This window comes from Streptomyces sp. NPDC007164 (genome assembly GCF_040634135.1).
GTDB classification, from domain to species: Bacteria; Actinomycetota; Actinomycetes; order Streptomycetales; family Streptomycetaceae; genus Streptomyces; species Streptomyces sanglieri.
In genome coordinates, this window is sequence record NZ_JBEYFB010000001.1 from 1 (window position 1) to 230686 (window position 230686).

187 protein-coding genes and 4 pseudogenes are annotated in these 230686 nt (G+C 71.2%); 85 read left to right on the forward strand and 106 right to left on the reverse strand.

Annotation, left to right across the window (positions count from 1 at the left end; all coding sequences use genetic code 11):
* Nucleotides 1–119: 119 nt before the first annotated feature.
* From ABZ622_RS00005 to ABZ622_RS00070, 14 genes are all read right to left on the reverse strand, one after another.
* Nucleotides 120–770 (reverse strand): OmpA family protein, encoded by a 651-nt coding sequence (locus ABZ622_RS00005; protein WP_360540192.1) that lies wholly within the window; start codon nt 768–770, stop codon nt 120–122.
* An 8-nt stretch (nt 771–778) separates the two neighbouring features.
* A complete protein-coding gene (locus ABZ622_RS00010; RefSeq protein WP_360538575.1) occupies nt 779–1396 on the reverse strand; it encodes a hypothetical protein in 618 nt (205 codons plus the stop codon).
* Between the two features lie 31 nt (nt 1397–1427).
* On the reverse strand, nt 1428–2030 hold the full coding sequence (locus ABZ622_RS00015; protein WP_360538578.1) for a pilus assembly protein TadG-related protein: 603 nt from the start codon (nt 2028–2030) through the stop codon (nt 1428–1430).
* Nucleotides 2027–2263: a hypothetical protein gene (locus ABZ622_RS00020; RefSeq protein WP_360538581.1), complete on the reverse strand. Its 237-nt coding sequence runs from the start codon at nt 2261–2263 to the stop codon at nt 2027–2029. The genes ABZ622_RS00015 and ABZ622_RS00020 overlap by 4 nt, the downstream gene beginning before the upstream one ends.
* Nucleotides 2264–2505: 242 nt before the next feature.
* Nucleotides 2506–3603 (reverse strand): response regulator transcription factor, encoded by a 1098-nt coding sequence (locus tag ABZ622_RS00025; protein WP_360538584.1) that lies wholly within the window; start codon nt 3601–3603, stop codon nt 2506–2508.
* Nucleotides 3604–3654: 51 nt separating this feature from the next.
* Complete coding sequence (locus ABZ622_RS00030) at nt 3655–4971, reverse strand: histidine kinase (protein ID WP_360538587.1); 1317 nt, start codon at nt 4969–4971, stop codon at nt 3655–3657.
* Nucleotides 4972–5022: 51 nt separating this feature from the next.
* Nucleotides 5023–5910: a DUF5936 domain-containing protein gene (locus ABZ622_RS00035; protein ID WP_360540194.1), complete on the reverse strand. Its 888-nt coding sequence runs from the start codon at nt 5908–5910 to the stop codon at nt 5023–5025.
* A gap of 14 nt (nt 5911–5924) precedes the next feature.
* On the reverse strand, nt 5925–6863 hold the full coding sequence (locus ABZ622_RS00040; RefSeq protein ID WP_360538590.1) for a type II secretion system F family protein: 939 nt from the start codon (nt 6861–6863) through the stop codon (nt 5925–5927).
* Nucleotides 6864–6873: 10 nt separating this feature from the next.
* Nucleotides 6874–8211: a CpaF family protein gene (locus tag ABZ622_RS00045; protein ID WP_360538592.1), complete on the reverse strand. Its 1338-nt coding sequence runs from the start codon at nt 8209–8211 to the stop codon at nt 6874–6876.
* A 67-nt stretch (nt 8212–8278) separates the two neighbouring features.
* Nucleotides 8279–8680 carry a TadE/TadG family type IV pilus assembly protein gene (locus ABZ622_RS00050; protein ID WP_360538595.1) on the reverse strand — a complete coding sequence of 134 codons (402 nt, stop codon included), beginning with the start codon at nt 8678–8680 and terminating at the stop codon, nt 8279–8281.
* A complete protein-coding gene (locus ABZ622_RS00055; RefSeq protein WP_360538598.1) occupies nt 8677–9168 on the reverse strand; it encodes a TadE family protein in 492 nt (163 codons plus the stop codon). The genes ABZ622_RS00050 and ABZ622_RS00055 overlap by 4 nt, the downstream gene beginning before the upstream one ends.
* Nucleotides 9169–9183: 15 nt before the next feature.
* Entirely contained in the window at nt 9184–10467 is a 1284-nt protein-coding gene (locus ABZ622_RS00060; protein ID WP_360538601.1) for an AAA family ATPase, read from the reverse strand.
* 7 nt (nt 10468–10474) lie between these two features.
* Nucleotides 10475–11185 (reverse strand): Flp pilus assembly protein CpaB, encoded by a 711-nt coding sequence (gene cpaB, locus ABZ622_RS00065; protein ID WP_360538604.1) that lies wholly within the window; start codon nt 11183–11185, stop codon nt 10475–10477.
* Between the two features lie 92 nt (nt 11186–11277).
* The gene (locus tag ABZ622_RS00070) at nt 11278–12144 is read right to left on the reverse strand and encodes a hypothetical protein (protein WP_360538607.1); all 867 of its coding nucleotides are present in this window, start codon (nt 12142–12144) and stop codon (nt 11278–11280) included.
* 735 nt (nt 12145–12879) lie between these two features.
* On the opposite strand from ABZ622_RS00070, the pseudogene ABZ622_RS00075 reads away from it, so the two are divergent.
* Nucleotides 12880–14585: pseudogene (locus tag ABZ622_RS00075) on the forward strand (glycoside hydrolase family 18 protein).
* A 129-nt stretch (nt 14586–14714) separates the two neighbouring features.
* Here ABZ622_RS00075 and ABZ622_RS00080 read toward each other — a convergent pair.
* Entirely contained in the window at nt 14715–17144 is a 2430-nt protein-coding gene (locus ABZ622_RS00080; protein WP_360538610.1) for an NB-ARC domain-containing protein, read from the reverse strand.
* 254 nt (nt 17145–17398) lie between these two features.
* Here ABZ622_RS00080 and ABZ622_RS00085 point away from each other — a divergent pair, with 254 nt between their 5' ends.
* From ABZ622_RS00085 to ABZ622_RS00095, 3 genes are all read left to right on the forward strand, one after another.
* Nucleotides 17399–18559 (forward strand): adenylate/guanylate cyclase domain-containing protein, encoded by a 1161-nt coding sequence (locus ABZ622_RS00085; RefSeq protein ID WP_360538613.1) that lies wholly within the window; start codon nt 17399–17401, stop codon nt 18557–18559.
* Nucleotides 18540–19043: a Pycsar system effector family protein gene (locus ABZ622_RS00090; protein ID WP_360538615.1), complete on the forward strand. Its 504-nt coding sequence runs from the start codon at nt 18540–18542 to the stop codon at nt 19041–19043. The genes ABZ622_RS00085 and ABZ622_RS00090 overlap by 20 nt, the downstream gene beginning before the upstream one ends.
* Before the next feature lie 277 nt (nt 19044–19320).
* The gene (locus tag ABZ622_RS00095) at nt 19321–21366 is read left to right on the forward strand and encodes a serine/threonine-protein kinase (protein ID WP_360538618.1); all 2046 of its coding nucleotides are present in this window, start codon (nt 19321–19323) and stop codon (nt 21364–21366) included.
* 113 nt (nt 21367–21479) lie between these two features.
* Here the strand turns inward: ABZ622_RS00095 and ABZ622_RS00100 are convergent, their stop codons facing one another.
* The 4 genes from ABZ622_RS00100 to ABZ622_RS00115 all read right to left on the reverse strand — a co-directional run bounded on the left by ABZ622_RS00100 (nt 21480) and on the right by ABZ622_RS00115 (nt 25363).
* On the reverse strand, nt 21480–22955 hold the full coding sequence (locus ABZ622_RS00100; protein WP_360538620.1) for a gluconate:H+ symporter: 1476 nt from the start codon (nt 22953–22955) through the stop codon (nt 21480–21482).
* A gap of 136 nt (nt 22956–23091) precedes the next feature.
* Complete coding sequence (locus ABZ622_RS00105) at nt 23092–23502, reverse strand: RidA family protein (protein WP_360538623.1); 411 nt, start codon at nt 23500–23502, stop codon at nt 23092–23094.
* A gap of 5 nt (nt 23503–23507) precedes the next feature.
* Nucleotides 23508–24266, reverse strand: coding sequence for an IclR family transcriptional regulator (locus ABZ622_RS00110; protein ID WP_360538626.1), 759 nt, complete (start codon nt 24264–24266; stop codon nt 23508–23510).
* Complete coding sequence (locus tag ABZ622_RS00115; protein WP_360538629.1) at nt 24263–25363, reverse strand: sugar kinase; 1101 nt, start codon at nt 25361–25363, stop codon at nt 24263–24265. The genes ABZ622_RS00110 and ABZ622_RS00115 overlap by 4 nt, the downstream gene beginning before the upstream one ends.
* 155 nt (nt 25364–25518) lie before the next feature.
* Between ABZ622_RS00115 and ABZ622_RS00120 the strand changes: the two genes are divergently transcribed.
* Nucleotides 25519–26799 (forward strand): alanine racemase, encoded by a 1281-nt coding sequence (locus tag ABZ622_RS00120; protein WP_360538632.1) that lies wholly within the window; start codon nt 25519–25521, stop codon nt 26797–26799.
* A gap of 162 nt (nt 26800–26961) precedes the next feature.
* Entirely contained in the window at nt 26962–28602 is a 1641-nt protein-coding gene (locus ABZ622_RS00125) for a D-aminoacylase (RefSeq protein ID WP_360538635.1), read from the forward strand.
* Here the strand turns inward: ABZ622_RS00125 and ABZ622_RS00130 are convergent.
* Entirely contained in the window at nt 28597–29448 is an 852-nt protein-coding gene (locus ABZ622_RS00130; protein ID WP_360538638.1) for a siderophore-interacting protein, read from the reverse strand. The two genes, ABZ622_RS00125 and ABZ622_RS00130, sit on opposite strands and share 6 nt — an antisense overlap.
* A gap of 84 nt (nt 29449–29532) precedes the next feature.
* Here ABZ622_RS00130 and ABZ622_RS00135 point away from each other — a divergent pair, with 84 nt between their 5' ends.
* Nucleotides 29533–30354, forward strand: a complete 822-nt coding sequence (locus ABZ622_RS00135; RefSeq protein ID WP_360538641.1) for a TetR/AcrR family transcriptional regulator C-terminal domain-containing protein — start codon at nt 29533–29535, stop codon at nt 30352–30354.
* 180 nt (nt 30355–30534) lie between these two features.
* On the opposite strand, the gene ABZ622_RS00140 is transcribed toward ABZ622_RS00135, so the two are convergent.
* The gene (locus ABZ622_RS00140) at nt 30535–31395 is read right to left on the reverse strand and encodes a serine protease (RefSeq protein WP_360538644.1); all 861 of its coding nucleotides are present in this window, start codon (nt 31393–31395) and stop codon (nt 30535–30537) included.
* Nucleotides 31396–32122: 727 nt separating this feature from the next.
* Nucleotides 32123–32452 carry a hypothetical protein gene (locus ABZ622_RS00145; RefSeq protein ID WP_360538647.1) on the reverse strand — a complete coding sequence of 110 codons (330 nt, stop codon included), beginning with the start codon at nt 32450–32452 and terminating at the stop codon, nt 32123–32125.
* Nucleotides 32453–32601: 149 nt separating this feature from the next.
* On the opposite strand from ABZ622_RS00145, the gene ABZ622_RS00150 reads away from it, so the two are divergent.
* The 7 genes from ABZ622_RS00150 to ABZ622_RS00180 all read left to right on the forward strand — a co-directional run bounded on the left by ABZ622_RS00150 (nt 32602) and on the right by ABZ622_RS00180 (nt 40216).
* Nucleotides 32602–33435 (forward strand): arylamine N-acetyltransferase, encoded by an 834-nt coding sequence (locus ABZ622_RS00150; protein WP_360538649.1) that lies wholly within the window; start codon nt 32602–32604, stop codon nt 33433–33435.
* 232 nt (nt 33436–33667) lie between these two features.
* Complete coding sequence (locus tag ABZ622_RS00155; RefSeq protein ID WP_360538652.1) at nt 33668–34879, forward strand: pyridoxal phosphate-dependent aminotransferase; 1212 nt, start codon at nt 33668–33670, stop codon at nt 34877–34879.
* 102 nt (nt 34880–34981) lie between these two features.
* Nucleotides 34982–35383 carry a hypothetical protein gene (locus tag ABZ622_RS00160; RefSeq protein ID WP_360538655.1) on the forward strand — a complete coding sequence of 134 codons (402 nt, stop codon included), beginning with the start codon at nt 34982–34984 and terminating at the stop codon, nt 35381–35383.
* Nucleotides 35384–35528: 145 nt separating this feature from the next.
* A complete protein-coding gene (locus ABZ622_RS00165; RefSeq protein ID WP_360538658.1) occupies nt 35529–36632 on the forward strand; it encodes a hypothetical protein in 1104 nt (367 codons plus the stop codon).
* Nucleotides 36633–36661: 29 nt separating this feature from the next.
* Complete coding sequence (locus tag ABZ622_RS00170; protein ID WP_360538661.1) at nt 36662–37879, forward strand: toxic anion resistance protein; 1218 nt, start codon at nt 36662–36664, stop codon at nt 37877–37879.
* Nucleotides 37876–39588: a substrate-binding domain-containing protein gene (locus ABZ622_RS00175; protein WP_360538664.1), complete on the forward strand. Its 1713-nt coding sequence runs from the start codon at nt 37876–37878 to the stop codon at nt 39586–39588. Before ABZ622_RS00170 ends, ABZ622_RS00175 begins: the two co-directional genes overlap by 4 nt.
* Nucleotides 39575–40216 carry a hypothetical protein gene (locus ABZ622_RS00180; RefSeq protein ID WP_360538667.1) on the forward strand — a complete coding sequence of 214 codons (642 nt, stop codon included), beginning with the start codon at nt 39575–39577 and terminating at the stop codon, nt 40214–40216. The genes ABZ622_RS00175 and ABZ622_RS00180 overlap by 14 nt, the downstream gene beginning before the upstream one ends.
* Before the next feature lie 149 nt (nt 40217–40365).
* Here ABZ622_RS00180 and ABZ622_RS00185 read toward each other — a convergent pair whose 3' ends face one another.
* On the reverse strand, nt 40366–42189 hold the full coding sequence (locus ABZ622_RS00185) for a phosphoenolpyruvate carboxykinase (GTP) (protein WP_360538670.1): 1824 nt from the start codon (nt 42187–42189) through the stop codon (nt 40366–40368).
* Between the two features lie 233 nt (nt 42190–42422).
* On the opposite strand from ABZ622_RS00185, the gene ABZ622_RS00190 reads away from it, so the two are divergent.
* Both ABZ622_RS00190 and ABZ622_RS00195 read left to right on the forward strand, forming a co-directional pair.
* Nucleotides 42423–43121 carry a hemolysin III family protein gene (locus tag ABZ622_RS00190; protein WP_259929836.1) on the forward strand — a complete coding sequence of 233 codons (699 nt, stop codon included), beginning with the start codon at nt 42423–42425 and terminating at the stop codon, nt 43119–43121.
* Between the two features lie 51 nt (nt 43122–43172).
* On the forward strand, nt 43173–43805 hold the full coding sequence (locus tag ABZ622_RS00195; protein WP_360538673.1) for a TetR family transcriptional regulator: 633 nt from the start codon (nt 43173–43175) through the stop codon (nt 43803–43805).
* Between the two features lie 35 nt (nt 43806–43840).
* On the opposite strand, the gene ABZ622_RS00200 is transcribed toward ABZ622_RS00195, so the two are convergent.
* Nucleotides 43841–45871 carry a thioredoxin domain-containing protein gene (locus ABZ622_RS00200; protein ID WP_360538676.1) on the reverse strand — a complete coding sequence of 677 codons (2031 nt, stop codon included), beginning with the start codon at nt 45869–45871 and terminating at the stop codon, nt 43841–43843.
* 123 nt (nt 45872–45994) lie between these two features.
* Here ABZ622_RS00200 and ABZ622_RS00205 point away from each other — a divergent pair.
* The 7 genes and pseudogenes from ABZ622_RS00205 to ABZ622_RS00235 all read left to right on the forward strand — a co-directional run.
* Nucleotides 45995–46084: pseudogene (locus ABZ622_RS00205) on the forward strand (Uma2 family endonuclease); the annotation flags it as partial.
* A 401-nt stretch (nt 46085–46485) separates the two neighbouring features.
* On the forward strand, nt 46486–47730 hold the full coding sequence (locus ABZ622_RS00210) for an ATP-grasp domain-containing protein (RefSeq protein WP_360538679.1): 1245 nt from the start codon (nt 46486–46488) through the stop codon (nt 47728–47730).
* A complete protein-coding gene (locus ABZ622_RS00215; RefSeq protein WP_360538682.1) occupies nt 47727–48977 on the forward strand; it encodes an MFS transporter in 1251 nt (416 codons plus the stop codon). Before ABZ622_RS00210 ends, ABZ622_RS00215 begins: the two co-directional genes overlap by 4 nt.
* Before the next feature lie 2 nt (nt 48978–48979).
* Nucleotides 48980–50152, forward strand: coding sequence for an ATP-grasp domain-containing protein (locus ABZ622_RS00220; RefSeq protein ID WP_360538685.1), 1173 nt, complete (start codon nt 48980–48982; stop codon nt 50150–50152).
* Nucleotides 50153–50214: 62 nt separating this feature from the next.
* A complete protein-coding gene (locus tag ABZ622_RS00225; protein WP_360538688.1) occupies nt 50215–51516 on the forward strand; it encodes a SidA/IucD/PvdA family monooxygenase in 1302 nt (433 codons plus the stop codon).
* A 14-nt stretch (nt 51517–51530) separates the two neighbouring features.
* On the forward strand, nt 51531–53153 hold the full coding sequence (locus tag ABZ622_RS00230) for a phosphotransferase (RefSeq protein ID WP_360538691.1): 1623 nt from the start codon (nt 51531–51533) through the stop codon (nt 53151–53153).
* 43 nt (nt 53154–53196) lie between these two features.
* On the forward strand, nt 53197–54420 hold the full coding sequence (locus ABZ622_RS00235) for an ATP-grasp domain-containing protein (RefSeq protein WP_360538694.1): 1224 nt from the start codon (nt 53197–53199) through the stop codon (nt 54418–54420).
* A 65-nt stretch (nt 54421–54485) separates the two neighbouring features.
* Here the strand turns inward: ABZ622_RS00235 and ABZ622_RS00240 are convergent, their stop codons facing one another.
* Nucleotides 54486–57815, reverse strand: a complete 3330-nt coding sequence (locus ABZ622_RS00240) for an amino acid adenylation domain-containing protein (protein WP_360538697.1) — start codon at nt 57813–57815, stop codon at nt 54486–54488.
* A gap of 259 nt (nt 57816–58074) precedes the next feature.
* Here ABZ622_RS00240 and ABZ622_RS00245 point away from each other — a divergent pair, with 259 nt between their 5' ends.
* Nucleotides 58075–59439, forward strand: coding sequence for a hypothetical protein (locus tag ABZ622_RS00245; RefSeq protein WP_360538700.1), 1365 nt, complete (start codon nt 58075–58077; stop codon nt 59437–59439).
* Here the strand turns inward: ABZ622_RS00245 and ABZ622_RS00250 are convergent.
* From ABZ622_RS00250 to ABZ622_RS00295, 10 genes are read right to left on the reverse strand one after another with little or no spacing between them, the layout of a single operon-like run.
* On the reverse strand, nt 59429–60211 hold the full coding sequence (locus ABZ622_RS00250) for a hypothetical protein (RefSeq protein WP_360538703.1): 783 nt from the start codon (nt 60209–60211) through the stop codon (nt 59429–59431). The two genes, ABZ622_RS00245 and ABZ622_RS00250, sit on opposite strands and share 11 nt — an antisense overlap.
* Nucleotides 60211–61752, reverse strand: a complete 1542-nt coding sequence (locus tag ABZ622_RS00255) for an AMP-binding protein (RefSeq protein WP_360538706.1) — start codon at nt 61750–61752, stop codon at nt 60211–60213. Before ABZ622_RS00255 ends, ABZ622_RS00250 begins: the two co-directional genes overlap by 1 nt.
* A 5-nt stretch (nt 61753–61757) precedes the next feature.
* Complete coding sequence (locus tag ABZ622_RS00260) at nt 61758–62813, reverse strand: amino acid--tRNA ligase-related protein (protein WP_360538709.1); 1056 nt, start codon at nt 62811–62813, stop codon at nt 61758–61760.
* A gap of 12 nt (nt 62814–62825) precedes the next feature.
* On the reverse strand, nt 62826–64193 hold the full coding sequence (locus ABZ622_RS00265; protein WP_360538712.1) for an FAD-binding oxidoreductase: 1368 nt from the start codon (nt 64191–64193) through the stop codon (nt 62826–62828).
* Entirely contained in the window at nt 64190–65518 is a 1329-nt protein-coding gene (locus ABZ622_RS00270) for an ATP-grasp domain-containing protein (protein WP_360538715.1), read from the reverse strand. Before ABZ622_RS00270 ends, ABZ622_RS00265 begins: the two co-directional genes overlap by 4 nt.
* On the reverse strand, nt 65515–65799 hold the full coding sequence (locus ABZ622_RS00275; protein WP_360538718.1) for an acyl carrier protein: 285 nt from the start codon (nt 65797–65799) through the stop codon (nt 65515–65517). The genes ABZ622_RS00270 and ABZ622_RS00275 overlap by 4 nt, the downstream gene beginning before the upstream one ends.
* A gap of 35 nt (nt 65800–65834) precedes the next feature.
* Entirely contained in the window at nt 65835–67427 is a 1593-nt protein-coding gene (locus ABZ622_RS00280) for a condensation domain-containing protein (RefSeq protein WP_360538721.1), read from the reverse strand.
* Between the two features lie 4 nt (nt 67428–67431).
* Nucleotides 67432–68778, reverse strand: a complete 1347-nt coding sequence (locus ABZ622_RS00285; RefSeq protein WP_360538724.1) for a phosphotransferase — start codon at nt 68776–68778, stop codon at nt 67432–67434.
* A gap of 12 nt (nt 68779–68790) precedes the next feature.
* Entirely contained in the window at nt 68791–70539 is a 1749-nt protein-coding gene (locus ABZ622_RS00290; RefSeq protein ID WP_360538727.1) for an ABC transporter ATP-binding protein, read from the reverse strand.
* Complete coding sequence (locus ABZ622_RS00295; protein WP_360538730.1) at nt 70536–72248, reverse strand: ABC transporter ATP-binding protein; 1713 nt, start codon at nt 72246–72248, stop codon at nt 70536–70538. Before ABZ622_RS00295 ends, ABZ622_RS00290 begins: the two co-directional genes overlap by 4 nt.
* Nucleotides 72249–72960: 712 nt before the next feature.
* Between ABZ622_RS00295 and ABZ622_RS00300 the strand changes: the two genes are divergently transcribed.
* A complete protein-coding gene (locus ABZ622_RS00300) occupies nt 72961–74133 on the forward strand; it encodes an acyl-CoA dehydrogenase family protein (protein WP_360538733.1) in 1173 nt (390 codons plus the stop codon).
* Between the two features lie 67 nt (nt 74134–74200).
* On the opposite strand, the gene ABZ622_RS00305 is transcribed toward ABZ622_RS00300, so the two are convergent.
* From ABZ622_RS00305 to ABZ622_RS00370, 14 genes are all read right to left on the reverse strand, one after another.
* Nucleotides 74201–75961: a non-ribosomal peptide synthetase gene (locus ABZ622_RS00305; RefSeq protein ID WP_360538736.1), complete on the reverse strand. Its 1761-nt coding sequence runs from the start codon at nt 75959–75961 to the stop codon at nt 74201–74203.
* Nucleotides 75958–76851, reverse strand: a complete 894-nt coding sequence (locus ABZ622_RS00310) for a metal-dependent hydrolase (RefSeq protein ID WP_360538739.1) — start codon at nt 76849–76851, stop codon at nt 75958–75960. Before ABZ622_RS00310 ends, ABZ622_RS00305 begins: the two co-directional genes overlap by 4 nt.
* Nucleotides 76848–78200, reverse strand: a complete 1353-nt coding sequence (gene lysA, locus ABZ622_RS00315) for a diaminopimelate decarboxylase (protein ID WP_360538742.1) — start codon at nt 78198–78200, stop codon at nt 76848–76850. The genes ABZ622_RS00310 and lysA overlap by 4 nt, the downstream gene beginning before the upstream one ends.
* 3 nt (nt 78201–78203) lie before the next feature.
* A complete protein-coding gene (gene sbnB, locus ABZ622_RS00320) occupies nt 78204–79190 on the reverse strand; it encodes a 2,3-diaminopropionate biosynthesis protein SbnB (RefSeq protein ID WP_360538745.1) in 987 nt (328 codons plus the stop codon).
* A gap of 70 nt (nt 79191–79260) precedes the next feature.
* Nucleotides 79261–80259 carry a 2,3-diaminopropionate biosynthesis protein SbnA gene (gene sbnA, locus ABZ622_RS00325; protein ID WP_360538748.1) on the reverse strand — a complete coding sequence of 333 codons (999 nt, stop codon included), beginning with the start codon at nt 80257–80259 and terminating at the stop codon, nt 79261–79263.
* Nucleotides 80237–86527 carry an amino acid adenylation domain-containing protein gene (locus ABZ622_RS00330; RefSeq protein ID WP_360538751.1) on the reverse strand — a complete coding sequence of 2097 codons (6291 nt, stop codon included), beginning with the start codon at nt 86525–86527 and terminating at the stop codon, nt 80237–80239. Before ABZ622_RS00330 ends, sbnA begins: the two co-directional genes overlap by 23 nt.
* On the reverse strand, nt 86524–89535 hold the full coding sequence (locus ABZ622_RS00335; protein ID WP_360538754.1) for an amino acid adenylation domain-containing protein: 3012 nt from the start codon (nt 89533–89535) through the stop codon (nt 86524–86526). Before ABZ622_RS00335 ends, ABZ622_RS00330 begins: the two co-directional genes overlap by 4 nt.
* On the reverse strand, nt 89529–94445 hold the full coding sequence (locus ABZ622_RS00340; protein WP_360538757.1) for an amino acid adenylation domain-containing protein: 4917 nt from the start codon (nt 94443–94445) through the stop codon (nt 89529–89531). Before ABZ622_RS00340 ends, ABZ622_RS00335 begins: the two co-directional genes overlap by 7 nt.
* Complete coding sequence (locus tag ABZ622_RS00345; RefSeq protein ID WP_360538760.1) at nt 94442–99409, reverse strand: amino acid adenylation domain-containing protein; 4968 nt, start codon at nt 99407–99409, stop codon at nt 94442–94444. Before ABZ622_RS00345 ends, ABZ622_RS00340 begins: the two co-directional genes overlap by 4 nt.
* Complete coding sequence (locus ABZ622_RS00350) at nt 99400–100413, reverse strand: TauD/TfdA family dioxygenase (RefSeq protein ID WP_360538763.1); 1014 nt, start codon at nt 100411–100413, stop codon at nt 99400–99402. The genes ABZ622_RS00345 and ABZ622_RS00350 overlap by 10 nt, the downstream gene beginning before the upstream one ends.
* Nucleotides 100410–101423 (reverse strand): TauD/TfdA family dioxygenase, encoded by a 1014-nt coding sequence (locus tag ABZ622_RS00355; RefSeq protein WP_360538766.1) that lies wholly within the window; start codon nt 101421–101423, stop codon nt 100410–100412. The genes ABZ622_RS00350 and ABZ622_RS00355 overlap by 4 nt, the downstream gene beginning before the upstream one ends.
* Nucleotides 101424–101455: 32 nt before the next feature.
* Nucleotides 101456–102232 (reverse strand): hypothetical protein, encoded by a 777-nt coding sequence (locus tag ABZ622_RS00360; protein ID WP_360538769.1) that lies wholly within the window; start codon nt 102230–102232, stop codon nt 101456–101458.
* Complete coding sequence (locus ABZ622_RS00365; protein ID WP_360538772.1) at nt 102225–104609, reverse strand: condensation domain-containing protein; 2385 nt, start codon at nt 104607–104609, stop codon at nt 102225–102227. Before ABZ622_RS00365 ends, ABZ622_RS00360 begins: the two co-directional genes overlap by 8 nt.
* Nucleotides 104606–104824, reverse strand: coding sequence for an MbtH family NRPS accessory protein (locus ABZ622_RS00370; RefSeq protein WP_360538775.1), 219 nt, complete (start codon nt 104822–104824; stop codon nt 104606–104608). The genes ABZ622_RS00365 and ABZ622_RS00370 overlap by 4 nt, the downstream gene beginning before the upstream one ends.
* 591 nt (nt 104825–105415) lie before the next feature.
* On the opposite strand from ABZ622_RS00370, the gene ABZ622_RS00375 reads away from it, so the two are divergent.
* Nucleotides 105416–108700, forward strand: coding sequence for a tetratricopeptide repeat protein (locus ABZ622_RS00375; protein ID WP_360538778.1), 3285 nt, complete (start codon nt 105416–105418; stop codon nt 108698–108700).
* Between the two features lie 167 nt (nt 108701–108867).
* Here ABZ622_RS00375 and ABZ622_RS00380 read toward each other — a convergent pair whose 3' ends face one another.
* Nucleotides 108868–109101, reverse strand: a complete 234-nt coding sequence (locus tag ABZ622_RS00380; protein WP_360538781.1) for a hypothetical protein — start codon at nt 109099–109101, stop codon at nt 108868–108870.
* A gap of 1 nt (nt 109102) precedes the next feature.
* Nucleotides 109103–109984 carry a mycothiol conjugate amidase Mca gene (gene mca / locus ABZ622_RS00385; RefSeq protein WP_360538784.1) on the reverse strand — a complete coding sequence of 294 codons (882 nt, stop codon included), beginning with the start codon at nt 109982–109984 and terminating at the stop codon, nt 109103–109105.
* 97 nt (nt 109985–110081) lie between these two features.
* Between mca and ABZ622_RS00390 the strand changes: the two genes are divergently transcribed.
* Entirely contained in the window at nt 110082–110498 is a 417-nt protein-coding gene (locus ABZ622_RS00390; protein ID WP_360538787.1) for a DUF4307 domain-containing protein, read from the forward strand.
* Nucleotides 110499–110680: 182 nt separating this feature from the next.
* A complete protein-coding gene (gene greA / locus ABZ622_RS00395) occupies nt 110681–111178 on the forward strand; it encodes a transcription elongation factor GreA (RefSeq protein WP_360538790.1) in 498 nt (165 codons plus the stop codon).
* Nucleotides 111179–111361: 183 nt separating this feature from the next.
* Here greA and ilvA read toward each other — a convergent pair whose 3' ends face one another.
* The gene (gene ilvA / locus ABZ622_RS00400; RefSeq protein ID WP_360538793.1) at nt 111362–112591 is read right to left on the reverse strand and encodes a threonine ammonia-lyase; all 1230 of its coding nucleotides are present in this window, start codon (nt 112589–112591) and stop codon (nt 111362–111364) included.
* Nucleotides 112592–112757: 166 nt separating this feature from the next.
* Between ilvA and ABZ622_RS00405 the strand changes: the two genes are divergently transcribed.
* The 4 genes from ABZ622_RS00405 (at nt 112758) to ABZ622_RS00420 (ending at nt 114360) form a co-directional block, all read left to right on the forward strand.
* Complete coding sequence (locus ABZ622_RS00405) at nt 112758–113288, forward strand: MarR family transcriptional regulator (RefSeq protein ID WP_360538796.1); 531 nt, start codon at nt 112758–112760, stop codon at nt 113286–113288.
* Between the two features lie 75 nt (nt 113289–113363).
* The gene (locus tag ABZ622_RS00410) at nt 113364–113858 is read left to right on the forward strand and encodes a sigma factor-like helix-turn-helix DNA-binding protein (protein ID WP_360538799.1); all 495 of its coding nucleotides are present in this window, start codon (nt 113364–113366) and stop codon (nt 113856–113858) included.
* Nucleotides 113855–114103, forward strand: a complete 249-nt coding sequence (locus ABZ622_RS00415) for a hypothetical protein (protein ID WP_360538802.1) — start codon at nt 113855–113857, stop codon at nt 114101–114103. Before ABZ622_RS00410 ends, ABZ622_RS00415 begins: the two co-directional genes overlap by 4 nt.
* Before the next feature lie 65 nt (nt 114104–114168).
* Nucleotides 114169–114360, forward strand: a complete 192-nt coding sequence (locus tag ABZ622_RS00420) for a DUF1059 domain-containing protein (protein WP_259929844.1) — start codon at nt 114169–114171, stop codon at nt 114358–114360.
* Nucleotides 114361–114427: 67 nt separating this feature from the next.
* Here ABZ622_RS00420 and ABZ622_RS00425 read toward each other — a convergent pair whose 3' ends face one another.
* Nucleotides 114428–115573 carry a cystathionine gamma-synthase gene (locus tag ABZ622_RS00425; protein WP_360538805.1) on the reverse strand — a complete coding sequence of 382 codons (1146 nt, stop codon included), beginning with the start codon at nt 115571–115573 and terminating at the stop codon, nt 114428–114430.
* A gap of 68 nt (nt 115574–115641) precedes the next feature.
* Between ABZ622_RS00425 and ABZ622_RS00430 the strand changes: the two genes are divergently transcribed.
* The 3 genes from ABZ622_RS00430 (at nt 115642) to msrA (ending at nt 120422) form a co-directional block, all read left to right on the forward strand.
* Nucleotides 115642–116745, forward strand: coding sequence for a hypothetical protein (locus ABZ622_RS00430; RefSeq protein ID WP_360538808.1), 1104 nt, complete (start codon nt 115642–115644; stop codon nt 116743–116745).
* Nucleotides 116746–116932: 187 nt separating this feature from the next.
* Nucleotides 116933–119662: a M48 family metallopeptidase gene (locus ABZ622_RS00435; RefSeq protein ID WP_360538811.1), complete on the forward strand. Its 2730-nt coding sequence runs from the start codon at nt 116933–116935 to the stop codon at nt 119660–119662.
* A gap of 94 nt (nt 119663–119756) precedes the next feature.
* The gene (msrA, locus tag ABZ622_RS00440; RefSeq protein ID WP_360538814.1) at nt 119757–120422 is read left to right on the forward strand and encodes a peptide-methionine (S)-S-oxide reductase MsrA; all 666 of its coding nucleotides are present in this window, start codon (nt 119757–119759) and stop codon (nt 120420–120422) included.
* Here the strand turns inward: msrA and ABZ622_RS00445 are convergent.
* On the reverse strand, nt 120359–122737 hold the full coding sequence (locus ABZ622_RS00445; RefSeq protein WP_360538817.1) for a tetratricopeptide repeat protein: 2379 nt from the start codon (nt 122735–122737) through the stop codon (nt 120359–120361). The two genes, msrA and ABZ622_RS00445, sit on opposite strands and share 64 nt — an antisense overlap.
* A gap of 233 nt (nt 122738–122970) precedes the next feature.
* Nucleotides 122971–123393: a hypothetical protein gene (locus tag ABZ622_RS00450; RefSeq protein WP_360538820.1), complete on the reverse strand. Its 423-nt coding sequence runs from the start codon at nt 123391–123393 to the stop codon at nt 122971–122973.
* A 364-nt stretch (nt 123394–123757) separates the two neighbouring features.
* Between ABZ622_RS00450 and ABZ622_RS00455 the strand changes: the two are divergent.
* A pseudogene (locus tag ABZ622_RS00455) lies at nt 123758–123853 on the forward strand (peptide-methionine (S)-S-oxide reductase); the annotation flags it as partial.
* Between the two features lie 64 nt (nt 123854–123917).
* Here ABZ622_RS00455 and ABZ622_RS00460 read toward each other — a convergent pair.
* Together ABZ622_RS00460 and ABZ622_RS00465 are read right to left on the reverse strand one after the other, a co-directional pair.
* Nucleotides 123918–124124 carry a DUF397 domain-containing protein gene (locus tag ABZ622_RS00460; protein WP_360538823.1) on the reverse strand — a complete coding sequence of 69 codons (207 nt, stop codon included), beginning with the start codon at nt 124122–124124 and terminating at the stop codon, nt 123918–123920.
* Nucleotides 124125–124144: 20 nt separating this feature from the next.
* Nucleotides 124145–125005 (reverse strand): helix-turn-helix transcriptional regulator, encoded by an 861-nt coding sequence (locus ABZ622_RS00465; RefSeq protein ID WP_360538826.1) that lies wholly within the window; start codon nt 125003–125005, stop codon nt 124145–124147.
* A 360-nt stretch (nt 125006–125365) separates the two neighbouring features.
* On the opposite strand from ABZ622_RS00465, the gene ABZ622_RS00470 reads away from it, so the two are divergent.
* The 7 genes from ABZ622_RS00470 to ABZ622_RS00500 all read left to right on the forward strand — a co-directional run bounded on the left by ABZ622_RS00470 (nt 125366) and on the right by ABZ622_RS00500 (nt 130995).
* Nucleotides 125366–125527, forward strand: a complete 162-nt coding sequence (locus tag ABZ622_RS00470) for a hypothetical protein (RefSeq protein ID WP_360538829.1) — start codon at nt 125366–125368, stop codon at nt 125525–125527.
* 385 nt (nt 125528–125912) lie between these two features.
* Nucleotides 125913–126083 (forward strand): hypothetical protein, encoded by a 171-nt coding sequence (locus ABZ622_RS00475; RefSeq protein WP_360538832.1) that lies wholly within the window; start codon nt 125913–125915, stop codon nt 126081–126083.
* Nucleotides 126084–126488: 405 nt separating this feature from the next.
* Nucleotides 126489–127232, forward strand: coding sequence for an integrase (locus ABZ622_RS00480; protein WP_360538835.1), 744 nt, complete (start codon nt 126489–126491; stop codon nt 127230–127232).
* Between the two features lie 196 nt (nt 127233–127428).
* The gene (locus tag ABZ622_RS00485; RefSeq protein WP_360538838.1) at nt 127429–127944 is read left to right on the forward strand and encodes a peptidase inhibitor family I36 protein; all 516 of its coding nucleotides are present in this window, start codon (nt 127429–127431) and stop codon (nt 127942–127944) included.
* A gap of 336 nt (nt 127945–128280) precedes the next feature.
* The gene (locus tag ABZ622_RS00490) at nt 128281–128487 is read left to right on the forward strand and encodes a hypothetical protein (protein ID WP_360538841.1); all 207 of its coding nucleotides are present in this window, start codon (nt 128281–128283) and stop codon (nt 128485–128487) included.
* Complete coding sequence (locus ABZ622_RS00495; protein WP_360538844.1) at nt 128474–128983, forward strand: DUF6879 family protein; 510 nt, start codon at nt 128474–128476, stop codon at nt 128981–128983. The genes ABZ622_RS00490 and ABZ622_RS00495 overlap by 14 nt, the downstream gene beginning before the upstream one ends.
* A gap of 407 nt (nt 128984–129390) precedes the next feature.
* The gene (locus ABZ622_RS00500; protein WP_360538847.1) at nt 129391–130995 is read left to right on the forward strand and encodes a translation initiation factor IF-2 N-terminal domain-containing protein; all 1605 of its coding nucleotides are present in this window, start codon (nt 129391–129393) and stop codon (nt 130993–130995) included.
* A 93-nt stretch (nt 130996–131088) separates the two neighbouring features.
* Here the strand turns inward: ABZ622_RS00500 and gdhA are convergent, their stop codons facing one another.
* Both gdhA and ABZ622_RS00510 read right to left on the reverse strand, forming a co-directional pair.
* Entirely contained in the window at nt 131089–132468 is a 1380-nt protein-coding gene (gdhA, locus tag ABZ622_RS00505) for an NADP-specific glutamate dehydrogenase (protein WP_360538850.1), read from the reverse strand.
* 209 nt (nt 132469–132677) lie between these two features.
* Nucleotides 132678–132845, reverse strand: a complete 168-nt coding sequence (locus ABZ622_RS00510) for a hypothetical protein (RefSeq protein ID WP_360538853.1) — start codon at nt 132843–132845, stop codon at nt 132678–132680.
* A 310-nt stretch (nt 132846–133155) separates the two neighbouring features.
* On the opposite strand from ABZ622_RS00510, the gene ABZ622_RS00515 reads away from it, so the two are divergent.
* Nucleotides 133156–134718: a hypothetical protein gene (locus ABZ622_RS00515; RefSeq protein ID WP_360540196.1), complete on the forward strand. Its 1563-nt coding sequence runs from the start codon at nt 133156–133158 to the stop codon at nt 134716–134718.
* 45 nt (nt 134719–134763) lie between these two features.
* Here the strand turns inward: ABZ622_RS00515 and ABZ622_RS00520 are convergent, their stop codons facing one another.
* Nucleotides 134764–135276 carry a hypothetical protein gene (locus ABZ622_RS00520; protein WP_360538856.1) on the reverse strand — a complete coding sequence of 171 codons (513 nt, stop codon included), beginning with the start codon at nt 135274–135276 and terminating at the stop codon, nt 134764–134766.
* Nucleotides 135277–135361: 85 nt separating this feature from the next.
* Here ABZ622_RS00520 and ABZ622_RS00525 point away from each other — a divergent pair, with 85 nt between their 5' ends.
* Nucleotides 135362–135970 carry an RDD family protein gene (locus ABZ622_RS00525; protein WP_360538859.1) on the forward strand — a complete coding sequence of 203 codons (609 nt, stop codon included), beginning with the start codon at nt 135362–135364 and terminating at the stop codon, nt 135968–135970.
* Between the two features lie 38 nt (nt 135971–136008).
* Here the strand turns inward: ABZ622_RS00525 and ABZ622_RS00530 are convergent.
* The 3 genes and pseudogenes from ABZ622_RS00530 to ABZ622_RS00540 all read right to left on the reverse strand — a co-directional run.
* Nucleotides 136009–136239: pseudogene (locus ABZ622_RS00530) on the reverse strand (ATP-binding cassette domain-containing protein); the annotation flags it as partial.
* Nucleotides 136240–136325: 86 nt separating this feature from the next.
* A complete protein-coding gene (locus ABZ622_RS00535) occupies nt 136326–137588 on the reverse strand; it encodes an Ig-like domain-containing protein (RefSeq protein WP_360538862.1) in 1263 nt (420 codons plus the stop codon).
* A 278-nt stretch (nt 137589–137866) separates the two neighbouring features.
* The gene (locus tag ABZ622_RS00540) at nt 137867–138250 is read right to left on the reverse strand and encodes a hypothetical protein (protein WP_360538865.1); all 384 of its coding nucleotides are present in this window, start codon (nt 138248–138250) and stop codon (nt 137867–137869) included.
* 318 nt (nt 138251–138568) lie between these two features.
* Here ABZ622_RS00540 and ABZ622_RS00545 point away from each other — a divergent pair, with 318 nt between their 5' ends.
* Nucleotides 138569–138856, forward strand: coding sequence for a hypothetical protein (locus tag ABZ622_RS00545; RefSeq protein ID WP_360540198.1), 288 nt, complete (start codon nt 138569–138571; stop codon nt 138854–138856).
* A gap of 56 nt (nt 138857–138912) precedes the next feature.
* Here the strand turns inward: ABZ622_RS00545 and hutH are convergent, their stop codons facing one another.
* The 5 genes from hutH to ABZ622_RS00570 all read right to left on the reverse strand — a co-directional run bounded on the left by hutH (nt 138913) and on the right by ABZ622_RS00570 (nt 145349).
* A complete protein-coding gene (gene hutH / locus ABZ622_RS00550) occupies nt 138913–140463 on the reverse strand; it encodes a histidine ammonia-lyase (RefSeq protein WP_360538868.1) in 1551 nt (516 codons plus the stop codon).
* Nucleotides 140464–140540: 77 nt separating this feature from the next.
* Nucleotides 140541–141704 carry a GGDEF domain-containing protein gene (locus ABZ622_RS00555; protein ID WP_360538871.1) on the reverse strand — a complete coding sequence of 388 codons (1164 nt, stop codon included), beginning with the start codon at nt 141702–141704 and terminating at the stop codon, nt 140541–140543.
* A gap of 95 nt (nt 141705–141799) precedes the next feature.
* Nucleotides 141800–142612, reverse strand: coding sequence for an enoyl-CoA hydratase-related protein (locus tag ABZ622_RS00560; RefSeq protein ID WP_360538874.1), 813 nt, complete (start codon nt 142610–142612; stop codon nt 141800–141802).
* A 209-nt stretch (nt 142613–142821) separates the two neighbouring features.
* Nucleotides 142822–143994 carry an adenylate/guanylate cyclase domain-containing protein gene (locus ABZ622_RS00565; RefSeq protein WP_360538877.1) on the reverse strand — a complete coding sequence of 391 codons (1173 nt, stop codon included), beginning with the start codon at nt 143992–143994 and terminating at the stop codon, nt 142822–142824.
* 449 nt (nt 143995–144443) lie between these two features.
* The gene (locus ABZ622_RS00570) at nt 144444–145349 is read right to left on the reverse strand and encodes a biotin--[acetyl-CoA-carboxylase] ligase (RefSeq protein ID WP_360538880.1); all 906 of its coding nucleotides are present in this window, start codon (nt 145347–145349) and stop codon (nt 144444–144446) included.
* A gap of 134 nt (nt 145350–145483) precedes the next feature.
* Here ABZ622_RS00570 and ABZ622_RS00575 point away from each other — a divergent pair, with 134 nt between their 5' ends.
* From ABZ622_RS00575 to ABZ622_RS00590, 4 genes are all read left to right on the forward strand, one after another.
* Nucleotides 145484–147067, forward strand: a complete 1584-nt coding sequence (locus ABZ622_RS00575) for an acyl-CoA carboxylase subunit beta (RefSeq protein ID WP_360538883.1) — start codon at nt 145484–145486, stop codon at nt 147065–147067.
* Between the two features lie 14 nt (nt 147068–147081).
* Complete coding sequence (locus ABZ622_RS00580; protein WP_360538886.1) at nt 147082–147303, forward strand: acyl-CoA carboxylase epsilon subunit; 222 nt, start codon at nt 147082–147084, stop codon at nt 147301–147303.
* Nucleotides 147304–147472: 169 nt separating this feature from the next.
* Nucleotides 147473–147601 carry a hypothetical protein gene (locus ABZ622_RS00585; RefSeq protein ID WP_360538889.1) on the forward strand — a complete coding sequence of 43 codons (129 nt, stop codon included), beginning with the start codon at nt 147473–147475 and terminating at the stop codon, nt 147599–147601.
* Between the two features lie 151 nt (nt 147602–147752).
* Nucleotides 147753–148364: a nucleoside triphosphate pyrophosphatase gene (locus tag ABZ622_RS00590; protein ID WP_360538892.1), complete on the forward strand. Its 612-nt coding sequence runs from the start codon at nt 147753–147755 to the stop codon at nt 148362–148364.
* A gap of 200 nt (nt 148365–148564) precedes the next feature.
* Here the strand turns inward: ABZ622_RS00590 and ABZ622_RS00595 are convergent, their stop codons facing one another.
* A complete protein-coding gene (locus tag ABZ622_RS00595) occupies nt 148565–149026 on the reverse strand; it encodes a hypothetical protein (RefSeq protein WP_360538895.1) in 462 nt (153 codons plus the stop codon).
* Nucleotides 149027–149436: 410 nt separating this feature from the next.
* On the opposite strand from ABZ622_RS00595, the gene ABZ622_RS00600 reads away from it, so the two are divergent.
* Nucleotides 149437–151191 (forward strand): biotin carboxylase N-terminal domain-containing protein, encoded by a 1755-nt coding sequence (locus ABZ622_RS00600; protein ID WP_360538898.1) that lies wholly within the window; start codon nt 149437–149439, stop codon nt 151189–151191.
* Nucleotides 151192–151336: 145 nt separating this feature from the next.
* Nucleotides 151337–151936, forward strand: a complete 600-nt coding sequence (locus tag ABZ622_RS00605) for a helix-turn-helix domain-containing protein (RefSeq protein ID WP_360538901.1) — start codon at nt 151337–151339, stop codon at nt 151934–151936.
* A 151-nt stretch (nt 151937–152087) separates the two neighbouring features.
* Here ABZ622_RS00605 and ABZ622_RS00610 read toward each other — a convergent pair whose 3' ends face one another.
* Nucleotides 152088–153071: a DeoR/GlpR family DNA-binding transcription regulator gene (locus ABZ622_RS00610; RefSeq protein WP_360538904.1), complete on the reverse strand. Its 984-nt coding sequence runs from the start codon at nt 153069–153071 to the stop codon at nt 152088–152090.
* Nucleotides 153072–153258: 187 nt separating this feature from the next.
* The gene (locus tag ABZ622_RS00615; RefSeq protein ID WP_259928235.1) at nt 153259–154698 is read right to left on the reverse strand and encodes an NAD(P)H-quinone dehydrogenase; all 1440 of its coding nucleotides are present in this window, start codon (nt 154696–154698) and stop codon (nt 153259–153261) included.
* A 249-nt stretch (nt 154699–154947) separates the two neighbouring features.
* Here ABZ622_RS00615 and ABZ622_RS00620 point away from each other — a divergent pair, with 249 nt between their 5' ends.
* The 3 genes from ABZ622_RS00620 to ABZ622_RS00630 all read left to right on the forward strand — a co-directional run bounded on the left by ABZ622_RS00620 (nt 154948) and on the right by ABZ622_RS00630 (nt 158019).
* Nucleotides 154948–155385, forward strand: coding sequence for a gamma-glutamylcyclotransferase (locus ABZ622_RS00620; protein WP_072486709.1), 438 nt, complete (start codon nt 154948–154950; stop codon nt 155383–155385).
* A gap of 102 nt (nt 155386–155487) precedes the next feature.
* On the forward strand, nt 155488–156312 hold the full coding sequence (locus ABZ622_RS00625) for a purine-nucleoside phosphorylase (protein ID WP_360538908.1): 825 nt from the start codon (nt 155488–155490) through the stop codon (nt 156310–156312).
* A gap of 66 nt (nt 156313–156378) precedes the next feature.
* Nucleotides 156379–158019, forward strand: coding sequence for a phospho-sugar mutase (locus ABZ622_RS00630; protein WP_360538911.1), 1641 nt, complete (start codon nt 156379–156381; stop codon nt 158017–158019).
* A 90-nt stretch (nt 158020–158109) separates the two neighbouring features.
* Here ABZ622_RS00630 and ABZ622_RS00635 read toward each other — a convergent pair whose 3' ends face one another.
* From ABZ622_RS00635 to ABZ622_RS00645, 3 genes are all read right to left on the reverse strand, one after another.
* Nucleotides 158110–158667 carry a substrate-binding domain-containing protein gene (locus ABZ622_RS00635; RefSeq protein WP_360538914.1) on the reverse strand — a complete coding sequence of 186 codons (558 nt, stop codon included), beginning with the start codon at nt 158665–158667 and terminating at the stop codon, nt 158110–158112.
* A 3-nt stretch (nt 158668–158670) separates the two neighbouring features.
* Nucleotides 158671–160224 carry a phosphate ABC transporter permease PstA gene (pstA, locus tag ABZ622_RS00640; RefSeq protein WP_360538917.1) on the reverse strand — a complete coding sequence of 518 codons (1554 nt, stop codon included), beginning with the start codon at nt 160222–160224 and terminating at the stop codon, nt 158671–158673.
* A 61-nt stretch (nt 160225–160285) separates the two neighbouring features.
* Nucleotides 160286–160666 carry a hypothetical protein gene (locus ABZ622_RS00645; RefSeq protein ID WP_360538920.1) on the reverse strand — a complete coding sequence of 127 codons (381 nt, stop codon included), beginning with the start codon at nt 160664–160666 and terminating at the stop codon, nt 160286–160288.
* Between the two features lie 210 nt (nt 160667–160876).
* Here ABZ622_RS00645 and ABZ622_RS00650 point away from each other — a divergent pair, with 210 nt between their 5' ends.
* Nucleotides 160877–161680 (forward strand): hypothetical protein, encoded by an 804-nt coding sequence (locus ABZ622_RS00650; RefSeq protein WP_360538923.1) that lies wholly within the window; start codon nt 160877–160879, stop codon nt 161678–161680.
* A 62-nt stretch (nt 161681–161742) separates the two neighbouring features.
* On the opposite strand, the gene ABZ622_RS00655 is transcribed toward ABZ622_RS00650, so the two are convergent.
* Entirely contained in the window at nt 161743–162396 is a 654-nt protein-coding gene (locus tag ABZ622_RS00655) for a PH domain-containing protein (RefSeq protein WP_360538925.1), read from the reverse strand.
* Between the two features lie 124 nt (nt 162397–162520).
* Between ABZ622_RS00655 and deoC the strand changes: the two genes are divergently transcribed.
* The 3 genes from deoC to ABZ622_RS00670 are packed head-to-tail and all read left to right on the forward strand — an operon-like array spanning nt 162521 to nt 165823.
* A complete protein-coding gene (deoC, locus tag ABZ622_RS00660) occupies nt 162521–163483 on the forward strand; it encodes a deoxyribose-phosphate aldolase (protein WP_266365293.1) in 963 nt (320 codons plus the stop codon).
* 5 nt (nt 163484–163488) lie between these two features.
* A complete protein-coding gene (locus ABZ622_RS00665; protein WP_360538928.1) occupies nt 163489–164928 on the forward strand; it encodes an aldehyde dehydrogenase family protein in 1440 nt (479 codons plus the stop codon).
* On the forward strand, nt 164918–165823 hold the full coding sequence (locus ABZ622_RS00670) for an aldehyde dehydrogenase family protein (protein WP_360538931.1): 906 nt from the start codon (nt 164918–164920) through the stop codon (nt 165821–165823). Before ABZ622_RS00665 ends, ABZ622_RS00670 begins: the two co-directional genes overlap by 11 nt.
* 75 nt (nt 165824–165898) lie before the next feature.
* Here ABZ622_RS00670 and ABZ622_RS00675 read toward each other — a convergent pair whose 3' ends face one another.
* On the reverse strand, nt 165899–166318 hold the full coding sequence (locus ABZ622_RS00675; RefSeq protein ID WP_360538934.1) for a hypothetical protein: 420 nt from the start codon (nt 166316–166318) through the stop codon (nt 165899–165901).
* 63 nt (nt 166319–166381) lie between these two features.
* Between ABZ622_RS00675 and ABZ622_RS00680 the strand changes: the two genes are divergently transcribed.
* Nucleotides 166382–167092, forward strand: coding sequence for a uridine kinase (locus tag ABZ622_RS00680; protein ID WP_360538937.1), 711 nt, complete (start codon nt 166382–166384; stop codon nt 167090–167092).
* A 397-nt stretch (nt 167093–167489) separates the two neighbouring features.
* Here ABZ622_RS00680 and ABZ622_RS00685 read toward each other — a convergent pair whose 3' ends face one another.
* Nucleotides 167490–168251, reverse strand: coding sequence for a SigE family RNA polymerase sigma factor (locus ABZ622_RS00685; RefSeq protein WP_360538940.1), 762 nt, complete (start codon nt 168249–168251; stop codon nt 167490–167492).
* Nucleotides 168252–168443: 192 nt separating this feature from the next.
* On the opposite strand from ABZ622_RS00685, the gene afsQ1 reads away from it, so the two are divergent.
* The 5 genes from afsQ1 to ABZ622_RS00710 all read left to right on the forward strand — a co-directional run bounded on the left by afsQ1 (nt 168444) and on the right by ABZ622_RS00710 (nt 172206).
* Nucleotides 168444–169121: a two-component system response regulator AfsQ1 gene (afsQ1, locus tag ABZ622_RS00690; RefSeq protein WP_206433404.1), complete on the forward strand. Its 678-nt coding sequence runs from the start codon at nt 168444–168446 to the stop codon at nt 169119–169121.
* Nucleotides 169118–170656: a HAMP domain-containing sensor histidine kinase gene (locus ABZ622_RS00695; RefSeq protein WP_360538943.1), complete on the forward strand. Its 1539-nt coding sequence runs from the start codon at nt 169118–169120 to the stop codon at nt 170654–170656. The genes afsQ1 and ABZ622_RS00695 overlap by 4 nt, the downstream gene beginning before the upstream one ends.
* Nucleotides 170653–171273, forward strand: coding sequence for a hypothetical protein (locus tag ABZ622_RS00700; protein ID WP_360538946.1), 621 nt, complete (start codon nt 170653–170655; stop codon nt 171271–171273). Before ABZ622_RS00695 ends, ABZ622_RS00700 begins: the two co-directional genes overlap by 4 nt.
* A gap of 89 nt (nt 171274–171362) precedes the next feature.
* Complete coding sequence (locus tag ABZ622_RS00705; protein WP_266913027.1) at nt 171363–171908, forward strand: VanZ family protein; 546 nt, start codon at nt 171363–171365, stop codon at nt 171906–171908.
* Between the two features lie 94 nt (nt 171909–172002).
* Nucleotides 172003–172206, forward strand: a complete 204-nt coding sequence (locus ABZ622_RS00710; RefSeq protein WP_259928209.1) for a PspC domain-containing protein — start codon at nt 172003–172005, stop codon at nt 172204–172206.
* A gap of 70 nt (nt 172207–172276) precedes the next feature.
* On the opposite strand, the gene ABZ622_RS00715 is transcribed toward ABZ622_RS00710, so the two are convergent.
* Nucleotides 172277–172594, reverse strand: coding sequence for a hypothetical protein (locus tag ABZ622_RS00715; protein WP_259928207.1), 318 nt, complete (start codon nt 172592–172594; stop codon nt 172277–172279).
* Nucleotides 172595–172729: 135 nt separating this feature from the next.
* Nucleotides 172730–173884, reverse strand: coding sequence for an adenosine deaminase (locus tag ABZ622_RS00720; RefSeq protein WP_360538951.1), 1155 nt, complete (start codon nt 173882–173884; stop codon nt 172730–172732).
* 103 nt (nt 173885–173987) lie between these two features.
* Between ABZ622_RS00720 and ABZ622_RS00725 the strand changes: the two genes are divergently transcribed.
* The 5 genes from ABZ622_RS00725 to ABZ622_RS00745 all read left to right on the forward strand — a co-directional run bounded on the left by ABZ622_RS00725 (nt 173988) and on the right by ABZ622_RS00745 (nt 178488).
* Nucleotides 173988–174767 (forward strand): alpha/beta hydrolase, encoded by a 780-nt coding sequence (locus ABZ622_RS00725; RefSeq protein ID WP_360538954.1) that lies wholly within the window; start codon nt 173988–173990, stop codon nt 174765–174767.
* A 1171-nt stretch (nt 174768–175938) separates the two neighbouring features.
* On the forward strand, nt 175939–176577 hold the full coding sequence (locus ABZ622_RS00730) for an HAD family hydrolase (RefSeq protein ID WP_360538957.1): 639 nt from the start codon (nt 175939–175941) through the stop codon (nt 176575–176577).
* Between the two features lie 44 nt (nt 176578–176621).
* Nucleotides 176622–177806 (forward strand): helix-turn-helix transcriptional regulator, encoded by a 1185-nt coding sequence (locus tag ABZ622_RS00735; RefSeq protein ID WP_360538960.1) that lies wholly within the window; start codon nt 176622–176624, stop codon nt 177804–177806.
* An 84-nt stretch (nt 177807–177890) separates the two neighbouring features.
* Complete coding sequence (locus tag ABZ622_RS00740) at nt 177891–178106, forward strand: hypothetical protein (protein WP_360538963.1); 216 nt, start codon at nt 177891–177893, stop codon at nt 178104–178106.
* A 139-nt stretch (nt 178107–178245) separates the two neighbouring features.
* A complete protein-coding gene (locus tag ABZ622_RS00745) occupies nt 178246–178488 on the forward strand; it encodes a hypothetical protein (protein WP_360538966.1) in 243 nt (80 codons plus the stop codon).
* On the opposite strand, the gene ABZ622_RS00750 is transcribed toward ABZ622_RS00745, so the two are convergent.
* Entirely contained in the window at nt 178442–179395 is a 954-nt protein-coding gene (locus ABZ622_RS00750) for a LysR family transcriptional regulator (protein ID WP_360538969.1), read from the reverse strand. The genes ABZ622_RS00745 and ABZ622_RS00750 overlap by 47 nt on opposite strands.
* Before the next feature lie 62 nt (nt 179396–179457).
* Between ABZ622_RS00750 and ABZ622_RS00755 the strand changes: the two genes are divergently transcribed.
* The 3 genes from ABZ622_RS00755 (at nt 179458) to ABZ622_RS00765 (ending at nt 182711) form a co-directional block, all read left to right on the forward strand.
* Nucleotides 179458–180792, forward strand: a complete 1335-nt coding sequence (locus ABZ622_RS00755; RefSeq protein WP_360538972.1) for an MFS transporter — start codon at nt 179458–179460, stop codon at nt 180790–180792.
* An 85-nt stretch (nt 180793–180877) separates the two neighbouring features.
* Nucleotides 180878–181594 carry a L,D-transpeptidase family protein gene (locus ABZ622_RS00760; protein ID WP_360538975.1) on the forward strand — a complete coding sequence of 239 codons (717 nt, stop codon included), beginning with the start codon at nt 180878–180880 and terminating at the stop codon, nt 181592–181594.
* A gap of 106 nt (nt 181595–181700) precedes the next feature.
* Nucleotides 181701–182711 carry a sigma-70 family RNA polymerase sigma factor gene (locus ABZ622_RS00765; RefSeq protein ID WP_360538978.1) on the forward strand — a complete coding sequence of 337 codons (1011 nt, stop codon included), beginning with the start codon at nt 181701–181703 and terminating at the stop codon, nt 182709–182711.
* A gap of 59 nt (nt 182712–182770) precedes the next feature.
* Here ABZ622_RS00765 and ABZ622_RS00770 read toward each other — a convergent pair whose 3' ends face one another.
* Entirely contained in the window at nt 182771–183208 is a 438-nt protein-coding gene (locus ABZ622_RS00770) for an STAS domain-containing protein (RefSeq protein WP_360538981.1), read from the reverse strand.
* 300 nt (nt 183209–183508) lie between these two features.
* Here ABZ622_RS00770 and ABZ622_RS00775 point away from each other — a divergent pair, with 300 nt between their 5' ends.
* Nucleotides 183509–186781, forward strand: a complete 3273-nt coding sequence (locus ABZ622_RS00775) for a S8 family serine peptidase (protein WP_360540201.1) — start codon at nt 183509–183511, stop codon at nt 186779–186781.
* A gap of 89 nt (nt 186782–186870) precedes the next feature.
* Here ABZ622_RS00775 and ABZ622_RS00780 read toward each other — a convergent pair whose 3' ends face one another.
* The 8 genes from ABZ622_RS00780 to ABZ622_RS00815 form a co-directional block, all read right to left on the reverse strand.
* Nucleotides 186871–187461 carry a Uma2 family endonuclease gene (locus ABZ622_RS00780; RefSeq protein ID WP_360538984.1) on the reverse strand — a complete coding sequence of 197 codons (591 nt, stop codon included), beginning with the start codon at nt 187459–187461 and terminating at the stop codon, nt 186871–186873.
* Nucleotides 187462–187572: 111 nt separating this feature from the next.
* On the reverse strand, nt 187573–188850 hold the full coding sequence (locus ABZ622_RS00785; RefSeq protein ID WP_360538987.1) for a thymidine phosphorylase: 1278 nt from the start codon (nt 188848–188850) through the stop codon (nt 187573–187575).
* Nucleotides 188851–188985: 135 nt separating this feature from the next.
* On the reverse strand, nt 188986–189384 hold the full coding sequence (locus ABZ622_RS00790) for a cytidine deaminase (RefSeq protein ID WP_360538990.1): 399 nt from the start codon (nt 189382–189384) through the stop codon (nt 188986–188988).
* Nucleotides 189381–190670, reverse strand: a complete 1290-nt coding sequence (locus tag ABZ622_RS00795) for an ABC transporter permease (protein WP_360538993.1) — start codon at nt 190668–190670, stop codon at nt 189381–189383. The genes ABZ622_RS00790 and ABZ622_RS00795 overlap by 4 nt, the downstream gene beginning before the upstream one ends.
* Nucleotides 190667–191785, reverse strand: coding sequence for an ABC transporter permease (locus ABZ622_RS00800; RefSeq protein ID WP_342285558.1), 1119 nt, complete (start codon nt 191783–191785; stop codon nt 190667–190669). Before ABZ622_RS00800 ends, ABZ622_RS00795 begins: the two co-directional genes overlap by 4 nt.
* On the reverse strand, nt 191782–193383 hold the full coding sequence (locus tag ABZ622_RS00805; protein ID WP_360538997.1) for an ABC transporter ATP-binding protein: 1602 nt from the start codon (nt 193381–193383) through the stop codon (nt 191782–191784). The genes ABZ622_RS00800 and ABZ622_RS00805 overlap by 4 nt, the downstream gene beginning before the upstream one ends.
* Before the next feature lie 248 nt (nt 193384–193631).
* Nucleotides 193632–194672 carry a BMP family ABC transporter substrate-binding protein gene (locus ABZ622_RS00810; RefSeq protein WP_360539000.1) on the reverse strand — a complete coding sequence of 347 codons (1041 nt, stop codon included), beginning with the start codon at nt 194670–194672 and terminating at the stop codon, nt 193632–193634.
* Nucleotides 194673–194810: 138 nt separating this feature from the next.
* Nucleotides 194811–196040 carry an amidohydrolase gene (locus ABZ622_RS00815; RefSeq protein WP_360540203.1) on the reverse strand — a complete coding sequence of 410 codons (1230 nt, stop codon included), beginning with the start codon at nt 196038–196040 and terminating at the stop codon, nt 194811–194813.
* 503 nt (nt 196041–196543) lie between these two features.
* Between ABZ622_RS00815 and ABZ622_RS00820 the strand changes: the two genes are divergently transcribed.
* Together ABZ622_RS00820 and ABZ622_RS00825 are read left to right on the forward strand one after the other, a co-directional pair.
* A complete protein-coding gene (locus ABZ622_RS00820; RefSeq protein WP_360539003.1) occupies nt 196544–197521 on the forward strand; it encodes a helix-turn-helix domain-containing protein in 978 nt (325 codons plus the stop codon).
* 165 nt (nt 197522–197686) lie between these two features.
* Nucleotides 197687–198064, forward strand: coding sequence for a peptidase inhibitor family I36 protein (locus ABZ622_RS00825; RefSeq protein WP_360539006.1), 378 nt, complete (start codon nt 197687–197689; stop codon nt 198062–198064).
* Between the two features lie 72 nt (nt 198065–198136).
* Here the strand turns inward: ABZ622_RS00825 and ABZ622_RS00830 are convergent, their stop codons facing one another.
* Nucleotides 198137–198712: a hypothetical protein gene (locus ABZ622_RS00830; RefSeq protein ID WP_360539009.1), complete on the reverse strand. Its 576-nt coding sequence runs from the start codon at nt 198710–198712 to the stop codon at nt 198137–198139.
* Between the two features lie 179 nt (nt 198713–198891).
* Here ABZ622_RS00830 and ABZ622_RS00835 point away from each other — a divergent pair, with 179 nt between their 5' ends.
* Complete coding sequence (locus tag ABZ622_RS00835; protein WP_360539012.1) at nt 198892–199290, forward strand: type II toxin-antitoxin system prevent-host-death family antitoxin; 399 nt, start codon at nt 198892–198894, stop codon at nt 199288–199290.
* 116 nt (nt 199291–199406) lie between these two features.
* Here ABZ622_RS00835 and ABZ622_RS00840 read toward each other — a convergent pair whose 3' ends face one another.
* The 4 genes from ABZ622_RS00840 to ABZ622_RS00855 are packed head-to-tail and all read right to left on the reverse strand — an operon-like array spanning nt 199407 to nt 204063.
* Complete coding sequence (locus ABZ622_RS00840) at nt 199407–200462, reverse strand: hypothetical protein (protein WP_360539015.1); 1056 nt, start codon at nt 200460–200462, stop codon at nt 199407–199409.
* Between the two features lie 11 nt (nt 200463–200473).
* Nucleotides 200474–201409 carry an N-acetylneuraminate synthase family protein gene (locus ABZ622_RS00845; protein ID WP_360539018.1) on the reverse strand — a complete coding sequence of 312 codons (936 nt, stop codon included), beginning with the start codon at nt 201407–201409 and terminating at the stop codon, nt 200474–200476.
* 51 nt (nt 201410–201460) lie between these two features.
* Nucleotides 201461–202693 carry an acylneuraminate cytidylyltransferase gene (locus ABZ622_RS00850; RefSeq protein ID WP_360539021.1) on the reverse strand — a complete coding sequence of 411 codons (1233 nt, stop codon included), beginning with the start codon at nt 202691–202693 and terminating at the stop codon, nt 201461–201463.
* A gap of 20 nt (nt 202694–202713) precedes the next feature.
* Nucleotides 202714–204063, reverse strand: a complete 1350-nt coding sequence (locus ABZ622_RS00855; protein WP_360539024.1) for a DUF6716 putative glycosyltransferase — start codon at nt 204061–204063, stop codon at nt 202714–202716.
* Between the two features lie 209 nt (nt 204064–204272).
* On the opposite strand from ABZ622_RS00855, the gene ABZ622_RS00860 reads away from it, so the two are divergent.
* Nucleotides 204273–205262, forward strand: coding sequence for a glycosyltransferase family 2 protein (locus tag ABZ622_RS00860; RefSeq protein ID WP_360539027.1), 990 nt, complete (start codon nt 204273–204275; stop codon nt 205260–205262).
* Nucleotides 205259–206650, forward strand: a complete 1392-nt coding sequence (locus ABZ622_RS00865; RefSeq protein ID WP_360539030.1) for a polysialyltransferase family glycosyltransferase — start codon at nt 205259–205261, stop codon at nt 206648–206650. Before ABZ622_RS00860 ends, ABZ622_RS00865 begins: the two co-directional genes overlap by 4 nt.
* A 235-nt stretch (nt 206651–206885) precedes the next feature.
* Here ABZ622_RS00865 and ABZ622_RS00870 read toward each other — a convergent pair whose 3' ends face one another.
* The 3 genes from ABZ622_RS00870 to ABZ622_RS00880 form a co-directional block, all read right to left on the reverse strand.
* Complete coding sequence (locus ABZ622_RS00870; RefSeq protein WP_360539033.1) at nt 206886–209312, reverse strand: glycosyltransferase; 2427 nt, start codon at nt 209310–209312, stop codon at nt 206886–206888.
* A complete protein-coding gene (locus tag ABZ622_RS00875) occupies nt 209309–210826 on the reverse strand; it encodes a hypothetical protein (protein WP_360539036.1) in 1518 nt (505 codons plus the stop codon). Before ABZ622_RS00875 ends, ABZ622_RS00870 begins: the two co-directional genes overlap by 4 nt.
* Nucleotides 210827–211034: 208 nt before the next feature.
* Nucleotides 211035–211679 carry a TetR/AcrR family transcriptional regulator C-terminal domain-containing protein gene (locus ABZ622_RS00880; RefSeq protein WP_360539039.1) on the reverse strand — a complete coding sequence of 215 codons (645 nt, stop codon included), beginning with the start codon at nt 211677–211679 and terminating at the stop codon, nt 211035–211037.
* Nucleotides 211680–211717: 38 nt separating this feature from the next.
* Here ABZ622_RS00880 and ABZ622_RS00885 point away from each other — a divergent pair, with 38 nt between their 5' ends.
* Nucleotides 211718–213166, forward strand: coding sequence for an FAD-dependent monooxygenase (locus tag ABZ622_RS00885; RefSeq protein ID WP_360539042.1), 1449 nt, complete (start codon nt 211718–211720; stop codon nt 213164–213166).
* Here the strand turns inward: ABZ622_RS00885 and leuE are convergent.
* The 3 genes from leuE to ABZ622_RS00900 form a co-directional block, all read right to left on the reverse strand.
* Complete coding sequence (leuE, locus tag ABZ622_RS00890) at nt 213153–213818, reverse strand: leucine efflux protein LeuE (protein ID WP_259928170.1); 666 nt, start codon at nt 213816–213818, stop codon at nt 213153–213155. The two genes, ABZ622_RS00885 and leuE, sit on opposite strands and share 14 nt — an antisense overlap.
* A gap of 61 nt (nt 213819–213879) precedes the next feature.
* Nucleotides 213880–214491, reverse strand: coding sequence for a Uma2 family endonuclease (locus ABZ622_RS00895; protein ID WP_360539045.1), 612 nt, complete (start codon nt 214489–214491; stop codon nt 213880–213882).
* An 89-nt stretch (nt 214492–214580) separates the two neighbouring features.
* A complete protein-coding gene (locus ABZ622_RS00900; RefSeq protein WP_360539048.1) occupies nt 214581–216161 on the reverse strand; it encodes a methylmalonyl-CoA mutase family protein in 1581 nt (526 codons plus the stop codon).
* Nucleotides 216162–216401: 240 nt separating this feature from the next.
* Here ABZ622_RS00900 and ABZ622_RS00905 point away from each other — a divergent pair, with 240 nt between their 5' ends.
* Nucleotides 216402–217313 (forward strand): L,D-transpeptidase family protein, encoded by a 912-nt coding sequence (locus ABZ622_RS00905; protein WP_360540205.1) that lies wholly within the window; start codon nt 216402–216404, stop codon nt 217311–217313.
* A gap of 234 nt (nt 217314–217547) precedes the next feature.
* Here the strand turns inward: ABZ622_RS00905 and ABZ622_RS00910 are convergent, their stop codons facing one another.
* A complete protein-coding gene (locus ABZ622_RS00910; protein WP_360539051.1) occupies nt 217548–218654 on the reverse strand; it encodes a hypothetical protein in 1107 nt (368 codons plus the stop codon).
* Nucleotides 218654–219406, reverse strand: coding sequence for an RNA polymerase sigma factor (locus ABZ622_RS00915; RefSeq protein WP_360539054.1), 753 nt, complete (start codon nt 219404–219406; stop codon nt 218654–218656). The genes ABZ622_RS00910 and ABZ622_RS00915 overlap by 1 nt, the downstream gene beginning before the upstream one ends.
* A gap of 572 nt (nt 219407–219978) precedes the next feature.
* Between ABZ622_RS00915 and ABZ622_RS00920 the strand changes: the two genes are divergently transcribed.
* On the forward strand, nt 219979–221154 hold the full coding sequence (locus tag ABZ622_RS00920; protein WP_360539057.1) for a UDP-N-acetylglucosamine--N-acetylmuramyl-(pentapeptide) pyrophosphoryl-undecaprenol N-acetylglucosamine transferase: 1176 nt from the start codon (nt 219979–219981) through the stop codon (nt 221152–221154).
* Nucleotides 221155–221173: 19 nt separating this feature from the next.
* On the opposite strand, the gene ABZ622_RS00925 is transcribed toward ABZ622_RS00920, so the two are convergent.
* From ABZ622_RS00925 to ABZ622_RS00940, 4 genes are read right to left on the reverse strand one after another with little or no spacing between them, the layout of a single operon-like run.
* Entirely contained in the window at nt 221174–221608 is a 435-nt protein-coding gene (locus ABZ622_RS00925) for a low molecular weight phosphotyrosine protein phosphatase (protein ID WP_360539060.1), read from the reverse strand.
* Nucleotides 221605–222738, reverse strand: coding sequence for a DegT/DnrJ/EryC1/StrS family aminotransferase (locus tag ABZ622_RS00930; protein WP_360539063.1), 1134 nt, complete (start codon nt 222736–222738; stop codon nt 221605–221607). The genes ABZ622_RS00925 and ABZ622_RS00930 overlap by 4 nt, the downstream gene beginning before the upstream one ends.
* A complete protein-coding gene (locus ABZ622_RS00935; RefSeq protein ID WP_360539066.1) occupies nt 222735–223745 on the reverse strand; it encodes an ATP-grasp domain-containing protein in 1011 nt (336 codons plus the stop codon). Before ABZ622_RS00935 ends, ABZ622_RS00930 begins: the two co-directional genes overlap by 4 nt.
* Nucleotides 223735–224772, reverse strand: coding sequence for a dTDP-glucose 4,6-dehydratase (locus ABZ622_RS00940; protein ID WP_360539069.1), 1038 nt, complete (start codon nt 224770–224772; stop codon nt 223735–223737). Before ABZ622_RS00940 ends, ABZ622_RS00935 begins: the two co-directional genes overlap by 11 nt.
* A gap of 261 nt (nt 224773–225033) precedes the next feature.
* On the opposite strand from ABZ622_RS00940, the gene ABZ622_RS00945 reads away from it, so the two are divergent.
* From ABZ622_RS00945 to ABZ622_RS00955, 3 genes are all read left to right on the forward strand, one after another.
* Entirely contained in the window at nt 225034–226320 is a 1287-nt protein-coding gene (locus ABZ622_RS00945) for an XRE family transcriptional regulator (protein ID WP_360539072.1), read from the forward strand.
* Between the two features lie 766 nt (nt 226321–227086).
* Nucleotides 227087–229327, forward strand: a complete 2241-nt coding sequence (locus ABZ622_RS00950) for an N-6 DNA methylase (RefSeq protein WP_360539075.1) — start codon at nt 227087–227089, stop codon at nt 229325–229327.
* A gap of 86 nt (nt 229328–229413) precedes the next feature.
* Entirely contained in the window at nt 229414–229995 is a 582-nt protein-coding gene (locus tag ABZ622_RS00955) for a Uma2 family endonuclease (RefSeq protein WP_360539078.1), read from the forward strand.
* Nucleotides 229996–230686 lie beyond the last annotated feature (691 nt).

Consider the following 230686-nt stretch of genomic DNA (forward strand, 5'->3'; position numbering starts at 1 on the left):
CAAACCCTACCCCAAACAACCCCCCCCCCCGGCCCCCCACGGGGGGGCCCCCCCCCCCCCCCGGGCCCCCCCCACCGCGATCCGCTCGCGGTGCCGGGCCCCTGCTGTGGCGCGAATCCTCAGGAAGACGTGCCGCGCGGGAAGGAGACCTCCACGCGCCGGTTCTTCTTGCGGCCTTCTTCCGTGCTGTTGTCGGCGATCGGGTACTGCTCGCCGTAGCCACGGATCTCGAAGGTGACGGTCGACCCGACATCCTTCACCAGCACCGACTGCACCGCGTTGGCGCGCTGCTTGGACAGCACGTCGCCGTGGGCCGACGAGCCGAGGTTGTCCGTGAAGCCGAAGACACGCACCTTGGTGGCGTTCTGCTTCTTGATCTCGGCGGCGATGGCAGCGATCCGGGAGTTGGCCGCGGAACTCAGCTTGGCACTGTCCTTGGCGAAGAGGACCTCGGCCTGGAGCGCGAACTTGACGCTGGCGTTGCTGTCCTCGCGACGCTCTTCGCCTCCCATGTCCTCGATCACCTGGACGATGTCGAGCACCTTGGCCGGCGCGAGCGTGCCGCCCTCGGGCATCTTCAGGTCGGGGTCGTTGGGGTCAACCTTGACCGGGGGCACTGACGTCGCCTCGGTGCCGGGGGGCACACTGGGGCCGTCGTCGGCGATCGCGCTCGGCACCCCCAGGAAGGCGGCACTTGCCGTGAGCAGAGCGGCTGCGATGACATGGCCCGCAATCCGCGTTGGCCTGCGGCGTTTCAGGGAGTGGGTCATGTCGGTCATCACCCAGAGATCTTCAGCGACGCAGTGGCAAACGTCGGCAGCGTGAAGTCAACCTCAGTGCTGGTGGCGGGAGGAGCTGGGAACTGCATGAAGACGGGGACCGACCCTCCGGCCGAAATCGCTGTCAGCCCGGTTGTGCAGAGGCATCGCCCATCCGTGTCCCGAAGAATGTAGTAACGCTTCTTGCCCACCTTGTCCACAAGTGTCGCGCCCGCTACAGAATTCGGGTTACTGGCCACGATGGCGCTCTCACTACCCGACAGCTGAGAGCTGCTGCTAGCCGTGTCGCTCTCATTCTTGATCACTCCACTGACAGTAACGAACCCGCCACTATCGCGCTTTACCTCGTTGACGACAAGAATCAGCCCATCGCGACCATTGACCTGAGCGAGTTTCACACTCGGGTCCACGTTGTCCCCTGCCGCAGTGTCCTCCTGCTTCGCCCCCTTGTCCCCCTCGGAGGGCTTGGAAGGGATGGAGGACGACGGCGACGAGCCCGAATCGCTCGTCTTTCCGCCACCATCAGTGCCGCAACCGGTGGCAGCCAAGGGCAGCACCGCCGCCAGCGAGACGGCTGCCACCGCCCTTCGGGACCTGGTGGAGCGCCGAATGCTCATGGGTTCTGATTCCTTTACTCGTCGTTCGCCATCAATTGTCGACCAGGTGCACGTCGTAGAGGATCTTGCTCACCTGCGACCAGGGGGGCGGACTGCCTGGACTGATTTCCAGGAAGTCCTTGCCGCACGTGAAGAAGAAGATGTCCCGGATGCTGTCGTCGTTGAGATCGACGGACGTCCAGCTACAACGGAACTTGATGACAGCGGTGGCTGTAGCCTCCGCCCTCGTATTCTCCGAGCCAGGCAGAACCGACGAGTCGACCGCCCCGCGTCCCTCGACCCGGACCTTGATCCGATCTTCGTAACCACCGGGGATCGCGTAGCAGGACTTGACGTCCGCCTGATTGTCAGAGGCAAGCCCCTGTGCCGCGGAGCAGCCCATCACCGGGTGGGCCCGAAGGTACGCATCGAGCAGGTCCTCGGGGAGCGAGGCGAGGAATCCGGCCTCGAAGTTGTCGCGGGCCTCACGCGCTGCGGCCAGCGCCGCCGCGTCCGCCGCTCCCTGGGCACCGTTGCGCAAGGCGGCTGCCTTGCCGACGGCAAAGAATGCAAACACGAGGAAGAGCAGGCCCGCCACCATCACTACGTAGATGGGGAAGGCCTGCCCTGCATCGCGGCGGCTACGTCCGATCACTTGCCCCCCGAGGTGATGGAGGTCACGAGACCCTTGATCCGCGTAGAAATCGCGTCGCCGATACCCGTGGCCATGATCGCGCCGATGATCGCCACGACCACCAGGATGATGCCCAGGTACTCGAACGCCGTCTGGCCGCGGTCCAGGTTCTCGTAGCGCTTCTGGATGCGGGTCACGGCGGTGTTGGCCCAGCCGTTGATACGGACGGCGGTCTTCAGGGTGATGTCCGACATGGTGTTCCCCTCCGGGTTCGGCCGACCGGTAGCCGGCCGACTCGCAAGTTTCTTTGGTGTCGCCTGCGGTACCGGCTTCCTCCTGGCCGGTACCGCTGGCGACATGAGAAACATATGGCGGTGCACCCCGCTCGCCGGAGGGTCCCAGGGCCCATTCCCGGGCCCAAAACGTCAGTTGGGCCTTCGCCTCCGAGGCGTGCTGCCAGGCCCCACGCCCCGCTCGCCCCGTCCCGGCCTGTCGCTCAGCCACGGTGACCACCGGCCTCGCGCGCTCCGCGCCCCGCCGAGGGCGCCGTGCCGAGCCAGCGGGCAATGGCCTCGCTGCGGCTCGCGCTGTGCAGCTTGGTGAAGATGCGGTTGATGTGGTTCTTGACCGTCTTCTCGCTGATGAAGCAGGTGGCGGCGATCTGCTGATTGCTCATGCCGGAAGCGATCAGCTCCATGACCTCCACCTCCCGTGAACTCAACCCGTACTGCTGCCTGTTGAGCATCGCGCCCGGTTCCCCGGCCATGGAAGACTGTGCCACAACTGGTTGCAGATGCGAAAGACCCTGCGGTGTCCGGACAGGTCGCGGCGCAGGTGGAGACAGTTCGGGTTGGGGTGCATGTGCAGGCGCACCGTGTTGCTGAACGGAACTCGGGGCGTGGCCGTCGTATCCGGGTCCCTGGTAGGGAACCCCCGTGGTCAGAGCCGTCCCGAGCCCTTCCGGAAGCGGTCGTGACTGCGCCCCTGACCCCTGACGCATGTGGGCGAGGAGTGCGTTGGCCGCGGTGGCGGTGAAGTGGGCACGGCCGTCCCTCGTGTCGCGCACGGCCTGCACCAGTTGATCTGCCGTGAATTCGCCGTGAACCAGATAGCCGCTCGCGCCCAGGCGCAGCGCCTCGTGGACGATCTCGCTCTCTCGGCTGTAGGTCAGCATCATGACGGGCGCGACCTGCACGAGGTGCGGCAGCGCGGAGATGCCGTCGACGCCGGGCATCCGGACGTCCAGCAGGACGACGTCCGGACGGTGCTGGACGGCCATGTCGTAGGCCTGGCGGCCGTCCGCGGCCTCCGCGACGACCTCGATGTCGTCGCGGCCGGAGAGCAGGACGCCGAGGCCGGCCCTGACCACGGGGTTGTCGTCGGCGACGACGACCCGCAGGGCACTGGGAAAGGCCACGGGTGCCGCTGCGGGGAACGGAGGCATGGGCTCGGATGCCGCGGGCTGCTGGGGGGCGGGGAACGCGTTGGAACTGGGCTCCGAGTTGAGCGGGGTGACGTGCGAGGACGTGTGCTGGGACGCGTGGTTCTGAGCGGCCCAGTTCTGGCCCGACGCACGGGAGACGTCTTCCGGCATCTGCGACCTCCTCTCAAGGGTCTCTGGGGGCGAGGGTGAAAACGTAGCGGTTCAGTCGGTCTGCTCCGCGCCGGCAGGGGCGAGGAGAGCTGCGATCGGAAGTTCCAGGCGGACCTCGGTGCCCTTGGTCTCCTTCCCCTTTCCGATGCGGATGCGGGCGCCGATGGACGCGGCACGCTCAACCATTCCGACCAGGCCGAAGTGCCCGGCGTGCCGGAGGTCGTCGAGCGTCGTGCCCGGGGGCAGGCCGCGCCCGTCGTCGTACACGCTGACGCGCAGGACATCGCCCTTCACACCTGCGAGTACGACGAGGTAGGTGGGGTGTGCGTGACGGTGGGCGTTTTCCATCGCCTCGGAGGCGATGGTGAACAGCTGGCGGGCGACGATCTGGGGGACGTGCGGGATCGGCTCGTCGCTGAGAAGTCGGAAGGTTGCGGTGAGTCCGTGTCGTCGGGTGAAGTCCTCTGTGCGGGCGCGGAGTTCGCGTACGACGTCCACTCCGCCGTCCAGCCCCGACTCGCGGCGGAGGTCCGAGAGGAGTTCGCGGGATTCCGCCGCGGCGCGGCGGGCGGCGCGTGCGACCAGCTCCGCCTGATGTTTGACGGTCAGCGGATCCATCCGGTCGGACGAACCGGCCAGGCCGTCGGCTGCCAGGGCCAGACCGTGCAGGGTCTTGGCGACCGAGTCGTGCATCTCCCGGGCGAGGCGAGTGCGTTCGGCCTCCACGGCCTCGTTGACGGCGAGACGGGCCCGGGTCTCGGTGAGCGCCTGGCTGGCCGTCCCGAAGCGGAGGAGCAGATTGCGAAGCGTGACGCCGACGGCGCCCGCGATGACGCAGAAGCCGGGGAGCAGGAACGCCGTGGCGTCCGCGGGCTGGAGTTTCGGGTCGGTGGCGTACACACCGAGCACGATGACGATCTGGAGTGCGGCGAAGACCGCCGCCCCGCGCCAGCCCGAGACGAGACCGGCCAGCAGAGGTGTGCACGCGGTGACATACGCGAGCGTGGATTCGGGCGTGGCCGTGACCAGCAACAGGGCGCCGAAGAAGGCATCGATGCCCAGCAGCCAGGGGTGGCGCAGCAGAACGGGGCCGAAGCGTTCCCAGTCGCGGAACAGGACGTAGGAACCCATGAAGGTGACAAGGATGGCCGAGCCGATCAACCAGGAGGCCAGACCCGATGCGGTGTGGTCTAGCGCAAACGGCGTGGCCATGGCGATCATCGCGAGCCGGAAGCCGAAGACCTGCCTGCACATCGCCTGGAGCGCGTTCAGCTGGATGGCGAACGCCGGGCGGGAGCCCGGATCGGCTATCGCGCTGCGTACCTCCGCGTCCAGTCCGGTCTGGGTCCCACCGAGTTGGAACGACATGAGCCTGTCACCTCCTCTGCCCCGATTTCTCTGCCGCCCGCGTCGTCCACATCAGCCGCCCGAGAGGAAGCCCAGGTCGATGTCGGCTCCGTAGACGAAGCCGACCGTCAGCAGCACCAACGTTCCGGGGAGCAGAAAGGTGGTGACCGCGAAGGTCGCCTTGGGAACGGCCCGGGCCGCCTTCCGGCGGGCGTTCTGGGCGTCGGTGCGCCGCATGTCGTTGGCGATCTGGATCAGCGTCTCGACGATCGGGGCACCGAGCTCCTCACCTTGCTGGAGCGTCGTCACGAACATCGCGACCTGCTCCGAGTCATTGCGTTTACGCAGCTGCTCGAAGGCCTCCCGGCGGCTGACGCCCATGTCCATCTGGCGCAAGGTGATGCGGAGCTCGTCGGCCCAGGGCCCCTCGTACTTGTCGGCGACGCGCCCCAGCGCCTGACGGAAACCGAGTCCCGCCGACACGACGACTGCGAGCACGTCGAGGAAGTCCGGGAGCGTCCGGTCGATGTGTTCACGGCGGACGCGCACCGCCGACCAGAGCCCGACCTCGACCCAGAACATCCCGAAGGCGACCAGAATCAGGGCGAAGAAGATCTGGCCTCGCAAGAGCATCGTGAAGGCCCCGAGCGTGCCGAGGCCTCCGTAGACGGCGCGGCGCGCCGCGTAGCGGTCGATCGTCAGACCGCCGGGGTTGCCCGCCAGGTCGATCTGGCGGCGCTTCTTGTTGACGGCCTTGGGCCCCATCATCCGCAGGACCGCGGGGGCCCAGCGCATGCCGAGACGGTCGATGCCGGAGCCGACCGCGCTGGTGCGGGTGGAACCGACCTCCAGCGCGATCGCGAGGTCACCGGGGAGCTTCGCGTCGCGCCGGTACATGCGGATCCCGGCGATGGCCCCGTACACCGCGAGTCCCATGACGCCTGCGAGGAGCAGGTCCATGTTCGCCCCGCCCATCAGACGTCGATCCGGGACATGCGGCGGATCACGATGAATCCGATCGCGTACAAAACGATGGAGACGACCACCGCGACCTGGCCGAAGAAGGCGCCGGTCATCCGGTCGAGTGCGCCGGGCATGACCGTGTCCATCAGGAGCATGGTGCCCAGGCCGAACATCGGGACGGCGTAGGCGGTGACGGTGACCTGGGAGAGCTGGGTCTTGACCTCTCGGCGGGTCTCCTTGCGCTCCTCCAGCGTCTCGGTGAGGTTGCGCAACGAGCTCACGACCGTACCGCCGGCCCGGTTGGACAGGACGAGGGTGGTGACGAGGACGACGAGTTCGCGGGAGGGCAGACGGTCGGTCAGCTCGCTCAACGCGTCGTCGAGCGGTTCACCGACGGCGAGGCGCCGCGAGACCCGGGACAGTTCCTCGCCCGCCGGGTTGTCCATCTCATCCGCTGCCATGCTGATGGAAGTACGCAGCGCGAGGCCGGCCTGGGTGGCGTTGGCGAGGATGCGGGCGAGCTCGGGAAGCTGGTTGATGAAGCGCTCGGTGCGCTTGGTCCGCTGCCAGTTCAGGAAGGCGTTGGTGCCCCAGAGGCCGATGAGGGCGGCGACCGGGCCGAAGAAGCTGGCGAGGAGCGACGAGGCGATCAACCAGAGCCCGGCCAGGGCGGCGAGCGCGTAGACGAAGAACTCGCCCGGAGTGATGTCCAGGCCGGTGGCGGCCAGTTTGAGTTCGATCTTCCGGCCCAGGCCGGTCTTGCGCAGTCTGCTGTCGAAGCCCCGGAAGCGGCGGTGGCGTCCCGTCTCCGGGATGTGACCGGTGTGCGAGAGCCGGTCCACCATGGCGTCACGGTCGGCCTTGCCACCGGAGTAGGCGTGCAGGCCCACGACGCCCGTGACGCCGGCGAGCAGCGTCACGCCGATGGTGAGAAGAGGAAGATTCGTCATGGCACGTTACCTAGTTGGCCTCTCGGGTGGCGAGCTGTTCGGCGGAATCGGCGACCCCGAAGGCCTGCGGGATGGGCTGGCTGGCCATGTAGAGGCGCTCGGCGATCTTGCGCGGGATCGGGAGGTAGTTGAACTCGCCGTTGATCCGTCCTTCGGCGTCCATCGGCTGGGCGTCGAACCTGGCGACGGTCACGATGCGGTAGGGGTCGCGCCCGTGCGAGTCGAGGACGGCGATCTCGGTGATCTTTCGCGAGCCGTCGGCGTGCCGGGTGAGCTGGACGATCACGTCGACGGCGCTGTTGATCTGATCGTGCAGTGCCTCGAACGGGATCTTGATCTCGGACATCGAGGCCAGGGTCTGCAGACGCATGAGCGCGTCCTCGGCGTTGTTGGCGTGGACGGTGGCGAGCGAGCCGTCGTGACCGGTCGACATCGCCTGGAGCATGTCAAGCGATTCGCCGCCACGGACCTCACCGACGACGATGCGGTCGGGTCGCATACGCAGGGAGTTGCGGACCAGGTCACGGATGGTGATCTGGCCCTTGCCCTCGACGTTCGCCGGCCGGGACTCCAGCCGGATGACGTGGCTCTGCTGGAGCTGGAGCTCGGCCGAGTCCTCGATGGTGACGATGCGCTCCCTGTCGGGGATCAGACCGGAGAGCGCGTTGAGGAGCGTCGTCTTCCCGGTACCGGTGGCACCGGAGACGATGACGTTGAGCTTGGCCTGGACGAGGCCGGCCAGCAGGATCAGCATCTGATCGTCGAGCGAGCCGACATTGATCATTTCCTGGAGCGTGAAGGCCCTGGGGAAGCGTCGGATGGTGAGCGTGGCGCCGGTCAGCGACAGCGGCGGAATGATCACGTTGACACGTTCACCACTGGGTAGACGCGCGTCAACCATGGGGTTCTGCTCATCCACACGACGGTTGACCGTCGACACGATGCGCTCGATGGTCTGCATCAGCTGTTCGTGCGAGCTGAAGCGCATCGGCAGCTTCTCGACCTTGCCGCTGCGCTCGACGAAGATCTGGTCCGGTCCGTTCACCATGATTTCGGTGATCGACGCGTCTTCGAGGAGCGGTTCCAGGATGCCGAGCCCGAGGGCCTCGTCGACGACCCGGCGGATCAGCTGGGTGCGTTCGACCGTCGAGAGGACCGGGCCCTCACGGCTGATGATGTGGCTGAGTACGCGCTCCAGCCTCGCTCGCCGGTCTGCGGCGGCGAGCGAGGACATCTCCGCCAGGTCGATCTCTTCGAGCAGCTTGGCGCGGTAGGTGGCCACCATGTGGCTGTCTTCCCGCGCCCCGCCGTTCTTCTCGGGGGCGGTCATGCGTGCCCGCAGACTCATTCCGTGACTCCTCGTTCCCACTTGCTTGGTGATCCGCCGCTGGGTCAGCGATGCGGTGCGCCGCCGGTCAGGTGCGGGGCATCGTGGAACTGCGTTCGGCCGGGCCCCAGATATGGACGCCCGGGATGATGTCCGGCACGTCGATGCTGACGGTGCAGGTGACCTCGTCGAAGGAGGAGGTGGGCCCGTAGACATCGGCCCGGCCGGCGGCCCAGTCGCTCATCGCGTCCTTGGCGGCCCCCTCGTCGCAGCCGCCCATCGACGTGCTGGCCATGCGGGCTCCCGCGCGGGCTCCGGTGCCCGCCTGGTTGGCGGCGTAGGCGGCGAGGCCCGCCTGGATCGCCAGGAGACCGACCAGGAGCAGCAGAGGGATGAAGCCCAGGTACTCGATGGCGACCTGGCCCCGATCGCGGCGGGAGGCGGCGGCGGTGGCGACCGTCCGGCCGGGTGTCTGCGTGCGTTTGCTCATCGGTCAGCCTCCACCGGGAACGCGGCGTTGCCTTCGACACGGAACGGCCAGTTGAGTACGCCGGGCAGCAGGACCGGAACCTGCAACTTGACCTCGGCCTTGTACATGTCGCCCGAGCTGCGGCATGTCGTCCGCTTCATCGACTCCCGCCAGGCCTTCGGCAGATTCTCCTCGGCCGCGTCCCGGCACGCCTGCCCGCGCACGCCCGGCGCGATGGCACCCTGGTGCGCGGCCTTGTCCGCCGCGTTCCCCGCCAGGCTGAACGTGTAGCCGATCAGCGTGCACTGCCAGAGCGCGACCGCCAGCAGGATGATCAGCGGTGTGACGCCGAGGAACTCGATCGCGGTCTGACCGCGATCACGCTCGCGGCCGAACAGCCGACGAAGCGGGCGTCCCCCGGTCGGGCCCCGATCGGGCGGCCCCGCCGGGGCAACGTCACCGCAAGGCCTTTCCCGTATCTCCGTGTCTCTCGTCTCGGTAAGTGCCATTGGTCAACTTGCCCCCTAGGTCGTCTGCCGCTTCCGGGAGTCGCCGTCGCGGTCGCGTCGGCGCCCGATCGAGCCTCGGTCGTTCTTGAACTTCGCGATGCTCTTCGCGCCGTTCTTCTCCTTCTCAGGAACCTTGACGATGCCGAGCTCGCCCGCAAGGGCCCAGAGGGCCTGTTTGACCGTGCTCTTGGAGTCGAGCTCATGGAGCCGGCCCGCGTCGACGACAGCCTGGAGTTCCTTGAAGTTCGCGGGAACGGCGGTATTGGCCGTCGTGGTCCCGGTGATCTTCTCGATCAGCTGCGGCTGGATCTCGGTGCTGCGGATGAAGCGGTTGACAAGCGTGACCGTGTCCTCGGCCTTGCGGATCTGGAGCCGTTCCCACATCCGTACGACCCGCTTCGCACCACGCACCGCGATCACATCGGGTGTGGTGACCAGCAGTGCCGTGTCGGCCATCTCGATGGCCGCCGCGCTGGCGCCCTGGAGCTGGCTGCCGCAGTCGATCACCACGACCTCGTAGCGCGAGCGCAGGGCGCTGACGATCTGGCGGGCCGAGCGGTCGCTGACCTCCTCGGCGCTCTCGCCCTCGTTGGGGGCCAGCAGCAGCGCCAGACCGGTGCCGTGACTGAACACGGCGTCGGACAGGACGCGCGGCGATATGTCGGTGATCGTCGACAGGTCGACGATGGAACGCCGGAACTGCACATCGAGGTACGAGCCGATGTCGCCGGTCTGGAGGTCCAGGTCCACCAGGGCCACGTTGCGCCCGGATGTCTGCGCCGCCAGGGCGATCTGTACGGCGGTGACGGTGGCGCCCACACCGCCCTTGGCGCCGCTGACGGTGACGACCGTACCGCCGGGACCGGTGAAGACATCGTTCCCGGTGGTCAGGTGGCGGCGGACTCCGACGGACCATTGGGCCGCGGATTGAACCCTGCTGGCCAATTCCTCGTAGCTCAGGGGGAGGGTGACGACACCACGCGCACCCGACTCCATCGCGGACGAGAACAGACCGGGGGTGACATCGGCGGTGATCAGCACGACCCCGATGGCGGGGAAGCGCAGGGAGACCTCCCGGATCAGCTCCAGCGCCGGCACCGGTCCGATCCGCTCGTGGACCAGCACGACCTCGGGCAGATCGTCGAGCGCTTCGCCCGCGAGGCGGGCGAGGGTGTCGATGAGCTGCGTCGAGTCGGTGACCGGAGCGGCCGGCTCTGCGTCGGGGAGCTGGCTGAGCAGGGTGGTGACGGATCTGGCCGCGTCGATGTCACCGACGGCCGGGAGGATCCTCGTGGTCATTCGATCCTCACTTGTCCTTGTCGAGCGTGTAGGTGCGGTCGCCCGGACGGATGGTGCTGTCGCTGCCGGAGGCGATGAGCGCGAGGCGTACGTGCGCCGCGAAGGACTCGGCGTAGGCGATGCGCTGGGTGTCGAGCGTGTTGAGCGCGAAGGTGATCGGGACGGCCTCGGTGCCCATGCTGCTGGACTTGCCGTCGCGGCTGGGCTCCAGGGCGGTCAGCTTGCCGACGTCCAGGACCTTGGCATTGGAGACGATGACCTTCGACTGGGACGGGGCCCCGTCCCGCTCACCGTCGAAGGTGGCGTAGATGTTGACCGTGGCACCGGGGGTGATCTTGCCCGCGACACCGGTCGCCGCGTCGATCATGATGGCGATCTCCTGCTCCCCGGGCTGGAGTTCGGGGCGGCGCTGCATCATGTCGGACTGGAGGAGCGAGCCCTTGCGCAGTTGGGTGACGGCGATCTTGCCGTTGACCTCGGAGAGGTCCGTCACCGCGTTGGTGGACAGCCAGCGCTTGGGCATCGAGATCTTTTCGAACTGCCCGGAGGACAGGGCGGTATAGGGGGCTACATCGGACTTCAGCTGGTAGGCCGAGACCTCCGGCCCGACCTTGGAATTGACGTCGCTGATCACCGAGAGCACGCCGGCGAAGGCGCCGAAGGCGCACAGAACCGACAAAAGCAGGAGTATCACGCCGCGGCGCTGACGGGAGTTCATGGGCCGGACAACCTCGTTCAATTCGGATGCGTGGGGCAGCGGACGGAAGGGCGTCTACGGAGGAAAGCGGAAGCGCGGGGACTGCGGTGGTGCTAGGACTGCGGTGGTGCGAGCGCTCCTTGGCTGAGGACACCGGCTGGGTGCTTTCGGTTCTCCGCCGCGGGAAGCGGGGAGGAGCAGAACCCGCAGCGGTCACCGATGAGTTCCATTCCGCACCAGTGGCAGTTCTCCCGGCGAACCGAGGACACCAACTGGTACAGGACGGAGATGTCTGGCAGATAGGCGGCGAATTCCACCAGTTTCCCGGTTCCCCACCATGCGGAGGAATCGGACGGAAGTGCGGACTCGTGAATGGACTGGACCTTCCACGCGGGCGCGAGGGTCTCCTTCACCCACTCGGACTGGGACTGCCCCTTGGCGGTCATCAGGTGAGTGGCGAATTCGGGGCCGGTCGGGAGTTCCGCCTTCGGACCGACCTTGACGAGCTGCGGTTCGGGCCCCGTGACCACGGCGAACTGGGAGCCGGGCACCCAGGACTTGGCATGGGTCCTGAGGTCGACCGGGATCCGGTCGAACTTGGTGACCGAGTGGAGCAGGGCGCCCGCGTGGATGTAGTGCACCAGCAGCCGGGCGGCGGAGGCCACCACTCCGGGGCTGAAGTCACAGATGGACAACTGGCGCAACTGCCGCACGAGCACGGCCACGCCGAGCGGCGGCAGGTCGGTCTTCACCAAGGCGATGCGGTCGCTCTCCAGGACCGAGCGGACGGAGTAGAGCCGACGCTCGTGGGCGGCCGAGATGGCGCTCGGATAGACGGCGACGACATAGCCGTGCTGTTCGAGCAGCACGTGCATGTCACCGATGGCCATGTCCAGCGCCTGGGCATCCGGAGCCTGCAACAGGGCGGCTGTCGGTGTCTGCTGATCGGTCGGAGGTAGTACCAAGTCAGCACTGGTCACTGCTATTGCGGTCGGCACGCTGTTCCCCGTTTCGGCTTCCGGCCGGACGCCGGTCATGACGTCGGCCGCAATCGCTCCTGCTCCGCGGTTCTGCTTCAGCACTTTATCCACGTCTTACCTGGCAGAGAACACTTTTCGGAGGCCAGTCCGACAACGTGTGCGAGGCGCCCGCGTAACGCCCCGGTGCTAAATCGGATCAAATCGAAAATCGTCAACTTCTGTACAACTGCGGAGGGTTACCGATACACCTTCCGGTCACCCGGGCCCCGAATTCATCGCCGCACGTCAGCGCGGATGCGGAACCTGCCGGGCCGACCCCCGAGGAGGCCCGGCGGTCACTGTCCGAGCACCTCCGGCAGTTCACCCGCACGGGGTCCGGCACGGCCGCACGAGGTCAACAAAACGTCAATTCACAGGGAAGCCGAGGCCGGTTCGGGGCCCAAGCGGAGGCTCCCGCACCCCGTCCCGGGGCCGGTTCGGAAGCGACCGGGCGGACGCGGTCGTCGCAGGTCCCGTTGCCAGAGGTCTTGACAACTCGATTGGTCTGGACCAGTTTTGTCGGCCAGCGGTGGCCACCGTTCCTCAACTCCACATCCCCTTCTCCTGCCCGTCACCTTCCGGACGGCCCGAGTACCGCCGGTCCACCCCGCCGGCTGTCGCACGGGTACCCCGGCAGGCATCCCCGACTCCCCACGGAGGCAGCAAGTGGAACCTTCCCCCGTCAACGGCCACAGAATCCGCAGGCGCTACAACCGTCCCCTTGTCGGCGCCGTCGCGGCCGTTCTCGCGGCCGGCGCGCTGACCGCCACGGGTCTCGCCGGAAACGCTCAGGCCGCCGACATCAATGTCGCCAAGAACGCGGGCTTCGAGTCCGGGCTCGCCAACTGGACCTGTTCCGGCGGCAGCGGCGCCACCGTCTCCTCCCCCGTGCACGGTGGCACCGCCGCGCTCAAGGCCACCCCGTCCGGCCAGGACACCGCGCGGTGCACCCAGACCGTCGCCGTGAAGCCCGACTCGACGTACACGCTCAGCTCCTGGGTGCAGGGCGGGACGCGTACCTCGGCGCGAGCGGCACCGGAACCACCGACGTGTCGACCTGGTCCCCCGGCTCCGGCGACTGGACGCAGCTCACCACCAGCTTCAAGACCGGGCCGAGCACCACCTCGGTCCAGGTCTACACGCACGGCTGGTACGGGCAGGCCGCCTATCTGGTGGACGACGTCTCGGTCAACGGCCCCGACGGCGGGGGCGGCACCGACCCGGAGCCGACCATCCCGTCCGCCCCGGCCGGGCTCGCGGTCGGCACGGCCACCTCCTCCTCCGTGGCCCTGTCCTGGAACGCGGTCTCCGGCGCGACCGGCTACACCGTCTACCGGGACGGCGCGAAGGCGACCACGACCACCGGCAACTCGGCGACGGTCACGGGGCTGGCCGCCGACACGGCGTACCAGTTCTCGGTGACCGCCACCAACGCGGCCGGCGAGTCCGTCAAGTCCGCTTCGGTGAGCGGCCGTACGGCCAAGGAGGGCGGCGGCAACCCCAACCCCGGCACCTCCGTCCCCAAGCACGCGGTGACCGGCTACTGGCAGAACTTCAACAACGGCGCGACCGTCCAGAAGCTCAGCGACGTGCCCGCGAACTACGACATCATCGCGGTCTCCTTCGCCGATGCCACCGGCACACCGGGCGCTGTCACCTTCAACCTGGACACGGCCGGCCTGAACGGCTACACCGTCGACCAGTTCAAGGCCGACATCAAGGCGAAGCAGGCGGCCGGGAAGAACGTCGTCATCTCGGTCGGCGGCGAGAAGGGCTCCGTCTCGGTCAACAGCGACGCCTCCGCCACCAACTTCGCCAACTCGCTCTACTCGCTGATCCAGGAGTACGGCTTCAACGGCGTCGACATCGACCTGGAGAACGGCCTCAACTCCACATACATGACGAAGGCGCTGCGCTCGCTGTCGCAGAAGGCGGGCTCGGGCCTCGTCATCACGATGGCCCCGCAGACCATCGACATGCAGTCCACCGCCGGTGAGTACTTCAAGACGGCGCTCGGCATCAAGGACATCCTGACCGTCGTCAACATGCAGTACTACAACAGCGGTTCGATGCTGGGCTGCGACGGCAAGGTCTACTCGCAGGGCTCGGTGGACTTCCTCACCGCACTCGCCTGCATCCAGTTGGAGGGCGGCCTCGACCCGTCCCAGGTCGGCCTCGGTGTGCCCGCCTCCCCGAGCGGCGCGGGCGGCGGCTACGTGGCGCCGTCGGTCGTGAACGCGGCACTGGACTGCCTGGCCAAGGGCACCAACTGCGGTTCGTTCAAGCCCTCGAAGACCTACCCGGGTGTGCGCGGGGCCATGACCTGGTCGACCAACTGGGACGCCAAGTCGGGCAACGCCTGGTCGAACGCGGTGGGCCCGCACGTGCACGGCCTGCCGTAGCCGGTACGCGGCGGCCGTAGCCGGTACCTGCCTGCCCTGGCCGGTACGCGCAGGCCGGCAGCCGCACGGCCGGCACCAGTGACCAGCAGCGCCGCCGCTCCCCCGGCGGCGCTGCTGCACGTTCAATGTTCAGTCCGTCGGATTCAGGCAGTGGCGTACAGCCCGATCCACGGCTTCGATGAGAGGGAGACCCTCTCCTTCGCTGACCGCAGCATCGAACACCCGCCTGCCGAGCACCTTCAGCAGTGAGGCGCGGCAGGCGGCACGACCTTCGACGAGTCCCGGGAAGTCGAACAGCAAGGCCTCCTCAGCCGGCCAGATGGCAGCAGATGCAGCAAGCAACAATGCTGCCTCGCGCAGCCCGCGCTTCTCCGCCAGCGCGCACTGGGCCAGTACGTCCAGCAACATGGCCGCTGCGCGACGGTCCGCGAAGCGCTGCCGACTGGCGAGTGCCTCCATCAAGGCAGCACGCGCTTCAACTGGTTCGCCGCAGTCGACCAGCAACCGGGCCAGCGACCAAAGAACGTAGCCGAGGTGCCATTCCTCACCCGATCCGCGGGCTGCGGCCACCGCGGCTTCGAGATGGGCTCGTGCCTTGTCCGCTTCTCCGGCCTGCCAGTAGACGGTCCCGAGCTGTGCGAGCGCGTGCTGAAGACCTTGGGTGTCCTCCACCGCCCGGAAGTGGTCGAGAGAGCGTTTGGTCAGGGCCACTGAACGTACAAGCTGGTCGCGCATCAGGCAGGAGAGTCCCTGAACCAGAAGGCTCCAGGCCAACGCACCAGTGTCCCCAGACGACCGGGCACGGCTCGCCGCCCGGTCAGCATTGCGCAGTGCGGACGAGGTGTCGCCGCACATCACATCCACATACGCGCCCATCCACAGGAGCCTGGTCGTCAGTCGCACGGACTCGGCAGACGGCTGTTCTGCGGGCATCTCCCTGGTGGTCTCCCCCGGCATCCGGTCGTCCCCGATCCGAGCGAGGGCGCGATCGATCCAGCGACGCCCCAAATCGAGCGACCCGACTGCGATGCAGTGCCACCACAGGTCGGCGACAAGCGCGGCTCCGCTCCGGATGACTTCTAAATCCTGGGACTCCATCAGGCTGTACTCTGCGGCCCTACGCAGCGAAGGAAGCTCGGCCCGTACCTCGCGGATCAACTCGGCCTGGCCCGGCCCGTGCCAACGCTGACAGGCGCCCCGGGCGAAGGCCGCCCACCACTCGTTGTGGCGAACTGCGACAAGCTGCGCACCGGCCTTCGCGTCGAGCCGTGTCTGGCCGTACGCGCGTACCGTCTCCAGCATCATCAGACGATGTTCGCCATCCGGCCCTTGCATCGTCGTGAGAACGGAGTGCTCGACCAACCCGGCGAGCGCCTCCAGAGCTTCCTCATGGGCACCTGACGAAATAGGGGCGCAGACAGCTGCTGCGGCGTCCCATGGCACCTGGGTGCCGAACGTGGAGAAAGCTGCCCATGCCCATTGTTCCTCCGGACCGCACAGCTCATAGCTCCAGTCGAGCATCGCTCTCAACGATCCGTGTCGCTTCGGAGCTGCCGGATCGGAGTTGCCCAGGTCAGGCAGTCCAGAATCGAACCGCCGCAGCAACTGGGCCGGGGAGAGAGACCGCAGGCGTGGTGCCACGATCTCGATCGAGAGCGGGACACCGTCGAGGTGGCGGCAGATTTGCTGGGCGTGCTCCCAGTCGGTGGTATGCCACTCGAGATCGGGCCGACTGGCACGGGCCCGCTCCCACAACAGTTCAGCGGCGCCACCAGTGCCCTTCCGGTGCGGCAATGCCGGCACGGTATAGAGGAACTCACCTCCAACCCCGGATCGACGCCTGCTGGTCGCCAGGACGGCGACTTCGGGTACCTCGCGCAATACCCGGTCGATGACCCTGCCGGTAGGCACGATGAGGTGCTCGCAGTTATCGAGAACCAGCAACAGGCTGCGTCCGCGCAACACGGCGAGGAGTGCGGTGAGTGGGGGAACACCGGGTGGCGCCACTTCACCGAATGCCGCCAGTACTTGGTGTACGACCCCCTCCGGGGCGGACACCTCTGCCAGATCGACCCAGCGCGCACCGTCGCGGTGCCGAAGAGCGGCGGTCCGCGCCACCTTCTGAGCCAGCCTGGTCTTGCCGACCCCGCCCAGTCCGGTGAGGGTCACCATCCTGCCGGCTTGGAGAAGTTCGTGTACGCGACGTACTTCCTCGACTCGGCCGATGAAGGAGGTGGGGGTGTCCGGAATCCGCCCGGCGGGTAACGGGTCGGCCTCTCGCCGGCAGTCCGCCATGCCACGATGTCGCCCGTCGGCGGGTTGGGGTCTGTGACCGCTCAGTCGAGTCCACCACGCACGCCACTCGACATCATTGGTCACGCCGCAGGCCCGCAGGTAGGCACTGAGGGTGGTCCAGGTCGGCAGCCGATTCCCCGCCGCCGCGGCGGAGAGCGTAGAGGGCGCCACATGGGCGCGTGAGGCCAGGATCCGGTACGGCGGGCTCCCCTGGGCTTTCCTCAATGCCCGTAGCGCGGCAGCCAGTTCTGCCACGGAGTCCATGTCCGGATCGAGAGGCTTTTCTCGCCGTCCCACAGATCACCCGCTTCCTGCCGGCCCGGTACGCCGGCTCCCCGGAGATTGATTCCCATCTGACCGGGATTTGTTCACGAGTCGGCCGACCAGCTGAAGTCAACTCGGCGATGGAGCAGCCTGAGCGACCGGTGCACCACCCACAACCGGGCGGTGCACCGGACGTCGCGCCACAACAGCAAGGTCCTCAACGAACATCGTCAAATTCCCTAGGGGCAACAGACATGACAACAGACCATTTCACTCTGTTCCAGGAGTCCCTGCACAACCCCGACCGGCCGCACCGGGTCATACTCTTCGCGGATCTCTCCGGGTCCACAGAGATGAAGGGCAAGTTGGGCGAGGTCGGGTGGCTGCCCACCATCGGCAAGTTCCTGGACATCACGACCACCGCAATCCGGGACCACGACGGAACAGTCGTGAAGTACTTGGGTGACGGCACCCTGGCAGCCTTCGACGGAGAGCGTGCGGCTGCGGCGATCTGCGCAGCCATCAGGATCCAGGAGTTGCTGCGCTCGGAGGTCAGCAAGGGCGCGCTCAACGACTGCATTGCCACAGTGGGGATCGCAACCGGGCGCGTCGTCGAGTACGCGGCTCCCGGTGGAGGACTCGATTATGTCGGGTCCGTGGTCGATCTCGCCTCCCGGCTCTGCAGTGCAGGGGCACCGCAGGCCATCTGGGTGGACAGCGCGACGGTCGCCTCAGCGAACATGAGCAAGGTCTCTTCCGAGATGGGACGTGTGCACGAACGCTCTCCCGACGACTACCTGTCAGGCGAGGAGAAGGTGGACCTCAAAGGATTCGCGAAGCCCATCAAATATCGCGAGGTCATCTGGCACGGGAAGCCTTTCGGTGTTAAGAACACCGTTCTGACCGAAGCCATCGAACGCGCGCAAACGAACTCGTCCCCTCCCGTTCAGAATTCCGGGGAGCCTCACGCTGCGACCAGCACTCTGGACGGAGTGGTCACACGTTGGGACTGCGAACTCGGCCGTGGCTTCATCAGCACAGCTGAACACGGTGACCACTATGTGGACCGCCGATACGTCGCGGGTGAGGGGGAACTCACGGAAGGACGGCCTGTTCGGTTCATCCCGCTCCAGCCTCTCAAGGAGGGACAACGGCCGGTTGCTGGTTGTTCCGTGCAGGAGGGGCAACGAGTGCAGGGTAGGTTCCAGCGAGTGCTCGCCCACAAGGGCTACTCGTTCGTCGATGTGCTCGACGCGCGGGGAAATCGCCAAAGCCTCTTCGTCTTCCTCGGGGAGGGGGCGGCCGAGCACCATACGGGAGAGCCCGCTTCTCTAGAGGTGAGGCGGAATCACAGGGGACTCTCGGGCCACTTGATCGGCGAAGACGAGCAGGACCATGACGGCGACCAGCTCTGACCTTCTCGGCGTCCATTCGGCTCTTTCCGAGGTCCGTGAGGAGTTGATCCGCGCCGACCAGAAGGCCTCGATATTGCTCGCACTGTTCTCGGCAATCGCAGCAGGAATCGCGGCGATCTTCATCGCGCGCGACTCCGGTGTCTTCGCCCTCCGTAACAGCATCGAGTGGGTGGCTTGGATTGGTATCGCCGGTCTGGCAGGCAGCTTTGCGCAATTGCTCCACTGCGTGAGACCGGGTGGCATATCACGACTCCAGGGGCGACGGTATTTCGCCTTCTACGCCCGGTTCGCTGGTTCCCCGGCGGACCTGGTGACCCACATGTCCGAGTCTGCCGGTGATGGAGTGCTCGGGCACTGCACCCAACTCATTGAGCTCTCCGTGCTCGCCACGGAAAAGTACCGACGGATCGCACGGGCGGTAGATCTGCTGGGCTGTGCCCTGGCCCTGATCGCGGAAGCATTGCTGCTCGACGCAATCCACTGAGATGTGCAGGACGGCGGCCCTGTCCCGCCCCGCGCCGCACATAACCGATCAGCCAACCTCGCAGCGCCGCCGCTCCCCCGGCGGCGCTGCTGCACGTTCCGGGTCCGGTGGCCGTCCCGGGGCTGTCCCGGACCCGCAACAGGCTGTCCGGGACTGCCGACATTCCATGGCCGTCCGGGGATGTTCGTGGCACCGTTGTGTGGCGCGGTGGCGGTGCGACAGGGGGAGGGACATGGCCGGGGCGCGGATTCAGACGTTGGGCGGGGACGATCCGGCGGTGCTCGGACCGTACCGGCTGCTCGGGCGGCTGTCGTCGGGCGGCATGGGGCGGATCTACCTCGCCCGGAGCGGCGCCCGGAGCGACGGGCGGGGCAGCGGGGAACTCGTCGCGGTGAAGACCCTGCTGGCCGAGGGCGAGGTCAACGACATCGACCGGCGGCGGTTCGCCCGCGAGGTGTCGCTGGCACAACGGGTCGACAGCGCGCACACGGCACGGGTACGGGAGGCGGACCCGCAGGCCGAGCGGCCCTGGATGGCCATCGAGTACATCGCGGCGCCCCCGCTCTCCGAACTGGTGCGTGCCTGCGGGGTGTTGCCCGCGTCGGCCGTACGGTGGGTGGCGGCCGGCACGGCGAAGGCACTGGTCGCCCTGCACGGGGCGGGCATCGTGCACCGCGATGTGAAACCGCAGAACGTGCTGCTGCCGCTGGACGGCCCCCGGCTGATCGACTTCGGCATCTCGCACGCCAACGACCTCACCCGGACCAGCCTCACGCTGGGCACGATCGCCTTCACCTCGCCCGAGCAGGCGCGCGGTGAGCCGTCGACGGCCGCCTCGGACATGTACTCCCTCGGTGCCACGCTCTTCATGCTGGCCACCGGTCGCCCGCCGTACAGCCAGGACGGCGACACTCTTCGGTTGCTGGCCAGGGTCCAGCGCGGTGAGCTCGACCTCGGCGGGCTGCCGAAGGAGCTGGTCGAGACGGTCCGCCCGTGCCTGGCCGCGGATCCGGGGCAGCGGCCGGCGCCCGCCGAACTGCTCGCCCGGTTCCGCAGGGACCAGGCCGGGCTGCCGGCCACGGACAGCGGGGTGCGGTGGCTGCCGCCGAAGTGGTCGGCGCTGATCGGGGAGTACGCGGCCCAGGGCCAAGCGCTCGCGTCGGGACACCCGTCCGGTCCGGCGGCGGGGAGCGACGAGCAGCCCACCGGCATGGTGCCGCCGCCGGGCCCCACCCGGATGTACACCGCGGACCGCGAGGCGCGGCTGCGGGAGCGCGCCGAGAGGGAGCGGGCAGCGAAGGAACGGGAGCGGGCCGCGCGGGAACGGGAACGGGCCTCGAAGGAACACGAGCGGGCGGAACGCGAGCGTGCGGAGAAGCGCGCGGCGCGGCAGCAGGCGGAACGGGCCGCGCAGGAGCGGGCCCAGCGGGAGCGTGCCGAGCAGGAAGCCCGTGCCCGTGCCGCTCGGGCGCGGGCTGCCTCGCCCACTCCGGGCGCGACGCGCCCGACCCCCGCGCCGGCCGCGTCTTCGGGCGGGTCTTCGGGCGGGTCTTCGGGCTGGGGCTGGCTGATCGCCGTGGCCGCCGTCATCGCGCTCCTGGTCTGGCAGCCCTGGGCGACGTCGGGGAGCGGGGGCGGAAGCGGCGGGAGCGCTTCCGGCGTCACCGGGTCCGGCGCCGTCACCTCCGGCAACGACCTCGGCACTCACACGGACGGCAGCAACACCGGCTCCGACAGCGACGACGACGAACCCGACAGCGACAGCACCTACGGCTCCGGCAGCGACGCCGAGCAGTCGTCGCCCACTCCCACCCCCTCGCCCACCCCGGACACCACCGACCGCGCGTTCGCCGCAGTGCGTGCCGGTGACTGTCTCGACGTGTACAACGACGGGCACGACAACATGAGCGCCAGGACTCCGGTCCGGGTGGGCTGCCGGGCGTCGAATGCCTACATGCACGTCAACCGTGTCAGCACCACCACCGGGGCAGGCAGTTCCTGCGACAGCGGGCCGGGCTTCACCTGGTGGCGCAAGTCCGGAGCGGACGGTGTCGAGCGGACGCTCTGCCTCGACCGGGTGTTCCAGGTGGGCCAGTGCTTCCCCGCGCAGGTCAAGGGGGCGACCAATGCCGATCTGACGGTGGTGTGGGACTGCGGCGCGTCGACCGTGCCCCGGGCCGGCCAGTCGATCCTCCGGATCACCGGCTACTACCGGGCGCCCGCGGCGGGCACGAACTGGACCTGTCCGGCCGGGCGCGGGGAGCGGTTCTGGTACTGGCCGGTGAACAACGGCCGGAGCATCATCTGCGCCTCGGCGGCCTGAACCGGCACGGCGCGGCACGGCGCGGCGCGGCACGATGTTCCCGACGGGGCAGCACCGTGCCGGCCGTTCCGGCCCCGGGGCACGCGAGCCTGGCGTGATCCGGGCGAGAGGCCCTAGATCACCAGGCTCAGCAGCGCCGCCACCACGAACCCCGCGACCGACAGGACCGTCTCCAGGACCGTCCAGGACTTCAGGGTGTCGCGTTCGGAGATGCCGAAGTACTTCGACACCATCCAGAAACCGCCGTCGTTCACGTGCGAGGCGAAGATCGAGCCGGCCGAGATCGCCATGATGATCAGGGCGAGATGCGCCTGCGACAGGTCCTGGCCCTCGACCAGCGGGACGACGATGCCCGCGGTGGTGACGATGGCGACGGTCGCCGAGCCCTGGGCGACGCGCAGGACCACGGAGATCAGCCAGGCAAGCAGGATGACCGGCAGGCCGACGTCGTTGAAGGTCTTGGCGAGGGCGTCCGCGATGCCGCTCGCCTTGAGGACGGCGCCGAACACACCGCCCGCGCCGACCACCAGCAGGATATTGCCGACCGGCTTGAGCGAGGAGGTGGACACCGATTCCAGGGACTTGCGGGACCAGCCGCGGCGGATGCCCAGCAGGTAGTACGCCAGCACCAGCGCGATCGTCAGGGCGACGAAGGGGTTGCCGAAGAACTCGATGACGGAGCGCGGCGTGGAGGGGTCCAGCGCGATGGAGGAGAACGTCGCGGCGAGGATCAGCACCAGCGGGGTGCCGATGATCGTGAGTACGGTGGAGAGCGCGACCGGTTCCTCGCGCGGGGTGACCCCGGCGGCCCGCTGCTCGGCGACGACCGCGGCCCTGGCCTCCTCGGCGGCCTCGACCATGTCCTGCGGAACCGCGACGAAGATCCGCTTCCCGATCCACGCGGCGTAGCCCCAGGCGGCGAGTACGGACGGGATGCCGACGACGGCGCCCATCAGGATGACCCAGCCGAGGGAGACGTGGAAGAGTCCGGCGGCGGCGACCGGGCCCGGGTGCGGCGGCAGGAACGCGTGGGTCATGGACAGACCCGCCAGCAGCGGCATCGCGTAGAGCAGGATCGACTTGCCGGACCGCTTGGCGGCGGCGTACACGATCGGCGCGAGGACGAAGATGCCGACGTCGAAGAAGACCGGGATGCCGAAGATGAGGCCGGTGAGGCCCACGGCGAGCGGGGCCCGCTTCTCGCCGAAGAGGTTCAGCAGCCGGGTGCTCAACACCTCGGCGCCGCCGGAGACTTCGAGGATCGAGCCGAGCATCGTACCGAGGCCGATGATGATCGCCACATGGCCGAGGATGCCGCCCATGCCGGATTCGATGACGGAGACGGCGGCGGACTTCTGGACCGTACCGAAGAGTTCGGTGACGGAGAGTCCGGCGCCCAGGCCGACGGCTATGGAGACGGCGAGCAGCGCGACGAACGGCTGCAGCCTGACCTTGATGATCAGGAAGAGGAGGAGCGCGATACCGAGGGCGGCGACGGTCAGCAGACCGGCGGTGCCGTCGATGAGCGGGAGGATTCCGCCGGTGTGGGGCGGTGTCTCGACCGGTGGTGGGGTTGCGGCGAGCAGCATGCGTAACTCCGTTGTCGGAGACGGGGTTTCGGGTGTGGGGGAGCGCGGCACGGCGCCCCCATGGGGTGGGGCGCCGTGCCGTGCGCGGTGGTGCGGTGATGCGGTTGCGGCAAGTGGATCAGCTGGCTCGGCGGGTTCAGCCGAGGACCGCGAGCGCGTCGATCTCGATGAGCAGGCCCTTGGGGAGGCCGACGTAGACCGTCGTGCGGGCGGCGGGGGCGGCCTTGAGGTTCTGCTCGCCGAAGTAGGAGTTGTAGATCTCGTTCATCTCGGCGAAGTGGTCCACGTCCGTGAGGTAGACGCGCATCATCATCACGTCGTCCCAGCTCGCGCCGCCCTCCTCCAGGATCGCCTTGACGTTGGCGAAGGTCTGGAGGGTCTGTTCACGCAGGGTCGGGCCGGCGGGGGTCGGGGCCTGGCCCTCCGCGGCGGGCAGGAAGCCGACCTGGCCGGCGACCTGGAGGATGTTCCCCTTCTTCACGCCGTGCGAGAACTTCGCGGGGGGCGTGGTGTGGGTGCTCGGGGTGAGGGCGATCTTCTCGGTCATGGCTTTCAGGCTTTCTTGGGTCGGGTGGTGCCGGAGTACTCCCGGCTGATGGAGTCGGCGGTGCGGCGCACCAGCGGGAGCAGGGTGAGGAGTTCCTCGGCCGTGACGACGACATTGGGCGCGGAGACCGACATCGCGGCGACGACCCGCCCGTCCGCCCCCCGGATGGGGGCGCCGACGCAGTTGATGGACTCCTCGTGGCCGCCGAGGTCGGTGGCCCAGCCCTGTTCGCGGACGACGGTGAGCTCCTTGAGGAAGGCACCGGCGTTCGGGGTCGAACGGGACGTGTACATGGGGTAGTCGAGCTTCTCGGCGACGGCGCGCCGCTCGGGCTCGGAGAGGTCGGCGAGGAGCAGCTTCGCGACGGCGGCGACGGTGATCGCGACGGGCTTGCCGATCCGCGAGTACATCCTGACCGGGTAGCGGCTCTCGACCTTGTCGATGTAGAGGACCTCCTGCTCCTCGTACACCGCGAGATGCACGGTGTGCCCGCAGCTCTCGTTGAGTTGGACGAGGTGGGGGTGGGCGATCTCCCGTACGTCGAGGTTCTCCACGGCCTCCTGCGCGAGGGCGAAGAGGCGGGCGCCGAGGCGGTAGCGCTGGTCCTGCTGGCGGTAGACGAGGCCGTGCTCGTGGAGCGTACGGAGCAGGCGCAGCGCCGTGGACTTGTGGACGCCGAGCCGTTCGGCGACCTGGCCGAGGTCTGCGGGCCCCTGGGCGAGCAGCGGCAGGATGCTCAGCGCCCGGTCGACGGTCTGACTCATGTCGTACGTACCTCCTGGTCGTCCCCCGTCCACCCGGGGCCGAGACGAAGTCTCCCCCAGGCCTCGTCGTCCAGTGCGGCAAGGGAGTCGGCGTGCGCGCGGGCCGGCGGGGCGGTGAGGTCGCCGGGGACGGTGAGGACGGCGGCGGCCATGAGGTGGCCGTGCCGGACGCGGTCGCGTACGGGGAGTTCGCGCAGAGTGGCGGAGAGGAACCCGGCGGCGAAGGCGTCGCCCGCGCCGACGGGGGCGACGACGTCCACCCGGAGGGCGGGGACGGTGGTGACGATGTCGGCGTCCGGGATGCCGTCGGAGACGGTGGTGACGTCGTCGGCGTCCGGGATGCCGGCGGCGCGCGAGAAGACCGTCGCGCCGTCCGCGCCGCGCTTCACAACCAGGGTCGCCGGCTCCGGCAGCGCGGCGCGGATCGCCTCCGCGCCGGTCACCCCCCAGGCCTCCTCCGCCTCGTCCTCGCCGACGAAGACCAGGTCGCTGCGGCGGGCCAGGTCGAGGAGCACCTCGGGGGACGCGTCGGCGTCGCGCCACAGGCCCGGCCGGTGGTTGACGTCGAAGGAGATCAGCGGGCGGCCGGGGCGGGGCCCGGTCAGGTCGTGGAGCAGGGCCAGGCAGTCGGCGGAGAGCGCCGCGGTGATGCCGGACAGGTGCAGGATGCGGGTCGCGGGAAGCGTCGCGTACGGGATGTTGGCCGGGGACATCGCGGACGCGGCGGAACCGGCCCGGTAGTAGGCGACCTCGTGCACATCGGTGGCCCGGTCGGTCGCGGTGCGGAAGTAGATGCCGGTGGGCCGGGACGGATCGCGCCGCACGCCGGAGGTGTCGACCCCGTAGCCGGCGATCGCCTCGACGAGGTGGTCGCCGAAGCCGTCCGCGCCGGCCCGGCTGACCCAGGCCGCCCGGTGGCCGGCGGCGGCCAGCGCGCAGGCGACGTTGGACTCGGCGCCGCCGATGCCGCGGCCGAAGGAGGGTACGTCGGCGAGGCGTCCGGGCTGCGACGGCAGGAACGTCACCATGGACTCGCCGAGGCACACGACTTCGGCGGCCGTGGCGGCGTCGGCGGTCCTGGCCGGGGTTCCGGACACTCGGGGCTCCTCGCGGGTTCGGTGGTGCGGTTCGGGGTGCGGCGGGGGTTGCACGCCATTGACCCGGCGTCGGCTCGGATGTTAGACAGCGTTGAGCGATATACGCAATGGGTGTTGCGCATGGTGCAACGCCGACTTAGATCGAGGAGGCCCCCTTGGCCGCCGACCGTCCTGTGTCCGGACTCGCCGACGAGCTGGTCGACCACCGCTTCAAGGCGCTCCCGCCCGACGCGGAGGGCCTGACCGTCGGCGCCCTCGCCGCCGAGCGCCGCAACCTCTTCACGGGCGGCTTCACCACCCCGGTGCTCGCCCTGTCCGCGGAGTCGGTCGAGCACAACCTCGCCCTCCTGGAGACGTACGCGGAGCGCCACGGGCTCGCCTTCGCCCCGCACGGCAAGACCTCCATGTCCCCGCAGCTCTTCGCCCGTCAGCTGGAGTACGGCGCCTGGGGCATCTCCGCGGCCGTGCCGCACCAGGCGCGGGTGTACCGGGCGTACGGGATCCGGCGGATCTTCCTCGCCAACGAACTCGTCGACGCCTCGGCCCTGCGCTGGCTCGCCGCAGAGCTGGACTCCGACCCGGAGTTCCGCTTCATCTGTTACGTCGACTCGGTGCGCGGCGTGGAGCTGATGGACGAGGCGCTGCGCGCGGCGGGCGCCTCCCGGCCCGTGGACGTGGTGGTGGAGCTGGGCGCGGGCGAGGGCGCGCGCACCGGTGCCCGTACCGAGGCCGGCTGCGTGGCGGTGGCCGACGCGGTGGCGGCGGCCGGGACGCTGCGCCTGGTGGGCGTGGCCGGTTACGAGGGCGAGGTGCCGGAGGCGTCCGCCGAGCGGGTACGGGCCTGGCTGGACCGGCTCGTCGCGCTGGCCGTCGGCCTCGACCGGGCGGGGCGCTTCGCGGCCGGTGAGCAGATCGTGATCAGTGCGGGCGGCAGTGCGTGGTTCGACGCGGTGGCGGAGGTGTTCGCGCGGATCCCGGAGCTCTCCGCGCCGGTGCTGAAGCTGCTGCGCTCGGGCGCCTATGTCTCGCACGACGACGGCCACTACCGCCATCTGACCCCGTTCAACCGGGTGCCGGAGGAGGGGGAGCTGCAGCCCGCCTTCCGGCTGTGGGCGCAGGTCGTGTCGCGCCCGACGGACGAGCAGGCGTTTCTCAACGCGGGCAAGCGGGACGCGGCGTACGACCTCGACCTGCCCGAGGCGCAGGTCGTGCGGTCCGGCCGGGACGGCACGGTGCGGCCCGCGACGGGCGTCTCGGTCACCGGTCTCTCCGACCAGCACGCGTGGGTGCGTACCGAGCCGGGTGCGGAGCTGGAGGTGGGCGACTGGGTGGGGATGGGTCTGTCGCACCCGTGCACCAGCTTCGACAAGTGGCAGCTGATTCCGCTGGTCGCGGCGGACGGGACGGTCACGGACTACATCCGTACGTTCTTCTGATGCCCGGTGGGGGTGGGCGGGGGCTGCCCAGCGGGGCTGTTCCCCTGCCCCGCCCCTTTCCGTAGCCGGGGGCTCCGCCCCCGGACCCCCGCTCCTCGATCGCCGGCGGGGCTTGAAGTGCTCCTCCGACCAGGAGGGGCTCGATTCCACAGGAGCTGCCCCATGGACCTGGTCATCCGTAACGCCCACGTCGTCGACGGCACCGGCGCCCCCCGCCTCCGTGCCGATGTGGCCGTCGCCGACGGCCGGATCGCCGGGATCCACCCCGAGGGCTCCCTGGGCCCCCGCCCCTCCGCCCGGCGGACGCTCGACGCCGACGGGCTCGTCCTCTCCCCCGGTTTCATCGACATGCACGCGCACAGCGATCTCGCGCTGCTCCGCGACCCCGACCACAGCGCCAAGGCCGCGCAGGGCGTCACGCTCGAAGTCCTCGGCCAGGACGGCCTGTCGTACGCCCCGGTCGACGACCGGACGCTCGCCGAGGTCCGCCGTTCCATCACCGGTTGGAACGGCGGTGGGCCCGAGGACACCGGCATCGACTTCGACTGGCGCACGGTCGGCGAGTACCTGGACCGGCTGGACCGCAACTTCGATGGCCGGGGCATCGCCGTCAACGCCGCCTATCTGATCCCGCAGGGCACGGTCCGGATGTACGCGGTGGGCTGGGAGGACCGCCCGGCCACCGGGGCCGAGCTGGACCGGATGAAGGAGCTCGTCGCCCAGGGCATGGCGGAGGGCGCGGTCGGCATGTCTTCCGGGCTCACGTACACCCCCGGCATGTACGCCGACGACGCCGAACTCACCGAACTGTGCCGGGTGGTGGCCGAGTACGACGGCTACTACTGCCCGCACCACCGCTCGTACGGGGCGGGCGCGCTCGGCGCGTACGAGGAGATGGTGCAGCTCACCAGGAACGCGGGCTGCGCCCTCCATCTCGCCCACGCCACCATGAACTTCGGGGTGAACAAGGGCAGGGCCCCCGAGCTGCTCGCCCTGCTCGACCAGGCCCTCGACGCGGGCGCCGACATCTCCCTCGACACCTACCCGTACACGCCCGGCTGCACGACCCTCGTCGCGATGCTGCCGAGCTGGGCGGGCGAGGGCGGGCCCGAGTCGGTGCTCACCCGCCTCGCCGACGACACCACGGCGGAACGGATCCGGCACCACATGGAGGTGCTGGGCTCGGACGGCTGCCACGGCGTGCCGATCGAGTGGGACACCATCGAGATCTCCGGGGTCGGCACCCCCGCCCTCGCCGACCACGTCGGGCGTACGGTGGCCGACTCCGCCCGGCTGCGCGGCGAGACGCCCTGGGCGACCGCGCGCAGGCTGCTCGTCGAGGACCGGCTCGGCCCGACGATCCTCCAGCACGTGGGCCACGAGGAGAACGTGCGGCAGATCATGCGTCACCGGGTGCACACCGGGGGCAGCGACGGCATCCTCCAGGGCGACAAGCCGCACCCGCGCGCCTACGGCACGTTCCCGCAGTATCTCGGCCGGTACGTGAGGGAGTTGGGCACGCTGTCGCTGGAGGAGTGCGTCGCCCACCTCACCTCGCGCCCCGCGCACCGGCTGCGTCTGGCGGACCGGGGGTACGTCCGCGAGGGCTACCGCGCCGACCTGGTCCTCTTCGACCCGGAGACGGTGGCGGCGGGCTCGACGTTCGAGAAGCCGCGCACACTGCCGGCCGGTGTCCCGCACGTGCTGATCGACGGCCGGTTCGTCATCGAGGACGGGCGCCGCACCCAGGTACTGGCGGGCCGGTCCGTCCGGGGAACGGGGAGCGCCCGGGGCGCCCTATGAGCCCCCTTCCCCCTCCCCCGCCTGTTCCTTCGCCCAGGCCAGGTCCTCCTCGGTCGGGGCGTCGTCCTGGGTGAGGCTGCGCCGCCAGTAACCGCTGAACTCCACGGCCTTCCTGGCCAGCCCGCGCTCCTCGACCAGGTGGCGGCGCAGGGCCCGTACCGCGCCCGCCTCACCGGCCAGCCACGCGGCCCCGGAACCGGCGGGCAGCCGGGCCGCCCGCACCGCGTCCGGCAGCGACCCGCCCCGCTCCCGGTACACCCAGTGGACGGTCACATCGCCGTCCGGGCCGAGCGGCCGCTGCTCCGCCGCGTCGGCGACCTCGGCCCAGACGAGCGCCCGCGCCCCGGCCGGCAGCGACTCCAGCAGGGTCCCGATCGCGGGGAGCGCCGTTTCGTCGCCGGCCAGCAGCAGCCAGTCGGCGGCGGGCAGCGGCCGGGCGTACAGCGACGACGGCCCGACCATGCCGAGCACATCGCCGGGGCGCGCGTCCCGGCCCCAGCGAGCGGCGGGCCCGTCGTCGCCGTGGAGCACGAAGTCGACCGCCATCACGTCCAGTCGGCGGTCGTACCCGCGAACGGTGAAGCTCCGCAGCAGCGGCCGCTCGGGCTCGGGGATCGCGAGGTACGCCTCGTACCACCGCATGCCGTACGTGTCGTCCGCCTCCGGCTCCGGCAGCCGGGGCACGCCCTGCCCCGCCCTCGGGAAGCAGAGCTTCATCTGCTGGTCGGGCCGGTCCTCCATGAGCTCCGCCAGCGCGTCCCCGGTGAAGGTGACGCGCGCTGTCCGCGGCGTGATCCGCTCCACACCGACGACCCGTACGTACGACACGGTCAACGCCTGCCCCATCGTGGCTGCCGCCCTCTCCGACTGATAGCTTACGCCGTAAAGAATTACCCGGGGGAAGTTACTTTATGGCGTAAGGAGTCGCAAGTGGTGGTCTTTGCCGGACAGGGTGACGCCCGCCGTTCCATGTCCCTGCTCTGGCGCGCCGACCGGCCGGAGCAACGGGGCCGGCGCCCCGGCCCCGGTCCCAGGCCGGGGCTGAGTGTCGACGCGATCGTGACCGCCGCGATCGCCGTCGCGGACGAGGACGGCATGGCCGCGCTCTCGATGCGCGCGGTGGGCGAGCGGCTCGGCCGCACGGCGATGGCGCTCTACACCTACGTGCCCAGCAAGGGCGAGCTGCTGGACCTGATGTACGACGCGGTCCACGCCGAGCTGCCCACCGAGTACGACGACACCGGCGACTGGCGTGCGGGCCTGACCGACTGGGCGCGGGACGGACTCGAATTCCACCTCCGCCACCCCTGGGTGCTCCAGGTCTCCCAGGCCCGCCCGGTGCTCGGCCCGCACGAGTACGCGGGGCTGGACACGCTGGTGCGCCTGCTGAACGCGACCGGGCTCGAAGCGCACTTGTTGCGGCGGCTGGTCGGCACGCTCTCCCACTTCGTGCGCGGCTGCGCCGGCACGGTCGCGGAGGCGCGGCAGGCGGCGGCGGTGACGGGCGAGTCGGACGAGGAGTGGTGGTTCGCCCGCTCGGCGCTGCTGGGTGAGGTGGCGCCGGACTTCGCGGAGCGCTATCCGAGCCTGGTCGCGATGGAGACCGGCTCCGCACCACAGCCACCGGCCCCGGCGCCGGGCGGGGAGGCGGTGCCGTACCTGGAGCGGGAGGCGAGGGAGACGTTCACCGCCGGGCTCGGGGTGCTGCTCGACGGGATCGAGGCGGCGATCCGACGCACGGCGCGGGCGTGAGCGCGCGGGCCGTGAACGCGCGGGCCGTCGACGCGCAGGACGTGCACCGCAGGACGTGAACGCGCGGGCCGTGAACCACGGGGCGTAAGCGCGCGGGCTGTGCACCGCAGGCCATGAACGCGCCGGTCGCCGCCGCGGCGCCCGGTGGCGGGCATCGCGGCGGCGACGGGACTCACCCGGTCACGGCTTGGGCAGGGCACACCCCGCACGGTCGAGGTCGAACTCGTTGCCGGCGCCGATGCACGGCACGATGCCGTACGTCTCCTGGGCGTAGTTGATGCCCTCGCGCACCGTTACATTGCCGTTCTCGTCGACCTCGCACGGGTTGTTGTCCGTGCACTCCTGGCCGTCCTCGTTGCCGGTGTTGTTGACGGCGACGACCTTGCCGGTCGCGTTGTCGATCACCGGGGAGCCGGACGTACCGCCGATGGTCTGGCAGGCGGAGGTGTAGCGGACCGAGTCCTTCCAGGTCCACTCGCCCTCCTTGAGGCGGTAGACGAAGCCGTCGACGTTGCAGGAGTACGTGCGCTTCCAGTAGCCGGACACGACGGTGATCGCGGTGCCCTGGACCGGGTGCGCGGTGTTCAGCTCCAGCGCCTTGATGCCGTAGGTGCTCTCGATCTGGGCGTAGGTGCTGGTGAGTTCGTACACCGATATGTCGGTGTCGGTCATCGTCCCGTACGCGATCTTGTCGGCCCGCAGGGTCCCGACGCCGCTGCCCGAGGCGTTCAGCAGGGTGAAGCTACGGGTGGACGGCTGGTCGAGGACGACCTCGCCGGGGCCCGGGAATCCCGACTCCATGCAGTGCCCGTTGGAGAGCACCAGTGCGGGGTCGTCGGGCTGGGAGTCCGGGGTGCGGACGACGGAGCCGGAACAGTTGCTGAGCGCCACGGTTCCGGCGAAGTTGACCGCCTTGGGCCTGGCCTTCTCCTTGACCGCGGTGGGCGACGCCGCTTCGTGGCCGGTTGCTGCGGTTGCGGGCGCGACGCCTGCCCCGAGGAGCAGAACAGCGAACAGCGCACCGACGAGAGGCTTCTTCATGTGGGGGTCCCCTCAAGTGACCTGGGCAGGGGCCCGATGGCTCCCGCCCACCGAAGTTGCCTTCGGATTTGACATGCGCATGTTTGCGCACTGAAGGGGCCCTCACAAGGGGCGGTTTCAAGCCAACTACCTCAGGCGGTGGCGAAGGCGGCCCGAGCGCCCGCCAAAGGACCGCCGGCACGTCCGGATCCATGGGCGGGATCTGACGCTTCGTCACCATGGCGTGTCAGTAGTCGAGTTCGGCTCGTCCGCACGGCTCTCCGCGAGGTTGTCGCCGACCTGGACAATGTCCTTGGGCCACGGTCGGACAGCGCCGCGGTGCGTGCCACGGTCTCCTTGTCGACGCTCCGGGCGAACTCGGCGACGGCCGGGTCGACCCCCCTCGTACTCGTACGCCAGGGGGCCCGCGCACCCCGCAGGCCCGACATCCTGCCCGTACGGTCGGGTGGCGGCCCCAGTCAGGCGGCGGCCCGTGTCAGACGGCGGCCCGTGTCAGACGGCGGCCCGTGTCAGGCGGCGGCCCGATCGGGTGCGGCGAAGCCGGGCCGGACGGTGCCGGACCCTTCAGGACGGGGTCGTCGTACGCGTCGCGCCATGTCCGCCGGTCCATGGCGGGAACCCCACAGCGGGGACCGCACGGCGGGGACTCCACGGCGGGGCGCCGGGCACCTCGTGCGCGTTCTTCCGGGGCTGTCGTGCCCGCAGGACGGCCCCGGCCCCCGCGCGACTACGCGGCCTCCGTCGCGGCCGCCTCCTTCGACAGCTGCACCGCCTGAAGCAGGCTCAGGCCCGGCTCGGCCTCGCGGAGTGCCTTGACCGCCGCGACCGCGTCGAGCGGGCCCTGGTGGCCGGCCGCCCTGATCCGGCGCCCCGCCCAGCTGCCCCGCGACTCGGCGTCCGATGCGCCGGCCGCGTCGGCGACCACGGCGAGGGCCCGCTCCAGGCCGGGGCGCTCTTCGGCGCCCGCGGTCTCCAGCGCCTGCCGCAGCGCCGCACCGATGGTCTCCGCGTCGCGCACCACGACCACGGCCGGATTCTGCTTCCTGTTTCCGATCATGAGGCCATCCTGCCCGGACCGGGCACCACCTCACCCGACTTGATGGACATCTGAGGTATCCCGGCCCGGCGACCGGGGGCCTGAGGACCAGGAATCCTCCGTCCCGGGCCGGAGGCGGCCGGCCGGCCCCGCTGCGTACTGTCGGGGGCATGACCTCCGACCGCGACCGCCTGCCCGACCTCGACGCCTACCTCGCCCGCATCGGCTGGACCGGGGAGCGCCGGCCGACCGCGGAGGTGCTGCGCTCCGTGCACCGGGCCCATGCGCTGGGCATCCCGTTCGAGAACCTGGACCCGGTCCTCGGCAGCGCGCCCTCGCTGGCGCTCGCGGACCTGGAGGCGAAGCTGGTACGCGGCGGGCGCGGCGGGTACTGCTACGAGCACAACACCCTGCTCGCCGCCGCGCTGACCGCGCTCGGCTTCAGGATCACGCTGCTGTGCGCGCGGGTCGTGGCGGGTGCCCGGCCCGGCGAGATCCGGCCGCGCACGCACATGCTGATGCTGGCCGAGGTGCCGGGCGAGGCGACGCCGTACCTGGCGGATGTCGGCTTCGGCGCCCTCGGCGCGCTGCTGGAGCCGATCCCACTGGTCGTCGGCGCCGAACTGCGCGACGCCCCGCGCCGCCACCGGCTCGTGACCACACCGCACGACGGGCCACTGGAGCGGTGGGAGCTGCAGGCGTACACCGCCGACGGGGCGTGGGAGTCCCAGTACGCCTTTACGCCGGAGCCCTTCGAGGCGCCGGACTACGAGGTGATCAACTGGCACATCGCGACCAACCCGCGCTCCCCGTTCTCGCAGCGGGTGTACGCCCAGCGCACCACCCCGGACTGCCACCTGTCGCTGACCGGCCGCACCCTCACGGTCACCGCACCGGACGGCACCCCGGAGGTGCGCGAGCTCGCGGACGGCGACGAGGTGCTGCGCGTACTGGCGAGCGACTTCGGTCTCCGTCTGCCCGCGGGCATCCGGCTGCCGGATTAGCGGACGGGGCGGCGGAGGGGCGGCGTCGTGGCGCATCTCACCCGTCCGTGTCCGTCACGCCCCCGTTCCACCGCATTCGAAGCCCTGCCGCCGTCCCGCCCGGCGTTCCCACGGTCACGGACGGGTGGGCGCATGGCTATGGAAGACGGGGTGGCGGGCGGAAATACCCGGGTGGGGCAACCTGCGGGGCAGGGCCGGGCAGCGCGCGGGGCGCGGTCGTAAGCTCCCTGACATGCAGGTCATCCAGTCCACGAAGCTCGCCAATGTCTGTTACGAAATCCGGGGCCCCGTACTGGAGGAGGCGATGCGGCTGGAAGCAGCCGGTCACCGCATCCTCAAGCTGAACACCGGCAACCCTGCCGCGTTCGGGTTCGAGTGCCCGCCCGAGATCCTTGAGGACATACTGCGCAACCTCTCCGGGGCGCACGGCTACGGCGACGCGAAGGGGCTGCTGTCCGCGCGGCGGGCGGTGATGCAGCACTACCAGACCAAGGGGATCGACCTCGACGTCGAGGACATCTACCTGGGCAACGGCGTCTCCGAGCTGATCCAGATGTCGATGCAGGCTCTGCTCGACGACGGCGACGAGGTCCTCGTACCGGCTCCGGACTATCCGCTGTGGACCGCCTCGGTGTCGCTGGCCGGTGGCACGGCCGTGCACTACCGGTGCGACGAGCAGTCCGACTGGATGCCGGACCTCGCCGACATCGAGCGGAGGATCACCGACCGCACCAAGGCCCTCGTGATCATCAACCCGAACAATCCGACGGGTGCGGTGTACGACGACGAGATGCTGCGCGGGCTGACGGAGATCGCCCGGCGCCACAACCTGGTCATCTGCTCCGACGAGATCTACGACCGGATCCTGTACGACGGGGCGACCCACACCCCGACCGCGACGATCGCGCCCGATCTGATGGTGCTCACCTTCAACGGGCTCTCCAAGAACTACCGGGTGGCCGGCTACCGGTCGGGCTGGCTGGCGGTCTGCGGTCCGAAGGCGCACGCCTCCTCGTACATCGAGGGGCTGACGATCCTCGCCAACATGCGGCTCTGCGCCAACATGCCCTCGCAGCACGCCGTGGCCACCGCGCTCGGCGGGCGGCAGTCGATCGACGATCTGGTGCTGCCGGGCGGGCGGATCCTGGAGCAGCGGGACACCGCGTACGACCTGCTGACGCAGATCCCCGGCGTGACCTGTGTGAAGCCGAAGGGGGCGCTGTATCTCTTCCCGCGCCTGGACCCCAAGGTCTACAAGATCAAGGACGACCGGCAGATGGTGCTCGACCTGCTGCGGGCCGAGAAGATCATGGTCGTGCACGGTACCGGGTTCAACTGGCCCGAGCCCGATCACTTCCGGGTGGTGACGCTGCCGACGGTCGAGGACCTGACGGACGCGGTGACCCGGATCGCGCACTTCCTGGACGGGTACGGGCAGCCGTAGCGGCCGGCCGCCGAGGATTCCGCGGAACCCGGAATCGATAGCAAATAACTTTAGACTGAATCCAAGGTAGGATGGTCCCACTGCAACACCAGGAGGCCATCCATGTACGAACCGATCCGCACCAAATCGGTCCACACACCGGCCGACCACGCCGACGACTTCCCGCACCGTTCCCGTGAGGAAGAACTGGACATCCAGCTCGCCGGGCACCTGGCCGCGCTCCTCGCGGTCACCGACGAGCTGGGCATCGGCGAGGCGGGCGACCACATCGCCGAGCAGGTCGCCAGGCTGCGCGGCGCGCCGCCCGCCCGGCACGCCGGCCGGACCGACGCTCCCGCGTCGGCGCTGCACCGCCGCGCCCACGCCCTCGCGGGCCGGGCACTGGTGGTGGCCGCGTCCCGCGCCGACACGGCCGTCGCGATCCTCGCGGCCGAGCGCATGGACGCCCACACCGCGGCGCTCGCCGCCCCCGCCGCCTCGGCACGACTGGTCGGCGCCCACTGACGGCCCCGGTCCACGTGCCGTCGAGGCGCGCGGGCCGGGTGCCATTCGCCCCCGCCCGGCGGGCAGTTGTTCCCGATCCCGTTCCGCCGCCGTTGCGTACTGGGATCATCGCTTAACCTTCCGTCCACCCAACTCCGCCTGGAATGTGGGTTTCCGCGAGCAGGCTTCGCGTGTGAGACGCATCGTGGGAATCGTCCTGGCGGTGCTGCTGATCGGCGGAGTGGCAGTGGCCGTCGCAGCAGGCCGCGACAGCGAGGACAAGAGCACGGCAACGAAGACCGTGCGCGGAGTGATCGGTTCGGAGAAGGCGGAGTTCTTCGCCGACCCCGACGTGGTGAAGGCCCTCGCCGCCAAGGGGCTCACCGTCAAGGCGGAGACGTCCGGGTCCTGGGCCATGGACCAACTCCCCCTCAAGGGCTACGACTTCGCCTTCCCCAGCTCCAAGGCCCCGGCCGACGAGCTGCAGCGCCGGTCCGCCGTCAAGGGCGGGCCGCTCAGGCCCTTCTACTCGCCGCTGGTCGTCGTCGCGCACCGCGCCGCCGCCCAGGTCCTGGCGGACAACGGGCTCGCCGCACTGAGCGGGAAGTCCAGCGGCAGACTGCTGATGGGCCCCTATCTCCGGGCCGCCCGGTCGGACCGCACCTGGCAGCAGCTCAAGGGGGCGGAAGAACACGCCGAGTTGACCGGGACGGTGTTCATCACCAGCACCGACCCCGTCTCCTCCAACTCCGGCGCCCTCTACCTCGCCGCCGCCTCGTACGTCGCCGACGGCGGCCGGGTCGCCGCGGACGCCGCCGCCGTCGACCGCACCGCACCACTGCTGAAGAAGCTGATCCAGGTGCAGGGGGCGCAGCAGACCAGCAGCGACGCCCCGTTCCGGGACTTCATCAGCGGGGTCGGCAATCCGCTGGTCCTGGTGTACGAGTCGCAGGTCGCCTCGCTGCTGACACAGCGCCAGGACGCCGGGGACCTGGTCCTCCTCTATCCCGACACCACCGTCTCCAGCGACCACACCCTCGTGCCCCTGACCGGAACCGGCCGGCGGCTGGGTGAGCTGCTCTCCACCGATCCGCGGCTGCGTGAGCTCGCCGTACGGCACGGCTTCCGGCCCCAGGGCGCCGCGGCCGAGTTCACCGCCGCCACCGCGGACCACACCGACTACATCGACCAGAAGCTGACCGGGGTCCGCCAGGCGCCCGTGCCCACCGCCGAGGTGCTGCGCGCGATGGCCCGGCGGACCCGCGGCTGACCACACACGCCTTCCTGGAGACCTCAGCCATGACCGAAGAGCCACAGCCGCTCAGTCTCACCCCGCCGGGCGACTCCGCCCCGCCGCTGGTCCTCACCCCGCCGGAACCGGTCGCCCCGGTCCGGGCCGAGCAGGCGGCCGGTCTCGTGCCGGTCGACGAAGCGGTGCGCACGGAGATGACGCGCCGCGCCACGGAGTACGTCGGCGCCCTCTCCGGGCTCGACGCCCGGTCGCCCGAATTCACCACCCGGATCGGGGAGATCACCGCTCTCGGGCAGGGCGACATCCGCAGCGCCGCCCAGCAGTCCAACCGGATGCTGGACCGCACCGTCCGCTCGCTGGCCGGCTCCGGGGGCGTGGACGCGCAGTCCAAGGTCGGTTCGTCCCTGGTCGAGCTGCGCCGCACCGTCGAGGACCTCGACCCGCGCGACACCCCGGGCCGCGGCGCCCGCCGGCTGCTGTCCAGGCTGCCCGGCGGCAACAGGATCCGCGACCACGTCGCCAAGTACGCCTCCTCCCAGGCCACCCTGAACCGGATCGTGGGCTCGCTGCGCGGCGGGCAGGACGAGCTGCGCCGCGACAACGCCGCCCTGCACACCGAGCGCACCCGGCTCTGGGAGACCATGGGCAAGCTCCAGGAGTACGTGGTGCTCACCGAGGCGCTGGACGGCGCCGTCGAGCAGCGCGTCGCCGAGGCCGCGGCCACCGACCCGGCGCGGGCGGACGCGCTGCGGGCCGATGTGCTCTTCCCCGTACGGCAGAAGCACCAGGACCTGCTCACCCAACTCGCGGTCTGCGCCCAGGGATACCTCGCGATGGATGTCGTACGGCGCAACAACGACGAGCTCATCAGGGGCGTCGACCGGGCCGCGACCACCACCGTCTCCGCGCTGCGGATCGCCGTGATGCTCGCCTCGGCGCTGGAGAACCAGCGCAAGGTGACCGAGCAGGTGCAGGTGCTGCGCTCCACCACCGAGGACCTGATCCGCGGCAACGCGGAGATGCTCGCCGGCCAGAGCGGCGAGACCCAGCGCATAGCCGCCGATCCGGCGGTGAGCGCGGAGACGCTGCGTACCGCGTTCCAGCAGATCTACCGGACGCTCGACGCCATCGACACGTACAAGGCGCAGGCCACCGAGTCGATGGCGGCGACCGTGGAGTCGCTGACCTCCGAACTCCAGCAGGCCGGCGCCCACTTGGAGCGCAGCCGGTCGGCGGGCGTACTGGAGGGCGGTGGTCTCGGATGACGCACCGTCCCCGGCGGCGGCTGAGACGGCTTCGGCGCCGGGTCGCCCGCTCGCTGGTCGCGCTGCTGGCCGTCGCCGTGCTCGCCCCGCTCGCCGCCTGTTCCGCCTCGGACGACGGTGCGGGCGGTGCGGCCGGTGGGTCCGGTACATCCGGTGGATCCGGTACGTCCGGTGGGGCCGGTACGTCCGGTGGGGCCGGTACGTCCGGTGGGGCCGGAAAGGACGACGGAAAGCCGCGGGCCGGCACGCTGCGGATCCTCGCATCCAGTGAACTCGCCGACATGAAGCCCCTGTTGGCGGAGGCCCGGAAGGCCACCGGGATCACCGTGCGGCCCACCTGGACCGGCACCCTGGACGCCGTCGAGCTGCTCGGCTCCGGGAAGGCGGACGGGGCGTACGACGCGGTCTGGCTGTCGTCCAACGACTATCTGCGGCTACGTCCGGACGCGGCGAGGCGCATCACGTCGGAGACCCCGCTGATGGTTTCGCCGGTCGCCCTCGGGGTCCGTCCGGCGACCGTGAAGCGGCTGGGCTGGAAGCCCTCGGACGTGACCTGGTCGCAGGTGCACCGGGCGGTCGCCGAGGGCCGGCTGACGTACGGGATGACCGATCCGGACCGTTCCAACTCCGGTTTCTCCACACTGGTCTCGGTCGCCTCCGGACTGTCGGGCGCGCAGTCCGCGCTGACCGACGCCGATGTCCGGGGCGCGAGCGGAAAGCTGAAGGAGTTCTTCGCGGGGCAGCGGCTGACCTCCGGCTCCTCGGGCTGGCTGGCCACCGCGTACGCCCGGCGCGGCAATGTCGACGCGCTGATCAACTACGAGTCGGTGCTGCTCTCGCTGAACCGCGACAGCCACACCGGGCTGACCGTGATCCGCCCCCGCGACGGGGTGGTGACGGCCGACTACCCGCTCAGCGCGCTGGCCGCCGCCGCTCCCGAGGCGAAGGACTCGGTCCGCGCGCTGACCGCGTATCTGCGGACCCCGGACGTGCAGCGGAAGCTGACCCGGGACACCTTCCGCCGCCCGGTCGTGCCCTCGGTGCGGCCCGCCGCGCCGCTCGCCGCCGACGCGCGTCGCGAACTGCCGTTCCCCGGCTCCCGGTCCGTGGCCGACGGGCTGCTGCACAGCTACGAGAACAAGCTCCGGCGGCCCTCGCGCACCGTGTACGTGCTGGACACCTCCGGCTCGATGGCGGGCGACCGGCTGACGGCGCTGAAGGCGGCGCTGACCGGGCTGACCGGGGACTTCCGGGAACGGGAGGAGGTCACACTGCTGCCGTTCGGCTCGTCGGTGAAGCAGGTCCGTACGCACACGGTCGACCCGGCGGATCCGCGGCGGGGCCTGGCGGCCATCAAGGCGGACACGGCCGCGCTGACGGCCGGTGGCGAGACAGCGGTCTATTCGAGCCTGAAGTCGGCCTACGAGCAGATCGGCGACGGCACCGAGTCCGCGTTCACCTCGATCGTGCTGATGACGGACGGCGAGAACACCACGGGCGACACGGCCGCCGGATTCAGCTCCTACTACCGTGCGCTGCCGGCCGAGCGCCGGGTCACCCCGGTCTTCCCGATCGTCTTCGGCGACTCGGACCGGGGCGAGCTGGACCGGATCGCCGCGCTGACCGGCGGCCGGCTCTTCGACGCGACGAAGGAACAGGGGCCCGGCTCGCTGGACGGCGCCTTCGAGGAGATCCGTGGATACCAGTAAGCCGCCGGGCGGTCCCGGAGGCGGACCCAACCGGGTGCTGGCCTACCTGGAGTCGCGGAAGAACCTCACCGGGAGCGCCTGCGGGATCGCCGGCCTCGCCCTCACCTTCACCGGCCTCGCCGGGGCGTACTGGCCGGTGGTGGTCGTCGGGCTGTACGGCGCGGGAGCGCTGATCGCGCCGCCCGAGCGGCCCGCCGTCCCGGTCTTCCCCGATCCGTCGACCCAGCTGGACGCGGTACGGACCGACTACGCGGCCCTGTGCGGGTATCTGGACGAGGTGGAGCTGCCGCCCGCCGCGTCCGGCCGGCTCACCGAACTGACCGCTCTGCTCGACGGGCTGCTCGCCCCCGGACCGGTCGCCGAGGCGCTGGCCGCCGACCCGGAAGGCGTGCACGTCCTGGCGCGTGCCGTGCGCCAGGACGTCCTGGAGTCGGTCGACGCGTTCGTACGGATCCGCCCGTGGACCCGGATGGTGCCGGGCGCGGAGCCGCCCGAGCGCCATCTGGAACGGCAGCTGACACTGCTGCACCGGGAGGTCGAGGAGCTGGCGACGGCGCTGCGGGAGGCGGAGGCCCGCCGGCAGCAGACCCACACCCGCTATCTGGAGGACCGGGGGCGCAACGGGTAGTCCCGGTGGAAGGCCGGAGAAAGGGGGCGGCCCCCGGAATCGTGTCGTGAGGGGATTCCGGGGGCCGTACCGCGGCGGGCTGTCGACCCCACAGGTCAGGGCGGATGTCCGGGGCCCGGCCGCGGGGTGTGCGGGGTGCGCCCGGGGCATCAGCCCAGGCGCTGGACCAGGGCGCGGTACTCGTCCCACAGCTCCTTCGGCGTGTGGTCGCCGAAGGTGTTGAGGTGGTCGGGGACCAGCGCCGCCTCCTCGCGCCAGATCTCCTTGTCGACGTCGAGCAGGAAGTCCAGGTCGGACTCGGAGAGGTCCAGGCCGTCGGTGTCGAGGGAGCCCTTGGCCGGCAGGATGCCGATCGGGGTCTCGACGCCCTCGGCCCTGCCCTCGAGGCGCTCGACGATCCACTTCAGGACGCGGCTGTTCTCACCGAAGCCGGGCCACACGAACTTGCCCGCGTCGTTCTTGCGGAACCAGTTCACGTAGTAGATCTTCGGGAGCCTGTCCTGGTCCTTGTCAGCACCGACCTTGACCCAGTGGTTCATGTAATCGCCCATGTTGTAGCCGCAGAACGGCAGCATGGCGAACGGGTCGCGGCGCAGCTCGCCGACCTTGCCCTCGGCGGCGGCGGTCTTCTCGGAGGCCACGTTGGCCCCGAGGAAGACGCCGTGCTGCCAGGTGAAGGACTCGGTGACCAGCGGGACGGCCGAGGCGCGGCGGCCGCCGAAGAGGATCGCCGAGATCGGCACGCCCTTCGGGTCCTCCCACTCGGGCGCGATGATCGGGCACTGGCCGGCCGGGACGGTGAAGCGGGCGTTGGGGTGGGCGGCCGGGGTGTCGGACGCGGGCGTCCAGTCGTTGCCCTTCCAGTCGGTGAGGTGGGCCGGAGCGGTCTCCGTCATGCCCTCCCACCACACGTCGCCGTCGTCGGTGAGCGCGACGTTGGTGAAGACGGAGTTGCCCCACATGGTCTTCATCGCGTTGGCGTTGGTGTGCTCGCCGGTGCCGGGCGCGACGCCGAAGAAGCCCGCCTCCGGGTTGATCGCGTACAGCTGGCCGTCCTCGCCGAAGCGCATCCAGGCGATGTCGTCGCCGATGGTCTCCACGGTCCAGCCGGGGATCGTCGGCTCCAGCATGGCGAGGTTGGTCTTGCCGCAGGCCGACGGGAACGCGGCCGCGACGTACTTCGAATCGCCCTGCGGCGGGGTGAGCTTGAGGATCAGCATGTGCTCGGCGAGCCAGCCCTCGTCACGCGCCATGACGGAGGCGATGCGCAGCGCGTAGCACTTCTTGCCGAGCAGGGCGTTGCCGCCGTAGCCGGAGCCGTAGGACCAGATCTCGCGGTCCTCGGGGAAGTGCGAGATGTACTTGGTGGTGTTGCACGGCCACGGAACGTCCTCCTGGCCCTCCGCCAGGGGCGCGCCCAGCGTGTGGACGGCCTTGACGAAGAAGCCGTCGGTGCCCAGCTCGTCCAGGACGGCCTGTCCCATGCGGGTCATGGTGCGCATCGAGACGGCGACGTAGGCGGAGTCGGTGATCTCGACGCCGATCGCGGAGAGCGGGGAGCCGACGGGGCCCATGCAGAACGGGACGACGTACATCGTGCGACCGCGCATCGAGCCGCGGAAGACACCCTTCTCACCGGTGAAGATCTCCCGCATCTCGGCGGGGGCCTTCCAGTGGTTCGTCGGACCGGCGTCCTCCTCCTTCTCGGAGCAGATGAACGTACGGTCCTCGACGCGGGCGACGTCGCTCGGGTCGGACGCGGCGTAGTACGAGTTCGGGCGCTTGGTCTCGTCGAGCTTGGTGAACGTGCCCCTGGCCACGAGCTCCCCGCACAGGCGCTCGTACTCGGCCTCGGAGCCGTCGCACCAGACCACCCGGTCCGGCTCGGTTATCGCTGCGATCTCGTTCACCCAGGAGACGAGCTCCTGGTGATCGGTGGGGACGGTGAGGGGAGCCGCGATGTCGCGCGCCACGATCGCTCCTTGTTGAGGGTGTCTGTTTGGTAGTTGCCCCGTGGGGGCTGCGACCCGGATGCTTCTACCCCTTCGAATCCCGCTGGCGCTCATCCGGTGCCGACCGCACTCATTTGATCATCCGACCGTTTCGCCCATATGTCCAGGGGGACGCACACGTGAGCATGGCCACTCATATCGGTTACGGCCACGGGGGGAGGCCGTACCTACGGTCGCGTAGGTACGATGCGGGAATGACTGCCGCCGCCACCGCGCCCGGGTCCGCCGGGCTGGAACCAGCCGAGTCCGATCCCGTCCCGGTGAAGCCGCGCATGCGCGGCTGGCTGCATGCCGGGATGTTCCCCGCCGTGATCGTCGCGGGGGTGGTGCTGATCGCGTTCACCGACAGCTCCGTCGGCCGGATCGCCTGCGGCATCTACACCCTGACCGCGTGCCTGCTGTTCGGTGTGAGCGCGCTCTACCACCGGGGCACCTGGGGTCCGCGCGGCGAGGCGGTGCTCCGCCGGCTCGACCACGCCAACATCTTCCTGATCATCGCGGGCACGTACACCCCGCTGACCCTGCTGCTGCTCCCCGAGTCCACCGGGACACCGCTGCTGTGGGCGGTCTGGGCGGCCGCCGCCGCGGGGATCGCCTTCCGGGTGTTCTGGGTCGGCGCCCCGCGCTGGCTCTACACGCCCTGCTACCTGGCGATGGGCTGGGCCGCGGTCTTCTTCCTGCCGGACTTCATGCGCACCGGCGGGATCGCCGTGCTGGTGCTGGTCGTCGTCGGCGGGCTGCTCTACAGCGCCGGCGGCGTCATCTACGGCATCAAGCGGCCCAACCCCTCGCCGCGCTGGTTCGGCTTCCACGAGGTGTTCCACTCGCTGACCCTGGCGGCCTTCGTGGTGCATTACGTCGGCATCTCGCTGGTCGCCTACAACCACCACTGAGCAGCGCCCCGGCCGGTGCCGGCGCCCCGCCGATGCCGGACAATGACGGCCATGGCCGTCACCTCCCGTACCCCTTCCGTTTCCGCTCCGGGAACGCCGCCGCAGCCGGGACTCCGCGAGCGGAAGAAGCTCCGGACCCGGATCGCGATCCGGCGGGCCGCGTACCGGCTGATCGCCGAGCAGGGGTACGAGGCGACGACGGTGGAGCAGATCGCGGCGGCGGCCGAGGTGTCGCCCAGTACCGTCTTCCGGTACTTCCCGGCCAAGGAGGACATCGTCCTCACCGACGAGTACGACCGGGCGCTGGCGGCCGCCCTGCGCGGCCGCCCGGCCGGGGAACCGCCGCTGGAGTCGCTCCGGCACGTCCTGGCCGAGGTGCTCGCGGAGCTCCTGGCGACCGGGGAGCAGGAGCTGCGGCAGCGGACCCGGCTGATGGTGGAGGTGCCGGCCGTCCGGGCCCGGATGACGCGGAGCATGTCGGGCACGGCCGGGGTGCTGGCCGACGCGATCGCCGCCCGCACCGGCCGCGAGCCCGGTGATCTGGCGGTCCGGGTGTTCGTCGCGGCGGTGCTGGGCACACTGCGCGAGGTGACGCTGTACTGGGGCGAGCAGGGCCAGGAGGGCGACCTCGTCGCGATGACCGGCCGGGCCCTGGACACCCTGGAGGGCGGTCTGAGGCTCTGACCGGGGGCCGGGCCCCCGGTCTCACCCGGCGGATGTCACCGGCCGCCGAGACTCCGCGCCAGCTCCTGTGCGTCCGTCGTCGGCGCGTCGCACACGAAGTGCCTGCACACGTACGCGGTCGGCGCGTCGCCCACCATCGGCCGGTCCGCGAGCAGCGGGAACTCGGCGCCGCCCGTCTCCCCCGCCGCCACCACCGCGCCCGGCGCCGTACCCAGCAGCGCCGCACGGTGCAGCTCCCCGCCGACCGGTCCGGCGACGGCGACCTCGCGCGGCCCGTCCAGCAGCGCCTCCGCGACGGCGAGACCCCAGCTGGTGAACCGGGGGGCGCGCGGCCCGAGCGCCTTGATCACGCCGAGCGCGCCCTCCGCTGCGGCGCGGTGGGCCTCGGAGCCGGTGTGCGCGGCGTACGACAGGAGCGCCCCGGCCGCCGCCGTCCAGCCGGCCGGGGTCGCGTTGTCGGTGGGGTCCTGCGGGCGGCGGATCAGCCGCTCGGCGTCGTCCGCCGTGTCGTACAGCAGGCCGCCCTCGCCGGTGAAGTGCTGGAGCACGATGTCGAGCAGGAAGCCGGCGAACTCCAGCCAGACGCCCTCGCCGGTGACCGCGGCCAGCGCGAGGAAGCCCTCGGCCACGTCTCCGTAGTCCTCCAGGACCCCGGCGTGCCCGCCGGGGCGCCCGTCCCTGGACGTACGGTCCAGCCGGGCGACGGCACCCATGTGCACCCGGACCAGCAGGTCGGCGGCCTCGGTGGCGCGCTCGACGAGGTCGGGCCGGTCGAAGTACGCCCCGGTCTCGGCGAGCGCGGCGATCGCCAGACCGTTCCAGGCGGCGACCACCTTGTCGTCCCGGCCCGGGTGCGGGCGCGGTTCCCGGGCGGCGAGCAGCGCGGCCCGCACCCGGGCGACCCGGTCCGGGTCCGCCCCGACGCCCTCCGGCGCGAGCCGGAGCACCGAGGATCCCTCCTCGAAGGTGCCCTCCTCCGTCACCCCGAAGTACTCCGCGGCGAAGACGGCGTCCTGGTCGCCGAGCACCTCCCGCAGCTGTGCGGGCGTCCACACGTAGTACGCGCCCTCGACGTGCCGCCCGTCGCCGTCCTCGCTGTCGGCGTCGAGCGCGGAGGCGAAACCGCCCTCGGCGGTGCGCAGTTCACGGACCATGAAGTCGGCGGTCTCCAGGGCGACCCGGCGGGCCTGCTCCGAGCCGGTGGTCCGCCACAGGTGCGCGTAGACCCGGCAGAGCAGCGCGTTGTCGTAGAGCATCTTCTCGAAGTGCGGCACCAGGGTGCCCCCGGGCCGCTGGCGCAGCACGTACCGGTGGAAGCCCCCGCCCAGCTGGTCGAAGAGGCTCGACCGCGCCATGGCCCCGCCCAGCCCCTCGGCCATCTCCAGCGCCCCCGCGGACTCCGTCCGGGCGTGGTGGCGCAGCAGAAACTCGATCGTCATGCCCGGCGGGAACCTGGTGTCGCCGGAGCCGAGCCAGCCGCTCTGAGGGTCGTACTCCCGGCTGATGCCCAGCAGCGCGCGCGCCAGCTCCGCCTCGCCGGGGAGCCCGCCGTCCCCGTGCTCCAGCTGCCGCTCCGCCAGATCGCGGGTGATCTTCGCGGCGACCTCCCCGACCTCCGAACGCCGTTCCGTCCAGGCGCTGCGAACGCCTTCGAGCACCTGCAAGAAGGACGGCATCCCGTGCCGGGGCCCGGGCGGGAAGTACGTACCGAAGTAGAAGGGCTCCCCGGCCGGCGTCATGAAGACGGACATGGGCCAGCCGCCCTGCCCGGTGGCGGCCTGCACGGCCTCCATGTAGACGGCGTCCACGTCGGGGCGCTCCTCGCGGTCCACCTTGACGTTGACGAAGTGTTCGTTCATGTACGCGGCGACGGCTTCGTCCTCGAAGCTCTCGTGCGCCATGACGTGACACCAGTGGCAGGAGCTGTAACCGACGCTGAGGAACACCGGGACGTTCCGCCGCCGCGCCTCCTCGAACGCCTCGGCCGACCAGGGCCACCAGTCGACGGGATTGTCGGCGTGCTGAAGGAGGTACGGGGAGGTGGTCTGCGCAAGTCGGTTGGCCATGGGCCCAATCCTCGCGCACCCGCCCCCACGACACCCGCGCGCCACGGGGCAGGACGCGAACCGGGCAGGTGGGACGGGGGTGGGCTGCCGAAGCCGGGCGGTCCGGCATCGGCAGACAATGGCCCTGCCAGCAGGGCCTACCGGGAAGGTGAGGTCTTCACCGGCGTGGTGAAGGCCGCCGCGCCTTTCTCCGTCATGGCCGACCTCGGGGCAGGTAGGGAACGTCCGGCTCCTTGCAGACGTCGCCCTGCTCATGGGGGTCCAGCTGTGCTGTGGCCTCGAACACTCCGGCGGCTTCCTGGGGCGGGCTCGACAAGAACCACCTGGAGCTGACCCACGATCACGTGCCGGTCGATTCATACCGGCACCGCTGCACGCGAGGGAGCCACCGACGGCGGACGGGACGAAGGATGCGCGCGCCCCGGGTACGGCCGCACCGTGGAACCGGTGGTGGCACCGAACGACTTTGCGATCTTTTCACTTTCACGGCCGGAGCTTGATCGCTAGGGTGAATTGGAAGTACACGGAAGATGAACGTGGATTTAACCCACGGCGTCGGGCACGTCAAGTCATCGCCCGGCATTCGCTGTTACTCCTGGGGGGGGAAGTACTGCGTGGACATCACCCATGTCCTGTGCGGGTTCAGCAAGGGGCTGATCTCGGACCTCGACGATCTGCTGCCGGCCCGGTCGGTGCTCGTGGTGGAGGACGAACACGTCGCCGCCGTCCGTGACGTACACCGAAGGGCCGCACGCCATCCCTGCGTCGCGCAGGTGGTCCACGCACCGGTTCAGAACGAACGGGACCCCGCCGCGGTGGTGCGCGCACTCCCCCGACCCGAGCGTGTCCGTGCCGTCGTTCCGGCGACCGAGTACGGCGTGGTCGCGGCGGCGGCGCTGTCCGAGGCCTGGGGGCTGCCCGGCGCGGGTACCCGGGCCGCGGCGGTCCTGCGCGACAAGACCGCTCTGCGCGCCCATGCTGATTCCGCCGGACTGCCGCAGCCCGGCTGGCGGCCGGCGGAGAGCGCCGAGGACGTCCTCGCCTTCCGGTCCGAACACGGCGGCCGGTGCGTGCTGAAGCCCGCCAACCTGCAGGCCAGCCTGGGAGTCCGGCTGCTCGGCGCCGACGACGACGTGTCGTCGGCCTGGAAGGCGACGACGGCGGCCGACGAGCCGAAGATGCGTTCGCCGCACGCCGGGCCCGGCCGATTCCTCGTCGAGGAACGGCTGTTCGGGCCGGAGGTCAGCGTCGAGTGCCTGGTGGACCGCGGTGAGCTCCTGTTCACGAACGTCACCGAGAAGCTCCTGCACCCGGGTCCGGCACCGGTGGAGCTCGGTCATGTCGTACCCGCGTCGCTCCCACCGGGCGTCACCGAGGAACTGACCGGGCTCATGGGGCTGTTGGTCGAATCGACCGGATTCGGCTCCGGCGTCCTGCACGCCGAATGGATTCTGGTCGACGGGGTGCGGCCACACCTCGTCGAGTGTGCGGGCAGGCTGCCGGGCGACAGCATCGACCTGCTGATCGACCTCGCCCACGGCGGCCGCATCGTGGCCGATCTGCTGGCCGTTCTGGGACAGTCCGGCCGTCCCCGGCGCGGCCCCGCCCTGCGGGGTGCGGCCATCCGGTTCCTGTCCGCGCGGCCGGGTGTGGTGCGGGGCGTCACGGGGCTGGCGGAGAGCCGGGCCTCGGGCGGCGTGCACGAGGTCGAGATCGCCGCGGAACCGGGCACGGCGGTCGCCGAGCTGGCGAGTTCGTGGGACCGTATCGGCCATGTGCTGGCGACCGGCGAGAACGGTGCCCACGCCGCACTGAACGCGGCCACCGCGGCTGGGCTGATCGACGTCCGCACCTCATGATCTCCCGGCTGCTGCGGAGCTACGTCCCGGAGTCCTCGGCCGGCCGGTCGTTCGCCCTCGTCGCGCTGCTCGACTCCGTCGGTACCGGCTTCTACCTCGCCGGGTCCACGATCTTCTTCATCCGCGTGATCGGCCTGAGCGACGCACAGGTGGGCCTGGGCCTGGCCACGACCGGTCTGACCGCCTTCCTGGCGACGGTTCCGCTGGGGGTGCTCGCCGACCGGTGGGGAGCCAAGCGGATGCTGATCGCGTATCAGCTGTGGCGTGCGCTGTGGTTCGCGGCACTCGCCTTCGTCCACGGGCCGGTCGCTTTCTTCGTGGTTTCGGCACTCCTGGGTCTGGTCGAGCGTGCGGTTTCGCCGGCGAGCCAGGCGGTCGTGTCGGTCGCGGTGCCGAGCAAGGACCGCACGCGCGCCATGGCCACCATGCGCTCGGTCCGCAACATCGGCTTCTCCCTCGGCGCCCTGCTCACCGCACCGCTGATGGCCGACGGATCGGCCCTGGCGTACCGGACGATCATTCTCGTCGACGCCGCGTCGTTCGTGTTCGCCGCGCTGCTGCTGGCGCGGCTGAAGGTGCCGACGGCGCCGCCGCCCGTGCGCCGGGGCGGTCTCAGCTTTCTGCACGGATTCACCGACCGGCGCTATCTCGGGCTCACCGCGGTGAGTTGCGTACTCGCGGTGCACATGCCCGTCCTGGCCGTGGCCCTTCCGCTGTGGACCGTCCGGGAGACGGACGCCCCCACGGCCCTGGTCCCGGCGCTGGTGGTGCTGAACACCGTGCTGGCCGTCCTCTTCCAGGTCCCGCTCGCCAAGGGAGCCGAACGGGATGGCGGCGGCCTGCGCGCCATGCGCCTGGCCGGACTCGCGCTGATCGCCTCCTGCGCGATGTTCGCCGTCGCGGCGGCTCCGTTGGGCACCCTGTTCGCCTGCTCCGTGCTCGTGGTCGCGACCGTGCTGCTGACCGCCGGGGAACTGTGGCAGTCGGTCGGTGCCTGGGAACTGTCGTACAAATACGCGCCGGAACACCGCAAGGCCGAGTACCTCTCGATCTTCGCGCTGGGCAACAGTGCCCAGGACGTGCTCGGCCCGCCGCTGGTCACCGTCGTCGTACTCGGCTGGGGCACGGCCGGATGGGCCGCGCTCGCCGCGCTGCTGCTCGGCGCGGCCCTCCTGCTGCCACTGCCCGTCGCCCGACTCGACCATCGCCTCGCCACGGCTGAAGGAGCACCGACATCCACATCCTGATCATGCAACGGCCCCACTCGACCGCGGACTACGACCACTGGCTCCGGGAGGCCGCCCCCCAGACCCGGATCACCCTGCTCACCTCGGCCGACAGCGTACGGCGGGCCGAGGATCTCGCCCCGGAGGTCCGCCGGGTGACGGTGCCGGCCGACTACGAGGCGCGGGCCACGACCGCCGAGCTGTTCCGGCTGTGCGAGGCCGACCGGCCCGACCGGATCTTCGTGAACTCGGAGGACGACGTCCTGCGCGCCGCCGAGGCGCGGACCCTCTTCGGCATTCCCGGTACCTCTTCGGCCCTGGCCCTGCGGTTCCGGGACAAGATCGCCATGAAGCAGCTGTTCGACGGGGGTCCGGTGCCCGCCGTGCCGTACCGCGAGGTGCGCTGCTACGCGGACCTGCACGCCGCGCAGGAGGAACTCGGCACCGTCGTCGTCAAGCCCCGTGACGGCGCGGGATCCGCCGGAGTGCGGGTCCTGCCCGACGCGCAGGCGGTGCGGCGGGCCTGCCTCGACGACCCCGGCCTGCTCACCGCCCTGCACAGCGGCGCCCTGATGGCCGAGCAGTACATCGAGAGCACGGTCCACCACGTGGACGTACTCGTCGACGGCGGCTCGGTGCTTCTGGTCTCGCCGTCGCGCTACCTCAGCCCGCCGCATCGGTTCCGCACCCACAATCTGGGCTCGGTCATGCTCGACGCGGACTCGCCCCGCGCGAAGCTGCTCACCGACGCCGCCGAGCGATTCGTCGCCGCCCTTCCCCTGGGCCACGGGGTCCATGTGCTGCACATGGAGTTCCTGGAGGACGGCTCGGGCACGTTCTTCGCGGGCGAGGTGGCCTGCCGGACCGGCGGGGCACTGATCAAGAACGCCGTCCGGCACACCTACGGGATCGATCTGTCCCGGGCCGCCTGCCTGCTGGCCGCGGGGCTGTGGACGGCGCCGCGGGAGCCGGTCGGCGGGGCCGTCCGCACCGGCTGGCTGTTGTGGACCGGCGGACCGGAGCCGTGTGCTCCCGCCGACCGGCCGGACTGGCTGGTCGAATTCTCCGCGGCGCAGGAAGCCGAGCGCCGGCGTGATCCCGTCGACGCGGTGGACGGAAAGGCCCGCCTCCTGGTGGCGGGCGCCGACGAGGAACAGATCGAGGGGCGGATCCACGCCCTCTGCCGGCGCGGCTGACCGGCCGGCCCGTCCGCGCCTCACCGACACCGACTGATCACCACTACAGGAAAGAGACCACCGTGCTACCCGGTGAACCGGAGATCCACGACATTGTCGGCATCGGTTTCGGCCCCTCGAACCTGGCCGTCGCCATCGCCCTGGAGGAGTGCGACCAGCCGCTCGACGCGGTCTTCCTCGACCGCAAACCCGGCTTCGCATGGCACCCGGGGCTCATGTTCCCCGGGGCGGAGATGCAGGTGTCCTTCACGAAGGACCTCATCACGATGCGCAATCCGCGCAGCCGCTACACCTTTTTGAACTACCTCTCGGAGCAGGGCCCTGGCCGGCTGGGCAAGTTCATCAACCTGCGCACCTTCTATCCGACGCGCGTGGAGTTCAACGACTACTACGCATGGGCGGCCGCGCAGTTCGACAAGCAGGTCCGGTGGAACACCGAGGTCCTCGACGTCACCCCCGTACCCGCCGAGTGCGGCGGCACGGAGCTGCTGCGGCTGGTCTCGCGGGACCGGAGCACCGGGGAGACGTCCGCGATACTCACCCGCAATCTGCTGATCGCGCCCGGCGGCACCCCGCACGTCCCCGACGGCGCCGAACTCGGTGAGCGGGTGTTCCACGCCTCCGAGACCCGGGAGCGGCTGGCCCGCACGTTCGACGACCGTTCCGCGCCGCACCACTTCAACATCGTCGGCTCCGGCCAGACCTCCGCCGATGTGTTCATGCACGTGCGCCGCACGTATCCCAACGCGCGGATCACCACGAACATCCGCGGTTTCGCCATGCGGCCCGAGGACGACACCCACTTCGTCAACGAGCTGTTCCTGCCGGAGTTCCCCGACTGGTTCCACCGTCAGGACAGCGAGTTCCGGCAGAAGATAATCGACGACTACGGCCTGGCCGCCCACACGGGCGTGAGCTATGACGTCATTCCGCAGATCTACCGCGAGTACTACGAGGACCAGTCCGCCGGGATCGACTCGCTCGCCCTGCACAGGTTCACCGAGCTGGTCGGGGCCCGCTCGGACGACGGAGGCGCGGTGGCCACCTACTTCCACCTCGACAGCGGCGAGACCAGCCAGGTCGAGTCCGACGCCGTCGTCCTCGCCACCGGGTACCGCTATCCCATGCCGATCCCCGCGCTCGCCGCCGTCGACGAGCACCTGCGCATGGAGACCCCGCAGCGGTACGCGATCCGGCGTGACTACGCCATCGAGAGCGCCGAGGACTTCATGCCGCGGATCTACCTTCAGGGGTACGCGGAGGCCACGCACGGGTTCAGCGAGGTGCTGCTCTCCCTGATGCCCCTGCGGGCCGCCGAGATCGTCCAGTCCATCACCGAGAACGCGTCCGTCGAGTCTCGTTAGGAGCACCGAGAAACATGAGCATCCCGACCACGGTGGACACCGGTCTGCACGGCGCCACCCGGATCGCGTCCGACGAGGAACGCGCCACCGTCCAGGCCGTCTTCGAGAGGCACGGCACGCCGATTCAGCAGGGTGCGGTGACCGTGGTGTTCGCCTATCCCGGCCACGGGGTCGGCGAACGGCACCGCCGGCTCTCGGGCTGCACCAGCCAGATGCTGCTGCTGTCGAACGCCTCGGCCGGGCTGTCCCGGCTCGGGATCGACGTCGCCGCGGCGAGCACCGAAGCTGCCGAGAAGCACGCTCATCTGGGTGAACTCAGCCAGGTCATCGCCCGGTTCACCGAGGACGACGCCGCGGTGCTGCCGCACACCGACCTCGATGAAGGCCGGTTCCTGCTGCGCTGGACCATGGTGCTCGGCGGACCGCGCGACGGTCTCCTCGTCACCGACATCGGCGACAGCGTGGCGCACACCCGCGCGGTCATCGACCTCCTCACCACCGACCGCCTCCGTGAGTGGGCGGCGGCCGCGGGGGCCGACCCCGACTCCGTATCGGCCGGAGTGACGGACGCGTACGCGAACGGCGCGGACTCACGGGGCATCGTGGCCTTCGAGGCGGGCACCGGGCTGGTGGCCAAGGTCGGCCCCCGCGAGGTGATCGACGCGGAGACCGCGTTCGTCTCCGAGGTCAACACCCTGCTCGCGGACCGGGGGTCCGCCCCGCTGTTCCCCCTGCTGCACGGTGTGCACCGCGAGGGCGAGCAGGCCACGTCCCTGATGGAGCAGGTCGAACCGCTCACCCTCGACAACGTCGTCTTCGGCGACCCGGCGAAATTCGTCCTCGCCGAGGACACCGTGCCGGCGCTCGAACCACACCTCCGGCTCCTGGGCGACCTGTACGCGGCGACGACGCGGCAGCAGCGGCCCAGCGTCTGCGACTACCTCCTGCGCGAGCGATTCCACGCCGTGCGGGAGCACGAGGGGTTCGTCGGCACGTTCGGGGCCTTCTTCCCCGGCTGGGACCCGGCGGCGGTGCTCGGTGCGGACGTGGTCCTTCCGACCGGTGCCCGGCTGCCGGGCTACACGGAGCTGACGCACTGGCTGGACGGCGTCGCGCCCTCGCTGCTGCCCGGCTCCGGCTGTCTGGTCCATGGTGATGTGCACCTGAAGAACATGCTGCGGCGCGCGGACGGTTCGCCGGTGTTCGTCGACCCGCGCACCGTGTGGGACGGCCGGGACCGGCCGGACATCGGATTCGGCGATCCCAGCTACGACTTCGCCACCCTGCTGCACAGCGCGCTGCCGATGAGCGGCCTGCTGCAGGCCATTGCCGACGGCACGTCCGAGGCCCTCCTGCCGGAGCTGCCCGTGGCGGCGGACGGGGTGCTCGACCTCTCCGGTCTGACGACACCGTTCACCGTGGACGAGGGCCTGAAGAGGCTGGAGGACCGTCTGGTCGCCGGCCTCGGAGCGGAGGACGAACCCACGGTGCTCCGCGCCAGGCTGTACATCGGCGCGGCGAACGCCCTCGCCGGCTGGCTGAAGTACGAGCGGGCGCTCGCCACGCCGCACGCCTGGCTCGCCGTCTACGCCTACGTCCTGTGGTACCTCGACCGTGCGCGGACACAGCTGCGATGAACCGGCACCGGAGGTCAGGACGACCGAACAGAAGGAGTGGGGCATGCCCGCGCACATATTGATGGTCAACTCCGGCAAGGCGGAGGCGGTGGACCGGCTGCGCGCAGCGGCCCCCGACGCCGAGATCGACGTCATCACCGAGAGCGCGTACGCCCGGATGTATGCGCCCGGTGTCCGCCTGCACTTCGTCGACGACATCGCCGACCTGACCGCCGTCCGCCGGGTGGCACTGGACCTCCTCTCCCGTCAGCCGGTCGACCACGTGGTGGCCCCCTCCGAGCGCAGCCTGCCCGCCGGTGGGTACCTGCGGTCGTTCCTGGGGCTGGGCGGGATCGGCTTCGAGACGGCCAACTGCTTCTCCCACAAGGCGGTGATGAAGGCGACGCTGGCCGCGGCAGGTCTGCCGGTCGCCCCGTACCGGGTGATCGGAGCGCTCGCGCAGGCCCCCGCCGCGGCCGCCGAACTCGGCTGGCCGGTGGTCCTCAAGCCGACGCTCGGCACCGGCTCGATGAACACCTTCGCCCTGTCCTCGGACCGGGAGATGACCGAGCTGCTCGCCTCACCCGCCGCGGACGGTCTGCGTCGCGCGGCGTGTCCGCTGCTGGTCGAACGGTTCGTCGAGATGGAGGGCGAGTACCACTGCGACGGGGTGGTCTCGGGCGGCAACGTCGAATTCGCCGCCGTACAGCGCTACTTCATGCCCCTGCTGGGCCACACGGACGACTTCACCGGCTCGTACCTGCTCCCCGAGGAGGATCCGGACGTGGCGGTGATCCGCGATCTGCACCGGGCCACGGTGGACGCCCTGGGGCTGGAGAGCGGTGTGACGCACATGGAGCTGTTCCGGACCGGGGACGGGTTCGTGATCGGTGAGATCTCCTGCCGCCCGGCCGGCGGCGGAATCGTCGACGCGGTGCGGATGAAGTACGGCATCGACCTGTGGCGGGTCTTCATGGACACCGCGCTCGGCCGTCCGGCCGGTGTGAGCGGGCCGGTGGCGCCGCTGCGGGACGGGATCATCGCCAACTGCGACCTGCCGGTGCGCCCCGGCCGGGTCGTGCGCATCTCCACCCCCGACGAGCTGGCGGCCGTGCCGGACGTGATCGAGACCCGGATGTCCACCCGGGTGGGTGATGTCATCAGCCCCCGGCTGCACTCGGCCTCGACCACCGGCCTGGTGTTCCTCGCCGCCGCGGACGCCGCGCTCGTGGCCAAACGCGTCGAGGACCTGGCCCGCGTCTACGTCCTGGAGGTCGAACCGGTGTAGAGCACCGGTGTGCTTCCGGCGGTGGAGGGCGACGGCCGGCGCCCTCCACCGCCCGGCGTGGCCGGTCAGGCGCGGCCCAGGGCGGCCGCGAGCGCGGCCACCGTCGGTGCGGCGAACAGCTCGCGGACGGACGGCCGCACACCCAGTACCGCGCCGATCCGGCTCACCAGCCGGACCGCCGACAGCGAATGCCCGCCCAGGGCGAAGAAGTCGTCGTGGACGCCCACCACGTCCAGCTCCAGCACCTGTGCGAACATCCCGGCCAGCAGTTCCTCGACCGGCGTCCGCGGTCCACGCGCGGCCCTGCCCGGCGACTTCCCGGGCGGCGGCAGCGCCTTCCGGTCGAGCTTGCCGTTCACGGTCGTCGGCAGCGCGTCGAGCACGACGATCGCGGACGGCACCATGTAGTCCGGCAGCCGCGTGCCCAGTGCCCGGCGCAGATCCGCGGGCAGCCGGGTCCGTTCCACGGCACCCGGGCCGGCTTCTCCCGCCGGCACCACGTAGGCCGTCAGCCGGGCGGTACCGGGGCGGTCCTCCCGGGCCAGCACCACTGCCTCGGCCACGCCCGGCCGGTCCAGCAGCGCCGACTCGACCTCACCGGCTTCGATGCGGAAGCCGCGCACCTTCAGCTGGCTGTCCGCGCGCCCTTCGTGGACGAGCTCGCCGTCCGTGTTCCAGCGCACCAGGTCGCCGGTGCGGTACATGCGCTCCCCCGGGGCTCCGAAGGGGTCGGCGACGAAGCGTCCGGCCGTCAGCCCCGGACGACCCAGATAGCCGCGTGCCAGCTGCGCCCCGGCCAGGTACAACTCGCCCGTCGCGCCCGGCGGTACGACCCGCAACGCGTCGTCCAGCACGTACACCCGGGTATTCGCCATCGGCCGCCCGATGGGAGGGGAGCCGTCCCCGGCCGGAGGGAGGCACCGCATGAGGGTGGCGCTGACGGTGGTCTCGGTGGGCCCGTAGGCGTTCCAGAACTGCCGGTCGGCCGTCGCCCATTCGTCGACCAGGCGCCCCGCCGGTGCTTCTCCGCCGACGGACATCAGCCGCAGCCCGGGAAGTCCGCCGGGCTTCAGCATCGGCAGCAGGGCCGGTGGGAGGTCGGCGACGGTGACGGACTCCTCGCTCATCAGCCGCTGTAGGAGTCTCGGGTCGGTGCGCTGTTCGTCGTCGGCCAGGACCAGGGTGGCGCCGGAGGTCAGGGCGGCGAAGATTTCGAGGACCGATACGTCGAACGTGACGGCGGCGAAGCCGAGCAGACGGGTTTCCTCGTCGATCGCGTAGGCCGCCGTGTTGGCCGCCACGAAGTTCACGACCGCCCGGTGCTCCACGACGGTGCCCTTCGGGAGCCCCGTGGTGCCTGAGGTGTAGATGACGTACGCGGGGTGCTCGGGCCGCAGCGGGGAGTCGCGGTCGGCCGCGGTGACGGGGGTACGGGGAAGGTGGCCGAGGTCGGTGTCGGTGAAGTACACCGGCGTGGTGGTGGTGAGGGACGCCGTGCGGACCGTCCGGTCGGTGAGGATCGCGGCCGGGCGGCCGTCCCGGAGCAGGTGGTCCGTACGGGCCTGCGGATGGGTGAGATCGAGCGGCAGGTAGGCGGCACCCGCCTTGAGGACGGCGAGCAGGGCGACCACGAGCCGCTCGGAGCGCGGCAGGGCGACGGCCACCCGGTCCTCCGGTCCGATGCCCCGGGAGATCAGGTGGCGGGCGAGCCGGTTCGACTCCTCGTCGATGTGGGCGTAGGTGTACTCCCGGCCGCCGAAGACCACAGCGGGGTTCCGGGGGGTGCGGGCCGCCTGCCGGGCGAAGAGGTCCGGCAGGACCCCGCCGGGCAACTGGAGCCGGGTGTCGTTCCGTTCCCGCAGCAGCACCTCCCGGTCCGCGGCCGTCACCACGTCGATGCCGGCCACCGGCGCCGACGGGTCGGCGGTGACCGCCGTCAGTACCTGGAGCAGCCCTTGGACGAGGCGTTGCGCGGTGACCGCGTCGAACAGATCGGCCGCGTAGCACAGTTCGCCCGCCAGCGGTCCGTCCTGCTCACCGGTGGGCTCGGTGAACGAGAACCGCAGGTCGAACTCCGCCACGCCGGTCCGAAGGCTTTCCCGCGTGACGTCCAGCCCCGGCAGGTCCAGGTGGGGTTCGGGGCGCTCCCCCAGTTCGAGCATGACCTGGAAGAGGGGGTGGTGGTTGGTGGAACGGGGCGGGTCGAGTGCTGCGACGACGGCGTCGAAGGGGACGTGCCGGTTCTCGTGGGCGGCCCGGCCGGATTCCCGGACGCGCTCCAGCACTTGCCGGAAGGCGGGGGCGCCGGACAGGTCGGTACGCAGCACCAGGAGGTTGCCGAAGAAGCCGACGAGGCCGTCCGGGGTGTCGTCGGTGCGGTCGGTGACCGGGGTGCCCAGCGGGATGTCGTCGCCCGCGCCGAAGCCTTGCAGCGTCACCGCCAGGGCCGCCTGCAGCACCATGAGGACGGTCACCCGGTGGGCGGCCGCCAGCGCGGTGACGGCCCGGTACGGCTCCGCGTCGATGTGGAAGCGGAGCACGGCGCCGGGGCCGACGGCGTGGGCAGGCCGCGGCCGGTCGCGCGGCAGGGCCAGTTCGGCCGGTGTGCCCGCGAGCTCGCGGCGCCAGAACCGGGTCTGCCTGCTCAGCACGCTGCCGGGGTCGTCGGCCGATCCCAGGAAGTCCCGCTGCCGCCGGGCGTGGTCCCGGTACCGGACCGGCAGGGGCCGGCGGTCGGGGGCCCGCCCGGCACGACGCGCCGCATAGGCCTGTGCCAGGTCCCGGGTCAGCGGCACCGTCGACCGTTCGTCGCCAGCGACGAGATGCACCACGATCACCAGGACCGATTCGGTGGGCGAGATCGTTCCCAGCACCGCCCGGAAGGGCAGGTCCACCGTGATGTCGAAGCCCCGCCGCACGACGCCGTCGACCCATCCGCCGATATCGGCGGGCACCGTTTCCTCGGTCAGCGCCGACCGGGCGGCCTGCCCGGCCGGCACCACGTCCGGCACCGGTTCGCCATCGTGCTCGGCGAGCACCGTCCGCAGTGTGTCGTGCCGTTCCAGGACGTCCTGGAACGCGGCGCGCAGTGCCGCCCGGTCCACCGCGCCCGAGAGCCGCAGCGCCAGCGGCACGTTGGAGGCCGCCGAAGGCCCCTGCCAGAGATTGAGGAACCACAGCCGCCGCTGCGCGAACGACAGCGGGACCGGCCCCGCCGGGCGCACCGCCTCCGCTCCCCGTTCGTCCGGGTGACGGGTGTGTCCGCGTCCGTCACGGCGAAGAGGGTCCACGATCTGCTGATTCCCGTTGATGACGAGGTCCCGCCCGTGCGTGGAGGTGACGGCGTCCCGGTCCTCCCCGGGGCGCGTGGAGCCGGGACCGGCCGCCGGGTGCAAGTTGCCTGCGCAGCACGGGACTTCCCCGGTGATCCACGAATGCCGCTCAGACAGGAGGCTATCGGCCGTTCACATGCGGCACCATCGATCGTGACGGCGATCACAGCCCAGGCCGGCCGGCGGGCACCGACGGCCGGACTCGGGGCGTCCCGGCACGGCTGTTCCGTGGTCTTCCCGGTCTGCTAGCGTTGCCTTTTCACTCGACTGACTTCTTTCGCAAAGCCCTTCAAGGAACTCGCGTTTGATACAGAACGATCGCTTGATACAGAACGATCGCTGGACGACTGTCGCGCCGTGGTTCTTCTCGGCCGAGCCCACGGCCCTGGAACCCATCCGGCAATCCCTTCCGGACGACGGACCGCACCGCGCCTGGGCGAACTTCTCCTTCGTGGCGGACACCGGTCATCTGCACAGCGTCGATCTGCTGGTGGCCGGTCCCGACGGTCTGCACCTGCTCGAAGTCGACGTGTCCCAGGGGCGGTTGCGCAACGAGGGCGGCATCTGGCTGCGTACCCGCAACGGCACCACGACGGCGTCGGACAGCACCCGCGATGTCGCCGCGGTCAAGGCGCGACACCTCACCGAGGTGCTGCGCCGGGCCGCGGCCGGCAGGTTCCTGACCGTTCCGGCGGTACGCGGGTCGGCGTTCCTCAGCGACCCGCGCTCGCCCGTCGACCTCACCGGACCCGACGCGCAAGGTGTGTTCGGCCCCGACGAACCGGCCGGCCTGTCGCTGCCCCGAGTGAGCCGGGACCTCCTGGCGCAGCCCGCGAGCGACCGCGCGGAACGGCCCGGCCGGCGGTTCCTGCGGGCCCTGCCCGGACTGCTGGACCGGATCGGCATGCATCCGGTCGAGCACTGGCCCCGTGTCGGCACCTGGCAGCTGACCGCCAAACCGGTCGCACTGACCGACCGGTGGCAGGACTTCGTCGCATGGAGCACGGTCTGGGACAAGGCGCCGTGCCGGGTCCGCGTCTACACCCCCGGCACGTCGCGCACCAGGACCGACGAGGCGGTGCTGCGCGAGTACCTGCTGCTGCGCGAGCTCGACCACCCGGGCATCGTCACGGTGGACACCCTGGAGCACCACCCGCCCGGACCGGTGCTGATGTTCCATGTCGAGAAGAAGCAACTGCTGCGCCTCGATCACATCCTGGCCCTGTACCGCTCACTCTTCACCCCCGCCGTCCGGGCCGGGATGATCCGGCAGATCGGCGCGGGACTCGCACACGCGCATGCCCGGCAGATCGCCCACCGCGCGCTGAGCACGCGCGCGGTGATGGGGATTCCCCGGCCGGCCCAGGGCGAGTCGGTGCAGGACGGCTGGCGCGATCCGGGCCTCCAGATCACCGACTGGCATCACGCCGCCGTCGCGGCCGCCGCCACCGAAGGCCCTCCGGCTCCCGCCGCGGTGGCCCGGGATCTGCGCGCGCTGGCGGCCGTCGCGCAGGAGATCTGCGCCGGGGCGCCGGCGGCCGGGTGCGCCGGGCTGCCCGACCGCCTCGCCACGGAGCCGGACTTCGCCCGGCTTCACCCCGCCGAGCAGGTCCGCCGGCTCACCGACCGGCTGGCCGAGGCCGCCCTGTCCCCGGCCGCCGGCCCGGCGGTGCCGGTCACGAGCTGATCGCCCCGTGCACCAGCTCGGCGACCCGCGGATCTCCCAGCAGCTCGTCGTGAACGGTGCCCAGGCGTGACGGGTGGTCCGCGCACCAGCCGGGCAGCGGGTGGTCCGCGGAGGCGATGACGGTCGCGTGCTCGACGGGGCCGGTCCGGCGCGCGGCCGCCACCAGATAGCCGAGGTAGTCGGCGAAGCGCGCACACAGCATCGCCCGCAGGTGTTCGGGCATCCCGGCCCGGCCCGTGGCGTGCTCCACGATGCGCCGCTGCTCGTCCCGCAGCCGCTCGGCGACCGACGCCAGATCGTCCGAATCCGCCAGGGCGTCGCAGACGGCCGTGGCATCGGCGAGCATCCGCTCGTCCAGGTGCGCCCGGAACGTCTCGGTGGCGGCCACGAATTCCGACCGCAGCAGCGCCCCGGCGACCTCCGTGGGGTCGATGGTGACCAGGGCCGGCGGACCGTCCGGGCCGGTGCAGGCCCGCCGCAGTCCGTCGGCGAACGCGACACCGGCGCAGAACGTCACGATCGCCCGTACCGGGCGGTCCGGTTCCGGCCGCGCGGCGGACCACCGGTCCACGAAGCGGTCCGGATCCGCCTCACCCCGCAGGTCCACGCCAATGCCGAGCGGCACGGTCAGGTGGACCCCCTCCCCGCCCGGCAGGTTCGCGGCCAGCCGGGCGAAGCCCTGCTGGTTCGGCCGGGGGCCGAAGTCGACCGCGAGTACGGTGCCCGCGGCACCCTCGGGCCGGCGCAGGCACCGCCACAGTTGTTTGCTCATCAGCACCCTTCCTCGTCCGCGACCAGATGCCGCAGCGCGTGGTGGTCCACCTTGCCGCTGAGGTTGAGCGGCAGCTGCGGCAGCCAGGTGAAGCTCTCCGGCACGGCGTAGTCCGGGACCAGCCGGGCCACTTCGCGACGGACGTCCGCGCCCGGGCCGGAGTCACCGGTGAGCACGGCCCGCAGGTGGACGCCCTCGCCGGTGCGCGGCACGTCGAGCACCACCGCCTCGGTCACACCCGGGCACCGCCGCAGCGCCGTCTCCACCTCGCCGAGCTCGATGCGTTGTCCGCGCACCTTCACCTGGCGGTCCAGCCTGCCCTGATGGACCAGCACCCCCTGCTCCCGTGTCACCCGGTCGCCGGGGCGGTACCACCGATCGGCCGGCACCTCCCCCGGCGTCGGTCCCAGGGGCACCCCCTCGGGGCTCATGAACCGGCCGGTGTTGTGATCGCCGACGAGATAGCCGCCGAACCGCTGCGCTCCGCGCACGCACAGCTCCCCGTCGTCCGCCGGGCGGCCGTTCCCGTCCAGCAGGACGGCATCGAGGTGCGGAAACGGCGTACCGATCGGCACGGTGCCGTTGCTGGTCTCCGGCCAGTCCCGCGGATCGGCGGGCAGCCGGAAGTCGGCGCAGAGCACGGTCAGTTCGGTGGGGCCGAACGCGTTGGCGATCACGCTGTGCGGCGCGGCCGCCGCCCAGGTCCGTGCCTGGTCCAGGGTGAGTTGCTCGCCCATGAAGACGCTCCACCGCAGATCGGGCAGACACCCCGGGGGCAGCGCCCGGTACCGCCGGGCGAGCGTGATCACCGAGGGCACCGAGAACCAGTGGGTCAGGGCACGACGGCGGGCATATGTGGCGGGGATCAGCAGTTCGCGCTTCTCCGGCACCACCAGCGTGCCGCCGGCCCCCCAAGTGGCGAAGAGATCCAGGACGGAGGGGTCGAAGGTGAAGCCGAAGGTCTGTGAGACCCGGCTGTCGGGGCCCAGTTCGTACCGGTCGATCGCACAGCCGAGGAACGCCGACACATTCGCGTGACTGATCGGCACGCCCTTCGGCTCGCCGGTCGACCCCGATGTGAACAGGATGTAGGCGGGGCGTTCCGTACGGTCCGGTGCCGGTGCCGGTGCCGTCGGGCCCCGGAGGAGTTCCTCCAGCAGCTGGACCGGTGCGGTCCACGGCTCCTCGCCGTCGGCGGGGCACAGGGCGCCGGCCGACGGGCGGTCGGCCAGGACCAGCCCGGCGCCGGCCTGTTCCAGGACCGAGCGGTTGCGGGCCGCCGGCGAGCGGGGGCTGATGGGCACCACGGTGCGGCCCAGCCGCAGCACGGCCAGGTAGCCGACGTAGCCGGCGAGCGTACCGCTGGTGCACAGGCCCACCACGGCGGTGTCGTGCCGGGCCACCCCGGCCGCCGTCCGCTCGACCAGGCCGGCGAGTTCCGCATAGCCGAGCCGCCGCTCGGCGGTGTCGAGCGCGACCGCGTCGGGCGTACGCGCGGCGGTCTCGCCGAACCAGTCGTAGAGGGGGCGGGCACCGGGCATCCGGGTCACGGCCGGTCGACCGAGGCCGGCCAGGCCTGCTCTTCCGCGATGCGGGAGACCAGCGGGATGTCACGGATGTCGTCGTGCCGCAGTGCCCAGAGCAGGAACCGCTCCACGCCGAGCCCGAATCCGGAGGTGACCATCGGGGCCTCGTCCTTCATCTGCGCGTACCAGGCGTACTCCTGCTCGGGCACCTTGTGCAGCGCGAGTCCTTCGCGCACCTGCTCCCCCGTGGTGTGCCGGTGCCCGGCCCCGACCACCTCGCCGATGCCGAAGTAGAGGTCCGCGTTCTCCGCCACCCGCTCGTTCCCGTTCTCGAACGCCTGGTAGAAGGGGACGCTGAGGTGGTCGAAGTGGGTCACCCAGACGAACTCGCCGACCAGTTCCATGAGCCGGCGCTCGGCCGCCCGGCTCAGCGACCGGGCACCGTCGGCAGAGGTGATGACGCCCTCGCCGTCGAGCAGCCGCACCGCCTCCTCGAAGCGCAGGCGTTCGAAGGGCTGGTCGCCGACCGCCACCCGTTCCAGGTGGCCGACGTCGCCGAGCGCCGCGCGCAGCGTCTCGTCGTGTTCGGTGAGCACGGCGGTGGCCATGGCCCGTACGTAGCCGTTGACGTAGTCGACGAGGTCGTCCAGGTCACCGGGGATCTCGGCCTCGCTGTGGACGAACTGGCCGAGGTGCGTCGCGTCGGGCTCGTCGCCGCGGAAGCACGGCAGGATGTTGTGGCAGCCCTGCGGCGAGACCCGGCAGCCGTACTCCAGCATGAACTGCATCGAATCGGCCAGGTACGTCTCGACGCCGTTGACCTGGACCGGCACCGGCACCGAGTCGCTGCCCAGGCCGGTGGGGCAGGTGACGGTCCGGGTGGTGATGGGGAAGTGCAGGGCCCGCACCGAGCGGCTGTGCGCGTAGTTGTACGTGGCGCGCACGACGGTGTCCTGAAGGCCGGCCACGAGCCGTGCCCAGGGGGATCCCAGTGAGCGGCGGAAGCCTCCGTCGGCATCCGCCCAGAGGCGGGGGGCGTTCAGCGAGCCGGCTGCCGCTATTTCAGCAGTCTTCATTGAGGCCGTCCTTCAGGCGCGTGTGGGCGAGGGGCTGATGTTGTGGTTTCCGCGGAACACATTGGCGGGATCGACCTGCGCCTTGAGGGCCGCCAGTCTGGCGTACCGGTGGGCGCCGTAGACGTCGGCCGCGCTGCGGCCGCTGCGCTGCGTGTAGTTGACGTAGCTGCCCTCGGACCGCCATGGCCCGAGGTCCCGGATCAGGCCGCCGGCCCAGCCGCGGCCGTGGTCGTCCTCGGCCGGGTCGTCCCAGGCCGCGGAGGCGGAGCAGATGAACGAGGCGTCCCGTGAGGGGAAGGCGGTGGCGTCGTCGTCGACACGTGCCACCGCGCCCCGGAAGTAGCCCAGGTCGATGGTGGAGTACGTGGTCAGGCCGTCGACCGCGTACCGGACGAGTACGTCGACGGCGTCGGAGGGCAGGTCGGCGAGATAGCCGGAGGTGGTGTAGTACCGCCGGCCGGCCGGCTCGCTGCCGTCGCCCATGGCCTGCAGCTCGGCGAAGGGAATGACCCGGTCGAACGTGCCGGCGGGCGGGCAGTCGGCGAACAGTTCGGCGGCGGCCTGCGGGCCGCCCTCCGCGCCGAGCCACACGGTGGTGAATGCCAGCACCGGCTCGCCGTGCAGCCGCTCGGGTATCCAGTCGGCCGCGGGTGCCCGCTTGAAGGCTCCGGTCAGCTGAAGGTCGTCGGGCTGCGAGGGCATGGCGTCCCGGTAGGCCCGCACGGCTTCGGCGGCCTGCTCGATCGGGTACACGGCGGAGCGGATCCAGACGTCGCCCACCGGTCGCAGGCGCAGGGTGAACTTGGTGACGACGCCGAAATTGCCACCGCCGCCGCGCAGCCCCCAGAACAGTTCCGGATGGTTCTCGGCGGACGCCTGCACAATGCTGCCGTCGGCCAGGACGACCTCGGCGGCGATCAGATGGTCGCAGGTCAGCCCCCATTTGCGGGCCAGCCAGCCGTATCCGCCGCCGAGCGCCAGTCCGCCGAGTCCGGTCTCGGAGACCACGCCGACGGGGCAGGCCAGGCCGTGCGGCAGGGTGGCGCCGTCGAGGTCCGCGAGCAGCGCCCCGCCCGAGGCGACCGCCGTCCGGTGCGCCGGGTCGACGTCGACGTGCCGCATCGGGCCGAGATCGATGAGCAGGGCGTCGTCGGCCAGGGCGAGACCGGCGACGTTGTGACCGCCGCCGCGCACCGTCACCGCGAGGCCCTCGGCGGTCGCGTACCGCAACGCGGCGCCCACGTCGCCCGCGTCGGAGCAGGGGGCGATGACGGCGGGCCGCCGGTCGATCATTCCGTTCCACACCCGGCGTGCCTCGTCGTAGCCCGGATCACCGGGCCGCAGGGCAACGCGCAGGGCCTCTTCGGCCGTCCTGCTCATGTGGTCGTTCCTCCGGTCTCCGCGCTGGGCTCGCCGGGGTCCCCGGCCAGTTGGTCGAGCCATGGGTCGGTGCCCAGGCCGTCGGCTTCGAACAGCCGCGCCACCCGGGTCGCCACGGTGTGTACGAGCGGGCCCGCCGAGTCCGCGTCGTCGGCCGTGATCAGCACCTTGACGGCGTGGAACGCGGTGTCGGCGCGCGCGGCCCCGTGCTGTGCGACCTCGTCGACCCGCACCACGCCGGGCAGTTCCCGTATCCGGGTCCGGGTGACGGCCGAGCGGACCGTCCCGGACCGTTCCGGGAAGGGCACGTACAGGCTGATCAGCACGTCGGGCCGGGTCGGGGCGGCGACCTCGGGCCGGCGGCCCAGTGCCAGGTCGAACGCGGCCCGGACCAGGCCGGAGCCGCCCATCATGCCGATCATCCCGGCCACTTCGCCGCCGAGCCGGCCGTTGACCTCGATGACCTCCACCCCGTCCCGCGACACCCGCAGTTCGGTGTGGCTCACCCGGTCCCGCACGGTCAGCGCGTCCAGTGCCGCGGAAGTGGTGGCGAGCACCGCCTCGTGCACGTGCGGCGGCAGTTGCGCGGGCAGTACGTCGCCGGTCTCGCGGACCGCGTGGCGGCACGGGCCGTCGCCGCCGGCCACCGCGAGCGGTGTCTTGTCGAAGACCGCCACATGCGTGTGCTCGCCGCGGTGGGTCACCGTCTCCACCGAGACGTAGTCGGCCAGCCAGCGGCGGCCTGACGGATGCGCGGCCCGCTCAATCATCTGTTCGAGCACCAGCCCGGACCAGCGCTCCCGGCGGCCGGGCTCGGCCTCCAGATCGGCGGGTCCGGTCAGGAAGCTGAGGTCCGTGCTGGCGGTGCCCCGGCGGGGTTTGAGGACGGCGGGCAGCCCGACCTCCGCGGCCGCGGCCACCAGCCCCTCCGGCGAGTCGACCGGCGCCGAACGCACCGTGGAGACGCCTGCCGCGTTCAGCAGGCGCCGCTGCACCAGCTTGTCCCACGGGTGGTCGACCTCGGTGGCACCGGGCAGACCCAGTTCGCGCACTGCGGCGTCGTACGCCTCCAGTTCGGCGTCGTGGAAGGTCACCAGGCCGTCCAGGCCCAGACCGGCCAGTTCGCGCGGGACGTCGTCGCCGATCACCTCGACGGTGGCCAGCGCCCGTCCGAGGCGGACCATGTCCGGTTCTGCCTCGGCGACTTCGCGGCGCACGACGAGCACGACCTCGCACCGGTCGCGCCCCGCGAGCACCAGGTCCCGCAGATTCGCCGCCGCGTGCGGCGCGTGCAGCACGCCGAGCCGCGGCAGGGTGCCGCTCACTCGGCCGTCCCCTCGGCCGTCGCGAGTCGCTCCGCGCAGGCTTCGGCCATGGCACCCAGGGTGCCGTCGATGAACGCGACCTCGACCGGGAACTCGATGCCGAGCCGCTGCTCCACCCGGTCGATCATGGTGGCGATCAGCAGCGAGTTCCCGCCCTCCTGGAAGAAGTCGTCCTCCGGCGAGGGCTCCGTCAGGTCGAGTGCCCGGCACCATTCCTCGGTGACGACGGCCGTTGCCCGGTCGACAACATTCCCACCGACCGGTATGTGCTTGTCCTGCATGTTCTCTCCCGTGCTTCGTGCTGGCCGGAACGGATTCAGCTGTCCGCCGGCTCCGTCCCGGTCCCGGTCCGCAGCACCTCGACGAAGCGCTGGTGCAGGGCCGCGACGTCCGACGAGGTGAGCAGGCCGGGGCGGTAGGTCCAGAAGGCCTGCAGGCTGTCTTCCCCGGCCGCTTCCAGCCAGCAGGTCAGATCGAGCCGGGCCTGCTCGGTGTCGGCCTCGCGGCCGGTCAGTTCGAATCCCTCGCCGCGGTATGCGGGCCTGGCCACGTCCTGCGCGCCGAACGCCACCCGGATCTCGGGCGGGGTCCCGCCCTCCTGCCGGAACCAGGCGCGCACGCTCTCGAACGGCACGTCCTGGTGGCGGGCGACGAACAGGGTGGCGTCCCGGACCCGGGCCAGTACGTCGGCGAAGGGTTCCGGCCCGCCCGTCCGGACCCGGATCGGCAGCACGTTGACGAAGCAGCCGATCGCGTTCTGCGACTCGGGGGTGGTGCGCCCGCTGAAGGCGGCACCGACGGCCAGGTCGTCGGTGCCGGTCCAGCCGGCCAGCGCGACGGCGAAGGCGGCCAGACCGACCATGTGCAGCGTGGCGCCGTGCCGGAGCGCGAGGCGGCGTACGTCACTCGCGAGACGCTCGTCGACCGGCTCCCGGCGCTGCGCGCCGAGCCCCTCCGCGGTGCCGGACGGCACCGTCCGGGGGAACGGGAGGACAGCGGGCAGCCCGGTCAGGCTCCCGGCGAGCTCCGCGACCGCTCGCCGGCCCTCGGGTCCGGCCAGCCACGCGTGCTGCCGTGCTCCGAATACACCGGGGCCGGGCACCGGGGTGAGGTCCGCGACCCTGCCGTCGGCACGGGCGGCGCAGCACTCGCCGAGCTCACGGACCAGCAGCTCCAGCGACCGGGCGTCGAAGACGGCGTGGTGCACCGTGAGGAGCAGGGCGGCCGCGCGATCGCGATCGGCGACCAGCCGGGCCCGGAACAAGGGGGCCCGCCCCAGGTCGACGGCGCTCTCGGCGTCCTCGGCGGCCAGTTCGCGCAACCGTGCCGGACCGGGCGGACCCGCCTCGGTCACCCGGGTCACCGGAACGCGCACCGATGCCTCGACCCGTCGTTCCGGCTCCGCGTCCACCAGCGGGAAGGCCGTCCGCAGCGCCTCGTGCCGGGCGATCACATCGCCCAGGGCGTCCTCCAGCAGGTCCGCGGCGAGGTCGCCGCGCACCCGCACCACCACGCTGATCAGGTACGCGGTCGCCTGCGGTGCGAGCTCCGCCGCGAGCCACACGGCCCGCTCCGCGGCGGTGAGCGCTCCGTCGGCGGCCTCCGCCACCGCTTCGGCGCTCCGCGCCCGGCGGGGCAGCAGCCGCAGGTGGGCGACGAGCGCGCCCAGCCGCGTCTGCTGAAAGAGGTCGTCAAGGGTGACGTCGATGCCGAGCTCGTCCTGGATCCGGGCGGCGGTCCAGGTGGCCAGCAGCGAGTCGCCGCCCAGCTCGAAGAAGTCGTCGTCGTCCGTGGCCTCGGCGCCGAGCAGGTCACGCCAGATCCCGGCCACGGCTGCCGTCAGCTCCGCCTCCTCGTGCCGTCGGCGCTCCGCGCCACCGGCCCGGCGGCGCACCCCCGAGGTCTTCACCGGTTCAGTCAACGAAGGCCAGCAATCTGCGCAGGTTGGCCGCGACCGCGTGCCGGAACCCGTCGTGGCGCTCCGGCGCGGGCACGGGCACGACGCAGTCACGCCACGACCAGGCCCGCCAGACGATCGCCGCCTGTTGCCCCAGCGGATAGGCGTCGGTGATCCGGTCCCGTGACACGTACGGCGTCCACCGGTCCAGGTACGCGTCGGTCAGTTCCTGCCGGACCCGCTCGCCGTCGGCGATCTCGTTCTGCTCGAACTCCCGCAGGACCGTGGTCATCCCGCACAGCGGATGGCCGATGCCCGTCTCGGCCCAGTCGAAGAAGATGTCTCCCTGCGGGCGGAACGAGACGTTGCCGTGCCAGAAGTCGATGTTGACCAGTACGTCCGGGAGCCCGACCGCGGCCAGCTCGGCGCACCGGCGGGCGAACTCCGCCCGGAAGTCCAGCAGTCGGCGGTGCTCCTCGGCGGTCAGCCCCCACTCCTGTCCGATCCCGAGACGCTCCGGCTCGGCGAGCATCCGCTCGAACAGGCCTGGCAGGACGCCGGGTCTGCGGTCGGGCACGCCCAACTCGGCCAGTTCGGTGATCCGTTCGGTCGTGGACTGCTGCATCTGCGCGTACCGCTGAACGGACGATCGGTACCGGGGCAGGTCCTCGGCGGCGGTCACGTCCTCGATGAAGGTGCAGTCGCCGATGTCCGCGGAGAGCAGCCAGCCGTGTTCCGGCTGCACGGCGATCACCGGGACGATGTTGTCGGGGAACCAGGTGCCGAGCCGCTGTGTCAGGACCGCCTCGTGCGGGAAGCCCGGCGGTGCCGCCTTCAGGAAGACGTGGCCCTCGTCGGTCGGGGCACGCAAGGTGCACGCCCAGGGTGAGACGAGGAACTGTTCGACCGGGCCGGTGAGGCCCGTCCCGCGCTCGCTCAGCCGGGCGGTGAGCCAGCCGGTCGCCTCGGCGTACCAGCCGGGGCGCGTCCACGGCACGTCCGGGAGCGCGAATTCGCCGCTGAACCAGCCCTCGGCCAGCGCCCGGTCCACCGGATCGAGGCCGGTCAGCGCTCCGACGTCGGACGCGCTCACCCACCGCGTGGACCCGGGGGCGGCCGCCGTCTCCGCACACCACTGGTGCGCGTAGACGAGACCGGCCTCCGGCCCGCTTCCGGTGTCGACCAGGGTGCCGAGGCGGACGGTGTCCCCGCCCCAGCGCTCCCGCAGGACGGTGCGTACACGCTCCGGGCCTCCGCCGGGGTGGCGTGGCAGCGACCACTGCCCGCCGTCCCCGTGGACCAGTACCTGTTTCCCCCCGTCGGCCGCGACGATCGTGCGCGCCTCGGTCCCGTTCCCCGTCACGATGTGCTCCCCTCACCCGGTGCGGCCATCGCCGCCCTGCTGTCGCTCACCAGCGGCGCCGGCCCACAAGTGACGCATTTCGGCACTTGAGTCGAGCAGCTCGGTGAGCGTGCCGACCGACTCCACCTCGCCGTCCTTCAGCACGACGATGCGGTCGGCGCGCTCGAACGCGGGCCGGCGGTGCGATACGGCCAGGCAGCTGCGTGCCGCCCCCTGGTCCAGCAGCCGGTGCCACAGTTCCCGTTCGGTACTGACGTCCAGTGCGCTGGAGATGTCGTCGAAGACCAGCAGCTCGGTGTCCCGGACGAGCATCCGGGCGGCGGCGACGCGCTGCACCTGCCCGCCGGAGAGCTTGGTCCCCCGAGGTCCGACCATCGTGTCCAGGCCGTCCTCCAGGGCGCCCAGGTCGGCGTCGAAGACCGTGCCGGCCAGGGCCCGGAGCACTCCGGCGTCGTCCGCCTCGTGGCCGGCGAGGACATTGGTACGCACCGAGTCGCTGGTCAGCCGCGGGACCTGGGAGGTGTACGCGGCCATGGGCGGTACCAGTTCGTGGACCTCCTGCTCGTTCCAGCGCACCTCCCCGCTGTCCCGGGGCAGCAGTCCGAGGACCGCGCGCAGGAGTGTGGACTTGCCCGCACCCACCCGGCCGGTGACGACGACGAACTCGCCGGCGGCGATGTCGAAGCTGACATCCGTGACCCCGTGGCCGGACTCCGGGTGCCGGTATCCGATTCCGCGTACCCGCAGGGTGTCCAGCGGGGCACTCGGCAGGGCCACCGGTGCCGGTCCGGCCTCGGACAGGCCGGAGACCGCGCCCGGCACGGCGTCCTCGATCCGCTGGAGCGAGGCGTCGGACTGCATCACCAGGGCGAGGTTCTGGCTGAAGAGAGAGGTGAAGTCCGTCACCCAGCCGACGTAGACGATGAACAGCGCGAGGTCACCGACGTTCATGGTGCCGTCGTGCAGGTGCGTGGCCGCCAGCACGAGCACCAGCCCGGTGCCGATCGCGGTCGTGTTGTTCCAGATCGCGCCGAGGAACACATCGGTGAACAGGCGGCTCTGCACGGTCCGCTTGCGACGGACCTCGTTGAGGCGGGTGAACCGGGCCAGCACATGCGGCTTCGCACCGGCCAGCTGGATCGCCTGGATGCTGTTGAAGATGTCGCCGAGGAAGGCGCTGACGTCGCCGGCCGCCTCCCGGCCCTGCCGGTGGTAGTGCTTGATCTTCTTGCTGGCCACGTTGATCAGGAAGCCGGCCACGATCAGCGGCACGCAGACCACCGCGGTGATCAGCGGATCGATGGTGACCATGACGGCGATGGCGATCAGCGCCTGGACCGCCGCCCCGATCACCATGAGCGTGTAGACGACGGTGCTGGACACGGTGGCGGTGTCGTCGGTGAGCCGGGATACCACATCGCCGGTGGGGTGCTTCAGCCGGACCGCGCCCGGCTTGGCCAGAACCCGGGCGAAGCCGCTGCGCATCAGCAGCCCGATGCCGGCGGCCTCGCAGATCCCGTCGTACGCCACACACACCAGCAGCGAGGCGACCCGGGCCAGGGCGGCGCCCACCAGGATCGCGATCAGTACCCAGAAGCCGGTGGACAGACTCCCGCCGTCACTCAGCCGGTTGAGGATCTCCCGGATCACGAGGCCGGGCACCAGCGGGAACACACTGCGCAGCAGCTGCATCAGCAGGTCGAGGGCGAAGGGGCCCGGCGCAGACCTGGCGATCTGCCGGAAGACGCGGAACGCGCTCATGCCGCACCTGCCAGGAGTGCCGAGAACCGGGATCCCTCGGTGCCGGCCAGCTCGCCGCGCGGCCCCGACTCGGCGACCTCTCCGGCCTCCAGCACCGCTATGTGGTCCAGCTGCCCGACGGTGTCCAGGTGGTGCGCGATGACGATCGCGGTGCGCCCCTGGAGCAGTTTGCGCACGGCGGCGCCCACGATCCGCTCGGTCGCCGGGTCCAGCCGGGAGGACGCCTCGTCCAGCAGGACCACATCGGGATCGCGCAGGAACACCCGGGCGAAGGACAGCAGTTGGGCCTGGCCCGCGGAGAGCGCGCCGTCGCTGATCACTGTGTCCAGCCCTTCCGGGAGAGCGTCCAGCCACTCCCGCATGCCGAGCACCGACATCGCCTCCTCGATCCGTTCGTCACGGACGTCCGGGTCGAAGAGTGTGATGTTGTCCCGGACGGAGGCGTGCAGTACGTGGACGTCCTGGGTCACCACGCCCACGCGGGAGCGCAGTTCGGCGAGCGGCACCGTGCGGATGTCCACGCCGCCGAGCCGCACCGAGCCCTGCTGCGGGTCCATGCCGCGGTAGAGCAGGCGGCCGATCGTGGTCTTGCCGCTGCCGGTCCGCCCGAGCAGTCCCAGGGACTCGCCGGCGGGCAGCCGGAGGCCGACCCGGCGCAGGGTCGGGCGGCCGTCCACGTAGGCGAAGTCCACGTCGTCGAAGCTGAGCGAGAGCCGGCCTTCCGGCAGCGTGCCGTGGCCGGTGTCCGGTACCGCGGTCCGCCGTTCGGAGAGTTCGGCGATCCGGTCCATGCCGGCGATCGCGGTCTGCAGTCCGTCGAGGCGGCTGGAGATCCGGAACAGGGTGAGGCTGAGCAGGCTGGCGTAGAAGTAGCTCACATAGACCGTGCCGAGCGTGATGCCGCCGCCGCGCAGCAGCAGGGCGCTGGCCACCAGGATGGCCGCGGTGGCACCCGCGACGCTGAGTTCCAGGGCGCTCGACGAGGCCCGGAAGGCGACGCTCTCCGACCGCATGGTGCGCCGCAGACGCTCCAGCAGTGTGTCGAGCCGTCCCCGGGTCCAGGCGTCACTGCCGTTGGCCTTGATGTCCTCGGTCGCCATGATGCGTTCTTCCAGGAAGCCGGCCACGTCGGCGTTGTCCTGCCGCAGCCGGTGGAAGTACGGCGAGGCCACGCGCTGGGTCCGGCGCAGCACCGGGATCACCACGAGGGAGAAGACCAGGAGGATCAGGCCCAGCCGCCAGTCCACGCCGAAGCTGACCGCCAGGATGCCGAACGAGAGCAGCAGGTTGGCGAAGATCTGGAAGGTGAACGTGGAGAAGAACTGGGCCAGTGTGGCCACGTCACCGTCCACTCGCTTGATCAGCTCTCCCGGGGTCTTCTCCTTGTGGAACCCGAGGTCGAGATCGAGACAGTGGTCGGTGAGATCCATCCGCATCCGGTTGGTCGCCCGCCAGCCGAGGTCTTCGGCGAAGTAGCCGGCGACCGACACGACGATCTGGTGGGCGATGGTCAGCGCGATGAAGACCAGGGCGATCCGCACCAACGTGTCGACGTCGGCGCCACCCTTCGCCCGGTCGATGAAGCGGCCCAGCAACTGCGGGTTCCACAACGACAGTCCGACCTCGGCGAACAGGAGCACGAGCAGGAAGACCGCCGTCCGCCAGTTCGGCGCCAGGTAGGACAGGAGCAGGTGGAGCCGCCGCCTCATTCGCCCACCGGCCGGCCGGGCACACCCGGCACGCGCCGGATGATTCCTCGATCGTTCACCACTGCACTCCCTCGCGAGTGAAACCCTTGCCCGGCTCGACGGAACAGTTCGGCACCAGGGGTCGGCCCGGTCGCCGCACGGGCACGGAGAGCCGCGGTCCGGAGCAACTGGGCGAGCACCCGAAACCGCTCGCCATGATTGGACCGACGCCATAGAAACAGTCGCGTCATTCGCCTGTCAACCATTCAAATGGCCGTGCTACACCGTCTGTTAGTGACTTGGCCATTCCGCTGCTCGCCGCGGGCACTTCGTCCGGAATGGCCACGGCCACCGGGCTTTTCGGCGCCGTCACTCCGGGCAAGGACGGCCGCACGGACGGACGGCATTCGATTCGGGCCGTACGGGATTTACCGAAGGCACGCCGGAAGTCGATCCCGGCCACGCCACGCCCGGCGGGCGTACATGTGGCGGAGAACACGGAATTGACGCTACGTCACTTCGGTGTCGCCGCCATCTCCGGGCGAAAATAGGGGTGTTGGCGCGGTCGGCGGCCGGGTACCGGCCCGGCGCACTCCGTGACGTCGCTGACAATCGCGGGCGAGGTGGTTAGCCTCGGTCATTCCGTGGTCCGTGGGCCATCCCACGACGGACCGCCCGATGCCTCGCGGCCCGTCGAGCGCCGCGACACGCAAGCCGCCTGGAGGACTCGCCCATGACTAGCGCAGCCGCCCCCGCCACAGCCGCCGAGGCCCTCGAACGCGTCGACGCCCTGCGCGACACGTTGCTGGCCGGCGGCGAAGCGGCCGACCGCATGGCGAGCTTCCCGCACAAGGGAATCGATGCGCTGAAGGAGAGCCGGCTGCTCTGTGCCGCCATCCCGGCCGAGTACGGCGGGGCCGGGCTGGCGGCGCCCGGACTGGCGGAGCTCGCCATGCGGATCGGCCGGTGCTGCGGCTCGACCGGCATGATCTGGGCGATGCACCAGCTCCAGCTCGCCTGCCTGGTGCCGAGCGCGGCGACCCGTCCGGTGCTCGCGGACTATCTGCGCAGGGCCGCCGCCGAACAGCACCTGGTCGCCTCCGTCACGTCCGAGGTCGGCATCGGCGGCAACCTCCGGATGAGCAGGGCGGCCCTGGTCCAGGCCGGTGAGGACCACCTGCTGGAGAAGCACGCCACCACTGTCTCCTACGGGGAGCAGGCGGACAGTCTGCTGGTCACCGCCCGGCGTGACGATCAGGCCGCGGCCGACGACCAGGTCCTCGTGCTGGTCCTGGCGGAGCAGGCGCGGCTGCGGCGCACCGGCCCGTGGAACACGCTGGGCATGCGGGGCACCTGCAGTTCGCCGCAGCACCTCCAGGCGGTCGTGCCGCGCGGTCAGGTGCTGGCCGAGCCGTTCAGCGCGATCGCCGCGCGTGTCATGGTTCCGCTCTCGCACATCCTCTGGGCGGCCGTCTGGACCGGCATAGCGACCGACGCCTTCCGTCGCGCCGTAGCGTTCTCACAGGCGAAGGCGAAGACGGGCCGCCGCGGCAGCACGTTCGTCCCGGACTCGCGCCTGGGGCGCATGCACGCCGTGCTGACGATGCTGCGGGCGGAAGTGCGGGGGCTCGCCGTGGAGTTCGCCGACAGCCGGGCGGCCGGGGGCCCGCCCCGGGACCTCACCGTGCCGGCCAACGCACTGAAGGTGTCCGCCTCGGAGGAATCGGTCCGGGTGGCGGCGCTGGCGCTGGAGGTCTGCGGCATGGCGGGGTACTCGGAGGAGGGCGACTTCTCGGTGGCCCGCCACTTGCGTGACCTCTACTCGGGAAGGATCATGATCGCCAACGACAAGCTCAACGCGGTCAACACCGAACTGCTGCTGACCGGTGAGGACTTCCTCGACTGAGACCGACCGGCCCCGGGTGGGAGCCGGCTCGGCTCCCGCCCGGGGGCACCGCGCGGACGGGTCCGGATCACCCGGCTCCGGATGGGGCCGCGGCCCTGATCGTGGCGGCCAGCTCGGCCGCACAGGAATTCCCCATAATCTCCGCGTTCCCAATTTTCACACCGAATCGGCGCTCCACCTTCAGCTGCACGCGAAAGGCGAGGAGCGAGTTTCCTCCGAGGGCGTAGAAATCATCGGAACGATTGATTCCTGTAACGCCCAGCAGCTCCTCCCAGAGCGTGATGACAAATTCTTCCTCGACGCTCCCGGGCACCGCATCCGCCCCTGGACCGGAACCGCCCGTGGTCAATTCGTCGAGGAGCCCGGAAACATCCCGCTTGCCGTGCTGGTCGGCCGGAATTCTGTCGACCAGCCGAAGGTCGCCGGGCACCAGGAAGTGCGGCAGGTTCTGCTCGGCCGCGGTCCGCAGTCCCTGCCGGGTCGCGCCGCCACCGGCGACCAGGAACGCGACCAGACGCCGGTCGACACCGTCCCCGACCGGGACCACCATGGCGTCCTGGACCTCGGGGAGACCGAGGAAGAACCGTTCGATCTCTCCGGGTTCGACCCGGTATCCACGGATCTTCACCTGCCGGTCGGCCCGCCCCAGGAAATCGATGACGCCGTCGTCGCGGACCGTCACGAGATCGCCGGTCCGGTAGAAGCGGGTGGCACCCCCCGGCCCGTCCTGCTCCGTGAACCGCTCCGCCGTCAGATCGGGCCGGCCGAGATAGCCGCGGGCCACCTGTGGGCCACCGACGAACAGCTCGCCGGAGCTCCCGGACACGACCGGTGCCCCCTCGGGGTCGCGCACCTCGGCCACGACCCCGCCGAGCGGCCGGCCGATCGGCACGGCCCGCCGCCGGGTGTCCTCCATGGTGATCCGGTGTGCGACGCACGCCGTGGTGCACTCGGCCGGCCCGTAGAGGTTGTACAGAGCGCCGTGGAAGCCGGCTTCCAGGATGACCCGGCAGACCGCCGGAGCGATCACGTCACCCGCCACCTGGAGCAGGCGCAGCGCGGCGAAGGCGTCCGGCTGCTCGTCGGTGACATGGCCGACGACCATGGTCGGGACGAGCATCGCGGTGATCCCCAGCCTGCGTATCTCGGTGTCGAAGCCCGCGGCCAGCAGGTCCGGCACCAGCGGGAGCACCATCACCTCGGCACCGGCCGCGAAGCTGTTCCACATCTCCCAGTGGAAGAGGTCGAAGGAGAGGCTGGAGACCTGACCGGTCCGGTCCTGTTCGGTCAGCCGCGGCAGCGCCGGATTGCGGGCGAACGCCACCACGTTGCCGTGCTCCAGCACGATGCCCTTGGGGGTGCCGGTGGAGCCGGAGGTGAACAGCACGCTCGCGGCGTCCCCCGTCCGCGGCGCCGGCAACGGGCCGGTGGCCGGTGAGGCGCCGGACAGCGGCAGGGACAGCACCCGGACCGTGTCGCCGTCCAGCCGGTCCGCCCAGTCCGGTTCGGTGATCACCACGCGGACGCCGCTCAGCCGCAGCATCAGGTCGCGCCGCGCGTCCGGGTAGCGGCTGTCGATCGCGACGTACGCGGCGCCCGCCCGCAGCACCGCGAGCAGGACGACGAAGATGTCGGCCGACCGGTGGAGGTAGACGCCCACCAGGTCGCCGCGGCCGATGCCGAGTCCGCGGATCCGCCGGGCCAGCTCCTGTGAGCGCGACGCCAGTTCCCGGTAGCTCAGGGCGGCCTTCTCGTCGCGCACCGCGATCCGCTCCGGATGCCGCGCCACGGTTTCCTCGAAGAGTTCGGTCAGAGTCCCCGTGGTCATGTCGCCGCCCCTCCTGTGGACGTGCCGAGAACCAGTTCCCGGCCGTCGTCGACGAGTTCCAGCCGTGCGACCACCCGGCCCAGCTCCCCGGTGGTCGCGACATGGGTGCCGCCGCACAGCGCCACGACCGGGCCCTGCCGCACCTCGCAGGTGAAGCGCCGCACGTCCGCGAGGCTGGGTCCGTCGGTACGCACCACCACCGGCACGTCCGCGGCGACCCACTCCGCCAGCAACCCGTTCACCTGAGCCTCCAGGTCACCGAGCACCTCGGCCAGGCCGTCCGCCGTGAAGCCCTTGCGCCGCAGCGACTTGCCCATCCGGTAGCGGTCGACACTGCCGTGGAGGCCGATCCGCGAGCTCACGATGGCGATCTTGTCGAAGTCGGGGGCGCCCAGGGAGTCGAGGCCGGCGTCCTTGCGCCACCGGTCCCGCAGGGCGGCGTTGAGCGCCGGCCCGACCAGTTCGCAGCCGGTGTGTCCGGCGGACAGACCGGCCCGCCGCTGCGGATCGACCGACAGCCGCACCCGCTCCCCGAGCAGGGCCCGCGGATCGTCGGCGACGACGTGCACGACGTGCCAGGACCAGTCCGGATCGCCGCGCCGGACCGGGATGTCCCCGGCCACCCACAGCTCGCCGGTGCCCCGGTGGGCGGCGGCGATCACACTGTCCAGCACCTGGAACTCGTGGCCGCCGGCCGCCACGACCCCCTGGTCCCCCGGCTGGTCCGGCCAGGTGTGGTCCTCCGGATGGAACGGGGTGGCGTCGCAGATCAGCCCGTACCGGCCGGCCACCGCCAGTACGTGTCGCACGGTCGCGTCGGCGTCGAGTGCCCCGGAGGGGAAGGACACCGCGGTGGAGTCGCTCGGAAAAGGCTTGGTGGGCTCGGTCATTCCACTTCCAGGGCAAGCAGGTCGTCGTATGTCTCACGGCGCAGCCACAACCGTGCGCCGCCGTCCCGGACGGCGACCACCGGCGGGCGCGGTGTGTGGTTGAAGTTGTTCGCCAGGCTCCGGCAGTAGGCGCCGGTGTTCGGCACGGCGAGCAGATCGCCCACCCGGGTGTCGGCGGGCAGGTGGTCGTCGCGTACCACGACGTCACCGGCATCGCAGTGCAGGCCGACCACGCGCGAGAGCATCGGTCCGGCGTCGGAGCGCCGGCCGGCGAGCACGCCCGTGTAGAGCCCGTCGTAGAGGGCCGGCCGTATGTTGTCGCTCATCCCGCCGTCGACCGAGACGAAGGTGCGCAGGCCGGCGACGGCCTTGACGGTGCCGACGCGGTACACGGTGATCCCCGAGCGGCCGACGAGGGTCCGGCCCGGCTCGATCGCCAGCCGGGGCGGCTCCGTCCCCAGTTCCGCGCAGCTGCTCCGGGTGAACTCGCGCAGTCCCGCGGCGATTTCGGCGGGTGTGCTGGGCCGGTGGTGGTCCAGGTAGGCGATGGCGAAGCCGCCGCCGAGGCTGACTTCCGGCAGGGTGACGCCGTGCTCGCGGAGGAACTGCGCGCGGACCTCCATGACCCGGCGCACCCCCACCTCGAAGGATTCCAGGCCGAATATCTGCGAGCCCAGGTGCATGTGCAGCCCGGCCAGCTCCAGTTCGGCCGCCCGGTGGGCCGCCTCGACCGCGGTGGAGGCGTCACCCGTGCGCAGCGAGAAACCGAACTTCTGGTCGTCGTGGGCGGTGGCGATGTTGGCGTGCGTGTCCGCGTGCACACCGACGTTGACCCGGATCAGGACCTTCGGCCGTACCCCGGCCTCGGCCGCCAGCCGGCGCAGCAGCGCCAGTTCGTCGAAGGAGTCCACCACGATCCGGCCGACGCCGTGGCGCAGACCGGTGGCGAGTTCCTCGGCGGACTTGTTGTTGCCGTGCATCACCAGGCGTTCCGCCGGGAATCCGGCGGAGATCGCGATCCGCAGCTCGCCGAGGGAGCAGACGTCCATGTGCAGACCGAGCTCGGCGCAGATCCGGGCGACCGGCCGGCACAGGAAGGCCTTCCCGGCGTAGTAGACGTCGAAGTCGTCGAAGACGGTGCGGAATTCGGTGCACCGGGCCCGGAAGTCGTCCTCGTCGAAGACGTACATCGGGGTGCCGAACTCGGCGGCGAGGTCGTCTACCCGCAGTCCGCCCACGGCGAGTACGCCGTCGGCGGCGCGTTGTGCGGAGGCCGGCCACAGTCCGTCCGGCAGTGCGTTCAGGTCGGCGGGCTCGGTGAGCCACTCGGGCTGCGTGGAGGTCAGCACCCGTCACGCTCCATTCGGGGCGAAGAAGTCGGAGATCTCGGTGGCGGTGCCCGCCGCGACGGCCCGGTCGAGTACGAACCGGCCCACGGCGAGGTCGAGGATACCCATGCCGAAGGGGGAGAAGATCACTGGACGGTCGGCGCGGAGGGTGACGTCTCCGCGCAGCACATCGGCGAGCGTCCCGGTCACGAACGACCGGTCGCCGAGCAGTTGTTCGGCGAGATGCGGCGAGGTGTTCTGCTTCAGGCAGTGGTCCACGTCGTCGACGATGTTCTCGGCGTCCAGCAGGGTCCCGGGCTCCAGGTCGCGCAGCGACACGTGCAGGACCAGCTGGCCGGGCCGGAAGCGGAGGTCCGCCGGCAGGTGGGGGCGGAGCGCCGTGGTGGCGAGGACGACGAGGTCGGCGTCGCACGCGGTGGCCAGGTCCGCGGCCCGTCCGCCGGGCAGTCCGGCCGCGAAGCGCTCGGCCGCCAGGGGGTTCAGGTCGTGGCAGTGCACCACCGGCGGTGCGGTCGTGGCGGCGGCCAGGTAGTGGCAGATCTCCCGGGCGATCACTCCGGCGCCGATGACGCCCCAGCTGCGCGGCGGGGTGTCCCGCAGAACCCGGGCCGCCAGCGCGGCGGATGCCGCGGTACGGGCGGCGCTGATCGTCGCCGACTCCAGCAGCGCCATCGGGTAACCGGTCCGGTAGTCGTTGAGCACCAGCACCGCGGAGGCCCGGGGCAGCCCCCGGTCGTGGTTGCCGGGGAAGCTGGAGATCCATTTGATCCCGGCGGTCTCGGCCTCGCCGCCCAGGAAGGCGGGCAGCGCGATGATCCGGCTGTCCGGCTTCTCCGGGAACCGCAGGAAGTAGCTGTCCGGGTTGACCGTGCGCCCCGCGTCGTGCAGGAGGTACGCCTCGCGCACCCGGTCGATCACGTCCTGCTCGGCACCGGCCAGGGCCGCGCGTACGGCGGGTCCGCCGACCACCGAGAAAGTCGTCGTAGTCATGTTCTCGCTTTCCATAGGGGCTGTTCCGTGATCCGGGGCGCCTCGGCTCTCGTCGTGCGCCCACCGGTGGTTACGGGACAGGCCTCAGCTCTCCGCGGACCGGTCCGCGCGCCGGTCTGGCGATGTCCCGCAGCAGTTCCTCGCCGAAGTGGGCGGCGACCCACCCGTCGTCGTAGATGGTGTCCAGATAGGCGTTGCCGAGGTCCGGCGAGATCGCCAGCACCCGGCTGCCCCGTGGCACGCGGTGCGCGTGGGCCATGGCCGCCGCCACCACGGTGCCGGTCGAGCCGCCGACGAGCAGGCCGTAGCGGGCCGCGATCCGGCGGCAGGCGACGATGGTGTCCCGTTCGGAGACCAGCACCCGGCGGTAGGCCCCCGGGCCGAAGATCTCCGGGATCCGGCTGGCCCCCATGCCGGGGATCAGCCGGCGGGCCGGCGCGCCGCCGAACGTGACCGAGCCCAGCACGTCGACCGCGACCACGGCCGGCCGTGGGTCGTGGTCCCGGAAGTGCTCCAGGCAGCCCATCAGCGTGCCCGAGGTGCCCACGCCGACGAACAGCCGGTCGGGTACGCCGAACCGCTCGCAGATCTCGGCCGCGGTGCCGTCGCGGTGGGCCGCCACGTTCGCCGGGTTCGCGTACTGGTTCAGCCAGATGAGGCCGGGCTCGGTGGCCAGCCGGAGGCTGATGTAGGAGATCCGGGAGCCCAGGTAGCCGCCGTTGTCGTCGCGTCGTTCGATCACCACCACCTCGGCGCCGAGCGCCCGCATCTGCTGCACGCTGCGGTAGTTGCTGTTGGGGTCGGTCACCAGGGTGAGGTGGTAGCCGCGGGCCGCGCAGATCGCGGCCATCGCGACGCCGAGGTTGCCCGATGTGGACTCGATCAGCTCGGCGCCGGGCCGGAGCAGCCCGGCCCGCTCGGCCGCCTCGATCATGGCGGTCGCGGTCTTCATCTTGATCGACCCGGCCGGGTTGCGGGACTCCAGCTTGAGCCACAGCCCGGCGTGCGGCAGCAGGCCGGGCAGCGGGACGAAGTCCTCGCCCGGGTCAGGCGCGGTCGGGTTGCTCATGTGGCGTCTCCGTGGCGGGCGTGAGCAGGGAGGCAAGCAGTCGGGGCCGGGTCCGGTTGAGGTAGTGGCCGCCGTCGGGCAGGTTCACCACGCGCGGGTCCGCGGCGAGCAGCGCCCAGTTCGGCACGGTGCCCGGCAGATCGGGTGTCACCGGGTCGTCGTCGGCCGTCAGGACCGTGAACGGCCGCGCCAGTGGCGTGCCGTCGCGCAGCAGGCCGGCCAGGAGGGCGTTGCCGAGCGCGGTGTCGCGGCGCAGGGCGGCCACCTCGTCCGGGGTCGGCGCGGGCCGGTCGCCCGCCTCCGTGCCGGGCACCACCCACTGCCGGACCGTCTCGTCCGGCGCCCGCAGCACCTCGCGCACCGGATGGTCCGCGGGGTCGGCCGATTTGATCGTCTTGCCCACGACGACGACCGAGGCCACACGCTCGGCCGGCAGCCGGTGGGCGAGGGCCAGTGCCGGCCCCGCGCCCGCGCAGTGCCCCAGCAGGGTGAGCGGGCCGGTCACCCGGTCCAGTTCCGTGACCAGGGTGCTCATCAGCCGGTGCGGGTCCGGGTCGGTCCCCGGCGGCAGGTCCAGCACCAGGAACCGTACGGGCAGCCGCTCCCGCACGGCCTCCGCGAGCGGCAGATAGCCGACCGGGGAGCCGCCCGCGTACGGGAAGCACACCACGGTCAGCTCCGGCCGGTCGGCCGTCGCGATCTCGGCGAACAGGCTGCCGTCGGCCGGTGCGGAGGCCCGTGCCAGTGCCTCGGCCGTGCGGTGCCGCAGCAGCTCGCGTACGCCGAACCGGCCACCGGAGCGCGCCGCCACGGCCATCGCGCTGAGCGAGTGGCCGCCCAGGTCGAAGAAGTCCCCGTCGGCACCGACGGCGTCGGCCGGCAGGCCGAGGGCGGTGGCGAACAGCGCGACCACCTCCCGCTCGGCCGCCGTCGCGGGCGGCCTGGGGCGGTGCCGCTCCGTCTCCGGCAGCGGCAGCGCGGCGATGGCCGCCCGGTCCGCCTTGCCGTTCGCGTTCAGCGGCACCACCGGCAGTCGGCCGATGACGTCGGGCAGCATGTAGCCGGGGAGTTCGCGGGCCAGCCCGGCACGTATCCCGGCCGCGTCGAGCCCGGCCTCGCCGCTGTACCGGGCGGCCAGCAGGCGTCGCTCCCCCTTGCGGTGGACGAAGGCGAAGGCGGCCGTGATGCCGGGCACCCGGGTCAGTGCCTGCTCGATCTCCGGCAGCTCGATCCGGTACCCACGCACCTTGACCTGCTGGTCCCGCCGGCCGACACAGTCGAGCAGCCCGTCCGGCAGCCAGCGGCCGAGGTCGCCGGTGCGGTAGAGCCGGGGGGAGGTGTCGTCGAGGGTGTTGGGCGGGAAGGCGGCGGCCGTCCGCTCCGGATCGTTGACGTATCCGGCGCCGACCGCCGGACCGCTCACCAGGATCTCGCCGATCGTGCCGATGGGGACCACCGCTCCGTTCTCCCCCACCACATGGAGCGTGGTGTTCAGGACCGGGCGCCCCACCGGCACCCGCTCGGCGTCCACCGGCTCCGCGACGATGTGGTGGGTGATGTCGTCGGAGGCCTCGGTCGGCCCGTACGCGTTCACCATCGGCACCCGGTACGCGGCGAACCAGCGCCGGGACAGGTCCGGCCGGAAGGCCTCGCCGGTGACCATCAGGTGGCGCAGCGGGCCGAGTCCGGCGGGCCGTCCCGGGGCGTCGAGCAGGGCGTCGAGCAGCGACGGCACCACCTCCAGGACGGTCACCCCGGTGTCGTCGGCCGTCCGCCACAGGTCGGCCGGGTCGACCACGTCGTCCACGATCACCGACCGGCCGCCGGTGAGCCATGCGGCGAGCAGCTGCCAGACCGAGATGTCGAAGCACTGCGAGGCGGTCTGGGCCACCACGTCGGAGCCGTCGAGCGCGAGGTCCACGATCTTGGCCTGGAGGTGGTTGAGCATGCCGCGGTGGGTCACCACCGCGCCCTTCGGCTCACCGGTGGAGCCGGAGGTGAAGATGACGTAGGCGGGATCGTCGCCGGACACGGCCGGCGCCGTGGCGGCCGGCGCCCGGGTCCGTCCTTCCTTCAGCACCAGCTCGTACTCCGCCGGTGTGAGTACCGTCCGGCAGTCGGCCCGGTGGACCATGCGGCGGACCCGTTCGTCCGGATCTCCCGGCGCCAGGGGCAGGTAGACGGCACCGGCCCGGAGGATGCCCAGCACGGCCACCGCCCACGGCAGGCCCCGCGTCATCCGGACGCCCACCGGCTCGCCCAGCCGTACGCCCCGGGCGTCGAGTCCGGCGGCCAGATGGCGGGACTCCCGGTCCAGCTCTTGATAACTGAGCGTGGCCGCCGCGTGGTTGACCGCGACGGCGTCGGGCCGGGCGGCGACCGTGCCGGCGAACCGGTCGAGCACCGTCTCGCCCGGCACCTCGTGGACCGGCCCGGTCCGAAGGGCGGCCAGCTCCCGCGCCTCGGCGTCGTCCATCAGTGAACGCGCCGCCGGGGACTGCCGGGGGTCGGCGGCCAGCAGTCGCAGGGCGGTCCGGTAGTAGCCGGCGATCCGGTCGATCTGCGGTGCGCCGAAGGCCGAACCGTCGTAGTGCAGGCTCAGGCCGACCGTGCCGTCCAGGGCGTCCCGGAAGAACTCCGCCCGCAGCGGGAACTCGGTCTGGCTGTGCACCGCGACCCGGCGGAGCCGGAATCCGTGCCGGCGGTCGAGGTCGTCCAGCACATGGAAGTGGGTGAAGTTGAAGACCACCTCGAACAGGTCGCGGCCCGCCTCACGGACCAGCTCGCCCATCGGGAAACGCCGGTGCGGCAGCAGCTCCACCTCCGACTCGTGGACCCGGCGGATCAGTTCGGTCCAGCTGTCCGCGTCGGTCCGCGCCCGCAGCGGCAGGGTGTTGAGGAAGAGCCCGAGGGTGGCGTCCCCGTGCCGCTTCTCCGGACGGCCGCTCAGTTCGTACCCGGTGGTGACGTCGAGGCGGCCGGAGACGAAGGCCAGCACCGCCAGGTGCGCCGCCATCAGCACCGACTTCAGGGGTACGCCGGTCCGGCCGGCGACGGCCATGAGCTCGGCGCCGAGCCCGGCGTCCAGCGGAACGTCGAGGGTGCGCAGCGTCTGAGCCGGGTCCAGGCCCGGGTCCGGCAGCCGGGGCACCCCGGTCAGCTCGGCGCCGTCGAGCACACCGTGCCAGTACGCGCGGTGCTCGTCGGACGCCACGGCGCTCTGCTCCAGCGCGACGAAGCACTCGAAGCCGACCGGCTCGTCGGCCCCGGCGGGAGCGCCGGTGCCGTTCAGCTCTGCGTACCGGACGAAGAGGTCGTGCAGCAGCCGGTTCACGCTCCATCCGTCGAGCGCCGCGGCGTGATAGCTCAGCAGCAGGTGCCGGCGCTCACCTCCCAGATCGCAGACCCGCATCCGGACCAGCCCGGGGGTGCCGTCGGGGAAGCCTGCCCGCAGCTCCTCCTCGACCGCCCCTTCGAGGTAGGCGCGCTGCTCCGGTCCGGTCCGGCCGGACAGGTCGACGAACCGGCACCAGTCCGGGGCCGCCCGGTGCACCACCTGTACCGGGACCGGCTGCCGCCCGGGATGGAAGGAGGCGCGCAGCACCGGGTGCCGCTCGGCCACTTCACGCGCCGCGCGCAGGAACAGCGGCCGGTCCAGCGGGCCGTCGTACCGGTACCCGGCCACGTCGTGATAGACCGCCGCGTCCCGGGTGGCGACCTCGTAGAGCAGCCCGCGCTGAAGGTGGGTCAGCGGGTACGCGTCCACCGCGTCGGCGGGCAGTCCGGCCTTCGCGTCGTCCCCGGTGAGCAGGGCGAACGGCACCGCCGGCGCGTCCTCGTCCGGCGCCGCGACCCGGCGCACCACCCGGGCCAGCGCGGCCACGGTCGGATGGGCGAACAGCTCCTGGAGAGTGAAGTCCAGACCGGCGGGCCGCGCCGCGGCCAGAGCGCCGATGAACTTGATGGAGTCGATGCCGAGGTCGAAGAAGTTGTCCTCGGCGCCGACCGGACGGCCGTCGAGCACGCCCGAGAAGATTCCGGCGAGGGTGGTCTCCACCTCGCCGCGGGGCGCGCCGCGCCGCGTCCGCCTGCGCAGCCCGGCCAGGGCCTTCAAGTCCCGCTTGCCGTTCGGGGTGCACGGGATCTCGTCGATCCGCAGGATCGTCGCGGGCACCGCGTACGCCGGCAGCCGCTCGGTGAGAGCGGCCCGCACGGTGGCCTCGATGTCCGGCCCGTCGGCGACCACGAACCCTCGCAGGGTCCCGTCGACGGCGATGGCCACGCAGTCCCGCACGCCCGCCACCGCGCGCATGACGTGTTCGATCTCGCCCAGTTCGATCCGGTGCCCGCGGATCTTCACCTGGGTGTCCAGCCGGCCCAGGTACTCCACCGAGCCGTCCTCCAGCCACCGGGCCGCGTCGCCGGTCCGGTACGCGCGCTCGCCGTGTTCCTGGAGGTCCGGCACGAAACGCTCCGCGGTACGCGCGGGGGCGCGCAGATAGCCGCGGGCCAGTCCGGCGCCGAGCAGGTACAGCTCGCCCGGCACGCCGATCGGTGCCGGCCGGCCGTCCCGGGTCAGGATCCGCAGGCGCAGGTTGTCGATCGGGACTCCGAGCGGGACCGGCCGGCGCGCGTCGTGGCCGGTGCAGTCGTAGTGGGTGACGTCGACGGCCGCCTCGGTGGGCCCGTACAGGTTGATCAGGGCGGGGCCCCCGTCCGGGTACAGCTCCCGCAGCAGCTGGACCGTCCCGGTGCTGAGCGCCTCCCCGCTGGCGAAGATGCGCCGCAGTCCCTCGGGGCGCTGGCCCCGGAGCCTCGGCAGCACCGCCTGGAGCATCGACGGGACGAAGTGCAGCGTGGTGACGGAGTGCTCCCGGATGCGTTCCAGGATGGCCAGCGGTTCGCGCTCGGCGCCGACCGGCAGCGTGCTCACCGAGCAGCCGGCCATCGACCACCAGAAGATCTCCCAGAGCGAGACGTCGAACGAGACCGGCGTCTTGTGGAGGACGACGTCGTCCTCGGCGAGCGGATAGGCCCGCTGCATCCAGGTCAGCCGGTTGACGATGGCCCGGTGCTCGACCATCACGCCCTTGGGCGTCCCGGTCGACCCGGAGGTGTAGATGACGTACGCGAGAGCGTCCTCGCCCGTGAGGTCCGGCAGGTCCCCGCCGTCCAGCGCCGCGAGCCCGGGGTCGGCCGGATCGACCAGCACCTCGGCGCCCGGGCACGTCGCGCCCACGACGATCCGTGCCCGGCTCTCCTCGATCATGTGCCGGATCCGGGCCGGCGGGAGCGCCACGTCGATCGGCAGGTAGGCGGCGCCCGCCTTGACGATCGCGTAGAGCGCCACCAGTTCGTCCGTGGACCGGGGCACCGCCATCCCGACGATGTCACCGGGTTCCGTGCCCAGTTCGCGCAGCCGCCTGGCCAGCCGGTTCGCCCGCCGGTTGAGCTGGGCGTAGGTGGTGCCGCTGTCGCGTACCGCCACCCGGTCGGGGAACCGTGCGGCCCCGTTCTGCAGCCCGTGGTGCAGCAGGACGCCCTCGGCCCGGGGCCGGCCGGTCCGGTTGACCGCGGCGAGCAGTTCGGCCTCGGCGGGGTCCATGGAGGTGAGCAGCGGGCCCACCGTGCCCGGTCCGACCGGGTCGAGCAGCCCGGTGAGGATCGCGGTGAAAGCGCGCGCCAGCCGATCGGCCGTCGATGCCAGGAAAAGATCGGTGCGGTATCGCACCGACAGCCGGCCGGACGCCACCGAGAAGCCCAGGGTGCTCCCGGCGGGCAGTCGCTCCGCGTCCGTGGCCACGACGGCGAAGTCGGTGGGGACGACGCCCGCGCGCCGGAGCAGCGCCTCGGGTGACACATCGAGGTTGCGCGCCCCGGTGAGGTACGTCTTCCGCACGTCGGACAGCAGTTGCCGGCAGGTCTGCCCGGGGTCGACGACGATCCGCACCGGGAGGACCCGTCCGCCGGAGTCCGCCAGCACGCAGACGTCCCGGGTGTCCGTCCGCACGGCCGCGAGCAGCGCGGTGACCGCCGTCGTCAGCACCTGGACCAGGGTGGGGTCGTCACGTGTCAGCGCGGTCGTCCGCGCGACCACGGAGGGGTCGAGCGGATACGTCCCGGTCGTTGTCGGCTCCTCGTCCTGTTCCGCCCGGAGCAGGTCCCGGCAGAGCAGGGTGGCTTCGGGCAGCGCGTCGATCCAGCGGAGCCAGTACGACGTCTCCTCGGGGAACTCGTGCAACGCCCGGCCGGCGATCACATTGGTCACTGCATCGCTCCGAAATCGAAATCGGCCTCGTCGGCGTGGTCCGGGGCTGCCGCGCTGCGCAGCACCGGCCCGTCCGGCGCGGTGTCGAGCTCCTCGACCGCGGCCAGCACGGCGTCCAGGAGGTGGGTGGCGGAGTCCGGCGCGTACAGGTCGGTGGCGTATTCCAGGTCCACGACGAGGCGGTCCGGGCGGTCGTGGGCCTGGAGGTTGAGGTCGAACCGGGGGCTGCCGGTCGGCAGCAGCTCCAGGCGAGCGCTCAGGTTCCCGGCGGCGAACGCGTAGATGTCCATGTTCTGCAGGGCCAGGAACGCGTCGAACAGCGGATTGCGGGTTCCCGGCCGCCCGCCCCGGGCCGCGGCGAGGTCGTCGAACGCGAAGTGCTGGCGGTCCAGGGCCCGGCGGTGCTCGGCATCGAGGCCGGCCACCAGCTCGGCCAGCCGCATGCCGGGGGTGGTGCGCACCGGTATGGGCACGGTGGTGACGAACATCCCGACTGTGTCGGCCAGGTCGGGGTGCGAGCGCCCGTGCATCGGCACGCCGATCACCAGGCCGGTCAGGCCGCCGGTCCGGAGCAGAGTGGTCGCGTACGCGGCGAGCAGCACCACGAACGGGGTCGTGCGGTGCGACCGGGCGACCCGGGTCAGCAGCGACGCGGCCACCGGGTCGCGGCGCTCGCGCGCGCCGGTGTCCCCCGGGCGCGGCGGGCGCGGAAGGTCGGTGACGAACGTGCCCGCTCCCGGCATGCCGTCCAGCCGGCCGAGCCAGTGGTTGTGGTCGCGGGTGGCCCGTTCGGCGCACCACGCGGCCGCGTCCAGCCAGCGCACCGCGGGCCGGGCGGCGGCAACTCCCTCGTGCAGCTCCAGCAGTTGCTGTACGAGTACGCGCACCGAGACGCCGTCGGCGATCAGGTGATGCAGGTCGAGGTAGAGGCGGGGACCGGCGAGCCGGGCGCGGAGCAGGGGTGGCACCGCGGGGTCGAACGGTCGCACGAAGCCGGCGAGTTCCGTGGCCGGATCGCCGGGCGGTACGGTCTCGCACTCCGGCTCGGCCTCGTCGAGCACCTGCTGGCGCAGCCCGGTGGCGTCGACGAAGAGCCGGGTGCGCAGGGCGTCGTGCCGGTGGACCAGGGTCCGCAGCGCGGCGCGCAGCCGCTCGGGGTCCACCGGGCCGTCGAAGTCGATCCGGACCGGGATGTTGTAGGCGAGCGAGGCGGGTCCGGCCTGCCACAGGGTGTAGAGGCCGCGCTGGCTGGGATGGGCCGGCCCGGTCGGACCGGTGCCGGCCGGGATGGCCGGGACCGCCGCCGGGGCGTCCGCCAGCCGCCGGGCCATCCCGCGCAGTGTGCTCGCCGCGTAGGCGTCGGCGAACCGGAGGCTGCGCCCCATCCGCCGGTCGATCAGGTCGAGCAGCCGGGCCAGCTTCAGCGAGTCGCCGCCGACGTCGAAGAAGTCGCTGTCCGGAGTGAGGTCCTCCGTGCGGCAGCCCAGCGCGGCGGCCCACAGCCGGGGCAGGGCCGGCACGCCCTCGTCGGGCGTCTCCTCGGCCGCCTCGGCGGGCACCGGCAGTCGGGCGTTGTCCACCTTGCCGGACGGTCCGAGCGGCAGTTCGTCCAGGATCAGCAGGTGCGCCGGCCGCAGATAGCCGGGGAGCAGCCGGGCGAGCGCCGACCGCAGGGGGGCGGCGCCGGTTCCGTCGGTGACGGCGTACGCGGTCAGCTGTGCCTCCCCCGCCGCGTCCCGGCGGGCGGTCGTGTGCGCCCGCCGCACCTGCGGCAGCGTGCGCAGGGCCGCGGTGACCTCGGCGGGTTCCACGAGGTTTCCCGCGATCTTGACCTGCTGGTCGGCCCGGCCGTGGAAGTGCAGCACGCCCGCCGTGTCACGGGTGACCCGGTCACCGGTGCGGTACCGGCCGTCGCGGAATCGGGCCGCGGTCAGTGCCGGGTCGTTCAGATAGCCCCGCGCGACGCCGGTCCCGCCGACCCACAGCTCCCCCTCGACGCCGTCCGGGACCGGATCGCCCCGGTCGTCGCAGACGAACAGGGCGGTGCCCTCGATCGCGGCGCCGATCGGGATCGGCTCGGGCACCGGCCGGGTGACGCGGTGCACGGTCGTGAACGTGGTGTTCTCGGTCGGCCCGTACCCGTTGTAGAGGTCGAGCCCGGGGCAGTGTCCGAGCACCCGGGAGGCGTGCCGGGGCGAGACCACGTCGCCGCCGGTGATCAGCGTCCGGAGGCCGGCGAACATGCCCGGGTCGTGATCCGTCATGCGGTGGAACAGCGGCGCGGTCAGCCAGGCGAACGTGATCCGCTCGCGCCGCAGGAACGCGCCGTACAGCGCCGGACGGGCCATGGTCTCCGGGCCGGCGATGTGCAGGGCCGCGCCGTTGAGCAGGGCGCCCCAGATCTCCAGGGTGGCCGCGTCGAACTCCGGGGCGGCGCCGTGCGCGATCCTGTCCTGTGCGCGGAAACCGGCGTAGCGCGCGCCGCAGACCAGCCGGATCACTCCGGCCTGGCCCACCACCACGCCCTTGGGCTCGCCGGTGCTGCCGGAGGTGAACATGACGTAGGCCGGGACGTTCTCGTCCGGTACGGCCGGGGTGGCGCCGCCATCGCTCTCGTTCCGTACTTCCGCCGCCGTGACGAGCCGGGCCGGTGCCGGGACGGCCGCCGTGTCCGGTGCGGGACCGTCGCCGGTACGCACCACGAGGCGCAGCCCCGCCTTCGTCACGATCCGCCCCAGCCGGGACGCCGGGTATGCCGGGTTGAGCGGCACATACCCGGCGCCGGCCAGCACCGTGCCGACCACCGCTGTGACGAAGGCGGCCGACCGCTCGCCCGCGATGCCGACGAGCTCACCCTCGCGCACCCCCGCGCGGGCCAGTCCGCCGGCGAACGCCTCGGCGTCCGCGAGCAGTTCGGCATAGCTGCGCACCGCCCCGTCCTCGGCCAGTGCGATGCGGTCCGGGTGCCGGGCGGCCTGCGTCCGGAACCGCTCGGCGATCGTCACCACCCGGTGTCGCCCTCGTCCGCGGAGAGCCGCTCGGCCAGGTCGTCGATGCCCGCCTCCCGGGCACGGCGCCGCACCTCGGCGGTGAAGCCGGCCAGGGTCGGGTGCTCGAACACGGCCCGTACCGGCACCGTCAGGTCCAGCAGGTCCGAGAGGGTCAGGGTGATGTCCATGGCCAGCAACGAGTGTCCGCCGAGCTGGAAGAAGTCGTCGTCGGGACGTACCTCCTCCAGGTCGAGCAGCTCTTCCCACATCCGGGCGACGGCCGGCAGTACCGCCGTGTCCGGTGCGGTGTCGTCGTCGGTGCCCTCGTCCGCCGCGTCCCCGGCGTCCCCGGCCGACCAGGGCAGGCCGAACTCGGCGACCCGGCGCCGGGGGTGCTGCGCCGCCTCGGCCAGCACCTGGAGCCAGCCCGCGGCGATCGCCTCGACGGTGGCGGCGTCGAAGACGTCGGTCCGGTAGCCGAAGGAGGCCCGCAGCTCGCTCCCGGCGTGCTCGACCGCCAGGTCCAGGTCGAACTTGGCCGTCGAGTACTCGGTCGGCACCGTCTCCACCTCCAGCCCCGGCAGGGTGAGATCGGCGTCCTCCTCGTCGTCCACCCCGAACAGCACCTGGAAGAGCGGGTGGTGGCGGGCGTCGCGCCGCGGGCCGATCTCCTGGACCACCCGTTCGAAGGGCACGTCCTGGTGCTCGTACGCGCCCAGGGCGGTCTCCCGCACCCGGTCGAGGACCTCGGCGAAGGCCGGGTCCCCGGTGAGGTCGATACGCAGCCCCACGGTGTTGACGAAGAAGCCGAGCAGCGGCTCCAGCTCCAGCCGGGTGCGCCCGGCGGTGGGCGTGCCGATCACCAGATCGTTCTGCCCGGTGCGGCGGGCGAGCAGCACGCCGAACGAGGCCAGCAAGGTCATGAACAGCGTCACCCCGTGCGCCCGGCTGAGGGCGAGCAGTTCGCGGTGGACGCCCGGGGGGACGGTGACGGGGACGCTCGCCCCGTCCACGCCTCCCGCGCCGGCGGTCCGCGGGCGGTCCAGCGGCAGGGCCAGCACCTCGGGCGCGCCGGTGAGCCGGTCCTTCCAGTAGGCGAGCTGCCGGCGGCCGTCCGGCCCGGCGAGCCAGTCGCGCTGCCACACCGCGAAGTCGGCGTACTGGATCCGCTGTTCCGGCAGGGCCGGTGCCCGGTCCTGGACGGCGGCCGCGTAGAACTCGCCGAGCTCCTTGTGGAGTACCGACGACGACCAGCCGTCGGTGACGATGTGATGCTGGGTCAGCAGGAACACGTGCTCCTGCTCGCCGAGGGTGATCAGCATGGTCCGGATCAGCGGCCCGCGGGCGAGGTCGAACGGCTCCCGCTCGTCGGCCCGGATCAGCATGTCGAGCGCCTCGACGCGCTGGGTGTCGGACAGTTGGGAGAGGTCGCGGCGGCCCAGCGGCACCTGGAGGTCCTTCCCGGCCGTCTGGTGCAGCCGGCGGTCGGACCAGGAGAAGACGGTACGCAGGATCTCGTGCCGGGCGACCAGCGAGCGCACCGCCTCTTCGAGCGCGTCCACCCGCAGGGGCCCGGTCAGCCGCAGCACCACGGGCACGTGGTAGCTGACGTCGCCGCCGTTGAGCCGGTCGAGGAACCAGAGCTGTTCCTGGGCCGGCGACGCGGGAAGCAGCGCTCCGTCGCGCGGCACGGTGGCGATGGCCTGTTCCTGCCCCTGATCCGCGCGGGTGGTCAGCTCCGTGGTCAGCGACGCGACCGTCGGGTACTGGTAGATGGTCCGCAGCGGCACCTCCCGGTGCAGCGACCGCCGGATGCGCGAGGCGACCTGGGTGAGCATGAGCGAACTGCCGCCGAGGGCGAAGAAGTTGTCGTTCCGGCCGACGCGGTCGACCCGCAGCACCTCCGCCCAGATCTCCGAAAGCCGGCGCTCGACCGGCGTCCGGGGCGGGAGGTAGTCGCCGGTGCCGTCGTCGGCGGTGGCCGGCTCGGGCAGTGCCCGCCGGTTGATCTTCCCGTTCGCGTTGAGCGGGAGCTCGTCCAGCACCATGATCACCGACGGGATCATGTAGGCGGGCAGCCACTCGGTCAGGTAGGTCACCAGGTCGACGGCGGCCTCGCCGTCCAGCAGCGTCGCGTAGCCGACGAGCCGTGCGTCGCCGCCGGCCGCGGTCGGGCGGACCACCACCACGGCGTTGTCGACCGCCGGGTGCCCGCGCAGCGCCGACTCGATCTCGCCGAGCTCGATCCGGAATCCGTTGACCTTCACCTGGTTGTCGATCCGGCCGAGGATCTCCAGCACTCCGTCCGGGCGGAACTTCGCCAGGTCGCCGGAGCGGTACATCCGGGCCCCGGACACGCCGGAGAACGGGTCGGGCATGTACCGGCTCGCGGTCAGCCGGGTGTCCCGGTGGTACCCGCGGCCCACGCCCACCCCGCCCACGTACAGTTCGCCCGGCACCCCGACCGGCTGCGGCTGCTGCCGCTCGTTGAGCACGTAGAGCTGGGTGTTGGCCGTGGGGCGGCCGATCGGCACGATGCCGTCCTCGCTCGTCGGGCCCTCGTGCCGGGCGAGCGTGGCGTTGTCGATGGCGGTCTCGCTGAGCCCGTACGCGGCCACGATCTGGGTGTCGTCCCGGCACAGATCGCGTATCCGCAGGTAGTCCCGGGAGTACCAGATGTCGCTGCCGGCCACCAGCAGGTCGAGGAAGTCCAGCCGCAGACCCGCGTCCTGGAGGTGGTCCGCCAGCGCCGCGAGGATGGGGGTGATGAACTCGGCGCTGTTCACCTCCTCGCGCACCATCAGGGCGTGGAGATCGGGCGGGGACATCACCGTCTCGTGCGGGACGACGACCAGCTTCGCCCCGCTGAACAGGGCCCGGGTCGCGTCCGCGACGAAGATGTCGAAGGCGAAGCTGGTCATCTGCAGGTGCGAGCGCATCGGCGTGTCCCGCAGATACGTGTGCTCCCAGAAGCGGAAGTAGTTCGCGTAGTTGCGGTGCGTGACCATCGCGCACTTCGGTGTGCCGGTGGAGCCGGACGTGTAGAACATGCACGACAGCTGGTCCGGGTCGATGGTGACCTCGGGCGCGGTCGCCGGCATCGCCTCCAGCGCCCCCCGCTCCTCGTCGAGCAGCAGCAGGGCGCCCGCCGGCATGGGGACCTCGCGGACCGTGGCGGTGGAGCTCACCACGACCGGCACGGCCGCGTGGCCGAGCATGTACTCCAGCCGGTCGCTCGGATACTCCGGGTCGAGCGGCACGTAGACGCCGCCGGACTTCAGTACACCGAGGAAGGCGACGACGACGTCCACGCCGCGCTCCATGCACACCCCGACCGGGGTCTCCGTGTCCACGCCCCGGCTGCGCAGCAGGTGCGCCAGCTGATTGGCCCGGCGCTCCAGCTCGGCGTAGGTGAGCCGGTCGGAGCCCTTGACCACGGCGAGGGCGTCCGGTGTACGGGCCGCCTGCGCGTCGAACAGCTCCGGCATGGTCAGCAGGTCGCCGATGGCCAGTGCGGTGTCGTTCCAGTCCGTGAGCTGGTGCTCGCGCTCCGCCGGGGTCAGCATCGGCCGCGCGGCGACCGGGGCGTCCGGGGCGTCGAGCAGTGCGCCGAGCAGCTGCACCCAGTGGCCGGCCGCGTGCTGTGCCGTCCGCGCGGTGAACAGGTCACTGGCGTACTCGATCTCGCCGCGGAAGACGTCGCCCTGCTGGATCAGGTCCAGGCTGAGGTCGAACTTGGCCGAGACCTGGGTGTCGGTGAGGGTGTCCACGGTGATGCCCGGCAGCCTCAGCTCGCCGGTCAGCTCGGCGGTCTGGAGCCCGAAGCTGGCCTGCACCAGCGGTGAGTAGCTCGGGTCGCGGTCGGCCTGCACCGCCTGCACGACCTCGTCGAACTGCACGTCCATGTGCTCGAAGGCACCGTAGACGGCGTCCGCGGCCGCGGTGACCAGGTCGTCGAAGCCGAGGTCGGGCGCGACGTCGACCCGGATCACCAGGGTGTTGACGAAGCATCCGATCAGATCGTCGAGATCGGGGTCGGGGCGGCGGACCACCGGGATGCCGACGGCCAGGTCCCGCTCACCGGTGTAGCGGGCGAGCAGCGCGAAGAACGCGGAGAGCAGCACCACGAACGGGGTCGCGCCCCGGTCCCGGCCGAACTCCTCGACCCGGCGGGCCAGTTCCGCGCTCATCTCGAACTCGGCGACCGATCCGCGGTAGCTCTGCACCGCCGGACGGGGGTGGTCCGCGGGCAGTTGCAGCGTCGGCGGGAGCGGGGCCAGCCGCTCCTTCCAGTAGCGCAACTGCTCGTCGAACTCCTGCGACCGGCCGCGTTCTGCGAAGTCGGCGTACTGCACGGGCAGTTCGGGCAGCACGGGTGCCCGGCCCGCGAGGTGCGCCGGGTACAGCTCGCTCAGCTCGGAGAGCAGCACGGCGGCGGAGGAGCCGTCGAAGACGATGTGGTGGAACGTCAGCGCCAGCACATGCTCCTCGGGGCCGCAGCGCACCACGGCCGCCCGCAGCGGCGCCTGGCGGGCCAGGTCGAACGGCGCGTGGGTCTCCTCGTCGAGCACCTCGCGCAGTCGCCGCTCCCGGTCGGGATCGGCGGCAATGTCGTGGACCGGCAGCGGCACATGGGCGCCCTCGGTGACCACCTGCACCGGCAGGCCGGCGCGGTCCAGGAACCGGGTGCGCAGGATGTCGTGCCGGGCGACGACGTCGCGCAGGCACCGTTGCAGCACACCGACGTCCAGCGGGCCGCGCAGCCGCAGCAGCAGGGGGATGTTGTAGAGCGAGCTGTCCGGGTGCAGGCGGTGCATCAGCCACAGGTGCTGCTGCGCCGCCGAGAGCGGCCGGTCCTGCCCGGCCGGCGCGACGGCCGGTCCGGCGGTGTCCGGCCGCTGCCGCCGCTTGCGCGGAACAATGCTCATCGGGGGCCCTCCACGGTGTGCATCGGCGCGACGGCCGCGTCCAGTTCGGCGCGCAGTGCGCCGGCGTAGGTGTCGAGCAGGTCGGCGCCGACCGGGTCGGGGTCGTACTGGACGGTCACCCGCAGGCGTCCGTCGGCGATCTCCGCGTGGGTGGCGATCGCGAAGCCCACGTCGGTGACGCGGTCGCGTTCCCGGATCACCTGGGCGCCGTCCGGCTTGTCGGCCGACTCGAACTGGACGAAGTTGAAGAACGTGTCGAACAGCGGGGTGCCGGTGCCGCAGCGCTGGATGTCCACCAGCGGAAGGGCGTGGTGGCCGACCAGGGCCTGCTCGGCCCGCCACAGGTCGGCCGGCCCGTCGGCGGCCGTCGCCGGGACCGGCACGGTGTTCAGGAACAGGCCCAGCGTCCGGTCGCCGCCCTCCTCCCCGACCCGGCCGTTCATCACCAGTCCGGTGACCACGTCGCTGCGTCCGGACGCCGCGGCCAGCGCCCGTACGTGCGCGGTGAACAGCAGCGACTTCACCGGTACCCGGGCCGCCTCGGCGGCCCGGCCGAACACCTCTGCGGGCACCTCGTCGTACTCGATGACATGCGCCCGGCTCATCCGCGGGCGGGCGGTGCCGGCCAGGAGCAGCGGCCGGACCCCGGCCAGGGACTCGCGCCAGTACCGGCGGGTGTCCTCGTCGGTCTGCGCGGCGAGCTCCGCCTCGACATAGCGGCGGTAGGGCAGCGTCGGCGCCGGTGCCGCCTGCCGGCCGAGCCGGCAGTGGTCGTACTCGGCGAGCAGTTCCTCGGTCATCAGCTGGAGGCTCAGCCCGTCGAGCACGCCGTGGAAGTGGGTCTGCACCAGTTCGAAGGTGTCCGGGCCGGTCCGCAGCGCGGTCAGCCGCAGCATCGGTGCCCGCCAGTCGAAGTGCGCGGCCTGTTCCGCCGCGACGAGCGCGTCGACCCGCTCCTCGCGTTCGGACTCGCTGAGCCCGGACAGGTCCTCCGCGCGGCAGGGGATCTCGACGCGTTCGTGCACCAGTTGCAGCGGTGTCCGGTGGTCGGCGAGGTTGAAGGAGGTGCGCAGCGCCTCGTGGCGGGCGGCCAGCCGGTCCGCGGCGGTCCGCAGCGCGTCCGGGGCCCAGTCGCCGCGCACCGTGACCACGGTGACGACGTGGTAGCTGTCGCTGTCCGGCGACGTCTCGGCGTGGAACACCATGGCGAGCTGGAGCGCGGTCATGGGGTACGCGTCCACGACGTCGTCGGCCAGCTGCTCGCGGTCCGCCGGGTCGATCAGGTCGAAGGCGGTCCGCTCGGGAGCGGCAGGCTCCCGGCCGGTGTCCTCGTGGCCGGTGATCTCGGCGGCCAGAGCCCGGATCGTCACGGCGCGGAAGACCGTGCGCAGCGGGAACCGCAGCCCGGCACGCCCGGCCACCGCCCGCATCCGGATGGCCCGGATCGAGTCCCCGCCCAGGGCGAAGAAGTCGTCGTCCACGCCGATCCCGGTGCGGCCCAGCACCTCTTCCCAGACCGCGACGAGCGCGCGTTCGTCGGCGGTGGCCGGCCCGGTGACGACCCGGTCCTGCCGCCCCGGGGCGGGCAGCGCGGCGCGGTCGAGCTTGCCGTTCGCGGTCAGCGGCAGTTCGTCCAGGTAGACCACGTCGGCCGGGACGAACGGCTCCGGCAGCCGCTGCGCGGCCCACTGCCGCAGCAGTGCCGCGTCGGGTACGGCCAGCGGCGGCTCGGCGATCGGCCGGGGGTCGTCGCGGTACTCCGGGCGGACCGCGTAGACGGCGTGCCGGTCGGTGCCGACGAGCAGCTCGTCCTGTTCGGTCACCACCTCGAAGCCGCGGGCGCGCAGGTACTCCGCGATCTGCGCGGTCCGGCCGTCCGGGGCGCCGCCGGTGTCGTCGTGGACCTCCAGCGCGATCTGCTGGACGAGCGCGAGGTGTGCGTCGTCGATGCCGTGCAGGACGTCGAGCTCGGCCCGCTGCACGTCGATCTTGAGCAGGTCGACCCGGGTCACGTCGGTCTCGGCGAGCACGTCCGAGAGACGGCGCAGGGTGACCTGCTCGGTGGTCGGGGTGAACCGTTCGGCCAGCACCTCCGAGACCTCGCCGAACAGGGCCTCGTCACGCCGGTTGGTGAGGAAGCGCTTGACCACCGACAGCTCCGCGGCCGGGTCGGCGTACGCGGCCAGTCCGGACATCATCGAGTAGCCGGGGTACACGGTGAACGAGGCGGTGCCGGCCCGGTCGGACAGGCCGATGGGGAACAGTTCGATACGGCTCCGGCGGCCCTGCGCGTTCTTCCTCAGCAGCTCGAAGGGTTCGGGCAGCGGCTCGAACGCCAGGATCCGCGCGCCGGGGCAGGTCGCGTCGACGAAGCGGGCGAACATGCCGATGTTCGCGCCCACGTCCAGCACCACGGCGTTCTCGCGCAGTGTGATGCCGCCCTGCAGATAGGTGCGCTGGACGAAGATCTCGTCGAAGAGATAGCGGGTCTCGTGCGGGTTCACCCCGACGAGGTCGTCCAGCAGGCCGGAGGTCGCCTCCGGCCGCGGCACCACGTAGGCGGTGAGCCGGTCCGGGGCCGTGGCGGCCCCCGGTGCCGGCCGTCGGTCGACGACCGCACGGGCGAGGGCCGGATGCGCCTGGAGGGCGGCCGCCACCTCACCCGGTTCCAGACGGTGCCCATTGATCTTGATCTGGTCGTCCAGCCTGCCCAGATAGGCGATCCGGCCGTCTTCGAGGAACCGGACCCGGTCCCCGGTCCGGTACGCGCGGGCCCCGTCGATCTCGGTGAAGCGGGCGGCGTTCGCCTCCTCGTCGGCCCAGTAGCCGCGGGCCACCTGGGGTCCGGCGACCAGGAGTTCGCCCGCGCGACCGGGCGGCACCGGCAGGCCCTTCGGGTCCACCACATGGACCCGGAGGCCGGGCAGCGGACGGCCGATGGACGGGGTGTCCGCCCCGTCGACGCGGGCCCAGGTGGCGTCCACCGTGCACTCCGTGGGGCCGTACAGGTTCACCGCACGCACCCCGTCGAGACCGGCGAGCTCCTGCCACAGCGCCTCGTCGACCGCTTCACCGCCGACCAGGAGCAGCTCCGGCAGGCGCCGGCCGGGCTCCCGGCCGTCCAGGATCAGACGCAGGTGCGAGGGGGTGCAGTCGAGCACCCCGGCCCGGTGCCCGGCGAGCCAGTCCAGCAGTGCCGGGATGTCGCGGCGGGTCTCCTCGCCCACCAGGCACAGGGTGCGCCCGGCCGCGAGCTGGAGGAGCTGCTTGACCGAGGCGTCGAAGCCGAGCGACGCGTTGACCGCGACCCGCAGCCCGTCCGGCGCGTCGGCGTAGACGGTCTCCTGGAGGGCCTTGTGCAGGGCGACCGCGTTGCGGTGCTCCACCACCACCGGCCGGGCGGCACCCGTCGAGCCGGAGGTGAAGATGATGTACGCCGCGTCCTGCGGCCGGGGCCGGACCTGCTCGCCGCCCGTCGCCGGGCCGGTGCCGTCGAGCGCCAGCGTGGGCAGCTGCGTGGCGAGGGCGCGCAGCGCCGCCCCGCCGGGCGTGCCCAGCACCAGTGCGGCGTCCACCGCCCGCGCCTGGGCGGCGAGCCACGCGGTGGGGTGGACCGGGTCGAGCGGGACGTAGACCGCACCGGCGCGCAGCACGCCGACGAAGGCCGCGATCACCGACGCGGACCGCTCGCCGAGCACGACCACCCGGTCTCCGGGGCGGACGTCCCGCTCGCGGAGCCGGCCGGCTATCGCGTCCGCGGCACGGTCGAGCTCCGCGAAGGTGAGTGTGCCGTCGGGGGCGATCACCGCGGGGTCCGTCCCCGTCGCCGCGGTGAACGCGTCGTCGAGCAGGTCCACCAGGGTCTGCTCGGCGTACGGGCCGGCCACGCCGGCCCAGCGGGCCAGCGCCCGGGTCTCGGCGGGCCCGGCGCCGCCGCCGGACAGCTCGGCCACCACGGATTCGAGCAGCATCCGCCCGGCCGCCGGACCGGTGTCGGTCCCGGCGGTGTGGAGCGTCAGCCGCAGCCGGCCGTCCACCACGACGCACTCCAGGTGCAGGCCGGTGGCGGGCGGCGCGGAGCGTACCGAGACGTCCACGGCACCCAGCGCGGTGAGCCCTTCGGCGGGCGGCTGCGGATGCATGGCGAATCCGGCCGCCGCGGCCCGGTCCAGCGGCGCGACGCGGAGGCTGCGGCCGCGGGCCTCGGACAGCAGCGACGCGAGGGCGGTGTCGTCGGCGTCCCGGGGCAGGTCGATCGCGACGAAGCAGCCGAGCGGCCCGATCACCCCGGTGGTTCCGTCGGGGTGACGGCCCGAGTCGTACCAGGCGATCGCGAGCGGTTCGGCGCCCGGGTCGAGATAGCGGCCGAGCGCCCGTAGCCAGGCCCCGAGCACCCGCGGCTCCGGGTCCTCGTCCGGCAGCGGGCACTCGATCGTCGGATCCGCGGGCGTGTCGTCCCGGTGGGGCAGCGTCACCGAGGTGACGGCGCCGGGCGCCGCGGGCACGTCGCTGGAGGCCTCGTCGGCCTGCCACTCGGCGACGTCCAGGAACTGGACGCGGTCGGGGTCCTCGGCCGGCGGCGTGCCGAGGTAGTGCGCCGCGAACTCGTCGAGGAACAGGGCCAGGCTCTCCCGGTCGGCGACGAGCACCGAGGCGTCGACGGTCAGCCGGTCCGCCGCGAGGGTCACGGTCACCGGTGCCGCGTCGGCGGCCCCGTCGGCGTCGCGGACCGGCAGCACGGTGTCCTCGTCGACGACCTGGATCGGCATGCCGGTGCCGGTCAGGTCACCGATGCGCAGCCGCAGCGTCTCGTGCCGGGCGACCAGTGCGGACAGCGCCCGCTCGGCCCTGTCCCGGTCGAGGGGCGTCGCGGTCCGCAGCTGTGCGGTGATGCGGCCGTCCCGGTCGTGGGCCCAGTGCCGGCGCTGCTGGGTCGAGAGTCGGTAGCTTTCGGTTACGGACATGGCAGAGCTCGATTCACATGAAGATCCGACATGGCGACAAGGGTCCGGCGCTCGCCGGTGAACGGCTCGCGGCCGTGCGTGGCCAGGAAGTTGTCCACCATCAGGACGTCACCGCGCTGCCACGGGAAGGAGACCGCCGTCTCCTGGTACAGGTTCCGGATCAGCTCGACGGCCCCCGGCTCGATCGGTGAGCCGTCGCCGTAGTAGGCGTTGCGGGGCAGCCCTTCCAGGCCGAACTCGCCGATGAGCGTCTCCGCCACCTCCGACGGCATGTTGGAGACGTGGAAGAGATGGGTGTGGTTGAACCACACCTGCTCGCCGGTGCGCGGGTGCGTGGCCATCGCCTGGCGCACGGCGCGGGTCCGCAGTCCGTTGCCGCCGGTCCACCGGAATTCGGTGTTCGACGCACGGCAGTAGGCCTCGACCTCGGCCTGGTCCGAGGTCTGGAACACCTCCTGCCAGGGCAGGTCGAGGTCCTCGCCGTAGTTGCGCACGTACATCACGCCGTGCCGCAGGAACCGCTCGCGGATCTCGGCCGGCAGCCGTGGGGTGAACCGGCGTTCGCCGGCCAGCGGGGTGGCACCGCCGGTCTCCGCGGGGAGGTCGCAGTAGAAGTACAGCCGGCTGGGCCAGTTGTGCGCGTACGACATCTCGTGGTGCAGCGGAATGACCTGGTCGGAGGCGAACTCCGTGGAGGTGAAGACCTTGTCGGCGACCTCGTCGCGCGGTGCCGCCCGTTCCAGGTACCCGAGCAGGTCGGGGCTGACCCCGCGGGCGGCGGCCCCGAACGATTCCGGATCGGGCACCGAGAATCCCCGGAACAGGATGGCGCAGTACCGGTCGAGGTCGGCGAGGATCTCCTCGCGGTGGGCCGCTACGTACGGTGCAAGCGGAGCGCCGTCGTCGCTCCGCAGCACCAGGCAGAAGTCGTCGTCGTCGACGAATGAGCGGCGGATCGGGTCGGCGCCGGTGCGCGGACGCCGCCGTACGGGACCGGGGGTCATCGGGCGGCTCCGATCTCCGTGGCGGCGGACCAGCGGTCCGCCATCGCGGTCAGGATGCGGCGCGGGCCCTCGAAGGGCTCCCGCGCGTGCGCGGCGAGCATGTTCTCGACGAGCAGGACGTCGCCCTGCTGCCAGTCGAATCCCACGGTCTCGGCCCGGTACGCCTCCCGGATCCCGGCGACGGTCTCCGCCGGGATCGCGCTGCCGTCCCCGAAGTAGGTGTGGTACGGGAGGTTCTCCTCGCCCACCGCGGCGAGCAGCCCGTCGCCCACCTCACCGGCGAGCGCGGCGTTGTTGAAGAACAGCGCGTGGTTGAACCACGTCTCTTCCCCGGTGCCGGGGTGGAGCCGGATCGCCGGCCGGACCTGCCAGGTCCGCAGCTGCTCGTCGCTCACCCACTCGCAGGAGATGTCGTGCTGCGCGCAGTACGACTCCACCTCGGCACGGCTGCCGGTCTGGAACGCCTCCTGCCAGCTCAGGCTGATGCCGGGCAGGTAGTTGCGGACGTAGCGCACGCCGAGCTCCCGGAAGCGGGCGACCGTCGGTGCGTCGAGCCGGGCCAGCACTCGTCTGCTGTCGGCGAGCGGGGTGCGGCCGCCGGTGGTGGCCGGCCGCTGGCAGCAGAAGACGATCCGCACGGGCCAGTCCAGCGTGTACGACTGCTCGTTGTGCAGGGCGATGTGCTGGTCGGCGGGGTGGTCGGTGGAGGTGTAGACCCCCTGGGTGATCTCGTGCCGGGGCGAGGAGCGCTCGCCGTAGTCCAGTACGTCGCGGGAGAGCGCCGCCATGACACTGCGGAAGGTGTCCGGCGAGTCGATGCCGAAGCCCCGGAAGAGCACGGCACCGCTGTCGTGGGCGAGCCGGGTGACGGTCTCCGTGTTGCCCGAGATCCAGGACACGAGGTCGGCCGCGCCCGTGCCGAGAACCAGGGCCGGCAGTCTGCCTCCCTGCCATTGGGGGGTCACCGTGACTGTGGTCGTACGGGCACTGCGGCGGGATGGCGCGGTCATTTCACTCCACAGCAGAAGGGAAGGTGCGAGGACTACCGGTCGAGGCGGGCGGGAGCGGGGCTCCCCAGCAGGTGTGCGGTCAGCTCACGGGTACGCGGATCGGCGAGCAGGCCCGCCCGGACGCAGTCGACGATGTGCACGTCGAGGGAGCCGGCCCGGATCCAGTCGTCGCTCACCGGATGGTCCGCCGACCGGATGTGCGTGACGGAGCCCGCCCCGGACGACGGGGACCCGGCCCGGAAGGAGGCCACGAGAAAGGCGATCCAGTCGAGGTAGAAGCCGGACACCCGCGTCGCGGCCGCCACCGCCTCGTCCTCGTCGAATCCGTCCTCCTGGAAGACCTCGGCCCCCAGCCGGACCACCTGCTCGGCCAGCACCGCCATGGCCCGCTCCGGGCGCTCGCGCAGCTCCGCGTCCGCGAACGCCGCGGCGAGCTCACCGCCGAGCTGCTCGGCGGGCCCGCCGGTGAGCTGCCGTACGACGGCCCCCACCGTCTCGCGGATCTCCGCCCCGGCGCCCGGCTCCCCGTCGAAGAACACCACCGGGACCGGCCCGCCGGCGCCTCCCAGCCGCTCTGCCAGCTCACGTGCCAGCGGGGCCGCCATGCAGTAGGCGAGGACCGCGCGGACCGGTACGCCGGAGCAGCGCCCCGCCAGGTGTGCCACGTACCGCGACGGTTCCACCGACCGGCTGAAGGGCTCGCTGATCGCGTAGAGCACGTCCCAGCCGAGGTCCTCCAGACGCAGGTCGGACAGGTGGGCCTCGGCGCGCCGGCCCGGGAAGTCCAGCACCACCAGGGTGTCAGTCATGATCGATCGCCTCCTGGAGCAGCCGGGCCAGGGTCGGTGCCAGCTCCGGTCCGCGCATGACGCCGTAGTGGTCGCCCTGCAACGCGATGGTGCGCACCGGCCGTGAGGTCACGCCGCCCCAGCCGTGATCGGCCCGGTCCCGGGGCTCGTCCTCGGCCTGGATCAGACAGACCCGGCCCGGGTACCCGCCGGTGACGGTGAACCGGCGGATGGCGTGCAGATTGGTCTCGAACCGGTCGAGCAGCCGCTCCACCAGGCCGCCGTCGCCGGGGGATTCCAGCAGCCCGTGCTTCCGGGCGCGCTGCCAGAGCTGTTCCCGGGTGGTGACGGACGGGCCGAGGTCGGTGCCGACGGCCGCTCCCCAGTCCTCGGCGAACCAGGAGACCAGGTCGGCCTCCGTGGCCGGCCCGTCCTGCGGATCGGGCACATGGCTGTCGATCATCAGCACCGGGAGGGCCTTGCCGGTGCGCAGTTCGAGGCGCCGGGCCATTTCGAACGCCACCACACCGCCCATCGACCAGCCGCCGAAGGCCAGCGGAGGCTGCGCGGCCGACTCGACGGCCGTCAGATACGCCTCCGCCATCTCCTCGACCGTGCTCAGGCCCACCGCCTCCAGCGCGTAGACCGGCCGTCCCAGCGCCCTGGCCAGACCGGCGTAGCAGCCCACTCCGCCGCCGACCGGGTGGACCAGGAAGAACGCCGGTCCGCTTCCCTCGGCCATCGGCAGCAGTTCGGCCCTGGCCGGGGCGGTCAGTTCACGGTCGATCGCCCGGCCGAGCCGGTAGAGGGTGCGGGCCTCGAAGAGCGCCGCGGTGGGCAGCTCCACGCCGTGCTGGAGGCGGACCCGGTTGAGCAGCCGGATGCCGAGGAACGAGTGCCCGCCCAGGTGGAAGAAGTCGTCGTTGCGGTACACCCGCGGGACGTCCAGGAGCTGCTGCCACAGTTCGGCGAGGTACTGCTCGGTGGGGGTGGCCGGGTCCTCGGCGGCGGGCGCCGGTTCGTCGGGCGCGACCGTCGCAACCGCCGTCGCGCCCACCGCCGCTGCGGCCGTGGCGGTCACCGGGTGGCCGCTCAGCGCCCGGTCCGGGTCGGCGAGCACGGCGGCCAGCATGCCGAGGAACTCATCGGCGAGCCGGCGTACCGTGCCGTCGTCGAACAGCTCGGTGGCGTACTCGACGCTGAGGACCATGCCCTCCGCGTCCTGCCAAGTGGTGACGAGCCAGTCGAACTTGGCGCTGTCGGTCCGCTCGTCCACCTCGGTCACCAGGAGCTCCGAAGGCGTGTCGCGCTCGGTGATGTCGCCCTGGTGCACATAGAGCATCTGGAACAGCGGCGACCAGCTGGGCGACCGCGGCGGATTGACGGTCTCCACCACCCGGTCGAAGGGCAGTTCGAGATGGTCGAAGAGGTCCAGCACATGGTCCCGTGTCCGGCCCAGGTGGGCGCGGAACGAGGGGTCCTCCGAGAGGTCGGCGCGGGTCGCGACGGTGTTGACGAAACAGCCGATGACCTCGCGCAGTTCGGGCCGGACCCGGCCGGACAGCGGCGAGCCGATCACCACGTCGTCCTGCCGGGAGACCCGGGACACGAACGCCTGGAGCGCCGCCAGCACGACCATGTAGAAGCTGGCGCCCTCCGCCTCCGCCATCGCCTCGACGCCGCGCCGGACCGGCTCGGGCATCCTGAGCCGCAACTCGCGGCCGGCGTTGCTGGGATGGGCCGGGCGGGGCCGGTCCGCGGGCAGCGTGGTCAGTACCGGACAGCCCCTGAGGGTGTCCGCCCACCACTGGGCCTGCTTGTCGAGGACGCCACCGGTCAGCCGCTGCTGCTGCCAGATCGCGTAGTCCGCGTACTGCACGGCGGGTTCGTCGAGGCTTTCCCCCCGGTACGCCCGCCACAGTTCACGCCAGAAGACCGGTGCCGATCCCCCGTCGTAGACCGCGTGGTGGAAGCACAGGAAGAAGAGGTGGTCGTCGGGCCCCCGCCGGTCGATGCGGGCGCGCACGAGCGGACCGGTGCCCAGGTCGAACGGTGTCTCGGCCCGTCCGTCCCACGTCTCGTCGAACAGATCGATCTCGTCGAGCCGCCGGACGCGCTGGCGGACGCCGCCCTCGTCCTCGCCCTCACTCTCGGTGAGGACGGAGCGCAGAATCCGGTGCCGTTCCACGAGTTCGGCCAACGCCCTTTTCATGGCGGGTACATCGAACTCCCCGCGGATCCGGACGGTCGACCCGATGTTGTACGTGCCGGGCCGCCCGGTCCGCTCCAGGAACCACATCGCGCGCTGCTGCTCGGAGACGGTGGCCTCGACGAGGGACTCGTGGTGCGCGATCCCCGCCGTCCGGCCTCCCGGCACGCGCGTCGCCCGGGCGCTCATCGCGCCGTCCGCCCGCGCAGGCCCAGCGGGCGCATGTCCGTCCACACCTCTTCGATGTGGGCGAGACATTCCTCTTCGGTACGGGCAGGACCTTCTGCGCGCCAGCCGGCCGGGGCCGGGGCGCCGGCCGGCCAGATCGAATACTGTTCCGCGTCGTTGACGACCACCTGATAAAGGACAGCACGCGAATCGCCCGGCACACGAATCCCTTCCACGCAAATCAAATATATGCTGGAGTCACATCGGAGCACTTCATTTTCAGGGCCGGATCAAAAAGGCGCCCGCCGCGCGGCCGCTACCTTTCGCCCCCGCAACCGAATTGCGGAACCGGAACCCTTCGGCGCACGCGAACGACCCGCGAACGGGTCCTGGGCAGCCTTGAGTCAAGAAATATGAGCACCCGTCACCGGGCTGATCGTCCATCTCCCCCATTGCCGATATCGAGCAGAGTCCGGGCGATCAGACCATCGCTTCACGGCATCTGACATCTAATTGACGACAACACGAACCTAAGGCGCCGACTCCGACTCCGTCAAGGCACTCCTGAAGCTTTCGACGCGGTCGCCCGTGGTCAACCCGAAGCGGATTCCGGGTTTCTGTGGAGCCGTCAGAAATATCCACTACCGAGCGGATGCGGCCGGACACCGTTCGTGATCTTGGTCGTGCGGCCCGCCGGAGCCGCGCCCGCACGGCACGGGTGCGGCGTCTCGCGCCGACGGGCCGCAGACAGGAGACTGGGCCCTGTCTTCGAACCGCCGTCTGCCGTGCGCGGCAGTCGCGACCGTCGTATCCGAAGGGGGAAACCTATGCGGGACAGCCATCGGGCCGAGGCCGAAGGGCTGTTGGTACGCGCCGTCGAGGAGGAGATGCGGCGCTCGGGCGGCCGGGCCGACGCCGGAACGCTGACGGCGCGCGGGCGGGCAGCGCTGGATTCACTGGCGGACACCGCGGCCGAGGAGTACGCCGCGTACGTCCAGGCACTGGACGCGGCCGGGGCCGGGGCGCAGCCGCCGGCCCAGCGCTTCAGCCGGCAGACACTGGGAACTCCGCTGCTGGTCACCGGGGTTGCCGCGGTCGCCGCCTTCGGTGCGGACGTCGCGTTCGGTACGGCGACCGGGCCGGCCCTCGGCGCGGGCGCCGTCGTCGCCGTCGCGGGCGCCACCGCCACCGTCGCCAAGGTCACCGCCTCGCACTGGCCGGCCGCCCACCGGCGGGCCGGAGCGCTCGGACAGCCCGGCGGCGCCGAGCAGTTGAGGCTGCAGTGGCTGGCGGCTCTGGAAGTGCGGGGCATCCGGCCCTTCCTGGACCAGCAGCGGATGCTCACCGCCGCGTCACGCGCCACTTCGAAGAAGGTCCCCGCGCAGTCGCGTACGGCTCCGTCGCCGCGCCGCACGGACCGCAGCGCGGCGGCCCGTACCCGTGCGCTCCTGGAGCAGTCGTTCGGTCATCTGCCCGCCTGTGACGGGCCGTTCGCGGGCCGGCGCACCGAACTGGCGCAGATCGCGCAATGGGTGCGGGAGGCCCGCGCGTCGACCGAGACCGAACCCGTCGTCGTCGTCCTGCACGGCACGCCCGGCTCCGGACGCACCACCCTCGCGGTGCGGGCCGCGCACAGCCTGAAGGACCTGTTCCGCGGCGCGTGCGTGGTCGATCTGCGCGGCGATGTGGCCGGTGAGACGCCGCTGCCGACCCGAGACGCGCTGCTGCATCTGCTGAACCGGCTGGGCGCGCCCCGTGAGCAGCTGCTGTTCCGGGACGGGGCGGCGTCCCCGGGCGGGGCGGATCCGTCGGCCCGGGGCAGGGCCTCGGCCGAGCAGCAGGTGCGGCGGCTGAGCGAGCTGTACCACCAGCATCTGACCGGCACCCCCGTGACGGTCGTCCTCGACGACGCCGGTGACGCGGAGCAGGTGCGCACCCTGATCCCGGAGCGCTCCGACAGCCTCGTCCTGGTCACCGCCCGGGAGCCGCTCCGGCTGCCGGACGACGTCCCGGCCCGGGTCCATCAGCTGCCGGTCGGCGCGCTCGACGCGGCCGGCGCGGAGGAGCTGCTGCGCGAGGCGGCCGCGACACCGGAGGAGGGGCCGTACGACGCCCGGGCGACGGACACCGTCGCGGAGCTGTGCGGCGGGCTGCCGCTCGCGCTGCGCGTAGCGGGCTCCTCGCTCGGCGCCCGCACCCGCGACGGCCTCGCCGCCGGTCTGGCCGGGTACGGTCCGGTCGAGCCGGTGGAGCGGGCGCTGTGGCTGCGCTACACCGACCAGACCGAGCAGGCCCGGCGGCTGCTGCGCAGGCTCGCGCTGGCCGGGCGGGCGAGCCTGGGCGCCGCCGCGGCGGCGGCACTGCTGTCCGCCGACGAGCAGGAGGCCGAGCGGCTGCTGAGGACGCTGGCCGGGGCCGGGCTGCTGACCCATGTCCGGGGCTCGCGCTACCGGCTGCACGACCTCGTACGGGGCTTCGCGCTGGCCCGGCTGCGGGACGAGGAGCCGGCCGCGGACCGTACGGCGGCGCAGGAGCGGCTGATCCGCAACTACGCGGACCTGGCCGGCGCGGTGATCCGCATGGTGGACGGCAAGATGTCCACCCGGGCCGGGCAGTTCGGCTCGCACGGCTTCGGTTCGCTGGACTCGGCGCTGCGCTGGCTGGACGACGAGTCGAGCTTCATCACCTCCGCGCTGCGGCACGCCGAGGGCGTCGACCAGGGCGCCGTGCTGGACCTGCTGGGCGCGCTGTGCGACTACTGCCTGCTGCGCGGCGACCTCTACCGGCTGGGCGAGATCAGCGAGTTGACGCAGGCGGTGGACAAGGGGCTGCTGGAGCGGTCCGTGCAGTGGCGCACCGGCATCGCGGCCCGTCAGCTCGGCGAGCTGGACAAGGCCCGCACCACCCTGTCGTCGGTGGTCGGCCTCTACCGCGAGGCGCAGAACGGGGCGGGTACGGCGCTGGCGCTCTGTTCGCTCGGCATCACCCTGCACCACCAGGGCAATCTGACCGAGGCGTCGGCGCGGCTGCGCGAGGCGATCGAGCTGCAGTCCTCCGAGGAGCAGGCGGAGGACCGGGCCTGGTCGATGCATGCCCTGGCGGCCGTGGAGCGCGACCGGGCCCGGCTCGCGGAGGCGCTGACGCTGCTGGACACCGCGCTGGCCCTGCACCGGGAGGGCGAGTCGCTGCACGGCGAGGCGTGGACCCGCTTCCAGCTCGGCCAGACCCTGCTGCGGATGGGCGAGGTGGCGCGGGCCGAGGAGGCGCTGCGCAGGGCCCTGGAGCTGTACGGCAGCACCCGTGACGAGCGCGGCGAGGCCTGGGCGCTGACCCAGCTGGCCCGGGCCCGGCTCCTGGACGGCGATCCGGCCCCGGCGGTGGAGCAGCTGAATCTGGCGCTGGAGCGGCACCGGGACAACGAGGACGCGCGCGGCGAGGCGTGGACGCTGTTCTACCTGGGCCAGGCCCTGGAGGAGAGCGGCGACACGGACCGGGCGGTCCGGCAGCTGGAGCGGGCCCGCACGATGTTCTCCCGGATGCGGGACGTGTACGGACTGGCGTGCGCCCGCCACCACTCGGGCCGGGTCACCCGTGACCAGCGGGCGGCCCAGACCGGGAACCTGCGCAACTCCGGCTTCGCCCGTCAGCTCCTGATGGACGCCCGCGCCGACTTCCGGCGCATCGGGGTCGCCCACGGCGAGGCGTGGACGTGCCTGGAGCTGGCGCTGGTCGACGCGGGGAACAACCGGTCCCCGCAGGCGCTGGAGCTGTGCGGCGAGGCGGTGGAGCTGTTCGACTCGTACGGCGACGCGCGGGGGGCGGACTGGGCCCGTTTCCTGCGCTGCACGCTGCTGCCCTACGCGTCACCGGGCGGCAGCGAGGTGGGCACGGTGGTGGCCCAGGAGGAGCTGGCCGAGCTGCTGCGGGCCGGGCACGCGGCGCGCGACGGCAAGCTGGAGGACTGCGCGAGGGCGTTCACCGTGGTACTGAACCGCGGTGTGGACCTGGAGGACGGCTGGCAGGCATGGCGCCTGGGCATGACGCCGACGCGCCACGCCCGGGAGGTCATGGGCGTACCGGTGCCGGCCGCGTACGGCCCGGCCGGCGGCTGAGTGCCTGTCGGGTGGCCTGCGATCGCCCGGTCGGAGGCCACCCGGCAGGCTCTGAGGACGTCCCGGGTCCGGGCACGCCCGTGGCTCCGGCCGGTCACCGGCCGGTGCGGTGTCGGGGCGGCTCCGGAACTCCGGGGCCGCCCACGCTCACCACCGTCGGCTTCGGGTCACTTCCCCTGCGCGGAACCGGCCGCCACGGGGGCTTCGGCCACCGCGTCCGGATCCGGGGCCTCCTCGAAGTCGACCTTGCCCATGTGCCGGTTCATGGACTTCATCAGCAGCCACACGCCCACGGCGAGCGCCGCGAAGACGATGAAGCCGAGAACGCCGGGGGTCACCTTGTTCTTGTCGAGCTCTGCGGCGAGCGGAACGAGGTCGGTCAGTGCCTGGGTCGCGTACATATCAGGCATTGTCGCGGATGCCCGCGAAGAGGTCGCTCTCGGGGAGGGAGGTATCGACGAGAGACTTCGCCAGCTCGTACTCCTCGGTCGGCCAGACCTCCTTCTGGATGTCCATCGGGACGCGGAACCAGCCGCCCTCCGGATCGATCTGGGTGGCGTGCGCGATCAGCGCCCGGTCCCGGATCTCGAAGAAGTCCGCACACGGAACGTGCGTGGTCAGCGTGCGCTCGTCGCGCTCGAACTCCTTCCAGCGCTCCAGCCACTCGCCGTACGGCGACTCCAGGCCGCGGGCCAGCAGCGCCTCGTGCAGCGCCACCGTGCGCGGCCGGTTGAAGCCCTGGTTGTAGTAGAGCTTCTGCGGCTGCCAGGCCGGGCCGAACTCCGTCTCGGGGAACTTCTCGGTGTCCGCCGCACCGTCGAAGGCGATCATCGTGATCTTGTGGGTCATGATGTGGTCGGGGTGCGGGTACCCGCCGTTCTCGTCGTACGTCGTGATGGCCTGGGGCCGGAACGCACGGATGCTGCGGACGAGCCGGCCCGCGGCCTTCTCCTCGTCCTCCAGCGCGAAGCAGCCCTCGGGCAGCGGCGGCAGCGGGTCGCCCTCGGGCAGGCCGGAGTCGACGAAGCCGAGCCACTCCTGCTCGACGCCCAGGATCTCCCGGGCCTCGTCCATCTCCTTCTTGCGCACCTCGTGGATGTTCTCCTCGATGTACGCGTCGCCCTGGAGCTTGGGGTTGAGGATGGAGCCGCGCTCGCCTCCCGTGCAGGTCACCACCAGCACGTCCACCCCCTCGGACACATACTTGGCCATCGTGGCCGCGCCCTTGCTCGACTCGTCGTCGGGGTGGGCGTGAACGGCCATCAGTCGCAGCTGCTCGGTCAAGACTCGATCCTCAGTGATTCGGCATGTGGGCAGGCTTCTATAGTGACCGAACCGGGGGGCGGAAAATTCCTCGATCCCCGGTACGGGAGGAACGATCATGACGGCGGTGCCCGAGACGCTTCCGGAGAACCGCTACGGCCGCTCCGCGGACCAGCGGGCGGACCGCAAGCTCAAGATCATCGGTTCGGTGCTGGGCGTGGTGCTGCTCGGCGTGGTCGGCTGGATCGGCTACGACTACGTCACCGGCCAGGGCATCAGCGCCGAGGTGATCAAGCGCCAGGTCGTCTCGGACCAGCGGGTCGACATCCATCTGGAAGTGCGCAAGGACACGGACGCCAAGGGTTACTGCACCCTGCGCGCGCAGCACCAGGACGGCAGCGACGTGGCCCGCAGGGATTTCCGCTTCGACGAGCGCACCGACCGGATCGACCGCGTCCTGTCGCTGCGCACGACGGCCAGGGCCACCAGCGTCGAGCTGCTGGGCTGCACCACCGACGGCGGGGCGTCGCGCTGACCGGCGCACGCCGTCCCTGAACCACCACGTCCGGGCTGACCTGCGCACACGCGGTCCCGACGTTTTACCTTCTCCCCCTTTTCCTGCGGAATTGTTAGGCTCGTGGTTTCGCCCACCCGTGGAAGCACATGCTTACGGGTAGGGCGATGCTTTGTATTCCCAGTACCGACGAGGAGCACCCTGTGACCCAGACCAGCGAAAACGTCACCTGGCTCACGCAGGAGGCGTACAACCAGCTCAAGGCCGAGCTGGAGCACCTGTCTGGTCCCGCGCGCACGGAAATCGCCGTAAAGATCGCGGCGGCCCGTGAGGAGGGCGACCTGCGTGAGAACGGCGGGTACCACGCCGCCAAGGAGGAGCAGGGCAAGATGGAGCTCCGGGTGCGCCAGCTGACCCAGCTCCTGGAGCACGCGAAGGTCGGCGAGGCGCCTGCCGACGACGGCGTGGTCGAGCCCGGCATGGTCGTGACGATCGCCTTCGACGGCGACCCGGACGACACGATGACCTTCCTGCTCGCCTCCCGCGAGTACGCGAGCTCGGACATCGAGACGTACTCCCCGCAGTCGCCGCTCGGCACTGGTGTGAACGGCAAGCGGATGGGCGACGACGCCGAGTACGAGCTGCCGAACGGCAGGACGGCCACCGTGAAGATCCTCGCGGCGAAGCCGTACACCGGCTGATCCCGCACACCGACGCGAGGAGCCCCCGGCCCGACGGCCGGGGGCTCCTCGCGTGTGCGGCTCCGCCCGGACCGGGTGCGCCGTCGGCCGGGCGCCGGACGGCGACACGCCCGGGTTGCCGAAGACCGCGCGGCACGGGCCGGTCCATCGCCGGACACCCCGCGCCCCGCAGCACCGGCACGGTCAGCCCATCACCAGATAGCCCGCGTCCCGCAGCGCCGCCGAGACCTCCGCGCAGTGTGCCGGCCCCTTCGTCTCCAGCTGGAGCTCCACCTCGACCTCGGTGAGCCCGAGCCGGGGATCGGTCCGCACATGGCCGATGTCGAGCACATTGGCGTCGACCACCGAGAGCACGCCGAGCAGCGTGGCCAGCGCGCCGGGGCGGTCGGCCAGCCGCAGCCGCAGGCTCAGATAGCGGCCGGCCGCCACCATGCCGTGGGTCAGGACGCGCTGCATCAGCAGCGGGTCCACATTGCCGCCCGACAGGAGCGCGACCACCGGCCCGCGGAACGACTCCGGATCGCTCAGCAGCGCCGCGACCGGGCTCGCACCGGCCGGCTCCACCACCAGCTTCGCCCGTTCCAGGCAGAGCAGCAGCGCACTGGACAGCTCATCCTCGGAGACCGTACGGACCTCGTCGACCAGCTCCCTGACCAGCTCGAACGGCACATCGCCGGGGCGCCCCACCTTGATGCCGTCCGCCATCGTGACCGGCGAATCGATCGACACCGGATGGCCCGCGGCCAGCGAGGGCGGATAGCAGGCCGCGCCCGCCGCCTGCACCCCGACGATCCGCACATCGGGCCGGACCGCCTTGACCGCCACCGCGATGCCCGCCGCGAGACCACCGCCCCCGATCCCCACGACGATGGTCCGCACCTCGGGGCACTGTTCGAGGATCTCCAGCCCGACCGTGCCCTGCCCGGCGATGATGTCCGGGTGGTCGAAGGGGTGGATGAAGACCGCACCGGTCTCCTGGGCGTACTCCTGCGCGGCGGCCAGCGTCTCGTCCACGACATGTCCGTGCAGCCGGACCTCGGCCCCGTACTGGCGGGTCGCGGCCACCTTCGGCAGCGGCGCCCCGACCGGCATGAAGACCGTCGACCGTACGCCGAGCAGCGCAGACGCGAGTGCGACACCCTGCGCATGGTTTCCGGCGCTCGCGGCGACGACCCCGGCCGCCCGCTCCACCGGCGACAGCCCCGCGATACGGACATACGCGCCACGCAGTTTGAACGAGCCGGTCCGCTGGAGGTTCTCGCACTTGAGGTGGACCGGCGCGCCCACCAGGTCGGTCAGGTGTCGGCTGCCTTCCATGGCGGTCATCCTGGCCACGCCGGAGAGCATCTTCTGCGCTCCGCGGATGTCGTCGAGGATCAGCGGGGGAAACTGGCCGGTCGTGCGGAAGTTCATACGGTAAGTCTTGCAGCTCGGCCCGGCTCGGCAGGGCACCGGCCGCCGCGTCCCGTCCCCTCCTGGGCCGTTGTCCACGGGTTTGCGCAGCGCTGGTACGCGTTGCCCCGTGGCCGCGTACTCTGTCCCCCACCCATCCGACACCGCACGAAGAGAGCCCCCGGCCATGCCCCCTCAGGACATGACGACAGCTGCGTCTCCTTCCGGGGGCGCCGCCCCCGAACCCCCGGGTTCCGACGGCGTCCTCGACGCTCTGCAGCACCAGGTCGCGGTATTCGCCCGCCGTGCCGAGCAGACCCGCCTCGGCGGGGTCGGCCAGGTGCGCAATTCCATGGACCGGGCCGCCTATCTGCTGCTCAACCGGCTGGACCGGGAAGGGCCGATGGGCGTCAAGGCGCTCGCCGCGGGCATGGGGATCGACTCCTCGACCGTGACCCGGCAGGTGGCGCCGCTGGTCGACACCGGGCTGGTCAAGCGCACCTCTCACCCCGAGGACGGCCGGGCCGTCGTGCTCCAGCTGTCCCCGCGCGGCCAGGCCCGGCTGGACGAGGTCCGCGGCTCCCGCCGCGAGCTGATGACGCAGGTGACGGACGGCTGGACGGCCGAGGAGCGCGAGACGTTCTGCGCGCTGCTCACCCGGTTCAACGCCTCGCTGGCCGCCCGCCAGACCTCGCACCCGGCACCTCCGGCCGGCTAGGGCCGTGGCCCGGCCTCGGCCGACCTGGTGCACGCCTCTTGACCAGGAGCCCCGTGAGCGGCTCGGATGTGGACTGTGCGAGAGCGCCAGTCGGGCCGGGAGCGGCGCCGCGCCCAGGAGTTCGAGACCTTCGTCGCGGGCGCGGCCGGCCGTCTGCTGCACACCGCCACGCTGCTCACCGCCGAGCCCATGCGGCCGCCGGGGGCGAACCCGCGGGCCCGGCGGATGCTGAGCGCCGCGCTGGCGACCACGTACGCGCAGTGGGAACGGCTGCGCGGCGAGGATCCGTACGACCGCACCCGGCGTGAGCTCGCCGTCCGGTTCGCCCACGAGGTCTGGCGCCATCAACGGCCGCGCGGCGGTCTGCTGGCCCCGCTGACACCGCAGGAACGCCTCGTCCTCGTACTGCGGCTGTACGAGGGGGTCGGCGAGGAGCAGGCGGCGGCGCTGCTCGGCCTCACGGTGGAGCGGGTGCGGGCGGTCTGCAACCGCTCGGTGGCCACGATGCGCGGCACCCGCCGCCCCACGGCGCGGCGGGGCACGCCGGGTCTTCCCGGGGTCGCGCGGTGAGCGGCGTCGGCGACCGGGAGGACGAGGTCCGGCGCATGCTGGACGGTCCGCATCCGCAGGTGCCCGCCGATCTGGCGCAGCGGGCCTCGGAGCGCGGCGGCAGGCTGCTGCGCCGGCGGCTGTTCGTCCGCCGGCTGATGCTGCTGCTGGCGTGCGCCGCGGTGGTGGCGTTCACGGTCTGGGCGATGGCCGCACACCCCTGGCAGGTACCTCCGGCGGAGACGACTCCGCTGGAGGGCTGGTGAACGGCGAGGAAGGCCGAACTATCCTGGAACGTACGGAATTGCGGGCCGGTCCCCGGGAGGCTGCCATGACCAGGAAGATCGCCGACTGTCGCAAGCATCCGAGTGTGTCGCACTGCTCTCTCACCATCTCGGGCGAGGAGGAGGAAGTCGTACGGGCCGCCGCCGAGCACGCGGTCTCCGTCCACGAACACACCGACAGCCCGGAACTGCGCGAACAGATCCGGACGATGCTGGAGGACGAGCAGGTCAACGCCTGACAAGGCCCCGGACGGCCGGGCGGGTCCGAGTTGTTCGGGCCCGCCCGGATCAGATGTGGGACGGTCCTCAGCCGAGCGCCTGCGTGAGGTCGGCCAGCAGGTCGTCGGCGTTCTCGATGCCGACGGAGACGCGGACGAGGTCGGCCGGCACCTCCAGCGGGGAGCCCGCCGCCGAGGCGTGGGTCATCCGGCCCGGGTGCTCCACCAGTGACTCGACGCCGCCCAGCGACTCACCGAGGGTGAACAGCTTCGCCCGGTTGCAGACCTGGACCGCGGCCTCTTCGCCGCCCTGGACCCGGAAGGACACCATGCCGCCGAACGCCTTCATCTGCTTGGCGGCGATCTCGTGGCCGGGGTGCTCGGGCAGCCCCGGGTAGAGGACCTGGGTCACCTTGGGGTGCCGGGTCAGCAGATCGGCGACCTTGGTGGCGTTCTCGCTGTGCCGGTCCATGCGGACCGCCAGGGTCTTGATGCCGCGCAGCACCAGCCAGGCGTCGAAGGGCCCGGCGACCGCGCCCATCGCGTTCTGGTGGTACGCCAACTCCTCGGCCAGATCGGCGTCGTCCGTGATCAGCGCACCGCCGACGACGTCCGAGTGGCCGCCCATGTACTTGGTGGTGGAGTGCACCACCACATCGGCCCCCAGGGCCAGCGGCTGCTGGAGGTAGGGGCTGGCGAAGGTGTTGTCGACGACCAGGCGGGCGCCCGCGGCGCGGGCCACACCGGCGATCGCGGCGATGTCGGTGATGCCGAGCAGCGGGTTGGACGGGGTCTCCACCCAGACCGCCTTGGTGCGCGGGGTGATCGCCGCCCGTACCGCCGCCACGTCCGAGGTGTCGGCGACGGAGAACTCGACGCCCCACCGCGAGACGACCTTCGCGAACAGCCGGAAGGTGCCGCCGTAGGCGTCGTTCGGGATGACCACGTGGTCGCCGGGGGTCAGCAGCGTACGGAGCAGGCAGTCCTCGGCGGCGAGGCCGGAGGCGAAGGCGAGTCCGCGGCGGCCGCCCTCCAGGGCCGCGAGGTTCTCCTCCAGGGCGGTACGGGTCGGGTTGGCGCTGCGGCTGTACTCGTAGCCGCCGCGCAGTCCGCCCACGCCGTCCTGCTTGTACGTGGACACCTGGTAGATGGGCGGGACGACGGCGCCGGTGAGGGGGTCGGCGGTGTTTCCCGCGTGGATCGCGAGGGTCTCGAAGCTGTGCTGGTCGCTCATGGGGCCCGAGCGTAGTTCGTCACGAGGGCGCCCACCGGACTACCGGGCCGTCCGGTGACAATGGGGGCATGGAGATTCTCTGGTTCCTGATCGCCCTGTGCATGCTCGCGGCTGTCGTCGGCCCCTTCGTGCTGCGCCGCCGGGGCGGAATCCGGCAGGTCGCGCCGGGTTCCCCGGACGCCGCGGACCCGGACGCCTACGGCTTCGTGCGCCAGGAGGAGCTGGACATCCGGCTGCCGGGCCCGGACCAGGACCTCCTGGACGTGCTCGACGTGGTGCAGCGTTCCCAGGACTGGCGGGCGGCCTCGCAGCTGCTGGCCGGTACGCCCAAGGAGGGCGAGGTGCGGTGGCAGCGGGTGCAGGCGTTCGCCGGGGCCGCGTCGCTGGAGCTGGCGCAGCAGCCCGGGGTCGGCGGTGCGTGGCTGCGCAAGTGGCGGGCCGAGGCGCCGAAGGACGCGGGCGGCGCGGCGGTGCACGCCGAGTTCCTGGTGCAGCAGGCGTGGCGTTCGTCGACCGCGGGGACGGACGACTTCCGGATCATCCTGGAGGAGGCCCGTACGGTCTGCGGCGAGGCGGCGCTGCTGGCGCCGGGCGACCCCGTTCCGTACCTCACCGAACTGGCCGTCTCCCGCGGACTCGGCTACTCCCACGAGGAGTTCGACCGGCTCTGGGCGAAGGTGATGGACCGCGCCCCGGCCCACATGGGCGCGCACATCGCAGCGCTGCACTTCTGGTGCGAGAAGTGGCACGGTTCGCGCGAGGAGGCAGACCGCTTCGCCACCGCGGCCGCCGCCCGCGCCCCGCAGGGCTCGCTGCTGGCCGCGCTGCCGTTGTTCGCGGTGTACGAGCACCTGCCCGAGGTCAACCTCGTCCAGGGCTTCTACCGGAGCGCGGTGGTGACCAAGGCGGTCGAGGGCGCCCTGTTCGCCGTGCACGCGGCCCGCCCGGACGACCCGATGCTCGCCCACGTCCGCCATCTCCTGGTCCTCTTCCTGGTCCGGATGGAGCGCTGGTCGGAGGCGGTGGCCCAGCTCGTCCACATCGACGGCCACGTGGGCGCGCTGCCGTGGACGCAGGACCCCGACCCGGCCGCCGAGTACACGGTCTACCGCGCGCTGGCGGTGGCCGGCTACGAGGCGAACGGCGGCAGCCCGGCGACGCTGCCGCACTAGCCGTGCGGCCCGGCGCCCGGCACCCGTTCCCCGAGTGACGACCGGGGCGGCGCGGCCTGCGCGGCCCCGGCCACCGGCAGCCCCCGTTATCGCGTTGCCGCGCCCGTCCGCGGGACGACATACTCCGATTCCCCACGCGCACCACCACCACCGCTTCCCGTCCCCTTCCCGTGGGGGAATCCGTCCGATGACCCCAACTCTGCGTACTTTCCGCGCCGTTGCCCTGCTCGTCGGCTTCTACCTGCTGGGCATCCTCCTGCTCGCCGTCCTCTCCGTCGCCAACTGGGCCGTGTTCCGCTGGGCGTGGCTTCCCGTCGCCGTGATGTTCCTCGCCCGCACCTCTCTGCCGGCGCTCTCGATCACGCGCAGCATGTCCCTGCCGCGCACGCCGCACCACGACGACGTACGCGGACTGCGCGTCGACGACACCCAGCAGCCCTGCCTCTGGGCCCTGGTCCGCGATCTTGCCGACCAGGCCGGCACCCGCGCGCCCGACGACATCGTGCTCACCGCCGAGGTGAACGCCTCGGCCGTCGAGCACACCAGGCTTCTCGGCCTGGTCGCCGGTCGACGCCGACTCTTCGTCGGGATACCGCTGCTGGCCGGAATGTCCGAGGCCCAGCTGCGCTTCGTGCTCGCGTACGAGATGAGCCGCTACGCCCGTTCCGACACCCGCCTCGCCTCGGTCGTCACACGCGGCCGGGACCAGACCGCCCGTGCCGTCGCCCTCTTCCAGGAACAGGCGGAGAAGGCCGTCGCCAGGGAACGGGAACGCCAGGAGCAGAAGGCCGCGAAGGCCCGCGCCAAGGGCAGGAAGGCCAGGAAGATCGACCCGGGGCACGCCGGTGCCTCGTACCGCTTGCTGGCGGGGCGGTACCGGAGGTACGAGCGTTTCTGCACACGCGTCGCGATGTCCGACATCGGCTCCGCGAAGTCCGCGGCCGATGTCGCCGCGGCGCGGATCGCGGGCCGCGACGTGAGCGCGAGCGCGCTGCGCGAGTTCCAGGTCCTCCACCACACGCACGAGGAGTACATGGATTCGTACGCCCTGCTCGGCGTGAAGGCCGGGATGCTGCCCCTGCCCGGCCAGGTCCTCGGCGGTCTCCGGCATGTGCTGGCCGCGCGCAGGGACGTGCTGGACGAGTCGCGTGACTCCCTGCCGTCCGTAGCGGACTCCCCTTACGCGCATGAGTCGTTCACAGAACGGATCGCCCGGATCGAAGCGCTGCCCGACGACGGGCGCGGGCCGACGCCCATGGCACCGGCCCTGGGCCTGCTCGTCGACACCGAGTGCACGCTGGCCGCTGTCGAGGAGCAGGTGCTGGCACCGGAGCTGCTGCGACTGCACCGGGTCGACTGGCCGGAGCTGGTGCACGAGTCGATGAAGGTGCACGGGGAGCTGGAGACGCGGTCCATGGGGAGGGCCGTCGCCGCGGTGACCGGCGGCGACGGCTCGGTGACCGACGCGCTCGACGCGCTCGACGCGGGCGCACAGTGGCAGATCGCCGACCAGCTCTACAAGACCGCCAAGGCCCGGGAGGCGACCGGTCGCGTGGCCCGCGAGTTCGCCAGGCCCGGACTCCGCTTCGGGCTGCGGAAACTGGCCGAGGCCGAGTACGTACGGCAGGGGCGTGCCCACTGGCGGCAGCCCTGGACCGACGACGAGGCGTCGCTGAAGCTGCCACGGGACCACGCGGAGCTGCTCTCGTCGGCCCTGGACGCGGCGGTGGCGGATGCCCCGGACACGAAGCCGCTGCGCGCCCTGCTCAACCCTGACCTCCGCCCCCTTCCCCGCACCGAACCGAAGCCTTCCACAACGACACCCCGGCTGCTCCCGTCGGCCACCTCTCTGCGCGAGTCCCTCCAGGCGCGCGAGTACCTCTGGACGAAGGTACGGAAGAAGGTACGGAAGACGCCGCCGTGGACCGCCACCGAGAGCGCCCCCGGCCGACACGACAAAGGGATCCCCGACGAGGAAATCCGCGACGAGGAGATCCGCACCGCCCTCCGCTCCGGCGACTGGCGGGCGGGCGCCGCCTTCCTCCGCAAAGCGGGCCGGGACCGGCAGGAGCGTTACCGGCGCGCCGCCGTCCTCCAGGACGAGGCCGCGATCGACGACACCTGGCTGCTGGCCTGGCGCACCGAACGCCCCAAGGACGCGGATGCGGCCCTTGTGCACGCCGGCGCGTTGATCGGTGTCGCGGCGCAGGTGCACGGCACCCGTCCGACGCAGAACCCCACATGGGAGCAGTCCTCCGTCTTCCGCCAGGTGATGACCAGGGCCCGCGAGGCATGTCACGAGGCCCAGGCACTGGCGGACGACGACCCGTGCCCGTACGTCGCAGAGATCCCCTGCGCCCTCGCCCTCGGCTACGACCAGGCCGAGTGCCGTGCCCTGTGGGCGAAGATCGTCGTGCGCGGTGGGCCCCGCCTCGCGGCCCACGACACGGCGCTCCGGTACTGGTGCCACCACTGGGCCGGCTCGTACCGGCAGGCCGAGTACCTCGCACGCGAGGCGGCTCGGCGGAGCAGCCCCGGCCGGCTGCTCTCGCTGCTCCCGCTGTACGCCGCGTTCAAGGAGGAACGGAGCAGCTCGGAAACGGACCCGGACGAGTACTACAAGAGCCCGGAACTGATCGCCGCGGCCGACGCCTGCCTGGCCGACGTGGCCGCCGCCGCGGCGGCCGACCCCGAGGACCGGCGGATCGTCCGGGCCCGCCATATGCTCGCCTGGACGCTGTACTGGCAGGACCGGTACGAAGCGGCGATGGAGCAGTTCCGCGTGATCGACGGCCCCGTCGACGACAGCACCCCGTGCCGGTACCCCCCGTGGTCGTACTACAGGTATCCGAAGAGTTTCTTCGTCCGGTGCCACGACTACAGCGCCCTGAAGGTCACGGGCGTGGACCGCGACTGACCACCACCGACGCGCCGCGGGCACCGGAATCTCCGGCGCCCGCACCGCGTTGTACGAACGGTGAACCCCAGCCCAGCCCCGGAGGAGCCCCCGCATGTTCCTGCACCGCCGTACCCCGCAGCTCCCCACCCCCGAGGAGGCCCTGAAGGGCCGCCCCACCCCCGAATTCACCGTCCCCTCCCGCCACACGGTCCTCGGCAACCCGCTGCTGGGCCCGTACCCGGAGGGCCTGGAGGTCGCGGACTTCGCGCTGGGCTGTTTCTGGGGCGCCGAGCGCAAGTTCTGGCAGACGGACGGTGTCTGGACGACGCTGGCCGGCTACCAGGGCGGCTACACCGAGAACCCCGCGTACGAAGAGGTCTGCTCGGGCCTGACCGGCCACACCGAGGCCGTCCGCGTCGTCTTCGACCCCGAGACCGTCCCGTACGCCGAGCTGCTGAAGCTCTTCTGGGAGTCCCACGACCCGACCCAGGGCTTCCGCCAGGGCAACGACGTGGGCACCCAGTACCGCTCGGCGATCTACACCCACTCCCCCGAGCAGGAAGCGGCGGTGGCAGCCTCCCGCGAGGCATACCAGAAGGTCCTCACGGCCGCCGGCCACGGCGCGATCACCACGGAGATCCTCCCGGCGCAGGGCCGCACGTTCTGGCCCGCGGAGGGATATCACCAGCAGTACCTCTCGCGCAACATTAACGGCTACTGCGGGCTCGGCGGCACCGGTGTCTCCTGCCCGATCGGCGTGGCACCGGCCGAAGGGTGAGCGTCCGGCTCGTCTGATTCTTTCAGCGGAACGGCCTGCGCAAGATCCCCCGCCTCCCGGTAGGCGCTGGCGAGGTTGTTCCGGCTGCTCAGCGTGTTGGGGTGGGTGTCACCCAGCACCTGCTCGTACTGGGCAAGGGTGGCCTCAAACAGCGGAACGGCCCGCGCAAGATCCCCCGCCTCCCGGTAGACGCAGGCAAGATTGTTCCGGCTGCGCAGGGTGTCGGGGTGGGTGTCACCCAGCACCTGCTCGTACTGGGCAAGGGTGGCCTCAAACAGCGGAACGGCCCGCGCAAGATCCCCCGACTCCTGGTAGGCGCAGGCGAGGTTGTGCCGGCTGGTCAGGGTGTCGGGGTGGGTGTCACCCAGCACCTGCTCGTACTGGGCGAGGGTGGCCTCGCACAGCGGAACGGCCCGCGCAAGATCCCCCGACTCCCGGTAGACGCAGGCAAGGTTGTTCCGGCAGATCAGGGTGTTGGGGTGGGTGTCACCCAGCACCTGCTCCCACTGGGCGAGGGTGGCCTCCAACAGCGGAACGGCCCGCACACGATCCCCCGCCTCCCGGTAGGCACCGGCAAGGTTGTTCCGGCAGATCAGGGTGTTGGGGTGGGTGTCACCCAGCACCTGCACACGCTGGGCAAGGGTGGCCTCCAACAGCGGAACGGCCCGCACACGATCCCCCGACTCCTGGTAGGCACTGGCGAGGTTGTTCCGGCAGATCAGGGTGTCGGGGTGGGTGTCACCCAGCACCTGCTCGTACTGAGCAAGGGTGGCCTCAAACAGCGGAACGGCCCGCACACGATCCCCCGCCTCGTGGTAGGCGCTGGCGAGGTTGTTCCGGCTGCTCAGCGTGTCGGGGTGGGTGTCACCCAGCACCTGCACACGCTGGGCAAGGGTGGCCTCCAACAGCGGAACGGCCCGCACACGATCCCCCGTCTCCCGGTAGGCACCGGCAAGGTTGTTCCGGCAGATCAGGGTGTCGGGGTGGGTGTCACCCAGCACCTGCTCGTACTGAGCAAGGGTGGCCTCAAACAGCGGAACGGCCCGCGCAAGATCCCCCGCCTCCCGGCAGGCGCTGGCGAGGTTGTTCCGGCTGCTCAGGGTGTCGGGGTGGGTGTCACCCAGCACCTGCACACGCTGGGCGAGGGTGGCCTCCAACAGGGGAACGGCCCGCGCTTTCTGCCCAGCCTGCCGGGCTTGGTTGGCAGCGCGGTCGAAGAGGTTGATGGTGGTGTCGGTGGCACTGGCAGGTGGGAGGTTGGTGGCGAGCGCGGTGATGTGGGGCATCAGTTCCTCCCACTGCCGCATGGTAGCCAGCAAAGGGCCTCCGGACGGGGGGAGGGACGCCACGAGGGCCTGTTCGGCGGTGCTTCTGCCCATGGTGGGGTGGTCGGCATCGGGGGCGGGCGTGCGCAGCACGACTTGCAGGAGGCGGTGCACGCTGAAGGTGGGGGTGTGGCTGGAGAGCGTGATCATGTTGTAGGCGTGCAGGACGCCGAGTGCTTCGTCTACCGCGTCGTCGGCCTCGTCCGCGTCGGGGGCCAGGGGTGTCAGGAGTGCGCGGGGGATGTTGTCCGGGGCGAGCCAGGCGGCGGCGTTGAGGAGAGTCACGGCCAGCGGATCACGCTCACGGATGGCCTTGAGAGTCTGGTTCCAGACGCGGGCCACAGTGCGCTCGGGGTCGGTGCCCTCGGAGTGCTTGGACAGCATCCGTGGCAGCGCCCTCCGGTACGCGGCGATTTCCTTACCGGTCTGGTGAAGGTAGGCGCCGGCCTGCTCCAAGGCCAGCGGCAGGTATCCGAGTTCCGCGGCAAGAGCCTCAGCTTCCTCACGCTGCTCCGGCGTGGGTGTCCGCCGGTCGTACGCGATCTCGCACAAAAGGTCGGCCGACGCAGCGGGGCCGAGAAGGTCCAGCGGAAGGGTGGGGCCGATCGTGTGCCATCCGGTGGCCTTGCGGCTGGTCGCCAGATGGTGCCCGCCGGGCAGTGAACCGAGGTAGGGGCGCAGGCGCTCTGGGTGTTCGACGTTGTCGAAGACCAGCAGCCAACCCGGATGCCATTGCAACCAGGCCACCGCCCACGCCGTACGCTGTTCGATCGTGGCACCGCAAGCCCAGTGCGGGCACAACCGGGTTGCCAGCGCGGCGAGTCCGGCCTCGATCAGTTCCGGGGTCTCGGCGTTGATCCACCACACCAGGGTGTAGGCATCCCGGTATCGGACCGCGTAGTGCAGGACCAAGGTGCTCTTACCGATACCGCCCAGACCGTGAACCGCACCCGCCTGCGTCACCGCCGCGTCACCCGAACTCGTGAGCATGTCACGCAGCCGACCCAGCGCGTCCTCTCGGCCGACGAACACCTCCGAAGCCGACCCAGGAAGATTGACCGTGTTCGGCGGCGCCTTCACCTCCCTCGCCCAGTGCTCTGCCTGGGGCGGCAGATTCACGAAACGGGCGTCACCCGATACCGCGAACCCGATCGTCTGCGCGGCGATCGACCTCTCACCCGACGCATCGATAGCAAATGGATCAGGAACGGCACCCGGCACGGTCACGGCCGCAGGGTCGCGCTGTCACCGGTGATCGCCGTGGTGATGTGCTGCGCGGCGATGGACCGCTCACCCGACGCCGTCACCAAGACCGAACCCGACTGCCCAGCAGGCAACAAGGCCGCCAACTCCGTCAGAAGTTCGGCATCTTCACGCAACGCGCGCTTGATCTGCTGACGCAATGCCGCCGCAGCATCCGCGTCATCGGGCTCCTCTGCCGCATCGCGCACGGCCGCCTCCAGCTCGGCACGCCCCTGCTCACCCCGCCGACGCCAGACCACGTCCAGGAACCGTCGCCCCACGTTCGCCGTGGCATCAACAGCAGCGTCCTCAGCCCGCGCCAACACCCCGACGCCATAGGCACCCAAAGCTGCCGTCAGATACGGCCCTGCCTGATCCACCAAAGCAGCGATCTCAGCACTCATCCCCGCACTCCCCGTCTTCCTGCGACCTCAACCAGTCCAGTCTGGCTCACCAGCACCGGCTTCAAGGCGGGATGAAGAGCAAATTGCGAAGCTCACCCATCGAACCTGCGGAAACCAGCCAGCCGCCTCCAGGCACCCAGCCCCGACGCCGCCCCTCCGGCATCCCGACGGCTCACAGCGCAACCGACAGTCACTCGGCACAAGACAAGTGGCCATACAGGAGAATCCCACCCGCTTGAGCAGGTGGGATGGAGAGTGCGGCCTGCAAGGGACATCCCGACCTCCGCGATGGAGGTCGAAACATCAACACGATCCCGCCTCGATCCAGTCAGCATGGCCCAGTGCCTGTCACCGCGAGCGGCCCCACCAGCAGTACCTCGACAAGAACCCGGCGGGCTACTGCGGAATCGGTGGCACGGGGGTCTCGTGCCCGATCGGGGTGGCTCCGGCCGAGGGGTGAACGGCTGACCGCCGACCGGTCCGCGTGCGCAGCGCCCCGACCGGTCGGCGGCCGGACTCAGGGATCACACAGTGGCCGCGATGCCGCTCTCGCGCATCCCGGCCACGAAGGCAGCCCACGCCCCGGCACCGAAGATCAGCACCGGACCGCTTGCCGCCTTGCTGTCCCGCACAGGAACGGCGCCCCGCACGTCGGCAACCTCGACGCACTGGCCGTTGCCGCTGCTGTAGCTACTCGTCCGCCATGCCAACTCGGTGAGGTCGTACTGCACTTCCGAACACCTTCTCTCAGTCACTCCGACCGGCACACACTATCCAGCAGCTCAGCGCTGTCGTCCGGGCCCAGCGCCACAGCCTGCAAGTGCTCGAACATCGACTTGTACCGCCGGATCTCCGCCTCGGACTCCAGGAACAGATCTCCCGCAGGCGTATCCACGTAGACCAACTCCGGGTCTTGCGCATCCGGGAAGTCCATGTGTACGAAACTCCCGGTCATGCCAGCGTGCGCCCCTTTCTCGAAGGGGATCAACTGCAAGGTCACCTGAGGCTCATCCGCCAGCCGGGCAAGATGCTGCGCCTGCTCGCGCATCACCTCACGCCCACCGACCGTCCGGCGCACGGCGGCCTCATCCATGATCGCCCAGAGCTGGAGCGGGTTGGGCTTGGTGAGCACCGCCTGCCGCTCGATCCGCGCCTGCACCCGCTGGTCCACTTCCTTCTGGCTGGCGGTAGGCAACACGCCTTTGATCACGGCGCGTGCATAGCGTTCGGTCTGCGCCAGCCCTGGAACAAACAGCGATTCGTAATTCCGTACCGTGCGAGCCTCGGCCTCGAAGCCGATGTAAGCAGTGTATTCCTCGGGCAACTCCGAGTGATAAGGCCTCAGCCAGCCTTGGTCGTGGGAACCGCTCTGAACTGCGAGCAAGTCCGTCCGCTGCGTCTCGCTCGCCCCGTACAACTCCATCAGGGCCACCAATGTCCGCTTCTGCGGACGCGCACGCGCCTTCTCGATCCGGTACAGGGTCGCGGCATTGATACCGGTCCGTTCAGTGACCTCCTCGCGCGTCAGGTTCGCTGCTGAACGAAGACGCCCAAGCTCGGCGGCCAGCCGCCGCAGTCGGACCGTGGGTGGGTTCTGCCGCTTGTCTGACACAGTTCGCGCCTTCCTTCCTCGGTGGTACTCGCGAGTCTGATCGCTCAACTCGGTCCACCTCAACCCAACGTGAACGCCAACAAGTACTTCGCAATCCTTGCGTTCTACCAACATGCGGATGCATGCTGAACGTGCGACTACTCACCGCTTACGAATTGTGACGGTGAGGTGGCGCCTCGGGCAGCCATGCCCATACACGAGAGACCCCGGCGACGGTGGTAGCCGTCCCGGGGCATGGCCAACGCTTTGAAGGAGCGTCGACATGCGCAACCTTATCGCCCGGTTCTTCGAACCGGCGTTCCTGTTCCTGGGGTTATACCGGCGCAAGCCGCCGGTTCACTGGACAGCCTCCCGGCCGGAATGGTCCCGCGTCCCCCCGATGGCCCGTACTCCCAAGACGCGTACGACCGTTGGGAGCGCGCGGAGAACCGGCTGCGGCGAGAGCGGCGCTGCGCCCTCTGGCTGGCGCTGTACGGCATCGACGTGGGCCCTCGCGTCATCCACGGGGTGGTGGTGCGGTGACGGACTCCGAGGCGTGGGAAGGGGCGGACTTTCCGGCCCGACGCTCACCGCTCGTCTACCCACCGTGTGAGTGCGGCGAGGCCGAATGCCCGGATCGCCTCAACCGCCCCGGTCAGGACAAGGCGCGTGAGACGGAGCGCGCGACGGAGCGCGACAGCCCTGTCATACAGACTCTTCGGGCTCGCGTCCGCGAAGAGAACCGCTGGCGGCGCAAGTTCGGGAGGCTGGGGTGAGCACCCGAGAGAGCGACTCGCCCGCCGCGTCTACGGCGAAGCACCATCGTGACCGCCCGTCCGAAGTGCCACGTCCACCACAGGTGTTCACGTCATGGCGGCAGTTGAGACCTGGCCAGGTGGTGTTCGACCGGGTCAAGGAGATGCCCTGCATGGTGATCCAGGCCGGGGGCGCCTGCGCCATCGTCGTACGGCCGGGCGGCCAGCCGTGGGAAGTACTACTGCGACGGCTCTCGCCCGGCACCGACTACCACTGCCGACAGCTCGATGCCCTGGCAAGCCACGTCGCCTACCAGCGACGCGGTGAAGAACGCCCGCGCTGAATCGGGCCTGCTGGCCGGAGAGTTCAGCCCCTGCCCCGCCCGCCGCGTGCTGCAACGCGGCGAGCGGGGCCACCACCTCAAGCTTCCAGAAGACAGGCTTCGCCCCGGAAGGCGTACGGCGTCAAGCACTGCTGCACGCCGACGGCCGCCACGACACGCATCTGCACGCCCGGATCCACGAAGCCTGACCAGGCGTCCGGTCTCGACAGCAGCCGACCACACTCCGGACACATCGGAGGATCGTTACGGGACAAGCCTCAGCCTTCGGGTGGCAGACCGGGCGCCGTAGCCCCGGACCCGACCCCGGCCACTGAGTCGTCGGGATCAGCCGTCCGATCGCTACCCGCGATCCGGACGGCTGCCGGGTGACGCGTGGCCCTGCCGCCGGGAGGGCAGGATCGGGGCATGCGGGTGACGATGACGAGCGCCGCGGCGCGGACCGGCCGCACGAACGAGGACTTCACCGGCGCCCTGCCGACGGCAGCGGTGCTGGTCGACGGTGCTGGCATCCCCGGCACCGCGGCGGTCTGCCGGCATGGCGTGGCCTGGTACGCCAACCGTCTGGGAGGCAGCCTCCTCGGCCTCCTGCCCCTCGCACGGGACCGCGGCCTCCCGGAGCTGCTGGCCGAGGCCATCGAGCGGGTGACGGACATTCACCGGGACACCTGCGACGTGGCCGCCACGATCAGCCCGTCGGCGGCCGTGGCCGTCCTGCGCCTGTCCGACGGCCTCGTCGAGTATCTGGTGCTCGGTGATTCGACCCTGGTGCTCGACCGGGCGGACGGCGCGCCGCTTGTCGTCTCCGATCCCCGGGAAGGGGTCATCAGCCGCCCCTACGCGTCCGCGCTCGAAGCCACGGCCGAGGGGAGCGACGCGTACCACCGCATCCTCCGGGAGCTACGGGCCAACCGGAACCAGCCGGGCGGCTTCTGGGTGGCCAAGGACGACCCCCGGGCGGCCGACGAAGCGATCACCGGGAGCTGTACGGTCTCCGAGCTGACCGGTGCCACTCTGCTCAGCAACGGGGCCGGCCGCATCGTGGACCGGTTCCGGCTCGCGACTGGCCGACGGTCATCGCCCTCCTGGCATCGAGCGGACCCGCCGACGTCATTCGCCGCGTCCGGCAGGCGGAGGCCCGCCACGCGGTGACGCCGGACGACGCGACGATCGCGCACTGTACCGACCTCGGCGGGAGCTGACACCCCGCACCGCTCCTCTCCGCCAGCCGGGTACGACTGACGCGTCAACACGACAACTTACCGTCACATATTGAACACTTTACGTAACTTTCCCTCCGAGGAGTGGACCCGCCCACCGCGGAGTCCACGGCTTCCCGTCGCCCCCGGTGCCGGTAGAGGACGCCCGGGCCCGGACCATTCGTTCCCTGCGCGCCCGGCACCGCCGGGCGATCAGCCCCTTGGAGAAGAAGATGACGACCCGCTTCCGGCGCGCCTGCGGTCTGGCCCGCTTGGCCGCCTCGGCAGCCACCACCCTGACCATCGTGCTGCTCCCCGGCACCGCCAACGCCGCCGTCGGCCCATTGCCGCCCGGCGTGATCAAGCTCCAGGACAGCGAGCCGTGCCCGCCCGCCACCCTGTGCCTGTACCGCGACTACAACAATCGCGGCCCGGCCTACGGCATCGGCGCCGGATACCACGTCGACCTGCGCGACCTGCCCATGAGCGGCGGCGTCCACGGCCCCACCGCGGCCAACGAGGTCTCCTCGTGGGTGAACAACACCCACGCCATCGCCGTTCTCATCGACATCGACACGGAGACGGCCCGCCCGCTGTTCCCGTTCCAGTCCCTCCAGGAGCCCCCGCAGACGAACGACACGGTCGACGTCGTCCGCTGGGCGTAACACCGGCCGCACCGTCGGCGGGACCGCACCCGAGCGGCCCGTCGACACACAGCCCCGGTGCCGTGGCCGCCCCTGCGCCCAGGGGCGGCCACGGCCGTGTACGGACTCCGCGACGCACCGACGCACAACACCGGGCGCCGATCAGCGACGCCGGATCGCTACGAGTTCGGCGAAGAAACGTAACACCGCCGCACGTTGGGCGGGAGCGCCGCTCGGCCCGACGATGAAGAACCGCCAGGCGCTTTCCCGTTCTGGAAAGGATCAGTGCTTGACCCCGCTGCGACCGCCCCGGGAGCGTCGGCTGACGGGGAGCACCCGCCGACGTCAGGGGCAACAGTGCTGCGAAAACTGACAGGCAGTCCGGACTGCAAGAACGGCACAGGCCCGCCCCTGTGGGCAACTGAGGACGAGCAGAACCACATCGTGCAGGGCTACGTCGTCGCCGATCCGGAGCGGCTCGCGCAGCTCGCCCTGCCAGAAGGAGAAACAGCCGTCATGATCCTGGCCGCCATGCTGGAGGAGCACTTCGATGCTCGACGGTGAGGCCTTCGGGCAGCTCTTCGGAACGTTCGAGCGGACCGCCTTCCGGCTGGAGACCCTGGCCGTGTACGACGTGGAGGAAGAGGCCGAGGAGATGGCGCGCTTCCTGGCTGGTGAGCCCATGGGGCCGGAGTGGGACGACAACCCGTGGGTCCGTTCGATGACCGACAGGGGCAAGCAGGTCTCCCGCGTACACGTACTGGCGTCCCCGCTGACCGACTATCTGCGTTACGAACTGGCCGCCTACCCCGGCAACGTCACGGCCGGCGAGACCATCGGCATCCTGGACAAGGCCGGGCAGGACGTGACCGGCCTGCCCGATCACGACTTCTGGTTGTTCGACGACCGGGACGTCTACCGGATGCACCACACGCCCGAAGGCGCCTTCACCGGCGCCGAATTGCTCCCCGCCCACAGACTTGCCGAGTATCGGGGCTACCGGGACCACGCCCTCGCCGCAGCGGTGCCGTTCGCGGATTACTGGGAGCGGCACCACTGACCGCTGGCTCGATCGGAAAAGCCCTGCGGGCGCTGCGCGACGCATCCGACTCACGGGTGACGCGGTGACCCCCACGTACGCCTCTGCCTCTTGGTTCGCACTGCGCAGAAGGAGTGGCCGACGCGCGCCGCGTCGGGCGCCGCACGCCCCTTCCGTTCCAGGGAACCTCGGCCCGCTTCCCGTCGGTTCGGGATGCTCATGGCGGGGCCTCCAGCGAGTGAGGCGTCGCGAGTCGTTCTCGGAAGACGTGAAGGAGCGGCATGCACAGACGAGTTCGTCGGTCCGGCGGTCCCGCTTCATCCTCCGCTCGTGGCCTCGAGAGGCGGGCGACGGAGAACACCCGAATAGGGGAAGATACTCACCAGGGGCACGGAACTGGCAGGCCACCCTCGGTGAGGAGCGATCGCATGGCACGGGTCCGGGTGTACGAGCTCGCCAAGGAGTTCGGGGTCGAGAGCAAGGTCGTCATGACCAAGCTCCAGCAGATGGGGGTGTCCGTCCGCTCCGCTTCCTCGACGATCGAGGCCCAGCACGTGCGCACGCTGATCGACGGCCTCTCCGCACCCGGACAGGCAAGGGGTTCCGCACGGATCGAACCGCGATCGGTTCAGCCTGCTTCCCTCAAGTCCACGGTCCGCCCGGCGCCGAGGGCCGACATCCCTTCCGCGGTGATTCCCAGAGGTTCGAAGACGCGCGTCTACGAGCTGGCCAAGGAGCTCAAAATGGAGAGCAAGGTCGTCATGGCCAAGCTCCGGGAGATGGGTGAATTCGTCCACTCCGCTTCTTCGACCCTTGAACCCTCTGTCGAGTCCAGGCTTCGGGACGCCCTCGCCCAGCCTGTCTCTCCCCACCGGAATGCCGGCCCCAACGCATGGCCCAGCCCGCGCGGTGCGTCGGCTTCCCTCAACGCCCCCGCAGAACCTCCCGCGGTGCTGCGGCCCCGGAGCGGTGCGCCTGTCCCCAGCCCGTCGGACGTTTTCGCCACGAGGGCGGGCGCGCGCGCCACAAGCCCGCGAGAAGTGGCGCATCAGGAGAGTGTGCGCACCCGCACCGAAAGCAAGAAGAGCTACCCACCGAGCTGGGTCACGGAGTCACAGATCAAACCGCTCCGGCATTTCGACCCGATGTCCATCGGCACGTACAGCGTGCTGGGACGGCTCGGTCGCGGCGGAATGGGCCAGGTCTACCTCGGCCGGTCCCGCGCCGGGCGACTCGCCGCGATCAAGGTGATCAAGGAAGAATTCGCTGGCGACCGGGAGTTCCGCAGACGCTTCGTACGCGAGGTCTCCGCGGCGAAGAGCGTGAGCGGGGTCTACACCGCTGCCGTCATCGCCGAGGACGCGGAAGCGGAAATGCCATGGCTGGCAACCGCCTACGTCTCGGCGCCTTCACTCGAGCATCTCGTCACCACGTGCGGGCCATTGCCCGTGAAGGCGGCGAGGTGGCTGGCAGCCGGAGTCATCGAGGCGCTCGAGTCCATCCACGATGCCGGGATCATCCATCGTGATCTAAAGCCCTCGAACATTCTCGTGGCCCTGGATGGTCCGAGAGTCATCGACTTCGGGCTTGCGCAGGCAGTTGCGTCGAGCCGGATGACCGCCTCACACGCCACTCTCGGAACCCCCGCCTACATGTCTCCGGAACAAGTACAGGACAGCCGTCGGGTATCCACGGCCAGCGATGTGTACTCGCTCGGGTCGATCCTTGTGTACGCCACTACTGGTCACACCCCGTACCCCGGTGAGAGCCCGTGGATGATCTTTCGACAGCTGCTGGACGCGACTCCCGACCTCTCGGGACTGCCCCATGAACTCGAGGGCGTCGTGAGGTCGTGCATGCGACCGGACCCCGCGCGGCGTCCCTCGCTCGGTGAGCTCCTCGCCGAACTGACCCAGCACCTTCGGCCGGAGCACCTGGGCACCTACAGCACTTCGACGCTGCTGCCCGAGATGGCCTATCGCTTTCTCAAGTTCTACGACGCCAGACAGTACGAGGGAAGTTTCCTTCTCTAAACGGCGCGGCCGAGAACCGGCGGCGGCGCAGTGGCCCGGCCACCCCCTCGCGCCGAGAGGACGGCCGGCCACAGTCACATCAGAGGGGCCGGATCAGATCAGGCCCTGGGCCAGCATCGCGTCCGCGACCAGTTCGAAGCCGGCGATGTTGGCGCCGACCACGTAGTTGCCGGGGCTGCCGTAACGCTCCGCGGTGGTGTAGCAGGAGTCGTGGATGTGGCGCATGATCTCCGCGAGGCGCTCCTCGGTGTGGGAGAAGGTCCAGGAGTCGCGCGAGGCGTTCTGCTGCATCTCCAGGGCGCTGGTGGCCACGCCGCCCGCGTTGGCCGCCTTGCCGGGGGCGAAGGCCACGCCCGCCTCCTGGAGGACCCGTACGGCCTCCGGGGTGGTGGGCATGTTGGCGCCCTCGGCCACCGCCTTCACGCCGTTGCGCACCAGGGCGACCGCGTCGGCCTCGTGGAGCTCGTTCTGGGTGGCGCAGGGCAGGGCGACGTCGCAGGGGACGTTCCAGACGCCGGTGCCGGAGACGTACTTGACGTGCTCGCCGCGGCGTTCCGCGTACTCGGAGACACGGCCCCGGCCGGCCTCCTTGATCTCCTTGAGGAGAGCGAGGTCGATGCCCTTCTCGTCCACGACGTAGCCGGTGGAGTCGGAGCAGGTCACCACGGTCGCACCGAGCTGCTGGGCCTTCTCGATCGCGTAGATCGCGACATTGCCCGAGCCGGAGACGACGATGCGCTGGCCGTCGAGGGATTCGCCCCGGCTGCGCAGCATCTCGGCGGTGAACATGACACAGCCGTAGCCGGTCGCCTCGGTGCGCGCCTGGGCGCCGCCCCATCCGAGGCCCTTTCCGGTGAGGACTCCGGACTCGTAGCGGTTGGTGATCCGCTTGTACTGGCCGAACAGGTAGCCGATCTCTCGGCCGCCGACGCCGATGTCACCGGCGGGGACGTCGGTGTACTCACCGAGGTGGCGGTGGAGTTCGGTCATGAACGACTGGCAGAACCGCATGATCTCGGCGTCCGAGCGGCCCTTGGGGTCGAAGTCCGCGCCGCCCTTGCCGCCGCCGATGGGCATGCCGGTGAGCGCGTTCTTGAAGATCTGCTCGAAGCCGAGGAACTTCACGATGCCGAGGTTGACCGAGGGGTGGAAGCGCAGCCCGCCCTTGTACGGTCCGAGGGAGCTGGAGAACTCGACGCGGAAGCCGCGGTTGACGTGGATGTCGCCGGAGTCGTCCGACCACGGCACCCGGAAGATGAGCTGGCGCTCCGGCTCGCAGACGCGCTCGATGATCCGGGCGTCCACGAACTCCGGCCGCTTCGCGAGGACCGGGCCGAGGGTCTCCAGGACCTCCCGTACCGCCTGGTGGAATTCCTTCTCGCCCTGGTTGCGCCGGAGGATCTCGGCGTACAGCGGCTCGATGAGACTGTTCCCGGTGGCGTGCGGGGTGACGGAGTCAGGGGTGGCCTGCATCTGATCAAGACCTTCCGTGGGTAGGCAACGCGCGCGAAGGTGCCCTCGTCCCGAGGGGCACCAGCGGTCCCCCTCCCCATTGAGGTCGTCGCCCAGACATCGCACGCTCTGCGGCTCACGGAAGCGACGTACAGAACCGTTGTGGCACACCCATTCTCCCAGTCGCTCCGCAGGTTCCGTCAACGGGACCCGCGCAAGGAGGACGGCCGCTACGCGCGCGCCTCGCGGCGCAGCATCCACAACCCCGTTCCGGAGGCGATGACGACCAGCCCCGAGACCACGCTCAGCACGATGTGCAGAGCGTTGTTCTCCATCAGGTTGAGCGAGACGTTCGCGGCGATCGCAGCGCAGAGCACGAACCAGAGCAGTGCCTTCATGGGGTTCCTCCGTGTGGGCGGCCGGGCGGGTGATGTCCTGCGGCCGGGTGATGTCTCCATTCTGCCGAGGGGAGGCGGTCACCACGATGGGCCGGTCCCCCGGTTCCATGGTGTAGCCGGCTACACCACGCGGCCGGGTGCGCCGAGGTCCCGGCCCGGTCCGGACGGCCCCACTAGGGTTTGCCGGGTGGCGATCACCGAGGGCACCGGGCCGCGCGAGAAGGAACGCGACCGGGAGGCCGGGCGGGAGGCCGTACAGGCGGACGGGCGGGCCTCCGCCGGTGCGGCCGGGGGCCCGGCGCGGTGGTGGGTGCCCGGGATCGCGGTGCTCGTCGTGGTGCCGCTGTACGTCCTGTGGGCGCTGGTGCTGGCGACCGGCGGCGGTGATCTGGCGGCGCAGCTCGCCTGGGCCGGCTTCGCCTCCCGGCACCCGGGGTCCGCGTACAACCTCTCCTGGTACGGAGGGACGCACACCGCCAACTACAGCCTGCTGACACCGCCGCTCATGGCGGTGTCCGGGGTGCGGACGGTGACCGTGGCCGCCGGGCTCTGCGGGTCGTGGGCGCTGGGGCGGCTCTGTGTGCGGAGCGGGGTGCGGTGGCCGGCCGCGGTCGCGGTGCTGGGTTCGCTGACGCTCTGGTGCAATGTCGCGTCCGGGCGCACCACGTTCGCGCTGGGCGTCGCGATCGGGCTGGGCGCGCTGCTGTACGTACGGCGCCGGGCGGGCGTCGCGGCGGGCTGCGCGGCGCTGGCGACGGCGGCGAGCCCGGTGGCCGGGCTGTTCCTGGTGGTGGCGGGCTCGGCGTACGGACTGGACCGCCAAGGGCGGCGGGCGGCCGGGCTCGTCGTACCGCCGGTCGTGGTGGTGGCCGCGACGACGCTGGCGTTCCCGTTCACCGGTGAACAGCCCATGGCGGCGGGCAAGTTGTGGATGCCGCTGGCGGCGTGCGCGGCGCTGTGCCTCGCGGCGCCGCGCGAGGGCGGCTGGCGGGTGGTCCGGTTCGCGGGCGCGGTGTACGCGGTCGGCGTCGTCCTGACCTTCCTGGTCGCCTCGCCGATCGGGACGAACGTGGAGCGGCTGGTGGGGGTGGCCGGTCCGCCCGTCCTGCTGGCGGCGCTGGCGGCCGTCGTGACGAAGGGCCTTCGCTGGGCGCGGGGCGGGGCACCGGTGCGGGCGCGGGCCCTGCTGCTCGCCGGGATGCTGGTGTACAACACGGGCTGGCTGATCGACAAGACCGACGACGATCTGCGGGTCTCGACCTCCGTGCCCGCCTGGGCGGAGCACACCGACGGGGTGGTCGCCGAGCTGCACCGGCTCGGCGCCGGGCGGACCCGGGTCGAGGTCGTACCGGCCCGCAACCACCGTGAGGCGAGCGTGCTCGCCCCGTACGTGAACATGGCGCGCGGCTGGAACCGGCAGCTCGACGTGGAGCGCGGTCGGCTGTTCTACGAGGGGCGGCCGGCCCCGGCGGCGTACCGGGCCTGGCTGGACCGGTGGGGCGTGGGCCTGGTCGTGCTGCACAGCGGCAGGCCGGACGGGCCGGCCGAGGCGGAGGCGGAGATCGTCCGGCGCGGCGCCGACTGGCTGGAGCCGGTGTGGCGGGACGCCGGGTGGCGGATCTACCGGGTGCGCGGGGCCGTGCCGCTGGTCTCCGCGCCGGGCTCCGTCGTACGCGGGGACGACGCCTCCCTGGTGGTACGGATGCCCGTCGCCGGTTCGGTGCCGGTGCGGATCGCCCACTCGCCGTGGCTGCGGGCGGACGGCGGCGGGTGCCTGCGGCAGGACGGCGAGTGGACCCGGCTGACGGTGCGGCGTGCCGGGGAGTACCGGCTGGATTCGCACTACCGGCCGTGGCCGTTCGGGTCCTGCTGAGGGCGCCGTACCGAGCGGACGGAGCGGCCCCCACGGGCCGCCCGGTCAGTCCGCGATGCCGAGGTCCTGGCGCATCAGCTGCCGCATCGTGTCGAGGCAGGGGTCGGCCGCCTTCAGGTCCTCCAGGGCCTGCCCCACGTTCTCGCCGTCGCGGGGCACGCCCCGGTCCAGGCGCTTGACGACGGCGTCACCGGCGGCGAGCACCCGGTTGAGGTCGCGGGACGCCTGAAGTATCCGCTCGGGGACGATCATCTGCGCCTCGGCGTAGCGGTCGCGGTGGTCCAGGCGGGCCTCTTCGAGCTGGTTGCGTTCCTGCTCGGTGTAGACGTCGTCGCGGATGCGGTGCAGGGCGTCCTTGAGGAGGGTGTGGAACTGCCGGGAGGCCCGGTTCATGGCCGTGTACTGGGCGCGCCGCTCCTCGAACTTCCGCCGCTCGTCCGCCAGTCGGGTCTCCTCGGCGCGCTGGCGCACGCCCAGTCGCTGTACGAACACCGGGGCGAGGAGGGTGCCGAGCACCCCGACCACTGCGGTGATCATGGCGGTGATGGCGGCGGTCATGACCGCGAGACTAATGCGGTCCGGCAGAACGGCGTACTCGCGGTTCCCGGGCGCACGGTGACGGCTCATCAGACATGATGCCGTCATGACAATTTCACGGGGGACGGGACGTACCCGGAACCTCCCCGGAGCGCCTCTGCCGACGCCCCGCCCGGCCCTCCCGCCCGCACCCGGGTACCGGGCGGCCCCGCACGCGGCTCGGGTACCGCCGCGTGCGGGCGACATGCGCCGCTATCTCGCCGTCGGCCTCGACTGCTACCTCTGCCTGGTCACCGTCGGCTTACTGGCCCGGCCGTACGTGGACACGGCCGAGGTCACCGAGGCGGCCGGCCTGCTGTTCGGCCCGGCGCTCGCGTTCTCGTTCCTCAACCATGTGGTGCTCACCGCGCTCACCGGGGCCGGCGCGGGCAAGCTGATCATGGGGATACGGGTGGTCAGACTGCCCGACGCCGGGCGCCCGGGGCCCTGGCCTCTGCTGCTGCGCTGGCTGTACGGGCTCTGCTGGCTGCCGCTGCAACCCTGGTACGGGCTGCGCTCGCTCCTCTCGGGCCCCGGTGTCCTGCCCCGCACCTCCCTCTGGAACGGCGGGAACGGTGAGCTGCACGCCGATCCACTGGGCCTGCGCCAGGTCCGTCACAGCGACCTCACCGCCCACCGGACCGCCGTCGCGGCCACCGCCCCCACCCACCACTGAGGCCGGCCCACGCCCGCCCCGCGGCCCGGACCACCTCCCCGGGCGATCGCCACCCGCTGTTGCCGGCCCCCGGACATCTCGCCGGGCAGATGTCCGAGCCGTTCGCCGAGCCCTACGGAGTCCAGCGCCTCGGCGGCCCGGCTGCGCCGCTCGGCCGCCTTGCCGCCCAGCGGTACGAGCGCGGTCTCCACGTTCTCCTGGGCGGTGAGCGTCGGGATGAGGTTGAAGCTCTGGAAGACGAAGCCGATGTTCTGGCAACGCCGGAGGCGGCGGCACCGCGGATCCGAGGGGATCCGGGTGCCGCCGCCTCCGTACGGGGTTCGGGCCGCGCCGGGGATGGGCGCGTGGGGTCGGGTCAGGCCTGGGAGCCCGCCGTCCACTCGGCCCAGCTCATGTTCCAGCCGTTGAGGCCGTTGTCGGGGGTGATGGTCTTGTCCGGGGAGTTCTTGACGATGACCACGTCGCCGACGAGGGAGTTGTTGTAGAACCAGGCGGCGGGCTGGTTGGCGTCGCCCGCGCCCTTCACGTCGGCGAGGCCGACACAGCCGTGGCTGGTGTTGGCGCTGCCAAAGATCGACCGCGCGCCCCAGTAGTTGCCGTGGATGAAGGTGCCCGAGGTGGACAGCCGCATGGCGTGCGGCACGTCCTTGATGTCGTACTCGCCCTTGCCGTCGTCGTCGGTGAAGCCGACCGTCGCACCGTTCATCCGGGTCTCCTTGAACTTCTCGGAGATCACCATCTGCCCGTTGTACGTGGGGTTGGAGGAGGAGCCGGAGGAGATCGGGATGGTCTTGACCGTCTTGCCGTCCTGGGTGACGGTCATCGTCTTCGTGTTGGCGTCGACCGTCGAGACCTGGTTGCGGCCGACCTTGAAGGTGACCGTCTTCTGCTGCACACCGAAGACGCCGTCGGCGCCCTCGACGCCGTCCAGCGCCAGCTTCAGCGTGACGGTGGAACCGCCCTGCCAGTAGCTCTCGGGGCGCAGGTCGAGACGCTGCGAGTTGAACCAGTGGCCGACGACCTCCTGGCCGCTGCTGGACGTCACGGTGATTGCGTCCTGGACGGCCTTCTTGTCCGTGATCGCCTTGTTGAAGTTGATCGAGACCGGCATGCCGACGCCGACCGTGGAGCCGTCCTCGGGGGTGAAGTTCCCGATGAAGCTGTTGGCGGGCGAGACGGTCGTGAAGGAGGAGTTCTCGTGCGCCTCGCGGCCCTTGGAGTCCTTCGCCGTCGCGCTGATCTTGTACGTGGTCGAGCGCTCCAGCTGGACGTCCGGCTTCCAGCTCTTGCTGTCGGCGGAGAGCGTGCCCTTGACGGCGTCTCCGGCCGCGGTGGTCATGGTGACCTCGGAGAGCGTGCCCTTGGTGACGGTGACCTTGGCGTCGTTGTTGATGCTCGCGTTGGTCGCGCCGTTCTTCGGCGAGATCGCTATCTGCGCTTCCGAGGCGTCCTGGGCCGCCGCCTTGTCGACCTCGGCAGCCTGCGACTTCTTCGAGCCCTCGGCGCTGCTGTCCCCGCTGTCGTTGCAGGCCGTGAGCACCAGTACGCCGCCGAGCAGTGCGGACGCGGCCATCAGGCCCCTGCGCCGCTTGCTGTCCGTCATCACACGCTTCTCCATCGTTGCCGAATCCCCAAAAACCCCGAGCACAACCGCCGTCGACCGGCGAAACCCGTCAATGGTCCTAGAACCCGTGGAAAGGGTCCTCCGTTCCACATCCACGAAAGATGTGGGGAACAACACTCAACGACGCGTCCGCGGCTGCGGTGGTTCCCGACGCCGATCACGTAGGGGCGGCCGGTGAACGGCACGGCCCCGGACCGCGTACGAAACGGTCCGGGGCCGCTGTTCACCAGCTGCCGGTCCCGCCGCTCGCGGCGACGTGACCGTCGTCGTCCTCACCCATTGTGCGGGACGTCGCCACCGCTCCCGGCGTCGTCGTCCTCGTCCGGGTCGCCGTCCTCGTCGTCAAGGTCCCAGGCGTCCGGGTCGTCGGGGTCGTAGTCGACGGTCTCGCTGCTCCAGGAGGCCTGCGCGAGCTCGACGCCGGGCACCTCGGCGACCAGGTCGAACGGGTCGATGAGGGAGGCGATCGCCTCCGCGCCGTCCTCCCGTACGGCGCTCTCGACGCGCGTGCGTTCCTCGGCCGACTCGCCGCCCGGTTCCCCGTACTCGGCGGCGATCGATTCGAGGGCGGTGCCGCTGAGGGCGGCGGGGTCCGTGATCTCCAGCACCATTTCCACCCGAAGCCGAACAAAGCGTGATGTCTCAGAAGTGCTCATGCGCCGGAGCGTAAGCCCCCCGCACTCCCGGCTCTCCCGCGACCCGCTGCTTTCACCGCAGGGGCGCTAGCATCGGCGCACATGACTGAGACCGACCGGCAATTGGGGGGTGGGAGAAGGAGCGGGGCTGGGTGCGTGCGGCTGCAAGGCGGAGGATTGAAGCAGATGGGGTCTCCCCTGCTCGAGCGCAGTCGAGAGCTTGGGGAAGGAGCGTTGTTGATTGACGACAACGCCGCAGACGCGCGTGCCCAGCCCCGCGACGCCGCCCCCCAATTGCCGGTCGGTCTGACTCACGGCCGTGACAAGGGGATCGATTCCGTGGTCATCGCTCGCCGCCCGCTCCTGACCACCACCGCCGCGGCCACGTTGCTGGCCGCCCTGTGGTTCGTCCCGTCCGCCAACGCGACGGACCGGCCGACGTCCGTTCCGGGCGCCGGCCGCGGGCCGGCCGTCACCGCCACGTACACCGCGGACGCCGGACCCGGTCCGCGGCTGGCCGACACCGGGACCGGGATCGGCACCAGGCCGTATCTGATCGGCGGCATGGCGTTCCTGGGCATCGGGGCGGCACTGCTCTCCCACTCGGCACGCCGCGCCGACGCCTAGGAACCGGCTCCTGTCCGGCGGCCCCTGCCACGATCCGCCGGACGGGCCCCCAGAACCTAGGCCAGCGGCCCCGTCACCGGCTCGACCGCCGCGACCAGCTTCCCGGCGCGTACGAACGCGTCCGCCGCGGCCAGGTCCGGTGCCAGGAAGCGGTCCGGTCCCGGGCCCTCCACGCCTGCGGCGCGCAGCGCCGCGATGGCGGCCTGCGAGGCGGGGGCGGGGGTGAGGCCCCCGGCGGCGCGCAGTTCGACGGCGCGGGTCGCCGCGTACAGCTCGACGGCGACGATCCGGGTGAGGTTGTCGACGGCGGTACGGAGCTTGCGCGCCGCCGACCAGCCCATGGAGACGTGGTCCTCCTGCATCGCGGAGGACGGGATCGAGTCGGCCGAGGCGGGCACGGCGAGCCGCTTCATCTCGCTGACCAGGGCGGCCTGGGTGTACTGGGCGATCATCAGGCCCGAGTCCACCCCGGCGTCGTCGGCGAGGAACGGCGGCAGCCCGTGCGAGCGGTTCTTGTCCAGCAGCCGGTCGGTGCGGCGCTCGGTGATGGAGCCGAGGTCGGCGGCGACAATCGCCAGGAAGTCGAGCACGTACGCGACGGGCGCGCCGTGGAAGTTGCCGTTGGACTCGACACGGCCGTCGGGGAGCACGACGGGGTTGTCGACGGCGGAGGCCAGCTCGCGGGCCGCGACAACGGCGGCGTAGTCGAGGGTGTCGCGGCCGGCGCCGTTGACCTGGGGGGCGCAGCGTACGGAGTAGGCGTCCTGGACGCGGGGCGCGTCGTCCTGGTGGTGGCCGGTGAGGCCGGAGCCGGCGAGGACCCGCAGCATGTTGTCGGCGCTGACGCCCTGGCCCGGGTGCGGGCGGATGGCGTGCAGCTCCGGGGCGAGCACCTTGTCCGTGCCGAGCAGCGCCTCCAGGGAGAGCGCGGCGGTGATGTCGGCGGAGGTGTAGAGGCTCTTCAGGTCGGCCAGGGCCATGACGAGCATGCCGAGCATGCCGTCGGTGCCGTTGAGGAGGGCGAGGCCCTCCTTCTCGCGCAGCTCGACGGGGGTGATGCCGTGGGCGGCGAGCAGTTCGCCGGCGGGGCGCACGGCGCCGTCGGGGCCCTCCGCGTCGCCCTCGCCCATCAGCGTCAGGGCGCAGTGCGAGAGCGGGGCCAGGTCGCCGGAGCAGCCGAGCGAGCCGTACTCGTGGACGACGGGCGTGATGCCCGCGTTGAGGACGTCGGCCATGGTCTGCGCGACCTCGGGGCGTACGCCGGTGTGCCCGGAGGCGACGGTCTTCAGCCGCAGGAACATCAGCGCGCGGACGACCTCGCGCTCGACGTGCGGGCCCATGCCGGCGGCGTGCGAGCGGACGATGTTGCGCTGGAGCTGGGCGCGGAGGTCCTGGCTGATGTGCCGGCTGGCCAGCGCCCCGAATCCGGTGGAGACGCCGTACACCGGCTCCGGCTTGGCGGCGAGCGCGTCCACGATCTCGCGGGCGGCGGCGAGCGCGTCGACGGCGGCTGCGGAGAGCTCGACACGGGCGTTGCCGCGGGCCACGGCGATGACGTCCTGAGCGGTGGTGCCGGACGTCCCCACCACGACTGTATGCATATCCATATTCAGAAGCGTACGGACTGAATCCCTTCATGTCACTAGTGGTCGTACGGTTGACCCCTTACCGATCAACGCTCCCCTCAGGGCCGACTGCCGCGCAGGTGGCGGCGGTCGTGCGGGGACCTGGGCGGCGAGTCGGCCAGCCGGATCACCTCGCCGTCGCGCCCCGCCACCACCGGTTTGACCGAGCGGGCCGCCTTCGCCCGGTACTGGGCCGCGTCCGCCAGCCGGAACAGCCGCCGCGCCGAGACCACCGGGCCGATCGGATCGCCGGTCGACGCGATCCCGCACGCCACTCCGTCCCCCAGCTCCAACTCGGCCGCCCGCTCGCAGAGTTCGGTGGCCACCCGGACCACGTCGTCCACCTCCGGGCCCACCGTGAGCAGACAGAACTCGTCGCCGCCGAGCCGGGCCGCGAGCGCGCCGGGCAGCATGGCGCCGCAGCGGGACAGCACCGAGCCGAAACGTTCCAGCAGGCGGTCGCCGACCGCGTGGCCATGGGTGTCGTTGACCTGCTTCAGCCCGTTGAGGTCGCAGACGACCAGGCTGACCACCGCCCCGTCCGCCCGGTGCCGCTCCACCGCCTCGTCGAGCCGCACATCGACGGCGCGACGGTTGGCCAGGCCGGTGAGCGGGTCGGTGAAGGCGAGCTTGCGGACCTCTTCGAGCCGTTCGGTCTGGGAGATCCCCGCGGCGACGACCGCGGCCAGCACGGTCGCGAAGTCCGCGTCCTCCCGGCCGAACACCGGCGCGCCCACCGGGCGGGCCACGTACAGCTCGCCCCAGGCCCGCCCGTGCAGCACGATCGGCGCGACCACGCAGCAGCCGCGCCCGCGCCGGCGCAGGGCGGCCACCCGCTCCCGGCCGTACCCGCTCCCGTACTCCCGCACCCCGGCGGACGCGGCCGCGTCCGCCGCGCCGTCGGCGGTCTCGACCCAGGCGTCCGGTTCACCACCCCCGGCCCACCGTTCGTGCAGGAACTCGGTGATCTCCGGGAACTGGTGCACCGGATACGTCTCCGCCTCGGGGAACTCCTCCTCCCCCTCGGCCCGTTGACCCGCGTTCACCAGCACGCGCAACCGCCCCGGCCCGCGCTCCCACACGGAGAGCGCGGCGAAGCTGCCGCCCAACGCCTCGCACGCCCCCAGCGCAGCCGCTCGCCACGACCCCCGCGGGGTGTGCGCCGCCGCCATCGTCTGCGCAAGCGAAACCACGGCCCGCAGCCGTGCATCATCACCACCCATCACTACAGCTTATGTAGATTTGTGGTGATTTGATCAGTTTGAGGCGCCGGTCACTTTCACTGCGTGTCTATTCGATTACGCCTCGTCACGCTGCGTCACTCGCCGGGCCAGTTCGGCTTCCGCTTCTCGTTGAACGCGGCCACGCCCTCGGCCCGGTCGCCGGAGAAGGCCACCGACCGCCAGGCGGCGTCCTCGACTTCGAGACCGGCTCGGAGATCGAGGCCGTGGCCCAGCCGCAGCGCCCGCTTGGCGGCCCGCAGCCCCACCGGGGAGTTGGCGGCGATCCGGCCGGCGAGCGCCAGCGCGGCGGCCCGGTCCTGCCCCGTCTCCACCAGCTCGTCGACCAGTCCGAGGCCGAGCGCCTCGGCCGCCTCCACCCGCCGGGCCGAGAAGACCAGCTCGGCGGCGCGCGCCGCACCGATCCGCCGCGGCAGCAACTGCGTGCCACCGCCGCCCGGAATCACCCCGACCGACACCTCGGGAAGGCCGACCACGGCGGTGCGGTCGGCGACGATCAGATCGCAGGACAGCGCCAGCTCGAACCCGCCGCCGAGCGCGAAGCCGTGCACGGCGGCGATGGTCGGCATCGGCAGTTCCAGCACACCGGTGTACGCGGCGCGGGCGGTCGGGCGCTGGCGCAGCAGTTCGGCGTCGGTGAAGGAGTTCCGCTCCTTCAGGTCGGCGCCCACGCAGAAGGCCCGCTCGTGGCTGGAGGTGAGGACGGTGACCCGTACGCCGGGGTCGGCGACGAGCGCGGCGCAGGCTGCGGCGATCGAGCGGGCCATGTCGGTGGAGACGGCGTTCATCGCCCCGGGCCGGTCGAGCACCAGCTCGGCGACGTGTTCCTGGCCCTCGTGGGTCCGTACGGCGACGAATTCCCCGAACCGCTGCTCGGACGTGACGGTCATGACTGCACCCCTCCGGTTAACGATCGTTACCGGAGGGATCCTATGGCGCGGCCCGGACAGTGGTCAGGGGCCGGCCCGGACGTACCGGAAAGGCAGGGTCCGGAAGCCGGGCTCAGGAGGTGCCGGAGGCCCCGGAGGCTCAGGAGGCCCCGAGGTACCGGAGGCTCAGGAGGTGCCGAGGTACCGGAGGCTCAGGAGGTGCCGGAGGCTCAGGAGGTGCCGCGGCGGGCCAGCAGCCAGGGCTCCACCACGCCGAGCCCGCGCACCGGGCGCTGCCACATCGGCTGGAGCCCGTAGCGGTACTTGGGGGCCGCGGCCGACTCCACGCCTTCCTGGCGCTCCTTCTCGGCCACCGCAGCCTCCTCGGCCGCCTGCGCCTCGGAGGCGGGGGCCTCGCCGGTGCGGGTCAGCTCCTCCGCGAAGGCCCCGTCCACCAGCACGGCGTCCTTCGGCGCTATCGACGTGAGCCGGCTGGCGAGGTTCACCGTGGTGCCGAAGACATCGCCCATACGGGTGGTGACCGTGCCGAACGCGATGCCCACGCGCAGCGCCGGCATGGTCTCGTCCTGGGTCATCGCCTCGATCAGGCGCAGCGCGATCTCGGCCGCGGTGCCCGCGTCGTCGGCGGCGAAGAGGACCTCGTCGCCGAGGGTCTTGATGAGGCGGCCCCCATGGGCGGCCACCAGGTCGGCCGAGGTGGTCTCGAAGGCCTCGACCAGCTCACCGAGCTCCTCCTCCTCCAGCCGCCGGGTCAGCCGGGTGAACCCGACGAGGTCGGCGAAGCCGACGGCCAGCCGGCGGTCGACCATCTCCTCGTCGTCGGCGGCCTGCACGACCCGTCCGGTGGCGGCGGCCAGCTGGCGCCGCCACACGTAGACCAGGAACTCCTGGAGCTCCGGCAGGAGCAGCTCGACCAGCGGGTAGGTGACCTCGGTACGGGTCATTCCGGGCTCGGGCGGCTCGGTCAGCCCCTCCAGGAACGAATCGATCTGCCACTCCGCCAGCCGGGCGGTGGTCTGCCCGGTGGACCGGGCCACCTGGATCGCCATCGGCTCGCTGAGCAGCCCCGCCTCGACGAGACCGGCGAGCCGGCGCAGCGCCAGTACGTCGGCCTCGGTGAGCGCCTTGGCCTGCCCGATGTCGGCGAAGCCCATGGCCCGCCAGAACCTGGAGGCCAGATCCATCGAGACACCGGCGGTACGGGCGGCCTGGAACGGCGTGTAGCGACGGTCGGCGCCCAGGATCAGCTGTTCCAGCCGGATCGCGAGGGGGTCGTCGGTCGGCTCCGCCGTATGGTCGACTTCGTGATGCGGTGTCGCGTGGACCGAGGGTTCCGACGGGGGCTGTGTGCCCGCACCGGAGGTCGTGTCGTCGACGGTCACCAGCCGCCTCCTGCCCGTTCCCTGCGCACTGCCCTGCCGATCTGTCGGTGGATCGCCTCAACGATACGGCAGGTGTGCCGCAGCTCACGCCCCTATGGCAGCCCGGAATGTTCCTGGGTGAGCCGGGGGCGTGGGTGGTTTCGGTGAGTGGGTGGTTTCCAGGAGGGCACGGATTCAACCCTCGACGCGGCCCGGAACGCCAGAGGGGTGAGCCGGGGGGCGTGGGTGGTTTCGGTGAGTGGGTGGTTTCCAGGTCTTCCCGGAATGTTCCTGGGTGAGCCGGGGGGCGTGGGTGGTTTCGGTGAGTGGGTGGTTTCCAGGAGGGCAGGGATTCAACCCTCTGCGCGGCCCGGAACGCGAGGCGGGTGAGCCGGGGGAGGTGTGCACGGCAGGGCAGGCGCGGGGGCGGAGTGGTGTGCCCGTGTGCGTCCGGGGCGGCCGTGGGGCGCTCAGACCAGGCCGCCCTCCGCGCCCCGCAGGTGGATGATGTCGCCGGCCGAGACGGGTTCCTGGAGGCCGTTGCCGGTGGAGAGGACCAGGCGGCCGTCGCCGTCGATCGCGACGGCCTCGCCGGTGAGCGTGCGGTCGCCGGGGAGCTGGGCCCGTACCGTCCGGCCCAGCGTCGCGCAGCCCGCCGCGTACGCCTCCTGAAGGCCGCTCGCCGCCGCGTCGCCGTCCGCCGCGCGCCACTGGCCGTACCAGTGCTCCAGCGAGCGCAGCACGCCCCGCAGCAGCGTCTCGCGGTCGGTGGAGACCGCACCGGCCAGGGCCAGCGACGCGGCCGTGGGGGCGGGCAGCTCATCGGCGCGCAGGGAGACATTGAGGCCCATGCCGACGACCACGCCGTCCCCGGCGCGCTCGGCCAGGATGCCGCCCGCCTTGCGCTCCTCGCCCAGTGGGGTCTCCCCTGGACGGAGCTTGTCGGAGCCCTTGGGGACGGTCACCAGGAGGTCGTTGGGCCACTTCAGGGCCGTGTCGACGCCCGCGGACCTCGCCAGGCCGGTCGCCGCGGCGACGCCGGTGAGCAGCGGCAGCCAGCCCCACCGTTCGGCGGGGACACCGCCCGGCTTCAGGTAGACGGAGAAGAACAGGCCCGAACGGGCCGGAGCCGTCCAGGTGCGATCGAGGCGGCCGCGGCCCGCGGTCTGTTCCTCGGCGACCAGCACGGCGCCCTCGTCCAGCCCCGCGGCCGCGCGCCGGGCGAGATCGGAGTTGGTGGACCCGGTGGTCTCCACCACGTCCAGCGACGTCCACAGGCCGCCGGGCCGCAGCAGTCCGCGGCGCAGCGCGGGGACGTTCAGGGGCGGTCGGTCCAGGTCCGACCAACGGCTCTGTGGCGTATCCGAAGGTGTCATGCAAGCCAGACTAGGTGTGGCAAACGACGCACTGCCGAACCGTATCCGCGCCGATACCCTACGGATCAGTAGCTGTTTCAGTAGCTGTTCAGCAGCACAGTCGTCCCCGTGACCAGGCAGGGAGCCGCCACCCGATGTCCGAGCCGGAAGAGACCGACATCCGCACCACCGCGGGCAAGATCGCGGACCTGCAGCGCCGCATCGACGAGGCGACACACGCGGGCTCCGCGCGCGCGGTCGAGAAGCAGCACGCCAAGGGCAAGTTGACCGCGCGCGAACGGGTCGATCTGCTGCTCGACGAGGGTTCCTTCGTGGAGCTCGACGAATTCGCCCGGCACCGCTCCACCAACTTCGGCATCGAGAAGAACCGCCCGTACGGGGACGGCGTCGTCACCGGCTACGGCACGGTCGACGGCCGCCCCGTCTGCGTCTATTCGCAGGACTTCACCATCTTCGGCGGCTCGCTCGGCGAGGTCTACGGTGAGAAAATCGTCAAGGTGATGGACTTCGCGCTGAAGACCGGCTGCCCGGTCATCGGCATCAACGACGGTGGCGGCGCCCGGATCCAGGAGGGCGTGGCCGCGCTCGGCCTGTTCGCCGAGATCTTCCGCCGCAATGTGCACGCCTCGGGCGTCGTGCCGCAGATCTCGCTGATCGTCGGACCGTGCGCGGGCGGCGCGGTCTACTCCCCCGCGATCACCGACTTCACGGTCATGGTCGACCAGACCTCGCACATGTTCATCACCGGCCCCGACGTCATCAAGACGGTCACCGGTGAGGACGTCGGTTTCGAGGAGCTCGGCGGCGCCCGCACCCACAACACCACCTCCGGGGTGGCGCACCACATGGCGGGCGACGAGAAGGACGCCATCGAGTACGTCAAGTCGCTGCTGTCGTACCTCCCTTCGAACAACCTGTCCGAGGCGCCCGCCTTCCCCGAGGTGGCGGAGCTCGCCACCACGGACGAGGACCGCGAGCTGGACACCCTCATCCCGGACTCGGCGAACCAGCCGTACGACATGCACTCCGCCATCGAACACGTGCTGGACGACGGCGAGTTCCTGGAGACGCAGGCCCTGTTCGCGCCGAACATCATCACCGGCTTCGGGCGTGTCGAGGGCTACCCGGTCGGCATCGTCGCCAACCAGCCGATGCAGTTCGCGGGCTGCCTGGACATCAACGCGAGCGAGAAGGCCGCGCGCTTCGTCCGTACCTGCGACGCCTTCAACGTTCCCGTGCTGACCTTCGTCGACGTCCCCGGCTTCCTGCCCGGTGTCGACCAGGAGTACGGCGGCATCATCCGCCGCGGCGCCAAGCTGATCTACGCGTACGCCGAGGCGACCGTCCCGCTGATCACGGTGATCACCCGCAAGGCGTTCGGCGGCGCGTACGACGTCATGGGCTCCAAGCACCTCGGCGCCGACATCAACCTCGCCTGGCCGACCGCGCAGATCGCGGTGATGGGCGCGCAGGGCGCGGTGAACATCCTGCACCGTCGTACGATCGCCGCCGCCGAGGATCAGGACGCCACCCGCGCCGAGCTGATCGCCGACTACGAGGACACCCTGCTCAACCCCTACGTCGCGGCGGAGCGCGGTTACGTCGACGCGGTGATCATGCCGTCCGACACCCGCGCGCACATCGTGAAGGGGCTGCGCCAGCTGCGTACCAAGCGGGAGTCGCTGCCCCCGAAGAAGCACGGCAACATCCCCCTCTAGAAAGGGTCCTGGCCATGATCAAGGTCGTACGGGGCAACCCGACCCCGGAGGAGCTGGCAGCCGCACTGGCGGTGGTGCGGGCGCGTGCCGCGGCGACGACATCCGAGGAGTCGGCCGGGGATCCGGCCGGCGGTCCGGCGCTGCCCGGCCAGTGGTCCGACCCGGGGCGCATCGCCCGGCGCACACGTCATCTGCCGGGGCCGCGGGCCTGGGCCCGGACGTACTGGCCCGGGTAGCCGCGGTCCCGGTGGTCGCCGGGGCATCCCTGCTACAGCGTCTCCGGAGGTCCGGGCCCTTTTGGTCCGGGCCTCCGGTGCGTCCGGGGGCGATCCGGCCGGTACGCGCCACGGCGCCTGAGTACCCGTACTCAGGCGCGCCGCCCGCCGCGGCAGCAGGATCGTTTCCATGCTGTGGTCCGACCCGGAGAACAAGCCCCCGAAGGAACTGCGCGACGCCCAGGACATGATGCGCCGTGTGGGGCTGGTCCTCGCGCTCGCGATGGTGGTCGCGATGTTCGTGCTCGGGCTGCGCTGAGGGCCGAGGGGCCGCTGTACGGGACCGGGGGCGCTGTACAGGACCGGGGGCGCTGCACGGGGCCGGGGCGCTGTACTGGACCGGGGGGCGCTGTACGGGGCTGGGGGCCGCTGTACGGGGCCGGGGACCGGGCCGGTGCGGCTCTTCTACGATGGCCCGTATGACTGATCAGCGCCGTCTCGTGCTCGCCTCCGCCTCCCCCGCCCGTCTCGGTCTGCTGCGGCAGGCCGGCTTCGCGCCCGAGGTGATCGTGAGCGGGGTGGACGAGGATGCGCTGAGCGCCCCGACCCCGGCCGAACTGGCGCTGGTGCTCGCCGAGGCCAAGGCCGCGACGGTGGCGGGCCGGCCGGAGGCGGCGGGCGCCCTGGTCATCGGCTGCGACTCGGTGCTCGAACTCGACGGCGAGGCGCTCGGCAAGCCGGCCGACGCCGAGGAGGCCATCGCCCGCTGGAAGTCCATGCGCGGCCGGGCCGGGGTGCTGCAGACCGGCCACAGCGTGATCGACACCGCGACCGGACGCACCGCGTCGGCGACCGCCTCCACCACCGTCCGCTTCGGCGAGCCGACGGACGCCGAGATCGCCGCCTACGTGGCCACCGGCGAGCCGCTGTACGTGGCGGGCGCCTTCACCCTGGACGGCCGTTCGGCACCGTTCGTCGACTCCATCGAGGGCGACCACGGCAATGTCATCGGGCTCTCGCTGCCGCTGCTGCGCCGGCTGCTGGGCGAGCTGGGGATCTCCGTCACCGAGCTCTGGGTCTGAACCGGGCTCCGGGTCCGAGCGGACACCCAGGGCCGGGGACCGGCGGACACCCCGCCCCGAAGCCCGGCGGACATCCCGATCCGGAGCGCAGTGGACGCCCCGGCACGGAACCCGGCAGGCACTCCAGCACGGAACCCGGCAGACGCCCCCGCCCGAAGCCCGGCGGACACGCCGATCCGGAGCCCGTCCGGCGCTCCGGATCAGACCGGCGCCGGGGCGCCCGCTCCGGCGTCGTCGGCGGGCTCGTCGGAAGGCTCGTCGGACCGGGTGCCGTACGCCACCAGCGTGAGCACTATCAGTCCGAGCACCACCATCATGCTCGCGAAGGCGGTCCAGCCGACCAGCCCGACCGTCAGCGCGCCCAGCACCGCGTGCACCACGGCGCAGATGATCAGGACGATGCGGGCGAACCGGCCGGGGGCCCGGTCGCGGATGCCGGCCAGCAGCAGGAGCAGCCCGCACAGCAGCAGGTACAGGCCGAAGAAGCCGCCCATCGCCCAGGTGCCGTTCGACATGACGGTGGGGTCCATCCCGGCCAGTGACATGGTCTGGTTCTTGACGACCGTCGCGAGGATGCCGTTGATGAGCACGATGCCCACGGCCTCCACGAACAGCACGATCGCGGCCACGAACGCCACCGGTCTGCGCACCACGGTGTCCACCCCCTGTTACCTGCAGTACGTGCGATAGCGCGGACCCTACTAACCGGTAATGCTCCGGACAAGGGTCCGGCGATCTCCGCTTCCGTCCCGCGCTCGCGGCGTACGCGGGCGCACTCTTCCCGCACACCCCTTGTCGTGGCTCAAGTGCGTCGGGCAAAGAATCGCTCACCCATTAGTGGGGACTCGACAAAGAAACGCGCGGAGTCGCAGCCCGTACGAACAGAGACCTGGACCACACCTCGTGGCTACTGTGCGGTCATGAAACCCGGCGTACCGTGGTGCCACAAGGGATTTCGCGACTTGAGCAAGCCTCGAATCACACTCCGTGTGGGCAAGCTCACCATTGGGGACGGGTCGTAGGGCCGTGTCGGTAGTCCCTAAACTCAGCTTGTTTCAAGGAGGGAGCCATCGTGCGCAAGGTGCTCATCGCCAACCGTGGCGAAATTGCTGTCCGTGTTGCTCGGGCATGCCGGGATGCCGGGATCGGGAGCGTGGCCGTCTACGCAGACCCGGACCGCGATGCTCTGCACGTGCGTGCGGCCGACGAGGCATTCGCTCTGGGCGGTGACACCCCGGCCGCCAGCTATCTGGACATGGCCAAGGTGCTCCAGGCTGCCAAGGACTCCGGTGCCGACGCGATCCACCCGGGCTACGGCTTCCTGTCGGAGAACGCCGAGTTCGCGCAGGCCGTGCTCGATGCCGGCCTGACCTGGATCGGCCCGCCGCCCCAGGCCATCCGCGACCTCGGTGACAAGGTCGCCGCCCGGCACATCGCGCAGCGCGCCGGCGCCCCGCTGGTCGCCGGCACCCCCGACCCGGTGGAGGGCTCCGCCGAGGTCGTGGCGTTCGCCGAGGAACACGGGCTGCCGATCGCGATCAAGGCCGCCTTCGGCGGCGGCGGCCGCGGCCTGAAGGTCGCACGCACGCTCCAGGAGATCCCGGAGCTGTACGATTCCGCGGTCCGCGAGGCCGTCGCCGCGTTCGGCCGGGGCGAATGCTTCGTCGAGCGCTACCTCGACCGGCCCCGCCACGTCGAGACACAGTGCCTGGCCGACACCCACGGCAACGTCGTCGTCGTCTCCACCCGTGACTGCTCGCTCCAGCGCCGCCACCAGAAGCTGGTCGAGGAGGCCCCGGCCCCCTTCCTGTCCGACGCGCAGAACGCGGAACTGTACGCCGCGTCCAAGGCCATCCTGAAGGAGGCCGGCTACGTCGGCGCGGGCACCGTCGAATTCCTCGTCGGCACGGACGGCACGATCTCCTTCCTGGAGGTCAACACCCGCCTCCAGGTCGAACACCCGGTCACCGAGGAAGTCACCGGCATCGACCTCGTCCGCGAGATGTTCCGCATCGCCGACGGCGAGGAACTCGGCTACGACGACCCCGCGATGCGCGGACACTCCTTCGAGTTCCGGATCAACGGCGAGGACCCCGGCCGCGGCTTCCTGCCCGCCCCCGGCACCGTCACCACGTTCACCCCGCCCACCGGCCCCGGCGTCCGCCTCGACGCCGGCGTCGAGTCCGGCTCCGTCATCGGCCCGGCCTGGGACTCCCTGCTGGCCAAACTCATCGTGACCGGCGCGACCCGCGAGCAGGCACTGCAGCGCGCCGCCCGCGCACTGGCCGAGTTCAACGTCGAGGGCATGGCCACCGCCATCCCCTTCCACCGCGCGGCCGTCACCGACCCCGCCTTCACCAGCGAACCGTTCCACGTCCACACCCGCTGGATCGAGACCGAGTTCGTCAACGACATCAAACCCTTCACCGCCACCGCCGACACCGAGACCGACGAAGAGGCCGGCCGCGAGACCGTCGTGGTCGAGGTCGGCGGCAAACGCCTGGAAGTCTCCCTCCCCTCCTCCCTCGGCATGAGCCTGGCCCGCACCGGCCTCGCCGCCGGCGCCAAACCCAAACGCCGCGCCGCGAAGAAGTCCGGCTCCGCGGTCTCCGGCGACACCCTCGCGTCCCCGATGCAGGGCACCATCGTCAAGATCGCCGTCGAAGAAGGCCAGGAAGTCCAGGAAGGCGACCTCATCGTCGTCCTGGAAGCCATGAAGATGGAACAGCCCCTCAACGCGCACCGCTCCGGCACCGTCAAGGGCCTGGCCGCCGAGGTCGGCAGCTCGGTCTCCTCCGGCGCCGTCATCTGCGAGATCAAGGACTGATCCACGCGGTATCCGGGCCTCGGGGCCCCTGCGGAGTCCTACGGCTTCCCGCGGGGGCCCTTTGCCGTCCGCCGAGCGGCCGGCCGCACCCACGTGGCGCGCGATGGCATCCTGGACCCCGAGGCGGAAGAAGGGAGGCTGCGCGATGGCGACCAGTACGGCGCAGACGCCGCCCCGTCCCATGCGTGCCGACGCGCGCCGGAATTACGACCGGTTGCTGGGCGAGGCCCGGACCGCCTTCGCGGAGCACGGCACCGATGCGTCCCTGGAGGACATCGCGCGGCGCGCGGGCGTGGGGATCGGCACGCTGTACCGGCACTTCCCGAACCGGCACGCGCTGATGAACGCGGTCTTCCAGGAGGCTCTGACGTCCCTGATCACCCGCTCCCGGGAGCTCGCGCAGGCGCGGCAGCCGTGTGCGGGTCTGGTGGAGTGGCTGGGCGCGATCATCACCCACGCGGGTGAGTACCGGGGGCTGGCTCAGGCGCTCATGTCGACGTCACGGGACGAGACTTCGGCCCTCTCGCAGTGCAATGTGCCGTTGCGCGAGGCGGGGGCGGTGCTGCTGGTGCGGGCGCAGGCGAGCGGGGCGGTGCGGCCGGATGTGTCGATCGGCGATCTGCTGCAGCTGACGAACGCGATCGCACTGGCCGCCGAACAGTCGCCGGACGACCCGGAGTTGGCGGGTCGGCTGCTGATGCTGACCTTGCAGGGGCTGAAGGGGGCGCGGTCGGAGGAGGGTTGAGGGGGACGAGAGGGCAGGCCCCCTGGTGGGCCCACCGCCAGGCCCACCGGTCCGCTGCACGGGGCTTTCCCCGCATGCTCCTTCGCGCGACCGGGGCTCCGCCCCGGACCCCGCGTCTCAGGCGCCGGCGGACCGGGCTTGCCCACGGGTCCTAGCGGCGTCGCAGATCCGCGACCCTCGCCCGGTCTCCCGGGCCCTGGCCCGACTCCGTCAGGGATGCCGCGCTCCGCAGCTGCTGCGGGCCCGCTCCCCCGGGCCCGCCTCCGGGCGTACGGCGCTGGCCGGGCAGCGGCATGTCCCGGCGGCCCTGCTGCCGGCCGTGCGGCAGGTTCTCGGCCGCTGTGGTGCCGCTTCCCGAGCCGGCCACCGCGATCTGCACCCCCTGGTCCGCGAGGGCCTGCAATTCGGTGGCGGCGCGGTCGTCGTGGCCGGGAGGCTCGTCCGTCACCAGACGGGTGATGAGGTCGGTCGGCACCGTCTGGAACATGGTGTCGGAGCCGAGCTTGGTGTGGTCGGCCAGGACCACCACCTCGGCGGCCGCCTGCACCAGCGCCCGGTCCACACTCGCGGAGAGCATGTTGGACGTGGACAGGCCGCGCTCCGCGGTGAGCCCGCTCCCCGAGAGGAACGCGCGCGAGACCCGCAGCCCCTGGAGGGACTGCTCGGCACCGCTGCCCACCAGGGCGTAGTTGGAACCGCGCAGCGTGCCGCCGGTCATCACCACCTCCACCCGGTTGGCATGGGCCAACGCCTGGGCGACCAGCAGGGAGTTGGTGACGACGGTCAGGCCGGGGACCCGCGCGAGCCGGCGGGCCAGCTCCTGCGTGGTCGTACCGGCACCGACGACGATGGCCTCGCCCTCCTCCACGAGACCGGCGGCCAGGTCGGCGATGGCCGTCTTCTCCGCGGTGGCGAGATGGGATTTCTGCGGAATGCCGGAGTCCCGCGTGAAACCGCCCGGCAGTACCGCACCGCCGTGCCGGCGGTCGAGGAGTCCTTCTGCCTCCAGTGCCCGCACGTCCCGCCGTACGGTCACTTCGGAGGTCTGGACGACGCGGGCGAGCTCACGGAGCGATACCGCCCCGTTGGCACGCACCATTTCGAGGATCAACTGACGACGTTCTGCAGCGAACACGAAACTGACAGTAACGTGACCGCCCGAGTGTTTTCAGCAGTTTGCGCCGAATAACGGAAGTTGTACATACAAGGGGCCGCCAAGTGGTATAGGCGGCCCCGTTGTTGTTCCGTTCTGATCGGGCGGCCGTCGCCGGGCCGCCCGAGTTGCCGGGGGTTGCCGGGGATTGCCGGGTTCCCGGGGGCGGTTACGCCTCGCCCGCGCGCTTACGGGTGTGCAACTGCCGGGCCACTTCCGCGATCGAACCCGACAGGGACGGATACACGGTGAAGGCGTTTGCGATCTGTTCCACCGTCAAATTGTTGTCGACCGCGATCGAGATGGGGTGGATGAGTTCACTCGCGCGCGGCGCGACGACACAGCCGCCGACCACGATGCCGGTGCCGGGACGGCAGAAGATCTTGACGAAGCCGTCGCGGATGCCCTGCATCTTGGCGCGCGGGTTGCGCAGCAGCGGCAGCTTGACCACCCGGGCGTCGATCTTGCCCGCGTCGACGTCGGCCTGGGTGTAGCCGACGGTGGCGATCTCGGGGTCGGTGAAGACGTTCGAGGAGACCGTCTTCAGGTCCAGCGGGGCCACCGCGTCGCCGAGGAAGTGGTACATCGCGATCCGGCCCTGCATGGCGGCGACCGAGGCGAGGGCGAAGATCCCGGTGACGTCACCGGCCGCGTACACGCCGGGCGCGCTGGTGCGCGAGACCTTGTCGGTCCAGATGTGGCCGGACTCCTTGAGCCGGACCCCGGCCTCCTCCAGGCCCATGCCCGCGCTGTTGGGGATCGCGCCGACCGCCATCAGGCAGTGCGATCCGGAGATGACCCGGCCGTCGGCGAGGGTGACCTCGACCCGGTCGCCGACCCGCTTGGCGGCCTGGGCGCGGGAGCGGGCCATGACGTTCATGCCGCGGCGCCGGAAGACGTCCTCCAGTACGGCGGCCGCGTCCGGGTCCTCGCCCGGCAGCACCCGGTCGCGGGACGAGACGAGGGTGACGCGCGAGCCGAGCGCCTGGTAGGCGCCCGCGAACTCGGCGCCGGTCACGCCGGAGCCGACCACGATGAGCTCCTCGGGGAGCTCGTCGAGGTCGTAGACCTGGGTCCAGTTCAGGATCCGCTCGCCGTCGGGGAGCGCGTCCGGGATCTCCCGGGGGTGGCCGCCGGTGGCGATCAGCACGGCGTCGGCGGTGAGCGTCTCCTCGGTGCCGTCGGCGGCGGTCACGACGACCTTGCGGGAGCCGTCGGCGGCCTGGAGGCCGGCCAGCCGGCCGCGGCCGCGCATCACGCGGGCGCCGGCCCGGGTGACGGAGGCGGTGATGTCGTGGGACTGGGCGAGCGCCAGGCGCTTCACCCGTCGGTTGACCTTGCCGAGGTCGACGCCGACCACCCGGGCGGCCTGCTCCACGTGCGGGGTGTCGTCCGCGACGATGATGCCCAGCTCCTCGTACGAGGAGTCGAAGGTGGTCATCACCTCCGCCGTCGCGATCAGGGTCTTCGAGGGCACACAGTCGGTGAGCACGGACGCGCCGCCGAGGCCGTCGCAGTCGACGACGGTCACCTCCGCACCGAGCTGGGCGCCCACCAGCGCCGCCTCGTAGCCGCCGGGTCCGCCGCCGATGATCACGATCCGGGTCACGAAAAGTCCGCCTCGCGTATGTCATCCCGCGGCCGTCTGCTGCCCCGGCCGGGGGTCCGGGGGAACGCCCCGGGGGAATGCAGTACGTACTTCATTGTCCCGCACGCGCCAAGGTGCTTCGCCCCGGGGCCCTCCATACGTGCGCCGGGGCGTGCGCGCCGGGGCCCGGAAGCGGGAAGCGGAACCTCGCGAGTGGTCTTCCGCACCGGAATCGACGTTCCCCCCGTCACCTCCCGTACCCTCGGACCCATGTCGCTCTACGCCGCGTACGCCGGCAACCTCGACGCGCGGCTGATGACGCGCCGCGCACCGCATTCCCCGCTGCGCGGCACGGGCTGGCTCAACGGCTGGCGGCTGACCTTCGGTGGGGAGCAGATGGGCTGGGAAGGCGCGCTGGCCACGGTGGTGGAGGCGCCCCGTTCCCAGGTCTTCGTGGCGCTGTACGACCTGGCGCCGATGGACGAGGACTCCATGGACCGGTGGGAGGGTGTCGGCCTCGACATCTACCGGCGGATGCGGGTGCGGGTGCACACCCTGGACGGCGAGGAGCCGGCCTGGATGTATGTGCTGAACGGCTACGAGGGCGGGCTGCCGTCCGCCCGCTACCTGGGCGAGATCGCCGACGCCGCGGAGTCCGCGGGCGCGCCGCACGACTATGTGATGGAACTCCGCAAGCGCCCCTGCTGACCCGGTCGACCAGCGCTTTTGTGTGAAAGTACGAGCAATCGCGTGCAGACTCTGCGCATAGGCATCTACGCGCGTAGGGAATCACCGGCTACCCTCATCCGCGTGAACGCATCAGTTATTCCGGACCACATCCAGGGCGACCCGTACGCGGCCGCCGCCGACGCCGCCGCCCGCCTGCGCGAGCTGACCGGTGCCGAGACCCACGACGTCGCGCTCGTGATGGGTTCCGGCTGGGCGCCCGCGGGCGATGCGCTCGGCGCTCCGGAGGCCGAGTTCCCGGTGACCGAACTGCCCGGTTTCCCGGCGCCCGCGGTGCAGGGGCACGGCGGGACGATCCGCTCGTACCGGATCGGTGAGAAGCGGGTCCTGGTCTTCCTGGGCCGCACCCACTTCTACGAGGGCCGTGGCGTCGCCGCCGTCGCGCACGGGGTCCGTACCGCCGTCGCGGCCGGCTGCCGGACCGTCGTCCTGACCAACGGCTGCGGCGGTCTGCGCGAGGGCATGCGCCCCGGTCAGCCGGTGCTGATCAGCGACCACATCAACCTGACGGCGGCGTCCCCGATCATCGGCGCCAACTTCGTCGACCTGACCGACCTGTACTCGCCGCGGCTGCGCGCGCTGTGCAAGGAGGTCGACGAGACCCTCGAAGAGGGCGTGTACGTGCAGTTCCCCGGCCCGCACTACGAGACGCCGGCCGAGATCAACATGGTCCGCGTGATGGGCGGCGACCTGGTCGGCATGTCCACCGTGCTGGAGGCCATCGCCGCCCGCGAGGCGGGCGCCGAGGTGCTGGGCATCTCGCTGGTCACCAACCTCGCGGCGGGGCTGAGCGGGGAGCCGCTCAACCACGAAGAGGTGCTCCAGGCGGGCCGGGACTCCGCCACGCGCATGGGCGCGCTGCTGGCCCGGGTCCTCGAACGCATCTGACCCGCCCGGCAGGCCCCTGCCGACCCACCCACGAAGACACCCCGGACAGCCGGAAAGGCGGACACCGTGCAGCAGGACCTCATCGCGCAGGCCAGGGCATGGCTCGCGGAGGACCCCGATCCCGAGACCCGCGACGAGCTCGCCGGGATCATCGAGGCCGCGGATCTCGACGAGCTCGCCGCACGGTTCGCCGACACCCTGCAGTTCGGCACCGCCGGGCTCCGCGGTGAGCTGGGCGCCGGGCCGATGCGGATGAACCGCTGCGTCGTCATCCGCGCCGCGGCCGGCCTCGCCGCGTACCTCAAGGCGCAGGGGCAGGGCGGCGGGCTCGTCGTCATCGGGTACGACGCCCGGTACAAGTCCGCCGACTTCGCCCGCGACACCGCGGCCGTGATGACCGGCGCGGGCCTGCGGGCGGCGGTGCTCCCCCGCCCGCTCCCCACCCCCGTGCTGGCGTACGCCATAAGGCACCTGGGCGCCGTCGCGGGCGTGGAGGTGACCGCCAGCCACAACCCGCCGCGCGACAACGGCTACAAGGTCTATCTCGGCGACGGCTCGCAGATCGTCCCCCCGGCGGACGGCGAGATCGCCGCCGCGATCGCCGGGGTCGGCCCGCTCGACGGCGTGGCCCGCCCCGACGACGGCTGGGAGACCCTCGGCGAAGAGGTCCTGGCGGCCTATCTGGCCCGTACGGACGCCGTGCTCGTCGCCGGTTCGCCGCGTACCGCCCGGGTCGTGTACACGGCGATGCACGGTGTTGGTACGTCGGTGCTGACCGCCGCGTTCGACCGGGCCGGGTTCCCCGCGCCGGTGCTCGTCGCGGAGCAGGCCGAGCCGGACCCGGCGTTCCCCACCATCGCGTTCCCCAATCCGGAGGAGCCCGGCGCGATGGACCTCGCCTTCGCGACCGCGCGCCGCACGGACCCCGACATCGTCATCGCCAACGACCCGGACGCCGACCGCTGCGCCGTCGCCGTCCCGGACCCGGCCGCCGAGGGCGGCTGGCGGATGCTGCGCGGCGACGAGGTCGGTGCGCTGCTCGCCGCCCACCTGGTGGACCGGGGCGTGGACGGGGTCTTCGCCGAGTCGATCGTGTCGTCCTCGCTGCTCGGCCGGATCGCCGCGAAGGCGGGACTCGACCACGAGGAGACGCTGACCGGCTTCAAGTGGATCGCCCGGGTGGACGGACTGCGGTACGGGTACGAGGAGGCGCTCGGCTACTGCGTCGACCCCGACGGCGTACGCGACAAGGACGGCATCACGGCCGCGCTGCTCGTCGCCGAGCTGGCCTCGGTGCTCAAGGAGCGGGGGCGTACGCTGCTCGATCTTCTCGACGATCTCGCGCTCGCGCACGGGCTGCACGCCACCGACCAGCTGTCGGTGCGGGTGCAGGATCTGTCGGTCATCTCCGACGCCATGGCGCGGCTGCGCGAGCAGCCCCCGACCGTGCTCGCGGGGCTCGCCGTCACCTCGGCCGAGGATCTGTCGCAGGGCACGGAACTGCTGCCGCCCACCGACGGGCTCCGCTACCACCTGCGGGGCGCCCGGGTGATCGTCCGCCCGAGCGGCACGGAGCCGAAGCTCAAGTGCTACCTGGAGGTCGTGGTGCCGGTCGCCTCGGCGGACGGGCTGCCGGCGGCCCGCGCCGAGGGGGCCCGGCTGCTCGACGGGATCAAGCGCGATCTGGCGGCAGCCGCCGGGATCTGATCCCGGTCCGGCCGGGACCGGCCAATGGTTTTCAGGTACGCACCGGGTACGTGAATCCGGTGTCCGGTCGGCCGGGACCCGGCAGCGGCTTCAGGTACGCACCAGGTACGTGAATCCGGTGTCCGGGCCCACGCAGGACTGGAGCGTCAGATCGCCCCGGTACAGGCCGTGCGCCGGGCCACACCGTGCGGGATGACCTCGTACTTCCCCGTGGTGCCCGGCTCCTCGACGATCGCCAAGTCCGGTTCGCAGGTTGGTGACCTTCCGGCCGCCGATCCGCAGGTTGTACATGAAGGCCGTGCCGCCGGCCACGATCGGCATGTACGCGTATCCGCGCTTCGGCGGCGCGTCCCGCATCCCGGACTCGGTCAGTCCGTACGGGATCTCGGAGACGGCGAAGTCGGCGGTGCCGTTCTTGAACTGCTCACGACCCACCGAGGAGCCGACCGGTGAGTAGTTGACGGTCATGCCGCTGTTGGCGGCGACGTTGCGGCGCCACTGGTCGAGCGCGTTGGAGCTCCAGGTGGAGCCGCCGCCGCTGATCTTCGTGTACGAAGCGGCCCGGGCGGTCACCGGCTGGAGGGCGAGCAGCGCGCACACCAGTGCCGCCACCGCCGTGGTCGGTCGGGAGACGGTTGCCGGTCTCACTGGTCACTCACTCCTCGTATCCATGGGTGTGTCCCGGGGCGCGGCCCGCCCGGACCGGGCGGCGAAGCGTTCGGCGTCACGTCTCGACGCCTGGACCCGGCGGTGCTCCTGACGCCTGGTCAGCTGTCCCGGTCCGCGGCCGCCGACGACGCGGGCGACGACGAACGGCACGAGGACCAGCGCCATCAGGACGGCGGCCGTGCCGAAACCGCGGGCGATCATCGTGGGTTCGGGCGACTTGACGAACTCGAAGGTGGCGAGCGGCAGCGAGACCTGCGGCCCCGACAGCGGATCGCCGTTGATCTCGGCGGTGAATCCGGCGGTCAGCGGCATCGGCGAGGTCTCGCCGATGCCGCGCGCGGTGCCGAGGATGACGGAGGTGGTCAGCCCGGACCGCGCGGTCGGCAGCACCACGTGCCAGACGGTGCGCCAGCGCGAGGTGCCGAGCGCGTACGAGGCCTCCCGCAGCGTCCCCGACACCAGCCGGATCACCACGTCCGCCGCCCGGATGATGATCGGCAGCATCATCACGGCGAGCGCGAGGGAGGCGGCCAGCCCGGACCGGTCGAAGCCGAGGGCGAGGATCACCGTCGCGTAGACGAACAGTCCCGCGACGATCGGCGGCAGCGCGGTCATCGCCTCGACGACGGTCCGTACGAACCGGGCGAAGCGGCCCGGCACCTCGTTGAGGAAGACCGCGCAGACCATGCCGGTGGGCACGGTCAGGGCCAGCGCGATGGTGATCTGCTCCAGCGTGCCGAGGATCGCGTGCAGGATCCCACCGGACGAGAGCGGGTCCAGCGGGCCGGCCTCGGCCATGTCCTGGGTGAAGAAGTTCAGGTGCGGCAGCGCCTTGCGGCCCTCCCACAGGGTGAACACGACGACGAAACCGAGCGCGACGACCATGACCAGGCCGAGGCTCTGCACCACGCCGGCGGCCAGCCGGTCCCGTACCGCGGGACCGTTCTCGTCGAACGAGACCAGCAAGCGCGTACAGGGCGAGGAACAGCCCGTACGCCACGGCCAGGAAGCCGACGGTGCCGCTGAACGGCAGCAGCCGGGCGAACAGCAGCCAGGTGATCGACAGGGCGGCGGCCGCGGCACCGAGGGGAGGATCCGCCCCTCGAAGAAGAACAGCCCCCACAGCCCGTAGACGACCGACGGCACGGCCGCCATCAGGTCGACGACGCTGATCAGCGTGCGGCGCAGCCGGGGCGGCGCGTACTGGGAGATGTACAGCGCCCCGCCGACCGCCAGCGGTACGGCGACGGCCACGGCCACCCGTGCGATGAGCACCGTCCCGACCAGCACGGCGGCGATCCCGAAGCGGCCGGCGTCCGGCTCCCACGCCTCGGTCGTCAGGAACGACCAGCCCGCCCGGGAGAGCGCCTGCCAGGCCCGGTAGAGCAGGAATCCGCCGACCAGCAGCATGACCGCGAGGACCAGCCCGCCGCCGCTGCGGGCGACGCCCCTGAACACGCGGTCGGGCAGCCCCGGATCCGCGTACAGCCGCCGCAGCGCGTCCCGTACCGCGGTCCCGCTCGTATCTCTCGTCACGCGGTCGACGCTGCTGCCGCGTCATGGACACGCCCGCTCCGAGATGTGAATGAGGTGTGCCCTAAAGGCAACTTCCGGTGACGCCTCCCATCTCGGTGAGCAGCGCGCGGAACCGTTCGTACGCGGCCCGGCAGGTCGAATGGCGCTCGTAGGCCCGTGCCGAGACGGCGGTGGCCCGTCCGTCCGGGTCCCCCAGTAACCACATCCAGCCGTTGCCGCCGGGCGTGTGCTGCACCCCGCCCGTCAGCCCGTGCTGCCCTGCGCACAACTCCTCGAAGGCGGCCCGGCATTCGCCGTGCCCGCCGTGGGAGAGCGCGGAGACCGCGACCACCCGTCCGTTCTGCGCGATCATCCGCCAGCCGTGGCCGCCGTCCGTGTCGATGTCCATGCGGCAGCGCGCGCCAGTGGCGTCCGCTCTGCCGGAACCGCCTTCGTCCGTCATCTCGTCCCACCCCCCGCCGCCCGCTTCGGAAGTCGGGCGGCACGCGCAATGCATGAAGAGGGGCCTGAGCGCCGGGACCGGAAACCGTCGCAGCGGTCGGCTTTCACGCGGAAGTTGCCCCTAGTGCGCCCGGCATACACGGGGCCGTTCCGCCCGGTGCCGGGGCGGTAGTCTGCGGCGACTCGCATACCTACCAGTGAGAGGCCGTGCATGCGCACAGGCAGAACCGGCACCGTGGCCGTCCTCGCGGGAGCGCTCGCCCTTGCGGCGTTCACCGCCCCGGCCGCGGAAGCCGCCGACACCGGGATCACGGTGTCGAAGATGGTCGTGAACTCGGGCAGGCCCATCGTCGTGGGCACCACCGAGCAGAAGCTTCCGGGTGTCAGCTTCCACGTCACCTGGCCCGCGGGCCACTCGCTCTCCGACGTGGAGGCGAGTCCGTACCTGTACCACGACACCACGGCGGGCAAGGGTGCCGACCACGGCGGCATCTATCTGAGCAGCATGACCTGTTACGAGGACGGCTCGCGCGCCGCCGACTGCAGGGGCGAGCTGTACATCGAGCCGCGCTACACCCTGGGCTCGAACAACGACGCCACGACCTGGAAGGTCGGCGCGGCCGCCCGCATCTGGGGCTCCAACGGGCAGCCGAAGAGCCAGGAGTACCTGCCCGCCCTCGGCACGGCGCAGGTCAAGCGGGCCGCGCGGGCGAGCGTCAACGCCTCGCCGGAGCCGGTGACGAAGGGGAAGACGCTCACCGTGACGGGACGGCTCACCCGCGCCGACTGGGTGAAGCACTCCTACGCCGGTTACGGCGGCAAGGCGGCGAAGCTGCAGTTCCGCAAGGCGGGCACCAGCACCTACGCCACGGTGAAGATCGTCAGGGCGAGCTCCACGGGCAGCCTGAAGACCACGGTCAAGGCGTCCGCGGACGGCTACTGGCGCTGGACCTTCGGCGAGACGTCGACGACGGGCGGCGCGACCGCCGCCGGGGACTACGTCGACGTCAGGTAGGGCCCCGGGCACGAGTGAAGCCCGCACCGGTGAACCCGGTGCGGGCTTCGCCGGATCCGGTCTCAGCCGGTCGCGAGCAGCACCACCAGCAGCAGCGCGCCCACCACCGTCGGCGCGATCACCTCGAACGCCCAGCGCACCGACACCGACGACTCCGCGGACTCCCCGGCGGCCGCCGCGCCGCCCGTCTTCGCCCGCTCCACCAGCTCGCGCAGGTCCGCCACGGTCTGGTCGGCCGTCGCCATCCGGGCCTTGGTGTCGCGTACGTCGGCGTGCACGGACGTGCGGTCGTACGGGTCGTCCAGCGACCGCCGGGACTGCTGCCGGGCCGCCTTCTTCCGCTGCCGCAGCGACACCGGCACCGCCCAGAGCTGGTACTTGGCACCGCCCTCGGTGAACAGCTCGCACGAATATCCCGCCCGCAGGTCCGAGACCTCGGTCCACGGCATGCTGATCGTCCGGAACGGGTTACGGATCCGGATGCGCCGGTCGTTGGCGAGCACGACCGGACGCAGCGTGAACGCGACGACCATCGGCACCGCGGTGAGCATCCCGGCGAGCGCCAGCCACGGCACCCGGCCTTCGCCCCGGATCGCCGCGTCCACGCCGATCCAGCAGATGAGCAGGAGCAGCAGGACGCCCCCGACCATCCCGGCGGGCGAGCGGAAGGTCCGGTCGGCGTAGACCGGCTCGGCGGGTGGTGTGGGGCTCGTCATGGGCCCGATTCTGCCTGACGCCCCGGCGGGGCGCCGGGGCGGCCGCCCCGGGACCGTGTCCCGCGCGGAGAGGTGGTCCCCCTGTACAGGTCGCTACGCGCGTAGATATGCTCCCCTGGTGACCATGCCCACCACTGCTCCCGCATTCTCCGACGCGACCGCGTCCGACAGTGCGCTGCGCCGCTTCCTGCACGGGCTGCCCGGCGTCGACGCCGTCGGCCTCGAAGCGCGCGCCGCGTCCCTCGGAACCCGTTCGATCAAGACGACGGCCAAGGCGTACGCCATCGACCTGGCCATCTCGATGATCGACCTGACGACGCTGGAAGGCGCGGACACCCCGGGCAAGGTCCGGGCCCTCGCCGCCAAGGCCGTCCATCCCGACCCCACCGACCGCACGACCCCGCGCACCGCGGCGGTCTGCGTCTACCCCGACATGGCGGCGACCGCCGTCGCCGCACTGGCCGGCTCCGGCGTGAAGGTGGCCTCCGTGGCGACGGCCTTCCCGGCCGGCCGCGCCGCGCTCGACGTGAAGCTCGCGGACGTCCGTGACGCCGTGGCCGCCGGGGCCGACGAGATCGACATGGTGATCGACCGGGGCGCCTTCCTCTCCGGCCGCTATCTGAAGGTGTACGAGGAGATCCTCGCCGTGAAGGCCGAGTGCGCGCGGGCCGACGGCCCCGACGCCCGCCTGAAGGTGATCTTCGAGACCGGCGAGCTGTCCACGTACGACAACATCCGCCGCGCCTCCTGGCTCGGCATGCTGGCGGGCGCCGACTTCATCAAGACCTCGACCGGCAAGGTCGGGACGAACGCCACGCCCGCCAACACCCTGCTGATGCTGGAGGCCGTGCGCGACTTCCGGGCGCAGACCGGCGTACAGATCGGCGTGAAGCCGGCCGGCGGCATCCGCACCTCCAAGGACGCGATCAAGTTCCTGGTGCTGGTGAACGAGACCGCGGGCGAGGACTGGCTGGACAACCACTGGTTCCGGTTCGGCGCCTCCAGCCTGCTGAACGACCTGCTGATGCAGCGCCAGAAGCTCAGCACCGGCCGTTACTCCGGCCCCGATTACGTGACGGTGGACTGATCCCCATGGCATCTGCATTCGAGTACGCCCCCGCCCCCGAGTCGCGCGCGGTCGTCGACATCGCGCCCTCGTACGGGCTGTTCATCGACGGCGAGTTCACCGAGGCGGCCGACGGCAAGGTCTTCAAGACGGTCTCGCCGAGCACCGAGGAGGTGCTCTCCGAGGTCGCGCAGGCCGGTGCCGCCGACGTCGACCGGGCCGTGAAGGCGGCCCGCAAGGCGTTCGAGAAGTGGTCGGCGCTGCCCGGCTCCGAGCGCGCCAAGTACCTCTTCCGGATCGCCCGGATCATCCAGGAGCGCAGCCGCGAGCTCGCCGTCCTGGAGACCCTCGACAACGGCAAGCCGATCAGGGAGACCCGCGACGCCGATCTCCCCCTCGTCGCCGCGCACTTCTTCTACTACGCGGGCTGGGCCGACAAGCTGGACCACGCGGGCTACGGCCCGAACCCGGCCCCCCTCGGCGTCGCGGGCCAGGTCATCCCCTGGAACTTCCCCCTCCTGATGCTGGCCTGGAAGATCGCCCCGGCGCTCGCCACCGGCAACACGGTGGTCCTCAAGCCCGCCGAGACGACCCCGCTCTCCGCGCTGTTCTTCGCGGACATCTGCCGCCAGGCAGGCCTGCCCAGGGGTGTCGTGAACATCCTTCCCGGCTACGGGGACGCGGGCGCCGCCCTCGTCGAGCACGAGGACGTCAACAAGGTCGCGTTCACCGGCTCGACCGCGGTCGGCAAGGCCATCGCCCGCCAGATCGCCGGTACGGACAAGCGGGTCACCCTCGAACTGGGCGGCAAGGGCGCCAACATCGTCTTCGACGACGCCCCGATCGACCAGGCCGTCGAGGGCATCGTCACCGGCATCTTCTTCAACCAGGGCCAGGTCTGCTGCGCGGGCTCGCGCCTCCTGGTCCAGGAGTCGGTCCAGGACGAGCTGCTGGACGCGCTGAAGCGCCGGCTGTCCACGCTCCGGCTGGGCGACCCGCTGGACAAGAACACCGACATCGGCGCGATCAACTCCGCGGAGCAGCTCGCCCGGATCACCGCGCTCACCGAGACGGGCGAGGCGGAGGGCGCCGAGCGCTGGACCGCCCCGTGCGAACTCCCCTCCGCCGGTTACTGGTTCGCCCCGACGCTGTTCACCAACGTCACCCAGGCGCACACCATCGCGCGCGACGAGATCTTCGGCCCGGTGCTGTCGGTGCTGTCCTTCCGTACGCCCGACGAGGCGGTCGCCAAGGCCAACAACAGCCAGTACGGCCTCTCGGCCGGCATCTGGACGGAGAAGGGCTCCCGCATCCTCGCGGTGGCGAACAAGCTCCGGGCGGGCGTCGTCTGGGCCAACACGTTCAACAAGTTCGACCCGACCTCGCCCTTCGGCGGCTACAAGGAGTCGGGCTTCGGCCGCGAAGGCGGCCGTCACGGCCTGGAGGCGTACCTCGATGTCCGATAACCGTCTGAGCGTCTTCAAGACCTACAAGCTGTACGTCGGGGGCAAGTTCCCCCGCTCCGAGAGCGGCCGGGTGTACGAGGTGACGGACTCGAAGGGCAAGTGGCTGGCGAACGCCCCCCAGTCCTCCCGCAAGGACGCGCGCGACGCGGTCGTGGCCGCCCGCAAGGCGTTCGGCGGCTGGTCGGGCGCCACGGCGTACAACCGGGGCCAGGTCCTCTACCGCGTCGCGGAGATGCTGGAGGGCCGCAAGGACCAGTTCGTACGGGAAGTCGCGGACGCGGAGGGCCTGTCGAAGTCCAAGGCGGCGGCCGTCGTGGACGCGGCGATCGACCGCTGGGTCTGGTACGCGGGCTGGACCGACAAGATCGGCCAGATCGTGGGCGGGGCCAACCCGGTCGCGGGCCCGTTCTTCAACCTGTCCACCCCCGAGCCGACCGGCGTGGTCACGGTCCTGGCCCCGCAGGAGTCCTCGTTCCTGGGCCTGGTCTCGGTGATCGCCCCGGTGATCGCGACCGGCAACACGGCCGTCGTCATCGCCTCGGCGGACTCCCCGCTCCCGGCCCTTTCCCTGGGCGAGGTACTGGCCACCTCGGACCTGCCGGGCGGCGTGGTGAACATCCTGTCCGGCAGGACGGCGGAGATCGCGGCGCCGCTCGCCTCCCACCAGGACGTCAACGCCATCGACCTCACGGGCGCGGACACCGCGCTCGCGAAGGAGCTGGAGATCGCGGCGGCCGACAACCTGAAGCGGGTCCTGCGTCCACAGCCTGTGGACGGCGACGGCGCCGCGGACTGGACAGCCGATCCGGGCACCCACCGCCTGACGGCCTTCCTGGAGACCAAGACGGTCTGGCACCCGACGGGCGCCCTGGGCGTCTCGGGCTCCTCGTACTGACGCACCGTCCGGCCCCGCACGGGAACGGCCTGTCCCTCCGGCACCCCGGAGGGACAGGCCGTTCCCGGCCGCCGCTCAGCCGCCGTGCAGCGCCTGCGCCACCGGCCCGACCACCGGCAGGTCCTTCAGCGCGCCACCGCTGGTCACCGGGTCGGTGACGGCGGCCGTGGAGAGCGGCTTGAAGTCGGCGATCTGCGTCCCCACCGCGTTGTTCAGCGGGTCCGTGCCCGTGCCGGCCAGCGGGTCGAGCCGCAGATGCGTCACCGGGGCGATGCCGCCCCTGAGCGAGTGGCCGAGCGCCCCGGTCACCGCACCACCGGCGGCCTCACCGGCCTCGCCGAGGGCGGTGTCGGCGCCCACGACCGGTACGTGGGGCAGCGGCGCCGCCTGGGCCGCCGCACCCCCCGCACCGAGCGCGGCACCCACCGCGGTGACGGTCAGACCTGCTCGCAGCAGAGCGCGGCGCCGGGACTTGGAAAGTGCATGACGTGCCATGGAATTCCCACCTGATCGAGACGATCGAGTAATCATCTGAGTGCGTAGAGTAGTTGAGGTGTGATGCTCGATACCAACAAGGGCACCGGGGGATCCCCTGTGCGGGTCAATGCCTCACACTCGTGTCCTGTGAATTCCCAACCGATCCCGACCCGCGTCGTACTGCTCGCGGGCCCCTCCGGCTCCGGCAAGTCCTCCCTGGCCGCCCGCACCGACCTGCCGGTGCTGCGCCTGGACGACTTCTACAAGGAGGGCGACGACCCCACGCTGCCGCTCGTTCCCGGCAGTGCGGACATCGACTGGGACTCCGCACAGTCCTGGGACGCCGAAGCCGCGGTCGCCGCGATCATGGAACTGTGCCGCACCGGGCGCACCCACGTCCCGGTCTACGACATCTCCACCAGCTCCCGGGTCGACCGGGAGGCCCTGCACATCGAGCGCACGCCGCTGTTCGTGGCCGAGGGGATCTTCGCCGCGGACATAGTCGAGCGCTGCCAGGAACTCGGCGTCCTGGCCGACGCGCTCTGCCTGCGCGGCCGCCCCACCACGACGTTCCGCCGCCGCCTGCTGCGGGACCTGCGCGAGGGCCGCAAGTCGGTGCCGTTCCTGCTGCGGCGCGGCTGGCGGCTGATGCGCGCGGAACGCCGGATCGTGGCCCGCCAGACGGCCCTGGGCGCACATCCCTGCGGCAAGGAGGAGGCCCTGGGCCGACTGGCCGCAGCGGCGGCGGGGCGGTGCCGGCGGGCGCCGGTGGGGGCACCGGTTCCGGAGTAGGCCGAGTCCGTGGGGCAAGCCGGCACGGACCGCCGCCGACTCGCCCCGCTGCCCGGTCCGGTGCGTCAGCTCCTCGCGGATGCGCCGCAGCCGAAAGTCCCGCTCGCGGATTTCACGAAGGACTCGAAGTACGTGTCCCTCGGCGGAAGGTCCGGATGGCGCTTGCGGGCCTCCAGGTACTGCAGCTTCAACTCGACCGCCAGATAGAGCTCGCCTTGACCGACTCAGGCTCGCAAGGACCTTCCCTCGCACGGCCGCCGAGGCGACCCGCCAAGGGCAGACACGCCGACGGGGCCGGACAGGCCCCCCCGGCCCGTCCGACCCCGCAGCACTTCCCCCGTACTCCGCCGCCTCCCCCGAAGCAGCAGCCCCGTTCTCCCCCGTGTCCCCCCTCGCCTCAGGCCACCAGCTCGCCGAAGGACTCCTCCTCGTCACGGCCGAAGCTGAGGACCTCGTCCTCGCGCAGCCGGCGGAGCGACCGCCAGATGCTGGACTTCACCGTGCCGACACTGATGTCGAGGATGGCCGCGATCTCCGGGTCGGTCCGGCCCTCGTAGTAACGCAGGACCAGCATCGTGCGCTGGAGTTCCGGCAGCCGCGCCAGCGCCTGCCAGAGCACGGCGCGCAGTTCCGTGCCGCGCATCGCGTCCGTGTCGCCCGCCGTCTCCGGCAGCTCCTCGGTCGGGTACTCGTTGAGCTTGCGCCTGCGCCAGGCGCTGATGTGCAGGTTCGTCATGGTGCGGCGCAGATAGCCGCCGACCGCCGCCTTGTCGCTGATCCGGTCCCACGCCCGGTATGTCGAGAAGAGGGCGCTCTGCAGCAGATCCTCGGCCTCGAACCGGTCGCCGGTCAGGTGGTAGGCGGTTGCGTACAGGGAGGCGCGACGCTCCCGGACGTAGGCCGTGAACGCCGCTTCGGCGTCCTCGGCCTTCGCCGGGGCCTTCCGCTCCCCTGTGACCTCCCCGTACGCGCTGCCCCCGTTGTTTCCCCCGTTGCCCCCCACAGGCACGTCAACAACCGTCATGTACGACAGATGCTGACGCCCGGCGCCACGAACGCACCCCCGTCCACTCCCGGCACCGGACTTCTCGGTGCTCCGGCCGACGTCGTGGAGACGCGTGACAACTGCGCTTGCGGTGGTGCTGTGAGTTGCGTTCATCTCGCGCCCCCCATCGGTGGAGTCCGTCCGTTCCTTGTGCCAATGAGCTTGCCGGGGCAGTTTCATGGCACTGTCCGCCGACTGTCACAGGCCTGTCACAGGGCCTGCCGAGCGTGTCCCTGGGACGTGCGGGATGTATGAGTCGACCCCAACTGTCGAACTGGGGCGCCACCATGGGTCAGAATGACCAGCGTGCCTTTCCTGTTGCTGATCGAGGACGACGACGCCATCCGCACGGCCCTCGAACTCTCGCTGTCACGCCAGGGCCACCGTGTGGCCACCGCGGCGACGGGAGAGGACGGCCTGAAACTGCTGCGTGAGCAGCGGCCGGACCTGATCGTGCTGGATGTGATGCTGCCCGGGATCGACGGCTTCGAGGTGTGCCGGCGTATCCGGCGCACCGACCAGCTGCCGATCATTCTGCTGACCGCGCGCAGCGACGACATCGACGTCGTGGTCGGGCTTGAGTCCGGTGCCGACGACTATGTGGTGAAACCCGTGCAGGGCCGGGTGCTCGACGCCCGTATCCGCGCGGTGCTGCGCCGGGGCGAGCGGGAGTCCACCGACTCCGCCTCGTTCGGGAGCGTGGTGATCGACCGTTCCGCCATGACCGTCACCAAGAACGGGGAGGATCTGCAGCTCACGCCGACCGAGCTGCGCCTCCTCCTGGAGCTGAGCCGCAGACCGGGCCAGGCCCTGTCGCGGCAGCAGCTGCTCCGGCTGGTCTGGGAGCACGACTACCTCGGTGACTCCCGGCTGGTGGACGCGTGTGTGCAGCGGCTGCGGGCCAAGGTCGAGGACGTGCCGTCCTCGCCGACACTGATCCGTACCGTCCGGGGTGTGGGCTACCGACTGGACTCGCCTCAGTGAGCGATGCCGTCAAACGGAGCCTGCTCGCCGGGCTCCGCTGGACCAGTCTGCGGCTGCGGCTCGTCGTGGTGTTCGCGCTGGTGGCGCTGACCGCCGCGGTGTCCGCGTCGGGGATCGCGTACTGGCTGAACCGCGAGGCCGTGCTGACCCGTACCCAGGACTCCGCGCTCGGGGACTTCCGCCAGGAGATGCAGAGCCGGGCGGCCTCGCTGCCGCTCCATCCCACCAGGGACGATCTGCAGCACGCCGCGGTGCAGATGGCGAGCAGCTCGCCGGGCTACAGCGTGCTGCTGGTCGACGAGCGCGACACCGGCAAGCCGATCGTCGGCAACTCGGACCTGGACACCTTCACCCTCGACAACGTACCGCTGTCGCTGCAGAAGGCCGTCAACAAGAGGCAGTCGGTGGAGGCGGGCAACAAGTACGAGTACCACCTGTTCTGGCAGCGGACCAGTATCCGCGGCACGCCGTACCTGGTGGGCGGTACGAAGATCATCGGCGGTGGCCCGACCGGCTACATGCTGAAGTCGCTCGACCAGGAACGGCAGGACCTCAACTCCCTGGCCTGGTCCCTGGGCATCGCCACCGGGCTCGCGCTGATCGGTTCGGCGCTGCTCGCGCAGGCCGCCGCGACGACCGTGCTGCGGCCCGTGCAGCGGCTCGGCGACGCCGCCCGCAAGCTCGGCGAGGGCAAGCTCGACACCCGGCTCGCGGTGTCCGGCACGGACGAACTGGCCGATCTCTCCCGTACGTTCAACCGGACCGCGAGTTCGCTGGAGAAGCGGGTCGCGGACATGAGCGCGCGGGACGAGGCGAGCCGACGGTTCGTCGCCGACATGTCGCACGAACTGCGCACCCCGCTCACCGCGCTGACCGCCGTCACCGAGGTGCTGGAGGACGAGGCGGACAGCCTCGACCCGATGATCGCGCCCGCGGTGCGTCTGGTGGTGAGCGAGACCCGGCGCCTCAACGACCTGGTGGAGAACCTGATGGAGGTCACCCGCTTCGACGCGGGTACGGCCCGGCTCGTCCTCGACACCGTGGACGTCGCCGACCAGGTCACCGCCTGCATCGACGTCCGTGCGTGGCTGGACGCGGTGGATCTGGACGCCGAGCGCGGCATGATGGTCCGTCTGGACCCGCGCCGGCTCGATGTGATCCTGGCGAATCTGATCGGCAACGCGCTCAAGCACGGCGGTTCGCCGGTACGGGTCACGGTGCGGACCGAGCGCGACCAGCTCGTCATCGAGGTCCGGGACCACGGCCCCGGCATCCCCGAGGACGTGCTGCCCCATGTCTTCGACCGGTTCTACAAGGCGAGCGCCTCACGCCCGCGCTCCGAGGGCAGCGGACTCGGACTGTCCATCGCCATGGAGAACGCGCACATCCACGGCGGTGACATCACGGCCGCGAACTCGCCGGACGGCGACGGAGCGGTGTTCGTGCTGCGGCTGCCGCGCGATGCCGAGCAGCTCACCCGTCCCGGCGGTGGGCACGATGCCGGCGACCGGGACGAGGAGGGTGACGCGACATGATGGGCAGCGACAACCGCCGGGCGCGCCGTACGGCCGTGGCACTGGCCGGGGCCCTGGTAACGGCCGCGCTGGCCGCGGGCTGCGGGATCAGGTCCACCACGGTGCCGGTGGACGCCGGGGCCGCACCGTCCCAGGTGCCGTGCACGATGTCCGCGGAGAACATCACGACACAGGCCGCCAGGGGCATCCCCGTACAGATCTATCTGGTCTGCTCCTCGCAGCTGGTCACGGTGGACCGTACGGTGCAGATCGACGAGAACGGCACCGACCGGGTCAGGGTCGCGAAGGCGCTTCTGAACGAGCTGCTGCTGAAGCCGTCCGCCGCGGAGCGGCAGGCCGGGTACGCCACGACCGTGCCGAAGACCCTGCGGGTCGGCGGGGCGCGCAGCGGCGACCGGGCGGGCACGCTGCGGCTCAGCGAGCAGCCGGAGGACCTGCGGTCCGAGGCGCTGGCGCAGATCGTCTGCACGTACGCGGAGAGCGACTCGCTCGCCCCGGAGGGCACGGTGGTACTGGGCGGGCCCGGGAACTACCCGTCGCGCGGGTACCTGTGCACCTCGGAGATGAAGGCGCGGCCCAAGGCGGTCCCGACGCTGGGAGTCGGCGCGGGGGCCTGAACGGCCCCGGTGGGCGGCTCTCCGGCGCCGGATGGGCCGGATTTCGGGGCGGCGGAACCGATCCTGCCGTTCGTCGCGTCTTGGGTGGCGTGCGTCAAGGTTCGGACGGTACAGCCGTCATCCGCTTCCGCGCGGCCGGGGTCTCTCTACTCCTCGCGCATCTGCTGCTTGTCGGGTGGCTGACCCTGCGCCCGCTCGATGTGCCATGGATGGGCGCCTCGAATCTCCGACCCTTCGCCGGTATCAGAGCGGATCTGTCCCTCGACCCGGTCGAGGCGGCCCGCCGGATCGGTGAGGGGCTGCTGCTGCTCGCCCCGCTGGGCGTGCTGCTGCCGATGGCCGGGGGCCGGCTCTCCGTCTCCCCGTGGGCCTCACTGGCCCGTACCGTCGCGGCGGGTGCGCTGATCTCGACGACCATCGAACTGGCCCAGACCGGGGTGCCCGGCCAGGTCGTCGACGTGGATTCGCTGTTGCTGAACACCACCGGCGTGGCCATCGCCCATCTGCTCGTGGTGCCCATGTGCCGGGCGCGGCTGCGCCGGAAGCAGGAGCGGGTCGGGGTGCTCCCCCACCCGAGGGACGAGGCGGGCCAGGGTTCGACCCCGACGATTCCCAGGGTCGGGATCGCACCGTAGAGCGACGCTTTGCCCCCCTTCGCCGGGCCACCATGGAGACATCGGGAGCACGACGGAGCTGCTCCCTCAGCAACGGTTCGCGAAGGAGCCCACCATGGCCGCACTTGCCCGCCCCCGTGACGGACGCATGATCGGCGGAGTGTGCGCAGCGCTGGCACGGCGCTTCGGCACCTCCGCGGGAACCATGCGCGTCATCTTCCTGGTCTCCTGCCTGCTGCCGGGGCCGCAGTTCCTGCTCTACCTGGCGCTGTGGCTGTTGTTCCCGTCCGAGAAGACGTCGTCGGCCGCCGCCTGGTGACCCGGTACGCATACGCCTGTGGGGCGGACACCCGGTCCGGGTGTCCGCCCCACAGGCGTGTGTACGGGGATCAGCCGCCGAGCGGGAGACCGTTGGTCGACAGGCCGCTGGTCTTCAGGCCGCCCGCGGGCATGCCGCCGAGCAGGCCCTTGACCGGGGTGGTGGCCTGGCCGACGAGCTTCTGCTGGTCGGTGCCGAGCAGCTTGGTGGCCGTCTCCTGCACCGGCAGGCTCTGGGTCGCCGTTCCCAGCGCCGCGCTCGCGACCGGCAGAGCGGTGGTCGCGGCGTCGGTCGGCAGCACGGCGGCGGAGGCGGTGCCCGCGGCGGCGGCGGCGAAGGCGGCACCGAGAGCGGCGACGCCGAGAGTCCTGACAGCAGACTGCTTCATGTGAAATTCATCCTTGGGGAGAGGGACGTGGGGGGCTCCGAAAAGTAGCCAGCCCGACGCCCTTCCCGCAAACACGCCGACACGCGGAAAACGGCCGGGAATTCGGCGTCCCGGCCGTTGTCCGCGGAGCCCCGATCAGCCCGCGGAAGCGGAAGAAACGCTGGTCGCAGCGGTCTGCTCGAAGAGCCACTCGGACTTCAGCTCGGCGTATCCGGGCTTGATCACATCGTTGATCATCGCCAGACGCTCATCAAAAGGAATGAATGCCGACTTCATCGCATTGACGGTGAACCACTGCATGTCGTCGAGCGTGTATCCGAAGGTCTCGGTCAGCTTCTCGAATTCGCGGCTCATACTCGTACCGCTCATCAGCCGGTTGTCCGTGTTCACCGTGGCCCGGAAATGCAGCTTCCGCAGCAGCCCGATGGGGTGCTCGGCGTACGAGGCGGCGGCGCCGGTCTGGAGGTTGGAGGTCGGGCACAGCTCCAGCGGGATGCGCTTGTCCCGTACGTAGGAGGCGAGGCGGCCGAGCTTCACCTCGCCGTCGTCGGCGACCTCGATGTCGTCGATGATGCGGACCCCGTGGCCGAGCCGGTCCGCACCGCACCACTGGAGCGCCTGCCAGATCGACGGCAGGCCGAAGGCCTCGCCCGCGTGGATGGTGAAGTGGTTGTTCTCGCGCTTGAGGTACTCGAAGGCGTCGAGGTGCCGGGTGGGCGGAAAGCCCGCCTCCGCGCCCGCGATGTCGAAGCCGGCCACGCCCTGGTCGCGGTAGCGGTTGGCGAGTTCGGCGATCTCCAGGGAGCGGGCGGCGTGCCGCATCGCGGTGAGGAGGGCGCCCACACGGATCCGGTTCCCGTCCCGGCGGGCCCGCGACTCGCCCTCACGGAAGCCCTCGTTGACCGCCTCGACGACTTCTTCGAGGGTCAGTCCGGCTTCCAGGTGCTGCTCGGGGGCGTACCGCACCTCGGCGTAGACGACACCGTCCGCGGCCAGGTCCTCGGCGCATTCGGCGGCCACCCGGACCAGCGCCTCGCGGGTCTGCATGACGGCGCAGGTGTGGGCGAACGTCTCCAGGTAGCGCTCCAGCGATCCGGAGTCGGCCGCCTCGCGGAACCAGATGCCGAGCTTGTCGGGCTCGGTCTCGGGAAGTCCCTCGTACCCGCTCTCGCGGGCGAGGTCGACGATCGTCCCCGGGCGCAGGCCGCCGTCGAGATGGTCGTGGAGAAGCACCTTGGGGGCACGCCGGATCTGATCCTGGCCGGGCACATGAAGGGTCGGGCTCATCATTTGCGCACTCTAGCGCCTACGCGCGTAGATTGTCGCTCGCCGATGCGTAACAGTGACCGCGAATACGGGTGGAGTACACCTGCCTTTCTGACACTGTTCTGCCATGGCACAGCGCGCACTCCCTCTGCCCGCCGCAAGGCTGGGACGGGCCGTCAGGTCGGCCGGAGCTCCAACCGCGGTCAGCGGCGTCGTTCTGCTGCTCCCGGACGGCGAGCCCGACTCGCACCGTCGCCCGTCTCCCTTCTCGTACGCATTCCAGCTGCCACTGGCCCGCGCCCTGGCCCGTGCCGGTCAGGAGGACGGGCTCGCCGCGCATGTGGTGCGTTACCGCTGCCGGGGCTGGAACGCGACAGCCGCGGACCTCGCGACGGACGCCGAGTGGGCGGTGGACGAGGTCGTACGGCGCTACGGCGACGTCCCCGTCTGCCTGGCCGGCCACGGCATGGGCGGCCGGGCCGCGCTCCGGGCGGGCGGCCACGCCGCGGTCGACTCCGTGCTGGCGATGGCCCCTTGGCTGCCCGAGGCCGGGGCGGACGGGTCGAACGGGGCGGACGGGGCGGAGCCGGTGAAGCACCTGCTCGGCCGTCAGGTGCTGCTCGTCCACGGCACCAACGACGCCCGCACCGACCCCGAGCTGTCCTTCCGGCTGGCCGAGCGCGCCAAGAAGGCCAACCGCGACACCTGCCGCTTCGAGGTCCACTCGGACGGCCACGCACTGCGCCAGCACCGGGCCGAGGTGACGGCCCTGGCCGCGGACTTCGTGTGCGGTTCACTGTTCGGCCGGGCGTACGCACGACCGGTCGCCGACGCGCTGGCGGCGCCGCCGCCGCTGGGGCTGCGGATGCCGCTGGCGGCGGGGTTCGGGAAGTCGCTGCGGGGGTGACGGGGCGCTTGGGAGAACAGGGAGCGATGATACTTATGCCGCGTATGCCGGATTCAATGAAAGTGAAGAAAAACAGCACCTTCTCTCGATAAAGCCCAGGTCACGAACTGTGGTCCCCGCGCGTGCGGGGGTGGTCCCTAGTTTCCGAAATGCGCCGCGACAAGAGCGCCGTGGTCCCCGCGCGTGCGGGGGTGGTCCCGGGGAGGTTATGCGCCGCGCCACGCCTCTACTGTGGTCCCCGCGCGTGCGGGGGTGGTCCCCCGTCGACCTGGGCCCGAGCAGTTCCCCAGACGTGGTCCCCGCGCGTGCGGGGGTGGTCCCGTCGGCCACCACCGCGACGGGTACGAGTGCGAGGTGGTCCCCGCGCGTGCGGGGGTGGTCCCTTCCGCGGCCTGCTCCTCCGTGTACCCGGGAGGTGGTCCCCGCGCGTGCGGGGGTGGTCCCATGCTGGTAATGGTGCAGCGCGCCCCTGACTGGTGGTCCCCGCGCGTGCGGGGGTGGTCCCCTGGACGTAGTGGTCGGAGCGGGGCGCGGTGTGTGGTCCCCGCGCGTGCGGGGGTGGTCCCGAGGTCTTCTACCTGGACACCCCGGCGATCCTGTGGTCCCCGCGCGTGCGGGGGTGGTCCCCACGATGGTCATTGCTGGTGGACAGTGGTTCCGTGGTCCCCGCGCGTGCGGGGGTGGTCCCATGCTGTGGGACGCGCCCGAGATCCAGCTCAGGTGGTCCCCGCGCGTGCGGGGGTGGTCCCGCGACCCGGATACGGTCGAAGGTGACCGGGCCGTGGTCCCCGCGCGTGCGGGGGTGGTCCTGGCTCGGCCAGGCCGCGGAAGCCGGCGGCCGGGTGGTCCCCGCGCCTGCGGGGACTGCCCCACCTCGTCGGACAGAGCGGGTTGGGTTGCGCAGTGGTCCCCGCGCGTGAGGGGATGGCCCCAAGCTCATTCGAGCGTGGCACATCGCCGAAGCGTGGTCCCCGCGCGTGCGGGGATGGTCCGGGAGTGAAGTGAACCTGCAAGAAGTTCGTGCCATGGCCCCCGCGCGTGCGGGGGTAGTCCCTGCCAGGGCGGCAGCAGTGCCTCGGCCGCCCCTGCCTGGCTCCGGTCGGATGATGCGGGCTGGTTCCGGTTGCCCGGCGGCGTCCGCGTGTCCGCCTTCCGCCCGCAAGTTCATCTGGTGAAGACGATCGTGTTCGACATCGGTGAGACCCTCGTCCGAGATGACCGCTACTGGGAGTCCTGGGCGAACTGGCTGGGCGTCCCCGGACACACCCTGTCCGCGCTCGTCGGCGCCGTCACCGCCCAGGGCCTCGACAACGCGGAAGCCCTCCGTCTCCTGAAGCCGGGCATCGACATCGCGGCGGAGTACGCCGCCCGCGAGGCCGCCGGGCTTGGCGAGCGCCTCGATGAGTCCGACTTGTACGAAGACGTGCGGGTCTCGCTCGCCGCACTGCAGGAGCGGGGCGTCCGGGTTGTCGTCGCAGGCAATCAAACGGTGCGCGTCGGTCAGCTGCTCCGTGGCATGGATCTGCCGGTCGACTTCATCGCGACATCCGGGGAATGGGGCTGCGCAAAGCCTTCCGGCGACTTCTTCGCGCGCGTTCTCGACGCCTCCCGTGCCCCGGCACGAGACACCGTCTACGTCGGTGACCATCCGATGAACGACACCTTCCCGGCGGCGCGGGCCGGGCTTCGTACGGCACACCTTCGCCGCGGCCCCTGGGGTCACCTGTGGGCGGACGATCCCCAGGTGCGGGAAACCGCGGACTGGGTGATCGGGTCTCTCATGGACCTGATCCCCGTACTCGGCGAGTAATCGATTCCGTACCCGCTCCGTCACTGTGCGGGTACGGTCGGGGCATGTCCGCCGACTCCCCGCGCGAGGTCGGTGCGCGGATCGCCGCATGCCGGCGAGCGCGCCGCCTCACCCAGACCCGGCTCGCTTCCGCATCGCACGTCTCCTACGCCATGATCCGCGCCGTCGAGCGCGGCGCGCGACAGCCGGGCGACGAGGTGCTCGAAGCGATCGCCGCCGTGCTCGCGGTCGACGTCTCGCAACTGCGCACGGGGTACGTCGGGACGGAGCGCCGGGTCCGCAGGGCTCTCCCGGAACTCTCCGCAGTGATCACCGGGTACGAGATCCCGCAGGGCTCCCCGAGGCGGACGGCGAGCGAGCTCACGGTAGCGGTGGGCACAGTGGTGGATTGGCGGCTCGGCGCCCAGTACGGGTGGATCGCGGAAGCGGTGCCGGGTCTCCTCCGCGACGCCATCCGCTATGCCCACACCGCACGCGGCTCCGAACAGCAGGCCGCCACCCGGATACTGGCCGCCGCCGCCCGTGCCGCCGACGCGATCGCCTTCAAGTATGGGGCGCACGACCTCTCCGCACGGCTGATCGATCTGATGCGGTGGGCAGCGGACCGTAGCGGAGATCCCCTCGTCCAAGCCGCCACGGCGTACGTACGGACCGAAGTCTTCCTCGCGGCCCGAGCCCATGCCGTCGGACTCGCGGAGCTGGAGCAAGCGATCGATGCGGCTCCCCCACCGTTGTCCCATCCGACGACAGCGGCCCGCGGTGCACTTCACATGCGTGCTGCCGTCGTCGCCGGACGATGCGAAGACTCGGACACTGCCGACATCCACTTGGCGCACGCGCGGCGGCTCGGCGATCAAGTCGCGCGCGAGGTCGTCTGCCTGGGCACCGCGTTCGGCCCGGACTCGGTCCGCGTCCACGAACTGTCCGTCGCCGTCAGCCTCGGCCGGGATCACGTCGACCGCGCCCTGCGCGTCGCGACGGAATGGAAGCCGGCCACCTCCCTGCCCGCAGAGCGACGCAGCGGTTTCTACATCGAACTGGCCCGAGCACAGGAGTGGGCCGGTCTGCGGGCCGACGCGTTCGAAAGCCTCAAGGCGGCCCGCGCGGCGGCGCCTCAGCACACCCGCGAGCATCCGTGGGCCCGCGAGGTCATGAGTGGTCTGCGACGCTTCCGCCGTGCCGACGCCGAGAGCCTGTCGCACTTCGCGCACTGGGTCGGCGCAGTCTGACCGGCTGCTACAAGCGGTAGCAGTTGCGCCTCTTCTCGAAACTCATGCTCTGTCTGTCCGCAACACGCAGGCAGAGGAGAGCTCGTGACCACCCCTGTGCCCATTGCTGAGGCCGGTCTGCCGGATCCCGCGACGCTGTCCGGCGCGCAGCAGCGCGGCGTGCACTGTGTCTGGTGTTCCGTCGCGCTGGCCAACGGCACAGCACATGATCTCGGCCCCCGCCACGTCGATGCCCACGGCACCTCGGCCCTGTGGTTTCCCCGCTGCTGCCCCTCCTGCCGGAAAGGCCAAGAACAGTGATCACCCTGACGAAACCACAGCCGGTGGATGTCGAATACCGCGCGCTGCTCGGCCACACCCTGACGTGTCCCACGTGCTGCGCCGGGGCGTCCTGCCCGGCCGCTGTGCGACTCGGCCGGGCCTGGCGGGAGGCCCGCCGATGAACATCCGTGTCGACTGCGGCCGCGTCATCCTCGGCGAAGCCGTGACCGTCGCCCCCGGCGACTCGATGTCGGGCGCCCGCCCCGACCTCCGCGCCCACCCACCGCGCTCACCGGAGTGCCGGCCGCGCGAGCGGTCGCGGGCGGTGCTCCGGCGCAAGCTCGACGCGTCGAAGGGCGGCGGGGCGGGCCCGGTCAGTCCGGCAGCAGGTGCCCCCGCCGCGACAGCAGGAAGCGTTTGAAGGCGGCGACCGGTGGGGTGTCGGGGTGGCCGTCCAGCCAGGCGACGCCGATCTCGCGGGCCGCTCTCGGGGCCGTCACCGTCAGTTCCACGACGCCGGGGCGGGCCACCGCGGGCGGCGGGAGCAGGGCCACGCCGAGGCCGGCCGCGACCAGGCCGCGCAGGGTCTCCGCCTCCTCACCCTCGAAGGCGACGCGAGGGGTGAAGCCCGCCTCGGTGCAGAGGTCGTCGGTGATCCGCCGGAGGCCGTAGCCCGGTTCCAGGGTGACGAACTTTTCGTCGGCGGCCTCCGCGAGGCGGATGCGGCGGCGGGTGGCGAGGCGGTGGTCCTCGGGGACCACGAGGCGCAGGCGCTGTTCGTCCAGGCGGCGGGCGACGAGGTCGGGGGCGTCCGGGACGGGTGACGTGAGGCAGAGGTCGAGGCCGCCGGCCCTCAGGCGCTCGATCATCGCCTCGCCGTAGTTCTGCACGAGCTGGAAGCGGACCCGGGGGTGGTCGGCGCGGAAGGCGCGCAGCAGGGCGGGGACGGTTTCCGAGCCCATGGTGTGGAGGAAGCCGAAGGCGACCTTGCCGGTGGCCGGGTCGGCGTCGGCCCGTACCGAGTCGGCGGCCTTCTCGACCTCGGCGAGGGCCCGCTCGGCGGAGCCCAGGAAGGTGCGGCCCGCCGGGGTGAGCGAGACGGTACGGCCCTTGCGGGCGAACAGGGCGACGCCCAGGTCCTGTTCGAGCCTGACCATCGCCCGCGACAGCGTCGACTGCGGTACGCCGAGCTCCTGCGCGGCGCGTGTGACGTGCTCGTGGCGGGCCACCGCCTCGAAGTGGGCCAGTCGCGGCGCGAGCACGGCGCGAATGTCTTCTTCGTAACTACTGGGTGACAGCCGGGGCTGTGAGCTGCGTTCATGCACCATGGGATTGATTATCGCCACTTCGTGCATTGGACGCATGAAACCGGAGAGTCTACTTTCGAAGCATGCCTCCTGCCAGTACCGGGGCGTCCACGCTCACCGTGGCCGCCTCGCCCCAGCCGTCCCCCGTCGCCGCCCCCGCCACCACCGCTCCGGAGCGGCTCGAACCGGGCCGTCCCGGCTACCGCCGGATGAGCTTCGCGCTCTTCGCCGCGGGTGTCGCGACGTTCGCACTTCTCTACTCCACGCAGGCCCTGCTGCCCGCCGTCTCCGCCTCCTTCGGCGCCACGGCCGGGCAGGCGAGCTGGACGGTGTCCGCCGCGACGGGCGCGCTGGCGCTGTGTGTGCTGCCGATGAGCGCGCTGTCGGAGCGGTTCGGGCGGCGGCAGATGATGACCGCCTCGCTGACGGTCGCGGTGATGGTCGGGCTGCTCGTCCCGTTCGCGCCCTCGCTCGGCTGGCTGATCGCGCTGCGCGCCGTGCAGGGCGCGGCACTGGCCGGGCTGCCCGCCTCCGCGATGGCGTACCTGGCCGAGGAGGTACGGCCGAAGGCGCTGGTCGCGGCGATCGGGCTGTTCGTGGCCGGCAACAGCATCGGCGGGATGAGCGGCCGCATCCTCACCGGCTGGATCGCCCAGCTCTGGGGCTGGCGCGCGGCGCTCGGCGCGGTCGGCCTGCTGGCCGTGGCCTGCGCGGTGGTCTTCCACTTCATGATCCCCCGGGCCCGGAACTTCACCCCCGGGACGCTCAACCCGAAGGCCCTCGCGAAGACCGTCGGCGGGCACCTCTCCGATCCGCTGCTGCGCCGGCTGTACGCGATCGGCGCGCTGTTCATGACGGTGTTCGGCGCGGTCTACACAGTGATCGGCTACCGCCTGGTGGAGGCGCCGTTCAACCTCCCGCAGGGCGTCGTCGGTTCGATCTTCCTCGTCTATCTGGTCGGTACGGTCTCCTCCGCGGCGGCGGGGAAGCTCGTCGCCCGGCTGGGCCGCCGGGGCGCGCTGTACCTGGCGGTCTCCACCACGGCCGCCGGTCTGCTGCTCTCGCTCGCCGACCAGCTGGCCGCCGTGCTCCTCGGCCTGGTCCTGATCACGGCGGGCTTCTTCGCCGGGCACGCGGTCGCCTCCTCGTCCGTGAGCCGCACCGCGACGAAGGGCCGCGCCCAGGCTTCGGCGCTCTACCAGTCCGCGTACTACCTGGGCTCCAGCGCGGGCGGCACGCTGGGCGCGGTCGCCTTCCACGCCGGGGGCTGGGCCGGGACCGTCTCGCTGGGACTGCTCGCTGTCCTCGGCGTCGTCTCGATCACGCTGTACGGAACGCGGGCCGCCCGCGCCGAGCGGCGCCGGCAGGTTCCGGTGGTGTCCGTACAGCACCGGGGCATGGCCTCCGTACAGAACTGAGACATACGGCGCACAACCATCCACTCCCCGACGCGCGTCTAGCAGGCGGAATCACCTCACGGCGCGCGAAGGGGAGTTGGCGTACATGAGAGTCGCGGGGAACATACGGGGAGTACGGCTGCGGCGCGGGCTCGCGATGTCGGTCGCGGGGCTGACCGCGGTACCGGCGCTGGTGCTGGCCACCGGCGGGTCGGCGCAGGCGGCGTCCTGCACGACGTCCACCGGGCCGTACCAGAAGCAGGTCGAGAAGTATCTGAAGCGGCCGGTGGACGGCAAGCAGTCGGCCGCCGACTGCAAGGCGATCAGGTCGTTCCAGAGCACCTACGGGGTCACCCCCACCATCGGGTACGCGGGTCCGGTCACCTGGCGCACGATGAAGACGCTCACCGCCCAGAAGGCGGCCGGCAAGAACCCGAACAAGGACAAGAAGTGCCCCACCAACAAGGGGCGCATCGCGTGCGTGGACCTGACCCGGCAGCTGAGCTGGATCCAGGACGGCAGCAAGCTGAAGTTCGGGCCCGTGCCGGTGCGGACCGGTCGGGACAAGTACGAGACCCGCACCGGGTCGAAGAAGATCTACTGGCGGCACATCAACCATGTCTCGTCGATCTACCACGTGTCGATGCCGTACTCCCAGTTCTTCGACGGGGGCCAGGCGTTCCACGCGGTGGGCGTGAAGATGTGGAATCCGCCGGGCTCGCACGGCTGCGTCAACATGCGTACCGCGGACGCCAAGTCGTACTGGAATCTGCTGAAGAACGGCGACGACGTGTACGTGTACGGGCGCAAGCCCGGAACGTGACCGGAATCCGGGCGGCTTGGACACTTCCCGCCCCCGTTGTCAGTGGCCTGCGGTAGCTTCCAGAGTGCCGAAGTGAGCGGTGTCACAGCGCAACAGGGGTGGAGCGATGAGTGATCTGACAGCGACGACGGACGTCGACAGCCGTCTTGAGGGACACCGGGTCGAGCTGACCGGTTACTGCTACCGGATGCTCGGCTCGGCCTTCGAGGCGGAGGACGCGGTACAGGACACGCTGGTGCGTGCCTGGCGCAACTTCGACAAGTTCGAGGGCCGTTCCTCGCTGCGTTCCTGGCTGTACCGCATTGCCACCAACGTCTGCCTGGACATGCTGAACGCGGGCAACAAGCGGGCCCGTCCGGTCGATCTGACGGGCCCGACCCCGCTCGCCCAGGCGGCGCTCAACCCCCTTCCGGAGAACACCTGGCTGGAGCCGATGCCGGACGGCCGCATCCTGCCGACGGTGGCCGACCCGGCGGAGGCCGCCGTGGCGCGGGAGTCGGTGCGCCTGGCGTTCGTCGCCGCGCTCCAGCATCTGCCGCCCAAGCAGCGCGCCGTGCTGATCCTGCGTGAGGTGCTGGCCTGGAAGGCGAGCGAGGTCGCTGAGTTGCTCGACACCTCGGTCGCCTCGGTCAACAGCGCCCTCCAGCGGGCCCGGGCCACCCTCACCGAACACGAGGGCAAGGCGGCCGACGCCGCGAATCCGCTCGACGAGGAGCAGCGCAAGCTGCTCGAACGGTACGTGGCGGCCTTCGAGGGCTACGACATGGCGGCGCTGACCGCGCTGCTCCATGAGGACGCCGTGATGACCATGCCGCCGTTCGACCTCTGGCTCCAGGGGCACGACGACATCACCGGCTTCATGCTCTCCATCGGCGCGAGCTGCGCCGGCTCCCGTCTGGTGGCGACTTCGGCGAACGGCACCCCGGCGTTCGCGCACTACAAGCCGAATCCGGACGGGCCCGGGTTCGTGCCGTGGGCGGTGCAGGTCATCGACATCTCGGACGGGGCCATCACCGGGATGCACTGCTTCCTGGACACGCCGCGCTGGTTCCCGCTCTTCGGCCTGCCGGACCACCTCGACGACGACGCGACGGTGGGCGACGACGCGGCGGTGTGAGACGGGGATGTGAAGCGCGGCATACGGAACGGGCCGGTGGCCGGCCGGGGGCGCCTCCCTCAGCCCTCGGCGTCCCCCGCCCCGGCCCCCGCCTCGTCCCCGCCTTCCCCCACCCCGGTCCCCGCCCCCACCCCGGTCCCCACCCCCGCCCCGTACCCCAGGTCCACCACATCGGCCAGCCCCACCAGATCCAGCAGGCTCCGCAGCTCGGGGGGCACATTGCGCAGCCGCAGTCTCCGCCCGCCCGCCCGGCGTGCGACGAGCCCCAGCCGCGCTATCGCCTCGACCAGGGCCAGATCCGCGTGTACGACCCCGCCCACGTCGCAGTCCACCCCGGCGCCCGGGTCACGGGCGGCGCCGTCGGGGCCGTACAGCAGCGTCTCCAGCTCGGCGCAGAGTCCCGGCACCGCGTCCCTGGTGACGCGGCCGGTGACGACGAGAACGATCGGGGTCATGGCTTCCACATCAGGGAGACCGGTCCGGCGGCCGAAACTCATCGCTGCCCGGTTCCGCACTTTCCCCGGAGGCCGCCTGCCACCGGCGCCCCGTGCCGCCCCGGACGGCCCGGACCGGTGATCTTGCGTCAACTCCCTTTATTTGTGCGGTTCCTGTGAACCCGTCCATTCGATTCCCCCTCTAGGTACATGAACCGGCCGGTGCGGCGTCCCCGCCGTACCGACTGACCAGCGGTCCTTCGAGGGCCGCCCGATTCTCCAGGGGGAGAGTTGCGCAAACACGTGAGAAACGCGTGTGTTTCGACCGTCGCCGCGGCAGCCGCCGTGGCACTCGCGGCGGGGATGACCACCCCGGCCGTCGCACAGCCCGACACCGCCCCGGCAACCGGCACCCGGTCGTCGGCCCAGCACCGGCTGACGCTGATCACCGGTGACCTGGTCACCGTGGACGCCAAGGGCCGGGTGACAGGCTTCCGGGCCGCCGAGGGCCGCGAGCACATACCCGTGCAGCGGCAGACGCACAACGGTCACACCCTGCTCGTCCCCGCCGACGCGAGCCGGCTGATCACCTCCGGGAAGCTGGACCGCCGGCTGTTCGACGTCGCCGAGCTGAACCGTGCGGAGAACCGCCGGGCCCAGAAGTCGGGCCTGAAGCTGATCGTCTCCTACCGGGGCGCGAAGGCCGACGCCGCGAAGGCCGAGGTCCGCGAGGCCGGTTCCACCCGGGTCGCCCGGACCCTGAAGACGCTGAACGCCGAGTCGGTGATCACCCCGCAGCGCGACGCCCGGGACATCTGGCAGGCGCTCACCAGCAAGGCGGCGCACGGTGCCCAGCGCACCACGGCCGCCGGGATCGACCGGGTCTGGCTGGACGGCGTACGCCGGGCGAGCCTCGACAAGAGCGTCCCGCAGATCGGCACCCCGGCCGCCTGGAAGGCCGGCTACACCGGCAAGGGCGTCAAGATCGCCGTCCTGGACACCGGTGTGGACGCCACCCACCCCGACCTCAAGGGCCAGATCCTCGGCAGCAAGAACTTCACCGCCTCGCCCGACGTCAAGGACCGGGTCGGCCACGGCACCCATGTCTCGTCGATCGCGGCCGGCACCGGAGCCAAGTCGGGCGGCAAGTTCAAGGGCGTGGCCCCGGACGCCAAGCTGCTGGAAGGCAAGGTGCTCGACGACGACGGCCTCGGCGACGACTCCGGCATCCTGGCCGGCATGGAGTGGGCGGTCGCACAGGGTGCCGACATCATCAACCTGAGCCTCGGCGGCAGCGACACCCCCGAGGTGGACCCGCTCGAAGCGGCGGTCAACAAGCTGTCGGCCGACAAGGGCGTCCTGTTCGCCATCGCGGCGGGCAACGACGGCCCCGGCTCCAACACCGTCGGCTCCCCCGGCAGTGCGGACGCCGCGCTGACCGTCGGCGCCGTCGACGACAAGGACGAGCTGGCCGAATTCTCCAGCCGTGGACCGCGCATCGGCGACAGCGCGATCAAGCCCGATGTCACCGCCCCCGGCGTGGACATCACCGCGGCGGCAGCCCCCGGCTCCGCCATCGACCAGGAGGTCGGCCAGAACCCGCCGGGCTACCTGACGATCTCCGGTACGTCGATGGCGACCCCGCACGTCGCGGGCGCCGCGGCGCTCCTCAAGCAGCAGCACCCCGAGTGGAAGTACGCCGAGCTCAAGGGCGCGCTGGCCGCTTCGACCAATCCGGGCGCGTACACCCCGTTCGAGCAGGGCACGGGACGGATCGCGGTGGACCGGGCGATCGGGCAGACCGTCGTCGCCGAGCCGGTCTCGGTGGGCTTCGGGCTGCAGCAGTGGCCGCACACCGACGACACCCCGGTCACCAAGAAGGTGACGTACCGCAACCTGGGCACGACCGACGTCACCCTCGACCTCGCGGTCACGGCCACCGGCCCGAAGGGCAAGCCCGCCCCGGCCGGCTTCTTCACCCTCGGCGCCGACAAGGTGACCGTCCCCGCGGGCGGCACCGCCGACGTACCGCTGACCGTGAACACCAAGCTGGGCGGTACGGCCGACGGCATCTACTCCGCGTATGTCGTCGGGACCGGCGGCGGCCAGAGCGTCCGCACGGCGGCCGCGGTCGAGCGCGAGACCGAGTCGTACGACCTCACCGTCAAGACCATCGGGCGGGACGGCAAGCCGGCCGAGTTCGTCGATTCCAACCTCTTCGGGCTCACGGGCTCGGCGGTCGGCCAGTGGCTCTCGCCGACGAGTACCGACGGCACGGCGAAGGTCCGCGTCCCCGCGGGCGGTTACACGCTGAACACGGGCGTCACCGTCGACCCCGAGGACTACGCCAAGGGCACCGACTGGCTTTCCCGGCCGAAGCTGGACGTCCACAAGAACCTCAGCCTGACGTTGGACGCGCGCAAGGCGAAGCCGGTGAAGATCACCCTGCCCGCCGCCGGAACAACGCCCCTGATGGCCACGACCGAGCTCCAGTACGCGTCCGAGGACAACCCCTACGGGTACGGCTGGCTCCTCGACTCGTACAAGAACTTCCGCACCGCGCACTTCGGCCCGAAGGTCACCGACGGCTCGCTCTCCCAGAACTGGGTCGGCAGCTGGATCAAGGGCGCATCGACCCGGTACGACATCGTCGCCGGCGGTCCGGTGACCGGGGCGGCCACCGGTTACGAGCGGAAGTACACCACCGGCCAGCTGGCCAAGGTCGGCCTCTCCCTCGGCTCGCCCGCCAAGGGCAAGACCGGTGAGGTCGCCGCGTCGGGCACGCTGCCCGGCACGGACGGCGGCTGGTCGGCCTGGTCCCTGCACAGGATTCCGGGCAGTGTCACCGCCTATGTCTCCACCAACGACAAGGTGCGGTGGAGCTTCGACTTCAACCAGGACGGCCCGGCCGACGAGGACGGCTTCCCGGTGACCGAGGCGTGGTACTCCGTCGCCCCGCAGTCCGTGAAGGCCGGCAAGTCCTACACGAAGAAGGTCAACACCGCGGTGTTCGGCCCTGCGGTCACCTCCGCCCTCGGCGTCCTGCGCGACGGCGACAACATCGTCGGCAAGCTGCCGCTGGTGGCCGACGGACGCGGCAACATCGGTGATTCGGCGTACAGTTCGGTCAGCACCGTCCTGTACCGCAACGGCAAGAAGCTCGTACAGAACGAGGACCCGCTGTCGGGCGTGGTCCCGATGGCCGTGCCGTCCGGCGCCGCCGACTACCGGTTGACGATCTCGGTGCGGCGCAGCGCCAAGCTCGCCGCGGTCTCCACCCGGATCGACGCGAGCTGGACGTTCCGCTCCAGGCACACCACCGGCCCGGCCATGCTCCCGGTCTCCACGGTGCGGTTCACGCCCGACGTCACCCTCGACAGCAGGGTCACGGCCGGCCGGACCGCTTCCGTGCCCGTGACGGTGCAGGGCGCCGCCGCCGGCAAGAACCTCAAGTCGCTGACGGTGTACGTCAGTTACGACGCCGGCAAGACCTGGAAGAAGTCCACGGTCAAGGCGGGCAAGCTCTCCGTGAAGAACCCGGCCAAGGGGAAGTCCATCTCCTACCGGGCGAACGTCACGGACAAGCAGGGCAACAAGTCGTCGGTGTCGATCTACCACGCGTACTTCGGCAAGTGAACGGCACGTCGGTGAGCCGGTAGGCGCACCGACCGCATGACAGCGGCCCGTCGGGGAGGATCCCTCCGTCCCGACGGGCCGCTCCCGTCTCAGCTCACCGGGAAGATCGCGGTGTCCAGGATCAGCCCGAACGGCTCGGGCAGCGTCAGCTTCTCCCCGTACTCGACCGTGTCCAGTACCCGGTAGGTGCCACCGTCGGGCTCCCCGTAGAGCGTTGCGGTGGGGCGGCCCGAGTGCCACGGGTCGAGCAGCAGGAACAGCTCGACACCGGCCTTCGCGTATCCGCGCACCTTGCCGATGCGATCGTGGTTGGCGTTGGCCTGCGAGGTGATCTCCACGACGAGCCGGGCCTCTTCGGCCGGGATGCGGTTGCCCGGCCCGGTCGCCACCGCACGGGGCACGACGACGAGATCGGGGATGTAGAGCCCGGCCCGCCCCGGCACGGAGACGCCGAGGGTCTGGAAGATCTCCCAGTCCTCGGGGATGACGCCGTAGAGCCTGCGCTGAAGCAGCTCCGCAGTGGTGTTGTGGTCCTTGGACGGCGGTGGCTCCACGGTGACGATCCCCTCGATGATCTCCACCTTGCAGCCCTCGGGCACGCCCGTCTCCTCCCAGATCCGGACGAGGTCGTCCCACTCCTGGCCGTGGCCGGGGGCGGGGTCGACGGTGAGTGCGCTCATGGCGGTCTCCTCGTATCAGTGCGTCACCTCGGTGCGTCACCGAGTCCAGCATGCCGAACGGGACCGGCGGCGGTCCGCCGGTCCCGTTCACCCGTACGAGAAAACCGCAGGTCAGGCGATACGTTCCCGCACCACGGGGGTGGCGGTGAACGCCGTGCCGGCGGGGGCGATGTCGTAGGCGTCGGGCAGGGCCTTCAGGGCGTAGTCGAACTTCTCGGGGGTGTCGGTGTGCAGCGTCAGCAGAGGCTGTCCGGCCGTGACCGTGTCGCCCGGCTTGGCGTGCAGTTCGACGCCCGCGCCGGCCTGGACCGGGTCCTCCTTGCGGGCCCGGCCCGCGCCGAGGCGCCAGGCGGCGACGCCGATGTCGTAGGCGTCCAGGCGGGTCAGTACGCCGGTGGACGGGGCCGTGACCACGTGCTGTTCGCGGGCGACCGGGAGCGTGGCGTCCGGGTCGCCGCCCTGGGCGGAGATCATCCGGCGCCAGACGTCCATCGCGGAGCCGTCCGCGAGGGCCTTCTCCGGGTCGGCGTCCTTGAGACCGGCCGCGTCGAGCATCTCGCGGGCCAGGGCGAGGGTGAGGTCGACGACGTCCTTCGGGCCGCCGCCGGCCAGCACCTCGACCGATTCGCGGACCTCCAGGGCGTTGCCCGCGGTGAGGCCGAGCGGGGTGGCCATGCCGGTGAGCAGGGCGACCGTGCGCACTCCGCTGTCGGTGCCCAGGGCGACCATGGTGGAGGCCAGTTCGCGGGCGTCCTCGATGGTCTTCATGAAGGCGCCGGAGCCGACCTTGACGTCCAGGACGAGCGCGCCGGTGCCCTCGGCGATCTTCTTGGACATGATGGAGCTGGCGATCAGCGGGATGGCCTCGACGGTGCCGGTGACGTCGCGGAGCGCGTACAGCTTCTTGTCGGCGGGGGCGAGCCCGTCGCCGGCGGCGCAGATCACCGCGCCGGTGGTGTCCAGGACGCTGAGCATCTCCTCGTTGGAGAGGTGGGCGCGCCAGCCGGGGATGGACTCCAGCTTGTCGAGGGTGCCGCCGGTGTGGCCGAGGCCCCGGCCGCTGAGCTGCGGCACGGCGGCGCCGCAGGCGGCGACCAGCGGGGCGAGCGGCAGGGTGATCTTGTCGCCGACGCCGCCCGTGGAGTGCTTGTCGGTGGTGGGGCGGGAGAGCGACGCGAAGTCCATCCGCTCGCCGGAGGCGATCATGGCGGCGGTCCAGCGGGCGATCTCCGTGCGGTTCATGCCGTTCAGCAGGATCGCCATGGCCAGCGCGGACATCTGCTCGTCGGCGACCTCACCGCGGGTGTACGCGTCGATGACCCAGTCGATCTGCTCGGGGGTCAGCTCGCCTCGGTCCCGCTTGGTGCGGATGACGGAGATGGCGTCCATGTCCTGGGAGTCCTTCCGGCCGGTACGTACAGAGGCGTACGTGCGTGCGGTACGCAAGAGTCCCGAATGACTCTACGCGCATAGAGGGTGGAAACGGGGGTGGCCCTCCCGACCTGCGGGAGGGCCACCGGAGTTCTACTTCAGATGGTCGGGGCCGAACGCCTGCGGCAGCATCTCGTCGAGCGTGCGCAGCCCGTCCGGCGTCTGAAGGACCAGCTCGGGGCCGCCGAACTCGTACAGCAGCTGACGGCACCTGCCGCACGGCACCAGGATCTCGCCCGCCCCGTCCACGCAGGTGAAGTGGGTCAGCCGGCCGCCGCCGGTGGCGTGGAGCTGGGAGACCAGGCCGCACTCGGCGCACAGCCCGATGCCGTACGAGGCGTTCTCGACGTTGCAGCCGGAGACCGTACGGCCGTCGTCCACGAGCGCCGCGGCGCCGACCGGGTAGTGCGAGTACGGGACGTACGCGCGGGTCATCACGGACCGTGCGGCGCTCCGCAGCGCCGTCCAGTCGACCTCCGCGGCGGCCGTCACTTGCCCTGGCCCTTCCGGTAGCGCATGCCGTCCGCCTTGGGCATCCGCAACCGCTGGGCGGAGAGCGAGAGGACGAGCAGCGTGACGATGTACGGGGTGGCGCTCACGAACTCGGTGGGCACGGTGTCCGTACCGAGGTACCAGACCAGCACCGCGGCGGCGATGACCGCGCTGACCCCGCCCTGGACGAAGCTCTTGCGGTAGAGCTTCCAGGCCGCGAGCACCGCCAGCACGACCACGAGCAGCAGGAGCAGCGCGTGGACGGACTCGCCGCCGTTGCGCAGCTGGAGCGCGTCCGCGAAGCCGAACAGTCCGGCGCCCATGGCGAGCCCGCCGGGCCGCCAGTTGCCGAAGATCATCGCGGCGAGACCGATGTAGCCGCGGCCGCCGGTCTGGCCCTCGTTGTAGATGTGCGAGGTGACCAGCGAGAGGAAGGCACCGCCGAGGCCGGCCATGCCGCCGGAGACGATCACCGCGATGTACTTGTACGTGTAGACGTTCACGCCGAGCGACTCGGCGGCGACCGGGTTCTCGCCGCAGGAGCGCAGCCGCAGCCCGAACGAGGTCTTCCAGAGCACGAAGAACGTGAGGACGAACAGGACGATGGCCAGGATCGTCAGCAGCGACACGTTGGTGACCAGGCCGCCGAGGACGCCGGCCACGTCGGAGACGAAGAACCAGTGGTGCTTCTCGATGGAGTGCAGCCAGTCGGAGAGGCCCGGGATCGTCACCGAGGTGATCTCGTCGGCCGGTGGGGACTGCTTCGGGCTGCCGCCCTTGGCCGCCGCCTCGCCCGAGTTGAACCAGAGCTTGGCGAAGTAGGTGGTGAAGCCGAGCGCCAGGATGTTGATGGCGATACCGGAGATGATGTGGTCGACGCCGAAGGTGACGGTCGCGACCGCGTGCAGCAGTCCGCCGAGCATGCCGCCGACGACCCCGGCCAGTACGCCGAGCCACGGGTTGGTCTGCCAGCCGGCCCAGGCACCGAAGAAGGTGCCGAGGATCATCATGCCTTCGAGGCCGATGTTGACCACGCCGGCCCGCTCGGCCCAGAGGCCGCCGAGACCGGCGAGGCCGATCGGTACGGCCATCGCGAGGGCCGCGCTGATCTGGCCCGCCGAGGTGACGTCCTGCGCGCCGGTGATGGCGCGCACGGCGGACAGCGCGAGCAGCACGCCCGCGATGATCAGCAGGACGACGGGGAAGGAGAGGCGGGTGCGGCCGCCCTTGCCGCCGGAGACCTTGGGGGCCGCGGGGGGCGGGGTGGAAGTCGCCGTGGCGCTCACGCCGACACCTCCTGCTGGTCGTTGTTACGGGCGGCGGCCTGTGCGGCGAGTTCCGCGCCGACCTTGCTCTGCTGGCGCTTGAGTCCGTAGCGGCGGACGACTTCGTAGGCGATGACGACGCACAGGACGATGACGCCCTGGATCACGCCGACGATCTCCTTGTCGTAGCCCTCGAATTCGAGCTTGCCGGTGCCGCGCTCCAGGAAGCCCCAGAGCAGTGCGCCGAGCGCGATGCCGACGGGGTGGTTGCGGCCGAGGAGGGCGATGGCGATGCCGGTGAAGCCGATGCCGACCGGGAAGTCGCCGCTGTACTCGTAGCTGTCGTTGAGGAGGGTCGGCATGCCGATCAGACCGGCGACGGCGCCGGAGATCAGCATCGAGGTGACGACCATCTTCTTGACGTCGACGCCGCTGGCCTCGGCCGCGGAGCCGGACTGGCCGACGGTGCGCAGGTCGAAGCCGAAGCGGGTGCGCGAGAGCGTGAACCAGTAGGCGACGCCCGCGACGATCGCGACCACGATGAAGCCCCAGACGGGCGACGGGGTGGTCGGGAACTCGAAGAAGTGCGAGGACTCCGGGATCGGCTTGGTGGAGATCTTCGTGCCGGCCTCGTCGAGGTGGCCGAGGCGCCCCTGCTGGAGCAGATAGCCGATGATCGCGGTCGCGATGGCGTTCAGCATGATCGTCGAGACGACCTCGCTGACGCCGCGGGTGACCTTGAGGACACCGGCGATGCCGGCCCACATCGCGCCGACGATCATCGCGGTGAGGATGATCAGCGGGATCTGCAGGGCGCCGGGCAGCGTCAGCGCGCCGCCGACCGCGGCGGCGAAGAAGGCGGCGAGGCGGTACTGGCCGTCGACGCCGATGTTGAAGAGGTTCATCCGGAAGCCGACGGCCACCGCGAGACCCGCGAGGTAGTACGTCGTCGCCTTGTTGAGGATGTAGACCTGGCTGTCCGACTTCATCCCGTAGTCGAACATGATGCCGAAGGCGCTGAACGGCTCCTTGCCGGTGGCGGCCAGCACGAGTGCGGTCACCAGGAAGGCGACCACGATCGCGAGTACGGGGGCCGCGATCCCCAGGAGCAGCCGCTCCTTGTCGATCTTCTTCATCGGTCCTCTCCCCCGTTCCGGGGGTCGGTGTCGGTGCTGTCTGCGCCGTCGGCGGCCGTGTCCTCGGGTGCCGGTGACTCGTCCGGGGCTTCCAGGTGGCCGGAGGCCGCGCCCGTCATCGCCGAGCCGAGCTCCTCCGGGGTGATGGTCGCGGGGTCGGCGTCCGCGACCAGCCGGCCGCGGTACATGACGCGCAGGGTGTCGGAGAGCCCGATCAGCTCGTCCAGGTCGGCGGAGATCAGCAGCACCGCGAGACCCTCTCGGCGCGCCTCGCGGATCTGGTCCCAGATCTGCGCCTGCGCGCCGACGTCCACGCCCCGGGTCGGGTGCGCGGCGATCAGCAGCTTCGGGCTGTGGCTCATCTCGCGGCCGACGATCAGCTTCTGCTGGTTGCCGCCGGAGAGCGAGGCGGCGGTGACGTCGATGCCGGGGGTGCGCACGTCGTACTCGCGCACGATCCGCTCGGTGTCGGTGCGGGCGCCCTTGAGGTCGAGGAACGCGCCCTTGCTGTTGGGGCGTTCGGTGACGTGGCCGAGGATGCGGTTCTCCCAGAGCGGGGCTTCCAGCAGCAGTCCGTGCCGGTGGCGGTCCTCGGGGATGACCCCCATGCCGTCCTCGCGGCGCTTGCGGGTGGGCGTGCCGGAGATGTCGGCGCCGTCCAGGGTGAGCACCCCGGCGTCGAGGTGGCGCATGCCCATGATGGCGTCGACCAGTTCGGACTGGCCGTTGCCCTCGACGCCCGCGATCCCGAGGACCTCGCCCTTGTGGATGGTGAAGCCGATGCCGTCGAGGACCGAACGCACCACGCCGTCCGGGTCGGTGGCGCTCAGCCGCAGCCCGTCGACGGTCAGCATCGGCACGTCGGTGACGGTCGACTCGCGGGTCTCCGGCGACGGGAGCTCGCTGCCGACCATCAGCTCGGCGAGCTGCTTGGTGGTGGTGTGCTTCGGGTCGGCGGTGCCCACCGTCGTACCGCGCCGGATGACGGTGATCTCGTCGGCGACCGACAGGACCTCGCCCAGCTTGTGCGAGATGAAGATGACGGTCAGGCCCTCGGCCTTGAGCTCGCGCAGGTTGTCGAAGAGCGCGTCGACCTCCTGCGGTACGAGGACGGCGGTGGGCTCGTCGAGGATCAGGGTGCGGGCGCCCCGGTAGAGGACTTTGAGGATCTCCACGCGCTGCCGGTCGGCGACCCCGAGGTCCTCGACCATGGCGTCCGGGCGGACCCCGAGACTGTACGAGTCGGAGATCTCCTTGATCTTCGCGCGGGCCCGGTCGCCGATCCCGTACAGCTTCTCGGAGCCGAGGACGACGTTCTCCAGGACGGTGAGGTAGTCGGCGAGCATGAAGTGCTGGTGCACCATGCCGATACCGCGCGCGATGGCGTCACCGGGGTTGTGGAACGAGACCTGCTCGCCGTCCACCGCGATGGTGCCCTCGTCCGGCTTCTGCATGCCGTAAAGGATCTTCATCAGAGTGGACTTGCCGGCGCCGTTCTCGCCGACGAGGGCGTGGACGGTGCCGCGGCGCACGGTGATGTCGATGTCGTGGTTGGCCACGACCCCGGGGAACCGCTTGGTGATGCCGCGGAGCTCCACGGCATGGGGACTGCTGGACGCGTTGATGGCGCACTCTCCTTGGCAGGAGCGGAGGGCGGAGGCGGTGGGAGCGTGAAAGGTATCGCGCCCGGCGGACGCTACGCGCGTAGCGCCACCGAATCGTTGGCCACCCGATGACAGGTGGCGGACCGTGTGCGTACGGCTACGGCAAGTCCGCCGGGCCGGTACGTGAAATCGGGGCCCGCGTGAAGCCGAAGCGGCTCACCCGGGCCCCGATCGACGGTGGATCAGGTCGTGGTCTTGACCTTGATGGTGCCGTCGGCGATCTTCTTCTTCGCCTCGTCGAGCTTGGCCTGGATGTCCTTGATGTGGTCACCCGTGGCGGTCAGGCTGACGCCGTCCTTGGCCAGGGTGTACGTCTGCGTACCGGTCAGCGGCTTGCCGTCCTTGACGGACTTGACCAGGTCGTAGACACCGCCGTCGACGTTCTTCACGACCGAGGTCATGATCGTGTCCTTGTACTTCGACAGCGACGGGTCGAGGGCCTGGTCGGAGTCGACGCCGATGGACCATGCGCCCTTCTTGCCCGCGACGGCCTCGATCGAACCGGCACCCGAACCGCCCGCGGCGGCGAAGATGACGTCGGCGCCCTTGTCGAGCATGCCCTTGGCGGCGTACGAGCCCTTGTCGGGGCTGCCGAAGCCGGACAGGTCCGAACCGGTGGACAGGTACTGGATCTGCACCTTGGCCTTCGGGTTCGTCTCCTTGACGCCCTGCTGGAAGCCCGCGGCGAACTTCTTGATCAGCGGAAGGTCCACACCGCCGATGAAGCCGACCTGGCCGTCCTTCGACTTCAGCGCGGCGGCGACACCGGCGAGGTAGGAGCCCTGCTCCTCGGTGAAGACGATGCTGTCGACGTTCTTCGCGGTGGCGACCGAGTCGACCAGGCCGAAGTTCACCTTCGGGTACTTGGCGGCGATCTTGTCGACCGCGTCCTTGTACGCGAAACCGACCGCGACGACCGGGTTGTAGCCGCCCTCGGCGAGCGACTCCAGGCGCTGCTCGCGGTCGGCGGGGGTCTCACCGGTCTTGGCGGTGAGCTCCTTGGTGTCGGCACCGAACTCGGCCTTGGCCTTGTCCAGGCCGCGCGCGGCGGAGTCGTTGAACGAGTTGTCACCACGGCCGCCCACGTCGTAGGCCATGCCGATCTTCATCTTGCCCTTGTCGGAGCCGGAGCTCTCGGTGGACGACTCGCCGCACGCGCTGGCGGTGAGCGCCAGAGTCGCGGTGACGGCACACGCAGCGGTGATCTTGGATACCCGGCGCAAGGGAAGGCTCCTTCAAACCTGACCGAAGCGCCTCTTCCGGCGCTGGTTTCGCGGCGATCGTAACGCGCGTAGATGTCAGATAAAGCCCTGTACGGAAGCCGTTATCGGATCGTCGCGAACCAGGGGTGACGTGTCCGGTTACGGATGGTTGCGGTCGAGCAACGCGGAGGCAGTGAACAGCTCCACGGCGACCGTGATCGCCTCCTCGTCGGCGTCGAAATCACCCCGATGCAGGTCGAGCCGGGCGGTGTCGCCCGGCGCACGGACCCCGAGCCGCGCCATGGCGCCGGGGACGTGTTCCAGGTACCAGGAGAAGTCCTCGCCGCCCAGGCTCTGTTCGGTGTCCTCGATCGCATACGATCCGCGGCGCGCGGTCATCGCCGTGGCGAGCAGATCGATCACGGCGGCGTCGTTGACGACCGGCGGGACGCCCCGTACGTAGTCGATCACCGTCTTGGCGCCGTGCATCCCGGCCACCTCGTCGATCGCGGCGTGCACCAGGTCGGGGGCCTCCCGCCAGGCGGCCAGATCCAGACAGCGGACGGTGCCCGACAGCTCGGCGTGCTGCGGGATCACATTGCAGGCGTGCCCGGACTCCAGCCGCCCCCAGGTGACGGCGAGGCCGGAGCGGGCGTCGACCCGGCGGGCCAGCAGTGCGGGCACCTCGGTGGCGACCTTGGCGGCGGCGGTGACCAGGTCGGTGGTCAGGTGCGGGCGGGCGGTGTGCCCGCCGGGACCGTCCAGGCTGACCTCCAGCCGGTCGCAGGCCGAGGTGATCGCCCCGACCCGCAGCCCGATCCGCCCCACGTCCACCCTGGGGTCGCAGTGCACCCCGATGATCCGCCCGACGCCCTCCAGAGCCCCGGACAGGATCGTGTCGGGCGCCCCGCCGGGCAGCACCTCCTCGGCCGGCTGGAAGATCAGCCGCACGGGGTTCGGGAGCAGCCCCTGCCGGTCGAGCCCGGCGAGCACCAGCCCGGCGCCGAGGACCGAGGCGGTGTGGATGTCGTGCCCGCACGCGTGCGCCCGGTCGGGGACGGTGGAGCGGTACGGGACGCCGTCCTTGGTGTCCGGGATGGGCAGGGCGTCGATGTCGGCGCGCAGGGCGAGCATGGGCGCGGTGGAGTCGTCGCGCGTGCCCACGTCGCAGATGAGCCCGGTTCCGGTGTCGAGCACCCGGGGTTCGAGGCCGGCCTTCTCCAGCCGGGCCTTGATGGCCGCGGTGGTACGGAACTCCTGGTTGCCCAGCTCGGGGTGCATGTGCAGGTCGCGCCGGAACGCGATCAGCTCGGCACGCAGGGCCTCGGGCAGGGTGCCGGGGAGCGGTTCGTCGTGGGGCGTCGGCTCGGCGTCGGACTCGCGGGACATCAACTGGTTCACCTGGTGAAGGGTAAGGCCCTTCCCCCTTCAACTGACCATGAAACAAGAAAAGTTCAGCCACATAGACGAACAAAAGATGGTGTGACGGCGAGTGGCGCGTCAGGGGGATGGGTACACTCCGCCGCCGCTTCGGGGGCGTACGCCCGGACGGCACACGGGACGGCACCCGGACGGCACACCGGCAAGAACGCGGGACGACACCCGGGACAACACACCGGCCGGAACACCACCGGCGAGATCGGCGGAAAACCACCCCTCCCTTGCTGCCCCGCCTCGCCACCGGCCGGGCGGGTAGCGCCCCACCTGGGACGAAGCCGCCGCCCCTCGATCGCGGGAAAATGCCGGAACAGTCTGGATTCGGCCACTCCAGGACCCGCACGGCGCTCGCCCCCTTTACCCTCCTTTGGCTCGACGAGAGGTGGTGGGGATCGTTTTGTACGGCCGCCTCACCAGGGGGGAGAGGGCACGGCCCGCATCTCGGGGGCGCCAGAATGCTGCGTATTCACTTCACCACCGAAGACCTGACCCGTATCCGGATCGCGAGGACACCCGATCCGCTGTGGGAGACCGCCTTCAGCCTCCACCGGCTCCAGAACACGCGGGGCCGCTGGGCCTTCGCCGAGTGGCACCGTGCCGCCCGGCTGAAACTGATCGGTACACCGCTCGGCACCGCCGTCCGCAAGAGCCTGCTCCAAGTCCTGCCCCGGGCCAGCTACTTCCCGGACTTCCTCACTCCGCCGGAGGCCGAGGAGGGACTGGACGCCGGCTGCGCGGCGATCCTCGACACACCGCCGGACCGGGTCCGGCTGGAGGTGGAGACCCTGGACCGGATCGTCGGGGCTCCCGCCTGGGCGGCCCGGCTGACGGAACGGCAGCCGCGGGAGGAGCTGGTGAGCACCCTGCGCGCGTACCACGCGGCCGTGATCGCCCCGCACCACGACCGGATCCGGGCGAGGATCGACGGCGAGCGGGCGGTCCTGGGCCGGGCCGTCCTGAACGACGGTCTGAACGGCCTGCTATCCGGCCTGAAGCCGGGCATGCGCTGGCGGCCCCCGGTGCTGGAGGTCGACTACGCGGACGACCGCGACGTGTATCTGAACGGGCGCGGACTGCGCCTGGTCCCTTCGTACTTCTGCTGGCACCGGGCGGTCACCTTCGCCGCCCCGGGGCTCGGGCCGGCCCTGCTGTACCCGCTGCACCGCACCAGGGGCCCCGGCCCCGGACTCCCCCGCGACGTCTCACTCGGCGCGCTGCTCGGCCGGACCCGCGCCGCCGCCCTGCGCGCCGTCGTCCTCGGCGCCACCACCTCGGAGCTGGCCCGCGCCCTGGGCGTCTCCCCGGCCACCGCCACCCACCACGCCTCCGTACTGCGCGACGCTGGGCTGATCAGCAGCAGGCGGTACGCGAACACGGTCCTGCACACGGTGACCCCGGCCGGAGCGGCGCTGCTGCGACCGCCGCCCCACTGAGCCCTCTCCCGGACCATCCCCTGAGCTGCCTCTTTGGAGCAGCGTCGAATGTCCTGTCGGTGAGGCGCGGGCCTGCGCCATCGTGGTTCCACGACAACGGGCCGCCCGCCCGGGGGGAAAACCGGGGCGAGGGCGCGGCCCGGACGAAGGGGGCAACACATACGCATGACCAGGAAGTTGGCCGCGGTCGCCGGCGGCATCGCACTGACCGGTGGCCTGCTGGCCGGAGGCGCGAGCACCGCTGGCGCGGTGGAGGTCACGCCGACCGCGGCGTCGGACTGCCCGTCGGGCTGGTACTGCGTCTGGGCCGGGGAGAACTACACCGGCAGGATGCAGAAGGTCGAGGGGAACAACGCGGACCTGATCGGGTTCTCCGTCTTCCAGGGCTTCAAGTCCCGGTACCAGCACGGCAAGAACTGTGACTTCAAGTGCTACTCGGAGAAGAACTACCTGGGCAGCAGCGGCGTCATCAAGCGGGGCTCCAAGCTGACCGGGTCCGCCACCCACTTCATCAAGTCCAACAAGTGGGTCAACTGCGTCTGATCCGCCGCTCCTGCCGCCCGCACACCGAGGCCCCCTCCGCGACCGGTTCGCGGCGGGGGCATTCGCGCCCCGTCAGCCCGACAGCCCCCGGCGCACCGGCAGCAGGGCCACCCCGAGGCACAGGGCTCCGACCGGCAGCAGGTCCAGGCTCACGGCCATGACCACCGTGCCCGCCAGTACCAGCACCGGGGCCCAGGCGCGGACCAGGTCACGGCGGAGGAAGGCGAGCAGGGTGACGAGGGCCAGCAGCCCGAGCCAGAACAGCATGGGCACCACGGTGTAGACCAGCGGCATCACCCCGGGCACGCCCTGCACCCGGTCGAACATCTCGCTCATGGCCTGCTTGTCCGCCGCGGCGAACCCGGCCCCCAGGTCGATCACCGACTGCACCACCACCGCCGCCGCGCCGAGCAGCCCGGTCCAGGCGGCCACCGTGGCGGCCGCCCTGCCGCCGCCACTCTCCCCGACGAGCCCGCGCAGCCCCAGGAACACCGGCACGAAGGCGAGCACCCCGGCCAGGAACAGCAGATGCGCCGCCGTCCACCACACCCCGGGCCCGTAATCACTCACGGCCCGCCCGACCAGCCGCACCACCCCGTACCCCGCCATCAGGACCGGCCCCGCGAGAAGGGCCGTTCCCAGCGTCACCCCGGCCACACCATGCTTGCCAGGCGCACCGGCCATGCCTGGCCCACCGGCCGTTCCACCCTGTCGCTCCGTCGCCATCCGCCTCGTCGTCATGCGTCGATGCTCGCGCCCGGCGGACTCTTCCCGCTATCAGGGCTCACCCCCAACGAACCCTGGGCGCACACTGCTTACGGGTCAGGGTGATCCCTCACGACCTGCTCTGGCTTGCTTGCGGCATCGACACCGCCGCCGCCCCCGACCCGGCGGGCAAGGCCGTCACCGACGCATGCCTCCGGATCGCGGTGAACATAGTCCAGTGGTTGGTCCACCCGCCGATCCGTCCCTGCGAGGCAGCCGTGGAAGAAGCTCGTCAGGACAACGTCCATGAGGCCAAGACCCACCTCTCGCGCATCCTGGAACAGATGGCCACGGGCGAGGAAGTGGTGATCTCCAAAGCGGGAGAACCGGTGGCCAAGGTCGTGCCGCTGGATGCTCTGGTGAAGCGGACCGGGCGCGGCTCGCTCCAGGGACAGATCCACATCAGGGAGGACTTCGACGACCTGCCGGACGACCTTGCCGACGCCTTCGGGATGCGCTGATGAAAGTGCTGCTCGACACACATGTCGAAGGCTCGAAGGTCCCGAGGACCTGGCTGAACGGGTACGGGACAGTTCGTGACGCACGTGTCACGTTCCACGGCGCACCACCCCGCCCCCTACGCCTCCGTCACCGCCGTAGCCCGCCAGGGCGCCAGGCGCTGTACGTCGCGGGCGGTCTCCGTGACGCCGCTCAGGAAGCCCTGGGCGCGCGGGGAGGCCGTGTCGCGGAGCCATTCCGGGGCGATGTCGCAGACGGCGACCTTCACCTCGGTGCCGGCCAGGGCCAGGGGGAGGGTGTGGACGACCGTGGAGGGGAAGCTGAGGACCGTGCGGCCGATGGGGCCGCGGCGGGCGATGAGTTCCAGGGGGAGGTCGGGGCGGACGATCTCCAGGTCGGTGGCGGCCTCCAGGGCGTGGAGCTTCTCGGTGGACTCGCGGCGGTGGGCGAAGTAGCGGGTCGCGCCGTGGGTGCGGGACAGGGACGCCACGGCCTCCAGGTACTGGTCCCGGTCGACCACGCCCGTCTCGACCAGTGACGTGCCGACCAGGTCGGCGCCCTTGGTGAGCAGCGGCGGGCCGAAGCGGGCGCGGGTCCAGGCGAAGGTGTTGGGGGTGACTCTCACGCCGGGCGGAGCCTCGACCGGCATGGCCGTGAAGACCTCGACCGTACGGGTGGCGGACGGGGTGAAGCGGCTGCGGGCGCGGGCCGTGACCGGGGCCAGGACCAGTTCGCGCGGGCCCGAGCTGCCCTTGCGGTGCCAGCGCACCAGGCGTTCGCCGCGAGCGAGTTGGGCGACGAACTCCATGGTGGCCGTGCCGTCGTCGACCACGGTGAGGCTGCGGGCGCGGACCATGGTGAGCAGGAGTTGTACGTACCGGGAGAACGGGTCGCCGATGACGATGCGCTGCGCCCTGCGGACGAGTCCGGACAGGTCGCGCAGGCTCTTCAGGGGCGCGCCCGCGCCGCCGCGCGCCTCCTGCCAGCGGATGGTGATGCCCTCGTCGCGGGCCAGCTCCGCCATCCGGCGCAGCTGGCCGCGCGACATCGGGTCGACCGGGGGGAGGACGACGACCGTGATGTCCGTGAGGACCCGGTCGTCGCCTCCCTCTGCGTAGGCCCACTCCAGGACGTTCAGGAGCTGGACCGGGCTCTCGACGAAGGCGAGGTTCACCGGTCGGCCCGTCAGACCGCGACCGGCTCGGCGGCCGGAGCCGCCTCGGTGCCCTCGGCGACGACGCCCGCGACCCGGCGGAGCTTCTTCATCGGGCCGTGCTCGGACTCGTACACCTTCTTGACGCCGTCGCCGAGCGAGGCCTCGATGATGCGGATGTCGCGGACCAGGCGGGTCAGGCCCTGCGGCTCGACGGAGGCGGCCTGGTCGGAGCCCCACATGGCGCGGTCCAGGGTGATGTGGCGCTCGACGAACGCGGCGCCGAGGGCGACGGCGGCGAGGGTGGTCTGGAGGCCGGTCTCGTGGCCGCTGTAGCCGATCGGGACGTTGGGGTACTCCTGCTGGAGGGTGTTGATGACCCGCAGGTTCAGCTCCTCGGCCTTGGCCGGGTACGTCGAAGTGGCGTGGCAGAGCAGGATGTTGTCCGAGCCGAGGACCTCGACCGCGTGGCGGATCTGGCGCGGGGTCGACATGCCGGTGGAGAGAATGACCGTGCGGCCCGTCGCCCGCAGGGCGCGCAGGAGCTCGTCGTCGGTGAGGGAGGCCGAGGCGACCTTGTGGGCGGGGACGTCGAACTTCTCCAGGAAGGCGACGGCCTCGGTGTCCCACGGGGAGGCGAACCAGTCGATGCCGCGCTTGGCGCAGTGCTCGGAGATGGCCTGGTACTCGGCCTCGCCGAACTCGACGCGGTGGCGGTAGTCGATGTACGTCATCCGGCCCCAGGGGGTGTCGCGCTCGATGTCCCACTGGTCGCGCGGGGTGCAGATCTCCGGGGTGCGCTTCTGGAACTTGACGGCGTCGCAGCCGGCTTCGGCGGCCACGTCGATCAGGGCGAGGGCGTTGTCGAGGTCGCCGTTGTGGTTGATGCCGATCTCGCCGGTGACGTAGACGGGGTTGCCGGGGCCGGCGGTGCGGGTGCCGAGGGTGCGCAGACGGGAGGTGTTCATGAGGTGTGTTTCCTTAGCTCGGATGGCTTGGTGGGCTTGGGGGCCCGGGGACTACTCGGGGGACTGGGCAGTGGGAGTCGTGAGGGTGGGGCCGAGCAGCCAGGCCGCGATCTCGCGGATGGCGCCGAAGCCGCCGGGGGTGGTCGTGACGGCACGTGCGGCCGCCCGTACCGAGTCGTGGGCGCTCGCGACGGCGACGGGCCAGCCGGCGAGTGCGAAGCACGGCAGGTCGTTGACGTCGTTGCCGACGTAGAGGACACGTTCGGGAGCGATGGACTGTTCGTCGCACCACTGCTTGAGCGCCAGATCCTTGCGGTCGATGCCGTGCAGGACCGGGATGCGCAGCTTGTGGGCGCGGGCGGCGACGACCGGGTTCTGCTCGCTGGAGAGGATCAGCAGCGGCAGTCCCGTTCTGCGCAGGGCGGCGATGCCGAGTCCGTCGCCGCGGTGGACGGCGACGATCTCGCGTCCGTCGGCGTCGATGAGGACCCGGTCGTCGGTCTGCGTGCCGTCGAAGTCGAGGACGACCGCGTCGATGTCGTCGAGGGTGGGCAGCGGCGAGGGGTCGAGCAGCGGTGCCAGGGCGCGGGCTCGGGCCAGGTCGTGCGGGTCGTCGACCTCCAGGACGCGTGCGGCGTCGGTGCGCACCAGGGCGGTGTGGCCGAAGAAGCGGTGGCGGTGGATGCGGAAGCCCGCCGCGTTCATGGCGTACGCGGTGCCCGTCTCCAGGAGGTCCTCGGGGCGGTCCTGGCGCATCTGCCGTACGGACTTGTCGTGGTTGACGCCGTAGTTGTCCTCCTCGATGGCGCTGCCGTCGCGCCAGAGGAAGCCGTGGAAGGGGGCGACCGTGACGGCCGTGTCGGCGCCGTCGCGGGCGACCGCGGCGGCGACGCCGTCGATGTCCTCCCGCAGCACGAAGGGGCTGGTGCACTGGACCAGCAGCACCACGTCGGCGGTCCGCTCGCGCATCGCCTCGTAGGCGTCCAGGGCGTGCAGCACCGCGTCCTCGCTGCTGGACTTGTCGCCGGCGATGGCCGCGGGGCGCTGGACGATGTGCAGCCGCTCGGGGGCGCCGAGGGTGTCGCCCGCGGCGCGGGCCGCCTCCGCGATGGCCGCGTCGTCGGTCGTCACGACGACGTCCGTGACCTCGCGGGACGCCAGGCAGGCGCGTACGGCGCGGGCGATCAGCGGTACGCCGCCGACCTGGGCGAGGTTCTTGGCCGGGACGCCCTTGGATCCGCCGCGGGCGGGGATCACGGCGAGCACGGTGGGGGTCGGGGTCATCTCTGCTCCTGAAGTGGTGTTCACAGCTCGCCCATCCGTCGGATCACCGGGGCGACCCGCTGGACGCCCTGCCGGTACGCGCCGCGCGCCGCTTCCCGGACCGCTTCCCGGACCGCGCCGCGCACTCCCCCGGTCTCGCGGGGCCGCTCGGCCCCCGGCAGCGGGTGGCCGTCGGGGGCGAGGTGGTGGCGGGCGAGGATGCCGGGGAGGTAGCCGGGGGCGGTGGCGGGTGTGTAGTACGGGGCGAGGTCGGGCAGCCGGGCCGCGGCGAGCAGCGCGTCGACGCGGGCCCGGGCGTGGTCGTAGGCGGTGGCGTACGTGCCGTCGGCGGCGACGCCCTGGCCGGCCAGCCACTGCGGGTCGGGCTCCGGGCGGAAGCCGCCGTCCAGGTGGTCCCAGGAGGTGAGCAGGCCGGAGCCGATGAAGTGATGGTTGCCCAGGGCCTCGCGGACGCCGAGGTCGGTGAGGACCGCGGTGGGGATGCGGCGGTGCAGCGACTCCAGGGCGGCGGTCGAGGAGACCGTGACCAGCAGGTCGGTGCGGTCCAGGACCTCGCCCATGTGCCCGTACACCAGGCGGAAGTTGGGCGGCAGTCCGCCGGGCAGCTTCTCGGCGAGCCGCTGGTACGGGAGTTCCTCGATGTGGGTGGTGTGCTCGCCGGGCTTGGAGCGCAGCTTCAGCAGCACCTCGCGGTCCGGGTGCAGCCTGGCGTGCTCGACGAGCCTGCGCAGCAGGTACACGCGGTCGTCGCGGGAGGCCGGTACGGAGGGCTGGGCGGCGAAGACGACGGTGTCGCGGCCCTCCTGCGGGCGGTGCGGCTCACCGCCGAGGAAGGGCAGCGCTGCCTCGGTGACGGCCGAGGCGTCGGCGCCCACTCCCTCGTACACCGCGCGGAAACGCTCCGCGTCGTGGCGGGAGTTGGCGAGGACGATGTCCGCGCCGTGCCGCAGCAGCAGCCCGTCGGCGAGCTTCTCGTAGACGACGCCGACATAGCCGGTGACCACTACCGGCCTGGCGGGCAGCCGCAGCGCGGCCAGTCCGTGCAGCATCGCCTGGACGGCTCCGCCGACGAGTGCGAGGACGACCACGTCGTACCCCTCGTCCCGCACGGTGTGCAGGAACTCGACGGCCGTCACCTCGCGGACCCGGCCGGCCTCGATACCGACATCGCCGACCTCGGCGAGCTGGCGCGGGGTCGGGGTGGCCCGGCCGCGCAGCAGCAGTCCGCTGATCTCGACGCGCTGCGCCGACGTTCCGGACGCACCGGCGGTGAGACGGCGCGCGGTGAGCGCGCCCCATTTCCAGCGGGTGTCGGAGTCGGCGAGTACGGCTACCCGGAGGGTGGTCGTCTTTTCGGTACGTGGGGGCACGTCCCAGAACTTAGGAAGGCATTCCGATTCGCGGCCCAACGTGACGGCAACAGCTGGTTAACAGCCCGCCGACGCTTGGCGAATCGCCTTCACAAAGGGGACGCAATCGCCCACGATTCCGCCCGGTTCATCATTCCGACATTCGCCGTTCACCCGCCGTCCCTCCTGGCGCCAAGGCAAATGACGAGCTCACGCCTAGCGTGAGACGGGTGGTTAAGCTCTCGGTCATCGTGCCGTTCTACAACGTGCAGACATACGCCCCCGACACCCTGAGAAGCCTGCGGGCCAACGCCCGCGAGGACTTCGAATTCATCCTCGTCGACGACTGTTCGACCGACGGGACCGCGGACATACTGCGCCGCGCCGAGGACGAGATTGAGGGGGTGGTCGTACGCAGACACAAGCAGAACGGCGGACTGGCCACCGCCCGTAACACCGGCCTGGACGCCGCGCGCGGCGAGTACCTCGCGTTCCTGGACGGCGACGACTGGCTCGCCCCCGGGTACTTCGCCGAAGTCCTGGCCCGCACCGAGGTGTTGGGCTGCGACTTCGTCCGTACCGACCATGTCCAGGTCGAGGGCCGCAACCGCAGCGTGCACCGCGTCCCGCACGGCAGGCGCGGCGAGGTGATGGACCCGCGGGACGCGATCCTGCCCGCCGAGCGGTCCACCTCGGTGGACTATCCGTACGCCTGGGCCGGGCTGTACCACCGCCGGCTGCTGGACCGCGGGCTGCTGCATTTCACGGACGGTCTGCGCACCGCGGAGGACCGCCCGTGGATCTGGCGGCTGCATCGCGAGGCCGATTCTTTCGCGGTGCTGGGGCTTCTCGGAATTTTCTACCGGCGCGGGGTCGCCTCTTCACTGACGCAGATCGGTGACGTACGGCAGCTCGATTTCATTCGCTCGTTCGACCAGGTCATTCGGGAAACCTCGGAAGACCGCGACGCACAGGTACTGCTGCCGAAAGCAGTCCGCACCTATTGCGCGATCATTTCTCACCACATGAGCTCGATCGAAAGGTTCGAACCCGCCGTGGCCCGCACCCTGAAGTCCATGAGTGGAGCCGCACTCAGACGAATGCCGCAGCAGGTGCTCGACGAAGCCCTCGACTCGATGGACGTGCAGCGCGCCACCCTGCTGCGCAGGCTGCGCCGCCGCCCGGCCGCAGCCGGTGCCAAGGAGGTGTCGGCAGCGTGAGCACCGCCCCGTCCCGCACCACACAGATCTTCTTCGCCTCCACGCTCTACGGCGCCGCCACGCTCGCCGCCGCGCTCGACGCGGGCTGCTTCGCGGACGCCGACCGCCGCATCCTGCTCGTCTCGAACAACGCGGCCGTGCCGGAGACGACGGCCGCCCTCGACGCGATGCCCGGTTTCGACGCGCTGCGCGGCCGTTTCGACGACGTGGTGTCGTGGAACACGACGATCGCCCCGTTCCACCCGGGCGGCTGGGCGCCGCGCCCCGACGACGTACCGCTGTGGGAGCGGCACCTGCGGCTGGCCTGGGGGCTCGGCGACGACGACATCGAGCTGGCGGTCGAGTCGATCCAGGTCAACCCCGCGCTGGCCGTCGCACAGATCTTCGCCGGGGCGCCGGTCGACGTGTACGCGGACGGGCTGATGAGCTACGGACCCACCCGCAACAAGATCGACCCGCTGGTCGGTACCCGGGTGCGCCGGCTGCTCCACCTCGACCTGGTGCCGGGGCTGAAGCCGCTGCTGCTCACGGAGTTCGGGGTGGCGCCGCAGATCGTGCCGGGCGAGGTGTTCCTCAAGGTGCTCGGTGAGCTGGCGGACGCGCCGGGGGCTCAGGACGGGATTCCGGCCGTGGAGGCGCCCGCGCTGCTGCTGGGCCAGTACCTCTCGGCGCTCGGGCTGATCAGCGCTGCCGAGGAGGAGGAGCTGCATCTGCGGATGATGCGGGGCGCGGTCGCGCTCGGCCACACCCGTCTCGTCTTCAAGCCGCATCCCACGGCCCCGGCGCAGTGGTCGAGGGCGATGGGCGAGGAGGCCGGGAAGCTGGGGGCCGAGCTGACGGTGCTGGACGACGGGGTGCTCACCGCGCCGGTCCTCGCCGAGGTGCTCTACCAGCGGATGGGGCCGGCGCTGGTGGTCGGCTGTTTCTCGACGGCGCTGTTCACCGCTTCGGCGTTCTACGGGCTGCCGGTGGCCCGGGTCGGCACCGAGATGCTGCTGGACCGGCTCGCCCCGTACGAGAACAGCAACCGCGTCCCGGTCACGCTGGTGGACGCGCTGCTGCCGGAGGTCACGGACCGGGCGGCCGTCGGGCGGGCGGGGACGGCCGAGGGCGCGGCGGTGGACGCGGCGGACGCGGCGGATCTGACCGGGCTGGTCACCGCGGTCGGCTTCGCGATGCAGCCGAGGATCTACCCGGGGCTGCGGCCGGCCGCCGAGCGGTATCTGGCCGCCCATCTGGACGCCACGACCTGGCGGTACTTCAAGCGGAAGCGGCTGACCTCGCTGGCGCTGCCGGGCGCGGTGCCGGCGCAGCTGGCGTTCCTGCCGCGCAACGCGGTGGTGCGCCGGGTGGCGCGGTCGGTGCGGCGTCGGGTGGTGCGGCACTAGGCACCGTGGGGGCGGTCGGTGCGGCACCGGGTGGTGCGGCACTAGGCGCCGGGGGCGGGGCCATGGACTGGGGCCGCGGGGCGGGGTGCCGGAACGGGGCCGCGGGCGGGGCAGAGTGCCGGACCGGGGCCACGGGGCGGGGCGGGGTGCCGGAACGGGCGCCCCGCCCCGCTGTCGTGCGACCGGGGGCGGGGTGCCGGAACGGGCGCGCCCCGCCCACCTGCCGTGCGACCGGTCAGACCGTCACGCCGCCCTGGATCACCCGCAGGTCCGCCGCGTTGGCCTCGGTGACCTTCCAGAGTTCCTGCTGCCGGCCGTGCACATCGGCGACGGTCGCCGCGTGGTCGTCGAGCAGTCCGGCGGCCCGTTCGGCGAGGCGGGCCCCGAGGTGCCGGTCATGGACCGAGATGCCCCACTGCGGGCGGTCGATGTCGGCGAGGAAGTACGCCATCTTCGGGTGCGAGATCAGGCTGATGATCGGCGTACCGCAGCCGAACGGGATCATCCCCGCGTGCCCGCGCATCCCGATGACCAGCTTGGTCCGGGCGTAGGTGTCCCGGATCGCGTCGTTGTCGAAGTCGTACATCGGGATCACCGGCAGCGCGATGCCGTGCTCGCGCCGCAGGTCGAAGGCGATCCGCTCGTCGTCCAGCGAGTGGGCGACGCACTGGACCTCGGCCCGGGTGCCGAGCTCCCGCACCGCGGTCGCCATCTCGGCCAGGAAGTGCCCGTAGTCGTGCCCGAAGCGGAGCCCCGAGCGGTCGTACGCGGCGTTGATCAGCACGGTGTCCTCGCGCCGCACCGGGTCCGCCCAGCCGTCCACCAGCTGCCTGGTGACCGTCGTCGGGCAGGGCTGGAAGCGCACCTTGTCGTGGAGGGAGGCGGGCAGCAGTTCGCGGACCTTCTCGATGGAGCCGTGGTTGCGCAGCCCGAAGAACGAGGCCCGCTCGACGAGTCGGCGCAGGCTGGAGAGGAACCTCTCGCGCCCGTGCCCGTACGCCTGGCCGTCGAAGGCGTTGAAGCCGACCGCGTAGACCATGACGGGTACGTCGATCCGGTCGAGCAGTTCGTCCGGGACGTTCCACTGCCAGCCGCTGTTGCCGTTGGGCGCGGTGTCCGGGATGAAGAGGCCGCCGCCGCCGATGACCAGTCCCCGGCGTTCGTTGACCCGTTCCAGCGCGGCCTCGTCGAAGAGCCGGTGGGCGTGGATGGAGTGCCAGCGCTGCGGGCCGGTGTCCCTGCCGAAGGCCAGCCGTACGCTCTCCGGCAGCAGCTTGTCCCCGGCGTTGCCCTGGCGCTCCATGTAGAAGGCGACATGGGCGAGCTGGCCGGCGGCGGGGCCCTCCACGGGCGGGGTCAGGTCGGTGGTGCGCCTGTGCATCAGCCGGTTGGCCCGGTGGGTGGGGTCGACCGCAAGGCCCTTGAGGGCGTACCCGGCCGCCGCGTCGTCGTCGCCGTGGATCCAGGCGATCTGGGCGAGGCGGGCGAAGGCGGTCGGAGCCCGGTTGGGCGACGCGGTGGCGAGCAGCAGCCGGGCGCGGGCCTCCTCGTAGCGGGAGACGCTCATCAGGGCGTGGCCGAGCACCTCGTGCGGCCAGGACTCGTCGACGGGGATCCGGACCCGGCCCAGCAGATCGGCCGCCTCCTGGTACTCGCCCGCCGCGATGTGGGAGGCGGCGACCTTGCGGGCGTCCTCCAAGGAGCCGGTGCGCCCCACGTGCGGGGTGCCGTAGTGGACCAGCAGGTCGTGGTGCTTGGCACCGGGCAGCGCCAGGTACGCGGCGTGGAACTCGGCGTCGGACAGCTCGAATTCGTGCCAGCGGTCCTCGGCCTCGCGGTATCCGGCCTCGCCGCCCTGCCAGGGCTTGTGCCGCCCGGTGAAGTGCAGGATCGCGGTGGACCCGGGGACCGGGAGGTCGCCGCTCAGCCGCCGCTTGACGAAGTTGTAGCGGGCGTCGAGCTGGACGAAGTCACCGTCGAGCACTGCGTTGAGGATGCCCTGGTCGTGCTTGTCGAGCTCGTACGTGCCGGCCCGCCCGACCTCGTCGAGCCGCGCGCAGAACGCGTCGCTCAGATACTCGCGCTGGATGACCAGCAGTCCGCTGTTGAGCTTGTGCTGCCCGTAGAAGAACTGCGGTACGGCGGCCAGTCCGTCGCGCAGTTCGAGCAGTTCACCGAGATCGCCGAGGACGACCATGTCGGTGTCCAGGGTGATCACGGTGTCGTAGTCGCGGACCCGGAAGACATCGAGGATGAAGTAGGCCTTGCGCACCAGGTAGTTGTCCTGGTCGCCCTTGGCGTACGAGTCGTAGTGAGCGGCGTCGACCCGACGGAAGTCGATGCGCGGGTGCAGGGCCCGGATCTGTGCGACGGAGGCGGGGCGCAGTCCGTCGTGCAGGACGAGGAAGTCCTCGCAGACGTCCGGGTTGGACAGGGCCAGGCTGCGCAGCAGGGCGAGGAAGCCGGGCAGGTAGTTCTCGTCGACGAAGCTCGCGAAGGCGACCCGGCGCTTGCCGGTGAGCGGGTTCGCGGGCGCGGGCGAGTCGGGGAGGGCCGTCGCGGAGGGGGTCGTGGCGGACCGGCCCGTGGCAGTCGCGGTCGTGGCGGTCGCGGTCGTGGCAGTCGCGGTCGTGGCGGTCGCGGTCGTGGCGGTCGTCGTCATCGCAGTCGGATCCTCATGTCGGTGACGCTCTGGGCGCGTTCCATGACCCACGCCTTTTCGCTGGTGTACTCGTGCACGGAGGTGATAGGCATCCGCATCGCGCCGGGCAGGCGGTAGGCGCCGCTCTCGTAGAAGTCGAAGCCGATCAGATCGAGCCGGCTGCTGACGTCGAGGTGGTCCAGGAGCCAGAGCATGTTGAAGCCGGTGGTGGGGATGGCCGGCCAGACGTCGGCGCCGACGCGGCCGATGTCGCGCAGCGGCCAGCGCAGCGACTCGTCGCCCAGGTACTGCTGGGCGCCCGGGACGAGGCGGTTGCGCAGGGAGTGCTTCCAGTCGCCGGCGACCCCGCCGAAGACCAGCCGGGTGTGCACCTTCTGGTCCCAGTTGAACCCGTGCTTGTGGATGGTGGCGTGGATGTCGGTGCGCCGTCCGGTGGCCGCCGGGTCGATCCGGTACGAGTTGAACCGTACGACCAGGTCGTAGCCGTCGATCTCGGCACCCATCGAACTGGAGCCGACACGCTGGGAGTTGGCTATCAGGCAGATCGACTTCCCCGCGATCCTGTTGCGGAACTCGCCGACCGTGGTCCACTCGACCCCGCCGAAGGTGGGGTCCGCGACCGGGCCGCGCATCCGGCTCCGGCGCTGTTCGGCGTAGAGGCCGACGGTCCCGGTGAGCCCGGCCACGGCGGCGGGGTCCGTTCCGGCCGCCTCCATGGCGAGCCCGAGGTACTGGGAGGTGGCCTCCTGGAGTTCGGTGACCGGGGCCCCGGTGCGTTCCTGGGCGAGCAGGGCGCCGACCAGCAGGGGCTCCGCCCGGGCCCAGTCGCCGCGCGCCCGGAGGGCCAGGCCCTCGGCCCAGGACTCGGTGACGGGGCGGGCCGCGTGCTCGGCGGCGGCCGGGCAGTCGTGCTCCAGCCTGCGCAGCAGTTCGTCCTGGCGCCGCGCGCCCGCGCGCAGCCCGACGACCTTGGCCGCGATGCCGAAGCCGTCGTCCTCGGTGAACGAGAGATAGCGCTCGTACGCCTCGATGGCCGCGGCCTCCGCGCCCATCGCCTCCAGCGTCCTGGCGCGCAGCCGCCAGCCGGCCCGGGAGCCCTTGCGCTGAGTCAGCACGGTGTCCCCGATGAGTACGGCGAGCTTCAGCTCGTCCTCGTACCCGCAGTCCAGCGCCTTGTTGCCGACCGCGAGCAGCGGGTCGAGCAGTTCGTCGGCGAGGGGCGCGGCGGAGTTCCCGCCCGACTTGCCGGACCGCCGCATGAGCGGGAGCGAGGGCGCGCCGGTCGTGGGCGGCGCGGGCCGCGTCGCGGCGTGCACGGCCAGCAGGTGCCGCAACGCCTCCGCGAGCGCCGCACGCCGCCGGTCGAGCCCCGCCACCAGTTTGGTGCTGTGCGCGGCACAGGCCCGCAGGCACACGTCCACGTCGGTCGGGGTGACGGAGGCGAGCGGCGACGCGGGGCTCCCGGGCGGGGCCGAGTCGCGTTGCCGTGGCCAACGGGTGCGGGCTTCTCTCATGGCGCTCCAAGCGTCTGTGCCCGTGCGGGGAGGGGGCGTGTCCGGGCGTGCGGTCACCGGGACGCACCGGGGCCCCGCCCCGTCGCGGAGCGGATGCGCGGCGCGCGTGTTCGGTTCCGCGACACGTTAAGAAACCTGAACGGCCACTGGATGAACTCGCCCTTTCGGTACCGGAAACTGCGCACCGACCCCGCTGGTACAGGCCTTCTCAGCGCACCCCGTACCGCGCCTCGATGCCCGCGACGATCAGCCGCAGCCCGTCCTCGAAGCGTTCGTCGTAGTGGGCGAAGATCTCGGCCCCGGCCGCCGCGGCGAGCGGGTACGCGGCCATGCGGGCGGCCCGTTCGCCGATGTCGAAGCCCTCCCGCCGCTCGTCCGGCATCGGGCGGACGCCCTGCTCCTCGGTGACGAAGCCCATGGTGTACGAGTACGCGGTGGTGCCGGCCCGGACGGCCTGCCACAGCTCGAACCCGGCGTCGACCATCGTCCGCAGATGGGATTCGAGACCGTCGGCGTGGTCGGTCCCGGTGAATTTGGCCCCGCTGTAGACCTTCGCCCCGTCGCGGTAGCGCAGCAGGGCGGTGCGCAGCGCGCTGTTGTACGCGACGAGCTGGTCCTGCCAGCGCTCGGGGGCCGGGCCGGGCAGGTCCTCGGCGAGCATCCGGCGGTACATCACCGTGGCCATCTCGTCCAGGAGCGCCTGTTTGTCCTTGAAGTGCCAGTAGAGCGCGGGCGCCTTGACGTCCAGCTCCCTGGCGATGGCTCGCAGGGTGAGGCCGTCGAGGCCCGCCTCGTTCAGCAGCCGCAGTCCGGTGTCGGCGACCCGCGCCCGGTCGATCTTCGTCGTACCCACCTTGACAATTTAACAGCGTTAAGCACACACTCCGAATCATGGAACTTAACAGCGTTAAGGAAATCGAGGTCCTGATCGTCGGCGCCGGGCCGTGCGGTCTGACCCTCGCCTGCGACCTGGCCCGCCGCGGCGTGCGCGCCCTGGTCGTCGAGCAGGCGCCCGCGCTCTTCCCCGGCTCGCGCGGCAAGGGCATCCAGCCGCGCACCCGGGAGGTGCTGGACGACCTCGGGGTCGGCGACGCGGTGCGCGAGCACGGCGGTCCGGCGCCGGTCGGAATGGTCTGGCGGGACGGCAAGCGGCAGCAGGAGCACGACATGTTCCGCCGCGCCGCCCCGACGGATGCCGAGCCGTACGGGGAGCCGTGGCTGATGCCGCAGTGGCGCACCCAGGAGATCCTGCTGGCCCGGCTGCGCGAACTGGGCGGTGACGTCGCCTTCTCCACCGCGCTGACCGGGCTCGGCCAGGACGCGGACGGCGTCACGGCCCACCTGTCCGGCGGGCCGGTCCGGGCCTCCTTCCTGGTCGCGGCGGACGGCGGCCGCAGTACGGTCCGGCGCGCGCTGGGGATCGCCATGACGGGCGAGGCCGTGGACCCGGCGCCGATGCTGGTCGCCGACGTACGGGTGGCCGAGGGTGTGCTGGACCGGCTCAACTGGCATGTGACGGGCGGGAAGCAGGACTTCCTCGCGCTCTGCCCGCTGCCCGGCACGGCGGACTTCCAGCTGGTCGCCCGGTTCGAGGAGGGCGAGCCCGACACCTCCCCGGAGGGGGTGCGCGCGCTGGTCGCCGCCCGTACCCACCTGGCGGCCGGGGACATCACCGAGGTCCGCTGGTCCTCCGACTTCCGGCCGCGCGCCGCGCTGGCCGACCGGTTCCGCGACGGCCGGGTCTTCCTGGCGGGCGACGCCGCGCACGTCCACTCCCCCGCGGGCGGCCAGGGCCTGAACACCAGCGTCCAGGACGCGTACAACCTGGGCTGGAAGCTCGGCCAGGTGCTGCGGCACGGTGCGCCCGTCTCCCTGCTCGACAGCTACGAACAGGAGCGCCGCCCGGTCGCCGCCGACATGCTCGGCCTGTCCACCCGGATCCACCGGGGCGAACAGGAACGAGGCGCGGCGGTCCAGCAGCTCGGCCTCGGCTACCGCGAGGGCCCGCTGTCGGTGGGCCGGGCCGGTGTCCTGCACTCCGGCGACCGCGCCCCGGACGGCCCGACGACCGGGGGCCGCCGCCTCTTCGACGTCTTCCGGGGCCCGCACTTCACGCTGCTGGCGGTCGGCACGGACCCCGGCCTCCCGGCGTTCGACGACGGCAACAGCAGCAGCGACGGCGAACAGCTGCGGGTGCACCGCACGGACGCCTGCGAGGCGTACGGCAAGGGCCTGTTCCTGGTCCGTCCCGACGGCTACATCGGCTGGGCGGGCGAGGACGCCTCGGGCCTGGCGCGGTACCTGGCCCCGCTGGGGGTCCCCGAGGTCACACGCTGCTGAGCGAGAGCTTCGCCGCGAACCCCAGGAAGAGCAGACCGGCCGCCGAAGTGGCGCCCGCCGACAGCCGCTTGCGGCGGCGGAACGCGGCGGACAGCCGGGTGCCGCCGAATATCAGCATCGACAGATAGAGGAAGCTGGCGATCTGCAACAGGGTGCCCAGCACCAGGAAGGACAGCGCCGGATAGGCATAGTGCGGGTCGACGAACTGCACGAAGAACGAGATCAGGAAGAGGATCGCCTTCGGGTTGAAGAGGCTGACCACCAGCGCTCGCCGGTACGGCCGCTCCATCGCCGCCGCGGCCGCGGGCCCGGCGTCCTCCTCGGTCAGCTCGGCCATCCGCCGGTGCCGCTCGCGCCACATGGTCACCGCGGCCCGCAGCATGCCGATCGCCAGCCAGGTCAGATAGCCCGCACCGGCGAACTTGACGACGGCGAAGAGCACCGGCGTCGTCTGCAGCAGCGACGAGGCCCCGAGCGCGGACAGCGTCATCAGGACGGTGTCCCCGGTCCACACCCCGGCCGCCGCCACATACCCGGTCCGCACCCCGCGCCGGGCGGCGACGGAGAGCACGTACAGCGAATTCGGTCCCGGCAGCAGGACGATCAGCACCAGGCCGGCGAGATAGGTCGGAAGATCAGTGACACCCAGCATGAAACGGAGTGTCGCACGCGAGTACGACACTCCGTCCAGGGGGTTTCGGGAAGGCGCGGGATCAGTCCTCGTCGCCGTCGAGAAGGCGGTCGACGGAGAGCTTCATCTCGACGCCGACCACGTCCGGCACGGTGAACGAGGTCCCGCGCTTGTGGTGCGCCTTGTTCTTGTACTCGCCGCCCCGGGGGTCGGTGCAGAGCAGCACCTGGTCGTGCTTGCGGTCGGCCACCACGTAGACCGGAATGCCCGCCTGGGCGTAGTCCTCGACCTTGGGGCCGAGGTCGTCCGCCCAGTTGGTCGAGGTCACCTCCACGACCATGCGGAAGACGTGGGCGGCGTAGCAGTTCTTCATGGCGTGATGGTCCCGGAAGTCCGCCTCGACGACCGACAGGTCGGGAATCGCGTAGTCCTCGGGACCGGTGGGCAGCCACAGCCCGACGCCCTGGACGAGTCTGAGCCCCACGGTGCGCGCCCGCGCACCGAACTCCTCGCTCAGCCAGGACAGAGCCAGAGCATGCGTTCCGTCCGCCGGTGGTGTCACAGTGAGCCTCCCCTGGAGAATCTCCACGCGATGCCCAGGCAGCGAGCGTGCGAGCTGGTCGGCTGCCTCGCCGAGCGTCAGCTCCGGCTGTTCCTGCACGTGCACCTGCTCCTCGTGCTGTATTACGGCCACGGCATCCTCCTTTCGGGGACCACTTCTCATGAGCTTATCCAGGGTCGCGGACATTCAGCGAGAGATCACCCGCACGGGTACCCGCCCCCTCAGAACGCGTCCGAAGGCACGTACCTCCCCCACACCTCGCGCAGCGCGTCGCAGACCTCGCCCACCGTCGCCCGCGCCCCGAGCGCGTCCTTCATCGGGTACAGGACGTTGTCCGTGCCCTCGGCCGCCTCCCGCAGCCGGGCCAGGGCGGCGTCCACCGAGCCCTGGTCGCGGTCGGCGCGGAGCTTCGCCAGGCGGGCCGCCTGCTCGGCCTCGATCGCGGGGTCGACGCGGAGCGGCTCGTACGGCTCCTCCTCGTCGAGCTGGAAGCGGTTGACGCCGACCACGACGCGTTCCGCGCTGTCGGTCTCCAGGGCGATGCGGTACGCGGAGCGCTCGATCTCGCTCTTCTGGAAGCCGCGCTCGATCGCGCTGACGGCGCCGCCCATGTCCTCGACCTTGGCCATCAGCTCCAGGGCGGCGGCCTCGACGGCATCGGTCATCGACTCGACGACGTACGACCCCGCGAACGGGTCCACAGTGGCCGTGACGTCCGTCTCGTACGCCAGGACCTGCTGGGTGCGCAGGGCCAGGCGGGCCGACTTGTCGGTGGGGAGGGCGATCGCCTCGTCGAAGGAGTTGGTGTGCAGCGACTGCGTGCCGCCCAGCACCGCGGCCAGGCCCTGGACGGCGACGCGCACCAGATTGACCTCGGGCTGCTGGGCGGTCAGCTGGACGCCCGCGGTCTGGGTGTGGAAGCGCAGCATCAGCGACTTGGGGTTCTCGGCGCCGAACTCCTCCTTCATCACCCGCGCCCAGATCCGGCGGGCGGCGCGGAACTTGGCGACCTCTTCGAGGATCGTGGTGCGGGCGACGAAGAAGAAGGAGAGCCGGGGCGCGAAGTCGTCGACGTCCATGCCGGCCGCGACGGCGGTACGTACGTACTCGATGCCGTCGGCGAGGGTGAAGGCGATCTCCTGCGCGGGCGAGGCCCCGGCCTCGGCCATGTGGTAGCCGGAGATCGAGATGGTGTTCCACTTCGGGAACTCGGCCCGGCAGTACTTGAAGATGTCGGCGATCAGCCGCAGCGAGGGGCCGGGCGGGAAGATGTACGTGCCGCGCGCGATGTACTCCTTGAGCACATCGTTCTGGATGGTGCCGGTGAGCTTCCGGGCCGGGACGCCCTGCTCCTCGCCGACCAGTTGGTAGAGCAGCAGGAGCAGTGCGGCCGGGGCGTTGATCGTCATGGACGTGGAGACCCGGTCCAGCGGGATCCCGTCGAACAGCACCCGCATGTCGTCGATCGAGTCGATCGCGACCCCGACCTTGCCGACCTCGCCGGACGCGATCGGCGCGTCCGAGTCGTGGCCCATCTGGGTGGGCAGGTCGAAGGCGACGGACAGGCCCGTCGTCCCGTTGGCGATCAGCTGCTTGTAGCGGGCGTTGGATTCCGTGGCCGTACCGAAACCCGCGTACTGGCGCATCGTCCACGGACGGCCGGTATACATCGAGGGGTAGACACCGCGCGTGAAGGGGTAGGCACCCGGCTCTCCCAGCTTTTCGCCGGGGCTCCAGCCGTCGAGTGCGCCCGGTCCGTAGACCGGTTCGATGGGCAGTCCCGACTCCGACTCGCGCGTCATCTGCTGTGCCTCCCGCTGAAGCTGCTCAGTAAAGCTACTTACTGGTAACCACGATTCCCGCGACGGACTGTAGCGGTGGGCGCGAGACCGTTGGAGAGGGACGGGCTGGGACCTTGCTCACAGCCCCGCACCGGGTCTCGTCGCCGCTCTCCCCATCATGCGCGGGCTTTGGCAACCGGGCAGAGCGGGAATCCGTCCAAGGGGACACCGGACACACCGGAAACACAGGGGGCCGAGATGATGGGCAGCACCACCGCAAGCACCTCACGGAACGCGAAACGGGCTCGGGCGGGAGCCGCGGTGCTCGCCGTTCTCACCGTCGCCGCCGCGACGGCCGGCTGCAAGGCGCAGGCCGCCGACAGCACACCGGCCGCCCCTTCGGCGCCGCCGCGGGCCACCGCCACCGACGACGGCAAGCCCGGCGCACCGCCGTCCTCGCCCACCGCCTCGCCGTCGTCGACGCCGCCGACGGCCACGGCGTCGCCCACGGCCTCGCCCACGCCGAAGCCCGACCCGCAGGGCACGACGCTGATGGCGAGCGGTTCCCAGGGCAAGCAGGTGCGCGAACTCCAGGCCCGGCTGCGGCAGATCGGCCACTTCGACCGCAGCCCCACCGGCTACTACGGCACCGTCACGGTCGCCGCGGTCCAGTCCTTCCAGGGCAAGCGGGGCCTGACCCGTACGGGCGAGGCGGACACCCTCACCTGGCAGAAGCTGCTCGGCATGACGCACGAGCCGACCGCCGCCGAGCTGAACCCGCCGACCACCCGGCCGGTCACCAAGCCGGACAAGCGGTGCATGACCGGCCGGGTGCTCTGCATCAGCAAGAACAGCCGGACGCTGTCCTGGATGATCGACGGCCGGGTCGTGTCGTCGATGGACGTCCGCTTCGGCTCCCAGTACACACCGACGCGCGAGGGCACCTTCTCGGTCTACTGGAAGTCCCGCCACCACGTGTCGTCGATCTATCACACGGCCATGCCGTACGCGATGTTCTTCAGCGGCGGCCAGGCGGTGCACTACTCGGCGGACTTCGCGGCCCGCGGCTACAACGGCGCCTCGCACGGCTGCGTCAACGTCCGGGACGAGGGGAAGATCGCCTCGCTCTTCGCCCAGGTGAAGAACGGCGACAAGGTCGTCGTCTACGGATAGACCGGAGCGTCCGGAGAAGGAGAACGAGGAGGGGGAGAGAAGAGAAGAGGCGCGGACGGGACCGGGGGAACGTGTCCCGCCCGCGCCATGTGCGCTGAGCCGTAGGTACGGGGGGAACCCCGGCTCTGTGCGCTGCCGATGACCAGTCGGCTCACTCTGTACTGCGCCGCGGCCTCGAAAAACGTCACACCTGGTGGCGGAGGGCCGAAAAAAGCCTGTCGCGGACGGCTTCGCTCAGCTCTGTGAACCCGTGCCGGTGCCGGAGGTCCGGGCCGAGGGCGTCAGCGAGGCCGGCGTCGCGGGGATGCGCACCCCTTCGGTGAACCGGACCGAGGAGGGCAGGCCGGCCGCGGAGCCGCTGTTGTTCCTGGACGAGCCGTCCTCGCCCTGCCCGCCCTCGCCCTGGCCGTCGTCGCCCTGGTCGTTCCGGCCCTGCTCGGATCTCTCGATCACGCGGTCGCAGAACCGGTCCAGGTTCCGAGCGCCGTTGGCCAGGGCTTCGAGCTTCTGTCTGCGCTTCTCGCTCAGCTTGCCGTCGCGGTAGTCGTGGCAGGCCTGCAGCGCCTTGGCGTACCAGTCGCCGGATGCCTCGTTCCAGGGGCTCTCGGTCTGCTTGCCGCTGCGGGTGCCGCCCGGGGAGCCGGTCGAGGCGCCGCCGGGCTTCCGCTTGGCGCCGCCGCCGGGCTCCGTCGTCCTGCCGGATCTGTCGTGGTCCCGGCCCCCGGCCGGGGTGGAGGGGCCGGCCGGGGGCTTGGAGGTGCGCTCCTTCGGGGAGGGGGACGGCGGCGGCTGCGCGGTCTCGTCCGTGGTGAGCCCCGAGCCGAGTTCCTCGGGCGTCGCCTCGGCCGAGACGGAGGCCGCAGGCAGTGGAGTGTTCCGGCCGAACGGTCCGGGCAGCATCCCAGTTCCCGCCGCCACGGCCACCCCGCCGAGCGCGCAGCCCGCGAGGGAGGCGACCAGGCCGAAGCGGACGGGCCGGCTCCAGCGCGCGGAGCGGGTACGTCCGGTGGCCGCGGACGCGGTGACGTACGGGACGGAGCCGCCCGCGGCGGCCCCGATACGGACCGGGCCGCGCGCCTCGGCACCGGCGGACCGGCCCTCCGCGTTCGCCCGCGTCCCGGCCCGCGCGGACCGGCCGGCCGTACGGAAGGCGGTGAGCGCCGCGGCCTCGCCGGGCAGTTCCGCGGTGGCCGGGCGGGTGGCGCGGGCGGCGGCGTCCAGCGCGGCCACGAGCCTCTCGGCGTCCGTACACGACCGGCCGCCGACGGGATCGACCGGCTCGCCGCGGAGCAGTCTCTCCGCGGCGTCCTTGTCAAGCCATTCGTACCGCTCGTCGGCCATCACATGTCCTTCTGCGTCCACGGACGCGAATGCGTCACACCGGCCGGCGCCGCCAGGCCGTTGCGGGCGGGGCGCTGGGCGGGCACCGCGTCGAGTTCCGCCGTCCGGGCAGCCGTGCTCCGGTGCGGGGCGGACGGATCCGCCGGATCTCCTTCGGGGGCGCCGTCCGCGCCGCCGTTCTCATCGTCGCCGTCGCCGTCGCCGTCCGTGCGCAACAGCTCGGCCAGCCGCTTCAGACCCCGGTGCGCCGCGGTCCGTACCGCCCCCGGACGCTTGCCCAGCGTCTGCGCGGCACCCTTCGCGTCCAGGCCCACGACCACCCGCAGCACCACGGCCTCGGCCTGGTCCTGCGGCAGCTGGGCGATGAGCGACATCGTGCGGCCGGTGGCCAGGGCCTCCATCGCCTCGTCCGCGGTGTCGGACTCGGCCGGCCGCTCGGACAGCTCCGACTCGTCGCCGCCGATCGCGGGACGCCTGCCGCGCATCCGCAGATGGTCCAGCGCACGGTTGCGCGCTATGCGCGCCGCCCAGCCGCGGAAGCGGTCGGCGTCGCCGCTGAACCGGTCGAGGTCGCGCGCTATCTGCAACCAGGACTCGGACGCCACGTCCTCGGCGTCCGGCTCCCCCACCAGTGTCCTTATGTAGCCCAGCAGCCGCGGCTGCACAGCGCGGTACACAGTACGGAAGGCGTCCTCGTCCCCGTCCTGTGCCGCAAGTACCGCGGCAGTGAGCTCCGCGTCGTCCCCCAGCACTCCCTCAACCTGCCCTGCTGTCCCGAATCGCAGCTGGTCATCACTGCCGCGCCACCCTGCGCGACTCAGCACGCTACGTCCTCGGCGGGGCTCGCGTCCATGACTTGTACAACCCGCAACATTCCTTGGACACCCTGCGGTGTGACAGAAAACGCAGCGACGGCGCTGAGAGGAGTACGGGGTCGTCCTACGGCCCCGCGGAAGACGACCGGGGCCTCTCCTGTGGGGGGTGGCGGCCCCGGTCGTCGCCCCGGCATGTGGCCCCTTGACCAGGTGCTTTGTGGGCCGCCTACCCCCTCCGTGACCAACGGCGTGACCAACGCGCCAGCGAATCCTTCTGGGTGGGTACGTTCCCGGACTCCGGATACCCAAGTGACCAGCACTTTCCAGCGCTCACCCGACCCAGCCGCGTTCAGTCGCTGCGTGAGCTCAGGACAGGCTCCTGGCACCTTCCATTCGGCCCCGGAGGCCACCGACGCGAAGAGCGCGCCCGAAAGCGCAACCCAGGCGCCTCCGTCGCCGAGACGATCGCGAACGATCACCGGACAGCAGCAGCCACTAGAGTGCCCAGCGTGAACACCGCGCCTCAGCAGACGACCGTCTTCCGCCTGATCGTGACGGGTGGCGGCACTGGCGGTCACACATACCCCGCTCTCACCGCGATCCGTACCTTGCAGGCACGCCTGGATGCTTCCGGCCGCACTCTGGACGTCCTGTGGATCGGCACGGCCGAGGGCCTTGAAGCCCGGGTCACCAGCGCCGAGGGCATCCCGTTCACCACCGTCGCCACGGGCAAGATCCGGCGTCACGCGAACCCGCTGAAGATGGTGTCGCCCGCCAACGTCCGGGACATGGCGCGCGTGCCGATCGGGGTCGCTCAGGCGCGCAGTGCCGTCTCCGCCTTCCGGCCGGACGTCGTCCTCGCCACGGGGGGTTACGTCGCCGTGCCGACGGGGCTCGCCGCCAGGATGTGCCGGGTACCGCTGGTCCTGCACGAGCAGACCGTCCGCCTCGGCCTCGCCAACCGTAAGCTCGCCGGTTCCGCCGCGCGGATCGCCGTGTCCTCGGAGTCGACGCTGCCGCTCCTGCCGGAGGGCGTGCGGTCGGCGGCGGTGGTCACCGGCAACCCCGTACGACCGGAGGTCCTGACCGGCCACCCGGACAAGGCCGTGACCGCGCTCGGCCTCCACAGCTTCGACCGCCGTCTCCCGACCGTGTACGTCACCGGAGGCGCGCAGGGCTCTCAGCAGATCAACGACGTGGTCGGCGGCGAACTGCCGTGGCTGCTGGAGCGCGCCAACGTGGTGCACCAGTGCGGCCCGGCCCACCGGGAGGCACTGTCCGCGCGCGCCGCAGAGCTTCCGGCCTCCCTCGCCGCCCGGTACCACCTCACCCCGTTCGTCGGACCGGAGCTGCCGGACGTCCTGGCCCTGGCCGATCTGGTGATCTCCCGCAGCGGTGCGGGCACCCTGGCCGAGCTGACCGCCCTGGGCAAGCCGGCGGTGTTCATCCCGCTCGCGACGGCGGCCGGGAACGAGCAGGCCCACAACGCCCGTCACCTGGAAGAGGCCGGGGCAGCAGTCGCACTCCTGGGCGACGTCACCGGCGGGCACCTGCGCGGGGCGGTCGGCCCACTCCTCGACGATCCGGAGCGCCGCAACGCGATGGCCGCGGCAGCCAGGGCACACGGCCGCCCGGACGCTGCGGAAAGGCTCGTGGACGTGATCATGTCCGCAGCGTCCCAGTAACAGCGCAGCCTGGAGTGGGCTAAGTGATCCGTCCGCCGGCGTGCAGGGCAGTGCCGGCTTCAATGAGCACAGCGCACTCGTGGAATGCAGCGCCGTCCTGGCCCATCGGGTCGGGCACGTCCCGGTCGCCAAGGTAGAGGCGCAATTTGTTCTCATTCTCCGAACCGCAGACGGCCCGGAGGGTGGCGAGAACGGAGGCGTCCATGGCGAGTACCGTGTCCGCCCAATCCAGCATGTCCGGGGTGATCTGCTGGGCACGGTGGGCGGTGAGGTCATAACCCAGACGCCGGGCGGCGTCGATCATGGCGGAATGGGCTGGCTGGTCCTGCCACTTGCCGATCAGCCCGGCCGAGCGGACGGACGTACGTGGTCCGCCCCGCCGGGCGAGAGCAAGCTGGGCGAAGGGGCTGCGACAGTAGTTCCCCAGACACACGGCGAGCAGGTTCGACATCATGCGCCGCCCGTGGCCTTGAGCGCGTGTTCCAGGGCGGTCACCACTCGATGGACCTCTGCCTCGGTGAGGTGCTGGTGGAAAGGCAGGCTCAGGATCTCGCGGCTGACCCGTTCGGTGGCGGGCAGGTCACGCCTCCAGCGCGCGAATGCGGGCTGGAGGTGGTTGGGCGGGTAGTGAACGCCGACGCCGATGTTCCTGGCGCGTAGGTGGGCGAATACGTGGTCCCGGTGCGGTACGCGGACCTGACACAGGTGCGGCACCGTGTGGTCGACGTCGACGTCGACGAGCGTCACCCCCTCCAGCGCGTCCAAGGCATCGCTGTAGGTGCGCCACAAATGCCGCCGGGAGCGCACGGTGGTGTCGAAATGGTCGAGCTGCGCCAGCCCGATGGCGGCGTTGATGGACGAGAGCTGATACCGCAAGCCGAAGCCTTCCACCTGGTAGCTGGTGGTCTCAGCGCGCTCGCTCTGGGACTGCGTGACGCCAAGCATGCGAAGTCGGCGAACGGCGGCGGCCTCCTCGGGCGTACGGGGGATGACGGCCCCGCCTTGGCCGCAGGTCAGATTCTTGACAGGCCCGAAGGAGAAGCACGTCAGGGCCGTGTCGTCTGCGCCGACGTGATGGGATCCGCAGTGAGAGCCGAAGGCATGGGCTGCGTCCTCGATGACCACGATGCCCCGCTCCGCCAGATCCTCGCGAATGGAACTGAGGTCGACGGCCCGGCCGCCGAAGAGCACCGGCAGCACCGCGGCCGTGTCATCGGTGACTGCCTCCATGACGAGTTGCGGGGTGACGCACAACGTCGCCGGGTCTACGTCGATGAACCGCGGGACCGCTCCGACAGCCCGGATGACCTGCACGGTGGCGCAGAACGTCATGGACGGCACGATCACCTCGTCACCACGACCGGTGCCAGTGGCCAGCAGGGCGCTGTGCAGGGCGGCGGTGCCGGAGGTGACGGCCACCGCGTCCGGCACACCGAGGTGGGCAGCGATCCGGCTCTCGAATTCGGCGGTGAGGTCAGTGTGCCCGTACTGTCCGGTCCCCAGGACTCGGGCGACAGACGCTGCCTCTCGTCCGTAGAGGTATGGGGACGCGTTGCGCCGGGCATCGGGGATGGTAAGGCTCATGTGGTTACCCCGTTCATGGTGATGCGCTTCAGATCGGTCGTCTCGCCGACGGCCAACGTCTCGACGTAATTGGTCAGGAACACCCCTGGCCGGTAGGTCAGGCGGTCGTGGTTGACCGGGAGGCCGAACAGCCCGTTAACCATCTGGCCGACGAGTTCGGCTCCGGCCGCCTCGGTCAGCGGAAAGCCACCGGCGATCCGGACGTTCAATTCGGTGATGGTGACCTGGCCGTTGTCCTGGACGAAGCCCTGTACGCAGCACAGTCCCTCGGCGCGTAGGGCGCGTAGGGCGGCCCGCACGAGATCGAGCACGACGGTGTCGTGGAAGGTGGTGGAGACAGCGGCGAGCCCGGCCTTGACCAGGTCCCGGCGGCGCAGGATCACCGACGCTCGACCTGTGCGGTCCACCAGGCAGTCCGCCGTGAACTCGGTTCCGTACACCCGCTCCTGCACCAAGGCGTCAGGGACCACCTCGCTCAACAGCAGGGCGTGCTCCTTCTTCTCGACGAAGTGGACGTGCTGGGCACCGTGGCCGCGTCGGGGCTTGACCACCAGCTGCGTGTTCTCGGGAACCCGATCGAGGGTGTCGCCCCACCAAGATCGAGGGGTGGGCACTCCGTGCTCGGCGAGCACTCGATGAAAGGCTGCCTTGTCGATGCACGCGTGCACCGATGCGGGTTCGGGCAGCCACATACGCACGCCGATCTCCTCCAGCCGAGAGCTCATGCGCAGCAGCGGCGGGAGATCGTTCTCGATGGCGGGTACCACCGCGTCCACCGCCAGCGCCCGGCACAGCCCGGCCATGCGGGCTCGATAGTCCTCGTCGTCAGCCAGCGGAATGACCTGGGGCACGACTTGCGGGAGAAGGAACCCTGGGGCGAGAGGGTTGGCGTCGGCGGCGATGACTTGGTGGCCAAGGCGGGCAAGGCTCCGGGCCAGCCCGAAGCCCGGGTTGGCCCCGGTGCCGGTGACCAGGATCCGGCGCGGGGCGATCGGGTCAGCGGGCACGGTCGTCCTCCAGAGATGCGAGCGCGGGGCGGGAAGCCGGCAAGGAGGTGCGCCACAGACCGCCGCTCGCGAGCGGGGCCCACCGATCGGGGTTACGGCGGTACCACTCGGCGGTTTCAGCCAGCCCATCCTCCAGGCGGTGAACAGGCCGGTATCCGAGCTGGTTGCGAGCCTTGGACCAGTCGATCGAGTAACGGACGTCGTTCGACGGTCGGTCGGGGATGTACGTGACCGCGTCCCACGTCGCGCCGCAGATGTTCAGCAGGTGGCCGGTCAGCTCCTTGCTGGACAGGTCAGTGCCTCCACCGAGGTTGTAGACCTCCCCCGGTTCCCCACCACGCAGCACCGCCTCGATCCCGGCACAGTTGTCTTCTACGTGCAGCCAGTTACGTACGTGCTGCCCCCGGTCGTGGAGAGTGACGGGCGCTCCTCGCAAGAGCCGGGTCACGAAGAGCGGGATGATCTTTTCCGGGTACTGGTAGGGCCCGTAGTTGTTGCTGCTGCGCGTCACACACAGCGGGAGTCCAAGGGTCTGGTGAGCACCCAGGGCTACCAGGTCGGCGGCCGCCTTCGACACCGCGTACGGGACCGAGGGGCGCAAGGGTGAACTCTCGGTCGCTGCTCCCTTCGGCAGCGGGCCGTACACCTCGTCGGTCGAGACATGGACGAATTTGTCGATGCCGTGGCGGTGAGCCGCGTCCACAAGCACCCGGGTACCGAGAACATTCGTGGACAGAAACCCGTCGACCGCGTCATAGGAGCGATCGACGTGGGACTCGGCCGCGAAATGCACCACTGCTGTGGGACCGGACGCCATCAAGTTGTCGACAGCCGTTGCGTCTCGGATGTCACCATGGACGAACCGGAGCTTGTCCGACAAGAACGCCATGCCCAGGTTCTCGATGTGACCGGCATAGGTGAGGGCGTCGAGGACGGTCACGTGGGCGATGTCCTTGGTCTGGATGATCCGCTTGACGAAGTGCGAGCCGATGAAGCCCGCACCTCCAGTGACGAGTACGTGTTTCATGCACGCCTCCCGGAATAGTGGCGGCCCGGCACATCACGCAGAGAGCCGATGTCCGCAGGCCGTCGAGAGATGCCCGGAACCTCGCCGAGCTGCCTCCACGGTGGGCCGCACACCTCGTTGGAGTCTGTATGCCCGATGTGGGCCTGCTCTGTGAATCGGGTCGCTACGGTGCCGTACAGGCACCAGAGTTGGGGGGTGTGCATGACGACGGAAGCGGTACGACATCCCCTGACTTACGTTCGCCAACAGCGCGGGTGGAGCATGGAAAAGCTCGCCCATCACCTGAACCTGGCCGCGCAACGCCGCGGTCTTCGCATCGCTGCCGACCGCAGTCGCATCTACCGGTGGGAGCACAGGCGGGTAGGCGCTCCCAGCGACCTCTATCAAGAGCTGCTGGCCGACGTTCTGGGCATCGATTCCGCCCGGTTGCGGACCGTGGCATGGCCGTGGTGGCTCCCCGCCTACGATCGCCCATTCCCCTTCAGCCCAGCCGGCGTCCGCGCCGCCCACACGGAGTTATTGGTGGATCTCGACCAGCCTGACCGCCGCACCTTCCTCGTCCTCGCCGCCGGATCCTTAGTCGGAGTGGCAACCGAATGGGCCCGCGTCGAACCCGAACGTCTGGCCGGGGCTCTGGCAGGGCGCCGCGTCGACGAAAGCCTGCTCACCTGGCTGGAGAGCAGCGTCGAACGTCTCCCCAGCCTGGCGAACACATCCCCTCGGGAGTGTGCCGACCTCCTCGGCGCGGCCATGCGCGTCAGCATCAACCTGCTCGACTCGGCCCGCTACGACGAACCCACCGGCCGCCGCCTGCGTACCGTCCTGGCTCAGGCAGCCCAGAGCGCCGCCTGGCTCCATTTCGACCAAGGCCGCCATGCCTCGGCGCAACGCCACTGGCGCACTGCCCTGCACTCAGCCCACAGCGCCGACGACCGCGACCTCGGAGCGGGGGTCCTCTCCGACCTCGCCTACGCCGCCACCTGGCTCGGCCACCCCGGCGAAGCGGTCGATATCCTCGCCCACGCCCGCAGACGAACTCGCCACGCGACCGCTCGCTCCCTGTTGGATGTGCGCCGCGCTCGCGCCCTTGCCGTTCTCCAGGACGGCGTCGGCACCGCCCGTGCGCTCAACGACGCCGAACACCAACTGGAGCGTGGCCGCACACAATCCGCACCCGCTTGGGTGTCGTGGATGTCATCCGCCGACCTCGCCGTCGATGCCGGGCGCTGCTGGCTGGATCTGGAAGATCCACGGCGAGCCACCGCCGCGTTGGAGGAGGGCCTGAGCCTGCTGGTCCCCGAACGAGAGAGGACCCGCGCCATCATGCTCACCTATCGTGCCCACGCCGCGCTCGCCGGCCATGACGTCGACGCCGCCGTGGCGGATACCCGAACAGCGCTGGACACCGCCCTGGGCACAGGTGCTTCACGGTGCCTCGACCTGGTGCACAGCACTCTGCGGGATTCACTCGAACCCCATAAGGGCGAAACCGCCGTTCGCGACTTGCGCTCGTACGCCCACCAGCGGCTGGCGTCCGTGGCCACGTGAACGGCCTGCCCGGACACCGGAAGAGCTGAGCGCATCGCATGACCAACGCGTGACCAACAGCGCCCAGGAGCAGACAGAAACGCCTGGAAACAGGCCGAGGTAATCTGAAGTCGGGAACCCGCACTTGGACGGCAAACTCGCAGTTCAGAGGGCTGCTTCGACTGGATACGGCCGAGGGTGGCGGCCCCGGTCGTCCTCGCTTTCTCTGCGCCTCTGACCAGGCATTGCCCAAGGCACGGGGGCCTGTCATGACCAACCCGTGACCAACGCGCCCAAGCGTTCATCCGGTCTTCCCCGGGCCGATGCACCGCGCCCCCCTCCAGCCGAGTCCTCGGCCCCCGCGCTGGATGCCCCGCCAGGCCTCTCGGACACCAGCCAAAATTCACCGGCCGCGCCGATCCGGCGAGTGTCTCAGCACCACACTTTCTTGAAGCAGCAGGCGGTGGTTGCTGCACCCTCGCCGCGCCATACCGTGCGCGGTCACGGAGGGCCGAGGCTCCGCGTCGCGAGCCGTCGACATCGGCCCGCACCACCTCAACCCCCCTCTCCGAGCGGATCACCCCCATGACCGCCCGGCTCAGCCGGAACTCCTGCGCGGCAAAGCCCCACGCCCGCGACAGTGATGCGGGTCACTCTCCGACTCTCCTTCGGCGGCACCCGCGCGCATTGCGGCCCGACTCCCACCTCTCTCAAGCAGCGGGAACTCGATCAAAGTTATGCGCAGTGGTACTGCGCAGAGATCTCCTTGCGTCGCAAGGCGGCACTGGTGTCCCGCAAGGACATCACGCGCGCTGCTAACTTGGTGTCACTTCCCGGCCGACGGGACACCGGAAGTACGGCCCAAAGATGCGCAGTTCAACTGCGCACATTTACATCCGACATGCCGCGAGCCGATCAGAACCGCCCGAGCAAGGAGCCCTCAGTGGACAACACGGATCCGAACGGCCCTGCCGCAGAGATCGTCGACCGGCTATGGCGCGCGTACGCGCCGTTTCAGCGGGGCCGGAACACGGACCGCGACCTCACCGCGATGCTCGCGGTCCTGGTGCTCGCGCGCTTCGTCGACTCTGTGACCGACCCGGGCGAGGAACTCTCCAAACGGTGGTCCAGGGCGGTCTCGGAAGCCAGAACCGGGTATCCACCGCTGCGAGACCTGCAAGGCGCGTTCTTGCTCGCCTCCAGGCACGAGCAGTTCCCCGCACTCACTCCCTGGATCCCGGAGAACGCGTTCGGCGATAACGGCGAGGCCGACGATCTCCCCTGGACGGCGGCCTTCCTCACCGCGCTCCAGCAGCCACCCGAGGCCGCCGAGACCAGCCTCAAGGAGGTCGGCGACCTGCTTCTTGAGCGGTACGCCTCGGAAAGCGCCGCCCAGACGGGCGAGTTCTACACACCGCGTACGATCACGCGGCTGCTCACGGAAGCCCTGTCCCCGCAGCCCGGCGATCGCGTGCTCGATCCAGCCTGCGGCAGCGGAGGGATGCTCGCCGCCGCCGCGCAGTACATCGCGCAGCAAGGACACCTCGGCGGCGGCTCGTTCGAGGGCTATGCCATGGATCACCGAAATCCCGACTTGGCCATGCTGAACCTGGCCCTGCACGGGATCGAACGCCCCGTGGTGCGAGCCTCGGACCCCGGGACGCTCTTCCGGAGCCCGGGCGACGGCATGGCCGAATTCGTGCTGAGCAACCCGCCATTCAACCAGCGCGTCCAGGGACTGAACCACCTCGACTGGCCCTTCGGGCCGCCTCCCGAGTCGAACGCGAACTTCGCCTGGCTCCAACTCGCGTGGACCCGACTCAGCGACAAGGGGATGGCCGCCCTGGTCATGCCGTCGGGCGCTGCCTCCGCGCGCGGCAGCCAGGCGAAGATCCGCAAGAGGATGCTGGCGGCAGGCACGCTTCTCGCCGTCGTCGCGCTGTCGGCCGATCTGTTCTCCCACACGACCGTCCCCGTGCACATCTGGCTGCTCGCCCGTGACGCGTCGCACCACCTCCCCGCCGGAGAAACCGGCTCCATCCTCTTCATCGATGCGAGCCGACTCGGAACGCAGACTCCGCGCGGCACACGTGAACTCCTCCCTGCGGACACGGACCGAATCAGCAACCGGTTCCACGCCTGGCAGAGGTCTCCCCGCGCCACCCCCGACGAACCCGGGTTCTCCTGCTCGGTCTCATACGACGAGATCCTGGAGGACGACAACTGTTCTCTCGATCCCCGGCTGCACGTAGCCCCCGTCCGGAAGCGACACACCGCAGCACTGAACACCCGCGGCCTGCTCCACGAGCTGACCGAGCGGGCCGAATCGACAGCCGGCGCGACAGCCCCCCTCTGCAGGAGCTTCGACCGGAGCGAGCGGGCAGCACGCGGCGAACCCGCAGCCACTCGGACGCCGCTGCGGCACCTTGTGGAAGGTGCCGCGGCAGGGGCCCCCACGGACCGGATCCTGCTGCTCGCAGGCCCCTCAGGCAGTCTGATCCGCGCCGACGACTACGTCGAATCCGACGGAGTCCCCGTCGTGATGCCCAGGGACCTGACGGGAAGCGGCTTCAGCACAGCGAACATCCGGCGCATCAGCGCGCACCACGCGGAAAGGCTGGAGCGCTTCCGCCTTCGCTCCGGTGATGTCGTCCTGGCACGCCGCGGAGAGCTGGGACGAGCGGCTGTGGTCCGCGAAGAACAGCAGGGATGGGTGTGTGGCACAGGGTGCTTCCTGCTGCGGCCCCCCGCTGAGCTCGACGCCGACTACTTCGCCGCCTACCTGCGTGGCGCGGAGGCACGCGCGTGGCTGGAGGCCCACTCCACGGGAAGCATGAAGATGAGGACCATTTCCCTCGATGTGCTCGGTGACCTGCCCGTGCTACTGCCGGACCTCGCGACCCAGCAAGCGATCGCCGAAACGATGAAGCAGCTCGACGCATACGAGCGCCTGTTGCAAGACCAGATCGTTCTGACGCGACGCATCCGTCACGACGCTCTGGGCGGAGGCCTCATACCCGTGCCGTAGCGATCGCCGGCGGCCACGCCGAGGCCTTGATCCGAGGCTCCGGGAAGCTCCCGGCGGGCTGCGACCGCAGCCGTTACCGTAATGGCATGACCGCACTGCCCGACTGGATGCGCCCGCCCCGCGCGGAAGGCTGGTTCGCGGAGGACCTGGATCACCTCCCCGAGGCCCCGCGCCACACCGAGCTGATTGACGGAGCCCTCGTATTCATGATGTCGCCCCAGCGGTCCTGGCACGGCCGTCTGATTACCGCTCTGACCACCACGCTGATGACGCAGGCGCCAGCCGGCGTAGAGGTCGAGCGAGAAATGACGATCCGCCTCGACGCCCGAAACCGACCCGAGCCGGACCTCCTGCTGACGACCCTCCCCTACGACCCCGACCGCACCTGGTACGCCCCTGGCGACGTGAAGCTCGTCGTAGAGGTCGTCTCACCCGAGTCCGCCCACCGCGACCGCACGGTCAAGCTCCGCAAATACGCAGAGGCGGGCATTCTGCACTACTGGTGCATCGAGGACGAGGACGGTACGCCCGCCGTCCACGTGTACGAGCTCGACGAACCGACGGGTGCTTACGCGCCCGCCGGTATCTTCCGGGGTTCCCTTCACCGCCTGGTGCCCTTCGAGATCAGCCTCGATCTCGACAAGCTCACGCCTCCCCGGAGCGGCTGAAGGGCCATGCCCAGGTCAGCACCTGGAGAGAGAAGAGGACTGGTTTCAGTGGGGTCCGGTCCTCTTCCGGCACCGCATGTCCGGCCACCCCGCATGACGTAACCATTGGCGGCCCGCCAGCTGGACGCATGACCAACGCGTGACCAACAGCAGCCAGGAGCAATCAGAAACACCTGGAGCAGGGCCGAACCAGACGGCAAGCGGTAACCCCCACCGAGCCGACAAAACTCCTGACCAGAGGCCCTTTGGGGGATAATTCGGCCGGGGGTGGCGGCCCCGGTCGTCCTCGTCACTCCTCTCCCCGGCTGCACGTTTGACGTGAGCAGACCACTCGCGTGATCGACCGGGGGTCCGACGCGCCACCGGTTCATCCGGATTTCGCCGGCGGGACCTCGCGCGCCCCGGACAGTGGCGCCGGACCCCGGCACTCACGCCCACCGGGTTCTCACCCGCCTCCGCACCGCCCCCGTGCCGCGCTCACCCGTGCGCCCCGGATCGAATGGGCGGTCGGATCCCGGAAATGTCGGCGGTCCGGTGTGAAGCCAGTGACAGGCGGGCAAGGCTTGACGGGATTGGCAGGTGCATGCGCGGCCGCTGAACTCTGCAAGGGGGATGGGGTGTTGGGAGACCGTCCCAGCGCATGAGGCTGAGGCGGCGGGCGATCGGGTGCCTGCTCCCCCTCGTGGTTCCG

Excerpts from the sequence above, each read along its gene's own strand:
- ABZ622_RS00005 (WP_360540192.1), bottom strand. The coding sequence starts at position 770 with ATGACCCACTCCCTGAAACGCCGCAGGCCAACGCGGATTGCGGGCCAT.
- ABZ622_RS00010 (WP_360538575.1), bottom strand. The coding sequence starts at position 1,396 with ATGAGCATTCGGCGCTCCACCAGGTCCCGAAGGGCGGTGGCAGCCGTC.
- ABZ622_RS00020 (WP_360538581.1), bottom strand. The coding sequence starts at position 2,263 with ATGTCGGACATCACCCTGAAGACCGCCGTCCGTATCAACGGCTGGGCC.
- ABZ622_RS00025 (WP_360538584.1), bottom strand. The coding sequence starts at position 3,603 with ATGCCGGAAGACGTCTCCCGTGCGTCGGGCCAGAACTGGGCCGCTCAG.
- ABZ622_RS00030 (WP_360538587.1), bottom strand. The coding sequence starts at position 4,971 with ATGTCGTTCCAACTCGGTGGGACCCAGACCGGACTGGACGCGGAGGTA.
- ABZ622_RS00035 (WP_360540194.1), bottom strand. The coding sequence starts at position 5,910 with ATGGACCTGCTCCTCGCAGGCGTCATGGGACTCGCGGTGTACGGGGCC.
- ABZ622_RS00040 (WP_360538590.1), bottom strand. The coding sequence starts at position 6,863 with ATGACGAATCTTCCTCTTCTCACCATCGGCGTGACGCTGCTCGCCGGC.
- ABZ622_RS00045 (WP_360538592.1), bottom strand. The coding sequence starts at position 8,211 with ATGAGTCTGCGGGCACGCATGACCGCCCCCGAGAAGAACGGCGGGGCG.
- ABZ622_RS00050 (WP_360538595.1), bottom strand. The coding sequence starts at position 8,680 with ATGAGCAAACGCACGCAGACACCCGGCCGGACGGTCGCCACCGCCGCC.
- ABZ622_RS00055 (WP_360538598.1), bottom strand. The coding sequence starts at position 9,168 with ATGGCACTTACCGAGACGAGAGACACGGAGATACGGGAAAGGCCTTGC.
- ABZ622_RS00060 (WP_360538601.1), bottom strand. The coding sequence starts at position 10,467 with ATGACCACGAGGATCCTCCCGGCCGTCGGTGACATCGACGCGGCCAGA.
- cpaB (WP_360538604.1), bottom strand. The coding sequence starts at position 11,185 with ATGAACTCCCGTCAGCGCCGCGGCGTGATACTCCTGCTTTTGTCGGTT.
- ABZ622_RS00080 (WP_360538610.1), bottom strand. The coding sequence starts at position 17,144 with ATGGACTCCGTGGCAGAACTGGCTGCCGCGCTACGGGCATTGAGGAAA.
- ABZ622_RS00085 (WP_360538613.1), top strand. The coding sequence starts at position 17,399 with ATGACAACAGACCATTTCACTCTGTTCCAGGAGTCCCTGCACAACCCC.
- ABZ622_RS00090 (WP_360538615.1), top strand. The coding sequence starts at position 18,540 with ATGACGGCGACCAGCTCTGACCTTCTCGGCGTCCATTCGGCTCTTTCC.
- ABZ622_RS00100 (WP_360538620.1), bottom strand. The coding sequence starts at position 22,955 with ATGCTGCTCGCCGCAACCCCACCACCGGTCGAGACACCGCCCCACACC.
- ABZ622_RS00105 (WP_360538623.1), bottom strand. The coding sequence starts at position 23,502 with ATGACCGAGAAGATCGCCCTCACCCCGAGCACCCACACCACGCCCCCC.
- ABZ622_RS00110 (WP_360538626.1), bottom strand. The coding sequence starts at position 24,266 with ATGAGTCAGACCGTCGACCGGGCGCTGAGCATCCTGCCGCTGCTCGCC.
- ABZ622_RS00125 (WP_360538635.1), top strand. The coding sequence starts at position 26,962 with ATGGACCTGGTCATCCGTAACGCCCACGTCGTCGACGGCACCGGCGCC.
- ABZ622_RS00130 (WP_360538638.1), bottom strand. The coding sequence starts at position 29,448 with ATGGGGCAGGCGTTGACCGTGTCGTACGTACGGGTCGTCGGTGTGGAG.
- ABZ622_RS00140 (WP_360538644.1), bottom strand. The coding sequence starts at position 31,395 with ATGAAGAAGCCTCTCGTCGGTGCGCTGTTCGCTGTTCTGCTCCTCGGG.
- ABZ622_RS00145 (WP_360538647.1), bottom strand. The coding sequence starts at position 32,452 with ATGATCGGAAACAGGAAGCAGAATCCGGCCGTGGTCGTGGTGCGCGAC.
- ABZ622_RS00150 (WP_360538649.1), top strand. The coding sequence starts at position 32,602 with ATGACCTCCGACCGCGACCGCCTGCCCGACCTCGACGCCTACCTCGCC.
- ABZ622_RS00155 (WP_360538652.1), top strand. The coding sequence starts at position 33,668 with ATGCAGGTCATCCAGTCCACGAAGCTCGCCAATGTCTGTTACGAAATC.
- ABZ622_RS00160 (WP_360538655.1), top strand. The coding sequence starts at position 34,982 with ATGTACGAACCGATCCGCACCAAATCGGTCCACACACCGGCCGACCAC.
- ABZ622_RS00170 (WP_360538661.1), top strand. The coding sequence starts at position 36,662 with ATGACCGAAGAGCCACAGCCGCTCAGTCTCACCCCGCCGGGCGACTCC.
- ABZ622_RS00175 (WP_360538664.1), top strand. The coding sequence starts at position 37,876 with ATGACGCACCGTCCCCGGCGGCGGCTGAGACGGCTTCGGCGCCGGGTC.
- ABZ622_RS00190 (WP_259929836.1), top strand. The coding sequence starts at position 42,423 with ATGACTGCCGCCGCCACCGCGCCCGGGTCCGCCGGGCTGGAACCAGCC.
- ABZ622_RS00195 (WP_360538673.1), top strand. The coding sequence starts at position 43,173 with ATGGCCGTCACCTCCCGTACCCCTTCCGTTTCCGCTCCGGGAACGCCG.
- ABZ622_RS00200 (WP_360538676.1), bottom strand. The coding sequence starts at position 45,871 with ATGGCCAACCGACTTGCGCAGACCACCTCCCCGTACCTCCTTCAGCAC.
- ABZ622_RS00215 (WP_360538682.1), top strand. The coding sequence starts at position 47,727 with ATGATCTCCCGGCTGCTGCGGAGCTACGTCCCGGAGTCCTCGGCCGGC.
- ABZ622_RS00220 (WP_360538685.1), top strand. The coding sequence starts at position 48,980 with ATGCAACGGCCCCACTCGACCGCGGACTACGACCACTGGCTCCGGGAG.
- ABZ622_RS00230 (WP_360538691.1), top strand. The coding sequence starts at position 51,531 with ATGAGCATCCCGACCACGGTGGACACCGGTCTGCACGGCGCCACCCGG.
- ABZ622_RS00235 (WP_360538694.1), top strand. The coding sequence starts at position 53,197 with ATGCCCGCGCACATATTGATGGTCAACTCCGGCAAGGCGGAGGCGGTG.
- ABZ622_RS00250 (WP_360538703.1), bottom strand. The coding sequence starts at position 60,211 with ATGAGCAAACAACTGTGGCGGTGCCTGCGCCGGCCCGAGGGTGCCGCG.
- ABZ622_RS00255 (WP_360538706.1), bottom strand. The coding sequence starts at position 61,752 with ATGCCCGGTGCCCGCCCCCTCTACGACTGGTTCGGCGAGACCGCCGCG.
- ABZ622_RS00260 (WP_360538709.1), bottom strand. The coding sequence starts at position 62,813 with ATGAAGACTGCTGAAATAGCGGCAGCCGGCTCGCTGAACGCCCCCCGC.
- ABZ622_RS00265 (WP_360538712.1), bottom strand. The coding sequence starts at position 64,193 with ATGAGCAGGACGGCCGAAGAGGCCCTGCGCGTTGCCCTGCGGCCCGGT.
- ABZ622_RS00275 (WP_360538718.1), bottom strand. The coding sequence starts at position 65,799 with ATGCAGGACAAGCACATACCGGTCGGTGGGAATGTTGTCGACCGGGCA.
- ABZ622_RS00290 (WP_360538727.1), bottom strand. The coding sequence starts at position 70,539 with ATGAGCGCGTTCCGCGTCTTCCGGCAGATCGCCAGGTCTGCGCCGGGC.
- ABZ622_RS00295 (WP_360538730.1), bottom strand. The coding sequence starts at position 72,248 with ATGAGGCGGCGGCTCCACCTGCTCCTGTCCTACCTGGCGCCGAACTGG.
- ABZ622_RS00300 (WP_360538733.1), top strand. The coding sequence starts at position 72,961 with ATGACTAGCGCAGCCGCCCCCGCCACAGCCGCCGAGGCCCTCGAACGC.
- ABZ622_RS00305 (WP_360538736.1), bottom strand. The coding sequence starts at position 75,961 with ATGACCACGGGGACTCTGACCGAACTCTTCGAGGAAACCGTGGCGCGG.
- ABZ622_RS00310 (WP_360538739.1), bottom strand. The coding sequence starts at position 76,851 with ATGACCGAGCCCACCAAGCCTTTTCCGAGCGACTCCACCGCGGTGTCC.
- sbnB (WP_360538745.1), bottom strand. The coding sequence starts at position 79,190 with ATGACTACGACGACTTTCTCGGTGGTCGGCGGACCCGCCGTACGCGCG.
- sbnA (WP_360538748.1), bottom strand. The coding sequence starts at position 80,259 with ATGAGCAACCCGACCGCGCCTGACCCGGGCGAGGACTTCGTCCCGCTG.
- ABZ622_RS00340 (WP_360538757.1), bottom strand. The coding sequence starts at position 94,445 with ATGAGCATTGTTCCGCGCAAGCGGCGGCAGCGGCCGGACACCGCCGGA.
- ABZ622_RS00345 (WP_360538760.1), bottom strand. The coding sequence starts at position 99,409 with ATGTCCGTAACCGAAAGCTACCGACTCTCGACCCAGCAGCGCCGGCAC.
- ABZ622_RS00350 (WP_360538763.1), bottom strand. The coding sequence starts at position 100,413 with ATGACCCCCGGTCCCGTACGGCGGCGTCCGCGCACCGGCGCCGACCCG.
- ABZ622_RS00355 (WP_360538766.1), bottom strand. The coding sequence starts at position 101,423 with ATGACCGCGCCATCCCGCCGCAGTGCCCGTACGACCACAGTCACGGTG.
- ABZ622_RS00360 (WP_360538769.1), bottom strand. The coding sequence starts at position 102,232 with ATGACTGACACCCTGGTGGTGCTGGACTTCCCGGGCCGGCGCGCCGAG.
- ABZ622_RS00365 (WP_360538772.1), bottom strand. The coding sequence starts at position 104,609 with ATGAGCGCCCGGGCGACGCGCGTGCCGGGAGGCCGGACGGCGGGGATC.
- ABZ622_RS00375 (WP_360538778.1), top strand. The coding sequence starts at position 105,416 with ATGCGGGACAGCCATCGGGCCGAGGCCGAAGGGCTGTTGGTACGCGCC.
- ABZ622_RS00380 (WP_360538781.1), bottom strand. The coding sequence starts at position 109,101 with ATGTACGCGACCCAGGCACTGACCGACCTCGTTCCGCTCGCCGCAGAG.
- ABZ622_RS00390 (WP_360538787.1), top strand. The coding sequence starts at position 110,082 with ATGACGGCGGTGCCCGAGACGCTTCCGGAGAACCGCTACGGCCGCTCC.
- ilvA (WP_360538793.1), bottom strand. The coding sequence starts at position 112,591 with ATGAACTTCCGCACGACCGGCCAGTTTCCCCCGCTGATCCTCGACGAC.
- ABZ622_RS00405 (WP_360538796.1), top strand. The coding sequence starts at position 112,758 with ATGCCCCCTCAGGACATGACGACAGCTGCGTCTCCTTCCGGGGGCGCC.
- ABZ622_RS00420 (WP_259929844.1), top strand. The coding sequence starts at position 114,169 with ATGACCAGGAAGATCGCCGACTGTCGCAAGCATCCGAGTGTGTCGCAC.
- ABZ622_RS00425 (WP_360538805.1), bottom strand. The coding sequence starts at position 115,573 with ATGAGCGACCAGCACAGCTTCGAGACCCTCGCGATCCACGCGGGAAAC.
- ABZ622_RS00430 (WP_360538808.1), top strand. The coding sequence starts at position 115,642 with ATGGAGATTCTCTGGTTCCTGATCGCCCTGTGCATGCTCGCGGCTGTC.
- ABZ622_RS00435 (WP_360538811.1), top strand. The coding sequence starts at position 116,933 with ATGACCCCAACTCTGCGTACTTTCCGCGCCGTTGCCCTGCTCGTCGGC.
- msrA (WP_360538814.1), top strand. The coding sequence starts at position 119,757 with ATGTTCCTGCACCGCCGTACCCCGCAGCTCCCCACCCCCGAGGAGGCC.
- ABZ622_RS00445 (WP_360538817.1), bottom strand. The coding sequence starts at position 122,737 with ATGCTCACGAGTTCGGGTGACGCGGCGGTGACGCAGGCGGGTGCGGTT.
- ABZ622_RS00450 (WP_360538820.1), bottom strand. The coding sequence starts at position 123,393 with ATGAGTGCTGAGATCGCTGCTTTGGTGGATCAGGCAGGGCCGTATCTG.
- ABZ622_RS00470 (WP_360538829.1), top strand. The coding sequence starts at position 125,366 with ATGGTCCCGCGTCCCCCCGATGGCCCGTACTCCCAAGACGCGTACGAC.
- ABZ622_RS00475 (WP_360538832.1), top strand. The coding sequence starts at position 125,913 with ATGGTGATCCAGGCCGGGGGCGCCTGCGCCATCGTCGTACGGCCGGGC.
- ABZ622_RS00480 (WP_360538835.1), top strand. The coding sequence starts at position 126,489 with ATGCGGGTGACGATGACGAGCGCCGCGGCGCGGACCGGCCGCACGAAC.
- ABZ622_RS00495 (WP_360538844.1), top strand. The coding sequence starts at position 128,474 with ATGCTCGACGGTGAGGCCTTCGGGCAGCTCTTCGGAACGTTCGAGCGG.
- ABZ622_RS00500 (WP_360538847.1), top strand. The coding sequence starts at position 129,391 with ATGGCACGGGTCCGGGTGTACGAGCTCGCCAAGGAGTTCGGGGTCGAG.
- gdhA (WP_360538850.1), bottom strand. The coding sequence starts at position 132,468 with ATGCAGGCCACCCCTGACTCCGTCACCCCGCACGCCACCGGGAACAGT.
- ABZ622_RS00510 (WP_360538853.1), bottom strand. The coding sequence starts at position 132,845 with ATGAAGGCACTGCTCTGGTTCGTGCTCTGCGCTGCGATCGCCGCGAAC.
- ABZ622_RS00520 (WP_360538856.1), bottom strand. The coding sequence starts at position 135,276 with ATGACCGCCGCCATCACCGCCATGATCACCGCAGTGGTCGGGGTGCTC.
- ABZ622_RS00525 (WP_360538859.1), top strand. The coding sequence starts at position 135,362 with ATGACAATTTCACGGGGGACGGGACGTACCCGGAACCTCCCCGGAGCG.
- ABZ622_RS00535 (WP_360538862.1), bottom strand. The coding sequence starts at position 137,588 with ATGGAGAAGCGTGTGATGACGGACAGCAAGCGGCGCAGGGGCCTGATG.
- ABZ622_RS00540 (WP_360538865.1), bottom strand. The coding sequence starts at position 138,250 with ATGAGCACTTCTGAGACATCACGCTTTGTTCGGCTTCGGGTGGAAATG.
- hutH (WP_360538868.1), bottom strand. The coding sequence starts at position 140,463 with ATGGATATGCATACAGTCGTGGTGGGGACGTCCGGCACCACCGCTCAG.
- ABZ622_RS00555 (WP_360538871.1), bottom strand. The coding sequence starts at position 141,704 with ATGGGTGGTGATGATGCACGGCTGCGGGCCGTGGTTTCGCTTGCGCAG.
- ABZ622_RS00560 (WP_360538874.1), bottom strand. The coding sequence starts at position 142,612 with ATGACCGTCACGTCCGAGCAGCGGTTCGGGGAATTCGTCGCCGTACGG.
- ABZ622_RS00570 (WP_360538880.1), bottom strand. The coding sequence starts at position 145,349 with ATGACACCTTCGGATACGCCACAGAGCCGTTGGTCGGACCTGGACCGA.
- ABZ622_RS00575 (WP_360538883.1), top strand. The coding sequence starts at position 145,484 with ATGTCCGAGCCGGAAGAGACCGACATCCGCACCACCGCGGGCAAGATC.
- ABZ622_RS00580 (WP_360538886.1), top strand. The coding sequence starts at position 147,082 with ATGATCAAGGTCGTACGGGGCAACCCGACCCCGGAGGAGCTGGCAGCC.
- ABZ622_RS00585 (WP_360538889.1), top strand. The coding sequence starts at position 147,473 with ATGCTGTGGTCCGACCCGGAGAACAAGCCCCCGAAGGAACTGCGCGAC.
- ABZ622_RS00590 (WP_360538892.1), top strand. The coding sequence starts at position 147,753 with ATGGCCCGTATGACTGATCAGCGCCGTCTCGTGCTCGCCTCCGCCTCC.
- ABZ622_RS00605 (WP_360538901.1), top strand. The coding sequence starts at position 151,337 with ATGGCGACCAGTACGGCGCAGACGCCGCCCCGTCCCATGCGTGCCGAC.
- ABZ622_RS00620 (WP_072486709.1), top strand. The coding sequence starts at position 154,948 with ATGTCGCTCTACGCCGCGTACGCCGGCAACCTCGACGCGCGGCTGATG.
- ABZ622_RS00645 (WP_360538920.1), bottom strand. The coding sequence starts at position 160,666 with ATGACGGACGAAGGCGGTTCCGGCAGAGCGGACGCCACTGGCGCGCGC.
- ABZ622_RS00650 (WP_360538923.1), top strand. The coding sequence starts at position 160,877 with ATGCGCACAGGCAGAACCGGCACCGTGGCCGTCCTCGCGGGAGCGCTC.
- ABZ622_RS00655 (WP_360538925.1), bottom strand. The coding sequence starts at position 162,396 with ATGACGAGCCCCACACCACCCGCCGAGCCGGTCTACGCCGACCGGACC.
- deoC (WP_266365293.1), top strand. The coding sequence starts at position 162,521 with ATGCCCACCACTGCTCCCGCATTCTCCGACGCGACCGCGTCCGACAGT.
- ABZ622_RS00665 (WP_360538928.1), top strand. The coding sequence starts at position 163,489 with ATGGCATCTGCATTCGAGTACGCCCCCGCCCCCGAGTCGCGCGCGGTC.
- ABZ622_RS00670 (WP_360538931.1), top strand. The coding sequence starts at position 164,918 with ATGTCCGATAACCGTCTGAGCGTCTTCAAGACCTACAAGCTGTACGTC.
- ABZ622_RS00675 (WP_360538934.1), bottom strand. The coding sequence starts at position 166,318 with ATGGCACGTCATGCACTTTCCAAGTCCCGGCGCCGCGCTCTGCTGCGA.
- ABZ622_RS00680 (WP_360538937.1), top strand. The coding sequence starts at position 166,382 with ATGCTCGATACCAACAAGGGCACCGGGGGATCCCCTGTGCGGGTCAAT.
- ABZ622_RS00685 (WP_360538940.1), bottom strand. The coding sequence starts at position 168,251 with ATGAACGCAACTCACAGCACCACCGCAAGCGCAGTTGTCACGCGTCTC.
- ABZ622_RS00700 (WP_360538946.1), top strand. The coding sequence starts at position 170,653 with ATGATGGGCAGCGACAACCGCCGGGCGCGCCGTACGGCCGTGGCACTG.
- ABZ622_RS00710 (WP_259928209.1), top strand. The coding sequence starts at position 172,003 with ATGGCCGCACTTGCCCGCCCCCGTGACGGACGCATGATCGGCGGAGTG.
- ABZ622_RS00715 (WP_259928207.1), bottom strand. The coding sequence starts at position 172,594 with ATGAAGCAGTCTGCTGTCAGGACTCTCGGCGTCGCCGCTCTCGGTGCC.
- ABZ622_RS00720 (WP_360538951.1), bottom strand. The coding sequence starts at position 173,884 with ATGATGAGCCCGACCCTTCATGTGCCCGGCCAGGATCAGATCCGGCGT.
- ABZ622_RS00725 (WP_360538954.1), top strand. The coding sequence starts at position 173,988 with ATGGCACAGCGCGCACTCCCTCTGCCCGCCGCAAGGCTGGGACGGGCC.
- ABZ622_RS00735 (WP_360538960.1), top strand. The coding sequence starts at position 176,622 with ATGTCCGCCGACTCCCCGCGCGAGGTCGGTGCGCGGATCGCCGCATGC.
- ABZ622_RS00745 (WP_360538966.1), top strand. The coding sequence starts at position 178,246 with ATGAACATCCGTGTCGACTGCGGCCGCGTCATCCTCGGCGAAGCCGTG.
- ABZ622_RS00750 (WP_360538969.1), bottom strand. The coding sequence starts at position 179,395 with ATGGTGCATGAACGCAGCTCACAGCCCCGGCTGTCACCCAGTAGTTAC.
- ABZ622_RS00755 (WP_360538972.1), top strand. The coding sequence starts at position 179,458 with ATGCCTCCTGCCAGTACCGGGGCGTCCACGCTCACCGTGGCCGCCTCG.
- ABZ622_RS00760 (WP_360538975.1), top strand. The coding sequence starts at position 180,878 with ATGAGAGTCGCGGGGAACATACGGGGAGTACGGCTGCGGCGCGGGCTC.
- ABZ622_RS00765 (WP_360538978.1), top strand. The coding sequence starts at position 181,701 with ATGAGTGATCTGACAGCGACGACGGACGTCGACAGCCGTCTTGAGGGA.
- ABZ622_RS00770 (WP_360538981.1), bottom strand. The coding sequence starts at position 183,208 with ATGAGTTTCGGCCGCCGGACCGGTCTCCCTGATGTGGAAGCCATGACC.
- ABZ622_RS00775 (WP_360540201.1), top strand. The coding sequence starts at position 183,509 with ATGACCACCCCGGCCGTCGCACAGCCCGACACCGCCCCGGCAACCGGC.
- ABZ622_RS00780 (WP_360538984.1), bottom strand. The coding sequence starts at position 187,461 with ATGAGCGCACTCACCGTCGACCCCGCCCCCGGCCACGGCCAGGAGTGG.
- ABZ622_RS00785 (WP_360538987.1), bottom strand. The coding sequence starts at position 188,850 with ATGGACGCCATCTCCGTCATCCGCACCAAGCGGGACCGAGGCGAGCTG.
- ABZ622_RS00800 (WP_342285558.1), bottom strand. The coding sequence starts at position 191,785 with ATGAAGAAGATCGACAAGGAGCGGCTGCTCCTGGGGATCGCGGCCCCC.
- ABZ622_RS00815 (WP_360540203.1), bottom strand. The coding sequence starts at position 196,040 with ATGTCCCGCGAGTCCGACGCCGAGCCGACGCCCCACGACGAACCGCTC.
- ABZ622_RS00820 (WP_360539003.1), top strand. The coding sequence starts at position 196,544 with ATGCTGCGTATTCACTTCACCACCGAAGACCTGACCCGTATCCGGATC.
- ABZ622_RS00825 (WP_360539006.1), top strand. The coding sequence starts at position 197,687 with ATGACCAGGAAGTTGGCCGCGGTCGCCGGCGGCATCGCACTGACCGGT.
- ABZ622_RS00845 (WP_360539018.1), bottom strand. The coding sequence starts at position 201,409 with ATGAACACCTCCCGTCTGCGCACCCTCGGCACCCGCACCGCCGGCCCC.
- ABZ622_RS00850 (WP_360539021.1), bottom strand. The coding sequence starts at position 202,693 with ATGACCCCGACCCCCACCGTGCTCGCCGTGATCCCCGCCCGCGGCGGA.
- ABZ622_RS00870 (WP_360539033.1), bottom strand. The coding sequence starts at position 209,312 with ATGACGACGACCGCCACGACCGCGACCGCCACGACCGCGACTGCCACG.
- ABZ622_RS00875 (WP_360539036.1), bottom strand. The coding sequence starts at position 210,826 with ATGAGAGAAGCCCGCACCCGTTGGCCACGGCAACGCGACTCGGCCCCG.
- ABZ622_RS00885 (WP_360539042.1), top strand. The coding sequence starts at position 211,718 with ATGGAACTTAACAGCGTTAAGGAAATCGAGGTCCTGATCGTCGGCGCC.
- leuE (WP_259928170.1), bottom strand. The coding sequence starts at position 213,818 with ATGCTGGGTGTCACTGATCTTCCGACCTATCTCGCCGGCCTGGTGCTG.
- ABZ622_RS00900 (WP_360539048.1), bottom strand. The coding sequence starts at position 216,161 with ATGACGCGCGAGTCGGAGTCGGGACTGCCCATCGAACCGGTCTACGGA.
- ABZ622_RS00905 (WP_360540205.1), top strand. The coding sequence starts at position 216,402 with ATGGGCAGCACCACCGCAAGCACCTCACGGAACGCGAAACGGGCTCGG.
- ABZ622_RS00910 (WP_360539051.1), bottom strand. The coding sequence starts at position 218,654 with ATGGCCGACGAGCGGTACGAATGGCTTGACAAGGACGCCGCGGAGAGA.
- ABZ622_RS00925 (WP_360539060.1), bottom strand. The coding sequence starts at position 221,608 with ATGATGTCGAACCTGCTCGCCGTGTGTCTGGGGAACTACTGTCGCAGC.
- ABZ622_RS00930 (WP_360539063.1), bottom strand. The coding sequence starts at position 222,738 with ATGAGCCTTACCATCCCCGATGCCCGGCGCAACGCGTCCCCATACCTC.
- ABZ622_RS00940 (WP_360539069.1), bottom strand. The coding sequence starts at position 224,772 with ATGAAACACGTACTCGTCACTGGAGGTGCGGGCTTCATCGGCTCGCAC.
- ABZ622_RS00945 (WP_360539072.1), top strand. The coding sequence starts at position 225,034 with ATGGAAAAGCTCGCCCATCACCTGAACCTGGCCGCGCAACGCCGCGGT.
- ABZ622_RS00955 (WP_360539078.1), top strand. The coding sequence starts at position 229,414 with ATGACCGCACTGCCCGACTGGATGCGCCCGCCCCGCGCGGAAGGCTGG.